The organism is Labrys sp. (in: a-proteobacteria), assembly GCF_047605565.1.
GTDB lineage: Bacteria > Pseudomonadota > Alphaproteobacteria > Rhizobiales > Labraceae > Labrys > Labrys neptuniae.
The window spans coordinates 1-224,804 of sequence record NZ_JASGFM010000006.1 but is presented as its reverse complement, the minus strand read 5'-3'; the positions used below and the strand labels follow the sequence as shown (position 1 = coordinate 224,804).

Sequence of the window (224,804 nt, the reverse complement as noted above, 5' to 3'; positions counted from 1 at the left end):
GCGCGGCCTCGAAGTACAGCGTGAGTCGCTGTGCTTCGGAGGCAAGACTTACTTCCGGTTCCCGTCTGTCCCAACCGCCACCTCGCCAAAACGGAGCTTTTGCGCGTGACTGACACCATGCAATCCTCCATGGCCATTGCACGGCAACGCAGGCTGAGGCCGCTTTCGGCCTATCCGTCGCTGCTGACGGTCCCGGCCATGCTGCTGCTGATCCTCGCCATGGGCTACCCCCTGCTGACGGTGGTGGTGCGCAGCTTCGCCGAGCCGAGCTTCGGCCTGCAGAACTATGTCTGGTTCTTCTCCACCCCGGCGAACCTCACCGTGCTGGCGCGCACCTTCTCCATCGCCGCCTGGGTCACGCTGGTCTGCGTGATCGCGGCCTATCCCTATGCCTATCTGATGACGGCGGTCGGCCCGAAATGGCGCCTGGTGCTGATCCTGTGCGTGCTGGTGCCCTTCTGGGTCAGCGGCGTGGTGCGCACGCTCGCCTGGGTGGTGCTGCTGCAGGATTCCGGCGTGATCAACACGGCCCTCCAGGCGCTCGGCCTCGATGGCATCAAGCTGATCCGTACCCCGCTCGGCGTCGTCATCGGCATGGCGCAGGTGCTGCTGCCCTTCATGATCCTGCCGCTCTATTCGGTGATGCGCAGCATCGATTTGCGCCTGATCCAGGCGGCACGCAGCCTCGGCGCCAACCCTGTCAGGGCCTTCTGGCAGATCTATTTGCCCCTGTCGCTGCCCGGCGTCTTCGCCGGCGCCATCATCGTGTTCATCCTGTCGCTCGGCTTCTACATCACCCCGGCCCTGCTCGGCGGACCGCGCAGCACCATGCTCTCCACCCTGGTGCAGAACCAGGTGCTGAGCCTGCTGGCCTGGGGCCGCGGCGGTGCCATGGGCGTGATCCTGCTGGTGGCGACCTTCCTGCTGCTCGCCATTGCCGCGCCCCTGATGCGCCAGCGCCACAAGCAGGCCTCGAGGAACTGACGATGAAACCGCTGCGTCTCTTCCTCGCTTTGTTCTGCCTCCTGGTCGCGATCTGGCTGGTGCTGCCGACCCTGGTGATCATCCCGATGTCGTTCAACCAGAACAAGTCGCTGGCCTTCCCGCCATCGGGCTTTTCCTGGCAGTGGTACGAGAACTTCCTCACCAATCCGGACTGGTCGTCGAGCTTCATCAATTCGCTGCGCATCGCCACCATCGTCGCCCTGATCGCCACGCTGATCGGCACGCTCGCCGCCCTCGGCCTCAGCCGCATGAAGCATGCCGGCGGCGGCATCCTGCGCGCCCTGCTGATCACGCCGATGGTGGTGCCGGGCGTGGTGCTGGCGGTCGGGATCTATTCGGTCTACCTCACCTACAAGCTGGTCGGCACGGATCTCGGCTTCGTCATCGCCCACACCATGCTGGCGATCCCCTTCGTGCTGATCGCCGTCTCCGCCAGTCTCGAAATGTTCGACGTCAGGCTGGAAAAGGCGGCGGCCAGCCTCGGTGCCAACCGTTTCACCACCTTCCGCACCATCACGCTGCCGCTGATCGCCCCCGGCATCCTGTCGGGCCTGCTCTTTGCCTTCGTGACCTCGTTCGACGAGATCATCGTCGCGCTGTTCATCACCAATCCCTACCTGAAGACGCTGCCGGTGCAGATCTTCACCTCCATCACCCGCGACGCCGATCCCACGGTCGCCGCGGTGGGAACCATCGTCTTCCTTGCCACGACATTGCTGATCGCCGCCGGCCTCCTCCTCGGCGCGCGCTCGAAGAGGAGCTGAGATGTCCAACGCAGCCGCCATCTCCACCCCTGCCGCATCCGCCTCGGGCGCGGCCGGCGCCGCCATCGACATCCGCAATGCCAGCAAGCATTACGGCTCTTTCACTGCGCTCGACGATGTCAGCCTCCATATCGAGCCGGGTGAGTTCATGACGCTGCTCGGCCCCAGCGGCTCGGGCAAGACGACCACGCTCAACGTGGTGGCCGGGTTTACAGAGCTCTCCAGCGGTGCACTTGCCGTCGGGGGGGAGGACATTGGCGGCCTGCCGGCGCACAAGCGCAATATCGGCGTGGTCTTCCAGCACTATGCCCTGTTCCCGCACATGACGGTCGGCAAGAACGTCGCCTACCCCCTCGCCTTGCGCGGCGTTCCCAAGGGCGAACGCGAGGCGCGCGTCCGCCGCGCCCTCGACATGGTCAAGATGGCCGATTTCGCCCATCGCTATCCGAGCGAACTTTCCGGCGGCCAGCAGCAGCGCGTGGCGCTGGCCCGCGCCATCGTGTTCGACCCGCCGCTCCTCCTGATGGACGAGCCGCTCGGCGCGCTCGACAAGAAGCTGCGCGAATGGCTGCAGCTCGAGATCAAGCGCATCCATCGCGAGCTCGGCACCACCTTCGTCTATGTCACCCACGACCAGGAAGAGGCCCTGGTGCTGTCGGACCGCATCGCCGTGTTCAACCACGGCCGCATCGAGCAGGTCGGCACCGGCCGCGAGCTCTATGACGAGCCGGCCACCTTGTTCGTCGGCAAGTTCATCGGCGAATCCACCACCTTGCGCGGGGCCGTGGAGACCTCCGGCAGCGAGACCTGCCTCACCATCGCCGGGCAGAAGGTGGTTTCGCGGGACAGGCTCGCCGACGGCCGGCAGCCGGTCATGCTGCTGCGGCCTGAGAAACTCTCGCTGGCGCCGGCGGCCACCGGTGTGCGCGACGGCCACAACAGCCTGTCCGGCCAGGTCAGCGAGGCGATCTATCTCGGCTCCAGCTCGAAATACCAGGTGGTGCTGGCCGACGGCTCGGTCGCCATCGTGCGCGCCCCGCTGGAAAGCCGGCCCTTCGCCATCGGCGAGGCGGTCGATCTCACCTGGGCGAGCGGCGATGCCAAGCTGCTGGCCGACGACGAGCGTGCCGACCTGACCCTGACCTTAATCGGGGGGCGGGTCTTCAGACCCGCCGCTTTTCTATCTAGAGCAAAATAGCTTTTCTTTGAATCGCTATTTTTCTCTAACTCTTTGTTTTGACGCATTTTCTTAATCGAAAAGTCTATCAACTTTTCTGAAAAATGCTCTAGCGCCGCGCATCCAGGCTGGTCTGAAGACCAGCCCCCCATACCATTCCTCATGCGAGACCCATCATGGACGTCAAAGTCAACGGCAACATCTCGTTCTGGTACGCCGATATTGGCGGCGTGCCCGGCTATCGCCCGGCGCTGCCGGGCGACCGCAGCGCCGATGTCTGCATCGTCGGCGGCGGCTTCACCGGGCTGTGGACGTCCTATTATCTGAAGCTGGCCAATCCCGGCCTCAACATCGTCGTGGTCGAGAAGGAATTCGCCGGCTTCGGCGCTTCCGGGCGCAATGGCGGCTGGCTCTCGGGGGGCTTTGGCTGGTCGCGCGAGAAATATCTGAAGACCTCCTCGCGCGGTGCGGTCGTCGACATGGAAGCGGCGATGCACGGTTCGGTGAACGAGGTGATCGCCGTCACCGAGCGCGAGGGCATCGACGCCGATGTCCGCCGCAACGACACGCTGACGGTAGCGGTCAACAAGGCCCAGCTCGGCCGCATCCGCAAATCCTACGACTACGAAAAAGGCTGGAGCGTGCCGGATGCGCGCATCAGCCTGATCGGCCGCGAGGAGATGCGCAAGCGCATCGAGATCCACAATGCCGAGGGCGCCCTGGTGCACCACGACACCGCCCGCGTGCAGCCGGCCAAGCTGGTGCGGGGCCTCGCCGCCGTGGTCGAGCGCCTGGGCGTTTCCATCTACGAGCAGACCGAAGTTGTCAGGATCGAGAAGGGCGCGGTGACCACCAAACGCGGCACCGTGCGCGCGCCGATCATCATCAGGGCGACGGAGGGCTTCACCGCTGGCATTCCCGGCTTCGAGCGCCTGTGGATCCCGATGAACAGCGCCATCCTGATGACCGAGCCGCTCAGCGAGGAGCAGTGGAGCCGGATCGGCTGGAACGGCTATGAGCTGTTGGGCGACGCCACCCACGGCTATTGCTATGCCCAGCGCACCCGCGAGGGCCGCATCGCCATGGGCGGGCGCGGCGTGCCCTATCGCTACGGCTCGGCCACCGACGTGCGCGGGCAGACGCAGGACCAGACCATCGCGCAGCTCTATGCCATCCTGATGCGCCATCTGCCCCAGACCAAGGGCCTGAAGATGGAGCATGCCTGGTGCGGCGTGCTCGGCGTACCGCGCGACTGGTGCACCACCGTCGGCCTGGATCGCAAGAACGGCATCGGCTGGGCCGGCGGCTATGTCGGCCTGGGCGTCTCCACGTCCAATCTATCCGGCCGTACCCTCGCCGACCTGATCCTGGAGCGCGACACCCCGCTGACCCGCCTGCCCTGGGTCAACCGCTCCGTGCGGGAATGGGAGCCGGAGCCCTTCCGCTGGCTCGGCATCCATTCGATGTACCAGCTCTATCACATGGCCGACCGGCGTGAGGCGGCAGGCCTCCAGCAGACCTCGCGCCTCGCCACCTTCGCCAACAAGATCACCGGGCGCTGAGAAGCCCCGGTTCCAGCTCTTTCAACGTGTCTGCATTGGAATGACCATGATCGACAGCAAGACGTTCGCCGATCTCACCACCCTCGATCTCGGCCCCTTCGGCCCCAAGCCGACCACCCTCAGCGAAGGCCAGGTCGAGGCGGCCAAAACCCTGTGGAAGTCGGAGGACGGGCTGATGGAAGTCGGCGTATGGGAATGCACGCCGGGCCGCTTCACCGCCTCGCGCGAGCGCAATTCGGAAACCTGCCACATCGTGTCGGGACGGGTGTCGCTGCATGACGCCGGCGGCCAGACCCGCGAGGTACGGGCCGGCGAGGCCCTGGTCCTGCCCAAGGGCTGGAAGGGCGAGTGGACCATCCACGAGACCACCCGTAAGCTCTACATCATGCACTACGATGCGGCCTGAATGCGTTTGTGGCGCCGCTCGGCCAGGATGGCGTTGATCTCTGCCCCGAGCAGGAAGGCCAGCGCCACCAGCCACAGGAAGAACAGCGCCGCGAAGACGCTGCCCAGGCCTGCATAGAGCTTGGAGTAGGCGGCAAAGTCGCTGATATAGATGCTGAAGGCGTAGCCGCCGGCGAGCCAAAGCCCCATGGTGATCAGCACACCGGGCCAGATCACGCCGAGCGAGGGGCGGCTCGCCACCAGGAACAGGTGTACCAGGATGATGGCGCCGCCGAGCACCGCGGTGGTGATGCCGTAGCGCGCAATCTCGATCAGCGGCTGCAACGGTGCCAGCACCGGCGTGAAGCTGATGGCTGCCTGCCATATCACCGGCCACAGCACCACCAAAAGAGCGAGTGTAACCAGAGCGAGCGAGGCCAGCAGCACGAAGAACAGGCTCTGCAGCCGGCACCACCAGAAGGACCGCGTCTCGACCAGGCCATAGGCCCGGTTGATGCCGACGCGGATGGCCTCGACGCCATTGCTGGCCAGCACCACCGCCACGATGGCGCTGACGGTGAGCAGGCCGGGCCGCGCCGTGCCCAGCACGCGGGTGACCTCGCGGGCGATCGGCTCGGAAACTTCGTGCGGCCAGGTTTCGAACAGCAGGCGCACGATCTCGTTCTGGAGGTCGGCGGTGCCGAGCACGCCGGCCAGGGACGCCACGAAGATCAGAAAGGGAAACATCGCCGTGAGCAGGGACAACGCCATATGGCTCGCCAACGCGTAATCGTCATGCTCGGTGACCCGTTGGGTAAGATCGGAAATGAATTTGTACGCCCGCATGCGGCAACCATGCCATTGCATCGCGGGATTTGCCAGAAAGGGCGGACCGGCATCCCGCGGAAACGGTGGATGCAACGCCGGGCGAGGCCACGGCAATCTCTCGATATCACACCCTTTCACGAATCGCGGAGGTGCCGCTTTCTCACCACTGTGTTACTCGCCCGTTCATCTTCGATGGGCTATGGCTTGCGGGTGTTTCCCACTGGAGCAAGGCAGCTTTCAACCAGAATATGCCTTGCTCGCCTGCCCTGTTTCAACTTGCCCTTGCGATTGCCGGTGGTTCGGCCGGGTCGCAAGGCGCTTTAGGCCCGGACGAGATCGATGCGGCAAAACCTGGTTGCAGCTCTGTTGTTGCTGGCCGCGAGCGGCCCGGCGATGGCGCAGCCGCGTGCCGTGGTGGAGCTGTTCACCAGCCAGGGCTGCTCGTCCTGCCCGCCGGCGGACAAGATGATGGGCGAGCTCGCCCGCGATCCCAGCGTCATCGCCTTGTCCCTGCCGGTCGACTACTGGGACTATGTCGGCTGGAAGGACACGCTGGCCGACAACACCTTCACGCGCCGCCAGCGCGCCTATTCGGAGGTGCGCGGCGACAGGGCCGTCTATACCCCGCAGATCGTGGTGGACGGCGTGCAGCATGCCGTCGGCTCCAATGGGGAAGAAGTCCGACGGGCCATCGAGATGGCCGCCACCCATCCCAGCGTCCTCAGCGTTCCCGTCGCCATTTCCGGCAAGAACGGCGCCTACAGCATTTCGCTGGGCAAGAGCGCCCACAAGGGCGAGGTCTGGGTGGTTCCCATCGAGACGAGCGCGGAAGTCAAGATCGAGCGCGGCGAGAATACCGGCAAGACGGTGACCTATTCCAACGTGGTGCGCTGCTTCCGCAAGATCGCCGACTATGACGGTAATGCCGCCACGCTGGCGCTGAAACCGGACGTCACCAATGCCCCGGGCGCCGACAGCTTCGCCGTCCTGGTACAGGCCAATGCCGCCGGCCGGCCGGGTGCCATTCTCGGCGCCGCCCTGCGCAAGCCGTGAGGACCGTGGGAGCGTCGACCTCCTGATCGACATCCCTCTCCTGCACACGCGACGTTTCAAGAATGTCGGCCCGGAGGTCGACGCTCCAGCGCAACCCGATCTTGGAACCGGCACGACTTGCGGTTAGGAAGGAGAGATTGGCAGCCTGCCAGCCAGGCCTTCTTTTCCGCCGGAATCCATCATGATTGACCAGAACGATATTCGTGCCGCCTATCAGCGCGTCGCCTCCCATATTCGTCGCACCCCGCTTCTCGACACCCAGGCCGGCACCTTCGGCCTCGACCATGGCGTGCAGCTCAAGCTCGAATTCCTGCAGCATGCCGGCTCCTTCAAGCCGCGCGGCGCCTTCAACAACCTGCTGTCGCGCGACGTGCCGGCGGCCGGGGTCGCCGCTGCCTCGGGCGGCAATCACGGCATCGCGGTTGCCCATGCCGCCCGCGCGCTCGGTCACAAGGCCCGCATCTTCGTGCCCGTGATCTCCAGTCCGGCCAAGATCGCGGCGATCCGCGCCCGCGGGGCCGACCTCGACATCGGCGGCGAACGCTATGCCGATGCCCTGGCCGCCTGCGAGCGCTATATTGCGCAGACCGGTGCGCTCTCCGTGCATGCCTTCGACGCCTGGGAGACCATCGCCGGCCAGGGCACGCTCGGGCTGGAATGGGAGGAGCAGGCCGGCGGCGCGCTCGACACCGTGCTGGTCGCCACCGGCGGCGGCGGCCTGATCGCCGGCATCGCGGCCTGGTTCGCCGGCAGGGTCAAGGTCGTCTCGGTGGAGCCGGAAGGCTCGCAATGCCTCAAGGCGGCGCTGGACGCCGGCGGCCCCGTCGATGTCGGCGTGGAGAGCGTGGCGGCGGATTCGCTCGGCGCCCGCAATTGCGGCGCCAAGGTCTATGCCGTCGCCAGCCGCCATGTCGGCGAGGCCGTCACCGTGCCCGACAGCGCCATCGTGGAGGCGCAGAAGCGCGCCTGGGCCGATGCCCGCCTCGCCCTCGAGCCTGGCGGTGCCACCGCCCTGGCGGCCCTGGTCGGCGGCGTCTACCGTCCCAAGCCGGGCGAGCGCGTCGGCGTGCTGGCCTGCGGCGCCAATGTGGATCTGACGACGATCGCGGGTTAAGCGGTTCAATCCCTGTCGGGCGCGCCGAGCGGAAAGAGCTTGCGATAGGGGCGGGCCTCGTCGACGGCGCGCTTGACCGAGGCACGTGCAAGCAGACGCGAGCGATAGGCCTTCACGGTCGGGAAGGCCTGGCCGATGGGATGCGTCCAGTCGGCATAGAACAGGAACGGTGCCGCTGCGCAATCGGCCATCGAAAAGGCCTCGCTGGCCGCCCAGTGCCGGCCTCGCAGCCGGGTCTCGAGCCAGCCATAGGCGGTTTCGAGCAGGCGCTTGGCCTCCTCCACGCCATAGGGATCGCGATGTTCCGGCGGACGCAGCGCGTTGTAGACCATCCGGCTCTGGGGGGTCGAAACATAATTGTCGAAGAAGCGGTCCATCAGCCTGACTTCGAGTGCCGCGTCGGGATCATCCGGCAACAGCCGCACCGGCCCCGGATGATGGAGCTGCAGATATTCGATGATGATGCTGGTCTCCAGCACCACATGTCCATCATCCTCCAGCAAGGGAAATTTCTTCAGGGGCCAGAGCTTCTCGAGGGCTGCCATGCTGGCGGGATCGGCCAGCATGCGGAACTCGAAGGACAGGTCGTTCTCATAGAGCGCGATCAGCACCTTCTGGCAGTTGGAGGAAAAGGGATGCGCGTGCAGGACCAGGGACATTGCCGTCTCCTTCGATGGCATGGGGCGTCAGCGCGTGCGGCGGTAATGCAGGATCACGGCGCCGGTGTCGAGCGGGCGGTTCTCGATCAGTTCCAGCCCGAGCTGGGGCAGGCCCGGCTCGAACAGGCGCTTGCCGTCCCCGAATATCGTCGGCGTCACCATCAGGCGATATTCGTCGACGAGATCGAGGCTAACGAGGCTGTTGGCCACGCCGGCACCGCCGAAGCAGTAGATGTCCTTGCCCTCGAGGCTCGACTTCAACGCCCCGATCGTGGCGGCGAGATCCGGCCCAGCCAGGGCGGCGTTCCAGCCGGGGTCACCCGACAAAGTGGAGGAGACGACCGTCTTGGGCAGGCGATTCATCACCGCGGCATGGGGAATGCCGGCGGCAGGACTGGCGGGATCGGTTTCGGCCGGGCTCCAGAAGTCCTTGTTGAACAGGAAATTGGTGCGGCCATAGACGAGATGGCCGGCGCGCTCCAGGGCATAGCCGGACCAGTGGGTTTCCAGGTCGCCCGACCACGCCGGCGGGACGAAGCCGTTCGGACCCTCGATATAACCATCCAGACTCGTGAACATCGCCAGGACCAGCTTGGCCATCGTCATTCCTCCCATGCATACCAGTTGCAATAAGCAAGCAGTTGCCTTCTAGCTCAACTGATCCTATTTTGCAAGCGGTATAGCGTTTGTGATTTTGAGGCGGCGCAAGGATACTCCGGCCCATGCGTGGCATTGGCTTGGAAACCACGAGCCGGAGCGGACGAGCCTTGCTCCAGGCTGCCCATCTCGACGAGGGTCATTCGCGGGCCTCATCGAGATGGGCTGCCCCTGTTTGATATCTTGCAGGCCTTTCTCGATCGCGCCCCGCAGGCCGATCAAGAGGGATCTGCCTGGGAGTGCGACGATGAACATGGCCTATCGGTCGGGCTGTCCGATCAACCTGACCCTGGAAATGCTGGGCGACCGCTGGAGCCTGATCGTCATCCGTGACGTGATGTTCGGCAACCGCCGGCACTATCGCGAACTCCTGACCCATTCGGAGGAGAAGATCGCTTCCAACATCCTGGCCGACCGGCTGAAGCGGCTGGTCGAGGTCGGCCTGCTCAGCCGGCGCGACGATCCCAGCCATAAGCAGAAGGCGATCTACAGCCTGACGGAGCCATCCATCCAGCTGGTGCCGCTGCTGGCGCATATGGGTGCCTGGGGCCGCCGATACACGCCGGTCTCGCGCCCCTTGTCTATCCGCGCGCAATTGCTGGAGGAGGGCGGCCCGCCGCTGTGGGAGGCTTTCATGGAAGAATTGCGGGCCTTGCATCTGGGCACGCCTGCGCCCGCCCGCTCGGTCCTGGCCGAATTGCAGGCAGCCTATCTGGCCGTGATGGCGCAGGAGGAAGGCGCAGCCGGCACCCTCAAGGCTTGATCGGATCGACGTCCCGCTCGGGATCGGCAAAGCCGATCAGATCCTGCGGCTTCAGCCTGTACTGGCGGGAATACCGGGCGGGCGCGTCGAGGATTTCGGGCGCATGCCCCTCCTCGACCTCGGCGATCCAGGCAAGCAGGCGGGCTTTCAAATCGTCCGATATGGCGCGGAAAGCCGTCATGCCGACGAGGTTCACCATCTCGTAGGGGTCGTTCTCGAGGTCGTAGAGATAGCTTTCGCGGTAGACATCCGAGCGGGGGGCTTCCTGGTCGTATTCGGAGGTCACGCCATATTTCCAGCGATGCGTGCGCAGCGCCCGCCCGGTCTCCGTCTCGCTGATCTGGATGAGGACGTCCTGCCGCCAGGGCTGCCGGGCGTCGCGGATGACCGGCATGATCGAGCGCCCCTCCATCGTGGTGGGTATGTCGAGGCCGGCGGCATCGAGCAGGGTGGGGGCGACGTCGATGGTGCTGAACAGGGCCCGTACCTGGCCGCCCGACATGAAACCCGGCCCGGTGATCATACTCGGCACGCGGATCGCGCTCTCATGGCAGGAGCGCTTATATTCGCTGTTGCGCGTCTTGAAATGGCAGGCATGGTCGGAGGTGAACATCACGATGGTATCGTCGAGCAGGTCCAGGCTCTTCAGGGCATCGACGAGCCGGCCGAAGGCCTCGTCGAGACGTTTCACCATGCCGTAATAGCCGCTCAGGTGCCAGGCACTGCTCCCTTGCAGGCCGACGAGATCCGGCGGCGTCCACTGGCTGGCGGCCATGGCCTCCCGGTAGCCGTCGGGCGGGGGATAGTCGTCGACGTGGTTCTGGTGATGCGGCTCCAGGAAGGAAACGAACAGGAAGAAGGGCTTGTCCTGGTGCTCGTCGCAATAGCGGATGGCGGCATCGGTCAGCGCGTCGATCCGGTATCCCGGCAGTTTGCGGCGCTTGTCTTCGGTATCGAACAGCACCGCATCATAGGCGTCGGACACGAATTCCAGCAGGTTGGCCGCAAGCCAGTTCTGATAGCCGCCGCGCTCATGCTTGGGCACGGGATCGGTGTCGCCCAGATGCCATTTGCCGATATAGCCGGTGTCATAGCCGTTGCGGGCGAATTCCCTGGCGATGGTGACGGCGTCATCGGGCAAGGGAATTCCGTTCCGGAATACGCCGGTCTGCGTGGCAAAGCGCCCTGTCTGCATCGAGGAGCGCGCCGGCCCGCAAAGAGGCTGGCTGGTGAAGGAATTGTAGAGATGCGTCCCTGCCCGGGCGAGCCGGTCGAAATGGGGGGTCAGACCCATCGGATTGCCATGCACACCCGTGGTGTCGTGGCGCTGCTGGTCCGTGAAGAAGACCACGACATTCGGCTTTCTCATCAGGTCTCGCTCCCATCCGCCCACTTTTTGGCTCGCCGTCCTGGCAGGAGGCGAAGGCCGTAGGGATGGTTTAGCGGCTCGGTTCAGGCCCGAAAAATGATATTAACTTACCCCCACCATAACTTGATGGAATATCGCAACGGCCCGAAAGCCGGGAGCGTCTGCGGTTTGGCGGAATCGCCAAGGATCGCAAAGACGCGCCGAACTCATGAGCCAGAGCAAAGCAGCGTTTCCGTTTAAGCGCGCTTTGGTCTGACTCATACCGGCGTTCCCTGCTCGTCCACCAACTGCGAAAGCAGGTCGAGCGAGCGGGCGAGGATCGGAAACTCGCTGGTCGAGCGGCGAAAGCAGGCACCTGAGGGAAAACGCCAGAACGGGTCTTCGAACAGGAGCTTCTTCAGGCCGGCGGCCTTGGCCATAGCCTCGACCTGCACCGGCGCCAGGGTGAAATAGGAGGTCCCGCTGATGATCCGGAAGCTTGCCGCCAGCGTCTCCACTTCCATGACGATCTCGGGCGAGCGCAGCCGCCTGTCGCGGAAATAGGTCTTCAGGCGTTCGACCACGGTGCCGTCGCGCTTGTAGACGATCCAGCGGCGATCGCTGAGGTCGCGGGCGGCGATGCTGTCCGATTGCGCCAGCGGATCGTCGCTGCAGCAATAGACGCACATCTCGACATTGAACAATTGTCGGGTCTCGATACCCTCCGGCGGTTCGCCGCGCAGGATGCCGAGCAGCAGGTCCACCCGTCCCTCCAGCAGTTGCGGAAAGGTCGTATCGGCCAAGTTGTAGTCGAGGGTGAAGCGCGTCTGCGGGAATTCGAGACTCAGCCTTTTTACGAGGTCCGGGGCGATCGCCATCTGGTAGGACATGCCCGCCGCGATGGTGAACATCTCGACGCTGCCCTTGCCGAGCGCCCGGATCTCCTCGCGGGCGTGCCGATGATGGGTTTCGATCGCCCGCGCGCGTTCGAGCAATTTCCGGCCGGCAACCGTGAGCTCCATGCCGCGCGTGGTGCGATGGAAGATCTGGCTGCCGAATTCGAGTTCCAGTCGGCGAATGGTCTTGGTGAGCGCGGGCTGCGACAGGCCGATCTTTTCGGCTGCCGCCGTGAGATTGCCCTCCCTCGCCACCGCCAGGAAAGCCTTGAGATTGCGGTCCATGCCATTCCCGAAAGTTATGGATAGGTGCACTCAATATCATTTTCCAAGCTCAACGGCAGTACCTATCGTGCAGTCCGAAGCGGGGCCGGTTCCGATCACGGGCAGAGCCTTGCGGCAGGCTCCCGGCGGAGCGCTGACAAGGGAGAACTCCAATGAGCCATCGGCATGCCAAACACGCCATCCTCGCCGTGCTGTGCCTGTCGATGTCAGCCACAAGCGCGGCAAAGGCCGAGGCCCCCTTCGTGGACGTCGGCAAGCAGGCGCCGATCACGGTCCTGATCAATGCCTCGCCCTGGTACAAGGGCTTTGAAAAGGTCGTCGAGCTCTATGAGGACCAGACCGGCAACGTGGTCAATCTCGAGGTGACGCCCTTTGACGGCATGCTCGAAAAGGCCCGATCGGCCGTGCGCAATGGCGGCACCAGCCCGCTCGACCTGGTGAACATGAACGGCCTGTCGGCGGTAGAATTCTATGAAGGCGGCTTCCTGACGCCATTCACGGATATAGACCCCGATTTCAAATGGCCGAAGGAAGCCTATACCTATGGCGACAGCAATTGCTGGGACGCAGGGAAGCGATATCCCGATTGCAGCACGGGCAAGGTGATGGGCTTTTCGCCCAACGGCAACGTCCAGCTCTATTATTATCGTAGCGACATCTTCAAGGAGAAGGGCCTCAAGCCGCCGGCGACCTTCGACGAGGTGCTCGCCGACTGCAAGCTGTTGCACAATCCACCGGCCACCTATGGCTATCTGCAGCGCGGCGAGAAGGGCAACGGCATCTTCTATGACTGGATGGCCTATATGCTCAGCTATGGCGCCAGGGCCGAGGCCGATCCTGCCCATGGCGACTACACCGTGACGATCAACAGCCCGCAGGCCAAGGCGGCGCTCGACAAGTTCATCGAGGTGAGCCGGAATTGCGGCCCCGCCAATTATGCGAGCCTGGGCCAGGGCGACGTCATCCAGCTCATGCAGACCGGCAAGGGCATGCAGGGGCATGCCGTGGTCGCGGCCTTCCCGAATTTCGACGATCCCCGAAAGTCCGCCGTGGTCGGTCAGATCGATGCGGCCATCCTGCCCAAGGCGAGCGCCGAGGCGGAACCCGGCATCGCCATCGGCAACCTGATCCTGGCGGTGCCCGCCAATGCCTCGGAAGCCGGCAAGAAAGGGGCGGTGGCCTTCGCCAAATGGTTCCTGACCTATGGCGCGCAATATGCCTATGCCGAGGCCGGCGGCATTCCGGTGCGCGGCGACGTGCTCTCCTCCGACCTCAGAAACCGGCCCGAGTTTCGCTGGATGGCAGCCTATCAGGACTCGCTGAAACATGGCCGCCAAGTCTTCTTCTATGCGGAAGGCACCACCATCAGCAACAATGTCGGCCTGCGCATCAACCAGGCCCTGGTCGGGGAGATGAGTTCGGCCGCCGCCCTCAACCAGATCGCCCGGGAAATGAAGGCCCTCTTCGAGAAGAACGGCCGCAAGACCGGCATGCTGCCACCCTTGCCGGAATGAGCCTGGCAATCGCACAGGGGACGGGAGGAGGCGGCTTGCCGTGAAAAAGGCGCCGCCATTCTGGAAAGGGGAAAGTGTGTCCGATTTCGTCGACCGCCACCTCGCCTGGTTCATGCTGGGGCCGGCCATGCTGGTCCTGCTCGCCTTGACGATCTATCCCGTGCTCAACCTGATAGCGATGGCGTTCGCCGACATCCGCTTCGAACAGGCGCGGGAAATCTGGACCTTCCGGCCCCTGGATAATCTGCGCCAGCTCGCTGGAGACGAGGTCTTCCGGCGAGCCTTGCTCAACACCATCGTCTTCGCCGTGGCGGCCGTCTGCCTGGAAATGCTGATCGGGCTGGCATTGGCCATTCTGGTCTCTTCATTGAGCGGCCTGAAGGGACTGGTGCGGACCACCCTCATCCTGCCCGTCCTGATGCCCCCCGTGGCCATCGGCTCGATGTGGAAGCTGATGTACAATCTCGATTTCGGCGTGCTGAATCAGGCCGTGACCGCCCTTGGCCTGCAGCCGATCAACTGGCTCGGTTCGAGCTCCCTCGCCTTGATATCGGTGATCATCGTCGACGTCTGGCATTGGACGCCCTTCGTCTTCCTCATCCTGTTCGCCTCGGTCGAGGGCATCTCGAAGGAGATCATCGATGCCGCCAGGCTGGATGGCGCAGGCAATTGGGGCATCGTCACCCGTATCATCGTGCCCTTGATCTGGCCGCCGCTGCTGGTGGCCGCGCTGTTTCGCATCATCATGGCCTTCAAGGTGTTCGACCAGGTGTTCCTGCTCACCTCCGGCGGCCCCGGCAATGCCACCGAGGTCATCAGCCTTCATCTCTACAAGGTCTATTTCCAGGAGAACCAGCTCGGCTACGGCTCGATGCTGTCGCTGGCGATCATCCTGGCGCTGCTCTGCTTCATATGGATCAGCCGGCGTGCCGGCAAAGCCATGGAGCCACGCTGATGCTGGTGCTTCACGGCCACTCCCGAGCCATCGGCTACGGCCTGATCGCCCTCGGCGTTTTCATCACCATCGCCCCCTTCCTGTGGATCGCCCTGCAATCGCTGAAGAACGAGATCGATATCCTGCGCGGAAGCTGGCTGTTCGCGCCGAACGGCTTCAACTATGCCGACGTGCTCTATTCCAGGCGCTCGGACTTTCCCGTCAATATCCTCAACAGCCTCATCGTCGCCTCGAGCTCCACGATCTCAGTGCTGGTGATCGGCACGCTCGCCGCCTATGCGCTGACCCGGTTGCAGGTGAAGCCCTGGGTCTCCCGGCTGTTCCTGGGCTGGACGCTGATCTTCAACATGCTGCCGACCCTGACCCTGGTCGGCCCCTGGTACCTGATCTTCCGCCAGATCGGCCTGGCAAGCTCGCTGACGGCCCTGGTGCTGACCCATATCGCCCTCAACCTGCCGATGACGATCTGGATGATGATGGCCTATTTCCGCGAGCTGCCGCAGGAGCTCGAGGATGCGGCCCGCGTGGATGGCTGCCGCCAGATCGATGCCTTCTGGAGGATCCTGCTGCCCTTGACCACGCCCGGCCTGATTGCAGCGGGCGTGCTGGCCTTCGTGTTCTCGTGGAACGAATTCTCGGTCGCGCTGACATTGACGGACCGCGCGACCGCAACGGTGCCGGTGGCCGTCGCCCGCTTTGCCCAGCAGTTCGAGGTGCAATATGGCCAGATGGCTGCCGCCTCGGTGCTCTCCACCATCCCCGCTTTGGTGCTGATGTTCTTCGGCCAGCGCTTCGTGGTACAGGGGCTGACCATGGGCGCGGTGAAGTGACGGCACCTGCCGAAGACTGACAGGTGCTGGAGAGAAGACGGCCCGATCGCCGTCCGCTTCATGCAAAGGCTGGGCTCAGCCCTTGTTGTTGGCCTTGTAGCGCTCGATCGCCTCGAGGATCATCGCCTCGGCTTCCTTGGCGTCGCCCCACCCCTCGACCTTGACCCACTTGTTCTTCTCGAGGTCCTTGTAGTGCTCGAAGAAGTGCTCGATCTGCTTGAGGGTGATCTCGGGCAGATCGGTGTAGTTGTGCACCTTCTCGTAGCGGCGGGTCAGGCGCGGCACGGGCACGGCGATGATCTTCTCGTCGCCGCCGGACTCGTCACGCATCTTCAGGACACCGACCGGGCGCACGGCGATCACGGCACCGGGAATGATGCCGCGCTGATTGGCGATCAAGACGTCGATGGGATCGCCGTCATCCGACAGCGTGTGGGGTACGAAGCCGTAATTGCCGGGGTAGCGCATCGGCGTGTAGAGGAAGCGATCGACCACGAGCGCGCCGGAATCCTTGTCCATCTCATATTTGATGGGCTCGCCACCGACGGGAACTTCGACAATGACATTCACCTCGTGCGGCGGATTGCGTCCGGTCGAGATCGCTTCGATACGCATCGTAGATCACATCCTGGTTGGGCCGGCTCTGGCGCAGGATGCCTCCAGACCCCGATCAGACTGCAGCCTTAGGCGGAACACGCATGGGTTTCAACCCGAAGATCACAAGAATATGATGCTGGTTTCACGAGAAACACAGTAAACGGCTCATCCCGTCACGGCAGCGTCACAACGGAAGCCGGCGCGGCAACACCGATCTATGCTTCGAAGACATGGGCCGGTCCGGCCACGCTCAAACGTACGCGCGTGCCGGTCGGCGGCAGATCGAGGCCGGTTCCGCTGATGCGGAGTCGATTGCCATCGGCCAGCTGCACCGTCACGGCCCGCAGGGCACCACCGAATTCGACGTCCACCACGCTGGCAAAGCAGCCCTGCGCGGCCTCGTCCGCACTTGGGGTGAACTTGACCTGCTCGGGGCGCAGCATCAGCTCGATGTCTCCCCGCTGGCCATGCGTCCCGGCCGCGAGGCGTCCGAGCACGCAATCGACCCAGCCGACCCCGGCCTGCCCCTTGAGCAGGATGGCCTCGCCCAGGAAGAGCGCCGTCTCGCGGTCCCGCGGCCGGCGGTAGAGGTCGTGCGGTGCGCCGGCCTGTACCAGCCGGCCCTCGCGCAGCACGGCGACCTGGTCGGCAAAGGACAGCGCTTCGGTCTGATCGTGGGTGACCAGGATGGTGGTGACGCCGGCTTCCTGCAGCAGCGCCGCCACCGCCTTGCGGGTTGCCTCGCGCAGGCCGGTATCGAGGGCCGAGAAAGGCTCGTCCAGCAGCATGAGCTTGGGCTGGCGTGCCAGCGCCCGCGCCAGCGCCACGCGTTGCTGCTGCCCGCCGGAAAGTTGGTGCGGCCGGCGCTCCAGCAAGCGCGGATCGAGATCGACGGTACGCATCAGTGCGCGAATGCGGTCGTCCCGGCCCGTCGCACCCCGCTCCAGGCCGAAGCCGATATTGTCGGCGATGGTGAGGTGGGGAAAGAGCGCCCCGTCCTGTGTGACGAAGCCGATGCCGCGCCGATGGGCGGGCACGATGGCGGGACCATCCGCCAGGACGGTGCCGTTCAGGGCGATGCGGCCAGCATCCGGTCCCTCGAAACCGGCGATCAGCCGGAGCAGCGTGGTCTTGCCGGATCCGGAGGGGCCGACGATGGCGGTGCGGCTGCCCGAGGCGACCTCCAGGCTGACATCATCGAGCGCCACCATGGCGCCATAGCGCTTGCCGGCCTTGTCTATGCTCAGGAAACTCATTGGCCGATCGATCGCCTGGACTGGTAGTGGAGCAGGAGGGTGAGAGGCAGCGACAGCAGCACCATCAAGAGTGCAAAGGGCGCCGCCGCCACATAGTCGATGTCGTTGGTCAGTGACCAGAACCGCGTCGACAGGGTGACCGTGCCGTTGGGCGCCAGCATCAGGGTCGCGGTCAGCTCCGTGGTAATGCCGAGGGCGACCAGCGCCATGCTCGCCGCGACGCCGGGGGCCGACAGGCGCATGGTCACCTGCCAGATCGCCTTCAGCGGCGGGCGCCCCAGCGCCATCGCGGCCCGTTCGAGCTCGACGGGAGCCTGCGCCAGGCTGGCCCGCAGCCCGACCACTGCCCGCGGCAGGAACATCAGGCCATAGGCGAGCAGCAAGGTCGTCATGGTCTGGTAGAGCGGCAGGGCGACGCGCACCGTGATCGTCACCAGCGCCAGCGCCACCACCACGCCCGGCAGCGAGCCGACATAATAATGGCAGGCTTCCAGCACCTTCTGCAGGCGGCCCGGCGCGCGCACCGACAGCCAGGCCATCGGCAGGGCGGCCAATGTGGTGGCGGCTCCGCCGAGCAAGGCCAGGCCGAGCGTCTGGCCGAGCGCGGAGCCGATGTCATCGGAGGACCAGGCGGCCGCGCCACCGAGATAGAGCCAGCGCGCCAGCGTCAGCAGCGGCACGCCGAGCGACAGGAGCGCGAGACCGAGCGGCAGTGCCAGCCAGACCAGGGTGCCACGGCCGAGCCGGGCGCGGGCCGCCGGACGCGCGGCGCCGGAACCGACGCGGGCATAGCGCTCCTGGCCGCGCACCCGGTTCTCGAGCCCCAGCAGCACGAGGCAGGCGAGCACCAGCACGCCGGCCAGCATGTTGGCGGCCGGGCCGTTATAGGCCGACTGGAACTGGTCGACGATCGCCGTCGAGAAAGTGTCGAACTCGATCATGGCATAGAGGCCGTATTCGGCGAGCAGGTGCAGGCCGACCAGCAGCGAGCCACCGCAGATCGCCAGCCGCAATTGCGGCAGGATCACCCGGAAGAACACGCGCGAGGGCGACTGGCCCAGGCTTGCCGCCACGTCCTCGAGCGCCGGGTCGAGCCGCCGCATCTGGGCCGCCACGGGCAGATAGAGGAAGGGCAGATAGGCCATGATCGAGACGAGCACACCGCTCCACAGGCCGCGCATGCCCGGAACGAGGCTGATCCAGGCATAGGAATGCACGAAGGCCGGTACGCCGAGCGGCGCCACCGCCAGCCACGACCAGAGGCGTGCGCCCGGCAGGTCGCTGCGCTCGGTGAGCCAGGCCAGCGCCACCGCCAGCACGATGGCGATGGGAATGGTGACGGCCTCGAGCAGGACGGTATTGACCAGCAATTCGCCGACCCGCGGGCGCACCACCAGTTCATAGACGGTCTGCCATCCCGTCTGGGCGGTGATGAAGACCACGAAACCGAGCGGCAGCAGGGCGACCAGGGACACCAGCACCGCAGCCAAGGCAACGGCGTCACGCCCGGTGAAGCCGGGGGATGATACGCGCAGACTGCCGATTTCGGGCTGGGATGACGACGATGACACGAGGTGTCCTGAAATGCGAAGGCCTCCGGCGCAGAGCCGGAGGCGCGATGATGTCAGGTTTGCGACGGTGGCGCCATAGCGGGTTCCCCGGGTGCACGGACGTCCCGTCCGTTCTTGAAACCACTGCGCCCCACGAGAAAGGAGGAGGCGGGCGAGACGCCCGCGCACCCGGAGTCTATCAAAGCAGGCCGGCCGCCGTCATCAGGTCGGAGACCTTCTTGGAGTTGAGCTGGGCCGGATCGAGCTTGGGCGCATTGAGGTCGGCCAGGGGCACCAGCTTGGGGTTGGAAGCGGCATCCTTGCCGACGGCGTATTCGAAGGACGTGCCGGTCTTGAGGATCTCCTGGCCGCCCTTGCCGGCGATCCACTTCACGAAGGCCTCGGCTTCCTTCTTGTGCTTGCTGGAAGCGAGCACGCCACCGCCCGAGATGCTGACGAAAGCGCCCGGATCCTGGTTGCGGAAATAATGCAGCGCGACGTTCTTGGAATTCTCGCCGGTCTTGGCCTGGTCGCCGAACCAGTAATACTGGTAGATGATCGCACCTTCGACCTCGCCGTCATTCACGCCCTTCATGGCGATGCCATTCTTCTTGAACGGCTTGACGTTGGCCTTCATGCCCTTGAGCCAGGTCGCCGTGGCTTCCTCGCCCTTCAGGGCCAGCAAGGCGCTGACGATGGCCTGGAAATCGGCGCCGGCCGGCGCTGCGCCCCAGCGCCCCTTCCAGGCCGGATCAGCCAGGTCGAGCAGGGACTTCGGCAGCTTGTCCTCGGTCAGCTTGGTCTTGTTGTAGGCGAACACGGTGGTGCGGGCGGCGATGCCGATCCAGCGGCCATGCGAGGGCTTGAAGGCCTCGGGCACCTCGGCCAGCGTCTCGGTCGAGAGCGGCGCGAACAGCTTGGCATTGTCGACCAGCACCATCGCCGGCGAATTCTCGGTGAGGAAGACGTCGGCGGGCGACTTGTCACCCTCCTGCACCAGCTGGTTGCCGAGCTCGGTGTCGCCGCCATTGCGCAGCGTCACCTTGATGCCGGTCTCCTTGGTGAAAGCCTCGGCCCAGGCCTTGGTCAGGCTTTCATGCTGCGCATTATAGACCGTGATACCCGCATCCTCGGCCTGGGCGGCCAGGGGAGCAGCGATCAGGGCGGCGGCAAGGGCAACGGCCCCGGCCAGCGCTGCACGGCGATGCGGCAGGAAAACTTTCATCAGAACCTCTATCGGTTGGCTTCAGCCAAGGGATGATTGAACACCCGATCTCTAGGCTCACCGAGAAGTTCCCGTCAAACTCTTTAGATTAGAATTAGAATTATTAAAAACTATAAATCGAATCTGTTTATTTCGAGAATGACATCTGGCCTCTCCGGAATGACGAGAGGAGAACTTTCGTCTTCCCGGCAAGCATCGAATTAGACATCGGATTTTCTATTGGCCAGCGTAGCCAGATCCAGGATTACAAATGCGTAACGGGCGGCTGGGGGCCGGAAGCGCCGCTTGCGCCAGGCTTTGGCGCGCCGGCCTGCTTGCCAGCGGAAGGACAACCAAGGCGCCATTCATCGATGGCCGCCGGACTCTCATGACGGAAATCGACGGACCGCGGGCAGGACGAGACAACGAGGCGGAAAAGTCCAGGCCTGGTTCAGGCGCCCCAGGCGAAAGCGATCTTCTGCAGCTTCACCTCGCCGAAGCGCTCCACCATGCTGTCCACGGATTCGCCGCCGAGGCGCCGGTAGAAATCACAGGCTCGCACATTGTCGGCCAGCGCCCACACCACCATGCCCTTGACGTCGTGACCGTTGAGATCGCGGCGCACCGCGTTGAACAGCCGCTTGCCCAGGCCGATGCCCTGATATTCCGGACGCAGATAAAGCTCGAAGATCTCGCCTTGATAGGGCAGGCCGACGGCCCGGTTGCGGCCATAGGTGGCATAGCCGGCGATCACGCCGCCAAAGGACATCACCACGATGCGGGTCTTGCGGTCGATGGCATAGCGCCACCATTTGGCACCGCGCCGCTCGACCAGGCGTTCGAGCTCCCGGCCGGGAATCACGCCACGATAGGCATAACGCCAAGCGGCGTCATGCACATCGGCGATGGCGTGGGCGTCGTCCGGGCGAGCCAAACGGATTTCGATGGCGTCGGTGCTCATGGTGGGAGGATAAGCGGGGCTGGCCGGTTCCTGCAAGTGAATTGCTCGTAGGAATGCGCTTCCCGAAGCAGTGCGCATCGCAGCGGCTCTACTGTTTTCCTTCAGGGCCTTGTTTAGACACGCCTTTGCGATTTTGACGATTCCCCGATCGAAAAGCGCCATGGCGTCGCGCCGGCCCGCCGCGGCGCACAAATCTGTTGCAAGCCGGACGCCCAGCCTGTTGAAAGGCCTGGAAAGGACCCGGCATGACTTCTCACCTCGCAAGCGCCCTTCCCGTTCCGGCGGATCATCCCGTGGCGGCCAGCGGAAGAATCGGCGTTCTCCTGGTCAATTTGGGCACACCGGACGCGCCGACCTACTGGCCGATGCGGCGCTATCTCAAGGAATTCCTGTCCGACCGGCGGGTCATCGAAGTCTCGCGCCTGTTGTGGTGGCCGCTGCTCAACGGCATCATCCTGACGACGCGCCCCGGCAAGAGCGGCGCCAAATATGCCTCGATCTGGGACAAGGCCGAGAACGCCTCGCCTCTCCTCGTCATCACCCGGCGCCAGACCGAAAAGCTGGCCGAGACCTTCGCCGCCGATTCGCGCCTCACGGTGGATTTTGCCATGCGCTACGGCAATCCCTCCATCGCCTCGCGCATCGACGCCCTGCGCACCAAGGGCTGCGACCGTATCCTGATCGTGCCGCTCTATCCCCAATATGCGGCGGCGACCAGCGCCACGGTCTGCGACAAGGCCTTCGAGCACCTGATGACCCTGCGCTGGCAGCCGGCCGTGCGCATCGCGCCGCAATGGCATGACGACCCCGTCTATATCGAAGCCCTTGCCAGCTCCGTGCGCCAATCCCTCGCCAAGCTCGACTTCGAGCCGGAGGTGCTGCTCGCCTCCTTCCACGGCGTGCCCAAGAACTACCTGATCCAGGGCGACCCCTATTACTGTTTTGCCATGAAGACGGGACGGCTCCTGCGCGAGGCGCTCGGCTTCAGCGAGGACCGCTTCAAGATCACCTTCCAGTCCCGTTTCGGCAAGGAGGAATGGCTCAAGCCCTATACGGACGAAACCGTAGAAGGGTTGGCCAAATCGGGCGTGAAGCGCCTCGCCATCGTGGCGCCCGGCTTCGTGGCCGACTGCCTGGAAACGCTGGAAGAACTCGGCGAGGAGAACAAGGAGATCTTCCAGCACCATGGCGGCGAGCATTTCGCCTATCTGCCCTGTCTGAACGACAGCCCCGAGGGCCAGCGCGTGCTCGAGCACGTGGTCGGGCGCGAATTGCAGGGCTGGGTCTGACGGGCGGCTCGCGACTTGGTGTCATACCAACGGTATTGACGCTTGACCGCTCAAGTACCGTCATTGCGAGCGTAGCGAAGCAAGCCAGAGCTGGAAACCGTGGCGGTCATGCCTCCTGGATTGCTTCGCCATGCCAATCCTGCGGATTGGCAGAGCTCGCAATGACGCGGGGGTCAAACATCGCGGCCGTCGATATTATCTCACTTCAGGATGGCGGCCGCCCGGTCGAGGGCCGGGCCGAAGCCCTTGAGCGAGACCGTGAAGACGAGCGGCTTCACACTGTCGTCGACCGACTTGGCCGTGAGCTTGAGCTGCTTGCCGGCCTTGAGCGCCGTGATGGTGTTGGCATCGAGCGCCAGCGGCACCAGGCAGCCGGCCGGGATGCAGGTCTTGTAGTTCAGCGGCTTGCCACTGGTCCCGGCATCCAAGGCGAGGGACACGCCAGCATCGAATTGCAGGCCGAACGGCATCACGAGATTGCCGCTGGTGCCGCCATCGGCCGTGGGGTTCAGCTCGACCGCCAGCACGCGCTGGCCGGTCTTGGTGTCGCTCTGCACCTGCTGGACCGCACATTGCTTGGCATTGTTGACGACATTGCAGAGCACCCGCCAGTCCTCATAGCTCTCCTGGATGGAGGAAGCCCCGCCGGGCAGCGGCGATTTGGCAGGCGCGGGGTCCTGGGCCTGAGTCTGGGCCTGGGCGGCGCTCACCAGAAGGGCAAAAGCGAGACTAAGGCTGGTCTTCAGCATCGATTCCTCACGGCAGAAAGGCCTCATGCCCGATAGGGGCAACGGCCGCAGCCATGACACGAATATCGGCGTCTGGCGATAGGCCCCTGCCGAAAATCCCGACGCTTTCGACACTCGATATGCCGCTGCGGTAGCATGGCACGCCCCAACCTCCCAGAGTCGGCCCTTTCTCCTTGACTTGCCTCGCCTTCGCGATCCAACTGGCTAGGGGAAAGATCCGGGGCAGCTTGCACGAGGTGACGACCATGGACGTCGACAAGGCCATTGCACTGGTTTCCGCGGCCGGTATCGAACTCACCGATCGACGCCGCAACGGCAGCGATGACGGCTGGTCCCTCAGCTTCTCCAATGGCGCGGGACTGGAGGTCCGGGACAATGGCGAGGTTTCCGCCACCGGCAAGGGCGCCGAGGCCGTCGCGAGCCTGCTCGGGCTGCCGGCAAAGTCGGCCGGTAGCTGACGCAAACAAACGGGAACCGGGCTGCCAGTTCGGCTCAAGCCTTCATTTTGCCGGCTCGTAGCCGTCGGTCAGCGTACCGAGAAAGACCACGACATCGTCGATCTCGGCCGGCGTCAGGGCCGGTTCGTCGCCGGCCTTGCGGTCGAAGGGCGGATCGGTGTTGATGTTCGCCTTCGCCGCCTCGGGCAGGTCGTCATATTTGTCGATGCTGCCATCGGCTTTGCGCGGATACCAGCGTTCCGGATGGGTCTCGCGCTCGACATAGAAGCGCACGGCATCGCGCAGGGAATGCATGGCGCCATTGTGGAAGAAGGTCTTGCGCAGGGCGACATTGCGCAGGGTCGGCGTGCGGAACAGGCCGCAATAATCCTCGCGTTTCAGGAAGTCGGTGCGCAGCGGCCCGCACAGGCCGAGATCGTGATAGGCCGGATCCTTGTTGGCGGGAATGTCGGGGTTGCGCGGCACCGCGAGCGCGATCTGGCCGTAATCGGTGAATTGGGGCGGCGTGCCGTCATTGCCGCGCTGACTGATGTGGCAGGAGGCGCAATTGCCCTTGTCGGCCGCGTTGAACAGATCGAGACCCCGTGCCTCCTGGGGCGTGAGCTCGGCCTTGCCGGCGAGCACCGCGTCATATTTGCTCGAATAGGGATAGAAGGTCCGGTAGTCCTGCTGGAACACCTCGAGCGCCTTCAGGGCCGTCTTGTAGACGAGGTCCGGGTCGCCGGCCGCCTTCGGCCCGGCAATGGCGGCGATGGCCTTGCCATGACCGGCGGCGAGCACGCGGCGAGCCACTTCCGCCCCATCCCGATTGCCCATCTCGAAATCCGAAAGCAGCGGAATCCTGGCCTGATCCGCCCCGCGATCGACCCGCCCATCCCAGGTCAAGCCGCCCGTGGGACCATTGTCGATACTTTCGTCGGCCTCGTCCTCGGAATCGTAGAAATGCTCGGTGAAGGGCGGCACCACCTGCAGATATTTCAGCGAAGGTACGGCGCGCATGCCCGGCTGATGCATGTCGCCGCCGCCGAGTTGTACCGCGTGGTCGTTCACCGGCCCGAAGGCATGGGCGGGATCGTGGCAGGAGGAACAGGCCAACTTGCCCGAGCCCGACAGGGACGGGTCGAAGAAGAGGGTGCGGCCGAGAGCACCGAGCGCCTGCGCCTGCTGGCGCACCTGTGCCCGCGACATCGCGCGGGACCCGTCCTGGCCGGCCTGGACCGAGGTCATCGCCAGCACCGGCAGGGCGAGCCCCACGACGACGCCCCATTGCCTCACACGTCTGTTGCAAAGAAAGCTTATGGCTGCATTCCTTCATTGCGATCGGGGGTGGCGTCTTCAGCCGGCCCGGCTAAGATGAGGGGCTGTGGGGGACGATAGCAACAAGCAAATCGAGGCAGGAGACCCAGATGCGCATGAAATCGGCGGCGGTCGTGTATGCGTTGAGCCTTTCCATCGGTGCCTTCGGATCGGCGCTGGCTGCCGAAGGCACGGGCGGCCAGAAGGCCAAGCCTGCGCCTGGAGCGTCCGAGGACCTGAAGCTGATCGATACCGTGGTGGTGATCTATGCCGAGAACCGCAGCTTCGATAATCTCTATGGCAGCTTTCCGGGTGCCAATGGCGTGGCGAAGGCACCGGCGACCGCCCGCATCCAGCGTGATCGCGACGGCAAGCCCTTCCGAGAATTGCCGCCGATCTGGGAAGGCCTGACCGCCAAGGGGGTGACGCCGCCGGTGACCCAAGCCGAGACCGAGCATCTGCCCAACCGTCCCTTCCACGCGGACGACCCCAAGGGCTTCAACCTCGGCTACGGCACCATCACGCGCGACCTCTGGCATCGCTATTACCAGAACCAGATGCAGATCAATGGCGGGCGCAACGACAAATTCGTCGCCTATGCCGATTCAGGGGCCCTCTCGGTCAGCCTGTGGGACGGCTCGAAAACTGCCATGTGGAAGGTCGCCCAGAAATACGTGCTGGCCGACAATTTCTTCATGGGCGGCTTCGGCGGCTCCTTCTTCAACCATCAATGGCTGGTGTGCGCCTGCGCGCCCTATTACCCCAATGCCGACACCAATCCGGCCAAGCCGTCGATCGCCGTGGTCGAACCCGACGGGGTGACGCTCAAGGCAGCTGCCAATTCGCCGAAATCGGCAATGGACGGCATCCCGAAATTTGCCGGCGATGGCAATCTCACGCCTGATTTCTATGCCGTGAATACCATGCAGCCGCCCTATCAGCCGAGCGGCAACGAGCCGGCCAAGGATGGCGACAAGGCATTTGCCGATCCGGCCAAGCCGACGACGCTGCCGCCTCAGACCGAACCGACCATCGGGGACCTGCTCAGCCTCAAGCATGTGAGCTGGGCCTGGTATGGCGGCGCCTGGCAGGATGTGCTCGACCATGGCAACAAGACGCCGATCCCGAACTTCCAGTATCACCACCAGCCCCTGAACTATTATGCCAGCTTCGCACCGGGTACCCCGGCCCGGGCCGAGCATCTGCGCGACGGCGGCCTGGCGGGCGTCGAATTCATCAAGGCGATCGACGCCGGCAAACTGCCCCAAGTCTCCTTCTACAAGCCGCAGGGCAACCTCAACGAGCATTCGGGCTATGCCGACATCCAGGCGGGCGATGCCCATATCGCCGACGTGATCGCTCATCTCGAGAAGAGCCCGCAATGGCCGCATATGCTCGTCGTCGTCACCTATGACGAGAATGGCGGCCTGTGGGACCACGTCGCCCCGCCCAAGGGCGACCGCTGGGGCCCCGGCTCGCGTATCCCGGCGATCATCGTCTCGCCCTATGCCCGCCGCGGCTTCGTCGACCATGCGCCGATGGACACCACCTCGATCCTGCGCTTCATCACGCGCCGCTTCGAGCTGCCGACCCTGCACGGCATCACCGTGCGCGACACCGCGATGGCCGCCCGCAAGCAGAAGCCCCTCGGCGACCTGACCAGCGCGCTGGTGTTGAAGGACAAATGAGGGCGGCGGCCTATCGCGGACCACACAAAATAAAGCGCGACTATCCCTCCCCGACTTCGGGGAGGTCGCGCACACAGTTTGTGTGCGCTGGGACCGGCACAGCCGGGCCGGGTGGGGGAGAGTGGCGCGGCCTTGGGATTCCATGGCTTTCGAAGCACCACTCTCCCCCTTCCGTCACCGCTCCGCGGCGACACCTTCCCCGAAGCCGGGGAAGGATAGTGGCGCTTTACTCCGATAGGGCTGTGTCGGTGACCCTCCTTATCAGGTCGGGCGGGATCACCCTTCCTCTTCCTCCCACCGGCCGCGCAATGCCTCGAAGATCGTATCGATCACAGAGGCAAGCGCATGATCGACGTCATGGTTCGAAAAGCGCAGTACCTTGAACCCGCGTTCTGCCAGGAAGGCATCGCGGATACCACCCCGGGCAAGCCCTTCAGGCATTGCATGCTGGTTGCCGTCGACTTCGACGACCAGGCGTCTACGCAGACAGGCAAAATCCGCGACATAGCGACCGATCAGAACCTGGCGGCGGATGTGGACCCCTCGGGTCGCAACGCACGCAGCTGCTGCCAGAGCTTGACTTCCTGCAAGGTCAGCTTTTTGCGCAACGGCCTCGCCTGCTTCCCTACCCCGCTAGGGCCAGGAACCTCTCCACCTCTTCCCCTTTCGTCGCGAAGGAGGTGACCAGGCGTACCAGGTCCGCATCGTCGGCGGGCCGGCGGTCGGCGGGCAGGCCATGGACGGGCCATTCATAGAGGCGGGCGCCGGCCTGCCTCAACTGGGCGATCATCGCTTTCGGCAGGACGGCGAAGACTTCGTTGGCCTGCGTCTCATAGCCGAGCCGATGACCTGCCGCGACGAGGCCCTGCGACAAAGCCGTCGCCATCGCATTGGCGTGGCGGGCAAGATCGAGCCAGTGGTCGTTCTCCAGCATGGCCAGGAACTGGGCGGCGATCGGCCAGGCCTTGGAAACGACGTGGCCGCTGCGCTTGCGCAGCCATTCGAGCTCGGCGGCCTTCTCCGGCTCGAACAGCAGGACGGCCTCGGCCATCAGGGCACCGTTCTTGGTGAGGCCGAAGGCGAGGGCATCGACGCCGGCCTTCCAGGTGATGTCGGCCGGGCTGATGCCATCGGCCTTTGCGAGGAAGGCGAAGGCATTGGCGAAGCGCGCGCCATCCATATGCACCTTGAGGCCGCGTGCCCGGGCGATCTCGGTCAGGGCCGTGATCTCGCCGCGGCGATAGACGGTGCCGCTTTCCGTCGCCTGGGTGATCGACAGCACGGCAGGCCTTGGAATGGCAGAGCCCGAACCGGAGCCACGCGCCAGCGTAGCCTCCAGCCCGGCCGGCGTCAGCTTGCCCCCGGCGCCGGCGATCGGCACCAAGCGCGCACCCTGGGTGAAGAACTCCGGCGCGCCGGCCTCGTCGCCGACGATATGCGCCTCCTCATAGGCATAGACAGCGCCATAAGGCGGGCTGAGGGCGCTCAGGGCCAGGGAATTGGCGGCACTGCCGGTGGCGGCGAAGAGCACGCCGACCTCGCGACCGAACAGATCGGCCAGGCGTGCCTTCAATTCACGGGTGAGATCATCCTGCCCATAGGCAGGGGCGATACCATCGGCGCCGCGGGCAAGCGCCTCGATGATCCTGGGGCTGGCTCCAGCCCAATTGTCGCTGGCAAAATTCATGCCTTGAAGTAGAGCGCTCCGACCCTGATGCGCAAGGGGGAAGAGGCAAGCGCTCCGGTGCGACGCGTCAGCGCTCCCAGCCCTTGCCGCGCGGCCAGGGCAGCAGGACGAAGCTGGCGATGCCGGCGGCCAACAGCACGATGATCACCGCAAACACGGGCAGGTAGGGATCGGCATCCCGGGCCGCAGCGAAGGATCCCACCAGCCCCGTCAGCCATTGCATCACGGCGACGCCGAGGAAAATGGCGGTGTTGAACACGGCGAAGGCCCGGCCGGCGACCGCATCGGCATAGGCGGCGCGGACATCGGCATATTGCAGGATGAAATAGCCGGTCATGAAGCCGAGCAGGACCACCGCGGCGATATCGACGAGGCTCGACGACTGTCCCGCCAGGGCCGCAAAGGCGGCCATGTAAAGGGCCGCGCTAGCGACGATCCAACAGCGCCGACCGCGATTGCCGGGCTTGAGCAGGCCGAAAACGGGCGGGCCGAGCAGGGCTGCGAGCGAGGTCGCCAGCATGATGTGGCCACTGACGACGAGGCCGAAGCCGTGCCGGTCCATCAGCATCGGCACGGCCCACAGGCCGCGCAAGGTGAGGAAGGCCGCATAGGAGACACCGCCGAGCAGCAGGATGCCAAGCGTATGCCTCTGCGCGAGAAGCGGCCCGATCTCAGCGAAGGCGACGGACAGGTTTGGGCGGCCACGTCCCGGCGCAGGCGCTTCGTCGCGGACGAGCAGGACATTGGCGACGAGAACGAGGATCGAAAGCGCGGCCAGCGCCAGGAAGCCGGCCCGCCACGACCAGGTTTCCACCACCAAGGCGAGCGGCGTGCCGGTCATCAACATGCCGATGCCGCTGAAGCTCAGCACCAGACCGGAGAGCCGCGCAAATTGCCTGGCCGGATAGCGGTTGGTGACGAAGACGATGGCACCGAGGAAGGCCGGCGCGCAACCGACGCCGATCAGAACCTGGCTGGCAATCAGTACGGGCAGATTGGGCGCGAGGGCGGAGACCAGCGCACCGAGGCAGGCGAGCAGGAAGGCGGCACAGACGGTACGGCGCGGTCCGAACAGGTCGAGGGCCACGCCGATGGGGATCTGCGCCAGCGCGAAGGACAAATGAAAGGCACCGGCGAACAGGCCAATCTCCTGGGTGGAGGCCCCAAATTCCAGCTTGAGTTCGCCGGCGAACAGAGTTGCGACGGTGCGGAACGCCTGGCTCATGGCCGCCACCGCCGAGAGAGCCGCCAGCATCGCCCAGAGCGGGACGCCAGCCCCGGCACTCGCGGTCTCCGCCTGCCGGGGAGACGTCCCCCCCAAAGCGCGGCCGTTTCCTGTCAGTGCGGCGCTGGTGTCGCGGTCCATGGCGCCCTCCTCGCGGTGGGTTCGGTGTCTATATAACCATCATGATGGTTAGTATTGTCGAACCGGCCGCGTTGACTGTCAACCCCCAAGGCGGTTAGAATTCCTTCAGGCTTGCCGTTCCCGTGTTCCGGCCAGCCGGAACCGGCCTGGGCTCGCAGGGATGCCATGACGTTGATTTCACCGGTGCGCGATGACCTGTGCATCGCCTTCGCGAATACCCGTTCCTGGCGAGGACGGGAGACGCCGGTCGAGCGGCTGCACGGCGTGGCGGATCTGCTCGCCTGGACGAAGCGGACCGGTGGAGAGGCGGGCGAACGCATCGAACAGGCCGGCCGCTGGGCCGGTGAACATCCTGATGATGCCGACCGCCTCTTCGACGAGGCGATCCGGCTGCGCGAAGCCCTTTATCGTGCACTGGCCGCAATCGCCGAGAAACAAGCCGTCGAGGAGCGCGACTTCGCCGCTCTCGCCCAGGCCATCGCCCAGGCTCCCACCCGCAGCCGCCTGGTGCGCACGACGGACGGCTATGCCTGGCATGTCGGGCCTTTCGCAGCTTCGCCGGCACATCTGCTCGCCCCGGTGCTGTGGTCGGCCGGCGATCTCATTCCCGCCGCCGCGCGATACCGCATCCGGCGCTGTGCCAATCCCGAATGCCGCTTCCTCTTTCTCGACGAGAGCAAGAGCGGGACCCGGCGCTGGTGCGACATGGCCACCTGCGGCAATCGCGCCAAGGCCAGCCGGCACTATGCCAAGGTCAGGCAGGATGCAGGCTGAGCAGAGTGTCTCTGACAGCTGACCGGTGATTGCCCATGCCCGCCCACGACGGTTGCGCAGCCCCTCACCTCTATTCTCTCCCCGTAAGGACGCGCGAGGAGACCTCGGCCGGTCACGCCTCACCGAAAACGTGCTGTCTCGCCCAACCGTCGGGCGAGATGCATAGTCTGAGCATCGATCGCAACGCCTGCGTCCCCTCGCCCTGCTCTTGCGGGGAGAGGATAGAGGTGAGGGGCAGCGCGGCACCAACAAGACCACGGCCCCCGGCAGCCATCGCACCCCCGCCTCAGGCGAACGCAACCTTGCGGCCGGTCCAGCGGGCGATCAGGGCGTCGAGGGAGAAGAAGCCGCCACCGAATTTGGCGAGATAGAGGGCGCAGACCATCCAGGGCAGGTGTTCGTTGTAGTGGTCGGGATAGACGAAGAGCTGGATCACCAGCGCCATGCCGAACAGGCCGAGGCCGCCGAGCCGCGTCGCCAGGCCGAGGATGACCAGGATGGAGAACACGCTTTCGCCCAGCAGGGCCAGATGGGCGGCGAGCTCCGGCGGCAGCAGCGGCAGCTTGTATTCCTCCTGGAAGAGATAGACGGCGCTGTCCGACAGGGAAAACAGCGTGCCGTCGGCCACCTTGGTGCGCGCCGACCACCAGAACACCCGGAACAAGGCGATGCGGGCGATCAGGGCGATCAGCCAATGCGGGATCAGCGTGAAAAGATGGATCAACCGATCCGCCAATCCCGGCGCTGCCGGGTCGGGAGATGCGAATGTCGTGCGAGTCATGGCAACACTCTCCGGCAGGTTCAGATCTCGAAGCGGCAGGCGATACCGGCCGCAACCAGCCCCGCAATGGCGGCGGCCAGGTTGAAATCGGGGGCTTCGGCAAAAGCAGCCTCTGCCGCCGCCTCCAAGGGGTGCCCGGTGCGCAGGGCGGCCAGGAAGGCATAACCACCCGGCGGCAGGAGCTGCACCTCGACGTCGAGCCTGGGGCGGGTCACCAGCACGTCCTCGCCGGACCAATCCACGATCTCCCGTGCCTCGCCGCCGGCATTCATCTGCCAGATCGTCGCCACCGGAAAGGCCGAGCGCAGGAGGCGCACCGCCGGATGGATCTCGACCCGCACCTCGTGCAGACGAGCAGGATCGAGGCCCTTGAGCGCTGCCGGCGAGGCCGGCTCGGCATCGGCGGCGTGATAGGCCTGCGCCCTGGCAATCTCCAGGCGCATCACATCCGGGAGGTAGGCGACCTCCCGCGCCGGCTCGAAGGCTTCGGTGAAGGCCGGCAGTTGATCGCCATAATCGAGCAGCAGCGGCGAGCGCGGCGGATGCTCGCGCGCAAAGCGGATGGCCAGGGCCCGGAAGAAGTCGGCACCGACGATGGCGATCGAAGCCGGAAAGCGGCTCTCCAGCGCCGCAGCGAGGCCGAGCGCGACATTGTCGCGATAGATGGCGAAGCGCCGGTTGGGCGTCACGCCATTATGGGCGGCCAGCCCCTGCGGCAGCGCGGCGGCCGGGTCGAGCACCGCCAGCCGGAACGCGGATTGCGTGTTCGCGAGCATCAGGCGGCCCTCGCTCGCATGACCCGCGCCATCGCGGCCTCGGCAAGCGCCGCCTCGCGGGCCAGCACCGGCCAATCCGGCACGTCATTGTCCCATTCGATCAGGGTCGGCAGCCGCCCGGCTTGAGCGATGACGCGTTCATAGAGGGCCCAGACCGGATCGGCGACCGGCCGGTCATGCGCATCGATCAGCAGCGGCGCACCGGCATCGTCCACTGTCTCGGCATGGCCGGCGAGATGGATCTCGCCGACGAGGCCGAGAGGGAAGCGGTCGAGATAGGTCTCGGGCGAAGTCGCATGATTGGTGGCGGAGACGAAGACATTGTTAATGTCGAGCAGCAGGCCGCAGCCGGTAAGCCGGGCGATCTCGGCGAGGAAATCGGTCTCCTCGATGGTGCTCTCCTCGAACAGGAGATAGGTCGAGGGGTTCTCCAGCAGCATGCGCCGGCCCAGCGTCTCCTGCACCTCGTGGATATGGTCGCAGACGCGCCGCAGGGTCTCGGGCGTATAGGGCACCGGCAGAAGATCGTTGAGGAAGACTTCCTCATGGCTCGACCAGGCCAGATGCTCGGAAAAGCTTGCCGGGCGATAGCGCTGTTCGAGCGCCTTCAGCCGGGCGAGATGCTCCTTGTCGAGGGGCCGGGCCGCGCCGATCGACAGGCCGACGCCATGCAGCGACAGCGCGTAGTTTTCGCAGATGGCCCGGAGCTGGGCATGCGGCGGGCCACCGGCGCCCATGTAATTCTCGGCGTGGACCTCGAAGAAGCCGATGTCGGGCCGGGTGGCGAGAATGGTCTCGACATGCTCCGGCTTGAGCCCGGCGCCGGCGCGCGATGGCAGGGTCGTGCTGGCGGGATCGGTCATGGCGTTCTCCGAAGGGGCAGAGGGAAGGCGGGAGCCGCCGCGCCGTAGCGGGCGGCCCTCGCATGTCTCGTGCGAGCTATCAGCTCTTGACGGGCGTCAGCGAGCCCATACCCGTCGGCGTCTTCATGGTGACGCAGCTTCCCTTGGGCACCAGCTTGAAGGACTGGCCGTCATAGTCGATCGTCGAGGTACCCGCACAGGAATGGGCACCGGCCGCACAGTCGTTCTGGCCCTTGAGGGCGACGCCGTAGCATTTCTCCTTGGAGTCGTCGGCCTTGGCGGGAGCCGACAGCAAAGCGGCGGCGCTGGCGACGGCGCCGGCAAGAGCGAAAGCAGTGCTGGCCTTGGTGAACACGGACATGGGAGTTTCCTTCTGTTGCAGGATATGGCGGAAACGGCCGGTTGCCGCTCCGCATGGCCTTGACTATGACCCGCTCCGGCATCGGAGCCAAATCAAGTGAGCGTGCCGAAAACCACACTTTTTGCGCTAAAACATGTGATTCCAGCCGCTGTAACGATATTCGTCACCACGGCGTAGGTTGTTACCCGCCGGATTTGAAAGTGATGGCGGCGCCGCGATTTCGGGATGCCCGTTCTTCCCTCCCGGGAAGCACGGCGATTCCAAGAGCGGGCGAGACCCCCGCGCACCCGGAATGCGCTCCAGCATTGACAGTGACACCTCTTGCTCCGATATAGCCAGCATTCCCGACAGCCCGCCTCTCCTCAAGGAGGACCAGACATGGCCGCCCTCTCCGATCTCGCCGAAAAGCCGCACCAGGCCGGCGCCGTGCGTACCGTCTTCATCGACGGCGAAGCCGGCACCACGGGCCTCGGCATCCGCGAGCGATTGGCGTCGGTGGCGGGCGTTGCCCTGCGCAGCATCGCGCCCGAGCTGCGCAAGGACGTCGCGGCGAAGAAGGCGCTGCTGGCCGAGGTCGACCTCGTGGTGCTCTGCCTGCCCGACGCCGCCGCCAAGGAAACGGTGGCGCTGATCGGCGAGCTCGACGGCCGCAAGCCCAAGGTTCTGGACGCCTCGACCGCCCATCGGGTCGCGCCCGGCTGGGTCTACGGCTTTGCCGAACTGGCGCCGGGCCAGGCCGAGGCCATTGCCAAGGCGAGCCACGTCGCCAATCCCGGCTGCTATCCCACCGGCGCGATCGCCCTTCTGCGTCCCCTGGTCGATGCCGGCGTGATCCCCCAGGACCATCCCGTCACCGTCAATGCGGTCAGCGGCTATTCCGGCGGCGGCAAGTCGATGATCGAGGCCTACGAGGCCGGCACCGCCCCCTCCTTCGAACTTTACGGCCTGACGCTGGAGCACAAGCACGTGCCGGAACTGCAGGCCTATACCGGCCTGACCCGCCGGCCGATCTTCGTGCCGTCCGTCGGCAATTTCCGCCAGGGCATGCTGGTCTCCGTGCCGTTGCATCTCGACACGCTGCCGGGCAAGCCGAAGGCTGATGACCTCCACGCCATCCTCGCCGACTATTATGCCGGTGCCAGGCTGGTCAGCGTGGAGCCGCTGGACGGTGCCGCCAAGATCGAAGCGGAAGCGCTCAACGACACCGACCGGCTGGAGCTTCGCGTGTTCCCGCATGAAGCCCATCGCCAGGCCGTGCTGGTGGCAAGGCTGGACAATCTCGGCAAGGGCGCCTCCGGTGCCGCGGTGCAGAACATCCAGCTGATGCTGGGCGTCTGAGCCGGCGGTAGCGACTGCTCCTTCTCTACGCTCGGTGGGCGTGCATCGCGACGTGGCAGGAAACGGCAATCTCGTGCCCTGGGACGGCAACGAGCGCCTGACCCGGTCTCAGCTACTCAGAGAGCAGCCGGCAATAGGCGTCCAGCGCCTTCTCGTCAGCGGCATCGAGCACCGTGTCGGTCCAATAGTCGACCAGACAGAGCGGCTCAATGGCATTCAGCCGTGAGAGAGCCTCGCGGAAAAACCCGAGCCGTACCTCGTCCGGCGAAGACAGTTCGAAGAAGATTTCCCGAATGACGCCGGCATCATGGGTACATATCAGATAGAAATCCGCATCGTGACCGAAACATAGGGCCTCCGAATTGTAATAGCCCCATTCGTCATGTTTCTCGAAACCGGCCGATGCGGTGGCGTTGAACTGCATCACCCGGGGAAGAAAAGCCAGAGCTGCGCCGAAAGCCTCCGGCGTCAAGGTGGCGAATTGCGCCTGCTCCTCGGGAGCATTGGCAATGACATGCACGTCCGTCCAGCCCGTGCCGCCGGGCGCAGCATGATCGACGGCGTGTTGGGCGGCCTTGTCCAGGTCGGTCCGGTAATGGGCAAGCGCCATCAAGGGATGAAGGGAGCGCATCCCCCAATCGTCCTCGTGGATATGGATCTTGCCGGGGGTCAACTTCTCTCCCCAATGCAGCCCGCGAGCGTTGGGGCAGTGCCTGTGCCGCTCTATTTCACATATTCCCGCGCGGCCTGCTCGAGCTGCCCATACAGGTAATCGGTGAAGGAACGCCAGACCTCGACGTGGAAGTCGTTCGCGCCCTTGCGCCACAGCACGATTTCCGCCTTGGCGTAGAGCGTGCGGGTGGCGGTGCCGACGGGAAAGGCCTTGGGGTCGAGGTCCAGCATGACGCCGGCATTGAGCACATCGGCAGCCAGCGAACCCGAGACCAGGATGCCGATATTGCGATGGCTGACATCCACCAGCGAATGCGGCTCCTGCACGGCCGCCTCGATGGCGGCGTAGGCCTCGGCCTCGGCATTCTCGGGCGCGAGCAGTAGCCACTCGTCGGGGCCGAGCTTGAAGGCGGTGCGGGTGCCGTCGGTGGCGGCGGTATTGAGAGCGGTCGGCAGCGCCAGCCCGAAGGCCTGGCCGGCCGCGACGGCAGCACTGTCCGGCCCGCGCAGCGCCAGGCGGGCGCCCCGCGGCGCCGCCTCGATGGTGAGGCGGCTGCGGGCGGTGATCGGCGCGATGCCGTCAAGCGGATCGCGGCGGGTTGCGATATCAGCCATTGAGCCGCGTTCCTTCCTTGTCGATGAAGATCGGATCGACCACCCTCACGGCGATCGAGCCGCCGGGCATCGGCACATAGACCGTCTCGCCATAGCGCGAGCGGCCACGCTCCAGATTGCACAAAGCGATGGAACGGCCGAGATTGGCGCTCCAATAGGCCGAGGTGACGTGGCCGAGAGCATGCTCGCCAAGGGCGGGCTGCGCCACTTCGGTGATCTGCGCCCCCTCTTCCAGCACCACGCCGGGATCGACGGTGAGGAGCCCGACGAACTGCTTGCGGTTGGGATCCTGCAGGTCCGGCCGCATCAGGCCACGCTTGCCGACGAAATCGGCCTTGGCCTTGCCCACGGCCCAGCCGACGCCCGCCTCATCCGGGGTCAGCGTACCGTCGGTGTCCTGGCCGACGATGATGTAGCCCTTCTCGGCGCGCAGCACATGCATCGCCTCGGTGCCATAGGCGCAGCCGTCATATTTGACGACCTCGGCATGGATGGCTTGCCAGACGGCCCGGCCATAGGCGGCCGGCACGTTCACCTCGAAGCCGGCTTCGCCGGTGAAGCTCATGCGGAACAGGCGGGTGGGAACGCCGCAGATGCGGCCTTCCTTGACCGACATATGCGGCATGCCGTCCTTGGAGATGTCGATGCCCTCGACCAGAGGCGCCAGCACGTCGCGGGCATGGGGGCCCTGCACGGCGATGACGGCCCATTGCTCGGTGGTGGAGGTGAACCAGACCTTGAGGTCGGTCCACTCGGTCTGGAGGTAGTCCTCCATATGCGAGAGCACGCGGGGCGCCCCGCCGGTGGTGGTGGTGACGTGGAAGCGGTCTGGCGCCATGCGGCCGACCACGCCGTCGTCATAGACGAAGCCGTCGTCGCGGGTCATGATGCCATAGCGCAGGCGGCCCGGCTCCAGCTTCATGAACGGGTTGACATAGATGCGGTGCATGAACTCGGCCGCATCCGGGCCGACCACCTCGATCTTGCCGAGGGTGGAGGCGTCGAACATGCCGACCTTGTCGCGCACCGTCTTGCATTCGCGGTTAACAGCGTCATGCATGCTCTCGCCGGCGCGCGGATAGTACCAGGCGCGCTTCCACAGGCCGACATCCTCGAAATCAGCGCCCATCTCGACCTCGGCCTCGTGCATCGCGGTCTTGCGCACGGGATCGAACAGGTCGCCACGCGCCGTGCCGGCGAACAGGCCGAAGGTGGTCGGCGTATAAGGCGGGCGGAAGGTGGTCAGGCCGACCTGCGGCACCTTCTTGTCAACAGCCTTGGCGGCGATGGCCAGCGCATTGATGTTGGAGGTCTTGCCCTGGTCGGTCGCCATGCCGGTGGTGGTGTAGCGCTTGACGTGCTCGATCGAGCGGAAGCCCTCGCGCGTCGCCAGCTTGATGTCCTTGGCGGTGACGTCATGCTGGAAATCGACGAAGGCCTTGACCCGGCTGGCATTGCGGTCATGCGGCAGCGCCCCGGTGTAGAACCCATCCTGAGAGGTCTCGCCAGCGACGTCGAAGGTCTTGAGGGCGCCCTTGTCGAAGCCGGCGTCACGCCCGGCCTCGTGGCCGGCGGCAAAGCCGTCATTGATCACCGCGCCGAAATCGAACACGCCGCGGCAGGCGCCGGCCGAACGCTCCTCGTCGCGGGCAAAGCCCGGCACGAAGATCTGCTTGGCCTCGTCGTAGCGCAGCTTGCCGCGCGACTGCGAGAACAGATGCACGGTCGGCGTCCAGCCGCCTGACATCAGCACGAGGTCGCAGGAGACCGTCTCCCGGTCCCTGACGGTGCCATCGGTACCAACTCGGCCGAGCCTGACTGCATTGACGCGCAGCCGCCCGCTGGTGCCCATCATCGTCGCGCCGAGGCTGACGCGAATGCCGGCCTCCCTGGCAACGCCGACCAGGGCGCCGCCATCGGGCCTGATGTCGGCGATCACGGCGATGTCGACGCCAGCGGCCTTGAGGTCGAGCGCGGCCTGATAGGCGCTGTCGCAGGCGGTGAACACCACCGCCCGGTTGCCCGGCTTGACGCCGTAGCGGTTGACATAGGTACGGGCCGAGTCGGCCAGCATGATGCCCGGCCGGTCGTTCTCCGGGAACACCAGCGGACGCTCGATCGCGCCGGCGGCGATGACGACCTGCTTGGCGCGCACCTGCCAGAGCCGCTCACGGGGCGTGCGGGCCTCGGGCTGGGCGACATGGTCGGTCAGCCTTTCGGCCAAGGCGACGAAATTGTCGGAATACCAGCCGAAAGCGGTGGTGCGCGGCATCAGCCGGACGCGATCGTTGAGGGCCAGCGACATGATGATGTCGGTGGCCCAGTCGCGTGCCGCCCGCCCTTCGATGGTCGCCGTGGTCTCCGAGAGCAGGGAGCCGCCGAGCTCGGCCTGCTCGTCGACCAGGATCACCGAGGCGCCGGTCTCGGCCGCGGCGATGGTGGCTGCCAGGCCTGCCGGCCCGGAACCCACCACCAGCACGTCGCAATGGGCAAAGCGGTTGAGGTAGCGATCGGGGTCGGCCACCTTGGGTGCCTCGCCGAAGCCAGCGGCAGCACGGATCCGGGGCTCGTAGACGTTCTTCCAGAAGCTCTGCGGCCACATGAAAGTCTTGTAGTAGAAACCCGAGGCCAGGAAGGGCGACATCGCGTCATTGACGGCACCGGCATCGAATTTCAGCGAAGGCCAGCGGTTCTGGCTGGTGGCGACGAGGCCCTCATAGAGCTCGACCTGCGTGGCGCGCAGATTGGGCGTGGTGCGGCCGGCGTCCCGGGACACCGTGACCATCGCGTTCGCCTCTTCCGAGCCCGCGGACATGATGCCGCGAGGCCGATGATATTTGAACGAGCGCCCGATCAGGTGCACACCGTTGGCGAGCAGGGCGGAAGCCAGCGTATCGCCGCGCACGCCCTGATAGGCGATGCCGTCGAAGGTGAAGTTGATCGGCTTGGCGCGATCGATGCGGCCGCCGGCCGCTGTCCGGAGGGAGGCGGTCACGCGCGCGCCTCCGTGTTGGAGGGCGTAGCGGCGGCAAGTTCGGCGGCCAGGGCCGCCAGATCGGGCTTGGGTTCGCCCTGCTTATAGGTCTTCACGAACTTGTCGGTCACGGTATGGCGCACGGCGTTGAAAAAGCGCGCGCAGCCATGCACATGGCGCCAGCGCTCGGCGATCAGCCCCTTGGGATTGGAGCGGGTGTAGAGGAAACCTTCCCAGACCTCGTCCGTCGGATTGTCGGCGAAGGCGGGGCGGGCAATATGGGCCTCGCCCATGTTGCGGAATTCCAGTTCCGGGCGATCCTGTTCGCAATAAGGGCAGCGGATGAGCAGCATGACGGTCCTCAGTGCGCGACGGCGGCAGCGGCCGCTTCGTCGATCAGGCGTCCGGTGCGGAAGCGATCGAGGGTGAAGGGAGCGGCGATCGGATGGGGTTCGCCCGTCGCCACCGTGTGGGCGAAGACGTGGCCCGAGCCCGGCGTCGCCTTGAAGCCGCCCGTGCCCCAGCCGCAATTGACGAACAGCCCTGATACCGGGGTCTTGGAGAGGATGGGCGAGCGGTCGGGCGTGACGTCGACGATGCCGCCCCAGTTGCGCATCATGCGGGTACGGCGCACCACCGGGAAGAGTTCGCAGATCGCATCGAGCGTGTGGGCCGCGATGTGCAGGCCGCCCGTCTGCGAATAGGAGACATACTGGTCGGTGCCGGCCCCGATGACGAGGTCGCCCTTGTCCGATTGCGACATATAGGCGTGCACGGTGTTGGACATCACCACGCAGGGCATGATCGGCTTCAGCGGTTCGGACACCAGCGCCTGCAGCGGATAGCTTTCCAGCGGCATGCGCACGCCGGCCATGTCCATCACCACCGAGGTGTGGCCGGCGGCGACCACGCCGAGCTTCTTGGTGCGGATCGTACCCCTGGAGGTCTCCACCCCGGCGATGGCGCCGGAGGGATCGCGCAGGATGCCGGTGACCTCGCAGTTCTGGATGATGTCGACGCCCAGAGCGTCGGCAGCGCGGGCATAGCCCCAGGCCACCGCATCGTGGCGGGCGACGCCGCCGCGCCGCTGCAGGGCGGCGCCCATGATCGGGTAGCGGATGTCCTTGGAGATGTTGAGGATCGGGCAGAATTCCTTCGCCTCTTCCGGCGTCAGCCATTCATTGTCGATGCCCGCCAGGCGGTTGGCATGGATATGGCGCTTGAAGACCTGGATGTCGTGCACATTGTGCGCCAGCATCATCACGCCGCGGGCCGAATACATCACGTTGTAGTTCAGCACCTGGGACAGGTTCTGCCACAGCTTCATCGCGTGGTCGTAGAGCTTGCCGCTCTCCTCCCACAGATAGTTGGAGCGGATGATGGTGGTGTTGCGGCCGGTATTGCCGCCGCCCAGCCAGCCCTTTTCGAGCACGGCGATATTGGTCATGCCATGCTCGGCGGCCATGTAATAGGCCGTGGCGAGGCCGTGCCCGCCAGCGCCGATGATGATGGCGTCGTAGCTGGCCTTCGGTTCGGGCGAGCGCCATTGCTCGGGCCAGTCCTGATGACCACGCAGCGCGTTGCGCGCCAGGGAAAAGACAGAAAACCGCACGTGTTGCCGCCCGTTGGATGGAGTCTTGAATGGCGCGACTATCATCATCCCGCCGATGACCAGTCTAGCACGGAAGCGACGCGCCTTTTGTCGCATTGGAAGAAATTGCACAAAAGGCCCTGTTCGCTAAGTCCTCAATAGGACGCATTTGGGATAGTATTTGACCATTGGGTCGCATCCCAATATCTCACATTTGTCAAATTACGACATTAAACGCGACATATGGTCGGGCCCACATCAGAATTCTTCAAAAAATGTCGCAATATCGTCCTGCCTCGTCGTTTCGGACAATGCGGTACAAACCGCCCCGCAACCGTCGCGTTTGACCATAATGGGCGCACAGATGCCCGATGCCATCACGAGGGCAAGCGCCCCATCCGGTGCGCTTTCCCGCCTCCGTCACGCTTCGTACCGCCGGCCCCCCGGCGGAGGTTCTAGGGAGAATCGCGTATGAATATCCGGCCGGATATCGGCGCCACGCATACCGTCGGCTTTCTGCTCACCCCGAATTTCTCGATGATCGCCTTCGCGGCGGCCGTGGAGGTCCTGCGCCTGACGAACTACGTCACCGGCGCAAAGGCCTTCGCCTGGCGGCTCTATTCGCCGGACGGCCAGCCGATCGAGGCCTCGAACGGCGTGGCATTGGCGGTCGACGGTTCCTATGGCGATGTCGGGCCGATGCCGGAGATCATCGTGTGTTCCGGCATGGACGTGCAGAAATACGATCACGGCCCGCTGATCGCCAAGCTGCGCAAGCTCGCCTTCTACGGCGTCTCGATCGGTGCGGTGTGCACAGGCACCTATATCCTGGCCCGGGCCGGCCTGCTCGACGGCCATCGCTGCGCCATCCACTGGGAAAACTACGACAGCTTCCGCGAGGAATTCCCCGAGATCGACGCCACGCAGGAACTGTTCGAGATCGACCGCAACCGCTTCACCTGCGCCGGCGGCACCGCCTCGATCGACATGATGCTGGCGCTGATCACGGCCAAGAAGGGCGCGGTGATCGCCGCTCTCGTCACCGACGAACTCATCCACCACCGCATGCGCGATTCCCATGAGCGCCAGCGCATGGAACTGCGCGCGCGCCTCGGCGTCTCCCATCCCAAGCTCCTCGCCGTGATCGGCGAGATGGACAAGCGCCTCGAACGCCCGGTCTCCTGCGCCCAGCTCGCCCGCACGGTGCGCCTGTCGCCGCGCCAGCTCGAGCGGCTGTTCCAGCGCTACCTCGACACCACGCCGACCCGCTACTACCTCGAAATGCGCCTCAACCGCGCCCGCCAGCTGCTGCGCCAGACCTCGATGCCGATCCTGTCGGTGGGCCTGGCCTGCGGCTTCGTCTCGGCCTCGCATTTCTCCAAATGCTATTCGGAGCATTTCGACCGCACGCCGTCCGAGGAACGCAAGGGCATGCGGGTCGAGCGCAACGTGGCGACAGCCATCGCCTGAGCCGCGGCTTCACAGCCAGATGGTCGGTCTCTCCGGCCTTGCGGCCACCGCTGCAATGCCGGTTGCTGTGTCGACTGCTGCCCACAGCATTGGCGGCGACCGACCGTTCCTGGCATGCGGCTGCCTGCCGATCCCGTCAATTCCCGCCCAGCAGCCCGGCGGCGATGTTGATCGCCAGGGCCAGGATGGTGGCGTTGAAGAAGAACGAGAACACCGCATGCGCGGCGACGATGCGGCGCATCAGCCGCGAGCGCAGATTGGTGTCGGATGTCGCCGAAGAAGCGCCAATCGCCACTGAGAAATAGACGAAATCCCAATAATCCGGCGGCTCGGGATCGCCACCGAAATCCAGGCTCGGCTTACCCGGGCGACCGCCGTCATTATAGTAGATATGGGCATAGTGGATGGCGAAGATGGTGTGGATGAAGAACCAGGAACAGACGATGGTCGCCACCATCAACGGCAGGGACAGGCTGTCGCCGCCGGCCTGGTCCTTGGTCGCCTGAAGCTCGACGATCACCCCGGCAAAGCTGAGGGCCGCGGCCAGCATCGACAGGACCAGGATGGTCACCGCCCCTTCGTCGAGGGAATCGGCCTTATGGGCGAAGCGCCCCGGCGGCAGGCGCGACAGGCTGTAGCTGACGATGACGACGAAGAATACGATGGTCAGGCACCACCCGGCCAGCAGGCGTTCGAGCCAGGGCAGGCCCGGGATCACGAGACCGAGCGCCATGCCGGCGACGAGGCTCCAGAGCAGGACCGGCCTGGCGGTCAGCGGACGCAGGAAATGCCTCACCCCGGAAACCTTGCTTGAGGTCTCATTTGCGTCTGTCCGCGGTGAAGCGGGCGGCAGCGCGCAGAACGTCCGCCTCGGCACCAAAACCGGAAAGGGCGGCGAGGGCATCACCGGTAAGACGCTCGAGCTCGGCCCGCGCCTTCTCCACGCCCCATAGGCCGACCAAGGTCGCCTTGCCGCGGCCGGCATCCTTGCCGGTGGCCTTGCCGAGTTCAGCGCTGGAGGCCTCGATGTCGAGAATGTCGTCGGCGATCTGGAAAGCGGCGCCCAGAGCGCGTCCATAGGACAGCAGGGTTTGATAGGTGGGCGCATCGGCGCGCCCGATTACGGCACCCATCTCCACCGCGCACGACAGGATCGCGCCCGTTTTCATCGCCTGGAGCTGGGCGATAGCCTGCGCCGAGAGCTCGGATGCTCCCTCGAAACGCCCTTCCGCTTCCAAGTCCAGCATCTGGCCGCCGGCCATGCCCGCGCCGCCGGCGGCCTTGGCCAGCAGGCGGACCAATTCGGCTCGCATGGCTGCATCGGTGCCGGTGGCGGCATCCGCCAGGGTCTCGAAGGCCAGGGTCTGCAGGGCATCGCCCGCCAGGATGGCGGTGGCCTCGTCATAGGCCAGATGCAGCGTCGGCTTGCCGCGCCGCAATTCGTCGTCATCCATCGCCGGCAGATCGTCATGGGCGAGGCTGTAGACGTGCACCAGTTCGATCGCCGCACCGGCGCGCAGGGCCGTGGTCAGATCGCCCTTGAGGAGCCGCGCCGCCTCGACCACCAGAAAGGGGCGCAGCCGCTTGCCGCCGCCCAACACCGCATAGCGCATCGCGCCCAGCAGCCGCGCCGGCACCGGGGGCGTGGTGGCGACATCGAAGATCGTCACCAGCACATCTTCGATCTCACTGGCGACGGAAGCGAGGCGGTGATGGAAATCGACGGTCATGAACTGCTCATAAAAACTTTCCTCTCCCGGGGCCGGGAGAGGATGACGCAAGATTGTCGGGAAGCAGCCCATGCCGGCTGCGATGATGGAACGCGGAACGGGCCGCCGTGTTCCATCGATCGTCTCAACTCCCGCTGACGGGCTGGGCAGCGCGGCTCAGGCCAGATACTGCCCGCCATTGATGCTCAGCGTCGAGCCGGTGATATAGCCCGAATCGTCGGAGCTCAGGAACACCACGGCGCGAGCGATTTCCTCGGGCTGGCCCAGGCGGCCGGTCGGGATCAGCGGCAGGATACGGGTTTCCAGCACCTTGGGGTCGATCGCCTGCACCATCTCCGTGCCGATATAGCCGGGAGCGATCACATTGGCCGTGATGCCCTTGGCCGCCCCTTCCAGGGCCAGCGCCTTGACGAAGCCGATATCGCCGGCCTTGGCGGCGGAATAATTGACCTGTCCGGCCTGGCCCTTCTGGCCGTTGATCGAGGAGATCACGATCACGCGGCCGAAACCGCGGTTGCGCATGCCCTCGATGACCGGGCGGGTCATGTTGAACAGGCTGTCGAGATTGGTACGGATGACGGCGGACCATTGGTCCTTGCTCATCTTGTGAAAGAAGCCGTCACGGGTGATGCCGGCATTGTTGACCAGGATGTCGACGGGGCCGAGATCCTTTTCCACCTGCGCCACCCCGGCGGCACAGGCATCGAAATCGCCGACGTCCCATTTATAGGTTGCAATGCCTGTTTCGGCCTTGAACTTGGCCGCTGCCTCGTCATTACCGGCATAGCTGGCGGCAACCGTGTGGCCGGCCGCCTTGAGCGCCTTGGAGATGGCTGCGCCGATGCCGCGCGTTCCGCCGGTGACGATTGCAACTCTGGTCATGGTGCCTCCTTGGTAACAATGGTGTTCTTCATTGGACTACAGCGTTTTGCGATTTGAGGGAGTGACCCGGAAGCGCAAAGACGCCCTGGCCAATCCGTTGGATGGGCCAGGAAACAAAGAGCTGGAGCAAAATGAGCGTTCAGTCGTGAACGCGCTGTGCTCCAGGAAGTCACGAACCGGTATTCGCCCCTGAGGACCGGTCCGGTACGTGCCCTCCCTCCCCTGTGCGTAAAGGGGCCGAGACCGAGGACGTCCCCTGTTCCTCCGATGGAGGAACCGCCCTTCCACAAGCCTCCCGCGGTGCCTGGCATTCACCAGGCCGCGAGACGCTTGCGCATCGCCGTGAGCCGATCAGCGCTCGACGGTCAAAGCGATGCCCATGCCGCCGCCGATGCACAGCGTGGCAATGCCCTTCTTGCCGCCGCGGCGGGCGAGCTCATGCAGCAACGTCACCAGCACGCGGGCGCCGGAGGCACCGATCGGATGGCCGATGGCGATGGCGCCGCCATTGACGTTGACGATGGACGGATCCCAGCCCATGTCCTTGTTGACGGCGAGGGCCTGCGCCGCAAAGGCCTCGTTGGCCTCGACCAGGTCGAGGTCCTTGACGCTCCAGCCCGCCTTTTCCAGCGCCTTGCGCGAAGCCGGGATCGGCCCCGTGCCCATGATGGCGGGATCGACGCCGGCGGTGGCCCAGGAGGCGATGCGGGCAAGCGGAGTGAGGCCGCGCTTCTCGGCATCCTTGGCGCTCATCAGCACCACGGCGGCCGCGCCGTCATTGATGCCGGAGGCATTGCCGGCGGTCACCGTGCCGTCCTTGCTGAACGCCGGGCGCAGCTTGGCCATGCCGTCGAGCGTAGCGCCATGGCGAGGATATTCGTCGGCATCCACGATGACGTCGCCCTTGCGGCCGGGCACGGTGATCGCGACGATCTCGTCCTTGAAGCGGCCTGCCTTCTGGGCGGCTTCTGCCTTGTTCTGCGAGGTGACGGCGAAGGCGTCCTGCTCCTCACGGGTGAGCTGCCAGCGAGCCGCGATGTTCTCGGCGGTCGTGCCCATGTGATAGCCCTGGAAGGCATCGATCAGGCCGTCCTTGAGCATGGAATCCAGGAACTTCACATCGCCCATCTTGGCGCCAGCGCGCAGATGCGCGACATGCGGGGCGAGCGACATCGATTCCTGGCCGCCGGCCACGATGACGGAGGCATCGCCATTGGCGATCTGCTGCAGGCCGAGGCCGACGGCGCGCAGGCCCGAGCCGCAGAGCTGGTTGAGGCCGAAGGCGGTCTTTTCCTGGGGCACACCGGCCGCCATCGCTGCCTGGCGGGCCGGATTCTGGCCGCCGCCGGCGCTCAGGACCTGGCCGAGGATGACCTCGTCGACCTCGCCGGCCTCTACCTTGGCGCGAGCCAGCGCTTCCTTGACGGCTGCCGCACCGAGCGTGTGGGCCGGCGTTGCTGCGAAGGCGCCGTTGAAGGAGCCGACCGGCGTGCGCGCGGCGCTGACGATGACGACATCACTCATGGCAATTTCACTCCTCTAGTGTTCCGTTCTGCGACGGCCCGGCGGACCAACTCTTTCAGAAGCAGACTTTCCCTGCTTCATCCTCGCAGGGATGAAGCAGGGAAAGTCTGCGAATCCTCCAAGTCCTTCAGATTGCGGTCGAGCCGATCACACGCCCGCTCAACCACCATCTGCCTGGGCATATGGGACGCTTGGCGCGCCGCCGTCAATGCGCCAGGTGAGTTTACCGCGCTTGCACAAAGATGTTTTCGCGACCGCGAAAAGAGCCTAGATTTGTCAGACCGTGGGGGTGATCATCCTTCCGGAAGAGCGATTCCGGAACGGGGTACCGTCGTCGGACGGGAAGCCGCCGCGGCGACCCGGGATGGTTCGGAATTTCCAGGCTTGTGCAGGCGAGCTCGTTCGGAAATTCTGCAGGGCAGGGACGAGCGTAAGGGGCAGTAGGATGGCGAAAGCTAAAGAGCCGACCACGATCAAGAAATACGCCAACCGGCGCCTCTACAACACGGGTACCTCGACCTATGTCACGCTCGAAGATCTCGGCGCCATGGTCAAGGCCGGCGAAGACTTCGTGGTCCACGATGCCAAGACCAACGAGGACATCACCCGCCAGGTGCTCACCCAGATCATCTTCGAGCAGGAGAACAAGGGCCAGAACCTGCTGCCGATCACTTTCCTGCGCCAGTTGATCCGCTTCTACGGCGACAGCATGCAGGCACTGGTGCCGAGCTTCCTCGAATTCTCCATCGACAATCTCACGCGGGATCAGCAGAAGCTGCGCGAGCAGATGACTCAGCATCTTACCAGCGGCTGGGGCCAGGCGCCCTGGGTCAATGGCGGTTTCGGTGCGCTCGAGGAGCAGGCCCGCAACAATATGGCCGCTTTCCAGCGCGCCTTCCGCCTGTTCTCGCCTTTCACCCAGCCCGACAGCGAGGATGTGAAGGAACCGGCCGCAACCGCAACTTCCAAGAGCAGCGACGACCTCGACACGCTCAAGAAGGAGCTGGCGGAGATGAAGTCGCGCCTCGATCGCATCAGCGACGATAAAAAATGAGCGCCGCTCGCCTTCTCCCGCAAGGGGAGAAGGCAGGTTGCCTCTCAAGTTCCGGTCAGCGCCATCGGGGCCTGGCGGCCGGCATCGCGCAGCCGCGGCAGTTCCAGCCGAAGCGAGCCCGCCGCCGTCCCCATCACACGGCTGCAGCCCCAGGTCACCAGCTGGCGGGCAATGATCTCGTCATCCACCCATTCGGCCGCCATGTCGAGACCTTGTCGTGCACCGGTCTCGATCAGGCTGCGCAGCGCGAAACGGCCCTGCGCAACCTGGTCGGCCATTTCGACCAGCACGCCGTTGAGCGTCACCTGGCGGACTTCGAGAGCCTGGAGTTCGGCGAAGTCGAGATGGCCTCCGCCGAAGCCGCCAATGCCGAGCCGGGCGCCGGAGGCGCGGATTGCGCGGCAGTAGCGGCCATTATTGTCGAGATCGGCCTTGGCCAGCGCCTCGTCGAGCTCGATGGTCAAGCGCTCGAAACTGTCGCCCGGGCCCCGGCGCGGATCGACGACGACCGGCAGGGGCAGGATCAGCTCGACACCGGGATGGCGGTCGAGCACCACGCCGGCCAGGTCCACCAGCCGCAGGGCGAGCCGGCGGACGAGGGCGCGGTCGCAGGCCGGGGTCAGCCAAGCCGGTTGCAGGGACGCCGGCTGCAGCGTGGCAGAAGCCGATGTTGCGCCATTGCCGGGCATACGGATGAAGGCGCGGGCCCGGAAAGCCTGGCGGCCCGCCGCCTGAGCCGCCAGCACCGGCTCGAAACCGAGGAAGACGCGGTCTTCGTTGAGCGCCAGCGCCAGGCGCTGCGCCGCATTTGCCGATGCGGCCTGGTGATCGCCTTCCGCGAAGATCGCGATGCCGCCCGGCGTTTCGCGCTCGCAGCGGTCGAGGGCCTGCTGCGCGGCGTGCAGGGCCGTCCCCGCAGTCTCCGCAGAGGGCGCGATGTGAACGGCGCCGATCGAGATCGTGGGCCGGATCATGCCGGCCTCTGCCTCCACGATGACGCGGTCGATCGCGAGCTGGAAGCGTTCCGCCGCCGCCCTGATGTCCTCGGCCCGGCAGCCGGGCAGCATCACGGCGAACTTGCCGTCCGCAATGCTGGTGAGGCTGTCGCCGATGCGCAGCACGCCGCGCAATCCGCGCATCACCTGGGCGCAGACGCGGTCCGCCACCACGGCGCCGAAGGCACCATGAAGGGCGCCGAGCTGGTCGATGGTGGCCAGGAACAGCCCGGCCTGCCGTCCCGCCGCACAGGCATCGGCCAGGGCGGCGGCGAAAACACGATCATGAATGCCGATCACCGTGTGGGCCGATGTCGCCGTCTCGTCTTCCGGGCATTCGGCCACGACACGCACCATGCCGCGCGCAACCACGGGGCGCCCGTCCGGCCCGGCGAACCAGCGTCCGCGATCCTCGATCCAGCGCTTCCGGCCAGCCGCATGCGGGCGGTAGCTGTAGCGCAGGCAATAGGGCGCGCCCTCCGTCGTTCCCCCATGCGGGCTCTGCAGGATGGCCTCGTGCCGGCCGCCAGGCCGGTCGAGATCGATCAGGCGGGCAAAGGCCCTGCCATCGGCGATGTCGGCTGCGGCCCGCACGCCGAGCACGGTGGACGCTCCGGCTCCCCAGGCGAGACGGTCGGTCTCCAGGCACCATTCGTAGCTGGCCTGGCCGAGGGCACCGAGAAGGGTGCCGGGATCGAGGATCGGCTGGTCGACACAGGTGCCGGAGGCCGGCACGGCACTATCATACATGCTTCGCGTCCTGCGCCCGCTGCATTGGGCGTAAAAGGGGAAGCAAGAACAATGCCGTGGAATGATTAATAGCTCGGAAAGACGGCCCCAGAATTACACGCTGCCGGCCACCATGGCGCGGATCACCACGCGCAGCAGGCGGGCAAGGCGCTGGTCGAGTTCGAGGCGGTTGGCATCCCGATCCGCTGCGATGGCCGCCGGGTCGATGAAGCGGTGCAGGGCATCGCCAAGAAAGGCGATCAGCCTCTCGTTCGAGCGCGCCCGGAAGAGTTCGATGGATCGCCCTTCGTCGACGACGCGTTCGATCAGGCTGCGGATGCGGCGGCGATGCTTGCGCACCACGGCACGGTTCTCGCCGATCGCCGACAACCAGGCGGCATAGAGATTGGGCTCCTGGTCGAGGCGCTCGCGATAGAGGCGCGCCAGCAGCAGCATCATGCGCTCGAGCTTGTCGTCGGCCGGGTCGGGCGCGTCGGCGACCACGGCGAGCTGGGTCTCCACCGCCTTGTGCCAGTCGGCGGTGACGGCGTCGATCAGCGCGTCCTTGGAGGCGAAATAGCGATAGACCGCGGCATGGCTGACCTGGGCCTCGCGGGCGACCGACACCACGGACGTGCGCTCCAGCCCGTGCTTGCGCACGTGATCGGTGGCAATATCCAAAAGCCGCGCGCCGGTCGGTTCGCTCTTGCCGCCCATCTCCTACCTCCCCGCGGGCTCAGCCATCCACCAGGGACGTCTTGGGCGGCGCCCGATGCGGCTGGGCGAGATAGGCCTCCGAACGCATTTCGATCAGGCGCGAAATGGTGCGCTGGAATTCGAAGCCCTCGCGTCCCTCCTGATAGGGATAGATCCCGGTTGGCTCCGTCGCCGCGGAGGCGACCAGCTTGGCACCGCGATCATAGAGGCAGTCGATGACCAGGATGAAACGCTTGGCTTCGTTGCGCTGCTCCTGCTTGAGCACCGGGATGTCGTCGATCAGCAACGTGTGGAAATGCTCGGCAAGGGCGAGATAGTCGGCCGAGCCCAGGGGCTGGCCGCAGAGTTCGGCGAAGGAGAAACGGGCGACGCCCATGGCGGCCTGCGGCACCTTCAGGGCACGGCCCTTGACGGTCAGCACCAGCGGCAGGCCCTCTTTCCTACCCGTAAGGCGCTCGAAGGCTGCATCCATCCCGGCGCGGACCTGCGGCCCGCTGCCGACCAGATAGGTCTCCCCGCCCGAAAGCTTCTCGAGGCGATAATCCGTGCGCGCCTCCAGCTTCACCACCTCCATATGCTGCTGCAGCAGGCCGATGAAGGGCAGGAAGAGGGCGCGGTTCAGGCCGTCCTCATAGAGCCGGTCGGGCACCACATTGGAGGTAGCGACCACCACCACGCCATGCGCGAACAGCTGCGTGAAGAGGCGCCCGAGGATCATGGCATCGGCAATGTCGGTGACGGAAAATTCGTCGAAGCACAGAAGCCTGGCTTCCCTGGCCAGCGCCTCGGCCACCGGGCCGATCGGATCGTCGCCCTTGACCCGCCCGGCGCGGATCTCGCTGCGATAGTGGAAGATGCGCTCATGCACGTCGTTCATGAAGGCGTTGAAATGCACGCGGCGATGGCTGATCCCGGCCGGGACCGCTTCGTGAAACAGGTCCATCAGCATGGTCTTGCCACGCCCGACCTCGCCCCAGATATAGAGGCCTTTCGGCACCGGCTTGGGTTTGGCCCGCCCGAACAGCCAGCCGAAGGCGCCGGACTTGCCTGTCGCCGACATCTCACCCAATCCATCCAGGACGGTCTGCAGGCGGGCGAGGACAACCTCCTGGGCTGCGTCGCGTTCAAGTCCGCCGGCGGCGACGAGGGCAAGGTAGCGGTCGAGCAGGGAAGTCGGGGCGGGTGCGTGCAAGGAAATGTCCCGTATCGTCGGTTTCTATTTGAGCGCTCGGTGGCCTTAACTATCTGACTTATGGCGAAAGAGACACCGGCCTTTGTCAGGCCCCGGCTCGATCCGGGCATCCAGTTGACCTGGTTTCATTGTCAAGCCCGGCGATGACAAGGACAGGAAGCTTCGATCAAACCCGCGCCGGCGGGGCATGCGGCACCATCTCATAGGGCGGCTTCCAGCCCGGCATGGCCGCGATGCGGGCGCGCCAGGCCAGGATGTTGGGATAGGCCGAAAGCGCCAGGCCCGTCTCCTCCTCGAAGAAGACATAGCCGGCCAGGGACAGGTCAGCGATGGTCAGGCGATCCGCCACCAGGAAATCCCGGCCAGCCAGATGCTTGTCGACGATGGCAAAGGCAGACTTGGCGCGCCCGCGCAGGAATTCGGTAACCGGACTCTCGCCGCTCTTCTGTAGGCCGACGATGAAGCGCAGGGTGGCGTAGTAGCTGGTGAATTTGTGGTTGTCGAACAGCATCCAGCGCAGGATCTCGCGCCGTTCGTCGGCATTGTCTGCGCCGAAGCGGCCGGTTTGCTCCGCGAGGTAGTCGAGAATCACGCCCGACTGGCTCAGCACCTTGCCGTCATGCAGCAGCACCGGCGCTTCGCCCATCTCGTTGACCGCGCGGAAATCGTCGGTGCGGGTCTCGCCATTGAAGAAATCGACCGGCAGGCGCTGCCACGGCGTGCCGGTCAGGGCCAGCATCAGCGCCACCTTGTAGCAATTGCCTGATTCACCAAAGGCGTAGAGCTTGTAGTCGGCCATGCGGATCTCCTCGTCGCGGCCAGTCATAGACAATAGAGCTGCAATGGCATAGGCCCGGCCCGCAGATGTGCCGCGCCGCCACGATAATGGCGGCGCCGACCGTGTTGACATCCGGCCCCCTCGTCGCTAGAACCCCGCATCTTTCGAATTTGGGAGCTCTTGCGTCTTCTCGCGTGCTCCAACCTGAGGCACGAGTACCATGAAGATCCGCAATTCGCTCAAGTCGCTGCGCACGCGCCATCGCGACAATCAGCTGGTCCGCCGCAAGGGCCGCGTCTACATCATCAACAAGACCCAGAAGCGCTACAAGGCCCGCCAGGGCTGATTTTGCGCCGATTTATCGGGTCTGCCGCGTTTGAACCCGGCCGCAGCGATGCGGCCGGGTTTTTGTCTTTGAATCCGCCACAATCTCGCGCCACTATCCCGGCATGAGGATCGCGATTCTGGCCCTGATCGGCATGCTTGCCGCCCCTGCCATCGCCCTGGCCGAGACCCGGCCGGCCGGCGATCCCGAGCTCGACCGCCTCTATGAGCGCCTTGCCAAGGCCCAGTCGGAAAAGGAAGCCGACAACATCGCGCTCGCCATCGAGCGCGTGGAGCTGCGCTCGGGCAGCGACACCACCGACCTCCTGATGGACCGGGCGCTGACGGCGATCAAGGCCTCGAATACCGACAAGGCCATCAAGATCCTCAATGCCGTGATCCATCTCAGGCCCGATTACGCCGAGGCCTGGAACAAGCGGGCCACCGCCTATTTCCTGAAAAAGGACTATGTTCGCTCGATCGCCGACGTCGCCGAGACGCTGCGGCGCAATCCGCGCGAATATGGCGCCTGGAACGGCTTGGCCATGATGCTGGTCGACCTGGGCGACAAGAAGAATGCCTATGAAGCGCTCAAACATGCCCTGGCGATCAATCCTCACATTGCCGGCGCCCGCAAGATGATGGACGAGCTCAAGCCCGAGGTCGAAGGGCGCGATATCTAAGTCCGGGCCGGCGGGCTGGAGATCGCCCCTCCCTGTTCCTGCGCCATCACCGCAAGGCCGTGGCCCCAAGCCTGCCATCCCGGGGGACTTTCGACCCGATTGCAAAACGGCTAGAAGCATATTTCCTACCGGTATCAGCACGCCAAAGGCCGCGATTGACCCTCTTTCTGCTCTTCATCGGCATTCTCCTCCTTGCCCATGTGCTCGGAGCCATCCAGGCCACCGCTGTCATCGCCGCTCGCATCGCTGCAGAAAATCCGCCCGAAGGCGTGTTCGCGCCCGTGCCCGGCGGACGGCTGCACCTGATCGATCTCGGTGCCGGCCATGGCAGCGAGAAGCTGCCGGTGCTGCTGCTGCATGGCGCCACCTCCAATGCCCGCGACATCGTCTTCGGCATCGGCGAGGACCTGGCACGCCAGCGTCGCGTGATCGCGGTGGACCGGCCGGGGCATGGCTGGAGCGACCGGCCGAACGGCCGCGGCGATGCCGCCACCGCGGCACAGGCCAAGCTGGTGATGGCAGCCCTGGATGCGCACAGCGTGGACCGCTTCATCGTCGTCGGCCATTCCCTGGCCGGCTCCCTCGCCACGCTGCTGGCCGTCGAATACAAGGATCGGGTTGCCGGCCTGGTGGTGCTGGCCGGAGCCACCCATCCCTGGCCGGGTGGCATCAACTGGTATTACCGCCTCGCCGCCCTGCCGGTGCTCGGGCGGCTTTTCGTGCACACCGTGATGACCCCGGTTGGCAGCTGGGGCCTGAAGAAGTCGGTCGACGACTCCTTCAGGCCGGGCGAAGCGCCGACCGATTATGTCCGCAAGGCCAGCGCCGCGCTGGTACTGCGGCCAAACGAGTTCCGCTGGAACGGGCAGGATGTCGCCGTCCTCAAGGCCTGCCTGACGGCCCAGTCTTCCCGCTATCACGAGATCACCGTCCCCACCGCCATCGTCGCCGATCCGGCCGATCATGTGGTGTCGACCAGCATCCATGCCGAGGCGCTGCATCGGCAGGTGCAGGGGTCCCGTCTGGTCCTGGTTCCCGGTGGCGGCCATCAGATCCACTACACGGCCAAGCAAATGGTGCTGGAGGCGATCGGCAGCGTCGCCCAGGCAGCCGACGAGCGCGACTCGATGCGGCAAGCCGCACAATAGTTAGCTGACTATTTAAAAACAGCTCGGAAGTGCGACTTCACAAAGATGCCGACGTGCCCCAGCCGGGTCGGGCGAACGATCACCCGTCTTTGGCGACTTTCGGCAGGACATTGAGATTTGGAGCCATTGAATCAAAAAATTAGCCGGCAATATTATTGCCGGCTAACTTGTCTATGAAACTGTCGCGACGCAGCCATCAGGCCCCTTCGCCACCATCCGCTCCGATCACGGCGATACGCACCATATTGGTCGCGCCCGGCGTGCCGAAGGGAATACCCGCCATGATCAGCACGCGCTGGCCGGTCTGCGCGAAACCGTCTTGCGAGGCATGGCGGCAGGCGCGATCGACCATGTCGCCGATGTCGCGGGCATCGTCGGTCAGCACGGCATGGACACCCCAGACCAAAGCGAGGCGGCGCGCCGTGCCGACATTGGGCGTCAGCGCCAGCAGGGGCTTCTCGGCACGTTCGCGAGCGATGCGGATGCCGGTCGAACCCGAGGCCGTCCAGGCGATCAGGGCGGCGAGATCGAGCGTTTCGGAGATGGTGCGCGCGGCGGCTGCAATGGCGTCGGCGCCGGTCTGCTCGGGTTCGCTGCGCTGGGCGTTGATGATGGTACGGTGCAGGACGTCGCGCTCGACCTCCTCGGCGATGCGGTTCATGGTCGCGACCGCCTCGCGCGGGAATTCGCCGGCAGCGCTCTCGGCCGAAAGCATCACGGCATCGGCGCCCTCATAGACGGCCGTCGCCACGTCCGACACTTCGGCGCGCGTCGGCACGGGCGAGGTGATCATCGATTCCAGCATCTGGGTCGCCACCACGACCGGCTTGCCGAGCTTGCGCGCACCGCGCACGATGCGCTTCTGCAGGCCGGGCACCTTTTCGAGCGGCAGTTCGACACCGAGGTCGCCGCGCGCCACCATCAGGGCGTCGGAGGCTTCGAAGATTTCGTCGAGACGCAGGATCGCCTGGGGCTTTTCAATCTTCGACATCACCAGGGCGCGGCCCTGGATGATCTCGCGCGCCTCCAGGATGTCCTCGGGACGCTGCACGAAGGAGAGGGCCACGATGTCGACGCCGGCGCCGAGCCCGGCCTCCAGATCGGCATGATCCTTGGGCGTCATCGCCGAGACGGCGATCTCGGTATCGGGCAGCGAAACGCCCTTGCGGTTCGACATCTTGCCGCCGACGATGACCTCGGTGACGGCGCGGTCGCCGGTCGCCTCGGTGGTCTTCAGCCGCACCTTGCCGTCATCGAGCAGCAGGGTATGGCCGGGCCGCAGGGCGGACAGGATTTCCGGATGGGGCAGGTAGACACGGCTGGCATCGCCAGGCGTCGGGTCCGAATCGAGGGTAAAGCTGGTCCCATTGGCCAGTTGCACAGCGCCACCGGCGAATTCGCCGATCCGCAGCTTGGGGCCCTGAAGGTCGAGCAGGATGCCGATCGGCCGGCCGCATTCCTTCTCGACGTCACGAATCAGGCCCACCATTTCGCGCATGCGGTCATGCGAGGTGTGGCTCATATTGATGCGGAACAGGTCTGCACCGGCGCGAAACAAATGGGCGATCATCTCCCGCGACGACGAGGCAGGACCCAAGGTGGCGAGAATTTTTACTTTTCGCTGGCGTCGCATACGACTGTTTCTTTCTTATCTTGGTTTTTTGCGCGGATCTCGTGGCGCTGACACAGCGCATCCGCAAGGATGAGATGGCACTCTAGTCCGATTTTCACGCCAGTTAAGTGACATAAATGCCACGCTGGCCCGCTAATTCGCCCCTAGCGTTTTGCGATCGAGCGGAATCACCTCGAATCGCAAAGACGCGTCCCCTGAACGAATGCGGTTCACCTAAGCGTCTATGTTTTTGTTCGATCTTCGTCATTGCCGGGCTTGACCCGGCAATCCAGCCTGGATCTCCGCCTTGCGCGTGTGGCTTCTGAATAGCCGGGTCAAGCCCGGCTATGACAATTGGGAGCGGCTCCTCCTTCAATGGACTGCATTAGTACCCTGAACGGGCTTGGCTCTAGGGTGCCGAGGGTGGTCGCTCGGGCGGCAGAGGGGGCGCGGGCGTGGTTGGTGTCCCTTCCGCAGGGGGAGGACCGTCGGCACCGGGCTGCGGCGGCGCCCCGTCCTGAGGCGGATTGGCCGGGGCGGGCGGGCTCACTGCTGGCGGGTTCGGCGACTCCCCGGCGGGCTGCGCAGGTGCGGCAGGAGCCGGCACATCCTGCGGCGTCATCGGCGACGGCGCCGCGGGGGAGACCACCGGCGGCGTGGTCACGACCGGCGGATTGGCCGGGGCGGGCGCCGCGCCGGAGGCGGGTGGGACAGCCGGTACCGGTGCGGCCGGAGCCGAAGGCCCTTGCGCGGGAGGCATGTCGGCTGGAGCGTTCGATTTGGGCTTCGCCCCGTTCTGAGCCTGCTCGGAAAGCTGGACCGTCCAGGCCTTCTGTTCGCTGGTGTCGATCTCGAAAAAGCCGGTACGGTTATAGCCACGCGCCAGGCAGTTCTCGAAACCGCGAATGGTGAATTCCTTGTCGCGCGAGCACATGAAGGCGTTGCCGCTCCATTCCCCGCCCTGGTCGTAATCGACCGCATAGACGTAATAGAACCGTGCCGCCAGCGGGCCCTTCAGGATGGACTCGCAACTGCGCGCCGCGACATTCCACCAGCCCTCGGTGAGCCAACCCTGCTTGTCGCGATAGCCGACGGCAACCCCCACCCGGCTGGAGGTGTTGTTGCACAGGCGGAAATCAGCCATGGCCGGGCCGGCGGCGAACAAGGATGCCAGGCAGGTCACGGCCGCGGCGAGCGGGAGGCGAAGAGAGGAAGAGATCATCCGGAGCGATTCGGCCTTGGGAGCCCTCTTGATACCGTTTCGTTCGGACGCAAGAAAGGCGGCAAGAAGGCGTAGACCGCGGTTGCCACCATTGATTTCTGCCTCGGCTCCGTTCTCAGGTCGGCCGTGGGCGCGAAACCCAGATGCCGGCGATGATGACCAGGCCGCCGAGCGCCTGCAGCAGGGAGACCGGTTCGTCCAGGACCAGCCAGCCGAGCGCTGCCGCCGCCACGGCCTCCAGGAAGATCACCAGCGAGGAAAACACCACCGGCAGCGAGCCGAGCGCTACCGACAGCAGCCCCTGCCCGCCGGCATGGCTGACCCAGGCCAGCGCGATCAGCACGAGCCAGCCGGTGGCCCCTGCCGGCAGGAAGCGCTGACCCAGGCTCTGGGTCGCCCATAGCGCCGCCACGGCCAGGATCACCACGGTCACCACTGACATATAGAAGGTGAGCCGCGCAGCGCGGTGGCGCAGCCTCGCCTTCTCCACGGCCAGGAAATAGGCGCCGAAGAAGAGTCCCGTCACCCCGGCAAAACCGTCGCCGATGAGATGGCCCGGGGCAAAACCAAGAGACTGGACGACGAGGGCCAGTCCGCCCAGCAGACACAGGCCGAGGCCGATCATCGCGGCGCGGCTCGCCCTGCGCCGATAGACCAGCCAGCCGAGGATCACCACCCACAAGGGCGCCATGGTGGCAAAGAAAGTCGCATTGGCCACCGTGGTATTGGTGATGGCGAGGTGCCAGAAGAAGAGGTCGGCGGCGAAGAACACTCCGGTGGCAATCACAGGCAGGGAGAAGGCCGGGCCGGTGTCCGGCGTATCGGCCTTGCTTTCCTCGATCCGCATCCAGGCATAGAGCACCGGTAGGGCCAGCAGCACGCGGTAGAAGGCGCTGGCGAAAGGCCCGACATCCGTCAGCCGCACCAGGATCGGCGAAATGCCCATCGCCATGGCCCCGGCGATCAGCGCCGCGAAAGCAGGCCAGAAGGCGCTTCGCGCCGGGGCCGCGGATTGGACTGCAGAGCTCATCGGAAGAGGTTCCTGGCAGGTCACGCATGCGAACCGGCTTATCCGCATCCGCTCGAATTCGCGGATGAGGAAGGTGCATTGGCGGTGGCGCCGGCTCAGGCTCGTCTTTATGCTGCCTCATCCGATCCCACAATATCCGTGCCTTTGGTCAGTACCCCCTTGCAGTCCGATTTTTCGCCCATCGAAAGGCTGGATGGCCAGCCCGACTCAGGTCTCATCCTGCTCTGCGACCACGCCTCCAACGTCCTGCCCGCCGACTATGGCACGCTGGGCCTGCCGCCGGCACAGCTCGAACGCCATATCGGCTATGACATCGGGGCGCGGGCGGTTACGCACGCTTTGTCGGCACGGCTGCGGGCCCCCGCCTTGCTCACCCGCTTCTCGCGCCTGCTGATCGATCCCAATCGCGGCGCCGACGACCCCACTTTGGTGATGCGCCTGTCCGACGGCGCCCTGGTGCCCGGCAATGCCCGCGCCGACCATGCCGAGATCGCCCGGCGGATCGAGCGTTTCCACCGGCCCTATCACCGGGCGATCGGCGAGTTGGTGAACGAGAAGCTCGCCCGCGGCATCGTGCCGGTGCTGTTTTCGGTGCATTCCTTCACGCCGGTCTGGCGCGGGGTGCCGCGCCCCTGGCACGTTACCCTGCTCTGGGACAAGGATCCGCGCATCGCCAGGCCGTTGATCGAGGCCTTCAAGCGCGACCCTGTCCTGGTGGTGGGCGACAACGAGCCCTATGACGGCGCCCTGGAAGGCGACACCCTCTACCAGCACGCCACGCTACGCGGCCTGCCCCACGCCCTGATCGAATTGCGCCAGGACCTCATCGGCACCCAGGAGGGTGCGGAGGACTGGGCAGACCGCATCGCACACGCCCTGTCGCCCCTGATCATCGATCCCACCATCCGGCGCATCGAACATTGGGGATCGCGCACCGGGCCTCAGCTCCAGCCCTCGGATCGATGATGGTGGCTGTGGCAAGACGTACCCGGCGATCCCTGTCGCGGCCTTCCGCAAGGCAGGTGAGGAAATCCCTAACCTTTATCGGAAATTTTCAAGGCGGTTTTCGAGGCGCCTTTGCGATTCTCGGCGGTTCCGCCAAATCGCAGAACGCTCTGGGACTTGACCCGACTCGGCTTTATCAGCCACATCCGCCCCCAAATTTGTCTCAGGAGTAAGCAATGACGGACGCAACCTCGGTCGCCGCAGACCAGCTCAAGTCGATCATCGAGCGCATCGAGCGCCTCGAAGAGGACAAGAAGGCGATCGCCGACGACATCAAGGAAGTCTATGGCGAGGCCAAGGCCAACGGCTTCGATGTCACCATCCTGCGCAAGATCGTGTCCCTGCGCAAAAAGCCGGCCGCCGAACGCGCCGAGGAAGATGCCATCCTGGAGCTGTATCTCCAGGCCCTTGGCATGGAATAAGGCTTCGTCCGTCCATAAGCGGATCGACTTGGCCCGACCTTTGCCATTGCCGGGCTTGACCCGGCAATCGAGCTCGCGTCCAGCTATCGAAGACGAAGGCCGCCGGCCGGCGGCCTCAATTGTTGCGCGTCGCCACCCAATAACGGGGCCCGGGGCCGAGACGGCCGGCGCGGTCGTCCGGATTGGCAAGCTGGCAGAATTCCAGCGACAGGCATCCACAGCTGATGCAGCGCGTCAGACCGCTCTTCAGCCGCTGAAGCTCGGCGATCCTGGCATCGATCCGCTCGGTCCAGGGCTGGGACAGTTGCGCCCAATCCTCGCCACCTGGCACGTGATCGCTGGGCAACCGGGCGAGTTCCTGCCCGATCTCCTCCAAGGTCATGCCCAGACGCTGGGCGAAGACGATGAAGGCGATGCGCCTGAGCGTCGAACGCGCAAAGCGCCGATGCCCCGAACCGGCCCGTTCGGCCCGGATCAGACCGCGCTCCTCGTAATAACGCAGGGCTGACGCCGCCACGCCCGATCGGCGCGAAATCTGATTGATGGTGAGGGTGGGATCCATGCCGGCATCAAAGCATATTTATTGCTTGATCTCAAGTTCACTTGAACTTGTAGAAAGACTCCTGCCTTGCATGGAGACTGGGTTCGATGACGATTCGAGCGATCGACCGACACACCAAGCGATTGGAAATCACGGAGCGTTCCTGCCTTCGGCGCCTTGAGCCGAAAGACCACGGGAGGCCGGCATGAGCAGGCAGCCGCTCCGCCTGGGCCTGATCTATGGCAGCAGCCGCCGCGGCCGCTTCTGCGACACCATCGGCCAATGGGCCCATTCGCGGATTGCCCATACCCGGCAGTTCGACATCGATATCGTCGATCCCCAGCAGATCGATCTTGCAGCCTTGCTGCATCAGGAGGATTGCCCGGCGAGGCAGGCACTGCGCCGCCGGCTGGCCGACGCCGATTGCTTCGTCCTGGTGACGCCGGAATACAATCACGGCTATACGGCCGCCGCCAAGCTGATCATCGATGCGGCCGGCCGCGAATGGACGGAAAAGCCGATCGCCTTCGTCTCCTATGGCGGCATTTCGGGCGGGTTGCGGGCCATCGAGCAATTGAGGCTGGTCTTCGCCGAGCTGCATGCGATCGCCCTGCGCGACAGCGTGAGCCTCGCCAATGCCTGGCGGGCGATCGACGCCGAGGGCCGCCTCACGCCCGGCCCGGAGACTTGCCAGGCCATGGAGGTCATGATCGGGCAGTTGCAGCGCTGGGCAGGCACGCTCAGGCAGATCCGGCAGGTGGATGCCGCCAGGGCCTCGACCCAAACCCGATAGGCTTCAGCCATGCCGGAATGGTCCGGTGCCCGCCTGCCGCAATTGCAGCCCGTTCAGGGCGAGCCAGCGCTCGACCTCGAGGGCCGTGACCTGCCCGATACCGCGTTCGGCCAGCAGTTCATCCCACGAATAGGCCGTTGCGATCGCCGTCAGGTTGCGGGCGCGCTGCGCCAGCGTGCGCCCGCCCTTATGGGCATGGCGCCCCTGCAGGAGCTGATCCAGAGCCCGCCGTCTCAAGCGCATGGCTTTACTCCGTCGGTGGTTGAAGGCTGGTTTCAGGCGTGCAGGCGCGGAAAGCCGTGCCGCTCGGCCAGAAGGTCCAGAATGCGCTGGGTCGGCTTGACGAAGGCGACCTCTCCGAAGCGCTCCGCATCGTCGGGAACCGGTCCCTCCGCCAGGATCAAAGCCGGCAGGGACTGGTTGGCCTCGCCCAGTTCGGCGATCACCGCCCGGCGCGGCCGGGCGAAGGGTACGCGCTCGATGTCGAGCTGGCCGGCGAGTTCCGGAAAGCTCGCCAGAACGCCCTCGATCTGGTTGCTATGCGGGCAGACGAAGCGCTGGCCCGGACGGTTGGGATCCTCAAATCCCAGTTCGAGCAGAAAGAGCTTGTCTCGGCTGCGGGCCATGTCCTGCCTCCCGTCAATTGGTATCGGCGCGCACCGGCGCCGCGTGCTTCTCGACGCGATCGTAGAACACGTCGCCTTGGGGATTCTGGAAATAGCCGGTGACGCCCTTGGCGAGCACGACCTCGTCGCTGTCCTGCAGGACCACGACATAGGGTGAGCTCTTCTGGATCTTGCGCTGCAGTTCCTCGTAGAGCGCGATGCGCCTGGCCGGATCGCGTTCCCTGACGGCTGCGGCCGTCTCGTCGCTCAGCTCGGGGATCACCCAGCCCGCCTGCTTGGCGATGGTGTTACGCTTGTTGTCCCTGTTGACGGCGAACGCGCTGGCATTGGAGTGCGGGTCGAAATAGTCGGGGCCCCAATAGCGCAGGGTCACCTCATACTGGCCGGAGCGCGCCTTGGCGAAGATCTCGCTGCTCACACCCGGCTGGATGTCGAGCGTGAGGCCAGCCTGGCCGAAGGTCTGCTGGAGGGATTGGGCGATGGTGAGGAAGAGCGGCTCGTTGAAGACGGGGAAACTGATCCTGGTCGGGCCGATGCCGGCGTCAGCCAGGATCTTCCTGGCCTTGGCGACATCGAGCTTGTAGGGGGTATCGCCCACGGCGCCCGGGAATCCCGCGGGCAGGAAGGCCTGGTGCACGCGATACTGCCCGCGCAGCAGGTTCCTGGCGATGCCCTCATAGTCGACGAGATAGCGCGCCGCTTCCCAGAAAGCCGGATTGCCGAGGGTCGGATTGGCCTTGGTATTGATCAGGAGATATTCGAGCCGCGCCGACGGCGTCGCATAGATGCTGACCTGGCTCTTGTCCCTGAGCGTCTCGACCTGGTCGGTGCCAAGCCCGCGGGCGATGTCGACATCGCCCTGCGCCACCAGCAGGCGGCGGGCCGCCGGATCGGGGACATTGCGGAAGACGAGCGCCTGCAGCTTGGGCGCACCGCCGGGCGAAGCCGGGTTGGCGTCCAGCACGAGCGCCTCATGCGCAGTATAGCTATTGATCTTGAAGGCGCCGCTGCCGGCCGAATGTGACTTCAGCCAGCCATTGCCGAAATCGCCATTGCTGGCTTGCGGCGCGAGCACGGCCTCATCGAGCACCGAGGCGACGTTGGCCGTCAAAATGGCCAGCACGAAGGAAGGACCGACATCGGCCTGCCAGCTCAGCCTGACCTTGCCGTCATCGACCTTGCTGATGGCGGCATCGACATTGTCGGCGGTCCAGCCAAGTTCGTTCAGGATGAAGGCCAGCGCCTTGTTGAGCTTTACGGCGCGGGTCAGGGAAAAGATCACGTCCTCCGGCCGAACAGGATTGCCGGAAGCGAATTTGGCGTCCTTGGCCAGCGTGAAGGTCAGGCTCTTGCCGTCGGCACCCGCTTCCCAGCTCGAGGCCAGCGCCGGCTTGATCGCGGCGCTCTCGTCGCGATCGGCCTGTACAAGGCGCTGATAAAGCGCGTTGGCCACCTGCCCCGTCGTCGATTCGAAAGCCTCGGCCGGATCGAAGCTGGTGACGTCGTCGATGGATTGCGCCACCACCGCGATCCCCGGCGGCGTTTCCGCGAAGGCTGCGGGCGCCTGCAGCGTGAGGGCGAGGGCCGTAAAGCCGAGAAGTCCGATCCTGCTTCGCATGCCGCCTGCTCCGAATTCAGAGAAATGGGCCGTGTTTCAATCGGTATGGCGGAATAATGACAGGGAATGGAGCTTGGTCAAGATTATTATATAAAAATTATGGACTAAGTGTATTTATGAATTAAGCTCGCCTTCCGGACACTCCTGCAACGAGGCAAGCGATGACGACAGCGGCTTCCCCATCCCTGGTTACGGCGGAATGGCTTCTCGAAAATCTGGACAATCCCAAGGTGCGGATCTTCGAGGTCAGCGTCGACCCCACCGTCTATGAACGCAGCCATATTCCCGGGGCAGTCAATCTCGACTGGCACCGTGACCTGGTCGATACCGTCAACCGCGACATCGCCTCGCGCGAGAAGCTGCAGGACACCCTGCGCAGGGCCGGTGTGGAGGACGACACCACCGTGATCGTCTATGGCGACAACAACAATTGGTTCGCCGCCTGGGGTGTCTGGGTGCTCGACGTCTATGGCTTCGGCGAGCGCGCCAAGCTGGTGGATGGCGGCCGCAAGCTCTGGGAAGCCCGCGGCCTCGCCCTCACCGCCGACGTGCCTGATTTTGCAGCCTCGGCGCTCACTTTGCCGGATCGCAACGAGGCCCTGCGCGCCCGGCTTCCCGACGTGCTCGGCTTTGCCCAAGGCAGGGTCGACGGCCAGCTGGTCGACATCCGCTCGCCGGACGAATATGCCGGCAAGATCTTCGCGCCCGAGGGCGTGAAGGAACTCGCGATCCGGGCCGGCCACGTACCGGGCGCCGAAAACGTGCCCTGGGCCACCATCGTCAACGAGGATGGCACCTACAAACCCATCGAGGAGATTCGCGGCATCTATGCCGCCAAGGGCATCGATGGAACCAGGCCGATCATCACCTATTGCCGCATCGGCGAACGCTCGAGCCATAGCTGGTTCGCCCTCAAGCGCCTGCTAGGCTATGACGCCCGCAACTATGACGGCTCCTGGACCGAATATGGCAATGCCGTCGGCGTCCCCGTCGACAATCCGTCGGGCACGATCTGGCTGGGCAAGTAGGCTTTCGGAGCGCGGACTTCCAGTCCGCTCTTCCTTTCCACAAACGCCGCAGCCGCGGTGATGAAGAGCGGACTGGAAGTCCGCGCTCCCGGAATCAGCTATCGCTGATCTAGGGATCACCAACCCCGCCCGCTCTGGATCCTTCTCAGCGCCGCCACCAGCGCATCGACATCCTCATACGTATTGTAGAAGGCCAGCGACGGCCGCACCGTGCTTTCCAGGCCGAAGCGACGCAGGATCGGCTGGGCGCAGTGATGGCCGGCCCGCACCGCGATGCCCTCGCGATCGAGCGCCACACCGACATCCTGGGTCCGGCAACCGTCGAGCACGAAGGACAGCACGCTCGCCTTGTCCCTGGCGGTGCCGATCAGCTTGAGGCCGGGTACGGTGAGCATGTGCTCGGTGGCGTAGACCAGCAATTCATGCTCGTAGCGGCCGATCACGTCCATGCCGATCGTCTCGACATAGTCGAGCGCTGCCCCGAGCCCGACGGCGTCGGCGATATTGCCGGTGCCGGCCTCGAAGCGCTCAGGTGGGCCATGATAGATCGTCTTCTCGAAGGTGACGTCGGCGATCATGTTGCCGCCGCCCTGCCAGGGCGGCAGGTGGGCGAGCACGTCGGGCTTGCCATGCACCACGCCGATACCGGTCGGCCCGAACACCTTGTGTCCCGAGAACACGAAGAAATCGGCATCGAGCGCCTGCACGTCGGTGCGCATATGCGAGACCGACTGGGCACCGTCGACAACCACCGTGGCGCCGTGGCGCTTGGCGATGGCGACCATCTCCCGCGCCGGCGTCACCGTGCCGAGCGCATTGGAGACCTGCGTGATCGAGACGATGCGCGTGCGCGGGTTGATGAGCTTTTCATATTCCTCGAGGATCACCTGGCCGGAGTCGTCGACCGGGGCAACACGCAGCCTGGCGCCCTTCTCCGCGGCGAGCATCTGCCAGGGCACGATATTGGCATGGTGCTCCAGCCAGGTGACCAGGATCTCGTCGCCTTCCCCGACATGGCGGCGGCCATAGGCCTGCGCGATCAGGTTGATGCCTTCGGTGGTACCACGCACGAAGATGATGTCGCGCGTCGAGCCGGCATTGAGGAAGCGCCGCACCTTCTCGCGCGCGCCTTCATAGGCGTCGGTGGCGCGGGCGGCCAGGGCATGGGCAGCGCGGTGGATGTTGGAGTTTTCATGCTCATAGAAATGGCTGAGCCGGTCGATTACCGCCTGCGGCTTCTGTGTCGTTGCCGCATTATCGAGCCAGATCAGCGGCTTGCCATGCACCTGCGTCTGCAGGATCGGGAAGTCGCGCTTGACCGAGTTCGCATCGAACGGCCGGCCTGACTGGGCGAGATCCGGCACCGCGTCGGGACGCAGTTCCAGGGTAACAGCACTGAAATCGGGCAGGCGCGGCGCAGCCGGCACGGCAGCCTGGGTGGGAACGGACGGCGGGCGCTGCGGCACGGGAGGAACGGAAGGCGGCGCGGCAACGGGCGGCGCGGGCGGCTGCGAGGGCGCCAGGGATTGCCCGTCGCGCAGGAAATAATAGCCATCCTGGGACGGCTGGGCGATCGAGCCGGGAACGGAGGCCGGGGACGGCGCCTGCAGGGGCGCAGCTGCGGCCACGTCGGGACGCAGCAGCGAAAGGAACTCGGCGATGCCGGCCGGCAACACGGAGAAGTCGAGCTGGGTAGGCACGGCAGGCACGAAGGGACCGGCCGAGCCGCCGGGCTGCGGCACGTCCGAGGGAATGGCCGAGGCGCCCGACAGCGGCTGCGGCGCGGTGGCCGGCGCGATCGGGATGGTCGGCGTCGGCACGATCGAGGGAATGGTCACCGGCGGCAGGTCGGGCGGGCCGACAGGCGGGCGGGCCGGCATCTGCGGGGCGACACTGGTGGTGATGGAAGGCGCCGGCGCCAAAGTCGGACTCGGCGGAACCGCCGGCACGGTCGGTGCCAGCGGCACGGTGCCCTGGCCAGGGGGCGCCTGGAACAGGGCATTGGCGAGATCGGCCAGCACCGTCGGATCCGGCCAGGACGGGTTCGGGGAAATGCCTGTCGTCATCGAGCAGAGGGCTCCTTGGGGACGTTCGCCGGGCGGTACCGGGGATCATCATGGCATACGTTGGAAATCGGATGAGCAGCACTCTTCTGTAATGTCGGAGTTGCCCCTCACCCTTACCCTCTCCCCGCAAGTGCGGGGCGAGGGAGATGGTGACGTCGCATCTTCTCCAGCACGCTCAGCGCCTCGCCTAGTTGACGCCACACTCGGCGCCCCCTCGCCCCGCACTTGCGGGGAGAGGGTAAGGGTGAGGGGCGGCGCGCCCTGTCGGATCAACCCCACTCAGACATATTTGTCGGGATAGTCGTGGTACTTGCCGACCTCGACACCTTCCAGCACGGCCAGGGCATCATGGGTAAGGATGGCCGAGGAGCAGTAGAGCGAGATCAGGTAGGAGGCGATCGCCTTGCGGTTGATGCCCATGAAGCGCACCGACAGGCTGGGCTGTACTTCGCCGGGCACGCCGGGCTGGAACAGACCGATGACGCCCTGCTTCTTCTCGCCGGTGCGCAGCAGCAGGATGTTGCTCTTGCCCTTGGCGTCGACCTCGAGCTTGTCGCTCGGCACCAGCGGCAGGCCGCGCCAGGTCAGGAAGGGCGTGCCGAACAGGGTGACGGTCGGTGGCGGCACGCCGCGGCGGGTGCATTCGCGGCCGAAGGCGGCGATGGCGCGCGGGTGAGCCAGGAAGAAGGAGGGTTCCTTCCAGACCTTGGTGATCAGTTCGTCCAGGTCGTCAGGCGTGGGCGCGCCGGTGCGGGTCTTGATGCGCTGGCCGGCCTGCGCATTGGGCAGGAGGCCGTATTCCTTGTTGTTGACCAGTTCGTTCTCCTGCTTTTCCTTTACCTTCTCGATGAGGAGCCGTAGCTGTTCCTGGATCTGGTCATAGGGATGGGAGTAGAGGTCGGAGACGCGGGTTTGCACGTCGAGCACGGTGGTGACGGCATTGAGCGAATATTCGCGCGGCGCCTCCTCATAGTCGACGAAGGTCTCCGGCAGGTCCGGATCCTGGTCGCGGCGGGGGGAGCACTCGACCTCGGCGCTGATGTCGCCCTGGTCTTCCTTGACCCGGTTGAGGCGATAGATGCCGGCTTCCACCGGTGTCCAGGGCAGGAAGGAAACCAGCCAGCGCGGCGTGATGCCGGACCACTGGGCCCTGGTCTTGGTGGCGTTGGCAAGCTGCCTTGCCGCCGCCTCGTTCAATGTCCGGCGGACGGCGGGTTCGTCGGCCATACGGTGCTCCTTGTCTGGTTCGTGCTGCGGAAAGAAGTCCTGATTCGACGTATATCCGGCGCGCCGAAGCCCCGGACAAATGCCCTAACAACCGACATGCCGCGTGGCTTCCTCAAATCCCGTATACCTTGCGTGAAATAAGCCGAGCCGGTAGGCATGCGGCTATTTCCGCGCCGAGATTTTGAGGGGCGGTTGCCTTGGTACCGGCGCAGGACCGGGCGTGTGTTGAGCCTCCCGATAGAAGGCGAGCGCCTTTTCGATGAGACCGACGGACCGATGAAAGCGGTCGGAGAGCACCAGGATCGTCTGGTCCTGGGTGAAGCCGTCCTCGCGCAGAGCCTCGAAGGCCTCGCCGATATCGAGCCATTGCGCCGGCGCCGGCCGGCGCCGGTTGCGATCGGGCTTGGTCGGGTCGAGCAGTTCGGCGATCAGGGTCAGAAATTGCGGCGAGGCATAGGCTTCCCGCAACCAGGCTCCCGCCTGCTGCTTGGCGGCGACGATACGGCCTTGCGCAATCAACCGACGCAGATGGGCGGTGCGCGGGCAAAAGCGCGCCCTCGTCACGGTGCTCGCGCGCCCCGCCTCGACGGCACTCCCTGCTTCGCGCGGACCCGACACGCCCGACCTCACGCGGCTCAGGCCTTGGCCGCCACGGGACTGGCCCGCCCCGCAAGGGAGCGGCGGCGGGCGGCGGTCGGTCGCGAGGCAGGGCCAGATCTCATGGTCGGTTCCGTGATGCGGATGCGAGGCTGGAACGCAGCTTCGATCGAAATTTATAATTTGTCTATAGAAATAGTAGAAAATAAAATTTACAACATTCGGACCGCATCGCCTTCGCCTCTGAGGCCGGCGCAACCGCGACGTCACGAAGGGCCATGCCATGACCGAGACCCTGCAGCATGCCATCGCCTTGCAGGAAGAAGCCGGAGGGACGCCGAGCCCGGTGGCACCCCGCTGGAACCTCGATGCTCTGGTGGCGCAGCTCCGGCTCTCGCGCGAGATCACCCACAATATCCGCCACCAGGGCCGCATCCGCCGCACGCCCTCGCGCGAGACGGTCACGACCATTCTCGGCGGGCTGACGGCCGCCCTCTTTCCCAGCCACTACGGCCAGTCGGAGATCGGCGCCGGCAATATCGACTATTTCGTCGGCTCGACGCTCGACAATGCCCTGATCCTGTTGACGGAACAGGTGCGTCGCAGCCTCGCCTTCACCCGCGAGGAGGTCCCGCCGGAAGCCAGCCTGCATGAACAGGCTCTGGCCATCACCGGCGATTTCGCCAGCCGGCTGCCTTCCATTCGCGGCGTCTTGGTCAGCGACCTCACCGCCGCCTTCCGCGGCGATCCCGCGGCCACCAACTTTCCCGAAATCCTGCTCGGCTATCCCGGCATGACGGCGATCATCTATCATCGTCTCGCCCATGCCCTGCACGGCCTGGGCGCGACCTTCCTCGCCCGGCTGATCTCCGACATCGCCCATTCGAAGACCGGCATCGACATCCATCCCGGCGCCGAGATCGGCGGCAGTTTCTTCATCGACCACGGCACCGGCGTGGTCATCGGCGAGACCACCGTCATCGGCGAGCGCGTGCGCCTCTACCAGGCCGTGACGCTGGGCGCCCGCCATTTTCCCACCGATGAGAACGGGGTGCTCGTCAAGGGCAGCCCCCGCCATCCGATCGTCGAGGATGACGTCGTCATCTATGCCGGCGCCACCGTGCTCGGCCGCATCACCATCGGCCGGGGCTCGGCGATCGGCGGCAATGTCTGGCTGACCCGCAGCGTACCGCCGGGCAGCCAGATCACCCAGGCCCATGCCCGCAGCAACGGGCAGGTCGATTGAGGCGGGCCATCGCTGACGCGCTCGCACCAGCGCAGACCTTTGTCATGCCCGGGGCTTGACCCGGGCATCCAGAGTTTCGCCATCCGCGATATCGAAAGATCGGCTGGATTGCTGGGTCAAAGCCCGGCAATGACGAGGGTCGAGCTGATGTCGATACACGCAGAGCAATCATACATTGCCACTACCGGGCCGCGCCCGCCCCCCGGACTCCCGGCGCCGTCTCGAGCGGCCACCAGGTCGAGCCTAGATAGCGCTCGCCCGTATCGGGCAGAATGGTGACGATGACCTTGCCGGCGTTCTCGGCCCGCGCCGCCAATTGGGTGGCGGCCCACAGCACGGCGCCCGAAGAGGTGCCGGCGAAGATGCCTTCTTCCGCCACCAGCTCGAGCGCCGTCCGCCGGGCCTGCGCGGTGCTCAGCGCGATGATCTCGTCGGCGATCCCGGTATCGACATTCTTCGGCAATTGCTCCGGTGGCACCTCGCTCACCTTGTGCACCCCGTCGATCTCGTCGGGATAGGGATTGTCCTCCGTCGGGATCGATCCTTCGCCCGGCTCGGCGATCACCACCTTCAGGCCCGGTTTCTTCGACTTGAGGAAGCGCCCGGCGCCGGCCGTGGTGCCGCCGGTGCCGACCCCGCCGACCAGGATGTCGACGCTGCCGGCGGTATCACGCCAGATCTCGGGGCCCGTCGTTTCGAAATGGGCACGCGGGTTGGCGGGATTGGCGAGCTGGTCGGCGAAGAAGGCCGAGGGGTTTTCTTCGCGTATGCGCTGCGTGATCTTGTCGATCGCGTCGGGGGCGAGGAAGAAGGCGTTGTTCACGGTGACGACCTCGGCACCGTAGAGGCGCAGCAGCTTGACCTTGTCCTGGCTGATATTGTCGCTGACATAGAACTTGGCCCGGTAGCCGCGCGAGGCGGCCACGGCGGCAAGCCCGATGCCGGTATTGCCGCTGGTCACGTCAACGACGAGGTCGCCGCGCTTCAGGCGGCCGGCCGCCTCGGCCTCGGCGATGATGGCCCAGGCGGCGCGGTCCTTGATGCTGCCGGCCGGATTGAAGAACTCGATCTTGGCGACGATCCGCCCGAACAGATTGCGGTTGCGGGCATAATTGTGCAGCTCGAGCAGCGGCGTATTGCCGATCAGGTCGGTGAGATTGTCGTGGATGTGGCCGGGCTTGGCCACGGCAGCGCGGAGAGTACCGGAATTCATGTCAGGCCTCGGCTGTCTTGAGGGGCTGTCTAGGTGGATCTCGTCGTCATGCCGCGATCGCTGTTCGCGCCCAGCCAAGTTCGGGCGCGATGCGCTGGATGAAATCGGTGAGAATCTGCTCGTAATCGTGCTGGGCGAAGGCATAGGGCAGCTCCAGCCGGAACTCCCCCACGCCGGCGAGCACCGGATCGGCGGCGAGACGCTCCAGGATCTGGTCGGAGGGGCCGACGAGATCGGCAGCATAGAGCGTGCGCCGGGGGCCGTTGGGCGCAAGCGTGCGGGCATGCCGGCTGGCGGCATAGCCGGCATAGCGCCGCCGCGTCGTTCCATCGGCGCTGTCTGTGGGCACGATGACGCGGCCGAGGGCAATGCGAGGCCGGGCCGATGCCGCGCGATAGGTCTCGAGCTGGCGCGTCTGCGCCTCGAAGAAATCGTCGATGCCCTCGCCCGTGGTGACATTGCCCATCAGGAGGTTGAAGCCGTTGCGGCCGGCCCATTCGACCGAGCGCAGCGAGCCGCCGCCATACCACAGCCGCTCGACCAGCCCCTTGGCATAGGGCTGCAGGCGGGGCCGGATGCGACCGCCGGGAATGTCGATCAGGCTGTCGGGTGCGCCGAGATAGTGCCCGCGGAGATTATCGGCCAGCCGCTGCACCCTCGCATGGGAGAAATCGTTGGAGCGCCAGTCGCCGTCGAAGACCAGCGGCGCCAGCAATTCGGCATGCGGCGGCGTACCGGCGCTGAGGCCGACATTGAGCCGGCCGCGCGAGAGCACGTCGACGGTGGCCAGATCCTCGGCCAGGCGATAGGGACTTTCATAACCGATCGGGATCACCGCGGTGCCGAGCTGGATATGGCGGGTGCGCTGGCTCGCCGCCGCCAGGAACACCGCAGCAGCGGATATGCCCGGTTCGAGATGGCGCTGGCGCACCCAGGCGCTGTCGAAGCCCAGGCTCTCGCCGAGCTCGAACAAGCGTAGCGTACGCTCCAGCCCGCCCGCCGGATCATCGTCCGGATAGCTGCCCGGCGAGAGGAAGCCGACATGGCTGACGAGAGGAGAAGGCATGGGCAATCTTCTTGGCTGGGATTCGTTCGAAAAAGGAGCCGTCGTCCCCGGCTGAGCGTGGCGAAGGGAAGGGGCTCAGCCGGCCATGACAGAGCCTTACGGATCCATGTTGTATCGTCGCGCCCGGCTTCAGCTCTTCGGCAGGCCCTGGGGATTGGTCTCGGCTTTCTCGATCGCCTCGGCGCTCAGGTTCCAGCGGGCGAGCGTCTTGGCGTATTTGCCGTCCTTGATCAGGCCGTTGACGGCGATCGTGATGGCATCGGCAAGGCCGCCGCCCTTGCGGGTGGTGACGGCAATGTCGGCCGTGAGCGGCCAGCCGCCCGAAAGCGTGCCGACCAGCTTGGTCTTGCCCGTCTGCGCCGATTGGAAGGCCTGGGTGGCGTTCACGCTGAAGGTGATGTCGGCACGGCCGGACTGCAGCGCCAGCGTCTTCACCGCATCGTCGTCGTAATACTGCACCTCGACCGGCTTGAGGCCGGCAGCCTGGTTCTGCTTGTCCCATGCCAGCAGGATCTTCTCCTGGTTGGTGCCGGGGTCGGTGATCACCTTCAGGCCGGCGATATCCTTGGGCTCCTTCACCGAAGTGATCGGGCTGTCCGACTTGACATAGAGACCGAGAACGTCGCGCCGATAGGTGGAGAAATCGAATTTCTCCTTGCGCTCCTCGGTCACCGTGACGTTGGTGATCACCGCATCGTATTTGCCCGAGGACAGGCCGAGCGGCCAGTCCGCCCAGGCCACCGTTTCCAGCACCAGTTCCTTGCCGAGGCTGTCGGCCACCAGCTGGGAGAGATCGGGATCGAAGCCGACCGGCGTCTTGGAATCGGTGGCATAGGTCGCGATCGGCGGCAGGCCGGGATTGACCGCCACCACGAACTTGCCGTCCCGGGCGAATTTGGCGTCCTTGGCAATCGCCTTGATCGCCTCTTCGTTCCTGTCGGCGCGCAGGCGGCCGGGCTGTTCCGGGCTGAGGTCGAACTCGGCGGCGAAGGCGGCAAGGCTGAGGCCGAAGGCCAGCGCGGCCGCGAGGGCACCGGCGGCGATGGAGGCGGGACGGATTGTCATGGGATCTCCTGATCGGGCGTGGGAGGAAGGGTCGCGCCGGCGGCTCTCCACGCGCCGGCATAGAGGTCGAAGAAACGTCGGGCGTCACAGGACCTTGGCGAGGAATTCGCCGAGGCGGGAATGGGCGGGTGCATTGAAAAGCTGGGCAGGCGGGCCGGATTCGAGGACGCGGCCGTTCTCCATGAACACCACGGTATCGGCCACTTCGCGGGCGAAGCCGACTTCGTGGGTGACGATCACCATGGTGGTGCCGGAGGTAGCGAGTTCCTTGATCACTTCGAGCACCTCGCCGACAAGTTCAGGATCGAGGGCGGAGGTCGGCTCGTCGAACAAGATGACCTTGGGCTTGAGCGCCAGGGCCCTGGCAATGGCGACGCGCTGCTGCTGGCCGCCCGACAGCTGGCGGGGATAGGCATCCGCCTTGTCGGAAAGACCGATGCGGCTGAGGAGGTCGCGGGCCTGTTCGAGGGCCTCGCTGCGCGGCACCTTCTGCACCGAGACCGGCGCCTCGATGATGTTCTCGAGCACGGTGAGATGCGGAAACAGGTTGAAGTTCTGGAACACCATGCCGATCGAAGCACGGCGGCGGCGGATTGCGCCTTCCTTCAGCTCATAGAGCACGTTGCCGCGGCGCTCATAGCCGATCAGCTCGCCATCGATGGCGATGAACCCCTCGCTCGCACGTTCGAGATGATTGATCGCACGCAGCAGCGTCGACTTGCCGGCACCGGAGGGGCCGAGAATGGCCGTGACCTCGCCGGGCCGGACGGTGAGATTGACATTGTCCAGCACGGTATGGCTGCCATAGCGCTTGGACAGGCCATGGATCTCGATCAGGCCCTCCCGCCTGGCCGGTCGCAATGCCGAAACCAGGGGCCTGCGCGCCGCCGGCGCTGGTGATTGGGCCACAGTCGTCGATTTATTTTGCCGGCTACTATTTCGCCCCGTGATGCGTTCCAGTAGCGAGGCGGGCGTGGTCCGTAGGGCGCCCCTGGCATAATGCCGCTCGATCCTCAGCTGGATGAGCGAGAGCACGCTCATGATGATGAGGTACCAGACCGTCGCCACCATCAGGAGGGGGATGACTTCGAGATTGCGCCGGTAGATCACCTGCACGGTGTAGAACAGTTCCGGCAGCGCCAGCACGTAGACCATGGAGGTCGACTTGGCCAGGCCGATGATCTCGTTGAAACCGCTCGGCAGGATGGCGCGCATCGCCTGGGGCAGCACGATGCCGAGGGCATGGCGGCGGCGCGACAGGCCGAGAGCGGCGGCGGCCTCGTGCTGGCCCTGGTCGACGGAGAGGATGCCGCCCCGGATGATCTCGGCCGAGAAGGCGGCCTGGTTCAAGCTGAGGCCGATCAGCGCCACTGCGAAGGGGCTGAGCACTTCCACCAGATTATACTGGGCGAAGGAAATCCCGGTATAGGGGATGCCGAGATCGAGCGTGGTGTAGAGATAGCCGAGATTGTTGAGGATCAGCAGCAGCACGATCAGGGGCACCGAGCGCAGCAGCCAGATATAGCCCCAGGAAATCCCGGCGAGCAGGGGCGATTTCGAGACCCGTGCGAAGGCGAGCGTGCCGCCGAGCAGGAAGCCGAAGATGGAGGCGAGCACGGTGAGCAATACGGTGCGGGCGAGCCCGACCAGAACCGGCTCGGAGACGAAGTACTGCGCGAAGACGGCCCAGCCCCATTTCGGGTTGGTCAGGATCGAATGCAGGGTGATGCCAAGGATGAGCACGGCCGCCACCGTGCCGACGGCGCGCCAGGGATGCCGGGCCGGCACCACGCGATAGCGGGAATAATCGGGGGCACTGCCTGATTGCGGGCCCGCGAGTAAGCCGTCGAAATCCGTGGTGGAGGCCATGCTGCGCTTCCTTCCTGCTCATATTCAGTTAGTTCATAGAAATAATAGAATTAATGACGAAAGAAGGTCGGTGAAAACCGGCCTGTCAGCCCGCCTTGCGCCCAGCCTGGCCTTGGTCCGGGGCAGCCTGGCGGGCGGCGCGGACAGCGCTGAGTGCGACCAGTCTGTCGCCTGCCGGCGGCCCTTCGCCTGTCACAAGCGGTTCGACCGCGACGGCGAGAGGTGCGATGTCCTTCTCGAAGGGCAGCGAGCCGTAGGTCTCGGGATCCTTGGTGACGTCGAACAGGGCGGTATAGCCGGTGGAGAGATAGAGACCTGCGGCTTCCGGCTGGCGGAAGCCGGTGGTGAGATATATGCGGCTATAGCCCTGACGGGCGGCCTGCGCCTCGAGCTCGGCCAGCACCTTGCGGGCCAGGCCCTGGCGGCGCAGGTCGACATGGGTCCATACCCGCTTGAATTCCGCCGTGCGTTCGTCATAGCGCTTGAAGGCGCCTCCTGCGATGGCCACGCCGTCGCGCAACAGGAGCACGAAATTGCCATGGGGCGGTGCGAAGAGCTCGGCGGGATAGCGGCTCATTTCCGCCGAACCCGGTTCACCCCAATAATTGCCGTAGCGCGACTGATATTCGAAGGTGAGAGCCTCGATCAGGGGACGCGCCTGTTCATCGAGCGGAGTCGTATAGAAGAAGACATCTTTCATTTTGCCGGCTCACTATTATCCGAAAGATAATCCTGGACCAGCGCGACCCAGTAGCGCGCCGCATCCACGAGAATGGCATCGTTGAAGTCATATTGGGGGTTGTGCAGGTCGGCGCTGTCGCCATTGCCGATGAAGAGGTAGCTGCCCGGCCGCTCCTTGAGCATGAAGGCAAAGTCCTCGCTCGCGGTGATCGGCCGGAAGCCCCGGCGGATGCGGTCTTCCCCGAAATGGCGGGCGGCCACCTGGCGGGCGAACGCGGTCTCCCCGGCATGGTTGACCAGCACCGGATAGCCACGCGGATAATGGACCTCGGCGCGCGCGCCAAAGGAGGCGGCGTGGCTCTGCGCCAGTTCGATGATGCGTTGGCGCACATTCTCGCGGACCGCATCGTCGAAGGTGCGGATGGTCAGTTGCAGTTCGACGCTGTCGGGGATGACGTTGGGTGCGATGCCACCATGGATCGAGCCGACGGTGACGACCACCGCCTCCAGCGGATCGACATTGCGCGAGACCACCGTCTGCAGCGCCAGCACCAGCGAAGCCGAAGCCACCACCGGGTCGATCGCCTGCTGTGGCTTGGCGCCATGGCCGCCCTTGCCGATGATGCGGATGATGGCGAGGTCCACCGAAGCCATGGCCGGTCCGGTGAGGAAACCGAACTCGCCGGCGGGCACGCCCGGCCAATTGTGCAGCCCGAACACGGCATCGACGGGGAAGCGCTCGAACAACCCGTCCTTGATCATCGAGCGGGCACCGCCACCATTCTCCTCGGCCGGCTGGAAGATCACCCTCAGCGTGCCGGAAAAGCCACGCGTCTCGGCAAGGTGCTTGGCCGCCGCCAGCAGGATCGAGGTATGCCCGTCATGGCCACAGGCATGCATCACGCCCGGCACCGTGCTGGCATAAGGCAGGCCCGTGGCCTCGGTGATCGGCAAGGCATCCATGTCGGCACGGATGCCGACGGTTCGCCCGCCCTCGCCGCTTCTGAGCGTGCCGACCACCCCGGTGCCGCCGATATTGCGCGCCACCTCATAGCCCCAGCCTTCCAGATAGCCAGCGACGAGAGCGCTGGTCTTTTCTTCCTTGTAGGCAAGCTCGGGCTCGGTATGCAGCTTGCGGCGCAGGGCGATGAACTCGTCGCCCTGCAGTGCGATTTCGACTCCAGCGGCCGAAGGCAGGGGAAACTGCGCCGTCATCAGGCCGCCTCCTCGCCGGTTCCGGCGCTCGGCACGGCATAGCGGCTGTCGCGATAGGGCAGGCCGAGATGGTCCCTGAGCGTGGTGCCGAACTGGGCAGGGCGATGCTGGCCGCGTGCCTCCAGGATCGGCAGGACCTGCGCCTCGAAATCGTCGAGGCCGGCATTGAGCACGTGGAAGCCGAGCACGAAACCGTCGGCCGCCCCGCCCTCGACCCAACGGCCCAGTTCGTCGGCAACGGCTTCGGGCGTGCCGATGAAGCGCGAGCGCGGGGTCGCTTCGTTGAGGGCGACCTCGCGCAGGGTCAGCTTCTTCTCGCGCGCCACACGCTTGATGCGGTCGGTATGGGCCCTGAAATTATTGGCGCCGATATCGCCGAGGTCCGGGAAGGGATCGTCGAGCGGATAGGCGGTGAAGTCGTGATGATCGAAGAAGCGCCCGAGATAGAGCAGCGCCTCATGGTCGGTCACCAGGGCGCGGATCTCCTGATATTTGCGTTCCGCTTCCTCCTCGGTCGAACCGACGACGGGCGCGACGCCGGGGAATATCTTGAGGTGGTCGGGTTGGCGGCCATGCGCCTGGGCACTCTGCTTGAGCTTGCGCGAGAGCTCCCGGTTCTGCTCGAAGGATTCGGAGCCGGCGAACACCGCATCGGCATGGCGGCCGGCGAGCTTGATGCCATCGTCGGAGGCACCCGCCTGGAACAGCACCGGCTGGCCCTGTGGGGAGCGGCCGAGATTGAGCGGCCCTTCGGCGGCATGGAAGCGGCCCTTGAAATCGAGCCGGTGCATCTTGGTGAAGTCGGCATAGCGGCCGGTCTCGCGATCGCGCGGGAAGGCATCGTCGTCCCAGCTGTCCCACAGCCCCTTGACCACCTCGATATGCTCGCCGGCGATCTCGTAGCGCAGGGCATGTTCGGGATGCTTGTCGCGGTTGTAGTTGCGGGCCGATCCTTCCAGCGGCGAGGTCACCGCATTCCAGCCGGCGCGGCCGCCGCTGATCACGTCGATCGAGCCGAACTGCCGGGCCACGGTGAAGGGATCGGAATAGGAGGTCGAGAGCGTGCCGACCAGGCCGATGCTGGCGGTCGAGGCGGCCAGGGCCGACAGCAGGGCGATCGGCTCGAACCGGTTGAGGAAATGCGGAATGGAGATCTCGTTGATATAGAGGCCGTCGGCGATGAAGACGAAGGCGATACCGGCCTTTTCGGCCTGGCGCGCAGCACGGACATAGTGCTCGAAATTGACGCTGGCATCGGCCGGCACGCTCGGATGCTTCCAGGCGTTCATATGGCCGCCCGGGCCTTGCAGCATCACACCGAAGGGAATGCGTTTCCTGCTCAAATCTCTCTCCTCAAATGCGTGATGGTCAGGCGGGAACGGCTTGGCGCAGGGTGGCGTGCTGCGGGATCGTGGAGTTGCGGGCCTCGGCCAGGTGCTCCGCCAGAGTGAGTCTCGCATCGCCCTTCACGGCGGGCTCGACGATGAATTCCTCGATGCCGTGGCGCTCATGCAGGCGATCGAGTGCCGCCACTACATCTCCAGCCGTGCCGGCGAGAACGCTGGGTGTTTTGCGCTCGATACGAAAATCGCTGGCGCCCGCCTGGCGGGCATAATCCTCCGCCTGCGCCTCGCTGCCGACGGTGACGCTCTGCGCACCAGGGACATGCACCTTGAAGAGCTGCAGGCCCGCGGCCTGGCGTGCCGCCTCGGCGGCGCTGTCGGCAACGATGGCAGCCACCGCCACCAAAGGCGGTCGTCCGGCCTTGCCGCGATAGGCCGCAACGGCATCGGCAAGCAGGGCATCGTCGCCATTGAGGTGGCGGGCGAATACGAACTGCCAGCCCCTGGCGGCCGCTAGCTCGGCGCTTTCCACGCTTGCCCCCAGCAGGAAGCGCTCGGGCGCCACGGGCGGCCGCGGGGTGGCGCTCAACCCGGCCAGCGCTTCGCCGGCTGCGACCGGCCCCTCCAGGAAACGGCCGAGATCGTCGAGCTGCCCGGCAAAGCCCGGCTTGCGGGCGGGGTCATAGGCTCCCTGCAACGCGCGCGTCGCCAGCGGCAGCCCACCGGGCGCCTTGCCGATGCCGAGATCGACCCGCCCCGGCGCCAGCGAGGCCAGCAGATTGAAGACCTCGGCCACCTTGTAGGCGCTGTAATGCTGAAGCATCACGCCGCCCGAGCCGATACGGATTCGGGCCGTGTTGGCGAGCAGGAAGGCGATCAGCACTTCCGGCGCGGAACTGGCGAGTTCGGGGGCATTGTGATGCTCGGCAACCCAGAAGCGATGATAGCCGAGCCGCTCCGCCGCCTGGGCCAGGGCAATCGTACGCTTGAGGGCATCGGCCGCGTTGTCGCCGGGAGCAAGGGGGCTCTTGTCGAGCAGACTCAGCCTGTAACTCATCGTGCCATCTTGCTTTCGATGCGGCGCCGACGGCACCGCCAAGGAGAGGAAGGCACAATAGACTACTATTTCTATATATTAAATATGAATCTTTGATGGTGATCGAATAATCTTCGAGAGGTGGCTCAGCCCTCATCCGGCTGCCGCCACCTTCTCCCGCAAGGGGAGAAGGGAGTTTTACTCCGTTGGTCCAGTGCTTTGGTCCCGTTGCGATCTCCAACGCCCATCCCAATCAAATCCCTTCTCCCCTTGCGGGAGAAGGTCCCGGCAGGGAGATGAGGGGTGGCAGCACCAGCCAGTAGCGAAGCAGCCGCGAATTTGCTCAGATGGCGCAACAGGCTCGCGCCCGGAGCGGCCTGGGGGAAAGACGGCACAATGGTCAGCGATGTCGCCATCATCGGCGCGGGGGTCGTGGGATGCGCGATCGCCCGACGCTTTGCGCTGGAAGGGCTCGCCATCACCCTGATCGAGGCCGGCGGCGACATCCTCTCCGGTGCCAGCAAGGCCAACAGCGCCATCCTGCATACGGGCTTCGACGCTCCGCCCGGCAGCCTGGAACTTGCCTGCATCCGCGCCGGCTACGCCGAATATCTCGAGATCCACCAGGCTTTGGGGCTGCCGCTCCTGCGCAGCAGCGCGCTCGTCGTCGCCTGGAACGAGGCCGAGGAAGCCGGCCTGGCGGGTATCCGCGCCAAGGCACTGGAAAACGGCATCGACAATGTCGCGCTGATTGGCCGCGCCGAATTGCGCGCCAGGGAGCCGGGGCTATCGGAGGCGGCGCGCGCCGCCCTCTTCGTGCCGGACGAGGCCCTGATCGACCCCTGGAGCCCCTTCCTCGCCTATGTCGAGCAGGCCATGGCTCATGGCGCCACCGTCCTGCGCGGCACCCGTGTCATCGGCGGCCAGTTCGACGGCCGGATATGGCGCCTGGAAACCACGGCCGGGCCCGTCGAGGCTCGCAGCGTGATCAATTGCGCCGGCAACCATGGCGACGAAATCGACAAGGCGCTTCTCGGCCAGTGCGCCTTCGAGATCCGTCCGCGCAAGGGCCAGTTCGTGGTGTTCGACAAGGCGGCCTACAGGCTGGCTGCGGCCATCATCCTGCCGGTGCCCAATGAACGCACCAAGGGGGTGGTGGTCACGCGCACCGTCTTCGGCAACCTGCTCGTCGGCCCCACCGCCGAGGAACAGCAGGACCGCGACCGGGCCGATGTCGACCACGACGCGCTCGAAGCCCTGATTCGCCGGGGCATCGAGATCCTGCCGGCCCTGGCCGGCATGCCGGTGACCGCCTGCTATGCCGGGCTGCGGCCGGCCACGGAGAAGAAGGACTATCGCATCGATGCCTATGCCGAGCGCAACTGGATCAGCGTCGGCGGCATCCGCTCGACCGGCTTGTCCGCCTCACTCGGCATAGCCCGCCATGTGCTGCGCCTCTACCAGGAGGCAGGCGGCAGCATCGCGCCCGTCGCAGCCGGCCCCACCTTCCCGATGCCCAATCTCGCCGAGCACCTGCCGCGCGATTACGACCGGCCGGGTTACGGGGAAATCATCTGCCACTGCGAGCTGGTAACGAAGCGCGAAATCGAGACTGCCCTGTCCCGCCCGCTGGCTGCCGGCGATTTCGGCGGCCTGAAGCGACGCACGCGTTGCGCCATGGGGCGCTGCCAGGGCTTCAACTGCAGCGCCAGGCTGGCGAGCCTGACCCAGGGACGTTTTACCGTGCCCCTCGACAGCGGAGTGGCGCGATGAGTGCCGCCAAGGCGATAACCCCGGATGTCCTCGTCGTCGGCGGTGGTCCCGCCGGCCTGTCGGCGGCAACGACGCTCCGGGAACTCGGCGTCGACAAGGTCGTGCTGCTCGAACGCGATACGGTCGTGGGCGGTATTCCCCGCCATTGCGGCCATTCGCCCTTCGGCATGCGCGAATTCCGCCGCATCCTCTCCGGCACGCGCTATGCGGCCCGGCTGGAGGCCCGTGCGAGGGACCGCGGCGTCGAGATCCTCACCCGGCATAGCGTGCTCTCGGTCGGGGACGGCGTTGTCAGGGCGGTATCGCCTGATGGCCCCAGCGAGTTCAGGCCGCGGCGCATCCTGTTGGCCACCGGCACGCGCGAGGCTTCGCGTGCCGCGCGGTTGGTGTCGGGCGAGCGCCCGCTCGGCATTCTCAACACGGCCGCCCTGCAGGCCTATGTCTATCTGGAAAAGCTCGCGCCCTTCCGCCGGCCGGTGATCGTCGGCACCGAACTGGTGGCGATGTCGGCCATCCTCACCTGCCTGTCGGGTGGCATCCGCCCGGCCGCGGTGATCGAAGCCAACGCCGACCCCACGGCTCGCTTTCCCTTCTGGCTGCTGCCGCGCCTGCTCGGCATTCCCGTGCACTACCGCACCGAAATCGGCGCCATCAATGGCAAGGACCGGGTGCAGGAGGTGCTCGCGCGCTCGCAGGCGGGAGAGCTCGGCATCGATTGCGACGGCGTGCTGTTCACCGGCGCCTTCACGCCGGAATCGGCCTTGGCGCGCCTCGGCGGCCTGGCGATCGACCAGGGCAGCGGCGGGCCTGTCGTCGATGCCTTCGGCCGAACCCGCGACGGCGCGATCTTCGCCGCCGGCAACCTGCTGAGGCCCGTGGAGACCGCCGGCTGGTGCTGGGCCGAGGCGCGGCGCATTGCCGGCAGCATCGCCCGCGACCTCGAAGGCGGACTGTCCCCGCGCCGTGCCAGCATTCCCATTCGCACCGGGGCGGGCATCAAGCTGGTCGTGCCCCAGGAAATCGACTCCAAGGAAATCGATCGCGTGGATCTGCCGCGCGCCTTGCCGGAACTCCAGCTGCGCTTCTCTGAACGGCTGAGAGGAACCCTCACGCTTTCGGCCGGCGATTCCGTGCTGTGGTCTCGGAGGATCACCTCGGCGCCGGAAAGGCGTATCCTGATTCCCACCGCGCATCTCGCCATCCCGCCTGCAGCGACCGAGCTGACATTGCAGGTGGTCCAGAGCAAAGCGCCATAGGAGCAATTCTCGATGGCAAATATCGTTGCGATCGACCAGGGCACCACCTCCACCCGCTCTCTGGTGGTAGGCGAAGACGGCGCCATCGCCATCGTCAAGGCGATCCGGCATGGCCAGCATCATCCCAATCCGGGCTGGGTCGAGCATGATCCGGAAGAATTGCTGGCCAATATCCGGATCTGCCTGGAAGCCGCCGGTCCGGCAGCGGCGATCGGCCTTTCCAACCAGGGGGAAAGCTGCCTGGCCTGGGACGCCGTCACCGGCAAGCCTTTGTCGCCCGTAATCGTCTGGCAGGATGGTCGCACGGCGGATCTGGTCGAAGGGCTGCGGACGGACGGCAAGGCCGCGACCGTGCTGGAGCGGGCCGGCCTGCCGCTCGATCCCTATTTCTCAGCCACCAAATTCCGCTGGATGCTCGACAACCTGCCCGAGGTCGCCAAGGCCCGCGTTGCGGGACGGCTGCGCCTGGGTACCACCGATGCCTTCTTCCTGCAGCGCCTGACGGGCGAGTTCGCCACGGATGCGACCACGGCGTCCCGCACCTCGTTGATGAACCTGGCGACGGGGGCCTGGGACGAGGAGCTCTGCGCCCTGTTCGGCGTGCCCCTCGACAGCCTGCCGCCGATCCGGCAGACCGTGGCAGCCTTCGGCAGGACGCAGACCGGGCCGATCACCGCGTCCCTGGTCGATCAGCAGGCCGCGCTCTACGGCCATCGCTGCCGTCGGGCCGGCGACCTCAAGATCACCTTCGGCACCGGCGCCTTCTGCCTGGCCGTCACCTCGACAATTCCCAAGGCGCCCTCGCTGACCGGCGGACTCTTGCCGACGGTGGCCTGGCATATCGGCGATCGCCCGACCTATGCCCTCGACGGCGGCGTCTACGATGTCGGCTCGAGCATCGAATGGGCGGTCAAGACGGGCATCGCCAGCGGTGTCGACGATTTCCATCAGTTCCGGCAGCCGCCGGCGATCGAACGCGGGCTCGTCTTCGTGCCGGCCTTTTCGGGCCTCGCCTGCCCGCATTGGGACCGCACCGCCGCCCCCGTCATCATCGGCCTGACGCCGGCTTCCGATTTCGCGGACCTGCGCCAGGCCCTGCTCGAAGGCATTGCGCTGCTCACCTGCGACATCCTGGCGGCAATGGAGGCCGAGGTGCAGACCGGCGACGTGATCGCCATCGATGGCGGCTTGTCGCGCAGCCCCTATTTCTGCCAGTTCCTGGCCGACAGCGCCGGCAAGGCCGTCGCCTTGTCGGATTTCGACGAGACCACGGCCCTGGGCACGGCCCAGCTCGCGGCCCTCGGCATCGGCCTGGAAATACCGGCCGTGGCTGCCGCCAAGCGCAAGCTCTACGAGCCGAAGAACGCCCCTCGCCAGCAATGGCGTGCCCGCTTCCGCAGCGCCGTCGGCCGGACAACGGGCTGGCGCTGAGGGCGATTGGAACATTGTCCGGAGATGTTGCCTAAATGTGCCTTCCTTGATTTTGTTGGGTCACGCCGCCCCTCACCCTTACCCTCTCCCCGCAAGGGGCGGGGAGAGGGGGCACAGGCGTCGTGATTGATTCCCCCAACACTCCATCTCGCCTGGCGGTTGGGCGAGATGGGACCGTTTCGACACGAAATACTCGGTAGTCCCCCTCGCTCCGTTTTGCGGGGAGAGGGTAAGGGTGAGGGCTACGCGACCTTGGCAACAGAGGTGAGCAAGGTGGCGACTTTCCAGCCCAATCCGGCAAGGCCCGTCAAATGGCAGATTGCATGCTGTTCAACAAACCCAGTTCGCCCAGATCCCGGCGCAGGGTTTCCGGATCGCGGAAGCGGATCGCCTTGAAGCCGAGGCGTGAAGCTGTCGCGATATTCTCGGCATTGTCGTCGATGAAGACGCAATCACGGGGCGACAGGCTCGTTTCCTGCAGGAAAAGCTCGAAAATCGCCGGATCCGGCTTGGCCAGCTTTCTCTCGCCCGAGACGATCAGGACCTCGAAATGGGAGAGGAAGGCATAGCGCTCGGCCGCGATCGGAAAGGTTTCGGACGACCAGTTCGAGATCGCATGCAGGGCCACTTCCTCCCGGCGCAGTTCCTCCAGGATGGCGACCGTCCCCTCGATGGCGCCGCCCAGCATCTCGGACCAGCGCGTGTGAAAGGCCGAGATCAGCTCGCCATGATGGGGAAATTCCCCGGAAAGCTCGGCCACGCCTTCGGCAAACGGCTTGCCGGCATCGAACTGGCCGTTCCAGGCGGGTGTGCAGACCTCGGCGAGGAAGCGGCGGGCGCTCTCCTCGTCCGGCAGGAGCTGGCGGTAGAGATAGAGAGGATTCCAGTCGATCAGCACACCACCGAGATCGAACACCACCGCCTTGATCGGGTCTGCCACGACTTTCTCCGTTTGCTTGTTTGTGCGTCTATTTGCGTTAATATGCATTTTTACGCGATTTCATGCGCGAATGCAACGTCCCTCCTCGCCTGTCTTCGTGGCATGCTGCCTAATATCGCGCCTTGCCTTCCCGGCGCGCGCGCCCGAAATTGCCGGAATGAACGATACGCCCCTGCATGTCCTGCTGATCGACGACAATGCGATGAGGGCGTCCGTCATCGAGGAAGGCCTGCGCGAGGCGGGGCACCAGCGCGTCACCATCATCACCCAGATGCGCCATCTGCTGCGACAGGTCGTCGAGGCCGATCCCGACGTCATCTTCATCGATCTGGAGAACCCCAATCGCGACGTGCTGGAGCAGATGTTCCAGGTCTCCCGCAGCGTGCACCGCCCGGTGGTGATGTTCGTCGACCAGTCCGACAAGGCCGCCACCGAGGCCGCCATCGATGCCGGCGTCTCGGCCTATGTGGTCGATGGCCTGCGCAAGGAACGCGTCCGGCCGATCCTCGACATGGCCATCAGCCGCTTCAACGCCTTCCATCGCCTGCGCGAGGAGCTCGACCGCACGCGCCAGGCCCTCGAGGACCGCAAGACCATCGACAAGGCGAAGGGCATTCTGATGAAGCGACGGGGCATCAGCGAGGAGGAGGCCTATGCCCTGCTGCGCAAGACGGCGATGAATGAAAGCCGGCGCGTGGCCGAGGTGGCGCGCAGCCTCGTCACCGCTGCCAGGCTACTGGACAAATAGGCCTGATATGAGCGGTCACGACGCGGACGGCGCAAAATTCCAGGAGTACGGGCGATGAGCAGCAAGGACAGGGACAGTACCGCCGATCTGACGCTCGGCTTCATCCCGCTCGTCGACGCCGCCCCCCTGATCGTTGCCAGGGAAAAGGGCTTCGCTGCGGCCGAAGGCCTCGAACTCAGACTGGTACGGGAAACCTCCTGGGCCAATATCCGCGACCGCGTCATGCTCGGCCATTTCGATGCCGCCCATATGCTCGGGCCGATGCCGATCGCCTCCACGCTCGGCCTCGGGCATGTCGAGGTGGCGATGATCGCCCCCTTCTCGCTCGGCCTCGGCGGCAATGCCATCACGCTCGCGCCGCCGCTCTTTGCCCGAATGGAGCAGGAGGGTGCGGATCTTGCCGCCGGCCCGGCCGCCATCGGCGCCGCACTGGCCAAGGTGGTCTCCAAAAGGCAAGCGACGGGCAAGGCTCCCCTCACCTTCGCCGTCGTCCATCCCTTCTCGGGGCATAATTACGAACTGCGCTATTGGCTGGCCGCGGCCGGCATCGATCCCGACAGGGATATCCGGCTGGTTGTCCTGCCGCCCCCCTTCATGGTCGATGCCATCCGCGAGGGCCAGATCGATGGTTTCTGCGTGGGCGAGCCCTGGAACTCGCTCGCCGTCGAGGCCGGGGTCGGCGTGATCGCGGTGACCAAATCCACCCTCTGGCGCCAGGGCCCCGAGAAGGTCCTCGGTTTCCGCGCCGACTTCGCCGAGCGCGCGCCGGACCAGCTTGCCGCTTTGCTGCGCGCGCTGCATGCGGCGGCACGCTGGGCTGGGGATGCCGGCCATCACGACGAGCTCGCCCATATCCTCGCCGCGCCTGTCTATCTCGACCGGCCACCCGAGATCATCGGCCGGGCGCTCAGCGGCACCCTGGTGCGCCGCCAGCACGAAGCCGCCGCCGATATCCCCGACTTCCTGGTCTTCCATGACCATGCCGCCAACTTTCCTTGGGCGAGCCACGCCCTCTGGTTCTACTCGCAGATGGTGCGCTGGGGCCAGGTTGACTACAGCCCCGCCTTGGTCCGCCGAGCCGGCCAGGTCTATCGCCCGGACCTCTATCGCGCCGCCCTCGCCGGCACCGGCATCGACCTGCCCCGGGCGAGCGCCAAGGTCGAAGGCGCCCTGCGGCTGGCCACGCCGGTCGCCTCGCGCCACGGCACCATGGTGCTCGGCCCGGACGGCTTCTTCGATGGCAGGCTGTTCGATCCCGACGATATCGAAGCCTATCTGCGCTCCTTCGGGCCTCGCCATTCCTGACGCCGGCATCGTAAGCACGCTAAGGGCATCCGCACCAATGAGTGCCTTGTTTGATAGGTGGCACCGCCCCTCACCCGTACCCTCTCCCCGTCAGAACGGGGCGAGGGGGACTTCGGCCGAGCATTTCGGTCTGAGAGCACCGCATCTCGCTCCACGGTTGGGCGAGATGACATAGCTGAGGATCAAGCGCGGCGCCTGCGCCCCCTCGCCCCGTTCTGACGGGGAGAGGGTACGGGTGAGGGGCGGCGCAAGGCGGAAGAAGCGTTTTCTAGAAACGGCCCGCCGAAAATATCGGCAAATCCATGCTGCGGCGCACAATATTTGATCTTGCCTAAAAAAGCAGCCTGCTTCTAAACTGCACAGACTAAGAGACACAGGTCTCTTTCCGCAGCAGGGTCAATGATGGCTCGATAAGCGGTTTTCCTTGAAGATTCTGGGCCGAAAAGCCCGGCGTCCACTGACGGACGCGAAACGGCAACGCCGCCGAACGATTCCTGCTGCCTCTCATCGGCGGGAATGGTTCGGCGGCTTTTTGTTTTGGCGCATTCAAGCACGCGGAACACGACGATGCAGACGCGGGACTTTCTCAAGGCCGGTCATTGGCCCACCCTCTTCGCCGCCTTCTTCTATTTCGACATGAGCTTCATGGTCTGGGTGATCCTCGGGCCCCTCGCCGTGCAAATCGCCGGCGACCTTCACCTCGATGCCGCCCAGAAGGGCTTGATGGTGGCCCTGCCCGTGCTCGCCGGCGCCTTCCTGCGCGTGGTCAACGGGTTCCTGGTCGACTATCTCCGGCCCAAGCTCACCGGCATCCTGGCGCAGCTCGTGGTGATCGCCGGCCTCCTCGGCTTCTGGGCCGTCGGCATCGACTCCTACAGCCAGCTGCTGTTTCTCGGCCTCATCCTGGGCATGGCCGGCGCGTCCTTTGCGGTAGCGCTCCCCCTCGCCTCGCGCTGGTATCCCCCACACTACCAGGGTATCGCCCTGGGCATTGCGGGCGCCGGCAATTCCGGCACGGTGTTCGCCGCCCTGTTCGCGCCGCTGCTCGCCACCATGGTGGGTTGGACCAACGTCATCGGTCTTGCCGCCATCCCGCTGGTCGTCGCCCTCCTGGTCTATCTCGCCTGCGCCAAGGACAGCCCCAACCAGCCACCGGCCAAGTCGTTCGGCGAATATGCCAGGATCCTGCGCCAGCCCGACGCCTGGTGGTTCATGTTCTACTACGCCGTCACTTTCGGCGGCTTCTCGGGCCTCGCCTCCTCGCTCGGCTTCTACTTCAACACCCAGTACGGGCTCGACGCCGTCACGGCGGGCTATTGCACGGCAGCCTGCGTGTTCGCGGGCTCGCTGTTCCGTCCCATCGGTGGCGCCGTCGCCGATCGCTTCGGCGGGATTCGCGTCCTCAGCGTGCTTTATGCCGTGGCCGCCGTCGCGCTGATCCTGGTGAGCTTCGGCTTCGCCCAGCTCTGGCTCGGCCTTGGTATCCTCGTCGTCGCCATGCTCGCTCTGGGCATGGGCAATGGCGCGGTGTTCCAGCTCGTGCCGCAGCGCTTCCGCGCCGAAATGGGCGTGATGACCGGGCTGGTCGGCATGACGGGCGGCGTCGGCGGCTTCTACCTCGCCTCCAGCCTCGGCCTCTCCAAGCAGTTCACCGGCACTTACCAGGCCGGCTTCCTGATCTTTGCCTTGCTGGCAGTGCTGGCCTTGACCGCCCTCACCCGCGTCAAGCGCCGCTGGCGCACGACCTGGACCCTCGAGGACGGCACCGCCACCGCCAGAATCTGAAATGGCCAGAATCTGAGGATCGAGACATGACGGAAAAGCTCCTGATCATCGGCAACGGCATGGCCAGCGTCAGGCTGTGCGAGGAACTCGCCGCTCACGCGCCGGGCCGGTTCGAAACCACCGTCGTCGGCGCCGAGCCGCGGCCGGGCTACAACCGGGTTCTGCTGTCAGCGCTGCTCGCCGGCGACATCGGCAGGGACGGCATCAATCTGCGGGACGAAGCCTGGTATGGCGCCCAGGGCATCCGTCTGATCACCGGGCAGACCGTCACCGGCCTCGATCCAGCGGCCCGCACCGCCCATCTCGCCAATGGCACCGTCCTGTCCTTCGACCGGGCCGTGCTGGCGACGGGATCCTCCGCCATTCGCCTGCCCATCTCCGGCATGACATTGCCAGGGGTGATGACCTTCCGCGACCTCGCTGACCTGCCGGCCCTACAGGAAGCAGCCCGTCTCAACCGGCGCATCGCCGTAATCGGCGGCGGACTGCTGGGCATCGAGGCTGCCTATGGCCTAGCCAAGGGCGGGGCCAAAGTCACCCTCGTCCATGTCATGGACCGCCTGATGGAACGCCAGCTCGATCGGCGAACCGCCGCCTTCCTCAAGCGGGCGGTGGAGCGCAAGGGCATCCGTGTCATGCTCAATGCCCAGACCCAGGAGGTCGCAGGCGAAGGCAGGGCGCAGGCCCTCCTCTTCGCCGATGGTTCGCACCTGCCCGTCGACATGGTGGTGGTCGCCGTGGGCGTGCGTCCCAATATCGGCCTCGCCAAGAGCGCCGACCTGCCTGTCAGCCGCGGCATCCTGGTGGATGACGGCCTTGCCACCGTGGTGCCCTTCATCCACGCCATCGGCGAATGCGCCGAACATCGCGGCCAGGTCTACGGCCTGGTCGAGCCCGCCTATGAGCAGGCGCGCGTGCTGGCACGCCGCTGGGGCGGCGACACCAAGGCCGCCTATGAGGGTACCGCCCTGTCGACCAACCTCAAGGTCTCCGGCATTCCGGTGTTCTCCGCCGGCGACTTCCTCGGCGAGGGCAATGACGACATCCTGCTGGAGGATCGCGGCGCCGGGCTGTGCAAGCGCCTGGTCCTGAAGGACAACCGCCTCATCGGCGCCGCCATGGTCGGCGAGGCCGAGGACGCCGTCTGGTACAAGGACCTGATCCGCCGGGGCAGCGACATCTCCGCCATCCGAGAAAGCCTGATCTTCGGCCGGGCCTTCTGCGAAACCGCACCTTCGCGGGTTCTGAGGGAGGCTGCATGATGGGCGGCGACTTCACCTCCGACCAGAAACGCTACCTCGAAGGTTTCGTCTCCGGCATGCAGGCCGTGGGCGGCGCCAAGGCGGCGCCCGTGGCGGCAGCACCTGTCCCCATGGGCCCGGACGCCACACACCTTCAGGCGCAGGATGCCGTAACTGCCGGTGGCGGCAAGCTTGTCGACCAGGAGAAATGGAAGCGGGCCGAACATCCCTTCGATGCCTATCCGCGCCTGAAGGCCCAGGCCAGGGACGGCGCCTTTCCCAAGCCCGAGGACAATTTCCGCTGGCGCTATTTCGGCCTGTTCTATGTGGCGCCCGCGCAGTCGAGCTACATGGTACGGCTGCGCATTCCCAACGGCATCCTCAACCATTGGCAATTCGCCGGCATGGCCGACGTCGCCGAGCAGATGGGCGGGGGCTATGCCCATGTCACCACGCGAGCCAATCTGCAGATCCGCGAGGTGATGCCGGATAATGCGCCCCGCGTGGTCGAGGCCATCCAGGATCTCGGCCTGTGCTCGCGCGGCTCGGGGGCCGACAATATCCGCAACGTCACCGGCTCGGCCACCGCCGGCATCGATCCGCAGGAACTGGCCGACACCCGGCCGCTCGCCCGCGAATGGCACTATCACATCCTCAACGACCGCTCGCTCTACGGCCTGCCCCGCAAGTTCAACGTGGCCTTCGACGGCGGCGGGCGCATCGCCACGCTGGAGGAGACCAACGACATCGGCTTCCAGGCCGTGCGCATCGGCGGCGAGATCTGGTTCCGCCTCGTGATCGGCGGCATCACCGGCCATCGCGACCTCGCCCGGCCCACCGGCGTATTCTGCAAGGCCGAGGAATGCTGCGCCATCGCCGACGCCATCGTGCGGGTGTTCATCGACAAGGGCGACCGCACCAACCGCACCAAGGCGCGCATGAAATATGTCCTCGATGCCATCGGCTTTCCGGCCTATCTCGAAGCCGTCGAAGCCAAGCTCGGCCGCAAGCTCACCCGCCTGTCCGAGGACGGGGTCGAGCCCCGTCCCGCCTTCGACCGCCTGGCCCATATCGGCGTGCACCCCCAGAGCCAGCCGGGCCTGAACTGGATCGGCGTCACCCTGGGCGTCGGCCGGATGGATGCCGGCCAGATGCGCGGCCTTGCCGCCATCGCCCGCGATTTCGGCGACGGCGACATCCGCCTCACCGTCTGGCAGAACCTGCTGATCTCCGGCGTGGCGGATACGAAGCTCGAAGACGCCAAGGCGGCGATCGAAGCGCTCGGCCTCGACTGGAAGGCAACCTCGCTGCGCGCCGGCCTGGTGGCCTGTACCGGGGCCACCGGCTGCAAGTTCGCCGCCGCCCACACCAAGGAACACGCCCTGGAGATCGCCGATCATGTCGACGCCCGGCTGGCGCTCGACGTGCCCGTGAACGTGCATCTCACCGGCTGCCATCATTCCTGCGCCCAGCATTATATCGGCGACATCGGCCTGATCGGCGCCAAAGTGACGCTCAACGAGGAGGGCGACCAGGCCGAGGGCTATTCGATCGTGGTCGGCGGTGGCTATGGCGACCAGGCCAGGATCGGCCGCGAACTCTGGAAGGAGATCCGGGCCGAGGACTGCCCCGGCAAGGTCGAGGGCCTGCTGCGCCTCTATCTCGAACGCCGTCAGGATTCGACGGAGAGCTTCCAGGCCTTCACGACCAGGCACGAACCGGAAACCTTACGCGGCCTGGTCGACGACAGGGAGCTTGCCGGCGTATGAACATGATCGCCATCCCGCCCCAGCGTTCGCTCATTCCCGAAAGCGCGCCCTTCAGCCCGGAGCAGAGGGCCTGGCTCGACGGCTTTTTCGGTGCTGTCCTCGCCGCCCAGAGCGGCACCGCCGTCGCCGACATGCCGGGTGCCGCTACGGCCGGGCCCGATCAGCCTGCCGGCCCCACTTTGGCCGACAATGACGAGGCGCCCTGGCACGACCCGAGCATGGCGCTCGACGAACGCCTCGCTTTGGCCAAGGACAGGCCGCTGGCCCCGCGCCTGATGGCGGCAATGGCCCAGCAGGATTGCGGCCAATGCGGCTACAACTGCGCCGACTATGCCAATGCGCTCTTTCTGCGCAAGGAAGAGCGCCTCACTCTGTGCGCGCCCGGCGGCAAGGAAACCGCCCGCATGCTCAAGGCCCTGGCGCAGGAGATCGGGCAGGGCGGCACCGCTTCTCCTGCAAGCCCTGCCGCGAAGGCCGAGGAGGCTCCGACCGAGGTCAGCCAGCCCCCGGCTGCTGCCGGCCTGCCCGGCCGCTCGCGCGACAACCCGGTCGCCGCACGCTTCCTCTCGCGCCGCCGGCTGAATGGCGAGAAATCCGCCAAGACGACCTGGCATGTCGAATTCGACCTGTCCGAGAGCGGGCTCGATTATATCGCGGGCGATAGTTTCGGCGTGGTCCCGAAGAATCAGGCGGGCCTCGCCGACCAGATCATCGCCCTGCTCGGCGCCCGCCCCGAAGCCCCGATCGACGGCAAGAGCCTGCGTGACAGGCTTATCGAGGATTTTTCGCTCGGCACGCCGCCCGACAGCCTGTTCCAGCTCCTGTCCTATCTCAGCACCGGCGATCTGCGCCGCAAGGCCCGGGCATTGGCCAATGGCGAGGATCCGGACGGGGACGCGGCAACGCTCGACGTGCTCGCCGTGCTCTACAAGTTCCAGGGTATCCGCCCCGGCGCCGAAGCCTTCCTCGAGGCCCTCGATCCCTTGCAGCCCCGGCTCTATTCGATTTCCTCCTCGCATAAGGCCAATCCGGGCCGGATCTCGCTCACCGTGGATACGGTGCGCTACCGTATCGGTGCGCGCGACCGGCTCGGCGTTGCCTCGACCTTCCTGGGCGAGCGCATCGCCGAGGGCGAGGAGCTCAAGGTCTATGTGCAGAAGGCCCACGGTTTCCGCCTGCCCGAAAACGGCGAGACGCCGGTGATCATGGTGGGGCCGGGCACGGGGGTTGCCCCGTTCCGCGCCTTCCTGCAGGAGCGCAAGACCGAGAGCGCCAGCGGGCGCAACTGGCTGTTCTTCGGCCATCAGCATCGCGACCATGATTTCTTCTACGAGGAGGAATTCGCCGCCATGCGCGAGAGCGGCCTGCTCACCCGCCTCTCCCTCGCCTGGTCACGCGATGCCGAGGGCAAGTTCTATGTGCAGGACCGCATGCGCGAGGTCGGCGCCGATCTCTGGCGCTGGCTGGCCGAGGGCGCACACTTCTATGTCTGCGGCGACGCCAAGCGCATGGCGCGCGATGTCGAACGCGCCCTCGTCGACATCGTGGCGCAATGGGGCGCCCGCTCCACCGAGGAGGCGGCCAGTTTCGTCAACGGCCTGAAGAAGGCCGGCCGCTACCAGGCCGACGTGTATTGAGGGGGGCGGCGCGATGACACCCTTACCCAAAAAGGCGCGAATACCCTTCTCCCCTTGCGGGAGAAGGTGCCGTAGCGTGGTCCTTTCAGGACCACGCGTTCAGGTTAAGAAATTGGGGGCGGATGAGGGGAGAAACGCAACCTTGGCAAGTGTCCGCCGCCACCCCTCATCCGGCGCTTCGCGCCACCTTCTCCCGCAAGGGGAGAAGGGTACCCGCGTCTTAAAATCCAGGCCCCGGAGACCCCACCCATGAACGTCTCCATGCCCGCCCCCGATCCTGCGACGATCGCACCCGTCCCGGCCCCCGTGCGCACCACCTGTGCCTATTGCGGGGTCGGCTGCGGTGTCGTCGCCACCGCCGACGGCCAGGGCGGTGCCGACATCGCGGGGGATGCCGCCCATCCCGCCAACCAGGGCCGGCTCTGCGTCAAGGGAGCGGCGCTCGGGGAGACGCTGGCCACCGGGCATCGCCTCCTCCATCCCACCATCCACGGCGTGCGCACCACCTGGAACCGGGCCCTCGACGCCGTCGCCAAGGGGTTCAGGGACACGATCGAACGTCACGGTCCGAATGCGGTGGCGCTCTATCTCTCGGGTCAGCTGCTGACCGAGGATTATTACGTCGCCAACAAGCTGATGAAGGGTTTTGTCGGCTCGGCCAATGTCGACACCAATTCGCGCCTGTGCATGGCCTCCACGGTTGCCGGCCATCGCCGCGCCTTCGGCGCCGACATCGTGCCGGGCTGCTACGAGGATCTCGACGAAGCAGACCTCGTGGTGTTGACCGGCTCCAACACGGCCTGGTGCCATCCTGTGCTCTGGCAGCGCATCGAACAGGCCCGCAACAGGCGCGGCACCCGCATCGTGGTGATCGACCCTCGCCGCACGGTGACGGCCGACAGCGCCGACCTGCATCTCGCCGTGGCGCCGGGCATGGACGCCGTTCTCTTCGCTCGCCTGCTGGTCGAAATCGCCGAAAGAGGCGCCGTCGACGCAGACTATGTCTTCAGCCACACCGACGGGTTCGAAGTCGCTCTGGCCAATGCCCGGGAGATCGCACCCAGCCGCGCCGATGCCGCCGCCCGCTGTGGCCTCACAGAACAGGCCCTCGCCGCCTTTCTCGACTGGTGGATCGAGACGCCGCGCGTCGTCACCTGCTTCAGCCAGGGCATCAACCAGTCGGCCCAGGGGACCGACAAGGTCAACGCCATCCTCAACGCCCATCTCGCCGCCGGCCGCATCGGCAGGCCCGGCTGCGGGCCCTTCTCGCTCACCGGCCAGCCCAACGCCATGGGCGGACGCGAGGTGGGGGGGCTCGCCAACCAGCTCGCCGCCCATATGGGCTTTGCGCCGGACGAGGTCGATCGCGTCGGCCGCTTCTGGCAGGCCCCGCACATGGCCGGGAAGGAGGGCCGCAAGGCAGTCTCGATGTTCGAGGCGATCGAGCGTGGCGAGATCCGCGCGCTCTGGGTACTCTGCACCAATCCGGCCGCCAGCCTGCCGCGCGCCGACGCCATGCGAACAGCCCTGCGCCAGCTCGATTTCCTCGCCGTCTCCGAGGTCAGTGCCCATGTCGACGGCCTCACGGATGCCGCGACCGTGGTGCTGCCCTCGGCCGCCTGGGGCGAGAAAGACGGCACCGTCACCAATTCCGAGCGGCGGATCTCGCGCCAGCGTCCCTTCCTGGCACCTCCCGGCGAGGCCCGGCCCGATTGGTGGCAGATCTGCGAAGTCGCCAAGAGACTCGGCCATGCCGAAGCCTTCGAGTACACCGCCCCCGCGGCGATCTTTCGCGAGCATGCCGCCCTGTCCGCCTTCGAAAACGACGGCGCGCGCCTGTTCGACATCGGAGGCCTCGCCGATCTCACCGACGAAGCCTATGATGCCCTCGAGCCCGTGCAATGGCCGCTGCCATCAGGCCGGGATGCCGGTACGCAGCGCCTGTTCGCCGAAGGCGGCTTCGCGCATGCCGATGGCCGCGCCCGCCTCGTCCCGCTGGCGCCGCCGGCATTGTCGGCCTCGCCGACCGCGGAGCATCCGCTCCTGCTCAACACCGGCCGGGTGCGCGACCACTGGCACACCATGACCCGCACCGGGCTCAGCCCGCGCCTCGCCCAGCACCGCAACGCCCCCTTCGTGGAAGTGCATCCCGCCGATGCCGAACGCTTCGGCCTGGAGGATGGCGCCTTCGCCGCCGTGAGCACGGGCGAGGGACAGGTCGAACTGCGGGTGGTGGTCACGGACAGCCAGCAGCCCGGCTCGATCTTCGCGCCGATCCACTGGACCGATGCCAACGCCGCCCGCGCCCGTGTCGGCTCGCTCGTGCATGCCCGCACCGATCCGATCTCCGGCCAGCCCGATTCGAAGACGGTGCCGGCCTCGATCCGCCCTTGGGCGATGCAATCGGAAGGCTTCATCGCCTCGCGCCATCGCCTGCCCCTGCCAGCCTGGCTCAGCCATGCCCGCATGACGGTCGCCGACGGCGAAATCGTCCATTTCGCCAGCCCGCGCGCACCGGGCCCGCTGCACGATCTCCTCTCGAACTGGCTCAATCTGTGGACGAGCCCGCTGCACCAGCGCAATCCCGCCGCCGATCTCTACCGCTCCGCCTCGATCGTGGACCATCGCCTCGAGATCCTGCTTTCCACCGGCCCGCGCCGGGACGACGACGGCGCAGCCTGGGCCACGGACCTGCTGGCCCGCGAGCATATCGACGCGGCCACGCGCCGTTTCATCCTGGCCGGGCGCGCGCCCGATCCCGGCATCCGCCCCAGCCGCCAGGTCTGCGCCTGCTTCGGCATCGATGAGGGCCGTATCGAGGCGGCGGCACGCAGTGGCGCCGACAGTGTCGAGGCGATCGGCGCGGCCTTGAAAGCCGGCACCAATTGCGGGTCCTGCCGGCCGGAAATCCGCAAGATCCTAGAAGGCTGCCGCCAGCCGGCTTGAACAGGCGTCGCGGCAGTCGCAGCCTGGCCTTGGGGGATAGGCGGACGAGACGTCCGCGGTCCCAGCCGCACCGCTTCCTGTGCGAGCCCCTCATGGTTTGCGGCTGAATCGCCACGACTGGGACCGCGGACATCCTGTCCGCTCTGCCTTGATCACTCGCCCCGGGCGATCCAGCGTGCCGCCTTTTCCGCAATCATCAGGGTCGGCGAATTGGTATTGCCGCTGGTGATCGCCGGCATCACCCCGGCATCGACCACGCGCAGGCCGTCGATGCCGCGGACGCGCAGATGGCTGTCGACCACCGCCTCGGGATCGTCGGCCCGGCCCATCCTGGTGGTGCCGACGGGATGGAAGATGGTGCTGGCGATGTCGCCGGCCAGGCGTGCCAGTTCCTCGTCGGTCTGGAACTCGATACCCGGCTTCCATTCCACCGGCTTGTAGGGGGCCAGCGCCGGCTGGCTCACGATGTTGCGGACATGGCGCAGGCTGTCGGCGGCGACCTTGCGGTCCTCCTCCGTCGAGAGATAGCTGGGGGCGATGGCCGGCGCATCGCCGGCCCGGTTGGAGCGGATGCGCACGCTGCCCCGGCTGGTCGGATTGAGATTGCACACGCTCGCCGTGAAGGCCGGGAAATTGTGCAGGGGTTCGCCGAAGGCGTTCAGGCTGAGCGGCTGCACATGATATTCCAGATTGGCATGGGCCCTGCCGGGGTCGGAGCGGCTGAAGGCGCCGAGCTGGGAAGGCGCCATGCTCATCGGCCCACTGCGCCGGAGCATATATTCGAGGCCGATGCCCATCTTGCCGGTCAGGCTGCTCGCCAGCGTGTTGAGCGTGCGAGCCCCCTCGATCTTGAACACGGCCCGGATCTGCAGATGGTCCTGCAGGTTCTCGCCCACGCCGGGCAAATCATGCACGACCTCGATGCCGTGGGACTGCAGCAGGCCGGCCGGGCCGATGCCGGAAAGCTGCAGGATCTGGGGCGAGCCGACCGCGCCGGCCGAAAGGATGACCTCGCGCCTGGCCTGGACCTCGACGCGTTCACCGCCACGCCGCAGGATCACGCCGGTGCAGCGCTGCCGCCCATCGTCACCGGCCGCGAACGTCAGGCGCTCGACCTCAGCCTGCGTCCACACCGTGAGATTGGGACGGGCGCGCGCCGGGCGCAGGAAGGCCTTGGCGGTGTTCCAGCGCCAGCCGGCCTTCTGGTTGACCTCGAAATAGCCGACGCCCTCATTGTCGCCGCTGTTGAAATCCTCGGTGCGCGGCACGCCGGCCTGCACCGCCGCCTCGGCGAAGGCATCCAGGATATCCCAGCGCAGACGCTGCTTTTCGATGCGCCATTCGCCGCCATGGCCATGCATGTCGGAAAAGCGGCTGTTGTCGCCGGTGGCGGGATCGGCCCCGCTATCGAGGCGATAGTGATTCTCATGCGCCTTGAAGTCGGGCAGGCTGTTCGCCCAGTTCCAGGCCTCGTCGCTCGTCGCGGCAGCCCAGCCATCATAGTCGCGCGCCTGGCCGCGCATATAGATCATGCCATTGATGGAGGAACAGCCGCCAAGGGTCTTGCCGCGCGGATAGCGCAGCGAGCGCCCGTTCAGGCCGGGCTCGGCCTCGGTCTGGTAGAGCCAGTCGGTGCGCGGATTGCCGATGCAATAGAGATAGCCGACCGGGATATGGATCCAGGGGTAGTTGTCCGGCCGCCCCGCTTCCAGTAGCAATACCTGCCGGCTGGGATTGCTGGAGAGCCGATTGGCCAGCAGGCACCCGGCCGAGCCACCTCCCACCACGATGAAATCGAACGGGCCCGCCAAAGAGCCGGACTGCTCAGCCTTGCCGCGCGACATGCTTCCACCCTCGATATCAGCGCCACCAGTCATAGCCGGGCTTGCCGCTGCTCTCCAAACGGAAATGAAAGGAGCTGACCCGGTGCCGCCGGCCCGGGAGGCCACGACTTTGCCCCGCGACTTGGCAACATGATGTGGAAGCGCGAGTCAGGAGGGAGTGAAGCCCCGCCGGCTACCGCGACGAAAACCGGCAGGGCCACACCCGCACAAACCCCTTCGAGGGGAAAGGGGTCTGCACACTTTGCTTGTCGATCATGCCGGAGGCTATTTCCGGCGGAACAGCAGCGATCAGATGCCTTTCTCGATCGCCTCGTTCAGGTCCTGATATTCCTCGCAGCCGGTACCGCAGAGCGTCTTGATGGTGTCGAGCTGCTGTTTGGCCAGATCGAGCCGGCCCTTGATCACATAGGCCTCGCCCAGATATTCGCGGACCTGTGCGTATTGGGGATCGGCCGCCACCGATTTCAGATAATAGCCGATGCCCTCGTCGGTCCGGCCAAGCTTGCGCGTGGCATAGCCGCGATAGTTGAGAGCCTTGGCGGTATTCGGATCCTTGAGCAGATCCAGGACCTGCAGCGATTCGTCATAGCGGTCGGCCTTGGCGAGCACCCAGGCATAGTTGGCCATGTCGTCATCGGGCAGCGCTTCGGATTTCAGCTTGAGGCAGGCTTTCTTGCGGGTGCTCCAGACCTGGCCCCGCGGACAGGTGGTCATGTCGGTGATCGGCTTGCCCTGGGTGGCACCGCCTCCACCGCTGGAGCCGTTGCCACCTCCCCCACCACCGGCACCGCCACCGGAACCACCTCCACCGGAACTGCCACCGCCGCCGCCACCGCCCGCGGCGAGGGCCGCGCCCGCGGCCAGCAGAAAGGCCGTCGAAAGAACCGTGACCGCCAGGCGGCGTGTCGAAGGCTGGACTAAGGACATGATGTCTCTCCCTTGCATGGATGCCGGGAAAACACCTGGAATGGGATATTATTCGCCTCAGTGTTACTTTCGGGAGAGCAGCGCGGGGCGGACCGCATCTTTCTCCTGCGCCCGCCGAACCAATCGGCGATTCGGCCGTCACTTTCCTTGACTCTGCGGCTCATGGCTGTATAAGCCACGCCAGCGCGCGGCCTTTGGGCCGCGTGCCTTTTTTCGTGGCTACCCGATTTCGCAAAAGCGGGTGGTTGATATCAACGACTGGAAAAGCCGGCCGCTGCGGGGACTTTGCTCAGGCAAGGACCCGATCCGTCTCGTTTCCCTTCAGGGAGCAAGGCGGGCGAAAGCCGGGTCCGAACGAGGAAAAACATGTTCGCGGTCATCAAGACGGGCGGTAAGCAATACCGCGTCAATCAGAATGACGTTCTCCGGGTCGAGAAGCTCGACGCCAAGGTTGGAGAAGTCATCGTATTCCCCGAAATCCTGGCCGTTGGCGGTGACGCCGGCCTGACTTTCGGTACCCCCACGGTTGCCGGTGCTTCGGTTGCCGCCGAGGTGGTCGAGCAGGACCGTGACGACAAGGTCATTGCTTTCAAGAAGCGCCGCCGGCAGAATTCGAAGCGCAAGCGCGGCCATCGCCAGCACCAGACCGTGGTGCGGATCGCCGAGATCCTCACGGGCGGCGCCAAGCCTTCCAAGGCTGCGGCCAAGCCCGCCCAAGCTGCCAAGAATCTGGCTGCCAAGGACGAAGCTCCCGTCGCTGCCGCCGCCGTTCCGGCCGGTGGTCTCGATGCCTCCAACCTCTCGCTGATCTCGGGCATCGGCCCGACCATCGAGAAGAAGCTGCGTGCCGCCGGCATCAACAGCTGGAACGACATCGCCGCCTGGACCGATGCCGACATCGCCAAGTGGGATGAAGAGCTCTCGCTGCGCGGCCGCGCCGCCCGCGAAGAGTGGGTCATCCAGGCCAAGGAACTGCTGGACGGCAAGCCGCCCCGCGCCAAGGTCGACCAGGCCGAGCAGGCTTCCGGCAAGGATCTCTGAGCCGGTTTCGGAGCGATGGGGTCGACAACAGCCCGGCTTTCGGGCATTGTCGCCCCCGATTGATGGATTTCACCGCCGTGTCACAGCACCGGCGTAGATAGGATTCGAGGAGTTATCGCCATGGCTCACAAAAAAGCAGGCGGTTCGTCGCGCAACGGTCGTGATTCGGCCGGTCGTCGCTTGGGCGTGAAGAAGTTCGGTTCGGAAGCCGTCGTTGCTGGCAACATCATCGTGCGCCAGCGCGGCACGAAGTGGCATCCGGGCGTCAATGTCGGCATGGGCAAGGATCATACCCTTTTTGCACTTACCGACGGCCGAGTGGACTTCCGCACCCGAGCCAACGGCCGAATTTACGTCAACGTCGCCACGACCAAAGTAGCAGCAGAATAATCCCGGCGGGTCAGAAGCTCCGCCGGCTCCACTGGACCGGCGGACCTGAAAAGACCCCATTTGGGACTCCAGGTTGACGCAGGGGCGGTGGAGAAATCCAGTCCGCCCCTTCTTCTTGCCAGGAGCCCATCATGCCCCCTTACAAGTCTCTCCCGGCCATCACCATTGCCTCGATCGAGATCGAGACCCTGCGCCTGGTGTTGCGCAAACCCCATCTCGGCGACGTGCCCTCGATGGCGCGCCTTGCCAATGATTCGGCGGTGGCGTTGATGACGGGACGCCTGCCCTTCCCCTATGGCGAGACCGACGCCGAAACCTTCGTGCGCTATCAGGACGAAGCTCGCAAGGCCGGCAAGGAACTCGCCTTCGCGATCGAATGCCGCGACAGCGGTGCCTTCCTCGGCTGCATCGGCTTGCGCTTTCCCAAGCGCGAGAGCGCGGAGATCGGCTATTGGCTGGGCAAGCCCCATTGGGGCCAGGGGCTGGCGACGGAAGCGGCGCGGGCCCTGATCGACCACGGCTTTTCGACCCTGCCGATCACCTCGATCACCGGCGAATGCCGGGTGATCAACGAGGCCTCGCGCCGGGTGATGGAAAAGTGCGGGCTGCGCTATGTCAATTCCGGCCTGCAGCATGCGCCGGCCCGTGGCGGCGCCCTGCCGATCGATCGCTTCAGCCTGGCCCGCCCCGACTGGGCGAGCTTCAAGGCTTGGGTGCCGGCCGTGGTCCGCGAGGCACCGCCGCCGCTGGCGGAGCTGACTCCATAGAAGCCCCGCCGATCACGGATGCTTCCGCCTGGGCGATGCGCAGCGTATTCCAGCTCGTCGGCTCGGACGGCGCCTGCCTGGCATTGACGAGGTTGGTGCCGAGGCCGTTGGTGAGGGTCACCTGACCACCCTTGGTGGCGACGGTGACCACGCCATGCTCGACGAAGACGCCGAACACGCCTTCACTGGGGCCGGCGAAGAACTTGGTGCCGCGGGCGGCGATCAGGCCGAACGGTGTGGTGACGTTGAGCGGGCCGGAGGGCTGGTTGTCGGGCCGGTCGAACAGCATGGCACCGCGCTCCAGCACCAGGTCGCCGCCTCGGTCCACCAGGAACTTGTCGATGCGCACCCGCGTGCGTTCGCCCAGGGACAGGCGCGTGGCATCCCCGAGCCGCGCCGCCAGCCGGGCGCCTTCTCCGGTTGCCAGCATGTCGTCGATGAAAACCGGCTCGCCGACCTGGAGGGCACGTTTCTCGCCCTTGAGCTGCCCGGTGGTCTGCCCGGTGACGGCCAGCACGGTGCCAGCCTCGACGATCTGCATCGCCGAGGCGACACCCGGCCGCAGCCCGGCAAGGGCCAGACCGGCAAGCACGGTACGGCGGTGAATCAACATGATGACGCTTCCTTGTCCCTATCCGTCCTGGGGCGGAAAGCCACGAAACACAATCCTTGTCCGAATGCCATAGGCCAAGGATTCCGTCTGGGCCGTGACAAGTGGCACGTGGCCAGCACTGGCTCCAATCCAAATCGAACCCGGCGCTGTAGAAAACCTCTAGAGCATTTTGCAATTCGGCAGAAGCACCCCGAATCGCAAATATGCATCGAACCCGGTTTCGAGATCGGGTTCGATGCTATGGGGCGAAACCGTTTCCGGCCCCAACGTGCTTTGTTTTAGTAGCCGCTGCGTTCGCAGACGCGCTGGCGCCGCTTGACGTAGCGCCCATAATAGTCGTCATACACCCGCACGACGCGATAATAGCAGCGGGGACGATATTGCCGGCGATAGCCGCCGCCATAGTCGTCATCGTCATAGCCGCCGCTGTTGTATCCGCCACCGCCATACCCCCCGCCACCATATTGGGCGGAGGCTGGCAGCGGCGCCAGGGCGGCCGCGCCCAGCACGGCGCCCAGCAGCAGATAGCGAAGCTTCAGGCCGGAAATCGTCATCGCAGTTCTCCTCGCTCGAACACGATTCCGAAAAGCAGGGCCCGGCAAGCCGTGCGGGCAGGCTTTCGGATGATGATTGCTCAAAAGCGCTGCCTGTCGGGAGGAGAAACCGCACGAAACCATTCCGGCCATGCCGCCTGGCATGGCCTCTGCCTTCTTTTCCCCCCGGACGGGAACGGATCGCAGGATCCGTCCCGGCGACGCTGACCGGCTCCATTGCTCCGCAAAGAGCGGACGAACCCGATCAAGCCATCATCACGCCATCACTCTAGCCCGTCTGTTCCCGCTGAAACAGCTCAACTTTTGCGGGAGTTGCCCTTTCTTCTCCACCATCGTCAGGAGGAAACGCTCGAGCTGTCCTGGCCTCGCGTCTTCCAAAGCGAGAAGACGATGCCGCCGACGATGATCGCCACGGTCACGATCAGGGCGAGGGCCGGATCGACCTTGCCGACGAGATGGCCCCAATAGATCTTGCCGCCGATGAAGACGAGGACGAGGGCCAGCGCATATTTGAGGTAGTGGAAGCGATCGATCATCGCCGCCAGAGCGAAATAGAGCGCCCTCAGGCCGAGAATGGCCATGATATTGGCGGTGTAGACGATGAAGGTATCGGTGGTGATGGCGAGAATGGCCGGCACCGAGTCCACGGCGAAGACGATGTCGGCGACGTTGATGACGATCAGGGCCAGCAGCAGCGGCGTGGCATGCAGCAGGTTCCGGCCGGTGGTGCGGTCCGGCTGGCGCACCACGAAGCGGCTGCCATGCAGGTCCTCGCTGATGCGCATATGGCGGCGCAGGAAGCGCACCAGCCAGTTTTCCTTGAACTCGGCATGGTCATCCGAGGCCACCAGCATGCGAAGGCCGGTCAGGATCAGGAAGGCCGCGAAGATATAGAGCACCCAGCCATAGCTCTGCACGATGCTGGCGCCGGCCGCGATCATGATGCCGCGCAGCACCACGGCGGCCAGGATACCCCAGACCAGGGCGCGATACTGATAGGCGGGCGGCACGGCGAAGTAGCGGAAGATCAGTGCGATGACGAAGACATTGTCGATCGACAGCGACTTCTCGATGAAATAGCCGGTGAAATAGTCGAGCGCCGGGCTGGTGCCGTCGGGGCGGGTATCCATGCCCCACCAGATGGCACCGCCGAAAGCCATGGCGATGGCGATATAGACAGCCGACAATTTGAAACTGTCGGCGACGCTGAGCACCTTGTCGTCGCGGTTGAGCACGCCGAGGTCGAAGGCGAGCAGCAACGCCACGAAGGCGAGGAAGGCCAGCCACATCCAGGTCGGCTGGCCGGCAAAATCGGAATACAGGAAATCGAGCATCGTGCCGGACCCTTTTGCTTCGAGAACATCGAAGCCGGCTCCGACATCGCGTCATGCAGGGCATGCGCCAGAGGGGCCCGGTAACCGGCGCTTTCAAATCGCCGATACGGGCATGTCCCGTCAAGGGGAGGTCACATTAAGCTTTGCTCATCTGGAGCAGGACGGGCTGCAGACGCCATGCGGCCCGACAACGAAAAAGGCCGGAGCGCAAGGCCCCGGCCCGAAAAGTCAGTTATGCAACCAGCCTTAGTGGGCAGTCGTCATTTTCTTTTCGATTTCGCGCTTCAGGCGCAGGGCCGGCGCGGAAAGCTCATCCTTGGAGGCCTTGATCAGCCAGGCGTCGAGGCCACCATTGTGCTCGACGGTGCGCAGGCCGGCGGCCGAGACGCGCAGGCGCACGGAGCGGCCGAGCACGTCGGAGATCAGCGTGACATTGTGCAGGTTCGGCAGGAACTTGCGCTTGGTCTTGACGTTCGAATGGCTCACCTTGTGGCCGGTCTGAACGCCCTTCTCGGTCAACGAGCAACGGCGGGACATCTTGTCTATCCTTCTCGATTCGGAACGGCGCCGCTGCAGCGGGGCCAGGGCAGATCCGGAAGAACCTGCCGGTGTTAAGAGGGTCCGGCAATCCTGCATGGCTTGCGCCGACAGAACCGCTTGGGCAAAAAGAAAACCGCCACCCCAGAATGGGGGCGGAACCTCCCGCCAAAATTTGTGTGGGTTGCTATAGTCGGGAGCTTGTGCCGCGTCAAGAGTTTGACTCTAAACTTGGGCCGCATGCGCGAGAGGGCTTGCCTTCCGCTGTGCTTGCCTGTATCAGGGCGGCGCATCCGCAAGGATCGCCTTCTGAACGACCGTTGGCGCCGCTTTAGCTCAGCCGGTAGAGCACATCATTCGTAATGATGGGGTCGCGTGTTCGAGTCACGCAAGCGGCACCAGTTTTCCCTTCGCAGATAGGCCAGAGGGGTTTCATAAGAAGCGATCTCTACGACCCTAGCGCCATCTCCAATCAAATGCTTGATGAAGCAGATTGCTCGCGCAAAGGGTACCTAAACATCCGCTTCGGAAATCTCAGAATATTTGTCCCTGTTTGGGTTCCGGCTTATTTTTGGTTGGTTTGTTGGGCGAGGAGAAGCGCAAGATTGCGTCGCCCATCAGTACTGCCCTGATCGGCCGCTTTGCGAAACCAGGTTGCTGCTTCGGTAAAATTCTGAGGAACACCACGGCCGGTCGCATAGGCAACGCCGAGGCCATTTTGGCCGGTAGCGTCGCCCCTCCCCGCTGCCTTGCGGAGCAAAGGGAGTGCCTGGGTAAGATCTTGTGGGGTACCTTGACCAATCCAATACATCATTCCAAGACTCCCTTGGGCCGAAGCATCGTTCTGGTCCGCCGCTTTGCGTAGCCAAACAAAAGCTTGCCCATAGTCTTTTGTGACTCCCTTTCCAAAAAGATAGGCCTTCCCAAGGTTGTCCTGACCGCGAGCATCGCCTTGTTCGGCGGCTTTTCGAAACCAAGCTGCCGCCTGGGCATCATCAGCGGACACACCTAGACCATGAGCGTACGCTACGCCTATGTTGCATTCAGCAGGTGCGAAATCCTGATCCGCTGCTTTGCGCAGCAACGCCAAGGCCTGCTTGTCGTCACGTGTAACACCCTGACCAGTAGCATAGAGGATAGCGAGGTCGTATTGCCCTGTGGCAGAACCCTGGTCGGAAGCCTTGCGGAGCAGCGCAACAGCCTTGCTGTCGTCTTTGGGAACGCCAAGGCCGTGCGCGTACATTAAACCGAGCGCCGCCTGTGCATCAGCGAGACCTTGGTCCGCTGCCTTCTGATACAATACAAATGCTAGCGCTTGGTTTTGCGGAACCCCGATTCCATCTCGATAGGCGTTTCCGGTATTAACCTGTCCCCCAGCGTGACCCTGATCCGCGGCTTTGTGAGCCCATGCAAACGCCACGGCATAATCTTGTGTAACGCCTTGGCCGCGTTGATAGAGGACCGCCAGATTGTTCTCTGCATCGGGCAAGCCCTGATCGGCGGCAAGCCGATACCAAACGGCCGCCTGAGCATAATCCTGCGCAACACCAAAGCCATTTGCATAGAGTACGCCCAAGCCGAATTGCGCTCCCGCGTCCCCCCTTTTGGCCAATGCCTGCCAATCTTTCAAAGCTGTGACGTAGTCGTGCTTGTCAAAGGCGTTTTGTGCCTCTTCGTTGGTCGGAGCGCACGAGACGAGGCTTGCTGCGAGAGATGAAACCAATAGGATATGGATAGATCGCATATTTGCGCCCTTGCCGCCGCCCCCGCCAGCTCCCAAGGGATGGCACAACATCCCCGCCTACTACAGACAAAAACACCGATGCTTCGACTTCCGGCAGCATAACTGAACACCAGGGTAACCGGCAGTTCTTGTAAAAAGCTGACGTTCAATTCCACATTTCGGGATAATGGGCCGGGCAGACACAATGCCGGCTGGCGCGCGGCGGGTCGATCAGACGATCTGCCAGTGGTGCGAGCAGTGCTTCCATCCGCTCTGCTGAGCGAACGGTCGCTTCCGTGACCTCGTAGGGAGAGTCGGGGTCGCTCAGGCTGATTTCCAGTCGATTCGTCTGCGCATGCGCATAGACGGGTTGCCCAGCCAGTTCGATATGGCCAGGCTGAAGGATGCCCTTGGTTCCGGGCACGATGGACGCAAAGCCCTGATAGGCCTCTGCCGTATAGGCGACGCCTGGCACCGGTTGTGGGGAGCCGGGCGCAACGGCCTCCAGCACGATGCCCAAGGCGGCACAGACATCCGCCAGATCGGCCCCTGCCTGCAGGCCGATGGCCACCAGCAGTTCATCGCCATCATTGGCATGGCCGCCGACCGCCCGACAGAACCGGAAATAGCGGAGCCTGCGCGCCCATTGCGCGATCTGCTGCCGGTCATGGCGTTCAAACAGATAGAGGTTCCAACGATCGTCGCTCATGCGCAGGTCCCGCCCAAAGTCTCAATGGGCTTTTCGACAACGCTCCTTCGTGGCCAATATCGAGAAGCCCTGCAAGCATTCAAGATCCTTCAAGATCCTGCAGCTTCCGTTCGCCCGCCATATTGCCCGCCGGCACATGGTCCAGCCCCGACAGGCGGCAGAACGGATGGGCGCCGTGGCGTCGCTATGGAGCGCGATCTGGTCTTTGCCACCCAGAAACATCGAGGACGAGATCATCGATCTGACCAACGGTTTCAAGGATCGGCGCCCGTCCGGGCATCCTGTCCTTGCCGTTCGGGAAAAATGGCTTGCCCGGATCAGCAAACCCGCAGCATGATCGCAATCGCTTTGAAAGACAGACCTAAAGACAAGGTCAACCAGGGGGGAGACATATGAGTAACACCGCAGCCATGGCGGCAGAAGACCCACATGATACCCGCCGGCGGGTGATGGCGATTGTCGGTTCATCTTCCGGAAATCTTGTCGAATGGTTTGATTTCTACGCCTATGCGTTTACGGCGCTCTACTTTTCGAGTGCCTTCTTCGGCTTCATCAAGAATGCCGAACCGACCACCCAGCTCCTCTATTCCTCGGCGGTCTTCGCCATCGGTTTCCTCATGCGGCCGATCGGGGGCTGGCTTTTCGGCTGGATTGCCGACCGCTACGGCCGCAAGAACTCGATGATGATCTCGGTCCTGATGATGTGTGCGGGATCTCTGGCGATCGCGCTGCTGCCGACTTACGCCACGGCGGGCATCCTGGCACCGATCCTTCTCCTGCTCTGCCGGATGGTCCAGGGCCTCTCCGTGGGCGGCGAATACGGGACATCGGCGACCTATATGAGTGAGGTTGCGCTCGCCGGGCGGCGCGGCTTCTTCGGTTCTTTCCAATATGTGACGCTGATCGGCGGCCAGCTCCTCGCCTCGGCCGTCATCGTCATCCTCGAACTCTTGTTCAGCGACGAGGAAATGCGGGCCTGGGGCTGGCGGATTCCCTTCGTTGTGGGCGCTTGCGCCGCCGTCGTCGCCTTCTACCTGCGGCGCTCCCTGCACGAGACCTCGTCGGCGGAGACACGCGCCCGCAAGGAAGCCGGCTCGCTTGTCGGCCTGCTCCGCCGGCATCCGCGACCTTTCCTGACCGTGATAGGCTACACGGCCGGTGGCTCGCTGATCTTCTACACCTTCACCACCTACATGCAGAAATATCTGGTCAACACGGCACACATGGCCAAGGAGACGGCCAACGTCACCATGACGGCGGTGCTGTTTACCTATATGTGCATGCAGCCGCTCTTCGGCGCGCTTTCCGATAGGATCGGGCGGAAATGGTCGATGATGCTGTTCGGTGGCCTCGCGACACTGTGCACCGTGCCGCTCCTGACGGCGATCGGCAGCGTTGAGAGTCCGCTCTCGGCCTATATCCTGGTGGTGGCGGCGCTCGCGATCGTGTCCTTCTACACCTCGATCAGCGGGCTCGTGAAAGCCGAGATGTTTCCGGCCGAGGTCCGGGCGCTCGGGGTCGGCCTCTCCTACGCCATCGCCAATGCCCTCTTCGGCGGCTCGGCCGAGGCGGTGGCGCTCGCTTTCAAGGATGCAGGCCATGAGACCTGGTTCTTCTGGTACGTCACGGCGATGTGCGCGATTGCCTTCCTCACCGCCCTCACCATGCTCGCCAACCGGCCGACCTATCTGGCGGGCGAAGGCACGGAATAGGCGCTCCTGGAGCCCCATGCCTGAAAGCGCGGGCAGGGTTTCGGCGAAAACGGGGAGCAATGGCGCCAATTCTGCCTGGTGGCGCATGGGCATCCAGCCTGGACTTCCCGCCCGCTTGCTGGTGCAGCCCCAAGAGGCATCCTCGATGCCTCTTGGGATTGTCGATGGTGCCGAACAGACCGAGGATCCGGCGCGCCTCGTTCACCCGCCGATATTGGCCGCCGCCAGCACCGCCATGTTGACGAGATCGGTGTCCTTGGCGGCCAGCGGCACGATCTGCACCGACTTGTCGAGGCCGACCAGGATCGGGCCGATCACCGTGGCTCCGCCGAGCTCCTGCAGCATCTTGGTGGCGATCGAGGCGGAGTGGAAAGCCGGCATGATCAGCACATTGGCCGGTCCGGACAGGCGGCAGAACGGATAGAGCGCCATCGCCTCGCGGTTGAGCGCGACATCGGCCCCCATCTCGCCGTCATATTCGAAATCGACGCGGCGGCGATCGAGAATGCGCACCGCGTCGCGCACGCGCTCGGCCCGCTCGCCCTCCGGATGGCCGAAGGTGGAATAGGCGAGCATGGCCACGCGCGGCTCATAGCCCAGGCGCTTGGCCACCGAGGCCGCCTCGATGGCAATGGCGGCAAGCTCCTCTGAGGTCGGCATGTCATGCACGGCGGTGTCGGCCACCAGCACCGTGCGCCCACGCGCAATGGCGATGGAAAGGCCGAGGACGCAATGGCCGGGCTTGTCGCTGACGACGCGCCGGACATCCTCAAGGGCAATCGAATAGTTGCGGGTCAGGCCGGTGACCATGGCGTCCGCATCGCCCATCGCCACCATGCAGGCGGCGAAATGGTTGCGGTCGATCGAGGCAAGGCGCACGCAGTCGCGCATCAAATAGCCCTGCCGCTGCAGCCTGTCATAGAGATATTGCGCATAGGCATTGGTGCGCGGCGAGATACGGGCGTTCTGGATCACCATGCCCTCGCGCAGCTCGACGCCGGCAAAGGCGGCAGCGGCCTCGACGCGATCCTCGCGGCCGACCAGGATGGCGGTGCCCAGCCCCTGGTTGACGAAGGAGGCTGCGGCGCGGATCACCGCCTCCTCCTCGCCTTCGGCGAACACCACCCGCTTGGGGGAGCGGCGAACCCGATCGAAGATGCCGGCCAGCGTGCCGGCGACGGGATCGCGGCGGGCCGAGAGCGCGGCACGATAAGCGGCGAGGTCGGCGATCGGCTTGCGGGCGACGCCGGTCTCCATCGCCGCCTTGGCCACGGCGACGGGCACCCGCGTCATCAGGCGGGGATCGAAGGGCGCCGGGATGATGTAGTCGCGTCCGAAGCGCGGCCGCGCGCCCTGATAGGCGCTCGCCACCTCGTCCGGCACCTCCTCCTGGGCAAGCTCGGCAAGGGCCTGGGCTGCCGCCACCTTCATCTCCATGTTGATGGCGGTGGCATGCACGTCGAGCGCGCCCCGGAAGATGTAGGGGAAGCCCAGGACGTTGTTGACCTGGTTGGGATAGTCGGAGCGGCCGGTGGCGATGATGACGTCGTCGCGCACGGCGTGGGCCTCGTCGGGCGTGATCTCCGGATCGGGGTTGGCCATGGCGAAGACCACCGGATTGGGCGCCATGGAGCGCAGCATCTCGGTGGTAAGGGCGCCCTTGACCGACAGGCCGAAGAAGACGTCGGCGCCGTCGAGCGCCTCGGCCAGGGTGCGCCGGTCCGTCTCGGCGGCGTGGGCCGATTTCCATTGGTTCATGCCATCGGTGCGGCCCTTGTAGACCACGCCCTTGGTGTCGCAGAGCAGGACGTTGTCGGGCGCAAAGCCCATGGCCTTGACCAGCTCGACGCAGGCGATGCCGGCCGCCCCGGCGCCGTTGACCACCAGGCGGGTGGAGGTGATGTCACGCCCGGTCAGCTTCAGGCAGTTGAACAGGCCGGCAGCGGCGATGATCGCCGTGCCGTGCTGGTCGTCGTGGAAGACCGGGATGTCCATCAATTCCTTGAGACGCTGCTCGATGATGAAGCATTCGGGCGCCTTGATGTCTTCCAGATTGATGCCCCCGAAGCTCGGGCCGAGATAGCGCACGGCGTTGATGAAGGCGTCGGGGTCCTTGGTATCGACCTCCAGATCGATCGAATCGACATCGGCAAAGCGCTTGAACAGCACGGACTTGCCTTCCATCACCGGCTTGGAGGCCAGTGCGCCGAGATCACCGAGGCCGAGAATGGCGGTGCCGTTGGAGATCACCGCCACCATGTTGCCCTTGGCCGTGTAGTCATAGGCGACAGCCGGATTCTCCGCGATCGCCCGCACCGGCACCGCCACGCCCGGGGAATAGGCGAGCGAGAGGTCGCGCTGCGTCGCCATCGGCTTGGTCGCTACCACCTCCAGCTTGCCGGGCTTGCCTTGCGAGTGAAAGGCCAGAGCCTCCTGGTCGGTGAAGCTGGGGCGGGCTTGATTGGAGCGGACCGGGGTCGAGCCGACTGGACGCGGCGGTTTCTTATCCGTCATTGCGGGGGCGTTTCCATTATCAGGGGAACCGACCCTAAGCACAATTACGGGCTTCGTCCACGGACGATCCCGCGAAAGGCTGCTGTTCCTGCTGCTTCCGCTTAGGGAAGAAAAAAGGGCAGGAACCGCGCTGCCGGCCTGTCGCGGTTCGCTGGGATATCAGGGCATCAGGCCGCCCGGCGGCCGTCGCGATAGCCCTCGAGCCGGCCTTTCAGCGTGTTGAGGTAATAGATCGCACGCCCGCGCTGGCCGCGCGCCCGGCTGACGACATAGCCCCCGAAGGAGCGCAGCATGTAGTTGAAGGAATAGAGCGTGCCCATGCGATGCTTGGCCAGGACATAGCCCATGCCGCGGCCATAGCCGCGCGCCTTCTGCTGCATGCGGACATCCATCATGTCGATACGGATCTCGGGATGATGGCCATAGATGGCGTGGTCATAATAGGAGCGATAGCCCCGCTCCAGCATGCGCAGCACGATGTCGGGCGCCTCGCAGGCCTGCCAGGGCGAGGTGGCGCCGACGCCGACATCCTCGTCATAACCGCCGACAGCCTCGAAGACTTCGCGCCGGCAGAAGGACACCCATTCGATCAGCGTGTCGAAGACATCGCGGGCGCCGGTCCAGCGTGCCCCCTCGGCAAAGCGGCCATTGATCGAGCGCCCGGTCTCGTCGGCGGCCCGGCCGTTGACGATGTCGGCGCCCGTTTCCGCGAAGGTCTCCAGCACCTTTTCCAGCAGCCAGGATGGGTAGGTGCAATCATCGTCCGGAAAGCCGAGAAGCTCGCCCTCGGCGACCTTGGCGCCATTGTTGCGTGCCCGGCTCGCACCCGGCACGCCGGGCGTGCGCAGATGGCGGATCGGAAAGGGACGCATCTTGCGCGCCAGCACCTCGGTAACCCGCTCGTCGCGATTCTGGTCGACGATGATCACCTCGAAATCCTTGAAGGTCTGGGTCTCCAGGCTGTCGAGCATCAGCGCGATCTCCTCGGAGCGTCCGAGCGTCGCCATTACCAGTGAAAAATGTACGGCCATCGTCTGCGCCTTGACCTACAATTTGAGAATCCGCGCAGGATCGAGTTGCCCCCGTACCAGATCCCACAGAGCTAGAAGATTGCCGGCGAGCCGTCCGCGCCGGTCGGTCCAAGGCTCCGGAAAGGCGCTCTTGACCAGATTGGAAGCCAGGTTTTCGATGCTGCCCTCCAGCGCACCGCGCAGGCTCATATTGCCCTTGCGCATGATGTAGACGCGGTTGGCGATCTGCGAATAGCCGAGCCGCCGGCCGGGGCTGCGCCCCCCCGACTTGGTGCCCAGATGCACGCCGCGCAGGCGCCCGCTCTTGACGATCTGGCCGAAGGGCGCGAGCTGCCGTGAGAAATCGACATCCTCGAGCCAGGCATAGAGCGGCAGCTTTTCGTCGAAGGCCAGGCCGTGCCGGCGCACCGGCTCGAGCCGCACCGCCATGTTGCAGCCATAGCCATTATAGACCGGCTCCAGCGTGTCCGCCGCGCGATTGGGGCCGGCCACCGCCAGCCTGTCGAGGCCCTCGCGCATGCCGAGCCCCGCCCCCGGGGCGCCATCGGCGAGCACCGTGCCGGTGACCATCACCATGTCGGGATTTTCCACGAACAACCTGACGGTCTCGGCCAGGAAATCGGGCGCGGGCAGGAAGTCGTCGTCGAAGAACATCACGATGTCCGCATCGGTGGCGGCCATCAGGGCGTTGCGCTGATGCGGCAGGCCGACGGGACCCGCAATCATCTTGAGGCCCGGCACGATCTGCCGGAGGGCGGCCTCGTCGGCATCGGCAGGCTTGGCCGGGCAGATCAGGAAATCGTCGGGCCGGCGCTCCTGGCCCATCATCACACGCACGGTCTCGGTCAGCACATCCCGTCGGCCCGCCGTCGCGATTGCGACGGCAATCCGCATGTTCTCATGCGCCTTCACGCCGATCTCTCCATGATGCAGGTCTTCCTTGCCATCGCCGCGCATGTCATCAGGTCCTGAACCGAAGCCGTGCCCGCGACATGAGCTGGTCGACCAGGCCGGTCAGCCCAACTGCGTCACCGAACCAGCGTGCCATCAGATAGACACTGCCGACATAGGTCACCAGATAGACCGCGCCGGCAGCACCGATCCGGACCAGATTCATGACGATATCCGTGCTGTCTTGAAACAGGGTCGAGACATAGACCAGGAAAAGCGCACTGATCACCAGCGCTGCACAGGGCCCGACAAAGGCGGCAAGCTGGGCACGATAGCTCAACCCGATCATCGATTTCACCGCCATCATGGTCGAGACCAGCACCGCAAGCGTGGCAAGCGCCTTGGCGGCAATGGCTCCCATAACCCCGAAGCACAGGATACCGGCGATGGTGAGCGGCACGCGCACGGCAAACTCGACCAGGTTCCTGAACGTGATCTGGCGCGACTTGTTGAGGCTGACGGCCAGGGGCGCCATCGGCAGCGCCGGAATGGAGCCGATGCAGGCCAGGGCGATGCCGGTAAGGATGGGGGCGGCCTCGGCCCATTGCGGGCCGAGAAAGACATGGATCAGGTGCTCGGCCATGATGGCGCCGAAGCAAAGGATCGGCGCCATCAGCAGGAAGATGCCGACGCTCGCCTTGAGATAGCTGTTCCGAAGACCGCCATTCTGATGCGCATTGACGAAGGCCACGTTCAGCGGCGTTCCGAGCGGGGCAGCCAGGACCTGGAACGGCAGCGAGGAAAGATCGTTGGCCATGACATAGCGCCCGAAGGCGGCGGGCGGAATGAAACGGGGCAGGATGAAGCGATCCGCCTGCCAGTTGATGGCCGACAGGATCTGCGACATCAGGTTCCAGGTCAGGATGTCGGCAAAGACCGGCCAGGCCTTCAGCGTCAGGCGCGGGCGCATCGGTGCGAGCCAGTAGGAACCGACCAGGGCCACGAAGGCCACCAGAATAGTTCCGAGCGCGATCGACCAGTAGCTTCGCGTCAGGATGGCCACGATGATCGCGGTGGTGACGGCAATGGTCTTGCTGGTGATGTCGAGCCCGGCCTGGCGGCGGAAATCCATGCGCCGGTTGAATTCCACCAGCATGGGGCTGACGCAGCCGCGCATGGCCGGCGCCAGGGCCAGGCTCATCACCAGGGGCACCAGCCGGGGCTCGCCATAAAAGAAGGATATCGGCCAGGCGCAGAGAATGAAGAAGCCGGCAATGATCAGTCCGCGCAGGGCTCCCAGCGTGAAGGCGGTGTTGTAGACCTCCGCGGTCGGCTCGGGAACGCGCAGCATGGCAGCGCCGAGCGGCAGTTCCATCACGGCCTCGACGATGAAGATCAATGTCATCGCCATCGCGACCAGGCCGAAATCGCTGGGTCCGAGGAAACGGGCCAGCACGATCAAGGCAACGAAATCCACCGACTTGCCGGCAAGCCGCGCTCCGGCGGTCCAGGCACCGGCCTTGGCCGTCTGTTTCGAAAGTGCGCCGATTTCAGCCCTCATGGCGGCACAGGCTCCCCTCTGCCTGCCTTCGTAAGGCCCAAGCAGTTTCGAAGCCGGCGCCGGAAGTTCCGCGCTGCCATTGAGGGTGTGCGATCAGGATCATCATCGAGGTTGAATTGTATGGAACGTGGATATCACGGCGCGACGACCGGAGCCTTTCATCAGCGAACAAAAATCTCGAGCTGGGGGTTCGTCCCCCAGACCGAATATCAAAACAAGTCGTGGCTTATCCGGCCGCGGATGACCGCCGATGATGACGGCTGCTACCAGCGATAGCTATTTTATGCAAAGGCCTCGCAGCCTGACAGCTATCCATTCGAAGGATCGCCAAAAGGGAACCACTCCCCCTTTTGGGAGGTGGTCCGCGCCGCACCCTCTGGGCTATCCTCAGGCAGCTCGGCAAAGACCTGGCGGCTCCCAATCATCACACATCAGCAGCCCGTTGCAACGCTCCGTCGACGGAGCACCCGCGAGCCTGAAAGGAATTCGTACCCATGAGTCCCATCACTCGGCGCCTGTTCCTGGCCCTTCCCGCCCTGGGCCTGTCCGCCGCACCGGCATGGGGACAAGCCGTACCGGACCTCAGCGGCTACAAGCTCATCTTCAGGGACGAATTCGAGGGAACCGAGCTCGACCGCGACAAATGGCATATCGGCACCAACCCCAAGGGCGAGCAATGGGGCTCGGACAGCTATTTCGTCACCGCCAGCCAGGCGGACGCCGAGCTGTTCGGCCAGGTCTACCAGGTCGCGGACGGCAAGCTGCGGATCCGGGCCAATCACAAGGCCGACTTTGCCGATCCCACCGGCTGGAAGCGCAAATGGTATTCCGGCATGATCAGCACGGCTTTTCCCAACGGCAAGCCGCCAAGCGCAGCGTTTCGGCGAGGCTATGTCGAGGTCCGCCAGAAGTTCCCGGCCGGAAAGGGCGTGTGGCCTGCCAATTGGGCCCTCAACCTGAAATCGCAGACCCCTGAGGGCGATCCGCTCGGCTCCATCGAGATCGACGGGCTGGAAGCCTATGGCGTCGACATGACCATCTTCCACACCATCGTCCACAATTGGGGAAACAAGACATCTTCCCCCGCCATGTCGCAAAAGCTCCCCGACCTGAGCGCCGATTTCCATACCTATGGCTATCTGGTGGGCGACAACGAGGTTTCCGCTTTTCTCGACGGCAAGCTCGTCCACACGGTTTCGCTGTTGCGGGCCGACAGTGTCGACCGTTTCTTCTGGATGTTCAACCTGGCCATGGGCGGCGGCTGGCCGATCAGCGTTCCCCAAAGCGGCCATTACGACATGCTGATCGACTATATCCGCATCTATTCCAAGGATCCGGACGCGGTGGCCATCAACCCATGACCTCTAACCATGACCTCTAACCCATGACCTGGGCCCTGGCGGGCCTGACGGCCTCTGCTGTCTGCCTTCTGGCCCCCGAGTCGAGGTCGCAGGTGGCGCAGGCAATGCCGGCCAGCATGTAGAAGGGCAGGCCGAGATCGATCAGGGTACCCGAGATCGTGGCCATGATCAGGCCTACGAGGCAGCCGATCCGCACGGCGGCGCGCAGCTGGATCGTGGCCCAATCAAGGGGACGGATAGCGGGCTTGAACAGCACCATCAGGATGAAGATCCCGTAGGTGAGTGCGCCGATGGCGCCGAGATTGGCCAGCACTGCCAGCGGGAAGCTCGAGGCGCGCACCGTGCCGATGCCGGCTCCCAGCCCATAGGTCGCAAAGAATGTTTCGAGCGCCGTCTGGTTCCACATGCCGCGCTCCGCCGCAGACTGGCTCGTTCCCTTGTTGAGCACGAAGTCCTGCATCATGCCGTAGATCGTTTCTGCCAAGGTGGGGGTGAGCAGTACGGCTGCGACGATGACGGCAAGCAGCAGGGGCGCGAAAGCCAGATAGGCATAGACGCTGCGCGGCAGGGGCCCGCCGCGCACCAGGCGCAGCAGGGACTCCGCATAGAGGATCGCCAGCACCACCGGCAAGGCGACATAGCCGCTGGTGGAAGTGCAGAAGATCACCAGGAGCAAGTTGATCAGCGCCAGCCAGAATGTGAGTTGAGGGCGGATATTGCCGAGCCAGAGCCGGAGGGCAAAACTGCCGGCCCACATCGACGACGAGGCAAAGGCCGCGGCCTCGGTGAAGGAGCCGTTGATGCGCTTGAGCCCGTTGACCACCGTGTCGTCATGCATGGTGTAGGTGGTGTTGCGCATGAAATCGAGCAGGAAGGCGGTTCCCGTCCAGAAGGTGGCGAGATCGACGACCGCGAAGAAAATATTGAGGGCGCAATAGGCCACCACGGCATTGGTGACGGCCTCCAGGCCTTCCCTGGTCCGCGCAACGATGTAGCAGATCAGAAAGCAGACGATGTCGCCGATGAAGTAGACGCTCTGCGTCAGATTGCCGGTGGTGGGAGAAAGCGGCACCAGAATGGGCGCAGAGCCACCGTCAGAGGTGGCACCGATGGCGGCGACATAGGAGGCACCGGCGAAGAAGCGCGGCAGGATGAAGGCGCCGACAATGCCGACAGCCGCGGTCGCGACGAACCAGAATCCCTCGCGCGGAAAGGTGAGGCGTGCCGTGACGACCGACCAGGTGCCCGGGCGTGTCAGGACGGATGCCGCCGTGAATCCCAGCAGCAGATGGGCCGGCTGGATGGTGGTGCCCGCCAGGATGAGCGCGGCGGAGGAACCGAAGATCATGCAGGGAATGAGCATGGAAACGCCGAAAACCGGCCCTCGTCTCAAAGCCAGGATTCCGAGCAGAATGAAGAAGACACCAATAGGTTCCAAACTCACGCGAGGCCCTTTCCGTCTGCCCCTGGCAGAGCTCGTTCCAGCGGAAACGCGCCTTGCCCTCAGTCCTCGCTTCGGCCGCCACTCGAACCGTGGCATGCTTGTGTTCCGGCCCGGGAAAAACGTTCCGGAATGGCCCCGCTGGTGCAAAAATGCCGGCACGGGTTGTGCCATCGGTACAGTATCACATCGTGGCGCCCGATGATTCCAGTTCATGCGCCCGCCGAAATATGGCAACCGCCGCGGCGATACCGGCCCGATGGGGCTGATCCAGCGGGCTCTTCTAGACAATGGCGCCGGCAGCCGACAGATATCCATTCGACGGATATCACACAGAAGGAGCCCCCTCCCTTTAGCCAAGTGGCCCGCGGCGCGCTTTTATGGATTATTCTCAAATCGTCTTGGCCATGATGCCGCCGGTTTCGAATGTCGAAGCTTGGCGGAAGGATCTTGCCACAGCGGTCAGCCCCGGCGACGCAACCACTCCATAGCGACGAGCCCTTCGCAAGCCGCATCGACAAGAAACTGTTTGGCGTTTTCCATTTCCGACGAGAGCTGGCCTTGCGCATCCTGCATGTCTTGAATCATACACGCCGCCTCAACGGGCATGTGCACCTCACCATCGATCTCGCCTGCATGCAGGCACAGCTCGGCCATGAGGTGGCCATTGCCAGCGGCGACGGCGATTTCGACGCCTTGCTGGCTGCCCATGGCGTGGAGATCATCCGGATCGACCAGCGCCAGAAGCCCCTGGTTGCGCTGCGGGCGGTCGCCGCTCTCACCCGGCTGTTGCGTTCGCGCCGTTTCGACATCGTGCATGCCCATATGATGACGAGCGCGGTGCTGTGCTGGCCGGCCTGCAAGGCTGCGGGTGTGCCGCTGATCACCACTGTCCACAACGAGTTCGCGCGCAGCGCCGTCGCCATGGGCGTGGGCCGGCGGGTGATTGCCGTGAGCGACGCCGTCGCCCGTTCGATGGCCAAGCGCGGCATCCCGGCCTCCCGCATCCGCACCGTGCTGAACGGGAATATCGGCTCGCCGCGCCTCTCGGCGCCGGCCGGCCCGCCTGCGGCGCTTGGCACGCCCTCGATTCTCTATGTCGGCGGCCTGCACCCGCGCAAGGGGGCGCCCGTCCTGCTGCGGGCCTTCGAGCGGGTCGCCAGGGAAGTTCCCGGGGCCTCGCTCCATTTCGTCGGCGACGGCCCGCACCGCGCCGAATACGAGGCCATGGCCGCGGCCATGCCATGCGCAGCGGCGATCACCTTTCACGGTGGCTGGGACGACCCACGGCCTTTCTTCAGGGGAGCGGATGTCTTCGTGCTGCCCTCCCTGGCCGAGCCGGCCGGACTGGTGCTCTCCGAGGCCAGCGAGGCGGGCTGCGCCATCGTCGCTTCCGATGTCGGCGGCGTGCCGGAAATGCTGGATGGCGGCAAGGCGGGGCTGCTGGTGCCGCCCGATGATCCCGCTCGCCTGGCCCAGGCCCTGGTCTCCCTGCTCGTCACCCCCGGTGCCCTGCAGGACGGCAAGAGCCGTGCACACGCAAATGCCGCGCGCATGACGCTGGACCGCGTGGTCGAGGAGACCTTTGCGGTCTATCGCGAATGCCTGCCGGCCTCAGCCCCAGGTCAGCGGATCGAGGCCTAGATAGAAGTCGAGCCGCTGCCTGTCCGGTCGCTGCAGCCCGAGCACCTCGAACAGGCTGGCGAAGGCCGCTTCGGCCTGCTCCGGGCCGGACCAGCTCTCGCCGGCATTGGCCAGCATCAGCGCAAGGTCGACATAGCGATCCGCCGTGCCGAGGCGGCCGAGATCGATCATGCCGATGCAGCGCAACGTGGCGGGATCGACCATGAAATTGGGCATGCAGGCATCGCCATGGCAGATGACGCGATCCCTCATCTCTTCCGCGAGACGCTGTTCGCGCTGCGCCTCGAGCACAAGCAGGAGATCGGCTGGTACCACCTCCCGCTGCTCCGGCGGCAGGAAATCCGGATTGACGGCACCGCGCGCCACCACGTCGGCTGCGCGCGCCAACATGGTCGACAGGCCGCGTTCGAACGGGCAATCCTCGATCGCCAGCGCGTGCAGCGCGCCGATGCGGGCCGCGATCGACGGCCAAGCCTGCAATAGCTGATCACCGTCGAGATCGCTCGCCGGTACGCCGGCTATGGCGCTGGTGACCAGGCAGGCACCCTCCTCCCCTGCGCGCCAGTCGAGCACTTCCGGAGAGCCGAGCTTGAAGCGGCTCAGCCACTCGACCCGCCGGCGCTCCGCCTCCAGCGCGCTGGCGCCACGGCCCTGTGATAGTTTGGCGAAGGCCCCGCCATCGCTGCGACGATAGACGCTGTCGCCCGACTCACCGTGGCTGACCGCCAGCCATTCTCTTCCCAAGGGAAGGGCAGGCAACAGGCTGGGGGCATTGGCGGTCGAAGGCATGGCGAATCGCTTCAAATTGGGGGCCGTGACCATAATGCAGAATAGGGCGGCAGCTGGGCCGGTGTGCCGCGACCCTGATGCCCCTGGGGCGATTCCTGTCGGATGCCACGGGAAGGAGACTTGCTCATGGAGTTGACCATTCGTCCCCTCACTGCCGAGCTCTGGCCCGATTTCGAGGCCCTCTTTGGCGAGAATGGCGCGAGATCCGGCTGCTGGTGCATGTATTGGCAGATCGGCAGTCTCTACCGACGGCGAGCCCCCACCCAAAATCGCGCCGCCTTCCGGTCCGTGGTCGAGACCGGGCCGCCGCCGGGCCTGCTGGCTTTCGCCGACGCAAGCCCCGTCGGCTGGTGCCAGATCGGGCCACGTCCATCCATCCCCCATATCGACCGCGTCTGGCGGCTGCGATCGCCCGATCACAAACCGGTCTGGTCGGTATCCTGTCTCTACATCGCCAAGGGGATCCGTCGGCGGGGCGTCGCATCGCGCCTGATCGAGGCCGCAATCGATTTCGGCCGCGCCGGCGGGGCCACCACCATCGAGGCCTATCCGATCGACCAGCGCCTTTCGCCTTCCTCTTCCTCGACCGGTTTTGTGACCACCTTCGAGCGGCTCGGTTTCCGGTATGCTCCCTCCCCGACACCGGAGCGCCCGATCATGCGCCTCGACCTCGGGCAGGCCTCTAGCTGAATGCCCCCATTGGTTCGCAAGGGTTTTTGCCCTATATCAAGGGCCTTCAATCAATCGGAACCACCATGTCTGGCCTCGCCAACCGCCCCTATCTGAAGATGAACGGCATCGGCAACGAGATCGTCGTGCTCGATCTCACCGACGGGTCGCATGCCGTGACGCCGGCGGAAGCCCGTGCCATCGCGGCGCATGAGCCGTTCGATCAGCTGATGGTGCTCTATCCGCCGCAACAGGCGGGGAGCGACGCCTTCATGCGCATCTTCAACGGTGACGGTTCCCAGTCCGGGGCCTGCGGCAACGGCACGCGCTGCGTCTCCTGGTATCTGATGCCGGTGCTCGGCAAGGACCGCCTCATGCTGCAGACGCCGACCAGCCTGGTCGAGGCCCGGCGTGCGGAAGCGGATTTCACCGTCGATATGGGCCCGCCGGCCCTGGACTGGCAGGCGATCCCCCTCGCCCGGGACGCCGGCGATACCAGGGCGATCGACTACGCCTATGGCCCGGCTGGGGCTCCCGTCCTGCAATCGCCGAGCGTGGTGAACATGGGCAATCCCCACGCCGTGTTCTGGATCGACCGCGACCCGGCCGAGATCGATCTCGCCACCATCGGCCCGGCCATCGAGCACGATCCCCTGTTCCCCGAGCGGGTGAACGTCTCGATCGCCCAGGTCCGCGACAGCGGCCATATCGTGCTGCGCGTGTGGGAGCGCGGCGCCGGCCTCACCCGCGCCTGCGGATCGGCTGCCTGCGCCACTGGCGTCGCTGCAGCTCGGCTCGGTTACACCGGGCGCAGGACTCGCATCAGCCTGCCGGGCGGCGACCTCCGGATCGAATGGCGCGAGGCCGATGGCCACGTGCTGATGACCGGGGCAGCGGAACTCGAACATGAGGGCCGCTTTGCGGCCTCCTGGTTCGCCGACGCGGCATGACCGAGATCGTCACCTTCGGCTGCCGCCTCAACATTCACGAATCGGAGGCGATGAAGACGGTCATCGGCTCGCGCGACGACCTGACCGTGATCAATTCCTGCGCGGTGACGGCCGAGGCGGCGCGCCAGGCCAGGCAGGCCATCCGCCGGCTCAAGCGTGAGAATCCGCAACGACGGATCGCCGTCACCGGCTGTGCCGCACAGACCGATGCCGACCGTTTCACCGCCATGCCGGAAGTCGACTTCGTGGTCGGCAATGCCGAAAAGCTGAAAGCCCGGACCTGGGCCTCCCTGACCGAGACTTCGGGCAAGCTGGTCACCTCGGACATCATGGCGGCCGACGACATCGCCTTGCCTGAGATCGAGCGTTTCGAAGGCCGTGCCCGCGGCTTCGTGCAGATCCAGAATGGCTGCGACCACCGCTGCACCTTCTGCATCATTCCCTTCGGCCGCGGCAATTCGCGCTCCCTGCCGCCGGAGATGGTGATCGCGCAGATCCGCCGCCTGGTCGAGGCCGGCTATAAGGAAATCGTTCTGACCGGGGTCGACCTCACCAGTTATGGCCCCGACCTACCCGATCCCCTGCCCCTGGGCTCGCTGGTGCGTCGTATTCTGCGCGAGGTGCCGGACCTGCCGCGCCTGCGCCTGTCGTCCATCGATTCGATCGAGGCAGACGCCGATCTGATGCGGGCCCTGGCCGAGGATGACAGGCTGATGCCGCATCTGCATCTGTCGCTCCAGGCCGGCGACGATCTCATTCTCAAGCGCATGAAGCGCCGGCATTTGCGCCGGGATGCGATTCGCTTCTGCGCCGAGGCCCGGCGCCTCCGGCCCGACATCGTGTTCGGCGCCGATTTGATCGCCGGTTTCCCCACCGAGGACGAGGCGATGTTCACCCGTTCGCTCGATCTCATCGAGGAGTGCGGCATCACCTATCTGCATGCCTTCCCCTTCTCGCCGCGGCCCGGCACGCCGGCGGCGCGTATGCCACCCGTCGACGGTGCCGAGGTGAAGCGCCGCGCCGCCCGCCTGCGGGAGGCCGGCGACCGGGCGATGGCACGCTTTCTTGCCAGCGAAACCGGCGAGATCCGCGAGATCTTGATGGAGCGCGGCGGCATCGGCCGCACTGCTCAATTCGCCGCCGTGCGGCCCGACAGGCCCGCGGCCCCGGGCAGCTTCATGCGCGTGCGGGTCGAGGGGCAGCAAGGCCGGGAATTGCTGGCAACGGCGTTGTAGGCCGCGTCTCGGCATTGTCTTCGAAGCACGAACCTGCCGGCGAATGGCCGCACGTCGCCATATCCGCATCCTGGGAACCGGCAGGGCGTCAAGAGCGGGCAGCCACGATGTCGGCGCTCCGCACGACACAATTGCGCCATGTCTGATTCATCGACCATTCAGCCTGGGCGGGCCAAGATAGCTTCAACAGCACTGGCGTCGGCAAGATTTACGTAACGTTTACCTTGTTAGAATGCGCTCGAGAGATTCTGTGCGCATGATGGACTCGCCGACTGGAGCCTCGTGCCGAAACGTGGACGCCGGTCTTCGGCGGAAACGCGACAACAACCCACGGCATCGGGCCCGAACCCGAATTCGGGTCCGGCGCTGCAAACGGCCCCGGAGACCGGCGTGACGATTTCGCATTTCTTTCGATCGGCGCTCGGCGCCAGCCTTTTCCTTACAGCCGGCCTGACGCCTTCCCTGGCAGCCGCGGCCAGCGCCAGGACGGCGATCAATTACGGTGTCACCCTTGCCGGCTTCCCCATCGGCACGGCGAATCTCGCCATCAATCTGAGCGACGGCGGCCCCTACAAGATCGACGCCTCCGCCAAGGTGGGTGGCCTGATCCGGCTGATCAGCGACGGGCGCGGCTCGGCTTCCTCATCGGGAAAGCTCGGCTCCAGCCAGGTCCGCCCGACGGCCTATACCCTCACCTCGGTGGCGGGCAAGAAGCCGCAATCGGTGCAGATGGCTCTCGCCGGCGGCAATGTCACCGCCCTGCAATTGCAGCCCGACCTGCCGCCGCGCAAGGATCGCGTGCCGCTCACGGACGCCAACAAGCACGGCGTGATCGACCCGCTTTCTGCCGTGCTGGTACCCGTGACCGGCGGCCAGGCCCTCGATGCCTCGGCATGCCGACGTTCACTCCCGGTGTTCGACGGAGCGCAGCGTTTCGACATCAAGCTGTCCTATGCCCGTACCGAGCAGGTCAGCGGCAAGGGCTACGCCGGCCCCGCCATCGTCTGTTCGGCGCGCTATGTGCCGATCGCCGGCCACCGGCCTTCGCGCTCCCAGACCAAATTCATGGTCGAGAACCGCGACATCGAACTATGGCTTGCACCGATCGGCGAGACGCATGTGCTCGCGCCGTTCAAGATCATCATCGGTACCCAGATTGGACGCCTGACCCTCACCGCCTCTCGTTTTGGCGGCGATGCAGATTGAGCCGGATGGGGCTGTGCCAAAACGAAACATCGAGGTTAAACCTGATGTCGGCCCGTTTCGGCACTAGCCTATTTCAATCATCCCCAAGGATCGGGATTTCATCGTCCTTAGCCGACTATCGACTGATCCGCGTCGGCCCGATGACGAGCCGTTTCCTGTCTGGGATCGGCATCTTCTCCAGGCATTCGAGGCAGAACTGCCGCGTATAGCGATGTGCTTCCCCTTCCAAAGCCATTAACGCCCCTCGGCCAGGCAGTCGTTCGACCGATCTGAGCCGCCCGATTCGTCGGTGATTCGTTCAGGGTTTGGCTGCATTCCTCGCCCTGATTAACGAGAAGAGATCGGCTTTAAGTTGCCGGCTTAGTTTCTTGTTAGCCATGACCGCGGTGAGTGCAGACAGAAAACGCTCTTGAAGCCGCGATGCTCGAACTCGCTGTCCGTGCGCGGGTGCATCCAACGACTGCCAAATCAGCTTCGTTGGGACACCTCGATCCCAAGCCGTGATCCAGGCTCAGCCGTTCGCCTCTCGAACGGAGTTCGCCCGATTGTAGTCAGTCGATCTCGAAGACGCCCGTGACCGGCACGTGGTCCGAAGGCTTTTCCCAGCCACGGGCTTCGCTGAGAATCTCGATCGACCGGGCCGTGCCGGTCAGGCTCGGGCTCGCCCAGATATGATCGAGCCGCCGGCCGCGATTGGAGGCAATCCAGTCGGCCGCGCGATAGCTCCACCACGTATAGAGTTTGGCCGGCTCGGGCGTGAACTCGCGCATCAGGTCGATCCAGCCGCCAACGGCGATCATCGCCTTCATCGCCTCGGTTTCCACTGGCGTATGCGAGACGACGTCGAGCAGCTGCTTGTGGCTCCAGACATCATGCTCGAAAGGCGCGATGTTGAGGTCTCCCACCAGCAGGGCACGACCATTGGCTTGCGGAAAATCACCGGCAAACCACTCATGCATCTCCGCGAGAAAATCGAGCTTGTGGCCGAATTTCGGATTGAGCTCGCGGTCGGGAATGTCCCCGCCCGCCGGAACGTAGAAGTTGTGAACGGTGAGCGGCTGCTTCAGTCCGGCTTCAGCCCCAAGGCGGATCGAAATATGGCGGGCGTCGCCCTTCTGGCAGAACTCACGCTTGTCGACCATCTCGAAGGGCAAGCGCGAAAAGATCGCTACGCCGTGATAGCCCTTCTGCCCATTGAAGGCGATATGCTCGAAACCGAGCTTACGCACATCGTTGAGGGGAAACTTGCCATCCTCGACCTTGGTTTCCTGCAGGCAGAGGATGTCCGGGTTTTTCTCCCTCACCAAGCGCTCGACCAGCCCCATGCGCAGACGAACCGAATTGATATTCCAGGTGGTGAGGGTGATCTGCATGGAAAAAACACTCGGGTGAGGGTGGGCCGCCACGCCCGGCGTGGCATGTCTGTTTGGGGGAATAACCGCCGGGTAGGCAGCGTCTCCGGGTTGACCGAAGCCGATCATGGCGGACCCATCTCCTCGCTAGGTCTGAGGATCGGTCCGGCTGCGACCAGAAAGAAGTTGGCAGCTACGGCCCTCGATCCGATTCCGAAAACCGATCGGACCATAGGCTTTGCTATCTTGTCGTTTTTCCGAAAGCAGGATGAGCTTCCGGCCGGGACGGGCTAGCCACGCAAACGGCGGCAGAGATCGTCGAGTTGCTCAAGCGATTTGTAGCGAATCTTCAACTCGCCTCCATCGCCGCGATGATCGAGCACGACCTTGAGACCGAGCACGTCCGAGATCGTCCGCTCCAGCGCAATCGTATCGGGGTCCTTCTCGACGCGGCTGCGCGCCCGCAAGGTCTTGCCGGCACTTTGCGACTGGTCCTGCACGATGCTCTCGGCATCGCGCACCGACATGTTCTCGTCGATGATCAGTCGGGCCACGCTTTCGGGATCGGAGACCGACAGGAGGGCACGGGCATGCCCGGCTGTCAGTTTGCCGCTTACGACATTGACCTTGATCGCATCGGGAAGCTTGAGCAGACGAAGCGTGTTTGCCACATGGCTACGGCTCTTGCCGATGACCTTGGCAAGATCATTCTGGGAATAGGAGAATTCCTCGATCAGACGATCATAGCCAATCGCCTCTTCGATAGCGTTGAGGTCGGCACGCTGGACGTTCTCGATGATCGCAAGTTCGAGCGCTTCCTTATCCGAAGCTTCGACAATCGTTACGGGTACATCATGAAGTTCGGCCCGCTGCGCAGCACGCCAGCGCCGTTCGCCCGCGATGATCTCATAGGCATCCATGCTGCCGGCAACAGCGCGAACCAGGATCGGCTGAATGATGCCTTTCTCGCGAACAGAATTGGCGAGATCCTCGAGTTCTTCCTCGCTGAAATTCTGCCGTGGATTCTTGGGGTTAGGCCGCAGGAAGCCCGTCGGCACCCGGCGTTGGCCGCGGGCCCGTTCAATCGCCGCCCCCTCCTCGCCAGCGTCGCCGATCAAGGCGGCCAGGCCGCGCCCCAGGCGCGGACGCATTCTATCATCAGAAGTCATGATCGCTCCTTACGCAGCACGCAACAATTTCTCGCGCTGAATCACTTCGGAGGCGAGACGAACATAGGCCTGGCTACCTGGGCATTTGAGGTCATAGAGCAGCGAAGGCTTACCATAGGACGGCGCTTCCGAGACACGAACATTGCGCGGAATGACCGTCTGATAGACTTTCTCACCCAGGAAATCGCGCACATCCGCCATGACCTGCCCAGAGAGATTGTTCCGAGCATCATACATGGTCAGCACCACACCGTGAATGCTGAGATGGGGATTGAGCGAATTGCGCACCTGCTCCACCGTACGCAGCAGCTGCGACAACCCTTCCAGAGCAAAGAATTCACATTGCAGGGGCACCAGGACAGCATCTGCAGCTGCCATGGCATTCACCGTGAGAAGATTGAGTGAGGGCGGGCAGTCCACCAGGACATAGGAGCAGGGAAAATCACTCGACGAAGCCAAGGCGTGAATGGCCTTGCGCAGACGGAATGCGCGATCGCGCTCACCGGCGATTTCAAGCTCCACCCCGAGCAAATCCATATTGGAGGGCGCCAGATGCAGCCGTGGCACCACGGTTTCGACGATCGCAGCACGCAGATCGCAATCACCGACCATCACATCATAAGTGGTCCGCACGCGCTGCTTCATGCCGATACCGAGACCCGTAGAAGCATTGCCCTGGGGATCGAGATCGATGATCAGCACATCTTCGCCGATTGCGGCGAGGGCCGTGCCAAGATTGATGGCTGTCGTGGTCTTGCCAACCCCACCCTTCTGATTGGCAATAGCGAGAATACGCGGCAACGTCATGGCACCCATCTTTCCTGCAGCCCAAAGCGTGGAAACGGCATCTAAATGTCACCCGCCCAGGCGCTTTATCGCGGTTTTGATCGAAACAATCTGCCCGGTCGAGTCAGTAAGGCTCGGTATCAATTCCGCCTGGATATTCCAATATTTAGTTGCCTGGGTCAATTCCTGCCCTACATCTTGTCCCTTGAGAAACAGCGCCTGCGCGCCCGTTTTCAACAGCTCCTCGCTATAGTCGAGCAATTCTGGTAGCGATGCCAGAGCGCGCGCCGTGATCATATCCGCGCCGTCCGACCAGCCAGATACGAAATCTTCGATTCGAAGGGCATGCACTGTCGCGGGCGCGTTGGTTATGCGGGCCACTTCTCGCAGAAAGGAGGCCTTGCGTCCGTTCGACTCGACGAGATGCACTCGAAATCCCGGGATGGACTTGTTCGCTATTGCCAGGACCATGCCGGGAAAGCCGGCACCACTGCCGAGATCAACAACCGTCCTGGCATTGCCCAGCAGAGGAAGCAATTGAGCGCTGTCGGCTATATGCCGGGTCCAGACTTGCGAAAGGGTGGACGGCGCCACCAGATTCTTGACCCTCTGCCAGCGTTGCAGGGCATCGACATAGAGGTCAAAGTCTCCAACTGTTTCACGTGAAACAGGGAGGGATCGCAAGGCTGCTTGGCGGTCAGTGTCCAGAGTCATGCCCGGACCATGGCTGATCCGGCTTCTTGAGGCAAGCAAGACCTGGAGTAATCCAACGCTACGGCTAGCCCGAACCGTGTGGGTTTGAGAACGCTCGCTCGTCAGCCACCTGCCTCAACCCGGCTGCGCTCCCTCATACTTCGAGCGGTTCGATCGACGTTCTCGAAGCTATTCGATACGAGTCCGAATCGATCAAAGGATTGCTCTTGCCTGCTTGCGCTTGCGTAGCGCTGCCAGCAGAAGGGTGGTTGCCGCCGGCGTGATACCGTCGATCCGGCTCGCCTGGCCAATGGTCCGCGGTTGCACGCTGGCGAATTTCTGCCGGGTCTCGTTGGAAAAGCCAACGACAGCCTGAAAGTCAAAATCACTAGGAATTTCAATGTCTTCGTCACGGCGAAAGGCCGCCACATCCGCCTTCTGCCGCTCCAGATAAACAGCATATTTGGCTTCGATCTCGACCTGCTCCAGCACCGTCCCCTCAAACTCGGCCGCCTCAGGCCACAGCCGGGCCAGATCGGAGAAACCGACATTGGGATAGGCGAGGAGATCGAAGGCGGAGCGCCTGACGCCGTCGCGGTTGATATGGATGCCGGCAACCTCCGCCTGGTTCGGCGTCACCGAAACGGATCGGCTCCAGACCAGGGCCGCGTCGAAGGCGGCCTGCTTGGCCTTCCAGGCCCGTTGCCGCTCCGCTCCGACCAGGCCGAGGGCGAGGCCCCGGTCGGTCAGGCGCCGGTCGGCATTGTCGGCCCGCAGGGTCAGGCGATATTCGGCCCGCGAGGTGAACATGCGATAGGGCTCGCTGACGCCGCGGGTAACCAGGTCGTCGATCATCACGCCGATATAGGATTCGTCGCGGCGGAAGCTCACGCCTTCACCGCCAGCGGCTCGGTGGGCTGCATTCAGGCCAGCAACCAGGCCCTGCGCACCCGCTTCCTCATAGCCGGTGGTGCCATTGATCTGCCCGGCCAGGAACAGCCCACGTACCCGCCGCGCCTCCAGCGTGGCGTCGAGCTCGCGCGGATCGATATGGTCATACTCGATGGCATAGCCGGGTCGGATCATCCGAACCTTCTCCAGGCCGGGAATGGTCACCAGCATGGCCTGCTGCACATCCTCGGGCAGGGAGGTCGAGATACCGTTCGGGTAGACGGTATGATCGTTCAAGCCTTCCGGCTCCAGGAAGATCTGGTGGCCGTCCCGCTCGCCAAAGCGTACCACCTTGTCCTCGATCGACGGGCAATAGCGCGGGCCCCGGCTTTCAATCTGCCCCGAATAGATTGGAGCCCGGTGGATGTTGTCCTGGATGACCTTGTGGGTCTGCGGCGTGGTGCGGGTGATGCCACAGGAAACCTGCGGATTGGGCAGCTGTGTGGTCAAGGTCGAAAAGGGTTCCGGCGGCTCGTCGCCGGGCTGCATCTCAAGCGAAGCCCAGTCGATGGTTCGGCCATCGAGACGGGCCGGCGTGCCCGTCTTCAGCCGTCCCAGCTCGAAACCGATACGGGCAAGGGTCCGGGAAAGGCCGAGTGCCGGAGCCTCGCCGACACGGCCCGCCGCAATCCTGGTATCGCCGATATGGATGATGCCGCTCAAAAAGGTTCCCGTGGTCAGGACAACCGATCCGCATCCGAATCGATCACCCTTCGTGGTCGTGACAGCCCGGACCTGACCATCCATGATTTCGATATCATCGACTTCCGCCTCGATCACGGTCAGATCGGCCTGCTCGGCAATCGCCGCCTGCATGGCGGCCGCGTAAAGGGCTCGGTCCGCCTGTGCCCGCGGCCCGCGCACGGCGGGTCCCTTGCGGCGGTTGAGCACGCGGAACTGTATGCCGCCCTGATCGGCGACCCGTCCCATCAAACCATCGAGCGCGTCTATCTCGCGTACGAGATGTCCCTTGCCGAGCCCGCCGATCGCGGGGTTGCAGGACATGGTGCCGATGGTCTCGGCTCGATGGGTGATGAGAGCCGTCCGGGCGCCAAGCCGTGCAGCGGCCGCCGCCGCCTCGCAGCCGGCATGGCCGCCACCCACCACGATCACATCGAATTGCCGGTTCATCATCGAATCCATTCGCCCGCCATCCGCGGCTTCGAACGCCCATTCGTCATTGCAAACGCAACCATACGGATCCAGGCATTGAACCCAGGATCGTCCGGCTGCGCTGACAGTGACGGCGCAAATATCCGTGTTTCGTTGCAGCTCTTACGCCGAAGCAGCCTCTGCGTCAAAACCAGCGTGAGATCGAGAACCCGAAGAACCGAGACCGACCCAAACATAGCGGCATTTCCGGATGCCTCGTTCCCACCTACTTGCCGATGCAGAATTCCCGGAAGATCACGTCATAGATCTCGTCGATGTCGACCCTGCCCGTCAGCCGGCCGATGGCCCGCACGGCCAGGCGCAGATCCTCGGCGACGAATTCCACCGGCGTTGCCTCATCCGCCGCCCGCACCGTGGCCAGGTGCGCCGTCACGGTCTCGAGTTCCCGGCGATGGCGCTCCCGCGTCACCAGGGCGGTCTCGCCACTCTCCAGGGCCTTTCTGGCCGCCTGTTCGAGCCGCCCGAGCAAGGCGGGCATGCCTGCGCCACTGCGGGCCGACAGGCCGAGCTCGAAGCCCGCAGGCAGAGTGTGGGGCGGGGGGTCTTGGCTATCGTCCTGCTTGGTGAGAACACGCAGGAGGGGAGCGGGCAGCTCGGGCGGATCGGCACGAGCATCGCCGGCCTCCAGCCAGATCACCAGATCGGCACGGTCCAAGCTCGCCCGAGCCCGCTCCACGCCGATAGCCTCGACCACGTCGTTCGTCTCGCGCAGGCCGGCCGTGTCGATCAGGGTCACCGGATAGCCGCCAAGATCGAGATGGACCTCCAGCGTATCGCGGGTGGTGCCGGCAATGGGAGAGACGATGGCGACATCCCGCCGGGCCAGAGCATTGAGCAGCGTGGATTTGCCGGCATTGGGCGGGCCCGCAATCACCATTACCGCACCCTCGCGCAATCGCTCGCCGCTGCGCGCGCCTCGCAAGGCCATCTCGATCTCCGCCAGCAAGGCCTCAGCCCCGGACCGGACCGAGTGGAACAGGGCAGGGACGTCCTCTTCGTCCGGAAAGTCGATCTCGGCTTCCATCAAAGCCAACAGGCCGGCAAGGCGCTGCCGCCAAGCCATGGCCGCCCGCTCCAGCGCGCCACCCGCCTGGCGCAAGGCCTGGCGCCGCTGGCTTGATGTCTCGGCCTCGACCAGGCTGGCGATACCCTCCGCCGAGGTCAGATCCATCCGGCCATTGGCGACGGCCCGCCGGGTAAACTCACCCCGCTCGGCCAGGCGAAAGCCCGGCAGGGCGGTCAGGGCCGCGATCACCCCGGCAATGATGGCCCGGCCGCCATGCACCTGCAATTCGGCGACATCCTCGCCCGTGAAGCTGGCCGGGCCCGGAAAGAACAGCACCAGCGCTTCGTCGAGCACCTCGTCGTTGCCGGGATCCTTCAGACGCCGCAACGCGGCACGGCGCGGCTGCGGCACACTTCCGGCAATCGTTTCCAATCCGAATCGAACCGAGGGACCGGACAGCCGGATCACGGCAACACCGGCACGGCCGACACCCGAGGCGAGCGCGACGATGGTCTCAGCCATGAGCGAACACTCCGCCCGCCCGGACAGATCCCGCCCTTGATGACACCGAAGCGCTTTCACTTCCCGGCCGGCGACCCCATACTCTCTTCTCGAAGGAGAGGCTGCCATCATGTCCACCGCGCTGCAAAACAACCTCGCTCATGAAACCAGCCCCTATCTGATCCAGCATGCCGGCAATCCGGTGCATTGGCAGCCCTGGGGCGAAGAGGCCCTGGCGCTTGCCCGGGCCCAGAACAAACCGATCCTGCTCTCCGTCGGCTACGCCGCCTGCCATTGGTGCCACGTCATGGCCCATGAGAGCTTCGAGAATCCCGACATCGCCGCCGTCATGAACGAGCTTTTCATCAACATCAAGGTGGATCGCGAGGAAAGGCCCGATATCGACCAGATCTACATGACGGCTCTTCACGCTCTCGGGGAGCAGGGCGGCTGGCCTCTCACCATGTTTCTCACACCCGGTGGCGAACCCTTCTGGGGGGGCACCTATTTCCCGCCTGAATCGCGCTATGGCCGTCCTGGCTTCGTCGACGTGCTCCGGGCCATAGCCAAGGCCTACCACACCGATTTCGAGCGGGTCGGCCGCAATCGCCAGGCACTGCTTGGCGTGCTCAACCGCATCCCCCAGCGTGGCGATCGCGCCTTCGGTGCCGACGGCCTCGCCCAGGCGATCGCTGCCTTGGCCGGCATCACCGATCCCGTCAATGGCGGCACCAAGGGTGCGCCGAAATTTCCGAACGCATCCTATCTCGAATTGCTCTGGCGCGGCGGACCGGGCAGCGAAGCCCGCAAGCTGATGCTGCTGACGCTGGAGCGCATCTGCCAGGGCGGCATCCGCGATCATGTCGGCGGCGGCTTTGCGCGCTACAGCGTCGATGAGTATTGGCTGGTGCCGCATTTCGAGAAGATGCTCTATGACAACGCCCAATTACTCGAATTGCTGGCGCTGGCCTGGCAGGAGACCAAACGCGATCTCTATCGCCAGGCGGCCATCGAACTGGTCGAATGGCTGCAGCGCGAGATGCTGGCGGGAGACGGACAAATCTCGAACAGCGTGGCTTTTGCCGCTTCTCTCGATGCCGATTCGGAGGGGCATGAAGGCCGCTTCTATGTCTGGAAACCGCATGAACTCGTCGAGATCCTCGGTGTCGATGATGCCGAATTCGTGGCCCACACCTTCGACATCGCCGACGGAGGCAATTGGGAAGGCCAGTCCATTCCCAATCGTCTCGGCAAGGACGACCTCGAGCCGGCGCTCGAAATAGGCTGGCAGGATCTGCGGCCCAGGCTGATTGCTGAGCGGGCCAAGCGCGTCGCGCCAGCCCGCGACGACAAGGTCCTGGCCGACTGGAACGGTCTCGCCATTGCAGCGCTTGCCCGTGCTTCCGTCATATTCGACAGGCCGGACTGGCTCGCTCTTGCCCAGGCAGCCTTTCGTTTCGTCGCCGAATCCATGGCCGACGGGCCGCGCCTCGGCCATTCCTGGCGCGAGGGCCGGCTGCTCAAGCCGGGCCTAGCCAGTGATCTCGCAGCCATGATCAGGGCGGCGCTGGCCCTGCACGAGGCCGGAGCGGGGCAGGCCTATCTCGATCGGGCCCTTGGCTGGGCAGAGGCGATCGAACGCGACTATGCCGATGCCGAGGGCGGGGGATATTTCCTCACCGCAGAGGACGCTGCGGCGCTGATCACCCGGCCGCGCTCCACCCTCGACGATGCCGTTCCCAACGCCAACGGCATCATGGCGGACAATCTGGTCCGTCTCGCCGCCCTCACCGGTGAGCAACGCTGGCTACAGCGCGGCGACGAGATGTTCACGGCATTGTCGCCGGCAATGGCCGGCAATGTCTTCGGCCACGCCTCCCTGCTCAATGCCCTCGACCTCAGGCTCCATGGCCTGGAAATCGTGGTGCTGGGCAGCGGGGCGGCGGCCGATCAGCTTTACCGCTCTGCGCTCGATCAACCCTTTCCGAGCCGGACCATCCTGCGGGCAGCGCGGATTGAGGAACTGCCAGCGGGGCATGCCGTGCGCCAGGCCGATGCCGGTGGCGGGCCGGCCGCCTTCGTCTGCTCGGGGCAACGCTGCTCACTTCCTGTCGGGGATCCAGCGGCGCTCGCCGAGACGATCCGGTCCATGCGGGGCGCCTAGGCAAAGCAAGCACCGCCTGTTTCACGTGAATCACCGGCAGCCTGTTTCACGTGAATCAGGTGGGAAGGCCATGCGGTTCAACCTAAGCGACGTCGAAGTTCGCACGGCCTCTATCGAGGCGTTCCCCCTACAGGAGAGCGGTTTGGGGTCGGAGGGTGATTCACGTGAAACAGGGTTAATTGTATCCGGTACTTCCTGCCGCCGTTCATACCGATTGGCCCTGGAGGCAATGTCTACCTTCGCATGGGAACCAGAATCGCCCCTTCTTGCTCGCAACCGGTCCATTCCGTTTCCGAATCGGTGCCGGACGCAAAACGGCCCGGCATTACTGCCGGGCCGTCTGGAACGATCTGGGCGGATGCCTCAGGTGTTCATCGAGTCGAAGAAGTCCGCATTGACCTTGGTCTGCCGGAGCTTGTCGAGCAGGAACTCGATGGCGTCGACCGTGCCCATCGGGTTGAGGATGCGGCGCAGCACATACATCTTCTTGAGAATGTCGTTCGCCACCAGCAGCTCTTCCTTGCGGGTGCCCGAGCGAGTGATGTCGATCGCCGGGAAGACACGCTTGTCGGAAACCTTGCGGTCGAGGATGATTTCGGAGTTGCCGGTGCCCTTGAACTCTTCGAAGATGACTTCGTCCATGCGCGAGCCGGTCTCGATCAGCGCCGTCGCAATGATGGTCAGCGAGCCGCCCTCTTCGATGTTACGGGCCGCGCCGAAGAAGCGCTTGGGACGCTGCAGGGCGTTGGCGTCGACACCGCCGGTCAGCACCTTGCCGGAGGACGGCACCACGGTGTTGTAGGCGCGGCCGAGGCGGGTGATCGAATCGAGCAGGATGACCACGTCGCGGCCATGCTCGACCAAGCGCTTGGCCTTCTCGATCACCATTTCCGAAACCTGGACGTGGCGGCCAGCCGGTTCGTCGAAGGTGGAGGAGATCACCTCACCCTTCACCGAACGCTGCATGTCGGTGACTTCTTCCGGACGCTCGTCGATCAGAAGCACGATCAGGTAGCATTCGGGATGGTTGGCGGTGATCGACTGGGCGATGTTCTGCAGCAGCACCGTCTTACCGGTACGCGGCGGCGCCACGATCAGGGCGCGCTGGCCCTTGCCGATCGGCGAGACGATGTCGATGACGCGCGAGGAATAATCCTTCTTGGTGGCGTCGCCGATTTCGAGCTTCAGCCGCTGGTTGGGATAGAGCGGCGTGAGGTTGTCGAAATTGATCTTGTGCTTGGTCTTGTCCGGATCTTCGAAATTGATCGTGTTGACCTTGAGCAGGGCGAAATAGCGCTCGCCATCCTTGGGAGAGCGGATGATGCCCTCGACCGTATCGCCGGTGCGCAGGCCGAATTTGCGGATCTGCGAGGGTGACACATAGATGTCGTCAGGGCCGGGCAGATAATTGGCCTCGGGCGAGCGCAGGAAGGCGAAGCCGTCCTGCAGCACCTCGACGACACCTTCGCCGACGATCTCGACCTCGCGATTGGCGAGCTGCTTGAGCACGGCGAACATGAGTTCCTGCTTGCGCATCGAGGAGGCGTTCTCGACCTCGAGTTCCTCCGCGAAGGCAAGCATTTCGATTGGGGTTTTGGATTTGAGATCCTGAAGTTTGATTTCCCGCATGGGGGTCCTTGTTGGGGGATGGATTCGTTGGATCACGCGCATCAAAGAAGCGCGAATAAGAAGATTCTCGGGGGGAACAGGTCTTGTTATCGCCAGACTTAGTCTTGCGTCAGCGCCGTGGCCGGGTTCGACACCCATACCCTCAAGACGCCAGCCTGCAATGGAAGGAGAAAGGCTTTATACAGCCGGCCCTGCGCCTGGGCAAGCGGGCGGACCGGCCAAATGTCGAAAAAGCGTGAAATCCTCAGAAGGGCTTCACCACGACCAGGATGACGATCAGGATCATCAGAACGGTAGGAATTTCGTTGATCATCCGGAAGAATTTCGCCGGGCGGACATTGCGGTCCTCGGCGAATTCCCGCGTCAGCTTCGAAAACCAGCCATGCACGCCCGAAAGCAGCAGCACAGCCAAGAATTTCGCATGGAACCAGGGCTGGCTGTAGAAGCCAGACGACCACACCAGCAGCAGGCCGAAAATCCAGGTTGCGCCCATGGCCGGGTTGATGATGGCCTTCAGGAGGCGGCGTTCCATCACCTTGAAGGTTTCGCTCTGGATCGAGCCCTTGGCGGCTTCGGCGTGATAGACGAACAGGCGCGGCAGATAGAGCATGCCCGCCATCCAGGCGATCACGGCGATGATGTGCCCCGCCTTTACGAGATCATAGGCCGTGCCGCCATATTCCATCACGTCGTTCCTGCATTTGGTGGGTGCCGCCCCTTCTCCTCGTCAGCGAGAAGGCTGCTTTTCCGGCACCGATTGTCACCAGTCTAACAACCCTAGCCCCTGATTCGCTTCAGCATCTGCTCGACATGGGCGATCGGCGTCTGCGGCACGATGCCGTGGCCCAGATTGAAGATGAAGGGCTTGCCGGAGAGGTTCTCGAGAATGCGGTCGAGCGCCCGGTTCAGGGGATCGCCGCCCGCCACCAGCGCCAGGGGGTCGAGATTGCCCTGTACCGGCTTCAGCGGCTGGACTTCCTGTGCCGCCCAGGCTGGATCGACTGCCCAATCGAGCCCGATGGCATCGACCGCCACATCCTGCGCATAATCGCGATAGAAGGAACCCGCGCCACGCGGAAAGCCGATGATGCGCGCTCCGGGACGGCGCGCCCTGACGCCCTCGACGATGCGCTTGGCAGGTTCGATAGCCCAGCGCTCGAATTCGTCCGGCGGAAGGATGCCCGCCCAGCTGTCGAATATCTGGACAGCGTCGACGCCATTTTCAAGCTGAGCCGCCAAATAATCGATCGAAGCCGCCACCAGTCGGTCGATCAGGGCGGCGAAGAAGACCGGATCCTGATAAGCGGCGAGGCGTGCGGGCAGCTGGTCCTTCACCCCGCGTCCGGCGATCATATAGGTCGCCACTGTCCAGGGCGCCCCGCAAAAGCCGAGGAAGGTCACATTGACCGGCAGCGTCGCCTTGACCTGGCGGATGGTCTCGAACACAGGCGCCAGATGATCGAGATCGACCTGGCTCTTGAGACCCGCCAGGCCGGCAAGGTCCGTGACCGGCTCCAGCCGCGGGCCCTCGCCCTCCTCGAACCAGACTTTCTGTCCCAAGGCATCGGGCACCACCAGAATGTCCGAGAACAGGATGGCAGCATCGAAGCCGAAGCGCCTGATCGGCTGCAAGGTCGCCTCGATGGCGAGATCGGGCGTGTAGCAGAAGTTCAGAAAGCCCGAAGCCTTGGTCCTGATCGCCCGATATTCCGGCAGATAGCGTCCCGCCTGGCGCATCAGCCAGATTGGCGGCACCGGCTGAGCCTTGCCGGCGAGGACATCGAGGAGAGCTTTGGTCATATGGGTCAGGCTTTCTCGGCAATACGAAGCAGGGGCGATGGATCGAACCGGGTGCTTCGGCCGGTTGGCCCCGCTGGAAGATTGAGACGTCGCTGGACTATCGCATCCATTCTTGAGGGCGTTCGGAAATCCAGCTCGGCGACAGGGTTCGCCCGATCCGACCTACCGCCAGAAAAAATGAAAAAGAGAGATATGAATCTTCATTCTCTTTCTTCTTAACGCCTCGTTTACCGTGCTTCCTTGCCGTCCACAATCTATTCACAGGCGGCAGGCAAGCGTCGTAGAAAATTCAGTGCGAAAAATCGGAAGAAAGCCGCGCGGATTCCAGCCGTTGAATCAAGGCGGTGGCGGCAAGCTCGGGGGGAGGGCGCCGAGTCTCACTTAGCGCCTTATGAGTCTTTTGCAGCCGAGCACGCGGAATCCCATCCCAAGCGATCAGCCTGTTGATGAAAGATCGAGTTCTTCCACAGCCTCTCTTAAGAAGGGGTTAAGGCCCTTCAGCTGTCCCCACTTGTCCACAAGGCCATCCCGCGCTACGTCCTGTCATGGCCACAAGAAGCTTCTTCCATCTTCACCTGGTTTCGGACTCCACCGGCGAGACTTTGATCATGGCCGGGCGAGCCGTCGCCGCCCAGTATCCGGCAGTCTCGGCGCTCGAGCATATCTACCCGCTGGTACGCAGCGAGCGCGATCTCGACCGCACCATCGCCGAGATCGAAGCCAATCCGGGCGTGGTGCTCTATACTCTGGTCGAACCGGAACTGGCGGAGCGGCTGGAGCGCAGCTGCCGCGAGATGGGCGCTCCGGTATTATCGGTGCTGCAGCCGATCTTCGATCTGTTCAAATCCTATCTCGGCACCGAGGTGATGGTGAAGCCCGGCGCCCAGCATGTGCTGAATGCCGATTATTTCCGCCGCATCGACGCGCTCAACTACACGATGATGCATGATGACGGCCTGATGCCGACCGATTACGAGGAAGCCGACGTGCTGCTCCTCGGCGTCAGCAGAACCTCCAAGACGCCGACCTCGATCTATCTGGCTCATCGCGGTGTCAAGACCGCCAATATTCCACTGGTTCCCGGCGTGCCGCTGCCGCCGGAAGTCGAGCATCTGAAGAATCCGCTGATCGTTGGCCTGTTCGCCTCGCCCGAGCGCATCGTGCAGATCCGCGAGAACCGTGTGCTGACCCTCAGCCCGCATCACGAAGTGGATACCTATACCGACCGCATGGCGGTGGCCGAGGAGATCGCCCAGTCCCGGCGCCTGTTCTCTCAGCGCGGCTGGCCGATGATCGACGTCACCCGCCGTTCGATCGAGGAAACCGCGGCGGCCATCCAGGGCCTGCTGCGCGCCCATCGCCGCGCCCGCATCGTGGAGACGTAAGGGCAGCTGCTGTCGTTCATGCTGTAGCGCCGGATACAACGCCGAGGCGCGGGAACGGCTATGTCTTCACCGACAGAGCTTGGCGATCGTCGGGATTCGACTTCGAGATCGCCTTTTTGTCATTGCTTCGCTGCGCTCGCAATGACGACGGGTAATCCGGCTGGAATTGGGCTGGTTTGGTAGGTTCGGGAACGATTGACGATGATTGCCGATGCAACGCCTGTGGCGCCGAAACCTCGCCCGGTTCTGAGCTTTCTCGTCCACCTCGCCTTCTGTCTCATCGGCATCGCCCTCGCTTCGCTCACGGCGGCCCTGACCTATATCGGCGCGATCATGGTTCGGTCCGATACCGGCCTCGGCGATGCCGGGGATGCCCCGACCCTGATTGGTGCCCTGGCTTATATGACCGTGCTGCTCGCCGGCCTGCCGGCACTGCTGACCCGTGCCCTCATGCACCTGCTCGGCTGGCGGGCGCCCTGGCCCTATATGGCGGCGGCGGCGATCGTCGCGGCCGTCGGTGCGGTCTATCTGATGTTCGGTACCGAGTGGATTTCCAACGGGAACCCCGAACTTGCCGGCGTAGCCCTCGGCTTCGGTTTGATGGGGGCGCTCTGCGGCCTGGTGTTCTGGCTGGTGGCGGTATGGCTGCCCGACCGCCTTTTGAGGCGCTAGCGCCGCTGCATCCTGATTGATTGGGTCATTACGCTTGGCCTGAGCCCCGCGTGACTGGCCGCCGGCAGCTGCTTGCGTTCTATGGCGAAACATCTATTCTTGTTGAACAAATGTACAACAAGAGATCAGGTCGAGATGCCCCGCAATCCGCGCTACGACATTCTGTTCGAACCGGTGCGCGTTGGCCCGGTCACCGCACCCAATCGCTTCTACCAGACACCGCACGCCACCGGCATGGGCTATCTCAGGCCGGAAAGCGGCGCCAAGCTGCGCGGCATCAAGGCAGAGGGCGGCTGGGGTGTAGTCTGCACGGAATATTGCTCGATCCATCCGAGTTCGGACGATTCGCCCTTCGGCTTCCTGACCCTGTGGGACGAGGACGATGTGCGCTCGCTCATGCCCACGGTGGAAGCCATCCATGATCATGGCAGCCTTGCCGGCGTGGAGCTGTGGCATGGCGGCTCCCATGCCAATAACCGCCTGACGCGCGAGCCCGTCCTGGCGCCGTCGGCCCGTCCGGCCCTGATTCCGCAGCCGGGCAGTGCGCGCGCCATGGACAAGGCCGACATCAAGGCGTTCCGGACCTGGCACCGCGATGCTGCCCTGCGGGCCAGGCGGGCCGGCTTCGACATCGTCTATTGCTATGCCGGCCACGATTATCTGCCGTTCCAGTTCCTGTCGCCCCGCCTCAATCTGCGCGGCGACGAATATGGCGGCAGCCTCGCCAATCGCGTCAGGCTGCTGCGGGAACTGATCGAGGACACGCATGAGGCCGTCGGCGACCGCTGCGCGGTTGCCGTGCGCCTGTCGGTCGACGAATTGCACGGGCCGCGCGGCATCACCTCCCAGGGGGAAGGGCGGGAGATCCTGGCCATGCTGGCGGAGTTGCCGGATCTGTGGGACGTCAACGTCTCCGGGTCGCTCGGCAATGATTCCCGCTCCGCCCGCTTCAGCGACGAAGGCTTCCAGGAAGAGCATGTCGCCTTCGTCAAGGCTCTCACCAGCAAGCCGGTAGTCAGCGTCGGGCGTTTCACCTCGCCCGACAGCATGGTGAGCCAGGTCCGGCGCGGCATCCAGGATTTCATCGGCGCCGCCCGCCCCTCCATCGCCGACCCCTTCCTGCCCAGGAAAATCGATGAGGGCCGGGAGGACGAGATCCGCGAATGCATCGGCTGCAATATCTGCCGTTCGGCCAACAACGAGGCCGTGCCGCTGCGCTGCACGCAAAATCCCACCATCGGCGAGGAATGGCGGCGCGGCTGGCATCCCGAGCGCATCGAAACGACGGCCGGCGGGCCGTCACGCGTGCTGGTGGTAGGCAGCGGCCCGGCGGGCCTCGAATGCGCCCTGACCCTCGGGCGCCGCGGGCATCGCGTGATGCTCGCCGAGGCCGAGCGCCGGCTCGGCGGCCGTATCAATCGCGAATCCACCCTGCCGGGGCTCGCCAGCGGGGCTCGCGTGCGCGACTACCGCCTCACCATGATCGGCAAGCTGCCGGCCATCGAGCTCTTTCCGGAAAGCCCGCTCGCTGCCGAGGACGTTTTGGGGCTCGAGGCCGAGCATGTCGTGCTCGCGACCGGCAGCCGCTGGCGGCGCGACGGCATCGGCAGCCTCGGCGAGGAGGCCGCTGACCTCGGCACCGGCCAGATCCTTACGCCCGACGACATCTTCGCCGGTGCCGAGGTTGGCGGGCCGGTGCTGATCTATGACGACGAGCATTACGCCATGGGCGGTGCTCTGGCCGAGACCTTCCGCAGGCAAGGCCATGAGGTGCGGCTGGCCACTCCGGCAGCCATGTTTTCGAGTTGGACCGTGATGACGGACGAGCAGTTCTTCATCCACAGGCGACTCCTGGAACTTGGCGTGGAACCGCTGCTCGGCCAGCGCCTGGCCGGAGCGGCGGATGGCGTGGCCGAACTCGCCTGCACCTATACCGGGCGGATCCGCCGGCATGATTTCGGCACCCTCGTCCTGGTCACCGGCCGCATGGCGGAGGATGGCCTCTATCGCGAGTTGGCCGATAGGGCCGGGCAGTGGGCGGCGGCCGGCCTCCGCTCCGTCACCCGCATCGGCGATTGCCTGGCACCCTCGTCGATCGCCGACGCCGTGCATGCCGGCCATCGCTGGGCCCGCGAGTTCGACAGGCCGCCGGCCGAGGTCGTGCCGCGCCGGGAGCGGCCACTGCCGGCTTGAAGCTGGCGTTTCCGATATCATCCTTCGCTTCTACCGCAGGGGCCCCAGCGCGCTTTCGAGCAGGCCGAGGCTGGCCTCTTCGGCCTCGGCCGGGGTCACCGCCTTGTCGTCGAGGCACCATTCCAGCCAGAGGCCGTCGACCAAAGCGATGAAATTGCGAGCGAGTCCGGCGGCATCGACTTGCCGGCTGCGATGGGCTGCGATGGCGGCGATTTCGACGGCCAGTTCGCCGCGATAGGCCTCGTAGAGGCGGCGATGAGCCTGGCGGAGCTTGTCATTGACGGCGATCTCGCCCCACAGCGCCAGCCAGACCAGCAGATTGTCGCGGGTGAAGGAACGCGGCTGGAAATTGGAGCGCACCAGGGCGAGCAGGACGGCCTCAGGCGGGTTCCCTGTCCGGTCTTGCCGCTGCCGGCGAGCCTGCGCGATATGCTCGCTGACGCTTTCATAGAGCGAGGATTGGTAGACCTCGACCAGGAGATCGTCGAGGCTGCCGAAATGATGGTTGATCAGGCCGCGCGAGACCTGGGCTTCCTTGCAGATGCTGTCGATGGTGAAGGCGGCGATACCGCCCTTGGCGAGAGCGCGTATGGCGGCCTCGATCAGTTGGCGCCGGCGGACGTCTGCGGTTTCGCGGTTGAAGCGGGGCGCGCGCTTGGCGGGGCGGGGCGGTGTCGGCGAAACGGAGCTCAAACCCAATCGCTTTCTTCCGACACCGGCGTGCGCTCAGTTCTTGGGCGGCGTGCCGATATCGAAGCTGAAATATCTCTTGGCGAGCTTGTCGAACTCACCGCTCTTGTAGACGGCAGTGATGCCCGCATCGAGCCTGGCCTTCAAGTCGATATCGCCCTTGCGCAGGCCGCCGGCGATACCCGCCTCGAAAATCGGGTCCTTGGGCACGTTCTTGACCTCGCAGCATTCGCCGTCCTTGCCCTTGAGAAAATCGGCCAGCGCGATGCTGTCGGCCAGGCCGAGATCGAGGCGGCCGGCGACGAGATCGGCGTTGGCAGCATCCTGGGTCGAGTAGGTCTTCACGCTGGCTTCGGGATAGGCGCGAGCGATATAATCGGCATAGACCGTACTCGTCTGCACGCCGACGGTCTTGCCCTTCAGCCCGCCGGGCGAAAAGTCGAAGCTGTCGCCCTTGGCGCCGACGAAGTGAGCCGGGGTGGTGTAATAGGGGATGGTGAAGGCGATCTGCTGGGAGCGTTCCGGCGTGATGCCCATCGAGGCCCAGATCACGTCGATCTTGTTTGAATTGAGCGCCGGGATGATGCCGTCCCAGGCGGTCTGCACGATCTCGCAATCGAGCTTGGCGGCCTTGCAGACGGCCTTGGCGAGATCGACCTCGAAACCGACCCATTGCCCCTCGGCATCCTTGGCCGCGAAGGGCGGATAGGGTTCGGCGGCAAGGCTGACGCGGGTCGGCGCGGCCTCGGCCCCGGTGATGGCGACGTAGAGCAGGGCGGCGGCGGCAATACAACGCGTCCCGATGTGAAGAGGCATGGTGTCTTTCCGTTCTCTCTGGCTGCACAGGCATGGCCGCGAAAGATCGGATGATCGGCAGGGACAGGCATGAACGTTTCCCGATGCCGAGCATCCTCCGCCACGGCTGCTGTTCTCTCTTATTGAACAAACGTACAACAAGAAAAATGAGGATGCAATGGCCGTGGCGGCTGGTCGGAACGCGACAGGTCAACGGCATCGCGCGTCGGCAACGGCGAGATGCCGGCAGGTCGTGATTTTGCTGTGAATTTGCAGGAGTTGAGTAGGGCGAGAGCGCTCCTCCATTCGCGGCTTGGCATAGAATGGGGAGGCTTGATCGGCCACTGCGAGCGGGGTGTGAATGAGCGAGGATCGGGCCCTACAGCCGCCAGGCGATCGTCCGGCGCTCGTTTTGCTTTTTCATTTGGCTTTCAGCCTGCTGGGCATCGCCCTAGCCTCGCTCATGGCGGCGCTGGTTTATGTCAGCGCGGCGGCGCTTCAAGGCGGAAAGTTCTTCCCTTTGGAACTGCAAGAGTCCTTTCCGGCGGCGACCCCGGTCACGAGCCTGGCTGCGCTGACGGCGATGTTTGCAGTCATTCCCGCCTTGTTGACGCGAGGAGCCGCGCAGTTGATCGGGTGGAGATCGCCCTGGCTCTACATGGCCGCGGCCGCGGTTTTTGCCGTCGCCACCTATTTCGAGATGGCCCGCACTGCGGAGTTGTTAGCAGAGGATCCCCGTCTTGCCATGGATGCCACGGCTTTCGTCGCGCTGGGCGCAGCGTGCGGCCTGGTGTTCTGGCTGGTGGCGGTGCGGCTGCCGGCCGGTCTTGCAAAGCGATGAGCCCGTCCAGACCGGCAGGCTCTGCCCTCAAACCCTGGCGGCCAGGGCCTCGAACAGCTGGAGATTCAGCCTGTCGGTGGGATCGTCCACCGGTTCGGGTTGCGACGACATCTTGACGATCACCACCTCGGCGGCTGGGTTCACATAGAGCCACTGGCCGTGAATGCCGATGGCCAGGAAGGCGCCGTTGGCATAGCCAGTCTGATACCATTTGTTGCGGTAGCGGCCCTGGCCGAGCAGATGCACGAAATCGCCCTGCTGCCAGGCTTCGCTGCTGCCGCCCCGGCGGGTGTCCTCGACCCAGTTTTGCGAGACGATGCGGGTGCCGTCGAGACTGCCGCCCTGGCGCATCATTTCGCCGACACGGGCAAGATCCCGCGCGCTCATGCTGATGCCGCCGGCAGCCCGTGCGGTGCCGGCCGCGTCGACGGTGACGATGCCATCCTGGCGGGCACCGATCTTCTGCCACAGACGCGAGGAGGCGTAGTCGGCATAGCGCTCACCGCTGGCCCGTTCGACCACAATGCCAAGCAGGTCGGAATTGGGCGAGCGGTAGCGGAAGGGGCCGCCATGCTCGCCGGCGCCCTTGGGCATGGAGGCGATAAAGCCCAGCAGCGTGCCGGGATCCTGCCCCGGCGCCGAGGGGTTCCACAAGGTGGCGCGCCGATAGCGGGCAAACTCGCCGGTGGGATCGAGATAGGCTTCCTCGAAGGAGAGGCTGACGCGCATGTCGAGCAGATGGCGCACGCTGGCGTCGGCAAAGGCCGAACCTGCGACTTCGGGCACATAGTCGGCGATCGGCGCCTCGGGGTCGAGCCGTCCCTCGTCCTCGGCGACACCGGTCAGGATCGCGGTCAGCGATTTGGAGATGGAAAAGACGATGTGGCGGCTGGCGCTGGTGAAATGCGCGGCATGGTAGTCGGCGACGAAGCGGCCCGCCTTCATCACCACCAGGGCATCCGTGGAGGTCTTTTCGAGGATATCGGCGAGAGAACCCCGCTCCGCCCCGATCTCCAGTTTTTCGCGCAGCAGGCCGGAAGGATCGGCATCCGGGGGTTCGGGCAGGGCGGCGTTGGCGGCGATCCGGGCCGTCGGCACCAGTTCGGACACGTTGCGGAAGGCCCAGACATTCCAGGGCGCCTGGCGCCAATTGCCGAGCTGCACGGCATCACGGCGAAAGCCATAAGCGGTTTCGAAGGCTGAAAGAGACATGGGTGATGGATATACGTGAGCAATTGATGGGAGATCAGGATGTGACGTAATCAGCCTTCTCCCCTTGTGGGAGAAGGTGGCGCGAAGCGCCGGATGAGGGGTTTTGTGCGACCGTACCAGAAGGGTGGTGCGACCCCTCATCCGCCCCTTCAGGGCACCTTCTCCCGCAAGGGGAGAAGGAAATCGCGCTTCATTCTTCTTGGTCGAGATGGACGCCCCTACTTCTGCAGCTCGGTCCAGATCTTGCTGTAGAGCTCGGTCACTTCGGGCGGGCAGGCATGCGAGAACTCGGCGGTCTTCATGATCGCCTCGGGCACGTTGACCTCAGGCGCATCCTTCATGTCGGCCGGCATGAACTTTTCCGAACCAGCGATGCCGTTGGCATAGCGATGGAAGGCCGAGTTCATCGCAGCGTTTTCAGGATCCATCATGAAGTTCATGAACAGCTTGGCGTTCTCGACATTCTTGGCTTCCTTCAGCACGACGATGTTGTCGCTCCACAGCTGCACGCCTTCCTTCGGATAGCCGTAATGGATCTGCGGGTGGCCCAGGCGCTGGCGCAGGGCCGAGCCATTCCAGTCGCTGGAAGCCTTGAAGTCGCCGGCGCCCATCTTCTCGATGGTGTTGTATTCCATCGCGATCCAGTTGGGCTTGGCCTTGACCAGGGTGTCGCGCACCTTCTTGAGCAGGGCCTTGTCGCCGTCGCACATCTTGCCGCCATTGTAGCGGATGGCGGCGTGGATGACGTCGTTCATCTCGGGCACGACATTGGTCTTGCCCTTCAGCTCGGGCGGCGTGTCGAAGATGATGCCCCAGGTGTTGATGTCACCCTTGTAGACGTCGGTATTGACCACGACACCGACCGTGCCCCAGGCCCATGGCACCGAATATTTGCGGCCGGGATCGAAGGGCGGATCGGCCCATTCCTTGGCGACGTTCTTGAAGTTCTCCATCTTGGAGGGGTCGACCTCCTGGACGAGGCCTTCGGAGATCCAGATCGGGATGAAGTTCTGCGAGGGCATGGCGATGTCGTAGCCCGTGCCGCCCTGGCGCACCTTGGCGAGCGCCGTGTCATTGGAGTCGTAGTCGGTGATGGTGACCTTGACGTTGTATTTCTGCTCGAACTTCTTGATCATCTCCGGGCTGGTGTAGTTGCCCCAGTTGAAGATGTTGAGCGCGCCCTCCGCGCTGGCGAGGCTCGTGGATGCGAGCAGCGCCAGGGCGGCCGCTGTGGCCGTCGATTTCCAGTTCATCTCTGTCTCCCGTTACAAAGCCGGGGCACCGGCTTGAGCTCTATTGCCCCCAACCTGAGTGGCGATGCGGCGGTTGGACGAAGATGTGATCTTCGCTCCATCCGGCGCATCAGTCTTTCTTCCTGCTGATGAAGAAGAAAATCGTGACGATGACGACGGACAAGAGCAGGAAGACCGTCGACAGCGCATTGACTTCGGGTGTGACGCCGCGGCGCAGCTGGCCGAGCATATAGGTCGGCAGCGTGTCCTGGCCGCCGGACTTGACGAATTCGGTGATCACCACATCGTCGAGCGAGGTGACGAAGGCCAGCATCAGGCCGGCGAGGATGCCGGGCCAGAGCAGCGGCAGCGTCACGCGCCGGAAAGCCCGCCAGGGCGTGGCATAGAGGTCGGCGGCGGCGCGCTCCAAGGTGAGGTCCATGCCTTCCAGGCGCGCGCGGATCGGCAGATAGGCGAAGGGCACGCAGAAGGCTGTGTGGGCGGCGATCAGATAGGCCAGGCCGTCATAGCCGGTGACGATCTTGATGCGGGAAAAGAAGATCAGCAGCGCCACGCCGGTGACGATCTCGGGCACCATCAGCGGCTGGTTGATGGCCGAATAGGTGAAGGTGAGGCCCGGATAGGCTTCGGTACGTGTGGTCGCCAGCGCTGCCATGGTGGCGCAGACGGTGGAGAGCACCGCGGCGATGGTGGCGATCTGGAAGGAGCGCAGGGTGGCATCGACCACCTGGTCGTTGTTCCAGGCCGCCACGAACCATTTCAGCGAGAAGCCGCCCCAGGTGGAGACCGAGGAGGATTCGTTGAAGGCGTAGATCACCATCACCACGATCGGCAGATAGAGCAGCACGAAGCACAGCAGCGCGATGGTGGTGAAGCCGGGCTGGCGGCGGATCGAGAAGGGCTCAGCCATGTTTCACCCCCGAGCCACCCGTATTGCGCACATAGACCAGCAGCGCCACCATCACGATCGCCATCACCGTGATGGAGAGCGAGGCGCCCAGCGGCCAGTTGCGGCCCTGGCCGAACTGCAGCTCGATCAGGTTGGACAGCATCATGTTCTTGCCGCCGCCGAGCAGGTTCGGCGTGACATAGGCGCCGAGCGCGGGAATGAACACCAGGATGGAGCCGGCGACGATGCCGGGCTTGGTCAGCGGGATGATGATGCGGCGGAGCACCTGGAAGCGGCTGGCATAGAGATCATAGCCGGCCTCGACCAGGCGGAAGTCGAACTTCTCCATGCTGGCATAGATCGGCAGGACCATCAGCGGCAGGTAGACATAGGCCATGCCGGCCAGGATGGCGGTATCGGTATAGAGGATCTGCAGCGGTGCCGAGATCACGCCGAGCTTGATCAGCACCATGTTGAACAGGCCTTCGTTGCGGATGATCTGCAGCATGGCGAAAGTGCGGATCAGAAGGTTGGTCCAGAACGGGATGGTGATCAGGAACAGCCAGAGGTCGCGCCGGTGGGCCGGCCGCGTCGAGATGAAGTAGGCGGTGGGAAAACCGAGCGCCAAGGTCACCACGGTGGTCATCAGCGCCAGCTTCACCGAGCGCCAGAAGATGGTGAGATGGGCGCTGGCCAGCGACAGGGTGTCGTCGAACATGTCGCGTTCGAAGAGGACCGAGGTCCAGCCTTCGGTGGAGAATTGCCACTTCACGTCGCCATAGGGTCCCGGCACCAGGAAGGAATAGACCAGCACGATCAGGAGCGGGCCGGTGGCGGCGACCAGGATCACAAGGAGAGCAGGTGCGGACAGCAGCCAGCGGTTGCGGGTTTCGTTGCGGCGGGCCTTGGTGGCGATTTCGGCAGCGTCCGTCATCAGTCCCTCAACACCCGGGCTGTGCCTTCGGCAAAGGTGACGCCGGCGCGCTGGCCAGGCTCGAAGGCCTGTCCTGGGCTGGTCACCGCTCCAGCCCCGGTATTCTGCCGGCGCACGGTGAAGCGGGGCCCGTGATCGAGCCGCAGATGGAAATGCGTATCGGTGCCCAGATAGACGACATTCTCCACCGTCCCGGCCAGGAGGGCGCCTTCGGCGGCGGTGAGCTGGGCATGTTCGGGGCGCACCACCAGCCAGGTCTTGTCGGCGGGCTGGTGCCCGTCGCTGAGGCCGGCCGTGATTTCGCGGCCCGAGGGCAGCTTGACGCGGGCCTGGGCGCCGTTGCGGCCGAGAAAATCGGTCTCGATGAAATTGGTCTCGCCGATGAACTCGGCGACGAAGCGCTCGGCCGGCGTGTCGTAGATGTCGCGCGGGCCGCCCACCTGCAGGATCCGTCCGGCCGACATCACCGCGATGCGGTCCGACATGGCCAGGGCTTCCTCCTGGTCATGGGTGACGAAGATGAAGGTGATGCCGGTCTCGTGCTGCAGGCGCTTCAATTCGAGCTGCATTTCCTTGCGCAGCTTGTAGTCGAGGGCTGAGAGCGGCTCGTCGAGCAGCAGCACCTTGGGCTGGGGCGCCAGGGCGCGGGCAAGCGCCACGCGCTGCTGCTGGCCGCCCGAGATCTGGCTGGTCTTGCGATCGGCCAGGTGCTCCATGCGCACCAGGCGGAGCATCTCGGCGACCCGCGTGCCGATCTCGGCCTTGGGCTTGCCCAGCATTTCCAGGCCGAAGCCGATATTCTCGGCTACCGACATGTGCGGGAAGAGGGCATAGCTCTGGAACACCGTGTTGACCGGCCGCTTGAAGGGCGGCAGGCCCGCAATGTCCTCGCCATAGAGCAGGATCTGCCCGGAGGTGGGGAAATCGAACCCGGCGATCAGGCGCAGCAGCGTGGTCTTGCCGCAGCCCGACGGCCCGAGCAAGGTGAAGAATTCATTCTGGCGAATGGATACGCTGACCGTATCCAGAGCGACGAAGGCATGGTCGCCAGCGCCGAAAACCTTCCGCACATCGCGAACTTCGATTGAATTGACAACCGTTCCGTCCGGCACGCACAACCCCTCATCTGCCTTGGCTCACGGCCAGGCTCGTCTCGGTTCATTTTTCTTGGCTTTCGATAATGTGATCACATTATCCGACGGTTTGCAACGGGCCGGTGTGCAGGATTTTCAGGCAACCCCTGCGGCTGAAGGCAGCGATCATGCGGCATTTTTGACCGCTCCCCTACGCAAAAGCGGGGCGGACTGCTAAGGCAGACGCAGAAAAACGGGATTTTCAGGCGAATGAAAAAAGTTGACGGTCGGGCCGAAGGCAGGGCTGGCGAAGCATCGCCGCGCTTCATTCTGGCCTCCAAATCCGCCATTCGCGGCGAGATGCTGCGTGCCGCCGGGCTGGCGATCGAGGCGATCCCGGCAGCGATCGACGAGCGCGGCTTCGAACGCCGATGGCAGGCGGACAATCTGGCCCCCGACCGGGTTGCCGAAGCGCTTGCCCGCGAGAAAGCCCTTGCCGTTTCCCGCGATGCGCCGGGCGCGGTGGTGATCGGCGCCGATCAGACCATGGCCTTGGGCGAGCAGCGCTTTTCCAAGGTGGCGACCTTGGCGCAGGCTCGCGACAAGCTCCTTGTCCTGCGTGGACGGCGCCACGAACTCCACTCCGCCTATGCCCTGGCCCAGGACGGCGACGTCATCGCGAGCGGCGTTGCCAGCGCCCGCCTGACCATGCGCGATTTCTCCGATGCCTTCCTCGACGACTACCTTGCCCGCGCGGGCGAGGCCATCCTGGGCAGTGTCGGCTGCTACCAGCTCGAAGGGCTGGGCGTGACCCTGTTCGAGGCGATCGAGGGTGATTATTTCACCATTCTCGGCCTTCCCTTGCTGCCTTTGCTCGCCGCGCTGCGCGAGCATGGCCTTGCGACCGCCTGAGCCTTTACAGGACCTGCCATGAAACGTGCCTTCGTCGTCGGCTACCCCATCTCCCATTCGCGCTCGCCCCTGATTCACGGCTTCTGGCTGAAGGAACTCGGTATTCAGGGCAGCTATGAACGCATCGCCGTCGAGCCTGCCGCGTTCGAGACCTTTGTCAGGACCCTGGCCGAGCAGGGTTTCGTCGGTGGCAACGTCACCGTGCCGCACAAGGAGGCGGCCTTCCGCCTCGCCAGCGTGGACGATCCTGTCGCGCGCGATCTTGAAGCCGTCAACACGCTTTGGTTCGAAGGCAGCCAGCTCAAAGGCATGAATACCGATGTCACCGGCTTCCTCGCCAATCTCGACCAGGAAGCCCCGGGCTGGAGCGCCGGGATGACGCAGGCCGTCGTATTGGGGGCCGGAGGTGCTTCCCGAGCCATTCTCTATGGGCTCCTGCAGCGCGGCGCCGAGCGGATCCTGCTGATCAACCGCACGCTGGAACGCGCCGAAGCTCTCGCCCGTCATTTCGGCACGAAGGTCACGGCTTTGGCCTGGGACCAGGCCGAGACCGCCCTTGCAGAGGCCGATCTCCTGGTCAACACCACATCGCTCGGCATGAAGGGCCAGCCGCCGCTCGATCTCGACCTCTCGCGCCTGCCGAAATCGGCGCTGGTGACCGACATCGTCTATGTGCCGCTGGAGACACCGCTGCTCGCCGCGGCCCGGCAGCTCGGCCTTGCCACGGTGGATGGGCTCGGCATGCTCCTGCACCAGGCGGTTCCCGGTTTCGAGCGCTGGTTCGGCGCCCGGCCCGAGGTGACGCCGCAATTGCGGGCGCTGGTGCTGGCGGACATCGAGGCGAAAGCGTAGGATTTCAGGGCTTCGGATTTCTGAGCCTAAGGTTTCTTGACGATCCCTGCTGGCGTGCCGGTGTGATCACGATACGAATGGGGGCGCATGCTCCCTGGAGGCGATGATGACCTTCATCCTTGGCCTGACCGGTTCGATCGGCATGGGCAAGTCGGCGACGGCGGCGATGTTCCGCGCGCGGGGCGTACCGGTGCACGACGCCGATGCCACGGTTCATCGTCTCTATGCCGGGCCGGCCGTGGAGGCGGTGGAGGCAGCCTTTCCGGGGGTGTCCGTGGATGGGGTGATCGATCGCGCCAAGCTCGGCCGGCAGGTATTCGGCAATGCCGAGGCGATGCGCACTCTCGAAACCATCGTGCATCCGCTCGTGCATGCTGCCGAACAGGATTTCCTGGCCGCTGCCCGCGCCAAGGGGGCGAACCTTGCCGTGCTCGACATCCCCCTGCTCTACGAGACCGGTGGCGAACGGCGCTGCCGGGCTGTGGCGGTGGTCTCGGCGCCCGCCCGCATCCAGCGCGAGCGCGTGATGGCGCGTCCCGGCATGGACGAGGAACGCTTCGCCGTGATCCTGGCCCGCCAGGTTCCAGATGTGGAAAAGCGCCGCCGCGCCCATTTCATCATCGATTCGAGCAAGGGTCTCGACTTTGCCCAGAGTCAGGTGGATGCCATAATCACGGCCCTGTCCTCCACCGCCTGAGTCGGAAGCGGTGAGGTGAAAAATGGTCATCTGCAGCGTCGCTTCGCTTGCCAAGACGAAAGACTTGGCTACGCTCTCTCCTCCCATTTGACTATTTTTGACCTCATCAAATTCCAAACCATAGCTGACGACGGACCCTAAATGCGCGAGATCATCCTCGATACCGAAACCACCGGCCTCGATCCCAATGAAGGGCATCGGCTGGTCGAGATCGGCTGTGTCGAGATGATCGACCGCAATCCCACCGGTGCCACCTGGCACAAATATTTCAATCCCGAGCGCGACATGCCGGTGGAAGCTTTCAACGTGCATGGGCTCTCGGCCGAGTTCCTGTCCGACAAGCCGCTCTTTGCCGAACTTGCCCAGGAATTCGTCGATTTCGTCGGTGACGCCCATCTCGTCATCCACAATGCCGGCTTCGACATGCGATTCCTCAATGCGGAGCTGAAACGGGTCAACCTCGCGGCCCTGGCGATGGACCGGGTCGTCGATACCCTGGCCATGGCACGGCGCAAGCATCCCGGCGCGCGTGCCTCGCTCGACGAACTCTGCCAGCGTTACGGCATCGACAATTCCAAGCGCGTCAAGCATGGCGCCTTGCTCGACGCCGAGATCCTGGCCGAGGTCTATATCGAGCTGACCGGCGGACGCCAGACGGCGCTCAGCCTGGCTTCAGCCTCTGCCGCCATCGTCGCCCGCGCTGGGGGCGGCACGGTCGGGGCCCGCCCCAAGGCGTTGCCGTCGCGCATTCGGCCCGAAGAACTGGCCGCCCACGAAGCCTTCATCGCCGGCCTGGGCGAGAACGCCCTGTGGAAGAAATATGCGCCGTGACGGAGCCGCAGAGATAACGGTCTGACAGCCGGCCTGTCTCATGCCGGGCGCAGGCGCCTGAAAAGACGGCCGTCTATCGCCGTCAAAGCCAGGCCGATCAAGACCATCCCGGCGAAATGCTTCGGATCGAGCCTTTCTCCGAGCACGAACCCTCCGAGCAGGATGGCGCTGATCGGGATGAGAAAGGTCACCAGGGCCAGATTGGTGGCACCTGCCGTGGTCAGGATCCGGAAATAGAGGACATAGGCGAGCGCCGTCGACATGGCGGCCAGGCCGAAGATTGCCGCCCAGACCGGCAAGCTTGGCATGGCCAGCGTCCAGGGCCGGTCGACGAGGATCGCAGCCGGTGCCAGCATCAGGGCGGAAGCCGTGACCTGCCCGGTGGCGGTGACCATCGGCGGCACGCCGAGGATCCGGAAGCGGCGGCCGAAAATGGCGGCAAGCGCATAGGAGATCGCGGCGCCGAGCACGGCAAGCTGCGCAGCAAGCTGTGCGCCGAGGCCGGCGAGGGCTTGCGGGCCGACCATCACGGCCACGCCGGCGAGCCCGATCAGTACCCCGGCAAGGCGATTGCCGGTCATGCGCTCCTCCGCTGTGAGGAAATGGGCGGCGATCACCGTCCATAGCGGCGTCGTGGCATTGAGGATGGCGGTAAGGCCCGAGGCGATCTCCGTCTGGCCCCAGACGATCAGGCAGAAGGGTGTGACGTTGTTGAGCAGGCCCATGCCGAAAAAGGCAGCCCAAAGACGCGGCTCGCGCGGCAGGGATTGGCCGTGGAACGACAGGACCACCAGCAGGATGAGCGCGGCGAGACCGACGCGCAGCAGGACGATGCTGAACGGCGGCAAGGCCCCGATCGCGATGCCGGTGAAGAAGAAGGATCCACCCCAGAGCAGCGAGAGGGCGAGCAGCAGGCCCCATTCGACGAGGCTCATCGGGCGATTGGGAGTGGCCGGTATCGACATCGTATTTGTCCGCAGAGCGAGCTTTCTCGAGATCTGCGGCACTGGCCGGATCGATGCCACCCGCTTCCTGCGGTCTCATGCCGACAGCACCGATGCTGGATCGAACATCGCGACCGTAGGTCTCAGCCGTCAATGGCAAACAGGGCGTAGCCCGAACCTTCGAGGCCACTGCGGCGGACGGCCAGGCGGCGGCCATCGGCGGACCATGCCGCTTCTGTGGCGAGCCTGGGTACGACCGCATCGATCAGGCGCTGGCCGGTCCGGATGTCCCAAACCTGCAGGATGCCGTCTGCCCCGACGGGGCGCAGGATCAGGGACAATCTGCGCCCATCCGGCGACAGCAGCAGCCAGTTGGTCGAGATCTGCTGTCCGGCGATGCCGAGATCGTGGCTGGATCTGCGGCCGTCCGCTTGTATGATTTCGATCGCGCCCTTGTCGGCGCGGACGACCGCGGTGGTGCCGTCGGGCGTGTTCACCGGCATGTCGCCGGAGCCGAATGCCCTGTTCCAATTCACCTGGCCTCGATCGATCTTTTCCCCTGCGATCGTCCATGCACCGGTGAAAAGCCGGAACCGCTGATTGTCCGGGTCGAACTGGCCGAAGCCGGACCGGCTTGCAGGGATGTCGTCCAACGGCTTTTCCCAGCCGGCTTCGCCGCCCGCCAGGGCCATGAGCTTGAGGGTCGCCGCGACCTGTTCCTTGGCGGCAGGGGCAGCTGCCTTGCCCGGCTGCGGTACGGCCATCGCGGCATGGCGGCCGTTCCAGGCGAGCAGGATGGCACCGTTGAGCCGGCCTTCCTCGAAGCCGCCGAGTGGTGTGCGGTTGAGGACCGTGCCCGATTCGGCCGATACTTCAAGCAATATGTAGCGCTGGGGAATAGCGCCGGTGGCGGTGGCCGGCCGGGTTTCGGTCATCGCCAGGGCGAGGCGATCGCTATCGCCTTCGAAGGCCATGGCGGGATTGTTGAGGCTTTTGCCGTCGAACAGAGTCGGAAATTCATGGGCGGCGATGCAGCCGCTGCGGCGGAGCCAGATATCGATGAGGCCGCAGCTGCGCAGTTGCTGGCCGATGGCATAAATGCCGCCGCCAACGAGCATGGCCGCGGCAAGGCATCCGACGATCAGTCGCCGCGTTCCCAAGCCCATTCCTCCTGTGTCCGGTCCTGGCCTTGTCGAGGGGTGCCGGATGATCGATTTCCGATCATAGCGCCGCTTCGGGAATGGCGCTTGTTTCACAAGATACCGGGCGGCGCATCGGGTGTGCGCCGCCGGTCCTGTTCAGGAGAGTTGCGCAGTTCGCGACGATCAGGCCTGGCCGACGGTCGGCTGGCTCTGGGCGAGGCGGTTGCGATAGAGCGCCACGAAGTCGATCGGGTCGATCATCAGGGGCGGAAAGCCGCCATTGCGCGTGCAGTCGGCGATGATCTGGCGCGCAAAGGGGAAGAGCAGGCGCGGGCCTTCGATCATCACCATGGCGTGGATGTTGTCTTCGGGGATGCCGGCAAGACGGATCACCGCGCCATAGAGCAGCTCGAACTTGAACAGGGTGTTGGCGCCTTCGCCGGCGCCGCCTTCGATCGAAAGCTCGACTTCGTAGTCGGGGCCACCGAGCGGTTTGCCATTGACGTTGACGGTGAGCTGGATCTGCGGCGAGTTCTGCAGGTTGCCGAGCGAACGCGGTGCATTGGGGTTCTCGAAGGAGAGATCCTTGATGTATTGCGCCAGCACGTTGAGGGAGGGCTGGACTTCCTGCGCCTCTTCGGGGCCGTTCTGCTGTTCGTTCGCCATTTCGAGTTCCTTAGTGGGTGTGCAGCCCTTGGGCCGAAGGAAAAAGCGCTCCGGAGCGTCTTGTGGTCCGGCAAGGCCGCCGAACCTGGCAACGACGCGTCAGAACAAAGGGCTAGGGCAAGGCGCGTTCCAGCTTGGAGACACCATACTCTAGGAATCACAATCAGCGGCAGTCCGATCATGACAGGCCGCTGAGCCAGCGCGCGGGTACCACGCCAGGGCCGTGGCGACAAGGGGAGCTTGAACTTCCGCTCCTGCGAGCGCTCGCCGCGCCTTGCCAATTTTCAGGCTATGACTGGCGCAGGGCGTCGTCGATCTCGGCCTTGGTCGGGATGGAGGACTGGGCGCCGGGCCGGGTGCAGGCCAGCGAGCCGCTGGCGGCGCCGCGAGCCAGGGCAGCGTCGAAACCGAGGCCCTGGTCGAGGGCAGCAGCATAGGCGCCGGTGAAACTGTCGCCGGCGGCGGTGGTGTCGACCGGCGTCACCTTGAGGGCCGGTGCGGTGTGGCGTGTGCCCTTGCTCCAGCCGACCACGCCTTCGGCGCCCAGCGTCACGATGCCGGCGCAGCCGAAGCGCTCGCTGATCACACGGGCGGCTTCGACAGGATCGGTCGCCTCGATACCGGCAGCTTTGGCCACTACCAGGGCCTCATGCTCGTTGACGACGAGATCGTCGACGAGGCGCAGGACCTCTTCGGGGAGCGGGCCGGCGGGCGCCACGTTGAAGACGACGCGGGCACCGCGCGATTTGGCATGCTTGATGGCGGCGAAATTTTCGGAATCGCGGATCTCGCGCTGCAGCAGCACGATATCGCCCTCAGCGAGGTCGAACGTCTCGAGCTGCGCGGCGCGCGTGGCCTGGTTGGCGCCGGACGCGACGACGATGGCGTTCTCGGCTTTCTCGTCCACCGTGATCAAGGCGACGCAGGTCGGCTTGTCGACCGGCAGCACCGGCGCGACATCGACGCCGGCTTCCCGCATCACCGACAGGGCGAGATCGGCGAAGCCGTCATTGCCGCGCGAGCCGATGATGGCGGTCTTCGAGCCGGCGCGTGCCGCCGACACCGCCTGATTGGCGCCCTTGCCGCCCGGCACCATGAAATAACCTTCGCACAGCACGGTCTCGCCAGGGTGGGGGATATGGCTGACATTGGTGACCAGGTCCACGCCAAGCGAACCGAACACGACGATCATAGGGCGGTTTCCTCGATTGTTTTGGAAAGCATAACGGGAAAGGCGAGGCGCGCAACTCGGCCTCTCCAGAGCAAAGCGCGTTCATGACTGAACGCTTGTTTGCTCAAACTTTTTGGCTCGACCCGTCTTTGCGATTCGAGGTGACTCCGTCAAATCGCAAAAACACTATTGGGACAGGTTCAGGCCGTGCGCTCGCCGTTGAGCGCCCGGATGGCGGCCGCGAGGGCAGCCGCGCGCTCGCCGACTTCGGCGGCGCTGCGCCCGGCAGCATAGAGGTCCGAACCCACGCCGAAGCCGTCGACGCCGACGGCGAGATAGGGCGGAATGGTCTGGGGCGAGACGCCGCCGACCACCAGCACCTTGGTGCTGCGCGGCAGCACGGCGCGCATGGCCTTGACGGCGACGGGCGATGCCATCTCGGCCGGGAACAGCTTCAGGGCGTCGGCGCCCGCGTCCAGCGCGGCGAAGGCCTCGGTCGGCGTGAAGAAGCCGGGAAGGGACAGGAGGCCGCGCGCCTTGCTGGCCCGGATCACCTCGACATCGGTGTTGGGCGAGACGATTACCGTGCCGCCCGCCTCGGCGACGCCGGCGACGTCGTCGACGGTCAGCACGGTGCCGGCGCCGACCAAGGCACGTCCGGCGAGGCCGCGGGCGAGCAGGCCGATGGAGCGAAGAGGATCGGGCGAGTTGAGCGGCACTTCCAGGATGCGGATGCCGGCCGCGACGATCGCCTCGGCGATGGCTTCCACCTCGTCCGGTTTGACCCCACGCAGGATGGCGACCAGCGGCATCTCGGCCAGGGCAGAGGCGAGGGTGAGGCTCATGGTTGTGTCCTTGTTGTCGGTTCGAGGGGCCGGATGTCAGCGAGCCGCGGCGAGGGTGGAAAGACCATCGAGGAAAGCCCGTTCCGGCGCGATGATCTCGATGGCGCTGCCGCGGGCCCTCAACGCCGAAACATAGCGTTTGGCCAGCACGCCGTCCGCGACCAGCGTAACGAGATGGTCGGCGCCGTAGCGCTTGAAGGCGCCCTCGATCTCGGCATTGATCAGCAGGCCAGAGAGATAGGGGCCGACCTTTTCGCCGCTCATCTCACCGGCGAGCACGCGGGTGCGGGCTTGGAACAGGCGGTTCAGCAGGCCGCGTTCGTCGGTGGCCGCTTCCAGCCCGTCGTCGAAGCCGGTGAGATCCTCGGGCTCGGCGGCCAGGCGGGCGAGCAGGCTATGCTGGCGGTAGAGGGCGTAGGTCTCACCCGTCATGAAGGTGGCAAAACCGGTGATGACGCCGTCCTCGACCCTTGCCCATTTGGAATGGGTGCCGGGCAGGCAGACCAGGCCATTGCGGACATCGGTGCCGAAGATCAGGGTTTCCTCGCCACGCATGACGTCGGGGCTGGTTTCATCGTGTACGATCACGCCGGGAACGATCGAAATCCGCTCGTCGATGTGCAGCAGCGCCTCTGCAAGGCTCTTGGGCGAAGCGGGGCAGGGCGCATAGGCGGCTTCAGCCCAGCCATTGCGGGCACCGACCATGCCGGCCATCAGTACCGGCGCATCGGGGCTGGCCTTCATCCAGGCGCCGCAATGGCGCTCCAGCACGGCCGCAAAGCCGCCGGCCGGGACCGTCGACATGCCGTCCTCGGCCGAGACCCGGTCGAGCACCGTGCCGGCGCCATCGAGGCGATAGGCCCGGAAACGGCTGGTGCCCCAGTCCACGGCGATGAGTTCGGATGTCATGCTGGTCCAATCCGGTTGGTGTTGGGTTCGACGCGCCTACATGCGCATCCCTCCGCCGATGCGCAAGCGTCATGGCGAGCATCGAGCCTTTATCGGGGCCGGGGATCGAGGCGCCCGGCCCTCGCCGAGTCCGAGGAAGGGCTCAATACCAACCACCGTCCACGATGATCTGCTGGTTGGTCATGCCCGAGGATTGCTCCGAGGCGAGGAAGAGCACGGCCTTGGCGATATCGTCGGGCACGAGCTTGCGCTTGAGCACCTGGTTGCGCGCGATCGCTTCCTCGCCCGCCTTGTCGACCCACAGCGCGAGCTGGCGTTCCGTCATGATCCAGCCGGGAATGACGCAGTTGACGCGGATATTGTCCTTGCCGAATTCGCGGGCCAGCACGCGGGTCAGGCCGTAGGCGGCCGATTTGGCGGTGGCGTAGGCGCTCAGATCCTCCGAGCCCATCAGCCAGGAGCCGGAACCAAGATTGACGATGGTGCCGCCGCCGGCGGCGATCATGTCGGGGATGGCGGCCTGGGCGGCGAAGAAGGCGTGCTTGAGGTTGACGGCGATCCGGTCGTCGAAATAGTCGGGCGTCACCTCGAAGAATTTATGGCGTTGGTCGTGGGCGGCATTGTTGACCAGCACCGTGACCGGTCCGAGCGTCGCGCTGATGTCGGCGATGGCGTCCTTCAGGGCCTCGATGTCGGTGATATCCGCCTTCTTGAACAGGACGGTGGCACCGCTCTGGTTGAGTTCGTCCGCCAGGGCCTGCGACGGTTTTTCGGCGATGTCGACGAAGCCGACCTTGGCGCCCTGATGGGCGAACAGCCTGACGGTGGCGGCGCCGATGCCCTGCCCGCCGCCGGTGATGACGACGGTGCGGCCTTTCAGATCTGGATAAATGGCGTTCGCCATCCCTGGGACTCCCTGATGCTTCTCGGTCTGAACGTGGATTCGTCCTACATATTGCGCGGTTCGGGTGCGCCGTCCAGCGTGTGTCGAGTGGGATGGCTCGACTTGTCGCCGGAAACCCGCGAGGCGGATGGCGGTCATGCGCCGGGGGCGCTGACAAAGGCGTTTGGAACGGCTAAGTAGGGGCAACATGATTGATCTGCAGCCCCGACCCGCCTTGGGCGGGCGCCGTGCTTTTAAAGGTATCCCATGAACTGGATCGCCAACGTCGTTCCGCCGCGTATCAAGGACTTCTTTTCGCGCCGCGACACGCCCGAGAATCTCTGGATCAAGGATCCGGAGACGGGGCAGATGGTCTTTCACAAGGACCTGGAGCAGAACAACTACGTCATCCCGGCCTCGAACTATCACATGCGCATGACGGCGACGCAGCGCCTCAAGCTGATGTTCGATGACGGCAAATGGGAAGACATCGCGCTTCCCGAGGTCGTGCCGGACCCGCTCAAGTTCAAGGACGAGAAGCGCTATGTCGACCGGCTGAAGGATGCCCGTACCAAGACCGCCATGACGGATGCGGTCAAGCTCGGTGCCGGCACGGTCGATGGCGTGTCGGCGGTGATTGCCGTGCAGGATTTCGACTTCATGGGCGGCTCGCTCGGCATGGCGGCCGGCGAGGCGGTGGTCAAGGGCCTGCTCACGGCGGCCGATCGCGGCGTACCCTTCGTGGTGTTCGCGTGCGGCGGCGGGATGCGCATGCAGGAAGGCATCCTGTCCCTGATGCAGATGGCGCGTACCACGGTGGCGATCCAGCGTTTCCGGGAAACCAGGAAGCCCTATATCGTGGTGCTGACCAACCCGACCACCGGCGGCATCACTGCGTCCTATGCGATGCTTGGCGACGTGCAGCTGGCCGAGCCGGGAGCCCTGATCGGCTTTGCAGGTCCGCGCGTCATCGAGCAGACCATCCGCGAGAAACTGCCCGAGGGCTTCCAGCGCTCCGAATATCTGCAGGAGCACGGCATGGTCGACATGGTCGTTCACCGCAACGAGATGAAGGCCACCGTCGCGCGCATCTGCCGACTGCTGACCAAGACCCCGCCCAAGGAGATCCCGGCGGAAGCCGCCTGATCTTCCAGGGAGGCCAGACCTTTCTTCAGGACGCGATTCCGGTGCACGGGCATCTTGCCCGTTCTTGGAAGCTCGGCGTTTGCAGGATCGGAAGAGCGGGCAAGGTGCCCGTGCACCGGAGCAGGTTGCCGGATTGACTCCCTCGCCCATGACTGTTATTTCTGTTTTTACAGAAATAGGATAAATCATGCGCCTGCTCGACTACCCCGAAGCCAAGACCTTCGTGCTCCATTGGGGCGAGATGGGAACCTATTGGGGAGTCAATCGCTCGGTGGCGCAGGTGCATGCGCTGCTCTATCTGTCCGAGAGGCCCGTCGACGCAGAGACCATCGTCGGGGAACTGGGCCTGGCCCGCTCCAACGTCTCCACCGCCCTCAAGGAATTGCAGGGCTACAACATCGTCCGCCGCGTGCATGTCGAGGGCGACCGGCGTGACCATTTCGTCGCCGAGACCGATCTGTGGGAGATGCTGATGCGCATCGCCATCGAACGCAAGCGCCGCGAAATCGATCCCACCATCCAGCTGCTGGGCGAGTTGTCCGAAAAGCTGCAGCGCGACGGCAACGCGCCGGCCCATATACGCGAGCGCGTGACGCGCCTGCACGACTTCATGTCCACGCTCAGTGGCTGGTACGAACAGGTCCGGGTGCTGCCCAAGCCCACCCTCGTGACCTTGATGAAGCTCGGCGGCAAGGTCGCGCGCTTCATCCCTGGCAGAAGCAGGGAATAGACCGGCGAGACGCGAGGCCGCTCCGAACCTTCTCGCGTCATGTTATTTCTTAATATTCAGAAATAACGGATATAACGATAGGAAACGACATGACTGAGATTGCCTACGCCCTCTACCTCGTCATCGCCATCGGCATCACCATCTGGGTGGCGCACACCCTGTCGCGCAGCGGCCTGGTCTTCCTGACCCAGTGCTTCGGCCAGAACGAGACCCTGGCGCGTTCGACCAACCATTTGCTCATCGTCGGCTTCTACCTCGTCAATATCGGCTTCATCACGCTCGCCCTCAGTCTGGGCGACGAGCCGACCACCATGACCGGGGCGATGCGTTTCCTAAGCGGCAAGGTGGGCCTCGCCGTGCTGGTGCTCGGCGCCATGCATTTCTTCAACATGGGGGCGATCGCCCAGCTCGGCCGCAAGGTGAATGGCTGGGTCGGGGAGGCGCGCGGGCCGGCCATGGCGGTCGCGACCGAAACGACGCCTGCTCCGTAACGGGCAGGCCCCGAGATCCGCATTGCCGTTCGATCTGGAAGGATGGCCGCCATGCTTGCCGCCCTTGCTCTCCTTTGCCTGGTTTGCGCCGCCATCTTCCTGCTGACACGCCATGGTGCCAGGCGACCTCACTTCCCCAGCATCACGCTCGGCGCCGTTGCCGCGGGCCCGGCCTTTCTCCTCGGACTGGCCCTGGCGGCACTTGGCTGGCAGCCGGATCGGCCCGTCCCGCTCCACGTGGATTCGGATCTGCTCCCGGCTTTGATGGGGTTGATGCTAGCCGCCGTCATTGTCGGCACCATCATTGCCTTTCCGCTTGCCATGCTGGGAGCGATGGCACTGTCGGGGCTCGGCCGGGACAATATCGGGTTGCGCCACCCGGCATTCTGGGCGCTGACGGGCGCGCTCGCAGCCGGAGGGCCAGCGGCCTGCATTGGCATGGAAGATTCGGAGTTTCTCACCGCCTTCGCGTTCACCGGTGCGGTCGTCGCCTCCATCAGCCGCTGGCGGGTCGCATGGGATGACGCCTAGGAAAGATCTGCCTCATGACAGGCACTGAAACGTCTCGACGGTATCCGGGTCCGAACTGGGCAAGCATCTGCCTGGCGGGTGTCGCTGCCGGTCCTGTCTTCCTGCTCGGGTTGGCGATAATCGCTGGCATACGCCAGCCCACCGACATTGCGAGGTCAATCAGAGATCTACCCTCTCTGCTCGCCCTCCTGCCGGTGGCCATCGGGTTTGGTATCATCATTGGCTTTCCCCTTGCCGCTCTCGGCGGATCGATCATGTTCTATTTTGGCATGTCCAATAACATCGCGCGATCGCCCGTCGTCTGGGCGCTGGCCGGCGCAGGATCTGCAGGCATTCCAATGCTGATACTGACAGGGGGGATGAATTGGCCCCTTCCGTTTGCCTTCACCGGTGCGGTGGTTGCTTCGATCTGTCGCTGGCGTACTTCCTGGGTGACATGATCGCCGGCGAGAAAGGGTCTGGCCCCCCGCCGGGGGAAAAGGTAAGGCTGACGTTGATTAGTTTCCTCTCCGGTTCGATCCGAACCAGGTCAATTCGAGGCCTTACCTCCCCCATGACGCAGTCCGACGCCTATCTCTCCCGCTTCATGGCGCTGCATCCGAAAAAGATCGACCTCTCGCTCGACCGGATCGAGAGGCTGCTGGCCAAGCTCGGCCATCCCGAGCGGCAGGTGCCGCCGGTGATCCATGTCGCCGGCACCAATGGCAAGGGCTCGACCATCGCCTTCCTGCGCGCGGCGCTGGAAGCCGCCGGCTATGGCGTGCACGTCTATACCTCGCCCCATCTCGTACATTTCCACGAGCGTATCCGGTTGGCCGGGTCCAGGGGCAGCGCTGGCGCCCTGGTGAGCGAAGACATGCTGATCGAGGCCTTTGAGGCCTGCGAGCAGGCCAATGACGGCGCGCCGATCACCTTCTTCGAAATCACGACCGCCGCCGCCTTCAAGCTCTTCGCCGAGAATCCGGCCGACGTCCTCTTGCTGGAGGTGGGGCTCGGCGGACGCATGGACACCACCAACGTCATCGACAAGCCGCTTCTCAGCGTGATCACCTCGATCTCGCATGACCATGCCGATTTCCTCGGCACCGACATCGAGGGCATCGCCCGCGAGAAGGCCGGCATCCTCAAGCGCGGCGCACGCGGCGTGATCTATCCGCAGATCGACGCTGTCAGGGCCGTGATCGAAAGCGTGGCCGCGCGGGTCGGCGCACCACTGGTGATCGGCGGGCAGGATTTCGACGTGCATGAGGAGAATGGCCGCCTGGTCTATCAGGACGAGAGCGGCCTGCTCGATCTGCCTTTGCCGCGCCTTGCCGGGCGACACCAGCACCGCAATGCCGGTCTTGCCATCGCCGCGCTGCGCAGCCAGACCCTGTTCACCGTCGAGGATGGCCATTTCGAGAAGGCGATGCAGGCAGTGGAATGGCCCGCCCGCCTGCAGCGCATCGCCCAGGGTGCCATACCGGCCCTGCTGCCACCGGGCTCCGAGATCTGGCTCGACGGCAGCCACAATGTCGATGGCGGCCGTGTGCTGGCCGAGGCCCTCGCCGAACTGGAGGAGCGCAATCCCCGGCCGCTGGTGCTGGTGACGGGCATGCTGACCACCAAGGATTCCGACGGGTTCCTGCACAATTTCGCCGGTCTCGCCCGTGAGGTGCATACGGTGCCGATCGAGCACAGTGCGGCAGCCCGCGCCCCCGAGGCCGTGGCCGAAGCGGCGCGCCAGGCCGGGCTCGCTGCCCGCGCCCATGGCAGTCTTCAGGCCGCGCTCGAGGCGATCGCCAGCGAAGCCTTTCCGGTGGCACCTCGCGTCGTGCTCACCGGCTCGCTCTATCTCGCCGGCGAGATCCTCGCCTTCAATGGCACGGCGCCGAAATAGGCCCCAGAGGCTGCCTCAGGCTTTTCCTGCATTGGCGAGGATGATCTCGCGCCAGAGGCGCGTCGGAGTCACCCAGGCGTCGGGCGCATTGTATTTGCCCGAATAGATCACGGCGGCGATGCCGGCATCCGGCATCAGCCAGAGGCGCTGGCCGCCATTGCCGAAGCCGGCGATCCAGGGATGCTCGCCGCCGGGCAGGGCTGTCGTCGCGTCTGCGCCGATGAACCACAGCCGGCCATAGGCCAGACCGTCACCGGTCGGTATGGCAGGCTTCAACGAGGCTTCGATCCAGGCCTGCGATATGATTCGATCGCCGTTCCACAGGCCCTTGGCGAGCACCAGCTCGCCGATCCGCAGCAGGTCGGCGGCGCGCAGGCGCAGGCCCGAAGCCGCCGAGGCGACGCCGTCATCGCCGGCGATCCATTCGAACCTGTCGATGCCGAGTGGCTCGAACAGCGTTTCCCGGGCGAATTCGGGCAGGGCCTTGCCGGTTCCGCGCCGGATCAGCTCGCCAATCAGGGCGACGCTGCCGCCCGAATAGATCCAGCGTGTGCCAGGTTCCGCGACGACGGGTCGCTCGAGGACGAAGCGGTAGCGATCCGGCGCCATTTCCATGGCGATCTCGCTGTTCAGCGGATCGGTATAGGGCCGCTCTTCGTCCCATTCGAGCCCGAGCGTCATGGTAAGGGCATGCTCGATCCGTAGCCCCTGCCGGTCGGATGCGGCGATGAGGTCGGGATAGTCCGGAAAATGCGGCAGCAGGGGCGCGTCCGGCGGCGGCACGAGCTTGCGGTCGAGGGCGATGCCATAGAGCAGGCCGACGACGCTCTTGGTGACCGAGCGCAGATCGTGCAGCGTCTGCGGCCCGAAGCCGACCTCGCCGAGCGGCCTGCCCCAGCTCTCGTCCACGCCAGCCTGGTAATGTTCGAGAATGGTGCGTCCGTCCTGGCTGGCGAGGACGACATGCAGGTCACGCAAGAGGCCGGAGGCGATACCGGCGGCAAGCTTGTCCTGCATGGTCAGCCTGCCGCCCATGGCTTTTGCCGGCGCATCCATCGAGGTCATGATGATTGGTTCCCTCTAGCCGAAGTCGCGAATATCAGCCCGGCTCAATCCGGCCTGACGATGCTGCGCAACGGGCTGCCCGCTGCAGCGATGCGCGCAATGCCGTCGGCAAGGCCCTCGACCGTCACGGTCATGGTGTGGCCGGTGGCGTGGATCATCGTCGTTTCGTCGCGGACCATGGCGACGTGGCCCTTCCAGAACAGGAGGTCGCCGCGCCGCAATTGCGCGAGAGGGCCGGCGGGGTCGAGCCGCTCGCCCGGCAGTTCGCCTTCCTGCATGTCGCTGTCGCGCGGGCAGGCCAGGCCGCAGGCATGGCGTGCCATCTGCACCAGGGCCGAACAATCGAGGCCGAGGCTTGATTTGCCACCCCACAGATAGGGCACGCCGAGGAAACGCTCGGCGACCGCGACCGGGTCGTCCTCCTCGGAATCGACAGGCCTGGCATGGGCGGCGAAGACGAAGCCCCAATCCTCGAGGCGAAGGAACTGCCCCTCGCTGGCGACCACGGAAAGGACGGAACCATGGCTCAGTGCCAGCATCACCGGCGCCTTGATCGACGGTACGGGGTAGATGAAGCTGCGCAGCACGCCGATGCTATGGGTGGCGGGGCGCGGGGCCGCCAGCGCATTGGCGGACAGCCAGCCGACATAGCCGTCCCGGTCGGCCTGGCCCCAGGCCCAGCCTTCCATCTCGTCATAGACGGTGAAGCTCTCGCCAAAGAGGAGCTCGGTATCGATGGAGGCGGAGAAATCCGGATCGGGCCGCAGCGGCACCGCCGTCTCGATGACGCGGCGCTCGCTGCCCTCGACATAGCGTGGCGCCGTGACGATGCCGCGTAGCGAGGCTGCGGCGAGATCGGGGCGAGCCGGGGTGATGCGTCGATCATGGGCAGTCAATGCAACAGTCCTTCAAACGGGTCTTGTCTTCAATGGAGCAGCCTGTGCCGTCCCGCAAGATCTTCGCACCCCCAGGGTCGTCAGCGCGGAAGGTCCTTGCCAAGGGCGACCAGGATGTCGCCGAGCTTCTCGACATAGAGCGCACCGTCCACCGTGCGCTGGATGATGACATTGCGCCGGTCGAACTCATCGCGCCGCCGCGCGGTGAGCTTGAGCTTGGCCAGGCTGTCGAGCGCACGGGTGATTACCGGCTTGGTGACATCGAGCTTGGCGGCGAGGCCGCGCACCGTATGAGGCGGGGCTTCCAGATAGACGGTGAGGAGAATGGCGAGCTGCCGGCTCGACAGATCTGGCTGGGCGTCGCGCACCAGCGTCAGCATGACGTCATGCCAGAGCCGCAACGCCTGCGCCGGCCGCATCTCCACCGCCATCGCCCCTCTGTGCCTCCCTGCCGCCGGCATTCGAAGGACCAGGATAGGGGGTAATCACGCAGATTGGGTTAATTGCATGCCCTGAAATGCCGAAAACAAGGGCCAAAAGTTCACTCGATAGAAAACAGTAGAACCTGGGACATTTTAGTAGAAGAGATTTCTTTGGAACCAGCGAAGGAGGCAGAAAGATATGGAAATGGTTTCAAGTTGGTCATAGTTCTCTTGCAACATAGAGGGATGATTCTATTTGGGTGAGATTGAAAGGCTTCCGGAGTATGACGGGAACGCATGAAGAGCCGGAACTCAAATTATGCCAGGGCTTTTGGCATCGACACGATATTCGTGAGCAAGACCCTGCGATAGTCGCTGTCGATCAGGCGATATGCACTTCCTTTCGGTTGGCGGATAAATGGGGTTTTTTCGATCGCTCTGGTAAACTCATGCCTGAGGCGACGGACTATTTTGGTCCGAGCAATACCTATATGTTTCAGGTGCCGGAGTTATCTTGCGAGGTTGCGGACGTTCCGGATCACGGTAAAGCGGGATTGATTTTCGGTGGCCGGGTCAATCTTCATTTTGGGCATTTTTTGCTTGAGACGCTGCCGAGGCTTTGGTCGATCGCGCGCGCTGGCCTCGGCGGCCGCAAGGTCCTCTATCAATCCGGCTTCGCCCTCTCGGATTGGTATAATCGGCCCTTTGTAAAACCCTGCTTCGAAGCCCTGGGAATCCGCGAAAGCGACATCGTCCAATGCACCGGACCCGAGATCGTTCGCGATGTTCTGGTGCCACTACCCTGTGTCCAGCAAAACTCCTGGATCCATCGGGACGCGGCAAGGAGTCTTTTCAAGAAGATCGGCACCGAACTCCTTACCGGGGATGATGCCTCCATCAATGAGGTGCCTGTCTATCTGTCCAAGACACGATATAAACAGAAGGGCACGGGTATTATCAATGAAATCGATCTGGAAGAGAATTTAGCAAAGCTCGGGGTGGAAATAATATATCCGGAAACACTAAGTCTCGTGGATCAAATCAGGATATTCAAGAATCGAAAGACAATTGTAGGTGCTCTCGGATCTGCCTTTCATACAGCGGCTTTTGCGCAACCTGCTGGACGCCAAATCATACTTGCGCATAACTATCACGTGAATTCAAACTACAGATTGTTCGACATTGCAGGTGGGAATGATCCAGAATATTATTATAGTAATAATATTATCGAAATCGGCAAGACACCTGAAATCAGTTATACGTTGAGATGTGAAAACCCACAAGCAGTTGCAAGGGCACTATACGATCTGATCTGATCGTAAGTAGCTTATTGGATCGAAAGGCCAGCGATATCATGCGGTCGTTTGATTTGTTTTAGAGAATTTACTCTATTCTTCGGCTATATACAGAGCTACGCCTATTTATGGGCGCAGCTTTGCTATATAATATTACAGTTGCGATTTTGCTTTGAGCTGTATTCGTCGCGCACAAGCCTGGTGTGCTCACCGCCGGAGCGCCAGCGATGATGCATGAAGGTTCGATACCCTTCCACCGTCACCAGGGGTTCGATGGATATGCCGATCGGACCCCATGTCGGGAAGAAAGCAAAATCGCCATCGGTGATATTGCGGCGGATCAGCGGTCCACGAGTCCAGATGCCGGGAAATGTCGCATCAAAATCGCTAGCATCGAGATCGGTTAGTTCGAGATGGGCCCAATCATTCGGTCGCACGCCCTTGGTGCCGTCGCTTGCCGGCAGACGCCGCCAAGCGGTTTGCGGCAAGCTCTCGGCAATGTCCTCGGCTGTCCCGGCAACGGCCTGCGGCTTTGCCCATGAGCGGAAGGGACGGTCGGCATTCCCCCAGCACATAATCTCTTGCGGCCCGTTTGAGCGCCATTTCGATATCACCGCCACCGTAGACACCGTCGGTCGCCACCCGGGAAAATGGCGCATTCGACGCGATGGCGCGTTCAATCATAGCGAGCGGCAAGGCCGGCTTGATGGTAAAGCCGGTATTGGGCTGTGGCCATCCGGTTCCGATCATCCGCCCGGGTCTTCGGCAAATGGAGCGCCCGATCGATGAAGGCGTGGCCGTGGCACGAGACATAGGATGCAAAGACGCCGATCTGGTTATTGGCAGCCTTGTCCGCCGATCCGGTGTATTGACGCGCCACCTCACGCGACGCCTTACCCTGTTTGAGGAAGCCAGTCTCATCAAGGACCGGCACCACATGACTGCGGCCCAAAATGGCCCGCTGACGCCACGGACCGCATCCAGCGAGTCTTGCGCCGCTCATCTCCGAGCAATAGGCTTTGAGCCGGCCGGACTGTTAGCGTAACGGAGGCCTGCGTCCGAGGTAAGGGCAGATCCGAGGCGTAACTTGCGCTTGCCAGCATAAAATAGGTGTGTCCTTTGGTATGCGGTAACTACAACCTCGAGTTATGAAGCTAAGTTTTACGATTATAAACTGCCTCAAGCAAGCGAAAGAGCTCAAATTGTAATTTTACAATAAGTCCAAGAAAAATAAATTCGCTCTCCTTTCCGAAGTGGGTATAAATAATGCCATGAGATATCTTACGCTTTCTGCCGCGAAGAATATAGGATTCGATCCTAATGTTGTGAAGTCCTTGCCGAAATCCTCCGGTGTGGCTCAGGAGAGAGAACACGTGTGGAATTGCGAATCGGATTGGGGGCGGGGCTGGAGCTTTCCTGACATTAAGTCTTTGCCTCCCAATGAAGAAGCGAAGCGCCGCTTACATTTTTTTGAGTTTAACTCAAAAGAATCCCTTAAAAATTTCACCGGCTTCGATTTGCCTATCAGCTATAGCATTTTAACTTGCTACGTCGTCTGTAGCATTAAAGAGTTTAACGTTGATAACAATGGTTTGAATTATATTTTCTATTTCGGAGGGGGTGGTTCAAATTTTGGGTTGAAACCCTCTTTCATAAATTGCTCAAAAAGAATTACACTTTTTTATGAAGGTACTACGTTAAATTTACCTATCTCGGAAGAGCTTAAAAAAGGTGAATTCGATGTCATTCTGATATCTTGGGACGGACTTACAGCTAATTTTAAGATGGGGAATTTTCCTATCGTTTCCGTGAAGCTTCCAAAGCTTAATTACCGCGGGATTGTTTTAGGCAAGGCTTGGCAGCACGTATCTAGTCCGCCCGGATTCGAGGGGAGGATTGTAGAGTTTGGTTTGATGAGCAAAGCCTATTCTGGAATCGAGATGGAGGAAATTTACAACCAAACTCGCAGCGAAATTCTGGGATGAAAATGCCGTGCATGCCAAAGCAGGTTGGAGATAGTGGAGTTGAACCATAAGAGCGTCTTGAGATCGTGCACCGGGTTTTGGATTGACAACGACGTTAGGGAAGGTTCACCGAAACTTGCCTTGGTAAAAAGGGCGACATTCACAAAGCCCGTTATAAACGGTCGTTGGGGAGCCTTTTATCCGGATGGTTCACTTCTTACCGAAGCAACCTTTTACACGGGTAAAGAGAATAGCGTAAGATTTCAGATTCCGGAACTTGGTGTTTCGGCCGAAGACGTGCTATATAATAATCGGTCTGATTATATATATGGTGGAAATGTTTCACTTCACTATGGGCATTATATATTAGATACAATTTCTAGACTATGGTACGTAAGCAAGTATGGCCTTGATGGTCGCAAAATGGTCTTTCAGTCGGGCTTTCCTGACGGTGTGAATCGTTGGTATAAGAACCCCGTCGTTACGAGTACCATGTGGGCCTTGGGCATTAAAGATAGTGATATATTTCAGCCCGAGTATCCCGAAGCGCTAAGGGATGTCTTGATCCCTGAGCCTTGTATGCAGGAAAAATCGTTTATCTATATCGATGCAGCTTCTCACTTGTATCATTATATTGGAGATAAAATCTGTGGTAATTATAGCAACGAAATGTCAGAAAGGCCTGTATACATATCAAAATCAAAATTAAAGACCAAGGGAACCGGTCTTGCAAATGAGAAAGATTTGGAACTTGCCCTCCAAAGTTTGGGTTTCGATATATTTTATCCTGAGCTTGAAAGTTTTTCCGATCAAATCAGGCTGTTCCGCGAACGAAAATATATTGTCGGTTTCCTCGGCTCTGCTTTTCACACGGCTGCTTTCTCCCATTGCAAGGGGCGTATAATTATTATTGGTCACGGGGAAAAGAATAATCCCAACTATCAGTTGTTCGATCTAGCGGGAAATAACAGTCCAGAATATTATCATTCTCCCGAAATCGTTCAAATTGGTCGATACGAGGACGAGCATCACACTCTGGGCTATGCATTTAGGAGCGAGAATCCAAAAGCGTTGGCCGACGATGTTTTGAGAGTGATCAACAGCGATCCGAGAACCGTGATATAGGCGCTTAGCCGGTACTGTTCAGGGTTTGAGTTCCAGGGCATGAACTGGTCGGTCTGAAATTCGCCCGCTTCGACGCGGCGTTGCGGGCCGGCGGCTTCTTGGCAATGCGCGGGCAGATCGTCGACGCCATCATCATGGCCGAGCCCAAGCAGCGCAACACGAAGGATGAGAAGCAGGCAATCAAGGAGGGGCGCGTCGCTGATGCCTGGAAGGGTAAACCGGCGAAGATCGCGCAAAAGGACCGCGATGCACGAAGTACACTAAGGCCAAGCTACAAGAGGAGGGCACGAAGCCGGTCGATCTGGCGATCCCGGCCTTTGGCTATAAGAAGCATGTCTCCATCGAGCGCGAGCACGGTCTGATCCGCAAATGGACGGTAACTGACGCCGCGCTCACGACGGAGCGCACCTGACCGACGTGCTCGACGCGACAAACACGGCGAGTGGCGTTTGGGCTGACACAGCCTACCGCTCGGCTAGGAACGAGGCGATGCTGAACGAGCGCCACCTTGTCTCGCGCATTCACCGCAAGAAGCCGAAAGGCAAGCCCATGCCCGAGCGCACCCGCCGAGCCAATGCGATGAAGTCCAAGGTCCGCGCCGCCGTCGAGCATGTGTTCACTCATGAGAAGGGGCCTATGGCGCTCGTCGTGAGAACCATCGGTTTGGTGCGGGCGAAGGTGAAGATCGGCTTGACCAACCTTGCCAACAACATGCGGCGGAGCGTCTGGCTGCACGCCAGAGCCGCCACCGCATGACCACAAAGGTACTGGGAACTCCGACAAGCGCCAAGCCTCATGCCCCACCACAAGACAAAGCCCTCCAGACCGCGTACCCGATCTCTCTCATCCCGTTTCGGCGATAAAAATCGGATTTATGGTGGTATCTAGACACTCCATGCGCTCGTCCGACAGAGTATGCATGGTCTGAAGGATCAGGACCTTGAACATCAATACCGTGTCAAACGGCGGCCGACCGCCCTTCGAGTGGTCCGCATGCGATACGGCTACCTCTAGAGCAACCCGGAACATCTCGAAATCGATGACCGTATTCAGGCGCTAGATCGTCGTCTTTGGCCGAAAGCTCGGCCAGACGCTCCTCAAAGTCGAAAAACCCGGGAATGCCTGCGCTCATGATCCCTCCAGCTGCCATCCCGCATGGAATCACACCAAACTCAAAAAACACGAGGGTTTTTAGAGGTGCCCAGTTTCTCGAACCGTCCAGTGGCGTGCCGTAATCCGCAACGGCTTGCCGAAGGAATGATGAGGCTAGCCATGGAAAATTCCACGCAATGATGGCACGAATTCAGCGTGTGGAGAGGATGTAATTTCGCAGCGTTCGTTCAAGTACCAGCCCGCTTACCAGACAGACCATTCCGAATACTATCGTATAAGGCTTGTCCAGCACGAGTTGACCATAGCCTGTATAGTAGGCAGAGCGCATCCATTCCACGATCTGCAATGCAGGATTGTATGCAAGAAACGATCGGTAAGGCTCCGGAACCATGTCAGGCACAAAGACCACGCCGGACGAAGCCCAAATGGCAATGATGAGTAGAGAATAGCCAGTCATCCACATCGGGACTGCGATGACGATGACGCTGTTGATCACGCCCATGCCGCATCCAAGCAGGATTGCGGCTCCCAACGCCCCAAAGGCGGTGCCTATGTCTCGCGGCATGATCGGGATATCGAAAGCAAAGCCGAGAAAGAGCATAATTAGAATCACAAGGCCCGACGTAACGACTTCGAGCAAAGCGCCAGCGATGAGCACATCGAGTGTATTTACGCCGGGCAAGTTTAGTAGCGGCTTGGTCGATAGAAGATTGACCATCATAAAACGCGAAAGATAGGAAAAGACCATAAATGGTATAGTTCCGGTCGCAATAAACAAAACGGCACTATCGCCATAGGGAGCGGCTCGCCCCGTAAGGCTGAAGATGAGTATAAGAATGAGAATATGCGACACGGGCCAGCCAACCGCTATGATATAGCCGAGCCCATGGCCAAAAAAACGCGTCCTAATATTTCGGAGAATGACCGCATGTACGACCCGGCGTTGCCTCTCAAGCGCAGCCAATATCGTAATGGAGGAGGTTCTACTCAAGTCCACCTCAATATCCTATCCCGATGAATCCAGCCATTCGGTCCGCCTCTCTTCTTCAGTGTGGCACAAGGCCGTTTCCGGCGAAGCTCCTTGCCTATCTACGAGTGTCTTTTGAGCCTGTATCATAACCAATAGTAGCGACGGATCTCTTCTGGAGATGCAATCGAATTTGTAGACTGAATGTCACACTCCGTAATGTATTTCTCATATCCATAGGATTCCATATCAATTCTTGACCACTTTCGCCAAATATCCGGATAGCTGTCACGGAGAGTGGTGGAATTCGGGTTCAAGTTCGTGCAGAAAACAAGTCCTGTGGGCGCCGCATCATAAATGCGCATATCGATATCGGGTCTGTATTCCTTCAACATGCAAACGACTTTCCAGACATCCCCCGTCCAGCCGCCGCCGTTGTCAGCGCGGGAAAGCATGGACTTGTGGGTTGGAACACAGTCGTGCAACACGATGATCGAGTTCTGGTTGCAATATTTTTCCGTATTGTAAAAATCCCGCAGCAGGGCTTCCGCTTCGTGTAGGCCGTCTAGAAATGCAAAATCGATATTGTCATTCAATAATTGTCTAGGGTCATAGCTCCTGAAGAAAAGATCGCTTGTCATTTGAAAAAAGAGTGTCGCCGGACGTCGGCCGGTCGCAGAAGTTTTAAGTATAAATCGCGGATCTATTGCGATAGTTCGGCACTCTACATGATCAAGAGACGAACCGGTATTTGTTCCAATCTCTAAATATGTCTTAGGCTGTAGATACCTATGAAAATTTTTGAGAACCTCTAAATAATGGTTGCCTGATAGGGCTCTTCCCAGGAAATTTTGATCCTGAGATTGAAGCTTGTTGTTCGAATCAAAATTTGGTTGACCGTTCATGATAGTATTCCAATCTCGGTAGAAGGCCTTGGGATAAGGTATCGGAGATATCTAGATTATCTTTGTACAAGAGATTCAGCGCCAAACAAGTCCATCGTATTGACCTGGATTGCTTACGATGGTGAGCCAGCCGGCATCCGGGGTAAAATTTTTTCTTGGTGCTAAGCGGGCACCTAGACACCATTTTCTTGCCACATTTTTAGATGGCTCTCTATCAAGTCCATATTGTTGACAGCTTGTTTGCCGAGTTCCGTGCAGCGGCACCGAGGTTCCAGTTGAGGGCAGCACCGATGGGATATCCAGTCTGTTTTCATCACTGCCCTTTCTCGGAGCCCACCATCGGGTGGGGGAACCCTGACTTTCTAGAGCGTGGTCCTCGGCTCGATCGGTACCAGTCTACTCAGCCCCAGCAACTCCTCCAGCACGGCGCCCGCACCTAGCAGCGCCGCCTCGCCACGTGGCCGGCCGATGAGTTGCACGCCGACGGGGCGGCCATCGTCCGTGAAGCCGGCGGGCATGGCCAGGGAGGGGCAGGAGGTCATGGTGACGACACTGGCGATCTTGAGCCAGTCGACATAGTTCTCGAACACCCTGCCCTCGACTTCGCGCACCCAGCGCTGCTCGATGCCGAGCGGCGGCGTGCAGGCGGCTGGGGCGATCAGCACGTCATAGCGCGAGAAGAAGGCGGCGATGTCGTCATAGAGCTTGCTGCGGCGGAGCATGGCGGCACCGATCGTATCGGCGTCGAGGGCGCGGCCCTTCTCGATGTTCCAGATCACGTCGGGCTTGAGTTCGCTGCGGCGCGTCTCCAGCAGTTCACGCATGCCGGCGGCGTAGGAAAGGGCGCGCAGCGTCTGGAAGGCCTCGGGCACGCCGGTGAAATCCGGACAGGCCTCCTCGACGATCGAGCCGGCCTCCTCCAGTTTCCTGGCCGCAGCCTCGGCGATCGCCCTGGTCTCGCGATGGACCGGTGTGATGCCGAGGTCAGGCGAGAAGGCGACCCGTTTGGGCGCCTGCCGGCGGCGGGCGCTTTCGCGAAAGCCGATGGCTGGCTGCTCCAGCGACAGGGGATCCTCGATGTGCCAGCCGGCCATGGCGTCGAGCATCAGCGCCACATCCTCGACCGTGCGCGCCATCGGGCCGTTGACCGGCAGGGTCTCGAACTTGATGCCGTCGGGGCCGCTGGCGACCCGGCCGGGCGAGGGGCGCAAGCCCACCACTGAGCAGAAGCTCGCGGGTGTGCGCAGCGAGCCGCCGAGATCCGAGCCGGTTGCCAGCCAGACCTGCCCGGTGGCGAGCGCCACGGCCGCCCCGCCCGAGGACCCGCCGGCGTTCAGCCTGGTGTCCCAGGGGTTGAGCGTGTCGCCGAACACGGCATTGAAGGTGTTGGCGCCGGCGCCGAATTCGGGCGTGTTGCTCTTGCCGATGGTGATGCCGCCGTGGGCTTCCAGGCGCTCGACCATGATGTCCGAGCGCGTGGGCACGTGATCCTTGTAGATCTGCGAGCCATAGGTCGTGCGTACGCCGGCAACGTCGTTGAGGTCCTTGACGGCGAGCGGCAGGCCGCTGAGCCAGTGCGGGTCTTCGCTGGGCGGGGCTGCCATTAGCCGGCGGGCCTGGTCGCGGGCGCGCTCGGGGCAGAGCGTGACCATGGCATTGACCTTGCCGTCGACAGCCCCGATGCGGGCAAGCGAGGCCTCGACGAGATCGAGCGGGCTGACCTCGCGCCGCCTGAGGCGCTCGACAACCTCGCAAGCGGTCAGGCGGATCAGTTCGTCATGGCTACTCATGGCGCGAATTCCCGGAAGGCTGGATTGGCTTTGCTATAGCCGGAGCCGGCTGTGCCGCCGGCCCCGGTCGGTCTGTCTGCGGTGTCTCAGCCGAACCGCGTCTTGAGATAGGCATAGAGGGCGCGGGCGCCCATCACCTCGGCGCCCTCGGGCCGGCCGGGCTTGGCGGAAGGGGTCCAGGCGAAGATGTCGAGATGCACATAGGCCCCAGCCTTCTCGACGAAGCGGTTGAGGAAGAGGGCCGCGGTGATCGAGCCGGCAAAGCCGCCGCCCGGGGCGTTGTTGAGATCGGCGACCTTGGAATCGAGCATGGCGTCATAGGGGGGCCAGAGCGGCAGGCGCCAGAGCGGATCGTTCTCCCGGGCGGCATGGGCGAGGAGATCGGTCGCCACCTTCTCGTCGCGGCAGAACAAAGGCGGCAGGTCGGGGCCGAGGGCGACGCGGGCGGCACCTGTCAGCGTCGCCATGTCGACGATCAGCTCCGGCGCTTCCTCATCGGCAAGCGCGAGGGCGTCGGCGAGCACGAGGCGGCCCTCGGCGTCGGTATTGCCGATCTCCACGCTCAACCCCTTGCGCGAGGCCAGGATGTCGCTGGGCCGGAAGGCATCGCCGGAAATCGCGTTCTCGACGGCCGAGATCAGCACGCGCAGGCGCAGCTTGAGGCCGGCGGCCATGATCATGCTGGCGCAGGCGAGCACCGAGGCGGCTCCACCCATGTCCTTCTTCATCAGCAGCATGCTGGCCGACGGCTTGATGTCGAGGCCGCCGGTGTCGAAGATCACGCCCTTGCCGACCAGTGTCACCTTGGGATGGGAAGGATCACCCCAGGTGAGGTCGACAAGCCGCGGCGCGCGCGAGGAGGCCCGGCCGACGGCATGGATCATCGGAAAATTCTCGGCCAGCAGTTCCTCGCCGACCACGACCCGGAACGCGGCACCATGCCGCTCGGCCAGGGCACGGGCCGCCTCAGCCAGTTCCGCCGGGCCGAGGTCATTGGCCGGCGTGTTGACGAGATCGCGCCCGAGCGCCACAGCCTCGGCAATCGACAGGATTTCATCGCGGTCGATACCATCGGGTGCGACCAGCTGTACGGCCTTGATATCGTTGCGCTTGTAGCGACCGAAACGATAGAGGCTCAAAACCCAGCCGAGCGCTGCGAGCCGGTCGTCATGGCTGGCATTGGCGAAGCGATAGGTGCCCACGGGCAGGAGGGTGGCGAGCTTGCCGGGCAGGAAGCCGTCACGATGGCGGGCCGATTCGCCCTCGAGGCCGAAGATCACCCCGGCGAGGTTGCCGTCAGGTCCCGGCAGAACGAGGTGGCGGCCGGCGCTTGCCTCGAAACCGTTGGCGACGATCCAGTCCCGCTGCGACGGAGACAGGCGCTCCAGCACCGCGCCGGCGGTCTCCTTGGTGGCGAACCAGATGGGAACGGCCTGTTCGGCAGCGGCAAGCAGAGGCTCGGACATGGTGCAACTTTCAAGGTTCGGGGAAGATCTCGTCGATGCGCCCGCTCAACCGGTAGGACAGCAGGCCGATCCACTCACGCACGGCAAGGTTCACCTGGCGCAGCCCGTCGCTCATCGCATAGAAGGGCCGCATGCCATCCTGCGGACCCGCCGTGCGATAATTGACGGGATAGGCCATTACATCGAAGCCGGCCTTGCGAAACAAGGCCATCGAGCGCGGCATGTGGTAGCCGGAGGTGACCAGCAGATAGGTCTCGCCGGGCTTGGGCTTGAGAAGGTCATAGGTGAAGACGGCATTCTCATAGGTATCGCGCGAGCGGTTCTCGAACAGCATGCGCTCATCGGGAATGCCGAAACTGCGAAAGAGCTGCCTGGAGGCATCCGCCTCGGTGATATCGCCCCAGATCTGGCCGGCAAGCGAGCCGACGCCGCCGGTGAAGATGATGCGGGCATCGGGAAACTGGCGCGACAGGCCGGCGATAGCCGTCATGCGCTCGGCCGAATCGGTCAGGGCCGTCTCATGCCGCGTGGTGGAGATGTGGGTGTCCACCGCGCCGCCCAGCACGATGATGCCGGCTATCCTGGTCTGGGGCGCGATCGCAGCCTGGGGAAAGCGTTCCTCCAGCGGCTGGATCAGCCAATTGCCGAGCGGCGACCAGCCCATCACCGCGAAGGCCAGCAGCGCGAAGCCCATCAGGAAGCGGCCGAAGCGTTGCACGCGGTGAATGAAGCTGAGGAGCAGGCCGACGAGGCCGAGCACCAGGGCCGCGTTGGAGGGCAGGATCAGGAAGCCCAGGGTCTTGGCGAGATAATAGAACATGAGATGCGTTGTCAGGGTGGCGGCATTTGGGGGGCGGGTCTTCAGACCCGCCTTTCTCGATCCAGCGAGCGTGGCATTTCCAGGCTGATCGGAAGGCCAGCTCCCCGATCGGGCCTACGCCGCGTCGGCCTTGAGGAAGCGCTGGTCGGCGAGGTCGAGCTGCCGGCGCAGGCGCACGATGGTAAGGCTGTCGTCGACCGCGCAATTGTCGTGGCTGAGCAGCTCGCCCTTGCGGATCGGCTTGGTGACGCGGGCCCGCTCGGCCAGGCCCAGAGGCAGCAACCGCTCCCGCCTGGCATCGGCCCAGCGCATCGACCAGCCGCGATAATCATATTCGCCGATGCGGCCGAGCACGGTGCCGGGAGCGAGGTCGCGCTTGGCCACCGCTGCCGTCTCCGCCACGGGATGGTCGAGCGGCTGCAGGTCGGCGGTACCGTAGAGCACGGCACGCGCGGCAGTGAGCGGCGTTTCCAGGCTGGTCAGATGATAGGGCCGGTGCAGGGTGAAGAACGGACCCTTGCCGACATGCAGGTCCGTCATGCGCTCGAGCACGCGCGGATGGTTGGGCTCGACCACGCAGAACACGCCCGGGGCCACGCCCTTGCCGATGGTGTAGTCGACACAGCCGCGCTTGGAGAGCACGCCGCCATGGCTGACCGGGATCAGCACCTCGGCAAGCTCCTCCTTGCTGGCACGGGGGCCGTGCAAGCCGGGCTTGTCCGGCTCGAGACCGGTGGCATTGGCGAGGGCCACCATCTCCACCATGGTCTTGGAGCCGTCGACGAATTCCACCAGCACGCGCGGATTCATGTCGCGCGCCGTCGCCTCGGCGACATAGTCGTCGGGCACGGCGTCGAAATTGAGGGCGTTGTTCTTGCCCTTGCCGGCGGCGACCACTGTCATGCCGAGGGTGCGGGCAAAGCAGACCAGTTCGAGCGCGGCGGCCGGTTCGTCGCCGGCCGCGCCGGTATAGATCACGCCCGCCTTCTCCGCCTCGGCCTTGAAATGGCGGCCGATGGTGATGTCGGCCTCGACATTGAGCATGACGATATGCTTGCCGTGCCGGATGGCGGCCTCCGCCACGATGGCCCCGGATTCGGGATGGCCGGTGGCATCGATGATCACTTCGATACGGCCGGCGGCGGCCAGCGCCTCCAGGTCGGTGGTGATGGCGATGCGCCCGGTCTCGATGGCCCGGTCGATGGCCGAGGCGTTGGTGACCTCGACGAGCTCGTCGAGCCGATGCCCGGCACTCAGGGCGGCGGCGATGGCATTCTGCGGTCGCGATCGCACGGCGACGGCGCCGATGCGGATGCCCTGCATCAGCGCGATCTGCACGATGAGGTCGGTGCCCATCTGGCCGGCTCCGACCAGGCCGATGGTAACAGGGCCCTTGTCGCGGGCGCGTTCCATCAGATCGGCAGCAAAAGAGGGGTTCATCGGGCGCTCCGCAATCTCGTCATGCACCGTCTAACCACCAAATCGTGGCGCTGCAAAGGGAAATGGCCATGTCCTTTCGGTGCAGATCGTCGCCTTTTCGGACAAGGGACGGCCCCTGGAGCAAAGCGCGTTTGGATGGAAACACTGGTTTGCCCTCACCCTTTGGTTCGACGCGCCTTTGCGATTCCGCCAAATCGCAAAACGCTACGGCGCTCAGGCGCCGAAACGTTCCGCCCGGTAGGCGGAGGGGTCGACGAAAGGTTTTTCGCCGGTGATCATCTCGGCCAGGAGCCGGCCGGTGGCAGGGCCGAGGGTGAAGCCGAGATGCTGGTGGCCGAAGGCCAGCCAGAGGCTGTCGTGGCGCGGCGCCTTGCCGATGACCGGGCGCGAGTCGGGGAAGATCGGCCTCGATCCCATCCAGGGCTCGGCCTCGGCGCGCTCACCGAGCGGAAAGAGCTTGCGGGCGAGCCTTTCCGTGCGCTCGACCTGCACGGGTGTCCTCGGGGCATCGCGCCGCGCGAATTCGGCGCCGGTGGTGAGGCGGATGCCGCCCGCCATCGGTGTGATGACGAAGCCGCCCTGCTCGTCGAGCACGGGGCGGCTGAGGCCGGCATTGCCCTCGGCACGGTAATGCATGTGATAGCCGCGCTTCACCGCGAGCGGGAAGCGATAGCCGAGCGGGGCGAGCACATCCATCGACCAGGGGCCGAGCGCGACGACGGCTTGGCGCGCCTCGATCGGACCGTTCTGCGTGGTGATGCTCCACCCGGAAGCACCCGGACGCAGGCTGCGGGCGTCGCCGATCAGGACCTGCCCGCCGATCGCTTCGAAATGGCCGGCATAAGCCTTGGTGATGCCGCCGGGATCGGAGACGCTGTGCGGATCCTGCCAATGCACGCCCGCGGTGAAATCGGTCCGGAGATTGGGTTCGAGCGCCAGAGCTTCGTCGCGCGTCAGCGCCTTCACCCGGTAGCCGAACTCGGCGGCGAGGGGAAATTCCCGCTTCTCGGCTTCGAACGCCGTCTCGCTGCGATAGACCTTGAGCCAGCCCGTGTCGCGGAACAGGGCGTCGGCGCCGGCCTTGCTCGCCAAGGCGCGGTGCTCGGCCACGGTGGCGCTGAGCAAAGGCTGCATCATCCGGGCGGTGGCGAGAAGCCGGTCCGGGGCGGAGTTGCGCCAATAGGCGAGCAGCCAGGGTGCCAGCGCCGGCAGGGCCGTCCAATGGTAGTTGGCGCCGGGATAGCGCTTGAGCACGACGTCTGCGAGGGCGGACAGGCTGCGCGGGAAGGCGACGGGCAGCAAGGCGGAGCGCTCGACCACGCCGCTATTGCCGTAGGAGGTTTCCTCGCCCGGGCCGCGCCGGTCGACCAGGGCGACGGACCGGCCGCGCTGCTGCAGATGCGCGGCGATCGAGGTGCCGACGATGCCGGCGCCGAGAACCATGACGTCGTAACGCATGGAAAACCCCATTGGTGCTGAAAAGAACTTTGGTATCGAATATGGTTCGGCTGGAGCGACCCGCCGTCAGGTGAGCCTGCGCCCATTCTCGTCCAGCAGCAACACATCCTGAGGGGCAATGGTCACCGCGACGGCCTCGCCGTCATGCCAGACCCTGTCCTCGATGGTGGCATTGGCCTGCAGCCTCAGGCCGGCAAGATCGAGGATATAGGCGGCGGTGCCGCCGAGGTAGGAAGCGGCGATGATGGTGGCGCGCAGCTCGCCGGGATCGCCGCCCGGCGGGCCGAGCCGGATGCGCTGGGCCCGTACCACGCCGGTCGCCCTTGTGCCGGCGCGGGCCGACGCCGGTGCGACGGCGACCAGTTGCACGCCATTGTCGAGATGCAGGGCAAGGCGGCCATCGGCCACGCCCATGATCTTGCCCTCGACCAGGTTCGACTGGCCGAGGAAGCTGGCGACGAAGCGGGTGTCCGGGCGCTTGTAGACCTGCTCGGGCGTACCCTGCTGCTCGACCACGCCCTTGTTCATCACCACGATGTGGTCGGACATCGCCAGGGCTTCCTCCTGGTCGTGGGTGACGAAGATGGAGGTGATGCCGATCTCGCGCTGGATGATCTTGAGCTCGGTGCGCATTTCCTCGCGCAGATGCGCGTCGAGCGCCGAGAGCGGCTCATCGAGCAGCAGCACGTCCGGCTCGATCACGATGGCGCGGGCGAGGGCAATGCGTTGCTGCTGGCCGCCGGAGAGTTCGGAAGGCAGCTTGCGCTCGACACCCGGCAGGCGGACCATGTCGAGGGCGCGCTTGACCTTGGCGGCGATAGTGGATTTGTCCACGCCGCGATATTTCAGGCCGAAGGCGATATTGTCGTACACGTTCTTATGCGGAAACAGGGCGTAGTTCTGGAAGACCAGGCCGATATTGCGCTTGTGGATCGGCATCGTGTCGATGCGCTTTCCCGCCACCACGATCTCGCCGGCCGTCGGCTGCACCAGGCCGGCGATCGAGCGAAGGATCGTGGTCTTACCGCAGCCCGAGGGGCCGAGCAGGGTGACGAAGTCGCCCTTGCGAATGGTGAGGTTGACGTCCTTGACGGCAACGAAATCGCCATAGGCCAGATTGACATTGGTGAGTTCCACGGCCGTTGGCTTGGTCATCAGTCACGCTCTCGTTTTTAACTTCGGCTGCGAATGCAGCCGGGCCGGCAAAGCTCGCCAGCCCGGAGTTCAGAGGGAGATCAAGCGCCCTTGGCGATGCGGTCCCAGGTCTTGGTCCACTCGTCCGTGTGCTTGTCCCAATAGGCGGCGTCGGCGAAGGTCAGCGAAGCCATCTTGCCGGTGGGGTCGAAGGCCGGCAGCGCCTTGACCTTGTCGGTCAGCTTCACCTTGGTGGGATCGAGGGCGGGCGGATAGCTCTGCCCCTCCGCCACCGCGATCATCACTTCGGGCTGCAGCATGAAGTTGAGCAGTTCCTCGCATTCGGCCATCGGGGCGCCCTTGAGCACCAGCAGGTCCTCCATCCAGGCATAGGAGCCGGGCGGATCGAGATAGCCGATCGGCGCGCCCTGGGCCTGCAGGGCGGCGACACGTCCCGACCAGGCATCGGTGACCACCACCTCGCCCTTAGAGAGCAGGTCCATCAGCTCGGCGCCCGACGACCAGTATTTCTTGGCAAGGTCGCGCTGCTCGCGCACCTTGTCCCAGACGGCATCGATGTCCTTGATGGCGTTGGGGTCCTGGCCCAGAGCGAGCGCCGCATACCAGACGCGGGTGATCATGTTGCCATAGCCGCCGATCTTGTCCTTGTATTTGGGATCGAACAGCAGATTGACGCCCTTCTCCTTGGCCTCGGCTTCGGAAATCACCTTGGTGTTGTAGGCGATGCCGGTGGTGCCGTAGTCATAGGGCACGCAGGACAGGTCCGGTGAGATCTTGCGGAACGGCTCGAACATCACCTGCATGATGTTGGCCATATTGGGGATGTTGGCGTCGTTGAGCTTGGTGGTCAGCCCGGCATCGACATAGCGCTTGTAATATTCGACGCCGGAGGAATGAATCACCTGGAACTCGCCGGGCGAGGCGGTCTTGACCTTGGTGATGACCTCGTTCTCGTCGCCGAAGGTGCCCTGCACCACGTTGTTGCCCGTCTTGGCCGTGTAGGGCTTGAAGGCGTATTTATCCATCGCCTCCTGAACGCTGCCGCCCCAGCCGTCGAAGCGCACGTCCTTGGCGGCGGCAAGCGCCGAGCCGCCCCATTTCAGATTGATGCCGGCCCCTGCCGCCGCCGCCGCGGTGAGGCCGAGGAAGGTGCGGCGGCTCATGCCGCCATTGAGATAACGCTCCTTGAGGCGCTCCAGGCGCCTGGTCTGCGACATTGTCATTGGTCTGGTTCCCCTCCTGGTGGTTTTATGACTGGCCCTAGCGAATGCCGCGGGCGAGATAGCGGGCCAGGCCGCCGCCGATGAGCGGCACGCCCACGGTCAGCAGGATCATCAGCGCGCCGAGGGCGTTGATCTCCGGGCTGATGGAAACTTTCAGCATCGACAGGATCTGCGTCGGCATGGTCTCGACGCCTGAGGGGCGCCAGAACAGGCTGGCGGTGACGTTGTCGAAGGAAATGGTGAAGACCAGCAGCAGGCTGGCGATGACGGCCGGCATCAAGAGCGGCAGGGTGATCTCGCGGAAGGTGTGGAACCGGTTGGCGCCGAGCGACAGGGCCGCCTCCTCATAGACCCGCCGGATGCCCACCAGCCGCGACTGCACCACCAGGATGACATAGGGCAGCGCCAGCATAATATGGCCAAGCACCAGCAGCACCAGCGTGCGCGGCTGCTGGGCCCAGCGCATCAAAAGCAGCAGGCCGACACCGAGCACCGTCTCCGGCACCAAAGCCGGGGCGATCAGCAGCGTGTTGATGAACTGCTTGCCGGGGAAGTCGTAGCGCACCAGCGCCATCGCCCCCATGATACCGAGCACCGTGCAGACCACCGCGGTGATCAGGGCGACCCAGAGCGAAGTCTTGAAGGCGCGGATCACCGCCTCGTTCTCCATCAGCTTGCTGTACCAGCGCAGGCTGAAGCCGGTCATCGGGAAGCCGCCGAACTGCGAATCGTTGAAGGAGAGGATCACCACCACCAGGATCGGCGCGAACATGAAGATGTAGACGAGGATGGTGAAGACCTTCACGGCCTGCCAGGACCAGTCCTTTTCCGCGGCGGGCAGCTCGCTCATTGGCTCAACCCCTTGAAGATGCGCGACAGGCCCATATAGCGGCTGTAGATCGTAGCCACGATGCCGAGCAGCACCAGCAGCACGATGGAGAGCGTCGAGCCCAGCGGCCAGTTCAGCTGCGTCATGATGGTGTCGTAGATCAGATTGCCGAACAAGGCGTCGCGGGTGGAGCCCAGCACCTGCGGGGTGACGTAGCTGCCTGCCGCCAGCACGAAGCAGAGCAAGAGGCCCGCCATCAGGCCCGGCAGGGACAGCGGCAGCACCACCTCGCGGAAGGCCTGGCCCTGGGTGCAGCCGAGCGTGCGCGCCGCCGAGATCAGGTTGCGGTCGATGCCTTCGAGGCTGACATAGATGTTGAGGATCATATAGGGCAGCAGGAAGTGGATCATGCCCATGATTACCGAGCCCTGGGTGTAGAGCATGCGCAGCGGCTCGGAGATCAGGCCGAGCTTCATCAGCACCACGTTGATGATGCCCTGTTCGCCCAGGATGTGGATCCAGGAGAAGGTGCGGATGGTGAAGCTGATCCAGAAGGGCACGATCAGGAGCAGCAGCAGCAGCCATTTGTGCCGCGTGCGCGTCATCGCGATGAAATAGGCCGGCGGATAGCCGAGCAGCGCGCAGAGGATGGCGGTGATCGCCGCCACCTTCACCGTCTTCCATAGGAAGAGGTGGTAGAAACTGTCGGTGAAGAATTCGTGCCAGTTCGCGGTGGTGAAGACCTGCTTCTCAACGCCGGCCGTGACGAACTCATAGAAGCTGTACACCGTCATGATGACGATGGGCACCACCATCAGCACGGTCAGGACGATCAGGGTCGGGGAGAGCAGATACCAGGGGCGCAGCCGATCGCGTGCAGAAAGCTGCTGGCCTGCCATCATGTCCCCACGCTGTTCCCTGGAAGTAATATTTGTTTCGTTCAGGGTGGATCTTCTCTAGGCATGTGTCAATTGCCGGACAATACAAATCCGGTCGTGGTTACCCTGCGCCATGAGGCCTCGTCCGATGCTGCTGCCCGATTACCTTGCCCAAGCGCCGGCGCCCGGCCTCGAGGGGCTCAAGCCCTTCGTCAAGATGCACGGCCTCAGGAATCACTTCGTGATCTTCGACCAGCGCCTGCATCCCCGTGCCTTGCCTGTGGCCGATATCGTGCGCCTGTGCGACGTCGAGACGGGAGTCGGCGCCGAACAGGTGCTCACCATCGAGGCGCCGACATCCGCTGGGGCCGCCGGTGGGAGCTATGCCCGCATGCGCATTTTCAACATAGACGGGCGTGAGGCGGGGGCTTGCGGCAATGCCACGCGTTGCGTCGCCCATCTCCTGCTGGAGGAAAGCGGGCGGGACGAACTGGTGCTGGAGACCGGCGGGGGTCTGTTGGCCTGCCGCCGGGCCGGCCCGATGGCTGTTGCGGTGACGCTCGGGCCGATCGTGATGGGATGGGACCAGATCCCGCTCGCGCATGAGGTCGACACCGCCCATCTGCCGCTCGTCAGCGGGCCGCTTCGCGATGGCCTCGCCCTGAATATCGGCAATCCGCACGCAGTGTTCTTCGTTGGGGAACTCGACGCCGTCGACGTCAGGGCGGTGGCACCAGCCATCCAGAACGATCCTTTGTTCCCGGAGGGCGTCAATGTCGGCGTGGCCGAGGTGGTCGATCGCGGTACGCTGCGCCTCAAGGTCTGGGAGCGCCCGGGTATCCTGACGCAGGCCTGCGGCACCGGCGCCTGTGTCGCTGCCTATGCTGCCCGCCTGCGTGGGCTGATCGACGGCAACAGCGTCACCGTGCATCTGCCGGGCGGGGCGCTGTCCATCGAACTGCTGCCGGATGGCCGCGCGATCATGACCGGGCCGGTGGCTCTGTGCTGCCTCGGCTACGCCTGATGCAGGCGCCTCAGGCGTAATGCAGGCGCCGGCTGAGGCCTGAAACCTCAATGGCTGCAGCGGCCGGGAGGCCTTGGACGCGCGGGCGCGGCGGCGGCATCCGCATGCCGATGGTGAACATCACGGCGCTGGCCGCGGCAAAGGCGGCGAAGGTCAGGAACATGCCGGTGCCCCCGAAAGTGCCGAGCATCAGGCCGCCGAGTGCCGGACCGAAGAAATTGCCGATGGTCGAGAAGGAGTGGGCGCCGAAATAGCTGCCCCGGTTGCGGGCGTTGCAGATGCCGTCCACCAGGAGATATTCGGACGGCACCACCAGGAGCTCGCCGACGGTGAACAACACCATGAAAAGGGCGAAGCCGGTGAAACTGCTGGACGCCAGGAAGCCGAGCTCGCTGGCGAGGATGAGGACGCAGCCAAGCACCATGGCGTGGAGGGCGCCGACCTTTTCGATCAGCCGGCGCGCGAACAGATTGCCGACGAGCACGACCAGCCCGTTGATCGAGAGGAGATAGGCGAAGATGTCGACGCCGCCTTCCATCGTGGCGCCGAGATAGGGCGCCAGGGTGGCCGACCACTGGCCGTAGACGGCCAGCAGAAGAGTGCCGCCGCCAACGAAAAAGGCGAGCCGCGGATCCCGGGCGGCCGAGCGAATACTCTCGACGACGGAAGGTTGCCGATGGCTTTCACTCTCTTCGGCATCGATGGTTTCGGGCGTGCCGAGCAGATGCAGGGCGATGGCGAAGACAGCGTAGATGCATCCGGCCACCATGAACATCGCACTCAGCGCTGTCCCGGCGGCAACACCGATCAGGGGCCCGACAGCCCACCCTGCATTCGCAACCATGTAACGCCATGAAAAATACTTCAGGCGTCGCTCGGGCGGGCAGATGTCGCTCATCAGGGCACGGGATATCGGCTCGTAGACGGCGATCGATACGGCCGCGACGATCTGGGCCGCGCAGAAAGCCGTGACGGATTGGGCAAATCCCATGCCGATCAGGGCCAGGGCCGTCAGTGCCAGCATCAGCACCAGCATGAGGACGCGGCCGACCCTATCCGACAGCGAGCCGGCGAACGGAGCCGCGATGGCACCCAGAAGCGGCCCGGTGCCAAGCAGGATGCCGATGGCGGCAGGTCCCAGGCCGAAGGATTTCTGCAGTTTCACCGCCAGGAAGGACAGGCTCATCGCCCGGGCCACGCTGACGAGACCCGACCCGGCGATCAGGAAATAGACGAAGCGAAGACGGCGCGAATCAGGGTTCATCTGGCGGGTCCGGATGGCATTGGGACCATTTACTATGGGGTGCTCGGCTTCACCACTTCCTTCCTGGGACTGCCGGCATCTTGCCGGCTCTTGGAAATGTTGCGTTTGCTGAATGGAAGAGCCGGCAAGATGCCGGCGGTCCCAGGGATCACGTCTTGAAGAAGGCGCGGATCTGCGCCAGGAACTGCGCGGGCGGGCCCGGCTGGGCATAGGTGGCGGCCGCCTCGTCGCGGGCAAGGAAGGCCTGGCCCCGGCGGACCGAAGCTTCGAACGCCTCCGCCAGCCCTGGCTCGGCGGCGAGGACAGGATCGAGATCCTCCTTGCGCAGTTCGAAGATGATGCAGCGGGTCAGCGCCAGGATCGTGCCGGCATTGGGGGCACCGGTGATGAGGCCGAGTTCACCGAAATGGTCGCCCGGCCCCAGTCGTCCCACCACATGCGAATGGTCGCGGATGGTGCGGCTCGCCTCCAGCACGCCGGAGGCCACCACGATCAGGGATGAGAGGGTGCCCCCTTGCGACGCCAGCGTCGCCATCGCTTCGAGATGGCGCTTGATCATTTTGGTGGACAGATCGACCCGTTGCTTCGGCGAGAGCTCGCGGAAGAGCGGAATGTCGCCAAGGAGCTGCTCGGGAGGCAGGGTCTCCAGCGGGCCGAGACTGACCTGGACCGGCCCGATCGGCGTCGACATGGCACCCGGATTGACCAGGCGGATGCCGTGATAGTGGAACTGCCGCAGCACCTGGCCGAGCAGCGCGCTCTTGGCCGCGCCGAGATGGTCCGTATGCGCCACCGAAAAGCTGATGTCGTAGCTGTTGGTGCGGGCGCCGATGCGCGCCAGCGAGGTTCCGGGGGCGGGGCTGGAGAGAAGCTTGGGCGTCAGCAGCGCGGCATGGCGCAGATATTCCAGGACCAGGTCCGGCCGGGCCGTGGAATCGCAGGCGACCTGGACCGAATCATCACGCCGGGTGCTCGGCCGGCTGCGATTGATCACGCGTGACTTGGAGATCAGGCTGTTGGGGATGGTGACGATGTCGTTGCCATCGGTGCGCACATGGATGGAGCGCCAGTTGATCTGGACGATCACGCCCTCGAAGGAACCGTCGATGCCGATGCGGTCGCCGACCACATAGGGATGTTCGATGCCCACTGCGATGCCGGCGAAGACGTCGGCCAGCGTGTTCTGCAGGGCCAGCGCCAGTACCACGGCAATGATGCCGGAAGTGGCGAGGAGGGCGCGGACGGGCAGGTCGAACACGAAATTGACGATGGCCAGCACGGCGGTGAGATAGGTCAGGCCGGCCAGGAGGTCCGAAGCAATCTTGGGCTGGCTCGATTCGCGCTTCTGCCAGAGGATCAGCGGCAGGATACCGACGGTCAGCCGCGCGCCCAGCAGCCACCACAGGGCGATCAGGCCGCGCTGCCAGGTGGCGATGCGCGTGTCGGAGTCGAGCATGGGCGCGGCCGGCATGCCGGCGACCCGCAGGATCAGCAGGGTGAACAGGCAGAAAAGGCCAGCGGCGACACCGATGCGCAGCCAGGCTGGCTGCCAGGCGATCCGCCAGTTGAAGATGAGCACGGCCGCCAGGGCCGTGGCGAGGATCAGTTCGGAGAGCAGCGACACCGGGGCCACGCAACTGGTCGAAAGGGAGGCATGATTGCATCACTCCGCGCTGCATGCCAGAGCGGGAATGCGGCATGGCAGCGGCGAAGCCAAACATGGCAAACGTCCGGCCTTTCACGCGCGCTTGCCCGTCTCGTCACACCGGAAGGAATGGCCTTGGAACTGAAATGGCTGGAGGATTTCCTGAGCTTGGCCGAGACGCGCAGCTTCTCGCGCTCGGCGGAGGACCGCAACATCACCCAATCGGCCTTCAGCCGGCGCATTCGGGCGCTCGAAGTCTGGCTCGGCACCGAGTTGCTGGACCGCAGCACCTTTCCGATCACCCTGACCGTCGACGGCCGGCAATTCCGCGAGACGGCCGAGGAAACGGTGCGCCTGCTCACCCTCAGCCGTTCGCAGTTCCGCAGCCGCCAGGAGGGCAGCAAGCTGCCGGTGCTGGCCGTCACCGCCCTGCACGCCCTCTGCCTGACCTTCCTGCCGGGCTGGCTTACGGAAATCCGGCGCAAGGTCGGCCCGGTGACGAGCCGCGTGCTGCCGGAGAATTTCCACACCTGCATCCAGGCCCTGGTGGAAGGCGGCTATGATTTCCTGCTCACCTTTCATCATCCCAATATCTCGGTGCCGCTCGATCCCGAACGCTTCGCCTTCCTCACCGTGGGGCGAGACAGCCTGGTGGCGGTGGCGGCTCGGCCGGAACGCCGCAGCTGGCAGGCCGGGGACGAGCGCGTGCCGCTGCTGCATTATTCGCGCGGCTCGTTCCTGGGGCTGCTGGCCGCCATCGCGCAGGCCCGCGAGGGCGCACCGTCGACCTATCTTGCCCATACCAATGAGGGCTCCATGGCCGAGGCCTTGAAATTCATGGCGCTGGACGGCCATGGCGTTGCCTGGCTGCCGCGCAGCCTGGTCGCCGACGAGATCGCCGAGGGAACCCTGATGGTGATCGCGCCGGAAATGCCGATGGATATCCGGCTCTACCGTAGTGCAGATCGCTCGCGGCCGTTCGTCGACCGTGTCTGGAGCGCAGCACGGGCGGCTTCCGGCTGAAGGTTATGCAGATTTGGAATAGGCTTTGCCGCGATAGCATTGGCAGGGATCTTCTGCCGGGCGTATGAGCCTTCCCAGCCTGGCGGAACGGAGCCGGCAAAGCAAGAACCGCTTCGTTCCGCCAGGCTATCCATCACCAACACGCGCTTGCGCGCGCGAAGCTGCAACTCGCCATGATCTGGGGGGAACCCTGGCGCCTGGCCGGAGGAACCTGCCTTGTCTGACACCGCATTCCGCCTCGAGCACGACCTCTTGGGAGACCGCGAGGTGCCCGCGCACGCCTATTATGGCGTCCACACCCTGCGGGCCGTCGAGAACTTCCCGATCAGCGGCCAGACCGTGGCGACCTGCCCGGACCTGATCCGGGCCTTGGCCTCGATCAAGCAGGCGGCCGCGCTCGCCAACCGCGAACTCGGCCTGCTCGACGACAAGCGCACCGCCGCCATCGTGGCGGCCTGCGAGGAGATCAAGGCCGGGGCGCTGCACGACCAGTTCGTGGTCGACCTCATCCAGGGCGGCGCCGGCACCTCGACCAACATGAACGCCAATGAGGTGATCGCCAACCGGGCGCTCGAGCTCATGGGCCATCGGCGCGGCGAGTACGGCCATCTGCATCCCAACGAGCACGTCAATATGGGGCAGAGCACCAACGACGTCTATCCGACTTCGCTGAAGATCGCGGCCTGGTTCGGCATCGGCCGGCTGATCGAGGCGATGGGCGTGCTGCGCCGGGCCTTCGAGGCCAAGGCGGAAGAGTTCGCCGACATCCTCAAGATGGGGCGCACGCAGCTCCAGGACGCCGTGCCGATGACGCTGGGCCAGGAGTTCGGCACCTATGGGCTGATGCTGGCCGAGGACGAGGCGCGGCTGGCGGAAGCCGCCGGGCTGATTCGCGAGATCAACATGGGCGCCACCGCGATCGGTACCGGCATCACCGCTCATCCGCTCTATGCCGGCATCGTCTGCAAGCGCCTGGCCGAGATCACCGGCATCGACCTGATCACCGCCCCCAATCTGGTCGAGGCCACCCAGGATTGCGGCGCCTTCGTGCAGCTTTCGGGCGTGCTGAAGCGCGTGGCCGTGAAACTCTCCAAGACCTGCAACGATCTGCGCCTGCTCTCCAGCGGACCCAGGGCCGGGCTCAATGAGATCAACCTGCCGGCCCGCCAGGCCGGCTCCTCGATCATGCCGGGCAAGGTCAATCCGGTGATCCCCGAAGTGGTCAACCAGGTTGCCTTCGAGGTGATCGGCAATGACGTCACCATTACCTTCGCGGCCGAGGCCGGACAGCTCCAGCTCAATGCCTTCGAGCCGGTGATCGCCTACAGCCTGTTCCGCAGCGTCGACCATCTCACGGCCGCCTGCCTGACGCTGGAAAAGAACTGCATCACCGGCATTACCGCCAATCGCGAGCGCCTGCGCGCCAGCGTCGAGCAATCGATCGGCATCGTCACGGCACTGAATCCCTATATCGGCTACCGCCATGCCACCGAAGTGGCGATGGAAGCCCATGCCACCGGGCGCGGCGTCTACGAACTCGTGCTGGAGAAAGGGCTGATGCCGCGCGAGCAGCTCGACGCCGTGCTGCGGCCGGAAAACCTCACCCGGCCGCAGCCCTTCGAGATGAAGCTGTAGGCGTCGTTGCGAATGCCTCTCGGCATCAGCCGTTCAGCGTCTTCTGCATGAAGACGAGGTCGAGCCAGCGGCCGAATTTCTGGCCGACTTCGGGCATGCGCGCCGTTTCGGTGAAACCGTAGCGCCGATGCAGGGCGAGCGAGGGCTCGTTTCCAGCCTCGATGCCGCCCAGCATGACATGCTTGCCGGCATCGCGGGCCGCGCCGATCAGGGCATCCAGCAGAGCAGCGCCCGCCCCCTGGCGGCGCGCTGTCCCGGCGACGTAGATCGAGTGCTCGACGGTGTGGCAATAGCCGTCGAAGGGCCGCCAGTCGCCATAGCTGGCATAGCCGATTGCCGTGCCCTCGACGTCGGCGACGAGGATGGGATAGCTCTGGCTCCTGCGCAGGTTGAACCAGGCCTGGCGGTTGGCGAGGTCGACGGCGTTCCAGTTCCAGATCGCCGTCGAGTTCAGCACCGCGTCATTGTAGATGGCGAGGATGTCGGGCAGGTCATTAGGGGTGGCGGGGCGGATGATCATCGATCCAAATCTTTCCAGAACAGGGTGGTGTCGCAATAGCCGCCCTGCGGCCAGAGCGCGTAACGCGGAATGACGCCGGCCTTTTGCCAGCCGAGTCCTTCATAGAGACGCTCGGCCGAAGAGCCGGTGGCGGTATCGAGGCAGAGCACGATGCGCCCGCTCGCCCGGGCGCTCTCCTCCAGGGCAGCCATCAGCCCGCTGGCGATGCCGAGATTGCGGCCGCGCCGGTGCACCATCAGTTTCTGTACGTCGGCGCGATGGGGCTGGTTCGAGCGGCTTTCCGGGCTGAGCAGCACGGTGCCGACCGGCCTGCCGTCGAGATAGGCGACATGCAGCAGGACGGTGCCCTCTGCCACCCGTGCGGCGACGCCACGCCAGAAGGCTTCGGCCTCCTCGCGGGCGAGCGGCAGCATGAAGCCGATGGAGGCTTCACCCTCGACGCAGTCGATCAGGATTTCCGCCAGGGTGGGAACGAGCGCTTCGGCCTGTTCGGGCGTTGCGATGGCAATGGTGAGATCGGTCATCGGGGAACCTGTCGCGAGGGGCAGAGCATGACGAAATAGCGCGCCGGCCCGTCGCCCGGATTGTGGAACATGACGAGCTTGTCGAGCCGCATATGCAGGCAGTCGCCCGGCTGGAGCGGAAAGGCTTCGCCATCGACCGTCATGGTGAGGCTGCCCGATTGCAGCCAGACCAGCTGATCGAAGGAGGTTGCCTGCGGTTCGAAGGGGATCAGGGCGCCGGCGGGCAGCTCGACCTCGACAAGGTCGAGGATGCCGTTGGCCGCGGCGGGTGAAACCGAGCGGCGCAGATAGCCGGTGGCCGGATCGCGCCAAAGCGGTTGCTCGGCCCGCCGGGCCAAGGGGGAAGCTACCGGCGCCACGGCGGCGAACAGGGTCGACAGGCTGACGCCGAGGCCGCCGGCGAGACGAGCCAGCAATTGGGCGGTGGCACTCGACTCGCCGCGCTCGATGCGCGAAATCATGGCGCGGCTGACGCCGCTGGCCGCGGCGAGCTGATCGATGGTCAGGTGCATCTGGCTGCGCAGTGCCTTGATGCGCCCGCCCAGCTCCGTGTCGATGGTGGCGTCGGTTGATTCCATAATGTAAGAATATTTATCCACTATAGTGGAGTCAAGCATGAAGGCCGTTGTTGCAGATCGCCTGGCATGGGCCTAAAACTTAGTTCGTTTTCTTAAGCAACAAATTGGACCTGCCATGCCGGAGACCATTCCCGCCCTCAGCCTCAGCGCTCTCGACGACCTTGCGGGAGTGGTGAAGGCCCTTCCTGTCGATGCCGCCGATGGCCTGATCGAAGCGCTCGCCACGGCAGGCCGTATCGCGATCTATGGCGCCGGGCGCGAAGGGCTGCAGATGCGTGGCCTGGCCATGCGCCTGTTCCATCTCGGGCTCGACGTCCATGTCGTGGCCGACATGACGGTGCCGCCGATCGGTCCCGGCGATCTCCTCTTCGTCTCCTCCGGGCCAGGCGCTTCCAACATCGGCGATGCCTTGATCGGTGTCGCCCGCAAGGCCGGCGCCAAGGTCGCGGTGGTGACGGCCCAGCCCGAAGCCCGCACACCCAAGCTCGCCGATATCGTCTTCACCATTCCGGCCCAGACCATGGCGAATGACCGGGGCGGCGGGGTTTCGGTGCTGCCGATGGGATCGTTGTTCGAGACGGCGCAGATGCTGGTGTTCGAGATCATCGTGCTGAAGCTGCGCGATCGCCTCGGCGAAACCGCCGAGACGATGCGGGCTCGTCACACCAATCTGGAGTGAGGCCATCAGGCTTCTGGCGAGACCTGGTCCTTGAGAAAGGCCGAGACGGCGTCTGAAAAATCATAGCCGTCGAAGGCCGAAAGCGGCACGCCGTGCTCGACCAGGGCCCGCGCACAGCCGACATAGTCCTGCGGCACGGCGCTGGCGATATCCTCCGCCTGGCTGGCATAGGAGAGCGTGCCGAGCACATTGTTGCCGAAGCCGTGCTCGGTGCGCCAATCGGCACCCTCCTCCAGCAGCAGGCGCAGCATGGCGGCATCGCCCTGGAACATCGCCTTGTTCAGGGCGGTCGCCGACCATTCATGCTCCTTCACCTCACGGGGCCAGCCCAGGCCGAGCATGACGCGGACGGCCTCGATCGCCCCGTTGCCGGCGAGCAGAGGCAGGGTCCTGAGCTGCCTTTCCGAAAGGCGGGCGAGAACATCCGGCTCCCTTGCCAGGATATCGGCGGCCGCGGCCCGGTCGGCCCGCGTGCAGGCCGCGACGAAGGCTTCTTCCTGCGTAAGGTCTTCCTCGACACCCAGCGCCTCGAGCATCGCGACCACGTCGGTGCGGCCCTGCTCCTGGGCAAAACGATAGAGGCTGATTCCGCCAGGCCCCTTGCCACGGGGATCGGCGCCGGCGTCCAGCAAGGCCCGGACATGGGCGCTGGAGCGTCCGCGCAGGATGGCATGGTGGATCCAGGCCTGCTCCCTGGCGTCGCCGCCATGGGCGAGCAGCAGGCGGAGCGTGTCGAGCTTGTCGAAATCGAGCACGCGGCCCAGCGCATTGGTGCCGGTGACGCGTGCGCCGGCGGCGAGCAGCAGGCGGGTGCCGACGTCGTCGGAACTCTCGACCGAGTGATAGAGGGATTCATTGTCGTTCGGATCGGCACCCGTCTCGAGCAGCAGCCGGATCATCGCCTCGTCATGCGTGCGCCCCGCGGCGCCATAGAGCACGGAAAGCGGCGAATCCGGCCAGCGTGGGTCCGTCCAGCTGGCATTGACGTCCGCGCCATGAGCGAGCAGCAGGCGGGCGCAGGCGAGCAGCGGCTCCTTGAAGTCCGGCTCGCGGATGAGGCCGGAATGGCTGACGCCGATCAGGGGCGGCATGGCCAGAGGGCCGCCGCTGCGGTTCACGAAGGCCGGATCCTCGGCGATGAGGGCCCTGAGCCGGACTTCGTCGCCGGTGACGCAGGCGAGCCAGGGATCCTGTCCGAACAGGGCCGGCTGTTCGGCGAGGGTGCGGCGCGCCAGATGACGCTGGGCGGCATTGCCCTCCAGCACCCAGGCGAGCCAGGTCCGCAGCCGCTCGGCCGCGACGCTGCGCGTCCACTCGACATAGTGCTTGAGTTCGCTCCAGGAGCGGAAGCCGTAGTCGCGTGCGATGACGGACTGGGCGTCGTGCAGAGCGAGCTCGCGGCCGGCGAGCCCTGCCGGATCGAGGCCCCGCGCCGACGGCAGAAGCTCGGCGAAGCGGCGAAGCGCCTCGCTCTCGCCGTTGCGGGCGGCGCGCAATAGCTGCTTGGCCTGGTTCTTGAGATGCGAAAGGTCGGGCGAAACCGGAAGGGTCTTCATGGTGCCTCCATGTGCGCAGGGCCGAAGACCCGCAATCGGCTGCACAGGGGCAGGTCGTCCTGGTGTCGATGATTGTGAGGGGGCTGTGCCCTTCCCGCGGGTCCGGAGGCGTCTCGCAGCGCCGATAGGGAGCTTAGGAGTTTTCATGCCTGGATGGAAGCCCTGCCCGGTCGCGGAGCAGCCACCTTTCATTCGGAGAAGAAGGACCCTACGCGCTGGCGCTCCGGGTCTTGCCGAGCGATGACATCAGGTCGCCGAAGCGCTCGCCCTGCACGGCGACATGGGCTCGCAGCTGCTCGGCGGCATGCTGGGCCTCCCCGGCGCGGATGGCGGCGACCACCGCCTCATGCTCGGCCTGCGAGGTCCCCATGCGATTGCGCACGCGCAGCTGCAGGCGGCGGAAGGGAGCCAGGCGCTTGTTGAGGGCCACGGCCTGGCTCGCGAGGAACTTGTTGCCGCTGGCGCGGTAGATGACGCGATGAAACGTCTCGTTCTCATAGTAATAGCTGTCGGGATCACCATTGGCGGCCGCCTCCTGGCAGGCCGCCAGGGCCGCCACGAGAGCCTGCTCGTCCTCGGGCAGGAGACGGCGGGCGGCGAGGCGCCCGCACATCGCCTCCAGTTCCGCCATGACCTCGAACATTTCCATGAGCTGGCTGGCGTCAGGCGCGCTGACGATGGCACCCCGGCGGGTTCGCAGCTCCACCAGCCCGGCGGCGGCGAGCTGCTGCAGCGCCTCGCGGATCGGCGTGCGCGACACGCCGAAACGCCCGGCCAGGGACACTTCGTCAAGACGCTCACCCGGCTTCAGCTGCCCGGTGGCAATCTCGTCCTCGATCGAATCCCGCAATTGGGTGGCTCGGCGCTCGGTCATAGGCCCATATCGCGCCTTCTGCCGATGCCGGCAAGCCGTGATTGCCTTTACGGCGCCGTGGAAGGCGAGGCATGCCGGTTCGGCCGCCTCGCCTGTTTGCATCAGGCTGGCTTGAGCGCCGGCGGCAGCCTGTTCTGCGGCCAGCCCGTGGCCTGCTCATAGGCGTAAGCGAGCTGCAGCACGGACATCTCGGCATGGTTGCGGCCCACGAGCTGCATGCCCATGGGCAGCCCGCGTTCGTTGAAGCCGGCAGGCACGCTCATCGCCGGGCAGCCCGACATGGTGACCGGGATCACCACCTCCATCCAGCGATGATAGGTATCCATGGCGCGGCCGTTGACCTCCTTGGGCCAATGCGTGGTGGCGTCGAAGGGGAACACCTGCGCCGACGGCAGGATGAAGTAGTCATAGCGCTCCATGAAGGTGCGGACCGCCTGATACCACTGCGTGCGGGCGGCGGCGGCATCGGAGAGCTGGACGGCGCTGAGCTTCAGATAGTTTTCGATCTCCCATTGCGCCTCCGGCTTGAGCAGGGCGCGCTTGGCCGGATCGTCATAGAGCACCTTCAGGCCTGAGCCGGTCTGCCAGGCGCGCAGCGGCAGCCAGTTGCGCCAGACATTCTCGATCGGATAATCGGGCCGGGCTTCCTCGACGGTGCAGCCGAGCGTTTCGAAGGTCTTGAGCGCCGTCTTGCAGAGCTCGAGCACGCCCGGTTCGAAGGGCAGGTAGCCGCCGCAATCGCCGAGCCAGGCGATGCGCACGCCCTTGAGATCGCGCTTCAAGGGCTCGGTGAAGCGGGTGGGATCCTCGTGGAGGGAAAGAGGCGCGGCAGCGTGGTAGCCCGACTGCACCGCGAGCAGCAGGGCAAGATCCGAGACATTGCGCGCCATCGGCCCGTTCACGCCCAGCGCGGCATCGAACACATCGGCACCGGGCGAGGGCACCCGCCCGAAGGAGGTGCGGAAGCCCAGCACATTGTTGAAGGCCGACGGGTTGCGCAGCGAGCCGGCATGGTCGCTGCCATCGGCGACCGGAAGCATGCGCATGGCCAGGGACACTGCGGCGCCACCGCTGCTGCCGCCCGAGGTCTTGCTGTGGTCATAGGCGTTCAGCGTGGTGCCGAAGACCTGGTTGTAGGTCTGCGACCCCAGCCCGAACTCCGGCGTGTTGGTCTTGCCGATGACGATGCTGCCTGCACGCTTCATGCGGTCGACGAAGATCGCATCGGCCTTGGGAATGCGATCCTTGAACAGAGGCGAGCCCTGCGTGGTGGGGATGCCCTTGGTATCGGCGAGGTCCTTGATCGCCTGCGGGAAGCCATGCATCCAGCCGGCATAGTCACCGCGGGCGAGCTGGGCGTCGCGTTCCCCGGCCTGCTTGAGGAGGTCGCCGCGATCCTGTCGGGAAACGATGGCGTTGACCGTGGGATTGAAACGGTCGATGTGATCGAGATAGGCCGTCATCACCTCCACGCAGGAGATGGATTTCGACTTGATCGCCTGCGAAAGCGGAATGGCATCCATCATCACGATGTCGGAGGGCGCTGTTTTTGCCAGGGCCCGGCCGGACCAGGCCGCCTGGCCGACAAGAGCGGCCGATGCCGCGCCCGCCAAACCCTTCGCGCTCAGATTCAGGAAACCGCGTCTGCTGATGCCACGCTCCTGCGTGGGTTGCGATATGCCGCCGCTTTGCTTGCTGGCCATGGGACACCTCCTCGATCAGCCTTCTGGGTGAGGCCGTGTCCACACACTGTCAGACTCTGTGTCACCGAGCAATTAAATTGTATACAAAAATATAGATTAAAAATACATAAGAAGCATTTACTTATGCAATAAGCGAACCGAGTTTCTGCGATCTGCTTGAGGTCGACGGCGCGCGTCGTCGCCCGGCGCGCATGGTGCGGGCCTCAGTCAGTCGCGACCGCAAGCTCGGCATGAAGAGAGTGGCTTTCGCAATGGGACGCCGGGACTCTGCTGCGCGCCGCTTGTGCCTAGATGCCGCCGACCGTTTTCCGATCGGATGCACCAGACTCCAGGAATCGCGCCCGGCGCCGCGGTTACCCTCGGTCTTCGACCAGCGCTGCCAGCTGCCCTATCACGGTGCCCCAACCGTCATGGAAGCCCATCTTTTCATGCAGGGCGCGGTCGCCATTGCTCTTGTGCATGACATGGGCAGTGTAGCCGGTTCCGTCCGGATGGTCGGCGAAATCGATGACCGCCGTGATGAAAGGCTGTTCGGCGGGGCGCCAGCCACTGGTGAGCGCATTGGTGAAGACGATGCGCTGCCGGTCGTCGACAGTCAGGAAGCAGGCGTCGAGATGGGGCTGGAAGCTGCCGCCATTCTCGCTGATCCGGGTCACGAAAGCACCGCCCGGCGACAGGTCCATCTCGACGACCTGGCATCGGGCAGGAGCAGGTACCCACCATTGTTCGAAGAGGGCGGGTTGGGTCCAGGCCTGCCACACGGTGGCCCGCGGGGCCTTGATGATGCGGGTGATGCGGAGGTCGCGTTCGGGATCGAAGTGACGGCTCACGTCGGCGGCTCCTTGTCGAGCAGGGTGGCAACCAGGCGCTCCAACCTGTCGGTTCGACCTTCCCACACGGCGTGCTGGGCGGCCAGCCAGCCCTCGACCGCGGCGAAAGCCTGTTTCTCGATGGTGCAGGTTCGCACGCGCCCCTGCTTGCGGGTGCTGATCAGGCCCGTGTCCTCGAGCATGCGAATATGTTTCATGAAGGAGGGCAGGGCCATGTCGAAGGGCTCGGCGAGGTCGCTGATGCTGGCCGGCCCCTGCCCCAGGCGTCCGAGCACGGCGCGACGGGTTGGATCCGCCAGGGCCAGGAAGATCTCGTCGAGCTGCTCGGTACGATAAGCCATCAGGCTAAGTATCAAATCGGCGCCCAAACCGCAAGGACCTCGTCCGGCCTGCGCTTCGAACCCCGTCTCCGGCCAGCCTTCCCGGGCGGCAAATATACAATTCAAACAATTTGAATAATAATTATGACTCTAAATCGAACGTACGAGCGTATTGTTGATTGCCATGACCCTCAGTCTCGATAATATGAAGGTATGAGTGACGAAAGGTAGTTGCACGTCAACGACCCAGGCGGATCGATCAAAATGTCGATCGCCCCGGCTGAAGCAAGCGACGTATCGGTAACTGGACAGTCTGATGCCAGGCTGAGTTGGAGGAAATAATGTCCTGGTTGGTTTGCATCCTCCTATACTGCTTGTCTTCCTCGATCATGGCTTCTTTGCTCGGACAATTGCTCCGTGAGGAACGCGTTTCCTGAACGCAACGGCATGCGAAGAATTCTCTCCTTCGTGAGGGCAGAGCCAACCAATACCGCGGCAATTGCATGAATCACCGTGCCGGCCTTTGATGACGACAAGGCGTGCCCCCGGCGTGCCGCCACTTGGGCTTGGGACAAGGTATCGACATGGCGCTGCGCTTTCTGATGGATGGACCCGAGGGGGCCGGGGTCACCCTCCTGCTCGCGCACGGGGCCGGGGCTCCGATGGATTCGGCCGCAATGTCGGCCAGTACTGAGGCGCTCGCTGCGGCCGGATTGCGCGTTGCCCGGTTCGAATTCGACTATATGGCGGCCCGGCGCCAATCGGGTGCCCGCAAGCCGCCGCCGCGGGCGGAGACGCTGGAAGGCGAATATCGCGCCGCCATTCAGGCATTGGGAGCGGCTGGCCCTCTCATCATCGGCGGCAAGTCGATGGGCGGCCGCGTCGCCAGCCTGATCGCCGACGATCTCCATGCCGAGGGCCGCATCGCCGGCCTGCTCTGCCTCGGCTATCCCTTCCATCCCATCGGCAAGTCCGAGCAGTTGCGCACCGCCCATCTCGCCGGCATGCGCACGCCGGCCCTGATCGCCCAGGGAACGCGCGATCTTTTCGGCACGCGGGACGAGGTTGCGACCTACGCCTTGTCGCCTCGCATCGAGATCCTGTGGCTGGAGGATGGCGACCATGACCTCAAGCCGCGCAAGGCCGTCTCCGGCTTTTCGGCCGCCGATCACCTGCGTACCATGGCCGCTCGCGTTTCGGCCTGGGCCGCCCGCATCACGAAGTCATGACGGCAGCGTGCCGAGAAAGTCGAGCACCGCCCGGTTGAAAAGCGCCGGCCGCTGCAGCGGCGCGAAATGGCTCACGCCCGGCAGAATGGTCAGCGTCGCACCGGGAATGGTGCGGGCCAGATAGGCGGCATGGTCGGGTCGGATGAACTCATCATGCTCGCCCAGCACGATTTGCACCGGTACATCGATAACGCTTAGATCGTTCGCGCTATAATTGGGTTGGGTGCGCATCATCTCGCTGACGGCGGCAACAAAGGGCTCGAAGCTGTCGGGCGTGGCTGACAGCGCGGCGTAATCCTGGCGATGGCGCGCAAAGCAGCGGTCGAGTGCCGTGCTGGGCTCCATCTCCTTGGTGCCGCTGGGGTCCATATTGCAGGCGAAGAAAAAGACGCCCTCCGCGCGCGTGGGATACTGGGCGGCCAGCACCAGGGCAATGCAGGCGCCGTCGCTCCAGCCGACGAAGCGGGCCTTCTCGAGGCCGAGCCGATCCATCACCGCCAGCACGTCGGAGGCCATCAGCTCATAGGAATAGGGCCTGTCGTCGCGTGTGCTGCGGCCGTGGCCGCGGCTGTCGACCAGCACGACGCGATAGCCGGCGGCCCGCAGATCATTCAGTTGGTAGCCCCAGTTGCCGGCGTGGCCGAGACCGCCATGCAGCAGGATCACCGGCGGCCCGTCGCCATAGGACGCATGCCAGATGCGGGCGCCGTCATGCTCGAGCCAGCCCTCGATATCGGCCGGCGGCAGCGGCGGGGCGCCATAGGCGTGGAAATGGCTGAGATCGTCATCCTGCGTGCTCATGGCCGTTCCTTCCTGTCCCGGTAGCAATCCGGGGGTCCTTGGTGTCGGTTTACCACATCCGGACCAATTGCAAACAGCAAGTGCTCTTGTTCAGGCAGGCAGCCCCTGGCCGATCCCGCCCGCTTCATTCGCTCAGCAGGCCATGACGCCGGTGCCAGTCGTCCAGCGATTCCTCGGGATAGGTATCGAAATGCAGATAGCCGGGACCGGATGGTACATCGACCCAATCCGGTGCATCCGCGAGCATCATCTCCACGATTTCCGGCGGCTTCGGCAGCGGCGTATCGATCGCCGAGGCATGGGGATGGACCAGCTCCGGCCAGCGCGGATCCCACAGCCAGAGCGCGCTGCCGCACTCCCCGCAGAAATGCCGCCCGGCCGGCGAGCGCTGGTCGGGCTGTCCCTCTTCGCGCAACACGGCGTGATAGACGCGCAGATGCTCGCGCCCCTCCACCTTCAGGCTGTCGGCGTGGGCGCCGAGATTGATGGCATAGCCGCCCGATCCCGCCGTCTTGCGGCAGATCGAGCAGTGGCAATGCATGAAGGGGGCGGGGCTCATTGCATCGACGCTGAACGTCACGGCGCGGCAATGACAGGATCCTTTCAGCAGCATGTGCGTTTCCCTATAGTTTTGGTCCAGGTGGACGAGATGATCGGCTTTCGGCCGGAGCCTCCTCGCCATCCAATCCGGAAAGGATGACCCTTGAAAGGCAGATTCGTCATCATCGCCGCCGCAGCCCTGCTGTCCTCCTCCGCTGCGCAGGCGGGCGAGTATGCGCCGCTCGACTGCGCCAAGGCGGCCTCGCCGGCCGAAAAGGCCGTCTGCGGCAGTTACGCCCTCGGTCAGGCCGAAGCCCGCATGGCCACGCTCTACGGCGTCTCGATGTCGCTGGTGGCAATGGGCCAGCGCGGCAATATCGGCGAGGCCCAGCAGGCCTGGATCAAGACGCGCGAGGCCTGCGGCGCCGACACCGCCTGCCTCGACAAGGTCTATGGCGAGAGGATCGGCATGCTGGACGAGGTCATCCGCAACATCGCTTCGCACGGCCCGTTCTAGCCGGAGAGCCGGCAGGCCCCGCAAACCGGGGCCTGCGGCGGCCTGGAATCCCCATTTGTCCTTGGCGTTGCAATCCCTTCCTGCTATTGCGCGCGGATGAGCGAAGAACTGATCGAAAATATCCGGAATTTCTCCATCGTGGCCCATATCGACCACGGCAAGTCCACCCTTGCCGATCGTCTGATCCAGGCCACGGGCACGCTGACCGACCGCGAAATGGTCGAGCAGGTGCTCGATTCCATGGATATCGAGCGCGAGCGCGGCATCACCATCAAGGCGCAGACCGTGCGCCTGAACTATCGTGCCCAGGACGGCAAGGACTATGTCCTCAATTTGATGGACACGCCCGGCCATGTCGACTTCGCCTATGAGGTCTCACGCTCGCTGGCGGCCTGTGAGGGCTCGCTCCTGGTGGTCGATGCCTCCCAAGGCGTCGAGGCGCAGACACTCGCCAATGTCTATCACGCCATCGATGCCAATCACGAGCTGGTGCCGGTGCTCAACAAGATCGACCTGCCGGCGGCCGAGCCCGATCGCATCAAGCAGCAGATCGAGGACGTGATCGGCATCGACGCCTCCGAGGCCGTGCCGATCTCGGCCAAGACCGGCCTCAACATCGACCTGGTGCTGGAAGCCATCGTCACCCGCCTGCCGGCGCCCAAGGGCGACCGCAACGCCCCGCTCAAGGCGTTGCTGGTGGATAGCTGGTACGACGCCTATCTCGGCGTGGTCGTGCTGGTGCGCATCTTCGACGGCACGCTCAAGAAGGGCCAGCGCGTCAAGATGATCGGCACCAACGCCCAATACGAGGTCGATCGCCTCGGTGTGTTCAGGCCGAAGATGCAGGCCATCGCCGAGCTTGGGCCGGGCGAGATCGGCTTCATCACGGCGGCGATCAAGGAAGTGGCCGATACCCGCGTCGGCGATACCATCACCGACGATCGCAAGAACACCAACATCGTGCCGCTGCCGGGCTTCAAGCCGGCCCAGCCCGTGGTGTTCTGCGGCCTGTTCCCGATGGATGCGGCGCAGTTCGAGGATCTGCGCGCCGCCATGGGGCGGCTTCGCCTCAACGACGCCTCGTTCTCCTTCGAGATGGAATCCTCCGCGGCGCTCGGCTTCGGCTTCCGCTGCGGCTTCCTCGGCCTCCTGCATCTGGAAATCATCCAGGAGCGCCTGGAGCGTGAGTTCAATCTCGACCTGATCGCCACGGCACCCTCTGTCATCTACAAGATCAACATGACCGATGGCAGCCATATCGAGCTGCACAATCCGGTCGACATGCCGGATGTCGTGAAGATCACCTCGATCGAGGAGCCGTGGATCCGCGCCACCATCCTGACGCCGGACGACTATCTCGGCTCGATCCTCAAGCTCTGCCAGGATCGGCGCGGCGTGCAGGTCGACCTCAACTATGTCGGCAAGCGCGCCATGGTGCAGTACGATTTGCCGCTCAACGAGGTGGTGTTCGACTTCTATGACCGCCTGAAGTCGGTATCGAAGGGCTATGCGTCCTTCGACTATCATCTGACCGACTACAAGGAAGGCGATCTGGTCAAGATGCAGATCCTGGTCAATGCCGAGCCGGTGGACGCGCTGTCGATGCTGGTGCATCGCGACCGGGCCGAGAGCCGCGGCCGCGCCATGTGCGAGAAGCTGAAGGACCTCATCCCCCAGCACATGTTCGTCATCCCGATCCAGGCGGCGATCGGCGCCAAGATCATTGCCCGAGAGACCATCCGGGCCTTGCGCAAGGATGTCACCGCCAAGTGCTATGGCGGCGACATTTCCCGCAAGCGGAAGCTTCTGGAGAAGCAGAAGGAAGGCAAGAAGAAGATGCGCCAGTTCGGCAGCGTCGACATCCCGCAGGAAGCCTTCATCGCCGCGCTCAAGGTGGATGGGTAAGCGGAGCCGGCGGCTTTTCCTGGGACCGCCAGCATCTTGCTGGCATCTTAAAACCCTCACTCAGGGAGTGAGGGTTTTCGAGTGAGGTGTCGCGCTCGAGAAGAGCCAATCCTCGGCCTTTTCGCACAGACGAGCCTGTACCGGATTCTGTTCGATATAGTAGCGGGCAGCCTCGAAATGGCGCTCGTCACGGATCTTCCGGTCGAAATATTCCCGGAACCAGACCTTCCCTTCCCGTTGCAGCAGCCGGTTTATACCGAGTGCCGTATAGGACTTCCAGGAACCGACTATAGAGCTGTGGGCGTGCCCGCCGACGGGCGTCATCAGGGCATGAACGTGATTGGGCATGATGCACCAGGCGTGGAGCCGGTATCGAGTTCCGTCGAAAAAAAACAGAGCAGTCCGAACGATATTCGCAACCTTGGGCGAGGTCAGGAATGCTTCGCCGTGCCCTCGATCGAGTATCTCCTCCAAGCGCTTCCGCTGTTCAATCACGGCTTTTTCTTCAGGTATTTGGGACAGGTCGGCCAACGCCTGCTTCACGATAGGCAGCGGCAATGAATCCGCGAGCCGAAAGCAGATGGACTGCAGAGCCTCGCCAGCTTCCCAGTGAGGAAGATAGCCGCGTGAATACCATTCTGTTTGGAGGGTCTTCATGGGAACGGCGACCACGATGAGGGCTATCAAGAGCCAGCAGGATGCTGGCGATCCCAGGAACGGCCAACGCCCCTCACTCGCTGTAGCGCTCCTCCCGCCAGGGATCGCCGCGATTGTGATAGCCGCGCACTTCCCAGAAGCCCGGCTTGTCGCGGCTGGCGAATTCGATGCGGCTGAGCCATTTGGCGCTCTTCCAGAAATACAGCCGGGGCACGACGAGGCGCACCGGGCCGCCATGGTCCGAAGTCAGCGGCCTGCCTTCCCAGGCATGGGCGATCAGCACGTCCTCGCCGAGGAAATCCTGCAGGGAAAGGTTGGTGGTGTAGCCATCGGCCGAATGCAGCACGACGTGGCTCGCTTCCGGCTTGGGGTGCACGATCTCGGCGAGGGCTGATGTGGGCAGGCCCTCGAAATGATTGTCGTAGCGCGACCAGGTGGTGACGCAGTGGATGTCGCAGACCTGCGTCACCTGGGGCTGGGCCGCGAAGGCCGCAAAATCCCAGACGACCGGATTTTCGACCGCACCGAACACATCGAGCTGCCAGCGCGCCTTGTCGATGCCGGGCTGCAGGCCGAGATCGAGCACCGGCCAGTCCTTGACGAGATGCTGGCCGGGTGGCAGGCGGTCGCTCTGAGGCCGGGAAGCCCGGCCGGTGAGGAACTTGCCGGCCTGGGCCCAGAGCTGCTTGGTGCGGGTGAGCTTTGAATCGGCCGGCGTCGCCGGGTCTTCGTCATCGGCCATGGTGCCCTCCAAAAAGACAAGATAATGCATATTTCGATGGATGGTAGGTCGGCTGCTATAAGGGCCGTACCCGAATCGAGGTCCTCATGTCCGCTGACGCCAATCCCCTCCTCGCCCGCTGGTCCACCCCCTTCGAAGCGCCGCCCTTCGCCGATATCCGCACCGAGCATTATCATCAGGCCTTCGAGACGGCGCTGGCCGAGAACAGGACTGAGATCGACACGATCGCCGGCAATGAAGCGGAGCCGAGCTTCGATAACACGCTGGCGGCGCTGGAACGGTCGGGCCGGTCGCTCGACCAGGTCGCCTCGGTGTTCTTCAACCTGGCCGGCTCGAACACCAATGACGAATTGCAGGCGATCGAGCGCGAGATGGCGCCGATCCTGTCGCGCCACCACACCGCGATCTATCTGAACGACGCCCTGTTCCGGCGCGTCGACGCCGTCTTCGCCCGCCGCGCCGAACTCGGCCTGTCGCCGGAGCAGGCCCGTGTGCTCGATCGCTATCACACCGCGTTCCGCCGGGCCGGCGCCGGCAGGCCCGAGGCGGTCAAGCAGCGTCTCGCTGCGATTTCCGAGCGCCTCGCCAGCCTTGGCACCCAGTTCGGGCAGAACGTACTGAAGGACGAGAAGGCCTGGTCGATGAAGCTCGACGGCGAGGCCGATCTCGCCGGCCTGCCCGATTTCCTGCGCTCTGCCAGCGCCGGTGCGGCGGGTGATCGTGGCGAGAGCGGTCATGTCGTCACGCTGTCGCGTTCCCTGATCGAGCCCTTCCTGCAATTCTCCGCCCGCCGCGACCTGCGCGAGACGGCCTTCAAGGCCTGGCTGGCCCGTGGCGAAGGGGGCGGCGAGACGGACAACCGCGCCTTGATCGCCGAGATGGTGGCGCTGAGGGCCGAGCGCGCCAGGCTCCTGGGCTATCAGACCTTCGCCCATTACCGGCTCGATGATTCCATGGCCCGCACGCCCGAGGCGGCGCTCGATCTCCTGCGCTCGGTGTGGCAGCCGGCCCGTGCCCAAGCCGAACGCGAACGCGCGGGCCTGGAGGCTCTGGCCGCTGGCGAGGGCGACAACATCGCGCTGCAGGCCTGGGACTGGCGCTACTATGCCGAGAAGAAGCGCCGCCAGGAATTCGACCTCGACGAGGCCGAGCTCAAGCCCTATCTGCAGCTCTCCAAGATCATCGAGGCGGCCTTCGACACGGCCCGGCGCCTGTTCGGCATCACCTTCACCGAGCGCAAGGACGTGCCGGTCTATCATCCCGACGTCAGGGCCTTCGAGGCAAAGGATGCGGGCGGCGCCAGCATCGGCCTGTTCTATGGCGACTATTTCGCCCGGCCCTCCAAGCGCAGCGGCGCTTGGATGAGCGCCTTCCGCAGCCAGGAGCGGCTGAACGGCGCGATCAGCCCGATCATCGTCAATGTGATGAATTTCGCCCGCGGCGCCGAGGGCGAGCCGACCCTGCTGTCCTTCGACGACGCCCGCACTTTGTTCCACGAATTCGGCCATGGCCTGCACGGCCTGTTGTCGGACGTCACCTATCCCCTGCTCTCGGGCACCGGCGTGGCGCGCGACTTCGTCGAATTCCCCTCGCAGCTCTACGAGCACTGGCTCGAACAGCCCGAAGTGCTGCAACGCTATGCCGTGCACTACAAGACAGGCGAGCCGATGCCGAAGGCCCTGCTCGATCGCTTGCTTGCCAGCCGTACCTTCAACCAGGGCTTTGCCACGGTGGAATATGTCTCCTCCGCTTTGGTCGATCTCGAAATGCATCTGCTTGATAAGGCCGAGGGCTTCGACGCCGGTGCCTTCGAGGCCAAGGTGCTGGGCGAGATCGACATGCCCCGGGCCATGGTGATGCGCCACCGGCCGCCGCATTTCCAGCATGTCTTCTCGGGCGAGGGTTATTCCTCGGCCTATTATTCCTATCTGTGGTCGGAGGTGCTCGATGCCGACGGCTTCGATGCCTTTGTCGAGACCGGCGATATCTTCGATGGCGAGACGGCCCGCAAGCTCAAGCAGTTCGTCTATGCCGCCGGCAACCGGCAGGATGCCGCGCAGGCCTATCGCGACTTCCGCGGCCATGATCCCAAGCCCGAGGCCTTGCTGAAGAAGCGCGGCCTGGCGGCATGAGGGGGTGCCGGTCTTCGGACCGGCATTGACCCCCTACGGTCGTCTTGGACATGCCGGTCTGAAGACCGGCACACCGCTACGCCGCGTGCCGCTCCGCGGCGGCGCCGAAATGGTCGACATAGCGGGCGCTGATCTTCTCGACCGGCAGGACCACCAGCACGTCGGTAGTGCCGAACTGGTGGTCGACCACTGCGCCGTCGCCGAAAGTGGCGCCGAGGCGCAGATAGCCCTTGATCAGCGGCGGCAGGGCATGCAGCGCTCGCTTGACGTCGATGCCTTCCTTGGCGATGCGGTTCATCGAGACATAGCGCTCCGGCACGGCCTTGACGCGCCATTCGCCCTCGGCGGCAGCATGGTGGTGCAGGAAGGCGAGCGGCAGGGCAAGGCGGCTTGGGTCGGTGCCCTCCAGGCTGGCGCAGCCCAGCATCACGTCGATCTTGTGATGCAGCACATAGGTCCAGATCCCGTGCCAGAGCAGTTCCACCGTGCGCTTGTTGCGATAGGCCGGCAGCACGCAGGAGCGGCCGAGCTCGAGGAAGCGGCGGCCGGGATGGGCGGCTATCAGCGGCTCGATGGCATATTCGCCGGCCGAATAGAAGCCGCCATGGCGCTCGGCCACGTCCTGGCGCAGCAGGCGATAGGTGCCGACCACGCGGCCGCCCGGCTTGCCCAGCTTGGTGGGAGCATCATGGTCGATCACCAGCAGATGATCGCAGAGCGTATCGTAATCGTCGCGGTCACGCCTGGAGATCAGGGACAGCGCGTCGGGAATGGCCGCCATCTCCTCGTAGAACACTTGATAGCGCAGCTTCTGCGCCTTCTTCACGTCCCTTGCGGTCTCAGCCAACCGCACTTCCAGGGAGCCGATGCGTCCGAGAGTCATCGGCAGACCGATATTCTCGATGCGACGCTGGCGCAAGGCGGGCTTCAGCCGGCGGCGCGGCGCCAAGGGCACGATGCCGGCCGGCAGCCTGCTGCCCCAGCCGCGCGGATTGATCATTGCAAACAAGCCTTTCGGCGTCGTCGTCGGCATCTTCAGCCCCTGCCCGAATCCCCATCGGAGCAGCATCATCACAGTTTTCGCACGGATTTGTGACAACAAGCCGCAGTATCGCGTTACCTGATCAGGCAGGCTCTTTCGGCGCCATGGCTTGGTCGATCGCCACCACGATCAGGCCGAGGGCAAGGAAGCCCGCCAGGATGACGAGGCCGTTGGCGAGGGCGCCGCCATAGCCGAGGACCGTGACGTCGGCGAAAGGGTAGAGATAGCGGCCGGTCAGGGCGCCGTAGAGCAGCGAATAGGCGACATAGAGCAGGGGGTAGAGCATCCATGCCAGCGGGTCGCGCCAGCTCAATCGTCCCTTCGGCACGAAGAGGAGCCAGTAGAGCACATACAAGACCGGAACGACGCGATGCAGCACGCTGTCGACGGCAAGCGTCAGGCCGCTCATCGGGCGCAGCCCGGTGAGAAGGGCGGCGAAGATCACGCCGACCACGAAGATATAGATGGCCACGGCTGCCCGGGTTCCCGGCCGGGTCAGCAAGCCGTCGCGTTCTCCCAGAAGGGCGCTGGCCCCGGACACGATCGCCACCAGCGTGTTGGTGAGCACGGTGAAGTAGCTGAAGACGAGGATGACGCCCTCGAGCGCGCTGCCGCCCCGCGCCTGCACGGCCTCGATGCCCAGCAGCACCTGCAGCAGCACGGCGGCGCCTGCGATGAGCGCGATCATCGCTGCGAAGAGGCGCCCGAGCCCTGGATTGCCTGTCACGACGTACCTCGCCGTGGCTGCGATCCGCAGCTTAGCAATGGATCCATCATCATGATACCGTCAAACGTCATTGCCGGGCCCGGATGGCGGAGCCGGCGAGTGCGCGATCGAGTGCTACCAGCGCGAGGCCGAGGCCGTAGAAGGCCAGAAGGATGAGGGCAGCATTGGCGAGGGCGCGGGGATAACCGAGCACCGGCACGTTGGAGAACGGGTAGAGATAACGCCCCGTCAGAGCACCATAGATCAGCGAATAGACGACATAGAGCGCCGGAAAGGCGAGCCAGGCCAGCGGATCGCGCCAGGCCAACCGGCCCTTTGGCACGAAGATGAGCCAATAGAGCGTGAAGAGCACCGGCACCACCCGGTGCAGGGCGATGTCGACGGGGACGGCGAGGCCCGTCAACTGCCGCAACCCGGCGAGAAGCACGGCATAGATCACGCCGACGATGACGATGTAGACGGTGACGGCCGCCCGGGTCGAGGGCCGGGTCAGGAATCCATCAGCCTCTCCGCGCAGGGCGCAGGCGGTGGCGACGACGGCCAGGATCACATTGGCCTGCAGCGTGAAATAGCTGAACACGGTGACGAGGCCGTCGAGCGCCGTCCGACCCTGTGCCATCACGAAGGACGTTACGATCCAGGCACGCAGAACGACGGCGAGCCAGGCCGTGACGGCGATCAGCGCCGCAAAAAGGCGTCCGGCTGCCTGGCTGCCCGTCATGAATCACCTCGATCGCTGCTGCGGCTGGCAACCCAGTCTAAAGCATCGAGCCGAAAAGTGGACGCCGGTTTCGCGAGAACGATGCGGCCACAATAACTTACGGCCTCGGCCGAGGCTGGCAAACCCGCAGCGGTCAATAGGGATCGCTGCGTTCGAGGATCTCCTGGCCCATCAGCACGCAGTCGCCCGGGATCTGGGCGTAGATCAGGCGCATGCGATACTCGCCCTTGTAGATCGAGCCCTCGACCTCGATCACATCGAAACGCCCCTTGCCGACCAGGGCGCCGACGGTACCGATCGCCTTGACGCTATCGGCATCGACGCGGGCGCGGTCGTCATTGTCGGAATGGAAAGCCAGCAGCTTGGTGGCCTGCTTCACCGCGGCATCGGCGCAGCGGGGGCGGGGAGCGGCCAGGGAAGCGGTGGTGCCGGCGAGCAAGGCAAGGGAGGCGAGAAGGACGGAAATGCGCATGACATGTCTCGGGTGAACATCGGCTGGGTGGTGTCTGCAGATAGCGGCTTGGCGGCCGCGTCGCCAGCGTGCCGATCAATCCACCCGGCTGCTGACATCCACGATCTCCTGGCCCAGCATGGTGCAGCGGCCCTGCGCATAAAGAATACGCACGCGATACCGCGCGCGATTGACGAAGCCGACCACCTCGATCACATCGAGGCGGTCACCGATCTCGGGGCGCTTGATCGGTGGCAGCACGCGGATCGGCAGTTCGCTCAAAAGAGCGTAATCGAGCGAAGTCCCGTAGTTGAAGGCGATCAAGGCTTTTGCCCTGCGTCCGGCATCTCCCATGCAGGGATGCTCCGCCGCCATCGCCAGGCCTGACGAGAAAGCTGGCGAGAAAGAAAGGGCAGCAGCGAGAAGCAAAAGGGAAGAGCGCAAGAGGATCACCTTTGAAGGAGTGGCGGATGCCATCGATAATCCGTCATTCTGCCGCTGATGGTGCGCTTTCGCTCACGCCAGCACCGTCGCCCTGTCCGTCCGCGCCCGGTAGCTCAGCGCCTCGGCGATGTGGATCCGGCCGACATCGGCCTCGCCGTCGAGATCGGCCAGGGTGCGCGAAACGCGCAGCACGCGGTGGAAACCGCGGGCGGACAGGCGCATGGCCTCCGAGGCGTCGCGCAACAGCTTGGTGGCGGCCGCATCGGGGCGGGCGACCTCCTCGACCACATTGACCGGCACGCTGGCATTGGTGGAGCCATCGGGCAGGCCAAGCGTGCGATAGCGCCGGGCGGCGCGGTCGCGGGCCTCGGCCACCCGGGTCGCCACCTCGGCCGACCCCTCGGCCGGCGGCGGCAGGATGAGATCGGCGGCGGAGACGGCGGGCACCTCGACGACGATGTCGATGCGGTCGAGCAGCGGGCCGGAGATGCGGGCCTGGTAGTCGGCGGCGCAGCGCTCCACCGGCCCACGCCGGCAGGCGAAGCCGGGATCGTTGGCCTTGCCGCAGCGGCACGGGTTCATCGCCGCGACGAGCTGGATCCGCGCGGGATAGGCAACGCGGGCATTGGCCCTGGCGATCACGGCCTCGCCCGATTCCAGCGGCTGGCGCAGGGCATCGAGGGTCTGCGGCGCGAATTCCGGCATCTCGTCGAGGAAGAGCACGCCGTGATGGGAGAGCGAGACTTCGCCCGGCCGGGCATGGATGCCGCCGCCGATCAGCGCCGCCATCGAGGCCGAATGATGGGGCGCGCGGAAGGGGCGCCGGCTGGTGAGTTCGCCACCGGCGAGCTGGCCAGCCACCGAATGGATCATCGAGATTTCCAGGAGCTCCGCCGGCACCAGGGGCGGCAGGATCGAGGGCAGCCTTGCCGCCAGCATCGACTTGCCAGAACCCGCCGGACCGATCATCAGGAGATTATGCGCGCCGGCTGCCGCCACCTCCAAGGCGCGCTTGGCGGTCTCCTGGCCCTTGATGTCCCTGAGATCGGGCAGGGTGGCCGGCGCCGCGGCGATGCGCGGCTGCGGGCGAGAGAGCAACTGCGTGCCCTTGAAATGATTGACCAGCTGGATCAGGGAGCGCGGGGCGAGAATGTCCATGTCGGGGCCGGCCCAGGCCGCTTCCGGACCGCAGGCGGCCGGGCAGATCAGGCCGAGCCCGCGGCCATTGGCGGCGACGGCCGATGGCAGCACGCCGGCGACCTTGGTGATGGTGCCGTCGAGGCCGAGCTCGCCCAGCACGCAGTAGCCCTCCAGCGCATCATGCGGAATGGCGCCGATGGCGGCCATCACCCCGAGCGCGATGGGCAGGTCGAAATGCGAGCCTTCCTTGGGCAGATCGGCCGGGGCGAGATTGACGGTGATGCGCTTGGCCGGCAGGGCCAGGCCGGCGGCGGTCAGGGCGGCGCGCACCCTTTCGCGCGCTTCCGACACCGCCTTGTCGGGCAGGCCGACGATGGTGAACACCACCGAACCGGTCATAATCTGGACCTGCACGTCGACCTGGCGCGCTTCCACGCCCTCGAATGCCACCGTCGCGACGCGCGATACCATCTCGTTCTCGTTTCCCCATCAACCCCGCCGACGATAGCGGGGAAGCGCGGCATCGCCAAGCAAAATGAGAACAAAACGTGACTATCGGTGCTCGACAGTTCGGTGAGCACCGAAACATTCGGCTGCGGTTCCAGCTAGGCAGGAGGGCATGAACAGCCTCGATGAGAACGGGAACGCGATGGCCGGCATGGCGAACATGGCAAACCAACCGGTGTTGCTTCTGGCGCTTTCTGCCCTTTGGGGAGCGTCCTACGCCTTTATCAAGGTCGGCGTCGAAACCATTCCACCGGTCACGCTGATCGCCGCCAGGACCCTGATTGCAGGAGCCATTCTCGTCGCCGTCCTCCGGCTGCGCGGGCTGGGATTGCCGGCGGATCGGCGGATATGGGAGCGCTTCGCTCTTCAGGCCTGCCTCAACAGCGTCGTGCCTTTCACCCTGATCGCCTGGGCCGAACAGACGACCGATGCGGGCCTTGCGACGATCCTGAATTCCACCTCGCCGATCTTCGCCTTCCTGCTGACGGCGGCGCTCACCCGCCACGAAGCCGTCACCGGCCGCAAGCTGTTCGGCGTTGCGGCAGGGCTGATCGGAACCTGCCTGATCGTCGGCGTGGAGGCGCTCGGCGGCTTCGGGCATGAAATGGGCGCGCAGCTCGCCATCGTCGCCGCCACGCTCTGCTATGCCGGCGCCGCGATCTTCAGCAAGTCCTTCAGGGGGCTCGATCCGATGATACCGGCCGCCGGCTCGCTGGTCTCTGGCGCGATGGTCCTGGTGCCGGCCAGTCTCATCGTCGATCGCCCCTGGACCTTGGCTCCCAGTGCCACTTCCGTGCTGGCTCTCCTTGCGCTTTCTGTTTTCTCGACGGCTGTGGCTTTCGTGATCTATTTCCGGCTCGTGCAAACGCTCGGTTCCGTCGGCACGACCGCACAGGCTTATCTTCGGGTGCCGATCGGTGTTGCGATCGGCGTCCTGTTTCTTGGAGAAACGTTATCCTCGACGGCTTGGGCGGGCCTGGCCTGTGTGGTCGTCGGTGTCGTCGCCATGACGATGCCAGCCCGAAAGCTCGGATGATAAGCCTCGCCTTGGCTCTTCAAGCCCATGCGATTCGAGGAATGGTGAGTCTGTCTCTCATAACCTTTCGGTTATGTCTGGCGGCCAACATACTATTTGTAGCGATTTCCGCCCTCTGCGACATTCCCCCAAGCTCTGCATCCTCTGCCGCCAAACAGGCCATGAGGAAAAACAAAAGAGACAGATTGGGGAGGCGCGCATGAAATTGTCATATGCCCTTGCGGTTATCGGAGCCTTGCTGTTGTCGGCCCTGGCGGCCGGCCCGCTCGCAGCAGCTCCGACTTCCTCGATGGAACCCAGGACCGGTCCTCAGGGGTCAGCCTTCTGGGACGACGTGCCCACCGAGGTGCCGGCCGGCGCCAAGCGCGGTGACATCTATTGGGTGCAGCAACGTTTCGACGCTCCAAAGGGCGCCAAGGCCTGGAACGTCGTCTATGTGACGGAAGGGGCCGATGGCAAGCTTACCTATGTGTCCGGCGAGATCTACCTGCCAGCCGCCTCCAGGAAGCAGCCTGGGCACCTCGTGCTCTGGAACCACGAAACGGCCGGCATGCAGGATAGCTGCGCGCCCTCCCGGCGCAGCCTCGTCGACAAATGGGGCATTCGCATCCCCGCCCTGGAGCAGATGCTGGACAAGGGCTTCGTGGTCGTCGCCAGCGACTACCAGGGGCTGGGCACGCCCGGCTCCACGGCCTATCTCAACGGCGCTGCCCAGGCCAAGGCCTCCCTGGACGCGGTACGCCTTGCCCAGACGTTTCCCGGCGCGGATGCCGGGCCGCGCTTCGTCGAATATGGCTGGTCGCAAGGCGGGCAGACATCGCTCTGGCTTGCCCATCTCCAGCAGGCCTACGCCCCCGAGCTCGAATTGCTCGGCGCGGGGGAAATCGCCCCGGCTTCCCGGCACTGGGATCTGACCGAATACGACCTGACCACGACAGCCACGGGTGGCTATTATATCTCCCGCATGGTCGGCCTGCGGGTCGGCCATCCCGAACTCGCGCTGCGGGATGTGCTGTCGACCGACGGACTGGAAATGCTCGAACATCTGAGCGCGGGCTGCTGGGCGATCGCGGAGAAGACGGAGGGGAAGCCGACCACGCTCTTCGCCAATCGCGATGGCCTGCAGCCGGGCAAGCCCTGGCGCCAATGGCTGGAAGCGAACGATGCCTTCCTGCCGGTCAGGAACGTGCCGTTCGTCTTCTTCCAGGGGGACAAGGACATTGCCGTGCCCGTCGAGCTCAACCGCAAGGTTGCCCGGGATCTTTGCCAGCAGGGCGTGACAGTCGACTACCGCGAGAGCAAGGGCCTCGACCACGAAAACATCGTGCCCGTCGCTGTCGCGGCCCTTCCCGACTGGTTCGCCGATCGCTTCAAGGGCGTTCCAGCACAAAGTGCCTGTGCCGGGATACCATGAGGCCGGTACGCGGAATGCCGCCCCTGGCCGTCCCATATCTGCTCGAAAACCAGGAGATCGCAGACTGGGCTTATCGAGTGAGTCGATAGCACTGGCTCGCCTGCCGGTCACTTGCACTGAACCGGTGCCCCCGATGGCGACGCGCGAAACGCTTCAGCGTTTCATTCCCTGCAACAACGAGGACAGTCCCGGCTCCTCGACGACGAGGGCCGCATCGGCCGGCAGGACCCAGCGCACCTGGCGCTGGCCGATCTCCTTCCAGGTCGGCAAGGTCGCATTCACATGCAGAGGGTAGACGCAGACCTCGACAAGATCGAAGTGCTCAGCCTGGCGTTTCCAATAGATGAAGCTGCCGCAGGGTTTTTCGCCTACGGTCCCGACCAGCCCGGCCTCCTGCTCTGCCTCGATTCGTGCGGCTTCCCAATCGTTGCGCCCCTTCATCGGCCATCCTTTCGGGATCGACCAACGGCTGGTCTCGCGCGTGGTGATCAAGCACACTTCCAGGCGCCCGTCCCGTTCGCGCACGGGAAGGGCACCCACTTGATGCCGCATATCAGGCTGGCGTTTCTTTTTGTCCTTCTTGGTCATTGTCCTGACACTATAGCGCAAAAGAGCACATATTATGTCAGATATTCGACCTTGATTGTTGTTTTGGCAACATGTGACGATCAAAAAGCAGTCTGCCGGTTACAACGCCCAAATGGTGCGGTTTTCGCCCTGTACGAAAGCCGCAGCGCGATGCCGCAAGGTACCGGCCATCTTTCCCGGCGGCCTGCAGAAGGAGGATCTGCCAATGGATCCCAAGGAGGAATGGCTCCGCTATAGCGGCTGGGACGCCAGCGAGCAGGACCGTCGGCTGCGCGACGGGATCGCCTTGCTTTTCGACCTGGAGAAGCTCACGCCGAGGCAGCAGCAGCTGTTGCATATGGCGAGCTTGCGGCTGACGCTGCAGGACCTGCCGTCCGCCGCCTATCCAGGGCAGGAAGCCGAGCTTCGTGCCCTGGCGGAGATCGAGTTCCAGGACCAGGCTTGATCGGCCCGTCCCGGCCCTCTGCCATTCGGCCGGGACCGGCCGCAGTTGGACACATCGGGGCGACTGCCTTTGCCGAACAGGATCGGCCGGATAGGGTGCGGCGAGGAGCCTCGATTCGACCGAAAGCGAGCTATTTATGTCCATGAATATCCGGATCGCCCTGCCGGAGGATGCCGGTTCGATGGCCCGACTCATCAACGAGATCATCGCGATCGGTGGAACCACGGCGCATCGCCGGCCCTTCGACGAGCACCGCATCCGCGCCGAATTCATCGCCGTCCTGCGTGGAATCTGCTGCTTCGTGGCGGTGGAGAATAGGCAGATCCTGGGTTTCCAGGCTCTCGAATGGTGCGATCCGGACTGGCCCGGCGAGGATCGGCTGCCGGCGGACTGGGCGGTCATCGCGACCTATGTGGCGCCGGCGGCGCATGGCAGGGGCATCGGCCGTGCCTTGTTCCGGGAGACGGCGGGAGCCGCCAAGGCGGCGGGCGTGCGCTTCATCGACGCCACCATCCGCAAGGAGAACGGAGGCGGCCAGGCCTTTTACGCCAGCATTGGCTTTGTCGACTATCGCATTGGGGCCGAAAGCATTTCAAAGCGTTTTGCGCCCAGCTGACGCCTGGCGCCGCTACCCGGCTAGAGCGTTTTTCAAGAAAAGTTGATAGACTTTTCGATTAAGAAAACGCGTTAGAACAAAAGGTTAGAGAGAAAGTGCGATTCAACGAAATCGCACTTTCTCTAGACGGCGCTGATGCTTGCGGAACAGGGGACGCCTGCTGTCGCAAAAGCCGGTCTGCCGGCGAGGGTCAGGCGGTTTCCACCGCCGCCGCCATGTTCAGCGGCGGTCCATCATAGTGGGCGCGGGGGCGGATCAGGCTGCCCCGGGCCGTCTGCTCGAGCATATGGGCGATCCAGCCGACAGAGCGAGCCAAAGCGAAGAGCGTGAAGGGCGCACTCGCCGGCAGGCCATGGCGGTCGGCCAGGGCCGCGAGGGCGAAATCGACATTCGGCGGCTCGTCGCTATGTTCTGCCACGGCTTCGCGGATGCCCTCATAGATCTCGCTGCATGAGAAGCAGGCCAGCAGGGCGGTCGCCCGGGGATCCCCGTCGGGATACAGCGGATGACCGAAGGCGGGCAGGCGATGGCCGCGGGAGAGCCAGTCATGCACGGCGCGACGGGCGCCGATGCGATGGGCGGTCTCGGCCAGGGCCTGCACGCTCACCGCGGCCGTGCCATGCAGCGGGCCGGCGAGGGTGCCCAGCCCCGCCAGCAGGCCGGCGGCCAGCGGAGCGCCCGTCGATGCTGCCGTGCGGGCAGCGAAGGTCGAGGCGTTCAGCTCGTGATCGGCCAGCAAGACCAGGGCGCGCCGGATGAGATCGGCGGCATCGGGCGCCTGCCAGGCCAGTGCCGCCTGTTGGTGTAACGGCAAGGTACCATCGGAACCGCCGCCGAGCATGGCGGCTGCCATGGTGCCGACCAGCCCCGCCGCTTCCCGGCAGAGCACGGCATGGGAGCGCCCGCCCGTAGGGAAGTCGTGGCTGGCCCGCCGCGCCAAAGCGAGCAGGGCGGCTTCGAAGGGATTGGTCGGGATCGGCGTGCCCTTGACGGTCGGCGGGAAGGCGAGGTCGACCTTGCCGACCTGCCAGAGCAGCCGCGCGATCTCCTCGAGGCCTGCCTGCTCCGACAGGCGGACGGTGTCTTCGCCGCGATACCACAGGCGGCCATCGGCGATGGCGGAAAGGCCGGAGGCCAGTACGGGCTCGCCGAAGGAGATGGTTTGCGCGGCGACATCGGCCACACTGCGCCGCCCGGCATGGCGCCCTGCCAGCCTCTTGACGTCCTCGCCATGATAGAGGCTGCGTCGTACGTCCTGCGGATGCGGCCTGGTCCGGATCCTGCCGCGGCTGACATTGGCGTAGAGCGTCTGCGGCTGGACCTTGAGCAGGGCGAGAGCTTCTTCGGAAGTGATCCAGGGCATCGGTGCAACCGGACAGATATGTTGACGATTTTAATCAAGATTGACGTCAATGCTAAAGCGTCAGCATGCTTGCCGCAATACGGGTTTCATTGAGGAGATTGCGATGAACAATGGATTGGACGATGTCATTGCCACCGAGACCGTGATGTCGGATGTGGACGGCCTCGCCGGCCGGCTCGTCATTCGCGGCCATTCGCTCGACGATCTGGCCGGCCATGTCGGTTATGAGGAACTGGTCGGCATCCTGCTCGACGGCTTCTTCGAGGATCTGCCCGGCCCGAAGGAATTGGCGCCTCGCCTTGGCATGGCTCGCCGAGAAGTCTTCGAGATGCTGGTCTCCGAAGGCCTGCCGGATGCAAATCTGCCGGCCACCGAAGCCCTGCGCGCTGCCATAGCCCGGCTTGCGGACGGCGAGGATCTTGCCCTGGCGCTTCGGCTGATCGCCGCGCCGGCGGTGCTCACCCCGGCCATCATCCGGCAGCGGCGGGGCGAGACGGCGGTCGCACCGGATCCGAAGGCCGGTCATGCCGCCGACATGTTGCGCATGCTGCATGGGGCCGTGCCACGGCCGGAGGCTGCCGCCGCCCTCGATACCTATCTGGTCACGGTCAGCGACCACGGCCTCAATGCCTCGACCTTCACCGCCCGGGTGGTCGCCTCCACGCAGGCCGGCCTGACCTCCGCGGTGCTGGCGGCGCTGAGCGCGCTGAAGGGGCCGCTGCATGGCGGGGCGCCGGGCCCGGTCCTCGACATGCTCGACGGCATTGCCGCCGCGCAGACGGCCGAGGCCTGGCTGGAAGCGGCGCTCGATCGGGGCGACAGGTTGATGGGCTTCGGCCATCGCGTCTACCGCGTGCGCGACCCCAGGGCCGAGGCCCTCAAGCGGGCCGTCACGGCGTTGTTCGGTCCGGGCAGGAACGACACGGGCCGCCTCGCTCTGGCCGAGCATGTGGAAGCGGCGGCGACCAGCATTCTCGCCCGCCGCAAGCCGGACCGCTCGCTGCAGATCAATGTCGAGTTCTACACGGCCTTGCTGCTCGAAGCCCTCGGCTTCCCGCGCGAGAGCTTCACCAGCGTCTTTGCCACCGGGCGGGTGGTGGGCTGGGTCGGCCATGCCCGCGAGCAGGTGCTCTATGGCCGGCTGATCCGGCCGCAGTCCCGCTATGTCGGCCCGCGGCCGGACCAGGCCGCCTGAAACGCACGAAAGCGGGCTCCGGCGACGGAGCCCGCTTTCGAAGCTTTGCTTGACTTCAGGCTGTCGCCGTCGCCAGGCGTGAGCGTACGCCCGCCAGGATGAGCAGGACGGCCAGCAGGAGAACCAGGCCTGCCGCGACGAACACGCCGCTCGCGCCGCTGACGTCGAAGATCGTGCCGCCGCCGGCGGCGCCGAGAGCGATGGCGAGCTGGATCACCGCCACGATCAACGCCGTGCCGCTTTCGGTTTCGTCCGGCACGGCGCGGGTGATCCAGGCCGTCCAGGCCACCGGCACGGCGCCGAAGGCGAGGCCCCACAGGGCGATCAGCACCGTATCCGCCGCCGGTGCGCTGCCGAGCCCGGCGAGCATCAGGCCGAGCACGCCCATCGCCAGCGGCATCGCGGCCAGGGTCAGCCGGAGGCTGCGCTCCAGCAGGAAGCCGCCGAGGAAGGTGCCGAGGAAATTGGCGATGCCGAAGCCGAGCAGGATGGCCGACATCGTGCTGATGCCGACCCCCGTCACCGTTTCCAGGAAGGGCCGGATATAGGTGAAGAAGGCGAAATGGCCGGTGAACACCAGGGTGACCGCGATCATGCCGAGGCCGATCTGCGGCCGCATCAGCACTTCCCACAGCGTCCTCAGCCGGGCATGCCCGCGCGGCTCCAGGCGCGGCAGGGTGGTGAACTGCACCACCAGAGCGAGGGCGCCGAGGCCGGCCGCCATCAGGAAGACGGCGCGCCAGCCGGCGATGTCGCCGACATAGCTGCCGACGGGAGCGGCAAAGACGGTCGCGGCCGAGACGCCGCTGAACAGGATCGACAGGGCGCGTGGCACCAGCGCCTCCGGCACCAGGCGCATCACCGTGGCGGCTGACATGGTCCAGAAGCCGCCGAGGGCGATCCCGAGCAGCACCCGTCCAGCGATCAGGGCCGGCAGGCTCGAAGCGGAGGCGACCAGCAGGTTGGAGGCGATCAGCAGGATCGAAAAGGCCAGCAGGACGATGCGGCGGTCGAGGCGCCGGGTCACCGTCGCCACGAGCAGGCTGGTGATCAGGGCCACCGTGGCGGTTGCGGTGACGGCCTGCCCGGCCACGCCTTCGGTGACGCCGAGATCGCGGGCCATCGGTGTCAGCAGGCTGGCGGGCAGGAATTCCGCCGTGACCAGGCCGAAGACGCCGAGCATCATGGAGACCACGGCGCCCCACAGGGCGTTCTGCGATCCGGGTGCTGACGTCGCGCGTGCGGCGGGATTATCCCTGAAAGCCCGATTCGGGCCGCGATCCGGTTCGATCGCGTCAAGCGTCGAGGCGCTCTCCAACGCTTCGCTCATCTGTCTTTTCCTGTCGAAGTGACCTGGAGCAAAACGCGTTCAGGCGGAACGCTGATTTGCTCCAACGGGTTGGGTTGGCGCGTTTTTGCAATTCTAGGTGTCCCGCCAAATCGCAAAACGCTATTGCGTTGCAGCAACATAGGGTGGACATCTCGGACGATCCATGTCACTAAATCCGAAATGATTTACCATTCGTCCGGACTTGAGCGCGTGCGTCGTGATAACCCGCCGGCCGACCTGATGAGCGAACTGCTCCTCGGGATGCGGCTGAATGGCGTGCAATATCGGCGCCTGCATGCTGCACCCCCTTTCGGCGTGCATTTCGGCACGGTCGAAGGACGGGCCCAGTTCCATTTCGTCGCCTGCGGCACGGTCTATCTGCGCATGGCCGGCGGGGCGGTACACGCTCTCGGGCCCGGCGATGCCGTGCTGCTGCCACGCGGCGGGGAACACTGTCTCGTTTCCGCACCGGACCTGCCGAGCCAGGATGTCGGCGCCTATGAGGCGGTCCCGCTCTGTAAGAGCGTCAGCGCCGTTTCGGCCTGCGTCGAGGAGACCTGCCCGAGCCAGCATGCGCATGTCTTCAGCGGCTGCATGGAGTTCGATCTCGGCGGCATGCATCCGCTGGTCGCCCAGATGCCGGAGGTGATGCTGGTCGGCACGCTCCTGGAGCGCCAGCCGGAAATCGAGCCGATGTTGCGGGCGATGGAACGCGAGGTGCTGACGGAGCGGGTCGGCTCGGCGGGCATCCTGGCGCGGCTGGCCGATGTGGTATCGGCTTCCATCGTGCGCGGCTGGGTGGAGTGCGGCTGCGGGGAGACGGCTGGCTGGCTGGACGCGCTGCGTGACCCACGTCTGAGCCGCGCCATCGGCGCCATGCATCGTGACCCCGGCCGGGACTGGACGGTGGCGGAACTGGCCCAGGAAATGGGAGCCTCGCGTTCGGTCTTTGCCGAGCGCTTCCTGGCGGTGACCGGCCAGACGCCTCTGCGCTATGTCACCGAGCTGCGCATGCGCCTGGCGGCCGAATGGATCGGACGCGACCATATGTCGATCGATACCGCCGCCCAGCGTCTCGGCTATGCCTCGCAGGCTGCCTTCAGCCGCGCCTTCAAGCGCGTGACAGGCAGGCCGCCGGGGGCGTTGCGCACGGAAGGGCCTCTCGCGCGGGCGTAAGCGCAGGCAGCCGCGCAGAGAGGCGCGACCAGCCTTCCCCGGCTTCGTCGTGATATATCAGCGAGGCCCGGGAGCATCGCTTCCGTGCATCCGTTCGGCCCGGTTGCCGGCCTGCTGGAAGTGTGTCAGAAATTTGGCACAGAGGACGTCGCCCCACAGAAGGGAGCCTCATGCCGGCTGATGAGCCTGTTGTCGCCTGGTTGAACCGTCGCAAGCACGCTGCGGCCGTTTGGAGTGTGGCAAGGGCGCCTGAGACAAACGCTCATTTTACGTCTCGCCGGTTTTCCTTCGCCGATATCGCATGGGACGATGGTGCGCTCTTCGAGCCCCGCGCTTCGCCTCTTCGGCCCTACAGGCCCTCCAATAACGGCAAACCCTGCAGAGAATGGGATCCCCACCATGAGTGGACGTGAGAAGCTGCGCAGCCTCAGCGACATCTATCGTTTCCTGCGCATGAACGAGACGCCGATCTATGTCGTCACGCCGACGCCCTTCAACCTGCTCGGGCTCGACGAGTGGGTGGGCGGCCTGGAATTCATCAATTACTTCGACATTTTCGACGGCAGGCACCCTCGGGTCTTCGTGCCGCCGCGCACCGGGCCGGTCGAATTCAAGTCGATGGAGGATGTCGCCAACTATCTGGTGGCGCATCCCGCCTTCCGGGCCCGCATCCGCAAGAAGCCGCGCGGCAAGGCCATTTTCGTGATGTTCGACGAGGAGACCGAGGAGCTTTGCGCCGAGGCCGGCGTCGATGTCGCCCTGCCCAAGGCCGCCTTGCGCACGCGGCTGGATTCCAAGATCGAGACGACGCGGCTCGGCAATGAGGCCGGGGTGGCCAGCGCGCCCAACACCATGGGCCTGGCCTCGACCTATCAGGAACTCGAAGCCCTCGCCGCCGCCGCGGGGCTCGGCAGCGACCTCGTGGTGCAGACGCCTTACGGGGATAGCGGGCGCACCACCTTCTTCGTCAAGAGCCAGGCCGACTGGGACAAATACGCCGCCAAGATCATCGGCCAGGAACTGAAGGTGATGAAGCGCATCAATCACCTTCCGGGTACCATCGAGGGCTGCTGCACCCGCCACGGCACGCTGGTCGGCCCGGTGATGACCGACATCACCGGCTTTGCCGAGATCACGCCCTATAAGGGCGGCTGGTGCGGCAATGACGTCTCGCCCACCATCCTGCCGGGCGATGCGCCGGACCGGGTGCGCGAAATGGCGCGCAAGCTCGGCGACCGCCTCTATGCCGAGGGTTATCGCGGCGTGTTCTGCTGCGACTTCCTGCTCGATACCGATACGCATGAGGTCTATCTGGGCGAGCTCAATCCGCGCGTCTCCGGCGCCTCGCCGCCGACCAATCTGATCACCACCATCTATGGCGGCTGCCCGCTCTTCCTGTTCCACCTGCTGGAATTCCTCGATGTCGATTACGACCTCGACGTCGAGGCGGTGCAGAGCCGCTGGAAGGAATATGACCACTGGACCCAGCTCATCCTCAAGCAGACCGAGGACAAGGTGGAGCTGCTCACGCGCGTGCCGCAATCGGGCATCTGGCGCATGAACGATCGCGGCGAGATCGCCTATCAGCGCTCCGCCCTCGATTTGACCAGCGTCGGTGACGAGAACGAGGCTTTCTACATGCGCGTGTACGGCGTGGGAGAATATTGCTACCATGGCGCCGACATGGGCTGTCTGCTGGCGCGAGGCCGGATGCAATCGGACAGCCGCGAACTGCTGGCGCGTGCCAAGAAATGGAACGCTGGCATCAAGGCGCAATTCGAGTCGGTTCCCCTGTCCGCGATGACGGCCATCGTGCCGCCGGTGGACATGGCCTCGGCCAAATGGATTTGAGGGGTTTGACCAGATTGGTTGCAAGAACTCGACCTTTGTCATTGCCGGGCTTGACCCGGCAATCCAGCCTTACCGAGCATCGAAGACGGGGCCGCTGGATGCCCGGGACAGGCCCGGGCATGACAATCCGGGCTATTTTTAACTCGCCCAGAGCTTCGAGGCAGGCTTTGACGGCATGAGTGGACAAAAATGAACGTAGGGTTCCGCAGCTTGCGGGAACAAGGCCCGGGACCGGCCTGGAACGCGGTGTTCCAGGCCGGCTGGCCGGGGTGGCGACAATGGTTTCTGGAACGGGGCGGCGCGCAGGCGCCCAGCCTCACCGATGCGACACGCGCCGTGCGGCGCTTCATGCCGGAAATGGAGGGGCTGTGGTCCGGACTGGTGGCGGCGGTGCCGTCGGACGAGGATGTCGCCCGCTTCCTGAGCTTCTGGACTCCGCCGCGCTATCTCGTCCATTGCAGCCAGGCCGTGCTGGTCGATGCTGAAGGCCCCATCCTGGTGCGCAACTACGATCTGGCGCCGGAGCTGAACGAGGGCACGCTGCTTCGCTCGCGCTGGCGCAGCCGGGACGTCATCGGCATGGTGGACGGCCTGTCCGGCCTCGCCGACGGCATGAACGATGCCGGCCTCGTGGTCTCGCTCACCTTTGGCGGGCGTGCAGTGGCGGGCCGGGGATTCGGCGCGCCCATGATCGTGCGCTATCTCCTGGAGGTCTGCTCCGATACCTATCAGGCCGTGGAGGCGCTGCGCTCGGTTCCCTGCCACATGGCCTATAATGTCACGGTGCTCGACCGCCAGGGGCGCTCTGAAACGGTTTATCTCTCGCCCGACCGGCCGGCGATCGTCTCCGGCAAGGCTTTCACCACCAATCACCAGCTCGGCGTCGAATGGCCGAGGCATGGCCGCCTCTCGCGTACGGTGCAGCGGGCCGAGGCCCTGGAGCGGATCCTGGCCGATCCCGGACTCGACGGCGCCGGCCTGGCCGCCGCCTTCCTGACCCCGCCCTTGCTGGCGACCAGCTACGCGCAGGGCTTCGGCACGGTCTACACGGCCTGCTACCGCCCGACCGCCGGCGCCGTCACCCTGCTCTGGCCCGGCCAGGCCGCAAGGCACTGGACCTTCCAGGATTACGGCCAGATCGAGTTCCAGGTCAGCTATCCGGATTGATCGCTTGCTTCGAAGCCAGCATTTTCACCCTCCCCCTCCAGGGGAGGGTGAAGAAGCCTATCGTGCCGGTTGCAGCATCGTCTCCAGGTCGGGCAGTTCGCTATGATGGACGAGGAGCACGCCGAGCTTGCGGGCGAGCTGCTCGGCCGAGTTGGTGAAATCCCGGTTGGAGACCACCACGGCGTAATCGGCGTCGACATAGCCGGCGGCGGCATGGGCTTCCTGCACCGCCTTGTTGCCGACCGGATTGCCGAAATAGAGTTTGCATTGCAGGGCGACGGTCATGTCGTGGCGCTGCGCCAGGATGTCGATGCCCTGATCGCCCGACTGCCCCGTCACCTCCGCTTCCCAGCCGGCCTTGCGCAGGAGATCGGCGCAGAGATGCTCGTAATCCTGCGGCGTGATTTCCTCCATCGCTTCCGGGATGCGTGCATCGGGCTGGGCCGAGGCCCATTTGCTCACCATGCGGGTGGCCAGGGCGTCGAAACGGGCGATGTCCTTCTCATCGAGCGAGAGCTTGGTCGACTCGCGAAAGCGCACCAGTTCATCCCGCCATTTGTCGAACTCCTCGGCGCCATAGGCATTGATGCGCACGAGTTGGCGATAGCGCTTGGTCAGGGCCGGGCCGTGGCGGCGGATCAGGCGCCGCCATTCGGGGCTGTCGCCGCCGACGGGCAGCAGGCCGAGCCGGGTCGCCAGCCAGACCAGCACGAGGGCGGCAAGGGCAAGGCCGGCGGCGATGCCCGTCAGGCGGTCGAGACGCGCCAGATTCATCGCGACGATGAAGACGATCGCGAATTTGGTCAGGTTGACCCATGTCGACGCGCGAAATATGCCGAATCCCCGAAACATGGGCTGGTTCTAGCGCAAAGTTCTTGCCAAGAGGTTGGATGGGGCCGGTAATGAACGGCAAAACGGATATGGGAATGGCCATGACCGAGATCGAAACGCTCAGCGCCCGCATCGATGCGCTGGAGACACGTGTGGCCTTCCAGGACGAGACCATCGAGGATCTCAACCAGGCCATCATTGCGCAATGGAAGCAGATCGAGGCGCTGAACCGGTTGCTCGTCCAGCTCCAGGATCGCGTCGAGATCGGCGAGCAACGGGCCGATCTCGCCGGGTTGCCCGAACCGCCACCGCCGCACTATTGAGGATCGAGACAATCATGCCGGAACCGACCGTGACCGAAGATCCGCAATCCTCCGCCCCGATATCGCTTGCTCAAGCGGCCCGCCTTCTGGGCGTGGAAGCCAAGCCGCTCGCCAATGTCGCGCGCCAGCACGGCTTCTTCACCGCCATGGGCCGGGAAGTCTTCTTCACGCAGGAGCAGCTCAAGCAGGTGAAGGCGCTGCTGAAGGACAAGGCACGGGCGGAGAAGAGGGCCGATTCGCGCAAGCGCAAGCCAGTCTCGACTTTTGGCGTGCATGAGAGCTCCGAATTGCGCAAGCAGCGCCGTCGCACCAAGAAACGCCAGGCCAAGAAGGAAGAGTAGGGTCCCTGGGACCGCCGGCTTCCAGCCGGCTCTTCCTCGCCTGCAAACGCTCTGTTTCCAAGAGCCGGCTGGAGCGTTTTGCGATTTGGTGGAATCACCAAGAATCGCAAAGACGCGTCGAACCAAAGAGTTAGAG

Annotated in this window: 209 protein-coding genes, 1 tRNA gene and 3 pseudogenes; 85 read left to right on the top strand and 128 right to left on the bottom strand. The window is 64.6% G+C overall.

Annotation, left to right across the window (positions count from 1 at the left end):
• Positions 1-129 precede the first annotated feature (129 nt).
• The 5 genes from QM672_RS09020 to QM672_RS09000 all read left to right on the top strand — a co-directional run bounded on the left by QM672_RS09020 (position 130) and on the right by QM672_RS09000 (position 4,914).
• Positions 130-984 carry an ABC transporter permease gene (locus QM672_RS09020; RefSeq protein ID WP_376717628.1) on the top strand — a complete coding sequence of 285 codons (855 nt, stop codon included), beginning with the start codon at positions 130-132 and terminating at the stop codon, positions 982-984.
• The gene (locus tag QM672_RS09015) at positions 981-1,769 is read left to right on the top strand and encodes an ABC transporter permease (protein WP_311934230.1); all 789 of its coding nucleotides are present in this window, start codon (positions 981-983) and stop codon (positions 1,767-1,769) included. Before QM672_RS09020 ends, QM672_RS09015 begins: the two co-directional genes overlap by 4 nt.
• A gap of 1 nt (position 1,770) precedes the next feature.
• Positions 1,771-2,967: an ABC transporter ATP-binding protein gene (locus QM672_RS09010; RefSeq protein WP_415082039.1), complete on the top strand. Its 1,197-nt coding sequence runs from the start codon at positions 1,771-1,773 to the stop codon at positions 2,965-2,967.
• Between the two features lie 155 nt (positions 2,968-3,122).
• Positions 3,123-4,508 carry an NAD(P)/FAD-dependent oxidoreductase gene (locus QM672_RS09005; RefSeq protein WP_415082037.1) on the top strand — a complete coding sequence of 462 codons (1,386 nt, stop codon included), beginning with the start codon at positions 3,123-3,125 and terminating at the stop codon, positions 4,506-4,508.
• A 46-nt stretch (positions 4,509-4,554) separates the two neighbouring features.
• On the top strand, positions 4,555-4,914 hold the full coding sequence (locus QM672_RS09000) for a cupin domain-containing protein (RefSeq protein ID WP_394310878.1): 360 nt from the start codon (positions 4,555-4,557) through the stop codon (positions 4,912-4,914).
• On the opposite strand, the gene QM672_RS08995 is transcribed toward QM672_RS09000, so the two are convergent.
• Positions 4,899-5,738 (bottom strand): YihY/virulence factor BrkB family protein, encoded by an 840-nt coding sequence (locus QM672_RS08995; RefSeq protein ID WP_311933957.1) that lies wholly within the window; start codon positions 5,736-5,738, stop codon positions 4,899-4,901. The genes QM672_RS09000 and QM672_RS08995 overlap by 16 nt on opposite strands.
• Before the next feature lie 321 nt (positions 5,739-6,059).
• Between QM672_RS08995 and QM672_RS08990 the strand changes: the two genes are divergently transcribed.
• The gene (locus tag QM672_RS08990) at positions 6,060-6,773 is read left to right on the top strand and encodes a DUF1223 domain-containing protein (protein WP_311933958.1); all 714 of its coding nucleotides are present in this window, start codon (positions 6,060-6,062) and stop codon (positions 6,771-6,773) included.
• Positions 6,774-6,954: 181 nt separating this feature from the next.
• The gene (locus QM672_RS08985) at positions 6,955-7,887 is read left to right on the top strand and encodes a threonine/serine dehydratase (RefSeq protein WP_311933959.1); all 933 of its coding nucleotides are present in this window, start codon (positions 6,955-6,957) and stop codon (positions 7,885-7,887) included.
• Between the two features lie 5 nt (positions 7,888-7,892).
• Here QM672_RS08985 and QM672_RS08980 read toward each other — a convergent pair whose 3' ends face one another.
• Both QM672_RS08980 and QM672_RS08975 read right to left on the bottom strand, forming a co-directional pair.
• Positions 7,893-8,546 (bottom strand): glutathione S-transferase family protein, encoded by a 654-nt coding sequence (locus QM672_RS08980; RefSeq protein WP_415082033.1) that lies wholly within the window; start codon positions 8,544-8,546, stop codon positions 7,893-7,895.
• 27 nt (positions 8,547-8,573) lie between these two features.
• Positions 8,574-9,146 carry a dihydrofolate reductase family protein gene (locus QM672_RS08975; protein ID WP_367623449.1) on the bottom strand — a complete coding sequence of 191 codons (573 nt, stop codon included), beginning with the start codon at positions 9,144-9,146 and terminating at the stop codon, positions 8,574-8,576.
• A gap of 304 nt (positions 9,147-9,450) precedes the next feature.
• Between QM672_RS08975 and QM672_RS08970 the strand changes: the two genes are divergently transcribed.
• Entirely contained in the window at positions 9,451-9,966 is a 516-nt protein-coding gene (locus QM672_RS08970; RefSeq protein WP_311933962.1) for a helix-turn-helix domain-containing protein, read from the top strand.
• Here QM672_RS08970 and QM672_RS08965 read toward each other — a convergent pair.
• Together QM672_RS08965 and QM672_RS08960 are read right to left on the bottom strand one after the other, a co-directional pair.
• Entirely contained in the window at positions 9,956-11,335 is a 1,380-nt protein-coding gene (locus QM672_RS08965; RefSeq protein WP_415082031.1) for a sulfatase-like hydrolase/transferase, read from the bottom strand. The genes QM672_RS08970 and QM672_RS08965 overlap by 11 nt on opposite strands.
• Before the next feature lie 257 nt (positions 11,336-11,592).
• Complete coding sequence (locus QM672_RS08960; protein ID WP_311933964.1) at positions 11,593-12,495, bottom strand: LysR family transcriptional regulator; 903 nt, start codon at positions 12,493-12,495, stop codon at positions 11,593-11,595.
• A 152-nt stretch (positions 12,496-12,647) separates the two neighbouring features.
• Between QM672_RS08960 and QM672_RS08955 the strand changes: the two genes are divergently transcribed.
• The 3 genes from QM672_RS08955 (at position 12,648) to QM672_RS08945 (ending at position 15,794) form a co-directional block, all read left to right on the top strand.
• Positions 12,648-14,009 carry an ABC transporter substrate-binding protein gene (locus QM672_RS08955; RefSeq protein WP_415082028.1) on the top strand — a complete coding sequence of 454 codons (1,362 nt, stop codon included), beginning with the start codon at positions 12,648-12,650 and terminating at the stop codon, positions 14,007-14,009.
• A 76-nt stretch (positions 14,010-14,085) separates the two neighbouring features.
• Positions 14,086-14,964: a carbohydrate ABC transporter permease gene (locus QM672_RS08950; protein WP_415082026.1), complete on the top strand. Its 879-nt coding sequence runs from the start codon at positions 14,086-14,088 to the stop codon at positions 14,962-14,964.
• A complete protein-coding gene (locus tag QM672_RS08945; protein ID WP_415082024.1) occupies positions 14,964-15,794 on the top strand; it encodes a carbohydrate ABC transporter permease in 831 nt (276 codons plus the stop codon). Before QM672_RS08950 ends, QM672_RS08945 begins: the two co-directional genes overlap by 1 nt.
• Positions 15,795-15,869: 75 nt before the next feature.
• On the opposite strand, the gene ppa is transcribed toward QM672_RS08945, so the two are convergent.
• The 5 genes from ppa to QM672_RS08920 all read right to left on the bottom strand — a co-directional run bounded on the left by ppa (position 15,870) and on the right by QM672_RS08920 (position 21,362).
• Positions 15,870-16,409, bottom strand: a complete 540-nt coding sequence (gene ppa / locus QM672_RS08940) for an inorganic diphosphatase (RefSeq protein ID WP_311933968.1) — start codon at positions 16,407-16,409, stop codon at positions 15,870-15,872.
• Positions 16,410-16,606: 197 nt separating this feature from the next.
• Entirely contained in the window at positions 16,607-17,647 is a 1,041-nt protein-coding gene (locus QM672_RS08935; RefSeq protein ID WP_311933969.1) for an ABC transporter ATP-binding protein, read from the bottom strand.
• Positions 17,644-19,191 carry an ABC transporter permease gene (locus QM672_RS08930; protein WP_415082063.1) on the bottom strand — a complete coding sequence of 516 codons (1,548 nt, stop codon included), beginning with the start codon at positions 19,189-19,191 and terminating at the stop codon, positions 17,644-17,646. Before QM672_RS08930 ends, QM672_RS08935 begins: the two co-directional genes overlap by 4 nt.
• 205 nt (positions 19,192-19,396) lie before the next feature.
• Positions 19,397-20,422 (bottom strand): iron ABC transporter substrate-binding protein, encoded by a 1,026-nt coding sequence (locus QM672_RS08925; protein WP_311933970.1) that lies wholly within the window; start codon positions 20,420-20,422, stop codon positions 19,397-19,399.
• A gap of 430 nt (positions 20,423-20,852) precedes the next feature.
• Positions 20,853-21,362 (bottom strand): GNAT family N-acetyltransferase, encoded by a 510-nt coding sequence (locus QM672_RS08920; RefSeq protein WP_311934232.1) that lies wholly within the window; start codon positions 21,360-21,362, stop codon positions 20,853-20,855.
• A 245-nt stretch (positions 21,363-21,607) separates the two neighbouring features.
• On the opposite strand from QM672_RS08920, the gene hemH reads away from it, so the two are divergent.
• On the top strand, positions 21,608-22,651 hold the full coding sequence (gene hemH, locus QM672_RS08915) for a ferrochelatase (protein WP_415082021.1): 1,044 nt from the start codon (positions 21,608-21,610) through the stop codon (positions 22,649-22,651).
• Positions 22,652-22,851: 200 nt separating this feature from the next.
• Here hemH and QM672_RS08910 read toward each other — a convergent pair whose 3' ends face one another.
• On the bottom strand, positions 22,852-23,400 hold the full coding sequence (locus QM672_RS08910; protein WP_311933972.1) for an invasion associated locus B family protein: 549 nt from the start codon (positions 23,398-23,400) through the stop codon (positions 22,852-22,854).
• A 245-nt stretch (positions 23,401-23,645) separates the two neighbouring features.
• Between QM672_RS08910 and QM672_RS08905 the strand changes: the two genes are divergently transcribed.
• The gene (locus tag QM672_RS08905; protein WP_311933973.1) at positions 23,646-23,858 is read left to right on the top strand and encodes a hypothetical protein; all 213 of its coding nucleotides are present in this window, start codon (positions 23,646-23,648) and stop codon (positions 23,856-23,858) included.
• Positions 23,859-23,900: 42 nt separating this feature from the next.
• Here QM672_RS08905 and QM672_RS08900 read toward each other — a convergent pair whose 3' ends face one another.
• Positions 23,901-25,085, bottom strand: coding sequence for a cytochrome-c peroxidase (locus tag QM672_RS08900; RefSeq protein WP_415082061.1), 1,185 nt, complete (start codon positions 25,083-25,085; stop codon positions 23,901-23,903).
• Between the two features lie 179 nt (positions 25,086-25,264).
• On the opposite strand from QM672_RS08900, the gene QM672_RS08895 reads away from it, so the two are divergent.
• On the top strand, positions 25,265-26,842 hold the full coding sequence (locus QM672_RS08895) for an acid phosphatase (protein WP_415082018.1): 1,578 nt from the start codon (positions 25,265-25,267) through the stop codon (positions 26,840-26,842).
• A 276-nt stretch (positions 26,843-27,118) separates the two neighbouring features.
• On the opposite strand, the gene QM672_RS08890 is transcribed toward QM672_RS08895, so the two are convergent.
• The 3 genes from QM672_RS08890 to QM672_RS08880 form a co-directional block, all read right to left on the bottom strand.
• Positions 27,119-27,376, bottom strand: coding sequence for an endonuclease domain-containing protein (locus QM672_RS08890; RefSeq protein WP_415082059.1), 258 nt, complete (start codon positions 27,374-27,376; stop codon positions 27,119-27,121).
• Between the two features lie 91 nt (positions 27,377-27,467).
• The gene (locus QM672_RS08885) at positions 27,468-28,529 is read right to left on the bottom strand and encodes a threonine aldolase family protein (RefSeq protein ID WP_415082016.1); all 1,062 of its coding nucleotides are present in this window, start codon (positions 28,527-28,529) and stop codon (positions 27,468-27,470) included.
• 67 nt (positions 28,530-28,596) lie between these two features.
• Positions 28,597-29,895 (bottom strand): MFS transporter, encoded by a 1,299-nt coding sequence (locus QM672_RS08880; protein ID WP_415082014.1) that lies wholly within the window; start codon positions 29,893-29,895, stop codon positions 28,597-28,599.
• A gap of 165 nt (positions 29,896-30,060) precedes the next feature.
• Between QM672_RS08880 and QM672_RS08875 the strand changes: the two genes are divergently transcribed.
• Positions 30,061-30,669: a CGNR zinc finger domain-containing protein gene (locus QM672_RS08875; protein ID WP_367623460.1), complete on the top strand. Its 609-nt coding sequence runs from the start codon at positions 30,061-30,063 to the stop codon at positions 30,667-30,669.
• A gap of 286 nt (positions 30,670-30,955) precedes the next feature.
• On the opposite strand, the gene QM672_RS08870 is transcribed toward QM672_RS08875, so the two are convergent.
• From QM672_RS08870 to QM672_RS08855, 4 genes are all read right to left on the bottom strand, one after another.
• The gene (locus QM672_RS08870; RefSeq protein ID WP_149252836.1) at positions 30,956-31,450 is read right to left on the bottom strand and encodes a DoxX family protein; all 495 of its coding nucleotides are present in this window, start codon (positions 31,448-31,450) and stop codon (positions 30,956-30,958) included.
• A gap of 20 nt (positions 31,451-31,470) precedes the next feature.
• Positions 31,471-32,226 carry a putative DNA-binding domain-containing protein gene (locus QM672_RS08865; protein ID WP_415082011.1) on the bottom strand — a complete coding sequence of 252 codons (756 nt, stop codon included), beginning with the start codon at positions 32,224-32,226 and terminating at the stop codon, positions 31,471-31,473.
• On the bottom strand, positions 32,226-33,089 hold the full coding sequence (locus QM672_RS08860) for a DUF692 domain-containing protein (protein WP_415082009.1): 864 nt from the start codon (positions 33,087-33,089) through the stop codon (positions 32,226-32,228). Before QM672_RS08860 ends, QM672_RS08865 begins: the two co-directional genes overlap by 1 nt.
• Positions 33,090-33,168: 79 nt before the next feature.
• Positions 33,169-33,450: a DUF2282 domain-containing protein gene (locus QM672_RS08855; RefSeq protein ID WP_068283219.1), complete on the bottom strand. Its 282-nt coding sequence runs from the start codon at positions 33,448-33,450 to the stop codon at positions 33,169-33,171.
• Between the two features lie 378 nt (positions 33,451-33,828).
• On the opposite strand from QM672_RS08855, the gene argC reads away from it, so the two are divergent.
• Positions 33,829-34,788: an N-acetyl-gamma-glutamyl-phosphate reductase gene (gene argC / locus QM672_RS08850; protein ID WP_415082007.1), complete on the top strand. Its 960-nt coding sequence runs from the start codon at positions 33,829-33,831 to the stop codon at positions 34,786-34,788.
• A 112-nt stretch (positions 34,789-34,900) separates the two neighbouring features.
• Here argC and QM672_RS08845 read toward each other — a convergent pair whose 3' ends face one another.
• Genes QM672_RS08845 through QM672_RS08825 form a run of 5 tightly spaced genes read right to left on the bottom strand, consistent with a single transcriptional unit; the run spans position 34,901 to position 40,661 of the window.
• Positions 34,901-35,461, bottom strand: coding sequence for a hypothetical protein (locus QM672_RS08845; protein WP_415082005.1), 561 nt, complete (start codon positions 35,459-35,461; stop codon positions 34,901-34,903).
• A 50-nt stretch (positions 35,462-35,511) separates the two neighbouring features.
• Positions 35,512-36,075, bottom strand: coding sequence for a sarcosine oxidase subunit gamma (locus tag QM672_RS08840; RefSeq protein ID WP_415082003.1), 564 nt, complete (start codon positions 36,073-36,075; stop codon positions 35,512-35,514).
• Positions 36,068-39,070, bottom strand: a complete 3,003-nt coding sequence (locus QM672_RS08835; RefSeq protein WP_415082001.1) for a sarcosine oxidase subunit alpha family protein — start codon at positions 39,068-39,070, stop codon at positions 36,068-36,070. The genes QM672_RS08840 and QM672_RS08835 overlap by 8 nt, the downstream gene beginning before the upstream one ends.
• The gene (locus QM672_RS08830) at positions 39,067-39,402 is read right to left on the bottom strand and encodes a sarcosine oxidase subunit delta (protein WP_311933986.1); all 336 of its coding nucleotides are present in this window, start codon (positions 39,400-39,402) and stop codon (positions 39,067-39,069) included. The genes QM672_RS08835 and QM672_RS08830 overlap by 4 nt, the downstream gene beginning before the upstream one ends.
• 8 nt (positions 39,403-39,410) lie before the next feature.
• Positions 39,411-40,661 (bottom strand): sarcosine oxidase subunit beta family protein, encoded by a 1,251-nt coding sequence (locus QM672_RS08825; protein ID WP_367623467.1) that lies wholly within the window; start codon positions 40,659-40,661, stop codon positions 39,411-39,413.
• A gap of 450 nt (positions 40,662-41,111) precedes the next feature.
• Here QM672_RS08825 and QM672_RS08820 point away from each other — a divergent pair, with 450 nt between their 5' ends.
• Positions 41,112-42,110, top strand: a complete 999-nt coding sequence (locus QM672_RS08820) for a GlxA family transcriptional regulator (RefSeq protein ID WP_082979449.1) — start codon at positions 41,112-41,114, stop codon at positions 42,108-42,110.
• A 136-nt stretch (positions 42,111-42,246) separates the two neighbouring features.
• Here the strand turns inward: QM672_RS08820 and QM672_RS08815 are convergent, their stop codons facing one another.
• From QM672_RS08815 to QM672_RS08800, 4 genes are all read right to left on the bottom strand, one after another.
• Positions 42,247-42,906, bottom strand: a complete 660-nt coding sequence (locus QM672_RS08815; RefSeq protein ID WP_311933988.1) for a DUF1345 domain-containing protein — start codon at positions 42,904-42,906, stop codon at positions 42,247-42,249.
• A 22-nt stretch (positions 42,907-42,928) separates the two neighbouring features.
• Positions 42,929-43,840 (bottom strand): farnesyl diphosphate synthase, encoded by a 912-nt coding sequence (locus QM672_RS08810; RefSeq protein WP_311933989.1) that lies wholly within the window; start codon positions 43,838-43,840, stop codon positions 42,929-42,931.
• 156 nt (positions 43,841-43,996) lie between these two features.
• Positions 43,997-44,722, bottom strand: a complete 726-nt coding sequence (gene phbB / locus QM672_RS08805) for an acetoacetyl-CoA reductase (protein ID WP_311933990.1) — start codon at positions 44,720-44,722, stop codon at positions 43,997-43,999.
• A gap of 351 nt (positions 44,723-45,073) precedes the next feature.
• Positions 45,074-46,246 (bottom strand): acetyl-CoA C-acetyltransferase, encoded by a 1,173-nt coding sequence (locus QM672_RS08800; protein WP_415081999.1) that lies wholly within the window; start codon positions 46,244-46,246, stop codon positions 45,074-45,076.
• Positions 46,247-46,691: 445 nt separating this feature from the next.
• Here QM672_RS08800 and phaR point away from each other — a divergent pair, with 445 nt between their 5' ends.
• Positions 46,692-47,300 carry a polyhydroxyalkanoate synthesis repressor PhaR gene (gene phaR / locus QM672_RS08795; protein WP_394310840.1) on the top strand — a complete coding sequence of 203 codons (609 nt, stop codon included), beginning with the start codon at positions 46,692-46,694 and terminating at the stop codon, positions 47,298-47,300.
• Between the two features lie 44 nt (positions 47,301-47,344).
• On the opposite strand, the gene QM672_RS08790 is transcribed toward phaR, so the two are convergent.
• The 4 genes from QM672_RS08790 to QM672_RS08775 all read right to left on the bottom strand — a co-directional run bounded on the left by QM672_RS08790 (position 47,345) and on the right by QM672_RS08775 (position 51,732).
• On the bottom strand, positions 47,345-49,045 hold the full coding sequence (locus tag QM672_RS08790) for an EAL domain-containing protein (RefSeq protein WP_311933992.1): 1,701 nt from the start codon (positions 49,043-49,045) through the stop codon (positions 47,345-47,347).
• A gap of 93 nt (positions 49,046-49,138) precedes the next feature.
• On the bottom strand, positions 49,139-49,741 hold the full coding sequence (locus tag QM672_RS08785; RefSeq protein WP_322432528.1) for a TetR/AcrR family transcriptional regulator: 603 nt from the start codon (positions 49,739-49,741) through the stop codon (positions 49,139-49,141).
• A 19-nt stretch (positions 49,742-49,760) separates the two neighbouring features.
• Positions 49,761-50,939, bottom strand: coding sequence for a cell division protein ZapE (gene zapE, locus QM672_RS08780; protein ID WP_415082057.1), 1,179 nt, complete (start codon positions 50,937-50,939; stop codon positions 49,761-49,763).
• 160 nt (positions 50,940-51,099) lie between these two features.
• Positions 51,100-51,732 (bottom strand): glutathione S-transferase family protein, encoded by a 633-nt coding sequence (locus QM672_RS08775; protein ID WP_311933994.1) that lies wholly within the window; start codon positions 51,730-51,732, stop codon positions 51,100-51,102.
• A 199-nt stretch (positions 51,733-51,931) separates the two neighbouring features.
• On the opposite strand from QM672_RS08775, the gene ykgO reads away from it, so the two are divergent.
• The 3 genes from ykgO (at position 51,932) to QM672_RS08760 (ending at position 53,866) form a co-directional block, all read left to right on the top strand.
• Positions 51,932-52,057: a type B 50S ribosomal protein L36 gene (gene ykgO / locus QM672_RS08770; protein WP_068283257.1), complete on the top strand. Its 126-nt coding sequence runs from the start codon at positions 51,932-51,934 to the stop codon at positions 52,055-52,057.
• Positions 52,058-52,160: 103 nt separating this feature from the next.
• Positions 52,161-52,718 carry a tetratricopeptide repeat protein gene (locus tag QM672_RS08765; protein WP_367623470.1) on the top strand — a complete coding sequence of 186 codons (558 nt, stop codon included), beginning with the start codon at positions 52,161-52,163 and terminating at the stop codon, positions 52,716-52,718.
• 155 nt (positions 52,719-52,873) lie between these two features.
• Positions 52,874-53,866: an alpha/beta fold hydrolase gene (locus QM672_RS08760; protein WP_415081995.1), complete on the top strand. Its 993-nt coding sequence runs from the start codon at positions 52,874-52,876 to the stop codon at positions 53,864-53,866.
• 196 nt (positions 53,867-54,062) lie between these two features.
• Here the strand turns inward: QM672_RS08760 and pyk are convergent, their stop codons facing one another.
• The 3 genes from pyk to QM672_RS08745 form a co-directional block, all read right to left on the bottom strand.
• On the bottom strand, positions 54,063-55,499 hold the full coding sequence (pyk, locus tag QM672_RS08755; protein ID WP_311933998.1) for a pyruvate kinase: 1,437 nt from the start codon (positions 55,497-55,499) through the stop codon (positions 54,063-54,065).
• 388 nt (positions 55,500-55,887) lie between these two features.
• Positions 55,888-56,700, bottom strand: coding sequence for a DUF1036 domain-containing protein (locus tag QM672_RS08750; RefSeq protein ID WP_415081992.1), 813 nt, complete (start codon positions 56,698-56,700; stop codon positions 55,888-55,890).
• 115 nt (positions 56,701-56,815) lie between these two features.
• Positions 56,816-57,730, bottom strand: a complete 915-nt coding sequence (locus QM672_RS08745; RefSeq protein ID WP_367623472.1) for a DMT family transporter — start codon at positions 57,728-57,730, stop codon at positions 56,816-56,818.
• Positions 57,731-57,868: 138 nt separating this feature from the next.
• Here QM672_RS08745 and QM672_RS08740 point away from each other — a divergent pair, with 138 nt between their 5' ends.
• Together QM672_RS08740 and QM672_RS08735 are read left to right on the top strand one after the other, a co-directional pair.
• Complete coding sequence (locus QM672_RS08740) at positions 57,869-58,696, top strand: N-formylglutamate amidohydrolase (protein WP_415081990.1); 828 nt, start codon at positions 57,869-57,871, stop codon at positions 58,694-58,696.
• Between the two features lie 215 nt (positions 58,697-58,911).
• Positions 58,912-59,157: a DUF2312 domain-containing protein gene (locus QM672_RS08735; RefSeq protein WP_068283279.1), complete on the top strand. Its 246-nt coding sequence runs from the start codon at positions 58,912-58,914 to the stop codon at positions 59,155-59,157.
• Positions 59,158-59,272: 115 nt separating this feature from the next.
• Here QM672_RS08735 and soxR read toward each other — a convergent pair whose 3' ends face one another.
• Positions 59,273-59,719, bottom strand: a complete 447-nt coding sequence (soxR, locus tag QM672_RS08730; RefSeq protein WP_415081987.1) for a redox-sensitive transcriptional activator SoxR — start codon at positions 59,717-59,719, stop codon at positions 59,273-59,275.
• A 184-nt stretch (positions 59,720-59,903) separates the two neighbouring features.
• On the opposite strand from soxR, the gene QM672_RS08725 reads away from it, so the two are divergent.
• Positions 59,904-60,491: an NADPH-dependent FMN reductase gene (locus QM672_RS08725; RefSeq protein WP_415081985.1), complete on the top strand. Its 588-nt coding sequence runs from the start codon at positions 59,904-59,906 to the stop codon at positions 60,489-60,491.
• Positions 60,492-60,494: 3 nt separating this feature from the next.
• On the opposite strand, the gene QM672_RS08720 is transcribed toward QM672_RS08725, so the two are convergent.
• From QM672_RS08720 to QM672_RS08710, 3 genes are read right to left on the bottom strand one after another with little or no spacing between them, the layout of a single operon-like run.
• On the bottom strand, positions 60,495-60,734 hold the full coding sequence (locus tag QM672_RS08720; RefSeq protein WP_311934002.1) for a hypothetical protein: 240 nt from the start codon (positions 60,732-60,734) through the stop codon (positions 60,495-60,497).
• A 32-nt stretch (positions 60,735-60,766) separates the two neighbouring features.
• On the bottom strand, positions 60,767-61,117 hold the full coding sequence (locus QM672_RS08715) for a DUF3088 domain-containing protein (RefSeq protein ID WP_415081983.1): 351 nt from the start codon (positions 61,115-61,117) through the stop codon (positions 60,767-60,769).
• 13 nt (positions 61,118-61,130) lie between these two features.
• A complete protein-coding gene (locus QM672_RS08710; protein WP_415081981.1) occupies positions 61,131-62,735 on the bottom strand; it encodes an ABC transporter substrate-binding protein in 1,605 nt (534 codons plus the stop codon).
• A 161-nt stretch (positions 62,736-62,896) separates the two neighbouring features.
• On the opposite strand from QM672_RS08710, the gene QM672_RS08705 reads away from it, so the two are divergent.
• On the top strand, positions 62,897-63,763 hold the full coding sequence (locus QM672_RS08705) for a sulfurtransferase (protein ID WP_415081979.1): 867 nt from the start codon (positions 62,897-62,899) through the stop codon (positions 63,761-63,763).
• Between the two features lie 116 nt (positions 63,764-63,879).
• On the opposite strand, the gene QM672_RS08700 is transcribed toward QM672_RS08705, so the two are convergent.
• The 3 genes from QM672_RS08700 to QM672_RS08690 form a co-directional block, all read right to left on the bottom strand.
• Positions 63,880-65,829 (bottom strand): family 2A encapsulin nanocompartment cargo protein cysteine desulfurase, encoded by a 1,950-nt coding sequence (locus QM672_RS08700; protein WP_415081977.1) that lies wholly within the window; start codon positions 65,827-65,829, stop codon positions 63,880-63,882.
• A gap of 279 nt (positions 65,830-66,108) precedes the next feature.
• Positions 66,109-67,056 (bottom strand): family 2A encapsulin nanocompartment shell protein, encoded by a 948-nt coding sequence (locus QM672_RS08695; protein WP_068283297.1) that lies wholly within the window; start codon positions 67,054-67,056, stop codon positions 66,109-66,111.
• A 162-nt stretch (positions 67,057-67,218) separates the two neighbouring features.
• Positions 67,219-67,674: a hypothetical protein gene (locus QM672_RS08690; protein ID WP_394310817.1), complete on the bottom strand. Its 456-nt coding sequence runs from the start codon at positions 67,672-67,674 to the stop codon at positions 67,219-67,221.
• A 262-nt stretch (positions 67,675-67,936) separates the two neighbouring features.
• Here QM672_RS08690 and epsC point away from each other — a divergent pair, with 262 nt between their 5' ends.
• Positions 67,937-68,899 (top strand): serine O-acetyltransferase EpsC, encoded by a 963-nt coding sequence (epsC, locus tag QM672_RS08685; protein WP_415081974.1) that lies wholly within the window; start codon positions 67,937-67,939, stop codon positions 68,897-68,899.
• Between the two features lie 181 nt (positions 68,900-69,080).
• Here the strand turns inward: epsC and QM672_RS08680 are convergent, their stop codons facing one another.
• From QM672_RS08680 to QM672_RS08645, 8 genes are all read right to left on the bottom strand, one after another.
• On the bottom strand, positions 69,081-70,112 hold the full coding sequence (locus tag QM672_RS08680; RefSeq protein ID WP_415081972.1) for a PLP-dependent cysteine synthase family protein: 1,032 nt from the start codon (positions 70,110-70,112) through the stop codon (positions 69,081-69,083).
• Between the two features lie 46 nt (positions 70,113-70,158).
• A complete protein-coding gene (locus tag QM672_RS08675) occupies positions 70,159-71,178 on the bottom strand; it encodes an LLM class flavin-dependent oxidoreductase (RefSeq protein WP_415081970.1) in 1,020 nt (339 codons plus the stop codon).
• 129 nt (positions 71,179-71,307) lie between these two features.
• Positions 71,308-72,243, bottom strand: coding sequence for an ABC transporter substrate-binding protein (locus QM672_RS08670; RefSeq protein WP_311934011.1), 936 nt, complete (start codon positions 72,241-72,243; stop codon positions 71,308-71,310).
• Between the two features lie 84 nt (positions 72,244-72,327).
• On the bottom strand, positions 72,328-74,112 hold the full coding sequence (locus QM672_RS08665) for an amino acid ABC transporter permease/ATP-binding protein (protein ID WP_415081967.1): 1,785 nt from the start codon (positions 74,110-74,112) through the stop codon (positions 72,328-72,330).
• Between the two features lie 85 nt (positions 74,113-74,197).
• Positions 74,198-74,812 carry a GNAT family N-acetyltransferase gene (locus QM672_RS08660; protein ID WP_415081965.1) on the bottom strand — a complete coding sequence of 205 codons (615 nt, stop codon included), beginning with the start codon at positions 74,810-74,812 and terminating at the stop codon, positions 74,198-74,200.
• Positions 74,809-76,008, bottom strand: coding sequence for a M20 aminoacylase family protein (locus QM672_RS08655; protein ID WP_415081963.1), 1,200 nt, complete (start codon positions 76,006-76,008; stop codon positions 74,809-74,811). Before QM672_RS08655 ends, QM672_RS08660 begins: the two co-directional genes overlap by 4 nt.
• Positions 76,008-77,321 (bottom strand): LLM class flavin-dependent oxidoreductase, encoded by a 1,314-nt coding sequence (locus tag QM672_RS08650; protein ID WP_415082055.1) that lies wholly within the window; start codon positions 77,319-77,321, stop codon positions 76,008-76,010. Before QM672_RS08650 ends, QM672_RS08655 begins: the two co-directional genes overlap by 1 nt.
• A 55-nt stretch (positions 77,322-77,376) precedes the next feature.
• A complete protein-coding gene (locus tag QM672_RS08645) occupies positions 77,377-78,408 on the bottom strand; it encodes an MsnO8 family LLM class oxidoreductase (RefSeq protein ID WP_415081961.1) in 1,032 nt (343 codons plus the stop codon).
• Positions 78,409-78,783: 375 nt separating this feature from the next.
• On the opposite strand from QM672_RS08645, the gene QM672_RS08640 reads away from it, so the two are divergent.
• From QM672_RS08640 to QM672_RS08630, 3 genes are read left to right on the top strand one after another with little or no spacing between them, the layout of a single operon-like run.
• Entirely contained in the window at positions 78,784-80,160 is a 1,377-nt protein-coding gene (locus QM672_RS08640) for an NAD(P)/FAD-dependent oxidoreductase (protein WP_415081959.1), read from the top strand.
• The gene (locus QM672_RS08635) at positions 80,157-81,416 is read left to right on the top strand and encodes an FAD-dependent oxidoreductase (protein WP_415081957.1); all 1,260 of its coding nucleotides are present in this window, start codon (positions 80,157-80,159) and stop codon (positions 81,414-81,416) included. Before QM672_RS08640 ends, QM672_RS08635 begins: the two co-directional genes overlap by 4 nt.
• A 12-nt stretch (positions 81,417-81,428) precedes the next feature.
• Positions 81,429-82,847: an FGGY family carbohydrate kinase gene (locus tag QM672_RS08630; protein WP_415081955.1), complete on the top strand. Its 1,419-nt coding sequence runs from the start codon at positions 81,429-81,431 to the stop codon at positions 82,845-82,847.
• Positions 82,848-83,154: 307 nt separating this feature from the next.
• Here the strand turns inward: QM672_RS08630 and QM672_RS08625 are convergent, their stop codons facing one another.
• The gene (locus QM672_RS08625) at positions 83,155-83,787 is read right to left on the bottom strand and encodes an HAD family hydrolase (RefSeq protein WP_415081953.1); all 633 of its coding nucleotides are present in this window, start codon (positions 83,785-83,787) and stop codon (positions 83,155-83,157) included.
• A gap of 157 nt (positions 83,788-83,944) precedes the next feature.
• Between QM672_RS08625 and QM672_RS08620 the strand changes: the two genes are divergently transcribed.
• The 7 genes from QM672_RS08620 to QM672_RS08590 all read left to right on the top strand — a co-directional run bounded on the left by QM672_RS08620 (position 83,945) and on the right by QM672_RS08590 (position 95,218).
• Positions 83,945-84,535 carry an ANTAR domain-containing response regulator gene (locus tag QM672_RS08620; protein WP_367623491.1) on the top strand — a complete coding sequence of 197 codons (591 nt, stop codon included), beginning with the start codon at positions 83,945-83,947 and terminating at the stop codon, positions 84,533-84,535.
• Between the two features lie 54 nt (positions 84,536-84,589).
• Entirely contained in the window at positions 84,590-85,840 is a 1,251-nt protein-coding gene (locus QM672_RS08615) for a CmpA/NrtA family ABC transporter substrate-binding protein (RefSeq protein WP_415081950.1), read from the top strand.
• Between the two features lie 567 nt (positions 85,841-86,407).
• Complete coding sequence (locus QM672_RS08610) at positions 86,408-87,625, top strand: nitrate/nitrite transporter (protein WP_311934024.1); 1,218 nt, start codon at positions 86,408-86,410, stop codon at positions 87,623-87,625.
• Between the two features lie 26 nt (positions 87,626-87,651).
• Positions 87,652-88,887 (top strand): NAD(P)/FAD-dependent oxidoreductase, encoded by a 1,236-nt coding sequence (locus tag QM672_RS08605; RefSeq protein ID WP_415081947.1) that lies wholly within the window; start codon positions 87,652-87,654, stop codon positions 88,885-88,887.
• Entirely contained in the window at positions 88,887-90,635 is a 1,749-nt protein-coding gene (locus tag QM672_RS08600; RefSeq protein ID WP_415082053.1) for a NirA family protein, read from the top strand. Before QM672_RS08605 ends, QM672_RS08600 begins: the two co-directional genes overlap by 1 nt.
• Positions 90,632-92,272 carry a sulfite reductase subunit alpha gene (locus QM672_RS08595; RefSeq protein WP_415081945.1) on the top strand — a complete coding sequence of 547 codons (1,641 nt, stop codon included), beginning with the start codon at positions 90,632-90,634 and terminating at the stop codon, positions 92,270-92,272. Before QM672_RS08600 ends, QM672_RS08595 begins: the two co-directional genes overlap by 4 nt.
• Before the next feature lie 249 nt (positions 92,273-92,521).
• Entirely contained in the window at positions 92,522-95,218 is a 2,697-nt protein-coding gene (locus tag QM672_RS08590; protein ID WP_415081943.1) for a molybdopterin-dependent oxidoreductase, read from the top strand.
• 152 nt (positions 95,219-95,370) lie between these two features.
• Here QM672_RS08590 and QM672_RS08585 read toward each other — a convergent pair whose 3' ends face one another.
• Together QM672_RS08585 and QM672_RS08580 are read right to left on the bottom strand one after the other, a co-directional pair.
• On the bottom strand, positions 95,371-97,062 hold the full coding sequence (locus QM672_RS08585; RefSeq protein WP_415081941.1) for a GMC family oxidoreductase: 1,692 nt from the start codon (positions 97,060-97,062) through the stop codon (positions 95,371-95,373).
• 288 nt (positions 97,063-97,350) lie between these two features.
• On the bottom strand, positions 97,351-97,989 hold the full coding sequence (locus QM672_RS08580) for a tetratricopeptide repeat protein (RefSeq protein ID WP_367623497.1): 639 nt from the start codon (positions 97,987-97,989) through the stop codon (positions 97,351-97,353).
• 366 nt (positions 97,990-98,355) lie between these two features.
• On the opposite strand from QM672_RS08580, the gene QM672_RS08575 reads away from it, so the two are divergent.
• The 3 genes from QM672_RS08575 to QM672_RS08565 all read left to right on the top strand — a co-directional run bounded on the left by QM672_RS08575 (position 98,356) and on the right by QM672_RS08565 (position 100,187).
• Positions 98,356-99,030, top strand: coding sequence for a 50S ribosomal protein L21 (locus QM672_RS08575; RefSeq protein WP_415081938.1), 675 nt, complete (start codon positions 98,356-98,358; stop codon positions 99,028-99,030).
• 120 nt (positions 99,031-99,150) lie between these two features.
• Positions 99,151-99,420, top strand: coding sequence for a 50S ribosomal protein L27 (rpmA, locus tag QM672_RS08570; protein WP_068283371.1), 270 nt, complete (start codon positions 99,151-99,153; stop codon positions 99,418-99,420).
• Positions 99,421-99,551: 131 nt separating this feature from the next.
• Entirely contained in the window at positions 99,552-100,187 is a 636-nt protein-coding gene (locus QM672_RS08565; RefSeq protein ID WP_311934031.1) for a GNAT family protein, read from the top strand.
• Here the strand turns inward: QM672_RS08565 and QM672_RS08560 are convergent.
• The 4 genes from QM672_RS08560 to rpmB form a co-directional block, all read right to left on the bottom strand.
• Entirely contained in the window at positions 100,123-100,800 is a 678-nt protein-coding gene (locus tag QM672_RS08560) for a FecR domain-containing protein (RefSeq protein ID WP_367623499.1), read from the bottom strand. The two genes, QM672_RS08565 and QM672_RS08560, sit on opposite strands and share 65 nt — an antisense overlap.
• 278 nt (positions 100,801-101,078) lie before the next feature.
• Positions 101,079-101,354: a hypothetical protein gene (locus tag QM672_RS08555; protein ID WP_068283375.1), complete on the bottom strand. Its 276-nt coding sequence runs from the start codon at positions 101,352-101,354 to the stop codon at positions 101,079-101,081.
• A gap of 335 nt (positions 101,355-101,689) precedes the next feature.
• A complete protein-coding gene (locus tag QM672_RS08550; RefSeq protein WP_311934033.1) occupies positions 101,690-102,688 on the bottom strand; it encodes a TerC family protein in 999 nt (332 codons plus the stop codon).
• Positions 102,689-102,934: 246 nt separating this feature from the next.
• Positions 102,935-103,225, bottom strand: a complete 291-nt coding sequence (gene rpmB / locus QM672_RS08545; RefSeq protein WP_311934034.1) for a 50S ribosomal protein L28 — start codon at positions 103,223-103,225, stop codon at positions 102,935-102,937.
• A gap of 325 nt (positions 103,226-103,550) precedes the next feature.
• Between rpmB and QM672_RS08540 the strand changes: the two genes are divergently transcribed.
• A tRNA-Thr gene (locus QM672_RS08540) sits at positions 103,551-103,626 on the top strand.
• Positions 103,627-103,790: 164 nt separating this feature from the next.
• Here QM672_RS08540 and QM672_RS08535 read toward each other — a convergent pair.
• Positions 103,791-104,969 (bottom strand): SEL1-like repeat protein, encoded by a 1,179-nt coding sequence (locus tag QM672_RS08535; RefSeq protein ID WP_415081934.1) that lies wholly within the window; start codon positions 104,967-104,969, stop codon positions 103,791-103,793.
• A 145-nt stretch (positions 104,970-105,114) separates the two neighbouring features.
• Entirely contained in the window at positions 105,115-105,657 is a 543-nt protein-coding gene (locus tag QM672_RS08530; RefSeq protein ID WP_415081932.1) for a hypothetical protein, read from the bottom strand.
• A 49-nt stretch (positions 105,658-105,706) separates the two neighbouring features.
• On the opposite strand from QM672_RS08530, the gene QM672_RS08525 reads away from it, so the two are divergent.
• Both QM672_RS08525 and QM672_RS08520 read left to right on the top strand, forming a co-directional pair.
• A complete protein-coding gene (locus QM672_RS08525) occupies positions 105,707-105,994 on the top strand; it encodes a hypothetical protein (protein WP_415081930.1) in 288 nt (95 codons plus the stop codon).
• Positions 105,995-106,049: 55 nt separating this feature from the next.
• Complete coding sequence (locus QM672_RS08520; RefSeq protein WP_311934037.1) at positions 106,050-107,369, top strand: MFS family transporter; 1,320 nt, start codon at positions 106,050-106,052, stop codon at positions 107,367-107,369.
• A gap of 201 nt (positions 107,370-107,570) precedes the next feature.
• Here QM672_RS08520 and QM672_RS08515 read toward each other — a convergent pair whose 3' ends face one another.
• The 4 genes from QM672_RS08515 to QM672_RS08500 form a co-directional block, all read right to left on the bottom strand.
• A complete protein-coding gene (locus QM672_RS08515; protein WP_415081928.1) occupies positions 107,571-109,883 on the bottom strand; it encodes an NADP-dependent malic enzyme in 2,313 nt (770 codons plus the stop codon).
• Positions 109,884-110,050: 167 nt separating this feature from the next.
• Positions 110,051-110,914, bottom strand: coding sequence for a glycosyltransferase family 2 protein (locus QM672_RS08510; protein WP_311934039.1), 864 nt, complete (start codon positions 110,912-110,914; stop codon positions 110,051-110,053).
• A 15-nt stretch (positions 110,915-110,929) separates the two neighbouring features.
• Positions 110,930-111,871, bottom strand: coding sequence for a glycosyltransferase family 2 protein (locus QM672_RS08505; RefSeq protein WP_311934040.1), 942 nt, complete (start codon positions 111,869-111,871; stop codon positions 110,930-110,932).
• A 4-nt stretch (positions 111,872-111,875) separates the two neighbouring features.
• Complete coding sequence (locus QM672_RS08500) at positions 111,876-113,366, bottom strand: lipopolysaccharide biosynthesis protein (protein ID WP_311934041.1); 1,491 nt, start codon at positions 113,364-113,366, stop codon at positions 111,876-111,878.
• Positions 113,367-113,860: 494 nt separating this feature from the next.
• Between QM672_RS08500 and QM672_RS08495 the strand changes: the two genes are divergently transcribed.
• The gene (locus QM672_RS08495) at positions 113,861-114,727 is read left to right on the top strand and encodes a family 16 glycosylhydrolase (protein WP_415081924.1); all 867 of its coding nucleotides are present in this window, start codon (positions 113,861-113,863) and stop codon (positions 114,725-114,727) included.
• A 16-nt stretch (positions 114,728-114,743) separates the two neighbouring features.
• Here QM672_RS08495 and QM672_RS08490 read toward each other — a convergent pair whose 3' ends face one another.
• On the bottom strand, positions 114,744-116,171 hold the full coding sequence (locus tag QM672_RS08490) for a hypothetical protein (protein ID WP_311934043.1): 1,428 nt from the start codon (positions 116,169-116,171) through the stop codon (positions 114,744-114,746).
• Positions 116,172-116,729: 558 nt separating this feature from the next.
• Between QM672_RS08490 and QM672_RS08485 the strand changes: the two genes are divergently transcribed.
• Positions 116,730-117,812, top strand: coding sequence for a glycosyltransferase family 4 protein (locus QM672_RS08485; protein WP_415081922.1), 1,083 nt, complete (start codon positions 116,730-116,732; stop codon positions 117,810-117,812).
• On the opposite strand, the gene QM672_RS08480 is transcribed toward QM672_RS08485, so the two are convergent.
• Positions 117,783-118,601, bottom strand: a complete 819-nt coding sequence (locus QM672_RS08480; protein WP_415081920.1) for an APH(3'') family aminoglycoside O-phosphotransferase — start codon at positions 118,599-118,601, stop codon at positions 117,783-117,785. The two genes, QM672_RS08485 and QM672_RS08480, sit on opposite strands and share 30 nt — an antisense overlap.
• A gap of 126 nt (positions 118,602-118,727) precedes the next feature.
• Between QM672_RS08480 and QM672_RS08475 the strand changes: the two genes are divergently transcribed.
• The 4 genes from QM672_RS08475 to QM672_RS08460 all read left to right on the top strand — a co-directional run bounded on the left by QM672_RS08475 (position 118,728) and on the right by QM672_RS08460 (position 122,661).
• On the top strand, positions 118,728-119,291 hold the full coding sequence (locus tag QM672_RS08475) for a GNAT family N-acetyltransferase (RefSeq protein ID WP_415081918.1): 564 nt from the start codon (positions 118,728-118,730) through the stop codon (positions 119,289-119,291).
• Between the two features lie 65 nt (positions 119,292-119,356).
• Positions 119,357-120,220 (top strand): diaminopimelate epimerase, encoded by an 864-nt coding sequence (gene dapF / locus QM672_RS08470; protein ID WP_311934047.1) that lies wholly within the window; start codon positions 119,357-119,359, stop codon positions 120,218-120,220.
• Positions 120,217-121,455 carry a tRNA (N(6)-L-threonylcarbamoyladenosine(37)-C(2))-methylthiotransferase MtaB gene (gene mtaB, locus QM672_RS08465; RefSeq protein ID WP_415081915.1) on the top strand — a complete coding sequence of 413 codons (1,239 nt, stop codon included), beginning with the start codon at positions 120,217-120,219 and terminating at the stop codon, positions 121,453-121,455. Before dapF (QM672_RS08470) ends, mtaB begins: the two co-directional genes overlap by 4 nt.
• A gap of 390 nt (positions 121,456-121,845) precedes the next feature.
• On the top strand, positions 121,846-122,661 hold the full coding sequence (locus tag QM672_RS08460; RefSeq protein WP_367623533.1) for a DUF3108 domain-containing protein: 816 nt from the start codon (positions 121,846-121,848) through the stop codon (positions 122,659-122,661).
• 551 nt (positions 122,662-123,212) lie between these two features.
• Here QM672_RS08460 and xth read toward each other — a convergent pair.
• The 6 genes from xth to mnmE form a co-directional block, all read right to left on the bottom strand.
• The gene (xth, locus tag QM672_RS08455; protein WP_311934050.1) at positions 123,213-124,034 is read right to left on the bottom strand and encodes an exodeoxyribonuclease III; all 822 of its coding nucleotides are present in this window, start codon (positions 124,032-124,034) and stop codon (positions 123,213-123,215) included.
• A 269-nt stretch (positions 124,035-124,303) separates the two neighbouring features.
• Positions 124,304-125,182 carry a ParB/RepB/Spo0J family partition protein gene (locus QM672_RS08450; RefSeq protein WP_311934051.1) on the bottom strand — a complete coding sequence of 293 codons (879 nt, stop codon included), beginning with the start codon at positions 125,180-125,182 and terminating at the stop codon, positions 124,304-124,306.
• A 9-nt stretch (positions 125,183-125,191) separates the two neighbouring features.
• Positions 125,192-125,998, bottom strand: coding sequence for a ParA family protein (locus QM672_RS08445; RefSeq protein ID WP_311934052.1), 807 nt, complete (start codon positions 125,996-125,998; stop codon positions 125,192-125,194).
• 39 nt (positions 125,999-126,037) lie between these two features.
• Entirely contained in the window at positions 126,038-126,682 is a 645-nt protein-coding gene (gene rsmG, locus QM672_RS08440; RefSeq protein WP_367623534.1) for a 16S rRNA (guanine(527)-N(7))-methyltransferase RsmG, read from the bottom strand.
• Positions 126,683-126,874: 192 nt separating this feature from the next.
• On the bottom strand, positions 126,875-128,743 hold the full coding sequence (gene mnmG, locus QM672_RS08435) for a tRNA uridine-5-carboxymethylaminomethyl(34) synthesis enzyme MnmG (RefSeq protein WP_415082051.1): 1,869 nt from the start codon (positions 128,741-128,743) through the stop codon (positions 126,875-126,877).
• Between the two features lie 247 nt (positions 128,744-128,990).
• Positions 128,991-130,313, bottom strand: coding sequence for a tRNA uridine-5-carboxymethylaminomethyl(34) synthesis GTPase MnmE (gene mnmE, locus QM672_RS08430; RefSeq protein ID WP_415081910.1), 1,323 nt, complete (start codon positions 130,311-130,313; stop codon positions 128,991-128,993).
• A 109-nt stretch (positions 130,314-130,422) separates the two neighbouring features.
• Between mnmE and QM672_RS08425 the strand changes: the two genes are divergently transcribed.
• Entirely contained in the window at positions 130,423-132,456 is a 2,034-nt protein-coding gene (locus QM672_RS08425; protein ID WP_415081908.1) for a thioredoxin domain-containing protein, read from the top strand.
• Positions 132,457-132,819: 363 nt separating this feature from the next.
• On the opposite strand, the gene rho is transcribed toward QM672_RS08425, so the two are convergent.
• The 3 genes from rho to hemE form a co-directional block, all read right to left on the bottom strand.
• Positions 132,820-134,085 (bottom strand): transcription termination factor Rho, encoded by a 1,266-nt coding sequence (gene rho, locus QM672_RS08420; protein ID WP_311934057.1) that lies wholly within the window; start codon positions 134,083-134,085, stop codon positions 132,820-132,822.
• Positions 134,086-134,329: 244 nt separating this feature from the next.
• On the bottom strand, positions 134,330-134,770 hold the full coding sequence (gene hemJ, locus QM672_RS08415) for a protoporphyrinogen oxidase HemJ (RefSeq protein WP_311934058.1): 441 nt from the start codon (positions 134,768-134,770) through the stop codon (positions 134,330-134,332).
• 92 nt (positions 134,771-134,862) lie between these two features.
• Positions 134,863-135,885, bottom strand: coding sequence for a uroporphyrinogen decarboxylase (gene hemE, locus QM672_RS08410; RefSeq protein WP_415081905.1), 1,023 nt, complete (start codon positions 135,883-135,885; stop codon positions 134,863-134,865).
• A 545-nt stretch (positions 135,886-136,430) separates the two neighbouring features.
• Between hemE and QM672_RS08405 the strand changes: the two genes are divergently transcribed.
• From QM672_RS08405 to QM672_RS08395, 3 genes are all read left to right on the top strand, one after another.
• Complete coding sequence (locus QM672_RS08405) at positions 136,431-137,270, top strand: pyruvate, water dikinase regulatory protein (protein WP_311934060.1); 840 nt, start codon at positions 136,431-136,433, stop codon at positions 137,268-137,270.
• 201 nt (positions 137,271-137,471) lie between these two features.
• Positions 137,472-137,942: a hypothetical protein gene (locus tag QM672_RS08400; protein ID WP_415081903.1), complete on the top strand. Its 471-nt coding sequence runs from the start codon at positions 137,472-137,474 to the stop codon at positions 137,940-137,942.
• 135 nt (positions 137,943-138,077) lie between these two features.
• Positions 138,078-140,135: an FAD-dependent oxidoreductase gene (locus QM672_RS08395; protein WP_415081901.1), complete on the top strand. Its 2,058-nt coding sequence runs from the start codon at positions 138,078-138,080 to the stop codon at positions 140,133-140,135.
• Between the two features lie 30 nt (positions 140,136-140,165).
• On the opposite strand, the gene QM672_RS08390 is transcribed toward QM672_RS08395, so the two are convergent.
• Together QM672_RS08390 and QM672_RS08385 are read right to left on the bottom strand one after the other, a co-directional pair.
• The gene (locus tag QM672_RS08390; RefSeq protein WP_415081899.1) at positions 140,166-140,834 is read right to left on the bottom strand and encodes a TetR/AcrR family transcriptional regulator; all 669 of its coding nucleotides are present in this window, start codon (positions 140,832-140,834) and stop codon (positions 140,166-140,168) included.
• A 27-nt stretch (positions 140,835-140,861) separates the two neighbouring features.
• Positions 140,862-141,641: a transporter substrate-binding domain-containing protein gene (locus tag QM672_RS08385; RefSeq protein ID WP_415081897.1), complete on the bottom strand. Its 780-nt coding sequence runs from the start codon at positions 141,639-141,641 to the stop codon at positions 140,862-140,864.
• A 340-nt stretch (positions 141,642-141,981) separates the two neighbouring features.
• On the opposite strand from QM672_RS08385, the gene QM672_RS08380 reads away from it, so the two are divergent.
• Positions 141,982-142,461, top strand: coding sequence for a hypothetical protein (locus QM672_RS08380; RefSeq protein ID WP_415081895.1), 480 nt, complete (start codon positions 141,982-141,984; stop codon positions 142,459-142,461).
• Between the two features lie 27 nt (positions 142,462-142,488).
• Here the strand turns inward: QM672_RS08380 and QM672_RS08375 are convergent, their stop codons facing one another.
• The 5 genes from QM672_RS08375 to QM672_RS08355 form a co-directional block, all read right to left on the bottom strand.
• The gene (locus QM672_RS08375; protein WP_415081893.1) at positions 142,489-143,673 is read right to left on the bottom strand and encodes a serine hydrolase domain-containing protein; all 1,185 of its coding nucleotides are present in this window, start codon (positions 143,671-143,673) and stop codon (positions 142,489-142,491) included.
• 218 nt (positions 143,674-143,891) lie between these two features.
• Positions 143,892-144,926 carry an extracellular solute-binding protein gene (locus QM672_RS08370; protein WP_311934068.1) on the bottom strand — a complete coding sequence of 345 codons (1,035 nt, stop codon included), beginning with the start codon at positions 144,924-144,926 and terminating at the stop codon, positions 143,892-143,894.
• Positions 144,927-145,035: 109 nt separating this feature from the next.
• Positions 145,036-145,836 (bottom strand): ABC transporter permease, encoded by an 801-nt coding sequence (locus QM672_RS08365; RefSeq protein ID WP_068283473.1) that lies wholly within the window; start codon positions 145,834-145,836, stop codon positions 145,036-145,038.
• Complete coding sequence (locus QM672_RS08360; protein ID WP_311934070.1) at positions 145,829-146,749, bottom strand: ABC transporter permease; 921 nt, start codon at positions 146,747-146,749, stop codon at positions 145,829-145,831. The genes QM672_RS08365 and QM672_RS08360 overlap by 8 nt, the downstream gene beginning before the upstream one ends.
• Positions 146,749-147,861 (bottom strand): ABC transporter ATP-binding protein, encoded by a 1,113-nt coding sequence (locus tag QM672_RS08355; protein WP_415081889.1) that lies wholly within the window; start codon positions 147,859-147,861, stop codon positions 146,749-146,751. Before QM672_RS08355 ends, QM672_RS08360 begins: the two co-directional genes overlap by 1 nt.
• Before the next feature lie 231 nt (positions 147,862-148,092).
• Between QM672_RS08355 and QM672_RS08350 the strand changes: the two genes are divergently transcribed.
• The 4 genes from QM672_RS08350 to dnaQ all read left to right on the top strand — a co-directional run bounded on the left by QM672_RS08350 (position 148,093) and on the right by dnaQ (position 151,114).
• The gene (locus QM672_RS08350; RefSeq protein ID WP_415081887.1) at positions 148,093-148,734 is read left to right on the top strand and encodes a Maf family protein; all 642 of its coding nucleotides are present in this window, start codon (positions 148,093-148,095) and stop codon (positions 148,732-148,734) included.
• An 18-nt stretch (positions 148,735-148,752) separates the two neighbouring features.
• The gene (locus QM672_RS08345) at positions 148,753-149,586 is read left to right on the top strand and encodes a shikimate dehydrogenase (protein WP_415081885.1); all 834 of its coding nucleotides are present in this window, start codon (positions 148,753-148,755) and stop codon (positions 149,584-149,586) included.
• Between the two features lie 106 nt (positions 149,587-149,692).
• Positions 149,693-150,283: a dephospho-CoA kinase gene (gene coaE, locus QM672_RS08340; protein ID WP_415081883.1), complete on the top strand. Its 591-nt coding sequence runs from the start codon at positions 149,693-149,695 to the stop codon at positions 150,281-150,283.
• A 141-nt stretch (positions 150,284-150,424) separates the two neighbouring features.
• Positions 150,425-151,114, top strand: a complete 690-nt coding sequence (dnaQ, locus tag QM672_RS08335) for a DNA polymerase III subunit epsilon (protein WP_415081881.1) — start codon at positions 150,425-150,427, stop codon at positions 151,112-151,114.
• 38 nt (positions 151,115-151,152) lie between these two features.
• Here dnaQ and QM672_RS08330 read toward each other — a convergent pair whose 3' ends face one another.
• The 7 genes from QM672_RS08330 to QM672_RS08300 form a co-directional block, all read right to left on the bottom strand.
• Entirely contained in the window at positions 151,153-152,079 is a 927-nt protein-coding gene (locus tag QM672_RS08330; RefSeq protein ID WP_415081879.1) for a DMT family transporter, read from the bottom strand.
• Positions 152,080-152,201: 122 nt separating this feature from the next.
• Positions 152,202-153,218: a hypothetical protein gene (locus QM672_RS08325; protein WP_415081877.1), complete on the bottom strand. Its 1,017-nt coding sequence runs from the start codon at positions 153,216-153,218 to the stop codon at positions 152,202-152,204.
• Between the two features lie 165 nt (positions 153,219-153,383).
• Positions 153,384-153,866 carry a protein-export chaperone SecB gene (secB, locus tag QM672_RS08320; RefSeq protein ID WP_068283502.1) on the bottom strand — a complete coding sequence of 161 codons (483 nt, stop codon included), beginning with the start codon at positions 153,864-153,866 and terminating at the stop codon, positions 153,384-153,386.
• Positions 153,867-154,155: 289 nt separating this feature from the next.
• Positions 154,156-155,058: a ribokinase gene (locus tag QM672_RS08315; protein ID WP_311934078.1), complete on the bottom strand. Its 903-nt coding sequence runs from the start codon at positions 155,056-155,058 to the stop codon at positions 154,156-154,158.
• A gap of 179 nt (positions 155,059-155,237) precedes the next feature.
• Positions 155,238-155,882, bottom strand: coding sequence for a 2-dehydro-3-deoxy-6-phosphogalactonate aldolase (locus QM672_RS08310; RefSeq protein ID WP_415081874.1), 645 nt, complete (start codon positions 155,880-155,882; stop codon positions 155,238-155,240).
• Positions 155,883-155,918: 36 nt separating this feature from the next.
• A complete protein-coding gene (locus tag QM672_RS08305) occupies positions 155,919-156,791 on the bottom strand; it encodes a 2-dehydro-3-deoxygalactonokinase (protein ID WP_415081872.1) in 873 nt (290 codons plus the stop codon).
• Positions 156,792-156,933: 142 nt separating this feature from the next.
• Positions 156,934-157,695, bottom strand: coding sequence for an SDR family NAD(P)-dependent oxidoreductase (locus QM672_RS08300; protein WP_311934081.1), 762 nt, complete (start codon positions 157,693-157,695; stop codon positions 156,934-156,936).
• A 246-nt stretch (positions 157,696-157,941) separates the two neighbouring features.
• Here QM672_RS08300 and accD point away from each other — a divergent pair, with 246 nt between their 5' ends.
• The 6 genes from accD to QM672_RS08270 all read left to right on the top strand — a co-directional run bounded on the left by accD (position 157,942) and on the right by QM672_RS08270 (position 162,451).
• Entirely contained in the window at positions 157,942-158,820 is an 879-nt protein-coding gene (gene accD, locus QM672_RS08295; RefSeq protein ID WP_068283517.1) for an acetyl-CoA carboxylase, carboxyltransferase subunit beta, read from the top strand.
• 187 nt (positions 158,821-159,007) lie between these two features.
• Positions 159,008-159,550 carry a GbsR/MarR family transcriptional regulator gene (locus tag QM672_RS08290; RefSeq protein ID WP_311934082.1) on the top strand — a complete coding sequence of 181 codons (543 nt, stop codon included), beginning with the start codon at positions 159,008-159,010 and terminating at the stop codon, positions 159,548-159,550.
• Between the two features lie 89 nt (positions 159,551-159,639).
• Complete coding sequence (locus QM672_RS08285) at positions 159,640-160,041, top strand: hypothetical protein (protein WP_311934083.1); 402 nt, start codon at positions 159,640-159,642, stop codon at positions 160,039-160,041.
• A gap of 51 nt (positions 160,042-160,092) precedes the next feature.
• Complete coding sequence (locus tag QM672_RS08280; protein WP_415081868.1) at positions 160,093-160,572, top strand: hypothetical protein; 480 nt, start codon at positions 160,093-160,095, stop codon at positions 160,570-160,572.
• Positions 160,573-160,586: 14 nt separating this feature from the next.
• On the top strand, positions 160,587-161,012 hold the full coding sequence (locus QM672_RS08275; RefSeq protein ID WP_311934085.1) for a hypothetical protein: 426 nt from the start codon (positions 160,587-160,589) through the stop codon (positions 161,010-161,012).
• Positions 161,013-161,125: 113 nt separating this feature from the next.
• Complete coding sequence (locus QM672_RS08270) at positions 161,126-162,451, top strand: bifunctional folylpolyglutamate synthase/dihydrofolate synthase (RefSeq protein WP_415081866.1); 1,326 nt, start codon at positions 161,126-161,128, stop codon at positions 162,449-162,451.
• A gap of 15 nt (positions 162,452-162,466) precedes the next feature.
• Here the strand turns inward: QM672_RS08270 and QM672_RS08265 are convergent, their stop codons facing one another.
• From QM672_RS08265 to QM672_RS08255, 3 genes are all read right to left on the bottom strand, one after another.
• Positions 162,467-163,516, bottom strand: coding sequence for a serine hydrolase domain-containing protein (locus tag QM672_RS08265; protein ID WP_415081864.1), 1,050 nt, complete (start codon positions 163,514-163,516; stop codon positions 162,467-162,469).
• Positions 163,517-163,560: 44 nt separating this feature from the next.
• Complete coding sequence (locus tag QM672_RS08260; RefSeq protein WP_415081861.1) at positions 163,561-164,412, bottom strand: NlpC/P60 family protein; 852 nt, start codon at positions 164,410-164,412, stop codon at positions 163,561-163,563.
• Between the two features lie 80 nt (positions 164,413-164,492).
• Positions 164,493-164,843 carry a MarR family transcriptional regulator gene (locus QM672_RS08255; protein WP_311934089.1) on the bottom strand — a complete coding sequence of 117 codons (351 nt, stop codon included), beginning with the start codon at positions 164,841-164,843 and terminating at the stop codon, positions 164,493-164,495.
• 275 nt (positions 164,844-165,118) lie between these two features.
• Between QM672_RS08255 and QM672_RS08250 the strand changes: the two genes are divergently transcribed.
• Positions 165,119-166,150 carry a glycosyltransferase family 61 protein gene (locus QM672_RS08250; RefSeq protein ID WP_415081859.1) on the top strand — a complete coding sequence of 344 codons (1,032 nt, stop codon included), beginning with the start codon at positions 165,119-165,121 and terminating at the stop codon, positions 166,148-166,150.
• A 221-nt stretch (positions 166,151-166,371) separates the two neighbouring features.
• Here the strand turns inward: QM672_RS08250 and QM672_RS08245 are convergent.
• Positions 166,372-167,142, bottom strand: a pseudogene (locus tag QM672_RS08245) (transposase); the annotation flags it as partial.
• Positions 167,143-167,400: 258 nt separating this feature from the next.
• Here QM672_RS08245 and QM672_RS08240 point away from each other — a divergent pair.
• From QM672_RS08240 to QM672_RS08230, 3 genes and pseudogenes are all read left to right on the top strand, one after another.
• A complete protein-coding gene (locus tag QM672_RS08240; RefSeq protein WP_415081857.1) occupies positions 167,401-168,114 on the top strand; it encodes a hypothetical protein in 714 nt (237 codons plus the stop codon).
• Positions 168,115-168,153: 39 nt separating this feature from the next.
• Positions 168,154-169,218, top strand: a complete 1,065-nt coding sequence (locus QM672_RS08235; protein WP_415081855.1) for a glycosyltransferase family 61 protein — start codon at positions 168,154-168,156, stop codon at positions 169,216-169,218.
• 29 nt (positions 169,219-169,247) lie between these two features.
• Positions 169,248-169,974, top strand: a pseudogene (locus QM672_RS08230) (transposase); the annotation flags it as partial.
• A 129-nt stretch (positions 169,975-170,103) separates the two neighbouring features.
• On the opposite strand, the pseudogene QM672_RS08225 reads toward QM672_RS08230, so the two are convergent.
• The 12 genes and pseudogenes from QM672_RS08225 to QM672_RS08170 form a co-directional block, all read right to left on the bottom strand.
• A pseudogene (locus QM672_RS08225) lies at positions 170,104-170,350 on the bottom strand (transposase); the annotation flags it as partial.
• Positions 170,351-170,521: 171 nt separating this feature from the next.
• A complete protein-coding gene (locus QM672_RS08220; protein ID WP_415081853.1) occupies positions 170,522-171,322 on the bottom strand; it encodes an ABC transporter permease in 801 nt (266 codons plus the stop codon).
• A gap of 122 nt (positions 171,323-171,444) precedes the next feature.
• On the bottom strand, positions 171,445-172,203 hold the full coding sequence (locus tag QM672_RS08215; protein ID WP_415081851.1) for a class I SAM-dependent methyltransferase: 759 nt from the start codon (positions 172,201-172,203) through the stop codon (positions 171,445-171,447).
• Positions 172,204-172,565: 362 nt separating this feature from the next.
• Positions 172,566-173,993, bottom strand: a complete 1,428-nt coding sequence (locus tag QM672_RS08210; RefSeq protein WP_415081849.1) for an amidase — start codon at positions 173,991-173,993, stop codon at positions 172,566-172,568.
• Positions 173,994-174,079: 86 nt separating this feature from the next.
• Positions 174,080-175,459, bottom strand: coding sequence for a leucyl aminopeptidase family protein (locus QM672_RS08205; RefSeq protein ID WP_415081847.1), 1,380 nt, complete (start codon positions 175,457-175,459; stop codon positions 174,080-174,082).
• A gap of 10 nt (positions 175,460-175,469) precedes the next feature.
• The gene (locus tag QM672_RS08200; protein WP_311934095.1) at positions 175,470-176,279 is read right to left on the bottom strand and encodes a YdcF family protein; all 810 of its coding nucleotides are present in this window, start codon (positions 176,277-176,279) and stop codon (positions 175,470-175,472) included.
• 114 nt (positions 176,280-176,393) lie between these two features.
• The gene (locus QM672_RS08195) at positions 176,394-177,719 is read right to left on the bottom strand and encodes a homoserine dehydrogenase (RefSeq protein ID WP_311934097.1); all 1,326 of its coding nucleotides are present in this window, start codon (positions 177,717-177,719) and stop codon (positions 176,394-176,396) included.
• Positions 177,720-177,932: 213 nt separating this feature from the next.
• The gene (locus tag QM672_RS08190) at positions 177,933-179,177 is read right to left on the bottom strand and encodes an NAD(P)/FAD-dependent oxidoreductase (protein ID WP_415081844.1); all 1,245 of its coding nucleotides are present in this window, start codon (positions 179,175-179,177) and stop codon (positions 177,933-177,935) included.
• A gap of 66 nt (positions 179,178-179,243) precedes the next feature.
• Positions 179,244-180,332, bottom strand: coding sequence for an ABC transporter ATP-binding protein (locus tag QM672_RS08185; RefSeq protein ID WP_311934099.1), 1,089 nt, complete (start codon positions 180,330-180,332; stop codon positions 179,244-179,246).
• A gap of 80 nt (positions 180,333-180,412) precedes the next feature.
• Positions 180,413-181,555, bottom strand: a complete 1,143-nt coding sequence (locus QM672_RS08180) for an extracellular solute-binding protein (protein WP_415081841.1) — start codon at positions 181,553-181,555, stop codon at positions 180,413-180,415.
• Between the two features lie 37 nt (positions 181,556-181,592).
• Complete coding sequence (locus QM672_RS08175) at positions 181,593-182,405, bottom strand: ABC transporter permease (protein ID WP_415081839.1); 813 nt, start codon at positions 182,403-182,405, stop codon at positions 181,593-181,595.
• Positions 182,402-183,283 (bottom strand): ABC transporter permease, encoded by an 882-nt coding sequence (locus QM672_RS08170; protein ID WP_415082049.1) that lies wholly within the window; start codon positions 183,281-183,283, stop codon positions 182,402-182,404. The genes QM672_RS08175 and QM672_RS08170 overlap by 4 nt, the downstream gene beginning before the upstream one ends.
• Before the next feature lie 127 nt (positions 183,284-183,410).
• Between QM672_RS08170 and dapF (QM672_RS08165) the strand changes: the two genes are divergently transcribed.
• Positions 183,411-184,286 carry a diaminopimelate epimerase gene (gene dapF, locus QM672_RS08165; protein WP_415081837.1) on the top strand — a complete coding sequence of 292 codons (876 nt, stop codon included), beginning with the start codon at positions 183,411-183,413 and terminating at the stop codon, positions 184,284-184,286.
• Between the two features lie 10 nt (positions 184,287-184,296).
• On the opposite strand, the gene QM672_RS08160 is transcribed toward dapF (QM672_RS08165), so the two are convergent.
• On the bottom strand, positions 184,297-185,550 hold the full coding sequence (locus QM672_RS08160) for an MFS transporter (protein ID WP_415081835.1): 1,254 nt from the start codon (positions 185,548-185,550) through the stop codon (positions 184,297-184,299).
• A 148-nt stretch (positions 185,551-185,698) separates the two neighbouring features.
• Positions 185,699-187,183 (bottom strand): mechanosensitive ion channel family protein, encoded by a 1,485-nt coding sequence (locus QM672_RS08155; RefSeq protein WP_367623569.1) that lies wholly within the window; start codon positions 187,181-187,183, stop codon positions 185,699-185,701.
• 147 nt (positions 187,184-187,330) lie between these two features.
• Between QM672_RS08155 and QM672_RS08150 the strand changes: the two genes are divergently transcribed.
• Positions 187,331-188,218, top strand: a complete 888-nt coding sequence (locus QM672_RS08150) for a LysR substrate-binding domain-containing protein (protein WP_376717631.1) — start codon at positions 187,331-187,333, stop codon at positions 188,216-188,218.
• A gap of 216 nt (positions 188,219-188,434) precedes the next feature.
• The gene (gene aspA / locus QM672_RS08145; protein WP_415081832.1) at positions 188,435-189,853 is read left to right on the top strand and encodes an aspartate ammonia-lyase; all 1,419 of its coding nucleotides are present in this window, start codon (positions 188,435-188,437) and stop codon (positions 189,851-189,853) included.
• A gap of 25 nt (positions 189,854-189,878) precedes the next feature.
• On the opposite strand, the gene QM672_RS08140 is transcribed toward aspA, so the two are convergent.
• Genes QM672_RS08140 through QM672_RS08130 form a run of 3 tightly spaced genes read right to left on the bottom strand, consistent with a single transcriptional unit; the run spans position 189,879 to position 191,475 of the window.
• The gene (locus QM672_RS08140; RefSeq protein WP_415081830.1) at positions 189,879-190,373 is read right to left on the bottom strand and encodes a GNAT family N-acetyltransferase; all 495 of its coding nucleotides are present in this window, start codon (positions 190,371-190,373) and stop codon (positions 189,879-189,881) included.
• A complete protein-coding gene (locus tag QM672_RS08135; protein ID WP_367623573.1) occupies positions 190,370-190,897 on the bottom strand; it encodes a GNAT family N-acetyltransferase in 528 nt (175 codons plus the stop codon). Before QM672_RS08135 ends, QM672_RS08140 begins: the two co-directional genes overlap by 4 nt.
• Positions 190,894-191,475 carry a helix-turn-helix domain-containing protein gene (locus QM672_RS08130; protein ID WP_311934110.1) on the bottom strand — a complete coding sequence of 194 codons (582 nt, stop codon included), beginning with the start codon at positions 191,473-191,475 and terminating at the stop codon, positions 190,894-190,896. Before QM672_RS08130 ends, QM672_RS08135 begins: the two co-directional genes overlap by 4 nt.
• Before the next feature lie 115 nt (positions 191,476-191,590).
• On the opposite strand from QM672_RS08130, the gene QM672_RS08125 reads away from it, so the two are divergent.
• Positions 191,591-192,154, top strand: coding sequence for an SIS domain-containing protein (locus tag QM672_RS08125; protein ID WP_415081827.1), 564 nt, complete (start codon positions 191,591-191,593; stop codon positions 192,152-192,154).
• A gap of 5 nt (positions 192,155-192,159) precedes the next feature.
• Here QM672_RS08125 and QM672_RS08120 read toward each other — a convergent pair whose 3' ends face one another.
• The 5 genes from QM672_RS08120 to QM672_RS08100 all read right to left on the bottom strand — a co-directional run bounded on the left by QM672_RS08120 (position 192,160) and on the right by QM672_RS08100 (position 197,458).
• Entirely contained in the window at positions 192,160-193,710 is a 1,551-nt protein-coding gene (locus QM672_RS08120; RefSeq protein WP_415081825.1) for an ankyrin repeat domain-containing protein, read from the bottom strand.
• A gap of 208 nt (positions 193,711-193,918) precedes the next feature.
• Complete coding sequence (locus tag QM672_RS08115; RefSeq protein WP_415081823.1) at positions 193,919-194,584, bottom strand: GntR family transcriptional regulator; 666 nt, start codon at positions 194,582-194,584, stop codon at positions 193,919-193,921.
• A 101-nt stretch (positions 194,585-194,685) separates the two neighbouring features.
• On the bottom strand, positions 194,686-196,287 hold the full coding sequence (locus QM672_RS08110; RefSeq protein ID WP_415081821.1) for an amidase: 1,602 nt from the start codon (positions 196,285-196,287) through the stop codon (positions 194,686-194,688).
• 353 nt (positions 196,288-196,640) lie between these two features.
• Positions 196,641-197,117: an SRPBCC family protein gene (locus QM672_RS08105; RefSeq protein WP_415081819.1), complete on the bottom strand. Its 477-nt coding sequence runs from the start codon at positions 197,115-197,117 to the stop codon at positions 196,641-196,643.
• A complete protein-coding gene (locus QM672_RS08100) occupies positions 197,114-197,458 on the bottom strand; it encodes an ArsR/SmtB family transcription factor (RefSeq protein WP_311934118.1) in 345 nt (114 codons plus the stop codon). The genes QM672_RS08105 and QM672_RS08100 overlap by 4 nt, the downstream gene beginning before the upstream one ends.
• Before the next feature lie 563 nt (positions 197,459-198,021).
• Here QM672_RS08100 and QM672_RS08095 point away from each other — a divergent pair.
• Entirely contained in the window at positions 198,022-198,666 is a 645-nt protein-coding gene (locus QM672_RS08095) for an alpha/beta family hydrolase (RefSeq protein WP_311934120.1), read from the top strand.
• On the opposite strand, the gene QM672_RS08090 is transcribed toward QM672_RS08095, so the two are convergent.
• The gene (locus QM672_RS08090; RefSeq protein ID WP_415081816.1) at positions 198,661-199,467 is read right to left on the bottom strand and encodes an alpha/beta fold hydrolase; all 807 of its coding nucleotides are present in this window, start codon (positions 199,465-199,467) and stop codon (positions 198,661-198,663) included. The two genes, QM672_RS08095 and QM672_RS08090, sit on opposite strands and share 6 nt — an antisense overlap.
• 124 nt (positions 199,468-199,591) lie before the next feature.
• Complete coding sequence (locus QM672_RS08085) at positions 199,592-200,080, bottom strand: GFA family protein (RefSeq protein ID WP_415081814.1); 489 nt, start codon at positions 200,078-200,080, stop codon at positions 199,592-199,594.
• Between the two features lie 90 nt (positions 200,081-200,170).
• Here QM672_RS08085 and QM672_RS08080 point away from each other — a divergent pair, with 90 nt between their 5' ends.
• Entirely contained in the window at positions 200,171-200,524 is a 354-nt protein-coding gene (locus QM672_RS08080) for a lysozyme inhibitor LprI family protein (RefSeq protein WP_415081812.1), read from the top strand.
• Positions 200,525-200,620: 96 nt separating this feature from the next.
• A complete protein-coding gene (gene lepA, locus QM672_RS08075; protein WP_311934124.1) occupies positions 200,621-202,429 on the top strand; it encodes a translation elongation factor 4 in 1,809 nt (602 codons plus the stop codon).
• Between the two features lie 60 nt (positions 202,430-202,489).
• Here the strand turns inward: lepA and QM672_RS08070 are convergent, their stop codons facing one another.
• Positions 202,490-203,086 (bottom strand): REP-associated tyrosine transposase, encoded by a 597-nt coding sequence (locus QM672_RS08070; protein WP_415081810.1) that lies wholly within the window; start codon positions 203,084-203,086, stop codon positions 202,490-202,492.
• Positions 203,087-203,159: 73 nt separating this feature from the next.
• A complete protein-coding gene (locus tag QM672_RS08065; protein ID WP_415081808.1) occupies positions 203,160-203,828 on the bottom strand; it encodes a sulfite oxidase-like oxidoreductase in 669 nt (222 codons plus the stop codon).
• 86 nt (positions 203,829-203,914) lie between these two features.
• Between QM672_RS08065 and QM672_RS08060 the strand changes: the two genes are divergently transcribed.
• A complete protein-coding gene (locus QM672_RS08060) occupies positions 203,915-205,960 on the top strand; it encodes a M3 family metallopeptidase (RefSeq protein WP_415081806.1) in 2,046 nt (681 codons plus the stop codon).
• Between the two features lie 76 nt (positions 205,961-206,036).
• Here the strand turns inward: QM672_RS08060 and QM672_RS08055 are convergent, their stop codons facing one another.
• The 6 genes from QM672_RS08055 to QM672_RS08030 form a co-directional block, all read right to left on the bottom strand.
• On the bottom strand, positions 206,037-206,960 hold the full coding sequence (locus QM672_RS08055; protein WP_415082047.1) for a GNAT family N-acetyltransferase: 924 nt from the start codon (positions 206,958-206,960) through the stop codon (positions 206,037-206,039).
• A 124-nt stretch (positions 206,961-207,084) separates the two neighbouring features.
• Positions 207,085-207,729 carry a Pr6Pr family membrane protein gene (locus QM672_RS08050; protein ID WP_415081804.1) on the bottom strand — a complete coding sequence of 215 codons (645 nt, stop codon included), beginning with the start codon at positions 207,727-207,729 and terminating at the stop codon, positions 207,085-207,087.
• Between the two features lie 67 nt (positions 207,730-207,796).
• Positions 207,797-208,450, bottom strand: coding sequence for a Pr6Pr family membrane protein (locus tag QM672_RS08045; RefSeq protein ID WP_311934130.1), 654 nt, complete (start codon positions 208,448-208,450; stop codon positions 207,797-207,799).
• Positions 208,451-208,583: 133 nt separating this feature from the next.
• Positions 208,584-208,922 (bottom strand): hypothetical protein, encoded by a 339-nt coding sequence (locus tag QM672_RS08040; RefSeq protein ID WP_311934131.1) that lies wholly within the window; start codon positions 208,920-208,922, stop codon positions 208,584-208,586.
• Between the two features lie 75 nt (positions 208,923-208,997).
• A complete protein-coding gene (locus QM672_RS08035; protein WP_311934132.1) occupies positions 208,998-209,225 on the bottom strand; it encodes a hypothetical protein in 228 nt (75 codons plus the stop codon).
• A gap of 192 nt (positions 209,226-209,417) precedes the next feature.
• Positions 209,418-210,956, bottom strand: a complete 1,539-nt coding sequence (locus tag QM672_RS08030) for a YifB family Mg chelatase-like AAA ATPase (protein WP_311934134.1) — start codon at positions 210,954-210,956, stop codon at positions 209,418-209,420.
• Positions 210,957-211,104: 148 nt separating this feature from the next.
• Here QM672_RS08030 and QM672_RS08025 point away from each other — a divergent pair, with 148 nt between their 5' ends.
• Positions 211,105-212,028 (top strand): DMT family transporter, encoded by a 924-nt coding sequence (locus QM672_RS08025; RefSeq protein ID WP_367623589.1) that lies wholly within the window; start codon positions 211,105-211,107, stop codon positions 212,026-212,028.
• Between the two features lie 199 nt (positions 212,029-212,227).
• Entirely contained in the window at positions 212,228-213,442 is a 1,215-nt protein-coding gene (locus QM672_RS08020) for a lipase family protein (RefSeq protein WP_415081800.1), read from the top strand.
• 153 nt (positions 213,443-213,595) lie between these two features.
• Here the strand turns inward: QM672_RS08020 and QM672_RS08015 are convergent, their stop codons facing one another.
• On the bottom strand, positions 213,596-213,982 hold the full coding sequence (locus tag QM672_RS08015; protein ID WP_367623591.1) for an NUDIX hydrolase: 387 nt from the start codon (positions 213,980-213,982) through the stop codon (positions 213,596-213,598).
• Between the two features lie 253 nt (positions 213,983-214,235).
• On the opposite strand from QM672_RS08015, the gene QM672_RS08010 reads away from it, so the two are divergent.
• Together QM672_RS08010 and QM672_RS08005 are read left to right on the top strand one after the other, a co-directional pair.
• Positions 214,236-214,475 (top strand): hypothetical protein, encoded by a 240-nt coding sequence (locus QM672_RS08010; RefSeq protein ID WP_415081798.1) that lies wholly within the window; start codon positions 214,236-214,238, stop codon positions 214,473-214,475.
• Positions 214,476-214,611: 136 nt separating this feature from the next.
• Positions 214,612-215,091, top strand: coding sequence for a GNAT family N-acetyltransferase (locus QM672_RS08005; protein WP_415081796.1), 480 nt, complete (start codon positions 214,612-214,614; stop codon positions 215,089-215,091).
• Between the two features lie 190 nt (positions 215,092-215,281).
• Here QM672_RS08005 and QM672_RS08000 read toward each other — a convergent pair whose 3' ends face one another.
• Positions 215,282-216,454 (bottom strand): citrate synthase, encoded by a 1,173-nt coding sequence (locus tag QM672_RS08000; RefSeq protein WP_415081794.1) that lies wholly within the window; start codon positions 216,452-216,454, stop codon positions 215,282-215,284.
• Positions 216,455-216,557: 103 nt separating this feature from the next.
• On the opposite strand from QM672_RS08000, the gene QM672_RS07995 reads away from it, so the two are divergent.
• Positions 216,558-217,649, top strand: coding sequence for a citrate synthase/methylcitrate synthase (locus QM672_RS07995; RefSeq protein WP_415081792.1), 1,092 nt, complete (start codon positions 216,558-216,560; stop codon positions 217,647-217,649).
• A 55-nt stretch (positions 217,650-217,704) separates the two neighbouring features.
• Here the strand turns inward: QM672_RS07995 and QM672_RS07990 are convergent, their stop codons facing one another.
• Positions 217,705-218,979, bottom strand: a complete 1,275-nt coding sequence (locus QM672_RS07990) for an MFS transporter (protein WP_311934142.1) — start codon at positions 218,977-218,979, stop codon at positions 217,705-217,707.
• A 240-nt stretch (positions 218,980-219,219) separates the two neighbouring features.
• Between QM672_RS07990 and QM672_RS07985 the strand changes: the two genes are divergently transcribed.
• The 3 genes from QM672_RS07985 (at position 219,220) to QM672_RS07975 (ending at position 223,173) form a co-directional block, all read left to right on the top strand.
• Positions 219,220-220,155 carry an AraC family transcriptional regulator gene (locus QM672_RS07985; protein ID WP_415081789.1) on the top strand — a complete coding sequence of 312 codons (936 nt, stop codon included), beginning with the start codon at positions 219,220-219,222 and terminating at the stop codon, positions 220,153-220,155.
• A 399-nt stretch (positions 220,156-220,554) separates the two neighbouring features.
• Entirely contained in the window at positions 220,555-222,006 is a 1,452-nt protein-coding gene (locus QM672_RS07980; RefSeq protein WP_311934144.1) for a biotin carboxylase, read from the top strand.
• A 189-nt stretch (positions 222,007-222,195) separates the two neighbouring features.
• On the top strand, positions 222,196-223,173 hold the full coding sequence (locus tag QM672_RS07975) for a C45 family autoproteolytic acyltransferase/hydolase (protein WP_415081787.1): 978 nt from the start codon (positions 222,196-222,198) through the stop codon (positions 223,171-223,173).
• 57 nt (positions 223,174-223,230) lie between these two features.
• On the opposite strand, the gene QM672_RS07970 is transcribed toward QM672_RS07975, so the two are convergent.
• Positions 223,231-224,025, bottom strand: coding sequence for a restriction endonuclease (locus QM672_RS07970; RefSeq protein ID WP_415081785.1), 795 nt, complete (start codon positions 224,023-224,025; stop codon positions 223,231-223,233).
• Between the two features lie 80 nt (positions 224,026-224,105).
• Between QM672_RS07970 and QM672_RS07965 the strand changes: the two genes are divergently transcribed.
• On the top strand, positions 224,106-224,327 hold the full coding sequence (locus QM672_RS07965) for a SlyX family protein (RefSeq protein ID WP_068283664.1): 222 nt from the start codon (positions 224,106-224,108) through the stop codon (positions 224,325-224,327).
• A 14-nt stretch (positions 224,328-224,341) separates the two neighbouring features.
• Positions 224,342-224,668, top strand: coding sequence for a hypothetical protein (locus QM672_RS07960; RefSeq protein WP_394314000.1), 327 nt, complete (start codon positions 224,342-224,344; stop codon positions 224,666-224,668).
• Positions 224,669-224,804 lie beyond the last annotated feature (136 nt).

Excerpts from the sequence above, each read along its gene's own strand:
- QM672_RS08205 (WP_415081847.1), bottom strand. The coding sequence starts at position 175,459 with ATGTCCGAGCCTCTGCTTGCCGCTGCCGAACAGGCCGTTCCCATCTGG.
- QM672_RS08270 (WP_415081866.1), top strand. The coding sequence starts at position 161,126 with ATGACGCAGTCCGACGCCTATCTCTCCCGCTTCATGGCGCTGCATCCG.
- accD (WP_068283517.1), top strand. The coding sequence starts at position 157,942 with ATGAACTGGATCGCCAACGTCGTTCCGCCGCGTATCAAGGACTTCTTT.
- QM672_RS08200 (WP_311934095.1), bottom strand. The coding sequence starts at position 176,279 with ATGTTCTATTATCTCGCCAAGACCCTGGGCTTCCTGATCCTGCCCTCC.
- QM672_RS08800 (WP_415081999.1), bottom strand. The coding sequence starts at position 46,246 with ATGAGTGATGTCGTCATCGTCAGCGCCGCGCGCACGCCGGTCGGCTCC.
- QM672_RS08880 (WP_415082014.1), bottom strand. The coding sequence starts at position 29,895 with ATGGACCGCGACACCAGCGCCGCACTGACAGGAAACGGCCGCGCTTTG.
- QM672_RS08510 (WP_311934039.1), bottom strand. The coding sequence starts at position 110,914 with ATGGCCGTACATTTTTCACTGGTAATGGCGACGCTCGGACGCTCCGAG.
- QM672_RS08445 (WP_311934052.1), bottom strand. The coding sequence starts at position 125,998 with ATGGGTGCCATGACGTTGCCGCGTATTCTCGCTATTGCCAATCAGAAG.
- QM672_RS08300 (WP_311934081.1), bottom strand. The coding sequence starts at position 157,695 with ATGGCGAACGCCATTTATCCAGATCTGAAAGGCCGCACCGTCGTCATC.
- QM672_RS08575 (WP_415081938.1), top strand. The coding sequence starts at position 98,356 with ATGTTCGCGGTCATCAAGACGGGCGGTAAGCAATACCGCGTCAATCAG.
- QM672_RS08085 (WP_415081814.1), bottom strand. The coding sequence starts at position 200,080 with ATGCTGCTGAAAGGATCCTGTCATTGCCGCGCCGTGACGTTCAGCGTC.
- QM672_RS08115 (WP_415081823.1), bottom strand. The coding sequence starts at position 194,584 with ATGACCGAGCGCCGAGCCACCCAATTGCGGGATTCGATCGAGGACGAG.
- QM672_RS08275 (WP_311934085.1), top strand. The coding sequence starts at position 160,587 with ATGACAGGCACTGAAACGTCTCGACGGTATCCGGGTCCGAACTGGGCA.
- QM672_RS08955 (WP_415082028.1), top strand. The coding sequence starts at position 12,648 with ATGAGCCATCGGCATGCCAAACACGCCATCCTCGCCGTGCTGTGCCTG.
- QM672_RS09020 (WP_376717628.1), top strand. The coding sequence starts at position 130 with ATGGCCATTGCACGGCAACGCAGGCTGAGGCCGCTTTCGGCCTATCCG.
- QM672_RS08670 (WP_311934011.1), bottom strand. The coding sequence starts at position 72,243 with ATGACAATCCGTCCCGCCTCCATCGCCGCCGGTGCCCTCGCGGCCGCG.
- QM672_RS08660 (WP_415081965.1), bottom strand. The coding sequence starts at position 74,812 with ATGAAAGATGTCTTCTTCTATACGACTCCGCTCGATGAACAGGCGCGT.
- QM672_RS08695 (WP_068283297.1), bottom strand. The coding sequence starts at position 67,056 with ATGGCCGACGAACCCGCCGTCCGCCGGACATTGAACGAGGCGGCGGCA.
- QM672_RS08775 (WP_311933994.1), bottom strand. The coding sequence starts at position 51,732 with ATGGCCGACTACAAGCTCTACGCCTTTGGTGAATCAGGCAATTGCTAC.
- epsC (WP_415081974.1), top strand. The coding sequence starts at position 67,937 with ATGACCGAGACCCTGCAGCATGCCATCGCCTTGCAGGAAGAAGCCGGA.
- QM672_RS07970 (WP_415081785.1), bottom strand. The coding sequence starts at position 224,025 with ATGTTTCGGGGATTCGGCATATTTCGCGCGTCGACATGGGTCAACCTG.
- QM672_RS08025 (WP_367623589.1), top strand. The coding sequence starts at position 211,105 with ATGAACAGCCTCGATGAGAACGGGAACGCGATGGCCGGCATGGCGAAC.
- QM672_RS08330 (WP_415081879.1), bottom strand. The coding sequence starts at position 152,079 with ATGTCGATACCGGCCACTCCCAATCGCCCGATGAGCCTCGTCGAATGG.
- QM672_RS08665 (WP_415081967.1), bottom strand. The coding sequence starts at position 74,112 with ATGGCCTCCACCACGGATTTCGACGGCTTACTCGCGGGCCCGCAATCA.
- QM672_RS08615 (WP_415081950.1), top strand. The coding sequence starts at position 84,590 with ATGAGCAGCAAGGACAGGGACAGTACCGCCGATCTGACGCTCGGCTTC.
- QM672_RS08750 (WP_415081992.1), bottom strand. The coding sequence starts at position 56,700 with ATGATCTCTTCCTCTCTTCGCCTCCCGCTCGCCGCGGCCGTGACCTGC.
- QM672_RS08055 (WP_415082047.1), bottom strand. The coding sequence starts at position 206,960 with ATGATCAATCCGCGCGGCTGGGGCAGCAGGCTGCCGGCCGGCATCGTG.
- QM672_RS08520 (WP_311934037.1), top strand. The coding sequence starts at position 106,050 with ATGAGTAACACCGCAGCCATGGCGGCAGAAGACCCACATGATACCCGC.
- QM672_RS08180 (WP_415081841.1), bottom strand. The coding sequence starts at position 181,555 with ATGACAATGTCGCAGACCAGGCGCCTGGAGCGCCTCAAGGAGCGTTAT.
- QM672_RS08110 (WP_415081821.1), bottom strand. The coding sequence starts at position 196,287 with ATGGCCAGCAAGCAAAGCGGCGGCATATCGCAACCCACGCAGGAGCGT.
- QM672_RS08285 (WP_311934083.1), top strand. The coding sequence starts at position 159,640 with ATGACTGAGATTGCCTACGCCCTCTACCTCGTCATCGCCATCGGCATC.
- rsmG (WP_367623534.1), bottom strand. The coding sequence starts at position 126,682 with ATGACTCTGGACACTGACCGCCAAGCAGCCTTGCGATCCCTCCCTGTT.
- QM672_RS08640 (WP_415081959.1), top strand. The coding sequence starts at position 78,784 with ATGGTCAGCGATGTCGCCATCATCGGCGCGGGGGTCGTGGGATGCGCG.
- QM672_RS08195 (WP_311934097.1), bottom strand. The coding sequence starts at position 177,719 with ATGAACCCCTCTTTTGCTGCCGATCTGATGGAACGCGCCCGCGACAAG.
- QM672_RS08675 (WP_415081970.1), bottom strand. The coding sequence starts at position 71,178 with ATGCCTTCTCCTCTCGTCAGCCATGTCGGCTTCCTCTCGCCGGGCAGC.
- QM672_RS08710 (WP_415081981.1), bottom strand. The coding sequence starts at position 62,735 with ATGCGAAGCAGGATCGGACTTCTCGGCTTTACGGCCCTCGCCCTCACG.
- QM672_RS08305 (WP_415081872.1), bottom strand. The coding sequence starts at position 156,791 with ATGACATCCGAACTCATCGCCGTGGACTGGGGCACCAGCCGTTTCCGG.
- QM672_RS08495 (WP_415081924.1), top strand. The coding sequence starts at position 113,861 with ATGAGTCCCATCACTCGGCGCCTGTTCCTGGCCCTTCCCGCCCTGGGC.
- QM672_RS07995 (WP_415081792.1), top strand. The coding sequence starts at position 216,558 with ATGAACAATGGATTGGACGATGTCATTGCCACCGAGACCGTGATGTCG.
- QM672_RS08785 (WP_322432528.1), bottom strand. The coding sequence starts at position 49,741 with ATGGGCGGCAAGAGCGAACCGACCGGCGCGCGGCTTTTGGATATTGCC.
- QM672_RS08635 (WP_415081957.1), top strand. The coding sequence starts at position 80,157 with ATGAGTGCCGCCAAGGCGATAACCCCGGATGTCCTCGTCGTCGGCGGT.
- QM672_RS08005 (WP_415081796.1), top strand. The coding sequence starts at position 214,612 with ATGTCCATGAATATCCGGATCGCCCTGCCGGAGGATGCCGGTTCGATG.
- rpmA (WP_068283371.1), top strand. The coding sequence starts at position 99,151 with ATGGCTCACAAAAAAGCAGGCGGTTCGTCGCGCAACGGTCGTGATTCG.
- QM672_RS08900 (WP_415082061.1), bottom strand. The coding sequence starts at position 25,085 with ATGACCTCGGTCCAGGCCGGCCAGGACGGGTCCCGCGCGATGTCGCGG.
- QM672_RS08505 (WP_311934040.1), bottom strand. The coding sequence starts at position 111,871 with ATGCGCGGCGATGGCAAGGAAGACCTGCATCATGGAGAGATCGGCGTG.
- QM672_RS08160 (WP_415081835.1), bottom strand. The coding sequence starts at position 185,550 with ATGAACCCTGATTCGCGCCGTCTTCGCTTCGTCTATTTCCTGATCGCC.
- QM672_RS08765 (WP_367623470.1), top strand. The coding sequence starts at position 52,161 with ATGAGGATCGCGATTCTGGCCCTGATCGGCATGCTTGCCGCCCCTGCC.
- phbB (WP_311933990.1), bottom strand. The coding sequence starts at position 44,722 with ATGACCAGAGTTGCAATCGTCACCGGCGGAACGCGCGGCATCGGCGCA.
- argC (WP_415082007.1), top strand. The coding sequence starts at position 33,829 with ATGGCCGCCCTCTCCGATCTCGCCGAAAAGCCGCACCAGGCCGGCGCC.
- QM672_RS08905 (WP_311933973.1), top strand. The coding sequence starts at position 23,646 with ATGGACGTCGACAAGGCCATTGCACTGGTTTCCGCGGCCGGTATCGAA.
- QM672_RS07975 (WP_415081787.1), top strand. The coding sequence starts at position 222,196 with ATGAACGTAGGGTTCCGCAGCTTGCGGGAACAAGGCCCGGGACCGGCC.
- QM672_RS08910 (WP_311933972.1), bottom strand. The coding sequence starts at position 23,400 with ATGCTGAAGACCAGCCTTAGTCTCGCTTTTGCCCTTCTGGTGAGCGCC.
- QM672_RS07960 (WP_394314000.1), top strand. The coding sequence starts at position 224,342 with ATGCCGGAACCGACCGTGACCGAAGATCCGCAATCCTCCGCCCCGATA.
- QM672_RS08990 (WP_311933958.1), top strand. The coding sequence starts at position 6,060 with ATGCGGCAAAACCTGGTTGCAGCTCTGTTGTTGCTGGCCGCGAGCGGC.
- QM672_RS08480 (WP_415081920.1), bottom strand. The coding sequence starts at position 118,601 with ATGCCTTCGACCGCCAATGCCCCCAGCCTGTTGCCTGCCCTTCCCTTG.
- QM672_RS08500 (WP_311934041.1), bottom strand. The coding sequence starts at position 113,366 with ATGAGGGCTGAAATCGGCGCACTTTCGAAACAGACGGCCAAGGCCGGT.
- QM672_RS08600 (WP_415082053.1), top strand. The coding sequence starts at position 88,887 with ATGGGCGGCGACTTCACCTCCGACCAGAAACGCTACCTCGAAGGTTTC.
- QM672_RS08630 (WP_415081955.1), top strand. The coding sequence starts at position 81,429 with ATGGCAAATATCGTTGCGATCGACCAGGGCACCACCTCCACCCGCTCT.
- hemH (WP_415082021.1), top strand. The coding sequence starts at position 21,608 with ATGACTTCTCACCTCGCAAGCGCCCTTCCCGTTCCGGCGGATCATCCC.
- QM672_RS08715 (WP_415081983.1), bottom strand. The coding sequence starts at position 61,117 with ATGGCCCGCAGCCGAGACAAGCTCTTTCTGCTCGAACTGGGATTTGAG.
- QM672_RS08400 (WP_415081903.1), top strand. The coding sequence starts at position 137,472 with ATGATTGCCGATGCAACGCCTGTGGCGCCGAAACCTCGCCCGGTTCTG.
- pyk (WP_311933998.1), bottom strand. The coding sequence starts at position 55,499 with ATGCGACGCCAGCGAAAAGTAAAAATTCTCGCCACCTTGGGTCCTGCC.
- QM672_RS08190 (WP_415081844.1), bottom strand. The coding sequence starts at position 179,177 with ATGCGTTACGACGTCATGGTTCTCGGCGCCGGCATCGTCGGCACCTCG.
- QM672_RS08945 (WP_415082024.1), top strand. The coding sequence starts at position 14,964 with ATGCTGGTGCTTCACGGCCACTCCCGAGCCATCGGCTACGGCCTGATC.
- QM672_RS08975 (WP_367623449.1), bottom strand. The coding sequence starts at position 9,146 with ATGGCCAAGCTGGTCCTGGCGATGTTCACGAGTCTGGATGGTTATATC.
- QM672_RS08185 (WP_311934099.1), bottom strand. The coding sequence starts at position 180,332 with ATGACCAAGCCAACGGCCGTGGAACTCACCAATGTCAATCTGGCCTAT.
- QM672_RS07985 (WP_415081789.1), top strand. The coding sequence starts at position 219,220 with ATGAGCGAACTGCTCCTCGGGATGCGGCTGAATGGCGTGCAATATCGG.
- QM672_RS08450 (WP_311934051.1), bottom strand. The coding sequence starts at position 125,182 with ATGACTTCTGATGATAGAATGCGTCCGCGCCTGGGGCGCGGCCTGGCC.
- QM672_RS08610 (WP_311934024.1), top strand. The coding sequence starts at position 86,408 with ATGCAGACGCGGGACTTTCTCAAGGCCGGTCATTGGCCCACCCTCTTC.
- QM672_RS08555 (WP_068283375.1), bottom strand. The coding sequence starts at position 101,354 with ATGACGATTTCCGGCCTGAAGCTTCGCTATCTGCTGCTGGGCGCCGTG.
- QM672_RS08790 (WP_311933992.1), bottom strand. The coding sequence starts at position 49,045 with ATGTATGATAGTGCCGTGCCGGCCTCCGGCACCTGTGTCGACCAGCCG.
- QM672_RS08000 (WP_415081794.1), bottom strand. The coding sequence starts at position 216,454 with ATGCCCTGGATCACTTCCGAAGAAGCTCTCGCCCTGCTCAAGGTCCAG.
- QM672_RS08560 (WP_367623499.1), bottom strand. The coding sequence starts at position 100,800 with ATGTTGATTCACCGCCGTACCGTGCTTGCCGGTCTGGCCCTTGCCGGG.
- QM672_RS08820 (WP_082979449.1), top strand. The coding sequence starts at position 41,112 with ATGAATATCCGGCCGGATATCGGCGCCACGCATACCGTCGGCTTTCTG.
- QM672_RS08030 (WP_311934134.1), bottom strand. The coding sequence starts at position 210,956 with ATGGTATCGCGCGTCGCGACGGTGGCATTCGAGGGCGTGGAAGCGCGC.
- QM672_RS08965 (WP_415082031.1), bottom strand. The coding sequence starts at position 11,335 with ATGAGAAAGCCGAATGTCGTGGTCTTCTTCACGGACCAGCAGCGCCAC.
- QM672_RS08090 (WP_415081816.1), bottom strand. The coding sequence starts at position 199,467 with ATGAGCACGCAGGATGACGATCTCAGCCATTTCCACGCCTATGGCGCC.
- hemJ (WP_311934058.1), bottom strand. The coding sequence starts at position 134,770 with ATGGAATATGGCGGCACGGCCTATGATCTCGTAAAGGCGGGGCACATC.
- QM672_RS07990 (WP_311934142.1), bottom strand. The coding sequence starts at position 218,979 with ATGAGCGAAGCGTTGGAGAGCGCCTCGACGCTTGACGCGATCGAACCG.
- ykgO (WP_068283257.1), top strand. The coding sequence starts at position 51,932 with ATGAAGATCCGCAATTCGCTCAAGTCGCTGCGCACGCGCCATCGCGAC.
- QM672_RS08375 (WP_415081893.1), bottom strand. The coding sequence starts at position 143,673 with ATGTCTCTTTCAGCCTTCGAAACCGCTTATGGCTTTCGCCGTGATGCC.
- QM672_RS08870 (WP_149252836.1), bottom strand. The coding sequence starts at position 31,450 with ATGACTCGCACGACATTCGCATCTCCCGACCCGGCAGCGCCGGGATTG.
- QM672_RS08010 (WP_415081798.1), top strand. The coding sequence starts at position 214,236 with ATGGATCCCAAGGAGGAATGGCTCCGCTATAGCGGCTGGGACGCCAGC.
- QM672_RS08605 (WP_415081947.1), top strand. The coding sequence starts at position 87,652 with ATGACGGAAAAGCTCCTGATCATCGGCAACGGCATGGCCAGCGTCAGG.
- QM672_RS08700 (WP_415081977.1), bottom strand. The coding sequence starts at position 65,829 with ATGACGACAGGCATTTCCCCGAACCCGTCCTGGCCGGATCCGACGGTG.
- soxR (WP_415081987.1), bottom strand. The coding sequence starts at position 59,719 with ATGGATCCCACCCTCACCATCAATCAGATTTCGCGCCGATCGGGCGTG.
- coaE (WP_415081883.1), top strand. The coding sequence starts at position 149,693 with ATGACCTTCATCCTTGGCCTGACCGGTTCGATCGGCATGGGCAAGTCG.
- secB (WP_068283502.1), bottom strand. The coding sequence starts at position 153,866 with ATGGCGAACGAACAGCAGAACGGCCCCGAAGAGGCGCAGGAAGTCCAG.
- QM672_RS08365 (WP_068283473.1), bottom strand. The coding sequence starts at position 145,836 with ATGGCTGAGCCCTTCTCGATCCGCCGCCAGCCCGGCTTCACCACCATC.
- QM672_RS08595 (WP_415081945.1), top strand. The coding sequence starts at position 90,632 with ATGAACATGATCGCCATCCCGCCCCAGCGTTCGCTCATTCCCGAAAGC.
- mnmG (WP_415082051.1), bottom strand. The coding sequence starts at position 128,743 with ATGAACCGGCAATTCGATGTGATCGTGGTGGGTGGCGGCCATGCCGGC.
- QM672_RS08265 (WP_415081864.1), bottom strand. The coding sequence starts at position 163,516 with ATGACCTCGATGGATGCGCCGGCAAAAGCCATGGGCGGCAGGCTGACC.
- QM672_RS08140 (WP_415081830.1), bottom strand. The coding sequence starts at position 190,373 with ATGATCATCCGCCCCGCCACCCCTAATGACCTGCCCGACATCCTCGCC.
- QM672_RS08240 (WP_415081857.1), top strand. The coding sequence starts at position 167,401 with ATGAGATATCTTACGCTTTCTGCCGCGAAGAATATAGGATTCGATCCT.
- QM672_RS08720 (WP_311934002.1), bottom strand. The coding sequence starts at position 60,734 with ATGCGCTTGAGACGGCGGGCTCTGGATCAGCTCCTGCAGGGGCGCCAT.
- QM672_RS08925 (WP_311933970.1), bottom strand. The coding sequence starts at position 20,422 with ATGAAAGTTTTCCTGCCGCATCGCCGTGCAGCGCTGGCCGGGGCCGTT.
- QM672_RS08350 (WP_415081887.1), top strand. The coding sequence starts at position 148,093 with ATGAAAAAAGTTGACGGTCGGGCCGAAGGCAGGGCTGGCGAAGCATCG.
- QM672_RS08590 (WP_415081943.1), top strand. The coding sequence starts at position 92,522 with ATGAACGTCTCCATGCCCGCCCCCGATCCTGCGACGATCGCACCCGTC.
- QM672_RS08385 (WP_415081897.1), bottom strand. The coding sequence starts at position 141,641 with ATGCCTCTTCACATCGGGACGCGTTGTATTGCCGCCGCCGCCCTGCTC.
- QM672_RS08840 (WP_415082003.1), bottom strand. The coding sequence starts at position 36,075 with ATGGCTGATATCGCAACCCGCCGCGATCCGCTTGACGGCATCGCGCCG.
- QM672_RS08250 (WP_415081859.1), top strand. The coding sequence starts at position 165,119 with ATGACGGGAACGCATGAAGAGCCGGAACTCAAATTATGCCAGGGCTTT.
- mtaB (WP_415081915.1), top strand. The coding sequence starts at position 120,217 with ATGACCGAGATCGTCACCTTCGGCTGCCGCCTCAACATTCACGAATCG.
- QM672_RS08885 (WP_415082016.1), bottom strand. The coding sequence starts at position 28,529 with ATGAATTTTGCCAGCGACAATTGGGCTGGAGCCAGCCCCAGGATCATC.
- QM672_RS08860 (WP_415082009.1), bottom strand. The coding sequence starts at position 33,089 with ATGACCGATCCCGCCAGCACGACCCTGCCATCGCGCGCCGGCGCCGGG.
- QM672_RS08550 (WP_311934033.1), bottom strand. The coding sequence starts at position 102,688 with ATGCTCGATTTCCTGTATTCCGATTTTGCCGGCCAGCCGACCTGGATG.
- QM672_RS08130 (WP_311934110.1), bottom strand. The coding sequence starts at position 191,475 with ATGGAATCAACCGACGCCACCATCGACACGGAGCTGGGCGGGCGCATC.
- QM672_RS08315 (WP_311934078.1), bottom strand. The coding sequence starts at position 155,058 with ATGATCGTCGTGTTCGGTTCGCTTGGCGTGGACCTGGTCACCAATGTC.
- QM672_RS08360 (WP_311934070.1), bottom strand. The coding sequence starts at position 146,749 with ATGACGGACGCTGCCGAAATCGCCACCAAGGCCCGCCGCAACGAAACC.
- QM672_RS08060 (WP_415081806.1), top strand. The coding sequence starts at position 203,915 with ATGTCCGCTGACGCCAATCCCCTCCTCGCCCGCTGGTCCACCCCCTTC.
- dapF (WP_415081837.1), top strand. The coding sequence starts at position 183,411 with ATGCTGCTGCCCGATTACCTTGCCCAAGCGCCGGCGCCCGGCCTCGAG.
- QM672_RS08310 (WP_415081874.1), bottom strand. The coding sequence starts at position 155,882 with ATGAGCCTCACCCTCGCCTCTGCCCTGGCCGAGATGCCGCTGGTCGCC.
- QM672_RS08920 (WP_311934232.1), bottom strand. The coding sequence starts at position 21,362 with ATGAGCACCGACGCCATCGAAATCCGTTTGGCTCGCCCGGACGACGCC.
- QM672_RS09005 (WP_415082037.1), top strand. The coding sequence starts at position 3,123 with ATGGACGTCAAAGTCAACGGCAACATCTCGTTCTGGTACGCCGATATT.
- QM672_RS08855 (WP_068283219.1), bottom strand. The coding sequence starts at position 33,450 with ATGTCCGTGTTCACCAAGGCCAGCACTGCTTTCGCTCTTGCCGGCGCC.
- QM672_RS08120 (WP_415081825.1), bottom strand. The coding sequence starts at position 193,710 with ATGAAGACCCTTCCGGTTTCGCCCGACCTTTCGCATCTCAAGAACCAG.
- QM672_RS08255 (WP_311934089.1), bottom strand. The coding sequence starts at position 164,843 with ATGGCGGTGGAGATGCGGCCGGCGCAGGCGTTGCGGCTCTGGCATGAC.
- QM672_RS08655 (WP_415081963.1), bottom strand. The coding sequence starts at position 76,008 with ATGACGGCGCAGTTTCCCCTGCCTTCGGCCGCTGGAGTCGAAATCGCA.
- QM672_RS09010 (WP_415082039.1), top strand. The coding sequence starts at position 1,771 with ATGTCCAACGCAGCCGCCATCTCCACCCCTGCCGCATCCGCCTCGGGC.
- QM672_RS08745 (WP_367623472.1), bottom strand. The coding sequence starts at position 57,730 with ATGAGCTCTGCAGTCCAATCCGCGGCCCCGGCGCGAAGCGCCTTCTGG.
- QM672_RS08380 (WP_415081895.1), top strand. The coding sequence starts at position 141,982 with ATGAGCGAGGATCGGGCCCTACAGCCGCCAGGCGATCGTCCGGCGCTC.
- dapF (WP_311934047.1), top strand. The coding sequence starts at position 119,357 with ATGTCTGGCCTCGCCAACCGCCCCTATCTGAAGATGAACGGCATCGGC.
- QM672_RS08290 (WP_311934082.1), top strand. The coding sequence starts at position 159,008 with ATGCGCCTGCTCGACTACCCCGAAGCCAAGACCTTCGTGCTCCATTGG.
- QM672_RS08810 (WP_311933989.1), bottom strand. The coding sequence starts at position 43,840 with ATGACCGTCGATTTCCATCACCGCCTCGCTTCCGTCGCCAGTGAGATC.
- QM672_RS08725 (WP_415081985.1), top strand. The coding sequence starts at position 59,904 with ATGAGCAGGCAGCCGCTCCGCCTGGGCCTGATCTATGGCAGCAGCCGC.
- QM672_RS08135 (WP_367623573.1), bottom strand. The coding sequence starts at position 190,897 with ATGACCGATCTCACCATTGCCATCGCAACGCCCGAACAGGCCGAAGCG.
- QM672_RS08980 (WP_415082033.1), bottom strand. The coding sequence starts at position 8,546 with ATGTCCCTGGTCCTGCACGCGCATCCCTTTTCCTCCAACTGCCAGAAG.
- QM672_RS08345 (WP_415081885.1), top strand. The coding sequence starts at position 148,753 with ATGAAACGTGCCTTCGTCGTCGGCTACCCCATCTCCCATTCGCGCTCG.
- QM672_RS08170 (WP_415082049.1), bottom strand. The coding sequence starts at position 183,283 with ATGGCAGGCCAGCAGCTTTCTGCACGCGATCGGCTGCGCCCCTGGTAT.
- QM672_RS08895 (WP_415082018.1), top strand. The coding sequence starts at position 25,265 with ATGCGCATGAAATCGGCGGCGGTCGTGTATGCGTTGAGCCTTTCCATC.
- QM672_RS08970 (WP_311933962.1), top strand. The coding sequence starts at position 9,451 with ATGAACATGGCCTATCGGTCGGGCTGTCCGATCAACCTGACCCTGGAA.
- QM672_RS08580 (WP_367623497.1), bottom strand. The coding sequence starts at position 97,989 with ATGTCCTTAGTCCAGCCTTCGACACGCCGCCTGGCGGTCACGGTTCTT.
- QM672_RS08645 (WP_415081961.1), bottom strand. The coding sequence starts at position 78,408 with ATGAGTTACAGGCTGAGTCTGCTCGACAAGAGCCCCCTTGCTCCCGGC.
- phaR (WP_394310840.1), top strand. The coding sequence starts at position 46,692 with ATGGCGAAAGCTAAAGAGCCGACCACGATCAAGAAATACGCCAACCGG.
- ppa (WP_311933968.1), bottom strand. The coding sequence starts at position 16,409 with ATGCGTATCGAAGCGATCTCGACCGGACGCAATCCGCCGCACGAGGTG.
- QM672_RS08210 (WP_415081849.1), bottom strand. The coding sequence starts at position 173,993 with ATGAGTAGCCATGACGAACTGATCCGCCTGACCGCTTGCGAGGTTGTC.
- QM672_RS08395 (WP_415081901.1), top strand. The coding sequence starts at position 138,078 with ATGCCCCGCAATCCGCGCTACGACATTCTGTTCGAACCGGTGCGCGTT.
- hemE (WP_415081905.1), bottom strand. The coding sequence starts at position 135,885 with ATGACCAAAGCTCTCCTCGATGTCCTCGCCGGCAAGGCTCAGCCGGTG.
- QM672_RS08585 (WP_415081941.1), bottom strand. The coding sequence starts at position 97,062 with ATGTCGCGCGGCAAGGCTGAGCAGTCCGGCTCTTTGGCGGGCCCGTTC.
- QM672_RS08705 (WP_415081979.1), top strand. The coding sequence starts at position 62,897 with ATGACGACAGCGGCTTCCCCATCCCTGGTTACGGCGGAATGGCTTCTC.
- QM672_RS08215 (WP_415081851.1), bottom strand. The coding sequence starts at position 172,203 with ATGAACGGTCAACCAAATTTTGATTCGAACAACAAGCTTCAATCTCAG.
- rpmB (WP_311934034.1), bottom strand. The coding sequence starts at position 103,225 with ATGTCCCGCCGTTGCTCGTTGACCGAGAAGGGCGTTCAGACCGGCCAC.
- QM672_RS08680 (WP_415081972.1), bottom strand. The coding sequence starts at position 70,112 with ATGAATTCCGGTACTCTCCGCGCTGCCGTGGCCAAGCCCGGCCACATC.
- QM672_RS08475 (WP_415081918.1), top strand. The coding sequence starts at position 118,728 with ATGGAGTTGACCATTCGTCCCCTCACTGCCGAGCTCTGGCCCGATTTC.
- QM672_RS08735 (WP_068283279.1), top strand. The coding sequence starts at position 58,912 with ATGACGGACGCAACCTCGGTCGCCGCAGACCAGCTCAAGTCGATCATC.
- mnmE (WP_415081910.1), bottom strand. The coding sequence starts at position 130,313 with ATGGCTGAGACCATCGTCGCGCTCGCCTCGGGTGTCGGCCGTGCCGGT.
- QM672_RS08960 (WP_311933964.1), bottom strand. The coding sequence starts at position 12,495 with ATGGACCGCAATCTCAAGGCTTTCCTGGCGGTGGCGAGGGAGGGCAAT.
- QM672_RS08370 (WP_311934068.1), bottom strand. The coding sequence starts at position 144,926 with ATGAACTGGAAATCGACGGCCACAGCGGCCGCCCTGGCGCTGCTCGCA.
- QM672_RS08070 (WP_415081810.1), bottom strand. The coding sequence starts at position 203,086 with ATGAAGACCCTCCAAACAGAATGGTATTCACGCGGCTATCTTCCTCAC.
- QM672_RS09000 (WP_394310878.1), top strand. The coding sequence starts at position 4,555 with ATGATCGACAGCAAGACGTTCGCCGATCTCACCACCCTCGATCTCGGC.
- QM672_RS07965 (WP_068283664.1), top strand. The coding sequence starts at position 224,106 with ATGACCGAGATCGAAACGCTCAGCGCCCGCATCGATGCGCTGGAGACA.
- QM672_RS08175 (WP_415081839.1), bottom strand. The coding sequence starts at position 182,405 with ATGAGCGAGCTGCCCGCCGCGGAAAAGGACTGGTCCTGGCAGGCCGTG.
- QM672_RS08425 (WP_415081908.1), top strand. The coding sequence starts at position 130,423 with ATGTCCACCGCGCTGCAAAACAACCTCGCTCATGAAACCAGCCCCTAT.
- QM672_RS08280 (WP_415081868.1), top strand. The coding sequence starts at position 160,093 with ATGCTTGCCGCCCTTGCTCTCCTTTGCCTGGTTTGCGCCGCCATCTTC.
- QM672_RS08100 (WP_311934118.1), bottom strand. The coding sequence starts at position 197,458 with ATGGCTTATCGTACCGAGCAGCTCGACGAGATCTTCCTGGCCCTGGCG.
- QM672_RS08535 (WP_415081934.1), bottom strand. The coding sequence starts at position 104,969 with ATGCGATCTATCCATATCCTATTGGTTTCATCTCTCGCAGCAAGCCTC.
- QM672_RS08515 (WP_415081928.1), bottom strand. The coding sequence starts at position 109,883 with ATGACGGATAAGAAACCGCCGCGTCCAGTCGGCTCGACCCCGGTCCGC.
- QM672_RS08565 (WP_311934031.1), top strand. The coding sequence starts at position 99,552 with ATGCCCCCTTACAAGTCTCTCCCGGCCATCACCATTGCCTCGATCGAG.
- QM672_RS08620 (WP_367623491.1), top strand. The coding sequence starts at position 83,945 with ATGAACGATACGCCCCTGCATGTCCTGCTGATCGACGACAATGCGATG.
- QM672_RS08865 (WP_415082011.1), bottom strand. The coding sequence starts at position 32,226 with ATGCTCGCGAACACGCAATCCGCGTTCCGGCTGGCGGTGCTCGACCCG.
- lepA (WP_311934124.1), top strand. The coding sequence starts at position 200,621 with ATGAGCGAAGAACTGATCGAAAATATCCGGAATTTCTCCATCGTGGCC.
- dnaQ (WP_415081881.1), top strand. The coding sequence starts at position 150,425 with ATGCGCGAGATCATCCTCGATACCGAAACCACCGGCCTCGATCCCAAT.
- QM672_RS08995 (WP_311933957.1), bottom strand. The coding sequence starts at position 5,738 with ATGCGGGCGTACAAATTCATTTCCGATCTTACCCAACGGGTCACCGAG.
- QM672_RS08065 (WP_415081808.1), bottom strand. The coding sequence starts at position 203,828 with ATGGCCGATGACGAAGACCCGGCGACGCCGGCCGATTCAAAGCTCACC.
- QM672_RS08020 (WP_415081800.1), top strand. The coding sequence starts at position 212,228 with ATGAAATTGTCATATGCCCTTGCGGTTATCGGAGCCTTGCTGTTGTCG.
- QM672_RS08095 (WP_311934120.1), top strand. The coding sequence starts at position 198,022 with ATGGCGCTGCGCTTTCTGATGGATGGACCCGAGGGGGCCGGGGTCACC.
- QM672_RS08045 (WP_311934130.1), bottom strand. The coding sequence starts at position 208,450 with ATGACGGGCAGCCAGGCAGCCGGACGCCTTTTTGCGGCGCTGATCGCC.
- QM672_RS08875 (WP_367623460.1), top strand. The coding sequence starts at position 30,061 with ATGACGTTGATTTCACCGGTGCGCGATGACCTGTGCATCGCCTTCGCG.
- QM672_RS08040 (WP_311934131.1), bottom strand. The coding sequence starts at position 208,922 with ATGCGCATTTCCGTCCTTCTCGCCTCCCTTGCCTTGCTCGCCGGCACC.
- QM672_RS07980 (WP_311934144.1), top strand. The coding sequence starts at position 220,555 with ATGAGTGGACGTGAGAAGCTGCGCAGCCTCAGCGACATCTATCGTTTC.
- QM672_RS08125 (WP_415081827.1), top strand. The coding sequence starts at position 191,591 with ATGCCGGAGACCATTCCCGCCCTCAGCCTCAGCGCTCTCGACGACCTT.
- QM672_RS08650 (WP_415082055.1), bottom strand. The coding sequence starts at position 77,321 with ATGCTGCAAGGCCCGGGCGGCCATATGAACGCCTGGAAGCATCCGAGC.
- QM672_RS08985 (WP_311933959.1), top strand. The coding sequence starts at position 6,955 with ATGATTGACCAGAACGATATTCGTGCCGCCTATCAGCGCGTCGCCTCC.
- QM672_RS08830 (WP_311933986.1), bottom strand. The coding sequence starts at position 39,402 with ATGCTGCTCATCCGCTGCCCTTATTGCGAACAGGATCGCCCGGAACTG.
- QM672_RS08935 (WP_311933969.1), bottom strand. The coding sequence starts at position 17,647 with ATGAGTTTCCTGAGCATAGACAAGGCCGGCAAGCGCTATGGCGCCATG.
- QM672_RS08530 (WP_415081932.1), bottom strand. The coding sequence starts at position 105,657 with ATGAGCGACGATCGTTGGAACCTCTATCTGTTTGAACGCCATGACCGG.
- QM672_RS08405 (WP_311934060.1), top strand. The coding sequence starts at position 136,431 with ATGGCCACAAGAAGCTTCTTCCATCTTCACCTGGTTTCGGACTCCACC.
- rho (WP_311934057.1), bottom strand. The coding sequence starts at position 134,085 with ATGCGGGAAATCAAACTTCAGGATCTCAAATCCAAAACCCCAATCGAA.
- xth (WP_311934050.1), bottom strand. The coding sequence starts at position 124,034 with ATGCAGATCACCCTCACCACCTGGAATATCAATTCGGTTCGTCTGCGC.